General features: G+C 70.4%; 196 protein-coding genes and 2 pseudogenes (2 of these 198 only partly in view). 112 read left to right on the forward strand and 86 right to left on the reverse strand.

Annotation, left to right across the window (positions count from 1 at the left end; all coding sequences use genetic code 11):
• Positions 1-738, reverse strand: partial view of an NADP-dependent oxidoreductase gene (locus IW245_RS01215; RefSeq protein WP_197001342.1) — the 5' portion only. It extends 177 nt beyond the left edge of the window; only the first 738 of its 915 coding nucleotides appear in the window; its start codon is at positions 736-738; the stop codon falls past the left edge of the window.
• A gap of 108 nt (positions 739-846) precedes the next feature.
• Here IW245_RS01215 and IW245_RS01220 point away from each other — a divergent pair, with 108 nt between their 5' ends.
• Complete coding sequence (locus IW245_RS01220) at positions 847-1,245, forward strand: winged helix-turn-helix transcriptional regulator (protein ID WP_197001343.1); 399 nt, start codon at positions 847-849, stop codon at positions 1,243-1,245.
• Positions 1,246-1,356: 111 nt separating this feature from the next.
• Here the strand turns inward: IW245_RS01220 and IW245_RS01225 are convergent, their stop codons facing one another.
• Together IW245_RS01225 and IW245_RS01230 are read right to left on the reverse strand one after the other, a co-directional pair.
• Positions 1,357-1,662: a hypothetical protein gene (locus tag IW245_RS01225; protein WP_197001344.1), complete on the reverse strand. Its 306-nt coding sequence runs from the start codon at positions 1,660-1,662 to the stop codon at positions 1,357-1,359.
• Between the two features lie 106 nt (positions 1,663-1,768).
• Entirely contained in the window at positions 1,769-2,041 is a 273-nt protein-coding gene (locus tag IW245_RS01230; RefSeq protein ID WP_197001345.1) for a GlsB/YeaQ/YmgE family stress response membrane protein, read from the reverse strand.
• A 202-nt stretch (positions 2,042-2,243) separates the two neighbouring features.
• Here IW245_RS01230 and IW245_RS01235 point away from each other — a divergent pair, with 202 nt between their 5' ends.
• From IW245_RS01235 to IW245_RS01250, 4 genes are all read left to right on the forward strand, one after another.
• Positions 2,244-2,693, forward strand: coding sequence for an SRPBCC family protein (locus IW245_RS01235; RefSeq protein WP_197001346.1), 450 nt, complete (start codon positions 2,244-2,246; stop codon positions 2,691-2,693).
• 68 nt (positions 2,694-2,761) lie between these two features.
• Positions 2,762-3,133 carry a PRC-barrel domain containing protein gene (locus tag IW245_RS01240; protein WP_197001347.1) on the forward strand — a complete coding sequence of 124 codons (372 nt, stop codon included), beginning with the start codon at positions 2,762-2,764 and terminating at the stop codon, positions 3,131-3,133.
• 289 nt (positions 3,134-3,422) lie between these two features.
• A complete protein-coding gene (locus IW245_RS40155) occupies positions 3,423-3,647 on the forward strand; it encodes a DUF6458 family protein (protein ID WP_372445066.1) in 225 nt (74 codons plus the stop codon).
• Between the two features lie 42 nt (positions 3,648-3,689).
• The gene (locus tag IW245_RS01250; protein ID WP_197001349.1) at positions 3,690-3,872 is read left to right on the forward strand and encodes a hypothetical protein; all 183 of its coding nucleotides are present in this window, start codon (positions 3,690-3,692) and stop codon (positions 3,870-3,872) included.
• A 101-nt stretch (positions 3,873-3,973) separates the two neighbouring features.
• Here the strand turns inward: IW245_RS01250 and IW245_RS01255 are convergent, their stop codons facing one another.
• Positions 3,974-4,264 (reverse strand): hypothetical protein, encoded by a 291-nt coding sequence (locus IW245_RS01255; RefSeq protein WP_197001350.1) that lies wholly within the window; start codon positions 4,262-4,264, stop codon positions 3,974-3,976.
• Positions 4,265-4,412: 148 nt separating this feature from the next.
• On the opposite strand from IW245_RS01255, the gene IW245_RS01260 reads away from it, so the two are divergent.
• A complete protein-coding gene (locus tag IW245_RS01260; protein ID WP_197001351.1) occupies positions 4,413-4,793 on the forward strand; it encodes a low affinity iron permease family protein in 381 nt (126 codons plus the stop codon).
• 210 nt (positions 4,794-5,003) lie between these two features.
• Here the strand turns inward: IW245_RS01260 and IW245_RS01265 are convergent, their stop codons facing one another.
• Both IW245_RS01265 and IW245_RS01270 read right to left on the reverse strand, forming a co-directional pair.
• A complete protein-coding gene (locus IW245_RS01265; RefSeq protein WP_197001352.1) occupies positions 5,004-5,327 on the reverse strand; it encodes a putative quinol monooxygenase in 324 nt (107 codons plus the stop codon).
• A gap of 258 nt (positions 5,328-5,585) precedes the next feature.
• Positions 5,586-7,385, reverse strand: a complete 1,800-nt coding sequence (locus tag IW245_RS01270; protein ID WP_197001353.1) for a trypsin-like serine protease — start codon at positions 7,383-7,385, stop codon at positions 5,586-5,588.
• 154 nt (positions 7,386-7,539) lie between these two features.
• Here IW245_RS01270 and IW245_RS01275 point away from each other — a divergent pair, with 154 nt between their 5' ends.
• The 4 genes from IW245_RS01275 to IW245_RS01295 all read left to right on the forward strand — a co-directional run bounded on the left by IW245_RS01275 (position 7,540) and on the right by IW245_RS01295 (position 13,008).
• Positions 7,540-9,744 carry a S8 family peptidase gene (locus tag IW245_RS01275; RefSeq protein WP_197001354.1) on the forward strand — a complete coding sequence of 735 codons (2,205 nt, stop codon included), beginning with the start codon at positions 7,540-7,542 and terminating at the stop codon, positions 9,742-9,744.
• 283 nt (positions 9,745-10,027) lie between these two features.
• Positions 10,028-11,587: a putative Ig domain-containing protein gene (locus tag IW245_RS40160; RefSeq protein ID WP_307788853.1), complete on the forward strand. Its 1,560-nt coding sequence runs from the start codon at positions 10,028-10,030 to the stop codon at positions 11,585-11,587.
• A 295-nt stretch (positions 11,588-11,882) separates the two neighbouring features.
• Positions 11,883-12,059, forward strand: coding sequence for a hypothetical protein (locus IW245_RS01290; RefSeq protein ID WP_197001355.1), 177 nt, complete (start codon positions 11,883-11,885; stop codon positions 12,057-12,059).
• A 7-nt stretch (positions 12,060-12,066) separates the two neighbouring features.
• Positions 12,067-13,008 carry a hypothetical protein gene (locus tag IW245_RS01295; protein ID WP_197001356.1) on the forward strand — a complete coding sequence of 314 codons (942 nt, stop codon included), beginning with the start codon at positions 12,067-12,069 and terminating at the stop codon, positions 13,006-13,008.
• On the opposite strand, the gene IW245_RS01300 is transcribed toward IW245_RS01295, so the two are convergent.
• The gene (locus IW245_RS01300; RefSeq protein ID WP_197001357.1) at positions 13,005-13,343 is read right to left on the reverse strand and encodes a hypothetical protein; all 339 of its coding nucleotides are present in this window, start codon (positions 13,341-13,343) and stop codon (positions 13,005-13,007) included. The two genes, IW245_RS01295 and IW245_RS01300, sit on opposite strands and share 4 nt — an antisense overlap.
• Positions 13,344-13,589: 246 nt before the next feature.
• On the reverse strand, positions 13,590-14,105 hold the full coding sequence (locus IW245_RS01305; protein WP_197001358.1) for a hypothetical protein: 516 nt from the start codon (positions 14,103-14,105) through the stop codon (positions 13,590-13,592).
• Positions 14,106-15,008: 903 nt separating this feature from the next.
• On the opposite strand from IW245_RS01305, the gene IW245_RS01310 reads away from it, so the two are divergent.
• Positions 15,009-16,448: a trypsin-like serine protease gene (locus IW245_RS01310; protein WP_197001359.1), complete on the forward strand. Its 1,440-nt coding sequence runs from the start codon at positions 15,009-15,011 to the stop codon at positions 16,446-16,448.
• Positions 16,449-16,500: 52 nt separating this feature from the next.
• On the opposite strand, the gene IW245_RS01315 is transcribed toward IW245_RS01310, so the two are convergent.
• Positions 16,501-17,967 (reverse strand): MFS transporter, encoded by a 1,467-nt coding sequence (locus IW245_RS01315; RefSeq protein ID WP_197001360.1) that lies wholly within the window; start codon positions 17,965-17,967, stop codon positions 16,501-16,503.
• 420 nt (positions 17,968-18,387) lie between these two features.
• Here IW245_RS01315 and IW245_RS01320 point away from each other — a divergent pair, with 420 nt between their 5' ends.
• Positions 18,388-21,822, forward strand: coding sequence for a M28 family peptidase (locus tag IW245_RS01320; RefSeq protein WP_197001361.1), 3,435 nt, complete (start codon positions 18,388-18,390; stop codon positions 21,820-21,822).
• Positions 21,823-22,064: 242 nt separating this feature from the next.
• The gene (locus IW245_RS01325; protein ID WP_197001362.1) at positions 22,065-24,443 is read left to right on the forward strand and encodes an alpha-lytic protease prodomain-containing protein; all 2,379 of its coding nucleotides are present in this window, start codon (positions 22,065-22,067) and stop codon (positions 24,441-24,443) included.
• An 88-nt stretch (positions 24,444-24,531) separates the two neighbouring features.
• On the opposite strand, the gene thrC is transcribed toward IW245_RS01325, so the two are convergent.
• Positions 24,532-25,596 carry a threonine synthase gene (gene thrC, locus IW245_RS01330; RefSeq protein ID WP_197001363.1) on the reverse strand — a complete coding sequence of 355 codons (1,065 nt, stop codon included), beginning with the start codon at positions 25,594-25,596 and terminating at the stop codon, positions 24,532-24,534.
• 65 nt (positions 25,597-25,661) lie between these two features.
• Between thrC and IW245_RS01335 the strand changes: the two genes are divergently transcribed.
• On the forward strand, positions 25,662-26,492 hold the full coding sequence (locus tag IW245_RS01335) for a MurR/RpiR family transcriptional regulator (protein WP_197001364.1): 831 nt from the start codon (positions 25,662-25,664) through the stop codon (positions 26,490-26,492).
• Positions 26,493-26,552: 60 nt separating this feature from the next.
• The gene (locus tag IW245_RS01340; protein WP_197001365.1) at positions 26,553-26,948 is read left to right on the forward strand and encodes a RidA family protein; all 396 of its coding nucleotides are present in this window, start codon (positions 26,553-26,555) and stop codon (positions 26,946-26,948) included.
• 60 nt (positions 26,949-27,008) lie between these two features.
• Here the strand turns inward: IW245_RS01340 and IW245_RS01345 are convergent, their stop codons facing one another.
• The 3 genes from IW245_RS01345 to IW245_RS01355 all read right to left on the reverse strand — a co-directional run bounded on the left by IW245_RS01345 (position 27,009) and on the right by IW245_RS01355 (position 30,771).
• Positions 27,009-28,520 carry a S1 family peptidase gene (locus IW245_RS01345; protein ID WP_197001366.1) on the reverse strand — a complete coding sequence of 504 codons (1,512 nt, stop codon included), beginning with the start codon at positions 28,518-28,520 and terminating at the stop codon, positions 27,009-27,011.
• 383 nt (positions 28,521-28,903) lie between these two features.
• Entirely contained in the window at positions 28,904-29,569 is a 666-nt protein-coding gene (locus tag IW245_RS01350) for a response regulator (RefSeq protein WP_233473159.1), read from the reverse strand.
• Entirely contained in the window at positions 29,566-30,771 is a 1,206-nt protein-coding gene (locus tag IW245_RS01355; RefSeq protein ID WP_197001368.1) for a sensor histidine kinase, read from the reverse strand. The genes IW245_RS01350 and IW245_RS01355 overlap by 4 nt, the downstream gene beginning before the upstream one ends.
• Positions 30,772-30,904: 133 nt before the next feature.
• Between IW245_RS01355 and IW245_RS01360 the strand changes: the two genes are divergently transcribed.
• The 4 genes from IW245_RS01360 (at position 30,905) to IW245_RS01375 (ending at position 36,084) form a co-directional block, all read left to right on the forward strand.
• Positions 30,905-31,810 carry an ABC transporter ATP-binding protein gene (locus IW245_RS01360; RefSeq protein ID WP_197001369.1) on the forward strand — a complete coding sequence of 302 codons (906 nt, stop codon included), beginning with the start codon at positions 30,905-30,907 and terminating at the stop codon, positions 31,808-31,810.
• On the forward strand, positions 31,807-32,607 hold the full coding sequence (locus tag IW245_RS01365; RefSeq protein ID WP_197001370.1) for an ABC-2 transporter permease: 801 nt from the start codon (positions 31,807-31,809) through the stop codon (positions 32,605-32,607). Before IW245_RS01360 ends, IW245_RS01365 begins: the two co-directional genes overlap by 4 nt.
• Before the next feature lie 206 nt (positions 32,608-32,813).
• Positions 32,814-33,056, forward strand: coding sequence for a hypothetical protein (locus IW245_RS01370; protein WP_197001371.1), 243 nt, complete (start codon positions 32,814-32,816; stop codon positions 33,054-33,056).
• Positions 33,057-33,252: 196 nt separating this feature from the next.
• Positions 33,253-36,084, forward strand: a complete 2,832-nt coding sequence (locus IW245_RS01375; protein WP_197001372.1) for a glycosyl hydrolase family 95 catalytic domain-containing protein — start codon at positions 33,253-33,255, stop codon at positions 36,082-36,084.
• Between the two features lie 151 nt (positions 36,085-36,235).
• On the opposite strand, the gene IW245_RS01380 is transcribed toward IW245_RS01375, so the two are convergent.
• Positions 36,236-37,534: an L-fuconate dehydratase gene (locus IW245_RS01380; RefSeq protein WP_197001373.1), complete on the reverse strand. Its 1,299-nt coding sequence runs from the start codon at positions 37,532-37,534 to the stop codon at positions 36,236-36,238.
• A gap of 239 nt (positions 37,535-37,773) precedes the next feature.
• On the opposite strand from IW245_RS01380, the gene IW245_RS01385 reads away from it, so the two are divergent.
• The 4 genes from IW245_RS01385 to IW245_RS01400 all read left to right on the forward strand — a co-directional run bounded on the left by IW245_RS01385 (position 37,774) and on the right by IW245_RS01400 (position 42,396).
• Positions 37,774-39,597: an alpha-L-fucosidase gene (locus IW245_RS01385; protein WP_197001374.1), complete on the forward strand. Its 1,824-nt coding sequence runs from the start codon at positions 37,774-37,776 to the stop codon at positions 39,595-39,597.
• A gap of 65 nt (positions 39,598-39,662) precedes the next feature.
• On the forward strand, positions 39,663-40,358 hold the full coding sequence (locus IW245_RS01390) for a (Fe-S)-binding protein (RefSeq protein ID WP_197001375.1): 696 nt from the start codon (positions 39,663-39,665) through the stop codon (positions 40,356-40,358).
• On the forward strand, positions 40,355-41,806 hold the full coding sequence (locus tag IW245_RS01395) for a LutB/LldF family L-lactate oxidation iron-sulfur protein (protein WP_197001376.1): 1,452 nt from the start codon (positions 40,355-40,357) through the stop codon (positions 41,804-41,806). The genes IW245_RS01390 and IW245_RS01395 overlap by 4 nt, the downstream gene beginning before the upstream one ends.
• The gene (locus IW245_RS01400) at positions 41,803-42,396 is read left to right on the forward strand and encodes a LutC/YkgG family protein (RefSeq protein ID WP_197001377.1); all 594 of its coding nucleotides are present in this window, start codon (positions 41,803-41,805) and stop codon (positions 42,394-42,396) included. Before IW245_RS01395 ends, IW245_RS01400 begins: the two co-directional genes overlap by 4 nt.
• Before the next feature lie 73 nt (positions 42,397-42,469).
• Here IW245_RS01400 and IW245_RS01405 read toward each other — a convergent pair whose 3' ends face one another.
• From IW245_RS01405 to IW245_RS01450, 10 genes are read right to left on the reverse strand one after another with little or no spacing between them, the layout of a single operon-like run.
• The gene (locus IW245_RS01405; protein WP_197001378.1) at positions 42,470-43,459 is read right to left on the reverse strand and encodes an aldo/keto reductase; all 990 of its coding nucleotides are present in this window, start codon (positions 43,457-43,459) and stop codon (positions 42,470-42,472) included.
• A 9-nt stretch (positions 43,460-43,468) separates the two neighbouring features.
• The gene (locus IW245_RS01410) at positions 43,469-43,792 is read right to left on the reverse strand and encodes an L-rhamnose mutarotase (protein WP_197001379.1); all 324 of its coding nucleotides are present in this window, start codon (positions 43,790-43,792) and stop codon (positions 43,469-43,471) included.
• Positions 43,793-43,806: 14 nt separating this feature from the next.
• On the reverse strand, positions 43,807-44,550 hold the full coding sequence (locus IW245_RS01415; protein WP_197001380.1) for an SDR family NAD(P)-dependent oxidoreductase: 744 nt from the start codon (positions 44,548-44,550) through the stop codon (positions 43,807-43,809).
• Complete coding sequence (locus tag IW245_RS01420; protein WP_197001381.1) at positions 44,551-45,390, reverse strand: fumarylacetoacetate hydrolase family protein; 840 nt, start codon at positions 45,388-45,390, stop codon at positions 44,551-44,553.
• Positions 45,391-45,408: 18 nt separating this feature from the next.
• Positions 45,409-46,263 carry an amidohydrolase family protein gene (locus IW245_RS01425; protein ID WP_197001382.1) on the reverse strand — a complete coding sequence of 285 codons (855 nt, stop codon included), beginning with the start codon at positions 46,261-46,263 and terminating at the stop codon, positions 45,409-45,411.
• Entirely contained in the window at positions 46,260-47,774 is a 1,515-nt protein-coding gene (locus IW245_RS01430) for a sugar ABC transporter ATP-binding protein (protein ID WP_197001383.1), read from the reverse strand. The genes IW245_RS01425 and IW245_RS01430 overlap by 4 nt, the downstream gene beginning before the upstream one ends.
• Positions 47,771-48,760, reverse strand: coding sequence for an ABC transporter permease (locus IW245_RS01435; protein WP_197001384.1), 990 nt, complete (start codon positions 48,758-48,760; stop codon positions 47,771-47,773). Before IW245_RS01435 ends, IW245_RS01430 begins: the two co-directional genes overlap by 4 nt.
• Positions 48,757-49,836, reverse strand: a complete 1,080-nt coding sequence (locus IW245_RS01440) for an ABC transporter permease (protein ID WP_197001385.1) — start codon at positions 49,834-49,836, stop codon at positions 48,757-48,759. The genes IW245_RS01435 and IW245_RS01440 overlap by 4 nt, the downstream gene beginning before the upstream one ends.
• Positions 49,833-50,921 carry a mandelate racemase/muconate lactonizing enzyme family protein gene (locus IW245_RS01445; RefSeq protein ID WP_197001386.1) on the reverse strand — a complete coding sequence of 363 codons (1,089 nt, stop codon included), beginning with the start codon at positions 50,919-50,921 and terminating at the stop codon, positions 49,833-49,835. The genes IW245_RS01440 and IW245_RS01445 overlap by 4 nt, the downstream gene beginning before the upstream one ends.
• On the reverse strand, positions 50,921-51,970 hold the full coding sequence (locus tag IW245_RS01450; protein WP_197001387.1) for a sugar ABC transporter substrate-binding protein: 1,050 nt from the start codon (positions 51,968-51,970) through the stop codon (positions 50,921-50,923). The genes IW245_RS01445 and IW245_RS01450 overlap by 1 nt, the downstream gene beginning before the upstream one ends.
• A gap of 208 nt (positions 51,971-52,178) precedes the next feature.
• Here IW245_RS01450 and IW245_RS01455 point away from each other — a divergent pair, with 208 nt between their 5' ends.
• Positions 52,179-52,769 (forward strand): GntR family transcriptional regulator, encoded by a 591-nt coding sequence (locus IW245_RS01455; RefSeq protein ID WP_231398617.1) that lies wholly within the window; start codon positions 52,179-52,181, stop codon positions 52,767-52,769.
• Between the two features lie 157 nt (positions 52,770-52,926).
• On the opposite strand, the gene IW245_RS01460 is transcribed toward IW245_RS01455, so the two are convergent.
• Positions 52,927-53,829 (reverse strand): LysR family transcriptional regulator, encoded by a 903-nt coding sequence (locus IW245_RS01460; protein WP_197001389.1) that lies wholly within the window; start codon positions 53,827-53,829, stop codon positions 52,927-52,929.
• A 188-nt stretch (positions 53,830-54,017) separates the two neighbouring features.
• On the opposite strand from IW245_RS01460, the gene IW245_RS01465 reads away from it, so the two are divergent.
• Complete coding sequence (locus tag IW245_RS01465; RefSeq protein ID WP_197001390.1) at positions 54,018-54,311, forward strand: DUF1330 domain-containing protein; 294 nt, start codon at positions 54,018-54,020, stop codon at positions 54,309-54,311.
• Positions 54,312-54,479: 168 nt separating this feature from the next.
• Here IW245_RS01465 and IW245_RS01470 read toward each other — a convergent pair whose 3' ends face one another.
• Positions 54,480-54,851 carry a VOC family protein gene (locus IW245_RS01470; protein WP_197001391.1) on the reverse strand — a complete coding sequence of 124 codons (372 nt, stop codon included), beginning with the start codon at positions 54,849-54,851 and terminating at the stop codon, positions 54,480-54,482.
• Positions 54,852-55,250: 399 nt separating this feature from the next.
• Entirely contained in the window at positions 55,251-56,747 is a 1,497-nt protein-coding gene (locus IW245_RS01475) for a DUF4419 domain-containing protein (protein WP_231399155.1), read from the reverse strand.
• Between the two features lie 10 nt (positions 56,748-56,757).
• On the opposite strand from IW245_RS01475, the gene IW245_RS01480 reads away from it, so the two are divergent.
• Positions 56,758-56,967, forward strand: coding sequence for a hypothetical protein (locus IW245_RS01480; protein WP_197001393.1), 210 nt, complete (start codon positions 56,758-56,760; stop codon positions 56,965-56,967).
• A 140-nt stretch (positions 56,968-57,107) separates the two neighbouring features.
• Here the strand turns inward: IW245_RS01480 and IW245_RS01485 are convergent, their stop codons facing one another.
• From IW245_RS01485 to IW245_RS01505, 5 genes are all read right to left on the reverse strand, one after another.
• The gene (locus IW245_RS01485; RefSeq protein WP_197001394.1) at positions 57,108-58,115 is read right to left on the reverse strand and encodes a sugar phosphate isomerase/epimerase family protein; all 1,008 of its coding nucleotides are present in this window, start codon (positions 58,113-58,115) and stop codon (positions 57,108-57,110) included.
• Between the two features lie 76 nt (positions 58,116-58,191).
• On the reverse strand, positions 58,192-59,364 hold the full coding sequence (locus IW245_RS01490; protein ID WP_233473160.1) for a Gfo/Idh/MocA family protein: 1,173 nt from the start codon (positions 59,362-59,364) through the stop codon (positions 58,192-58,194).
• Positions 59,361-60,410: a substrate-binding domain-containing protein gene (locus IW245_RS01495; protein ID WP_197001395.1), complete on the reverse strand. Its 1,050-nt coding sequence runs from the start codon at positions 60,408-60,410 to the stop codon at positions 59,361-59,363. The genes IW245_RS01490 and IW245_RS01495 overlap by 4 nt, the downstream gene beginning before the upstream one ends.
• Positions 60,411-60,433: 23 nt before the next feature.
• Positions 60,434-61,537 carry an ABC transporter permease gene (locus tag IW245_RS01500; RefSeq protein WP_233473161.1) on the reverse strand — a complete coding sequence of 368 codons (1,104 nt, stop codon included), beginning with the start codon at positions 61,535-61,537 and terminating at the stop codon, positions 60,434-60,436.
• Positions 61,534-63,033 (reverse strand): sugar ABC transporter ATP-binding protein, encoded by a 1,500-nt coding sequence (locus IW245_RS01505; RefSeq protein WP_197008266.1) that lies wholly within the window; start codon positions 63,031-63,033, stop codon positions 61,534-61,536. Before IW245_RS01505 ends, IW245_RS01500 begins: the two co-directional genes overlap by 4 nt.
• 210 nt (positions 63,034-63,243) lie before the next feature.
• Here IW245_RS01505 and IW245_RS01510 point away from each other — a divergent pair, with 210 nt between their 5' ends.
• The 4 genes from IW245_RS01510 (at position 63,244) to IW245_RS01525 (ending at position 70,275) form a co-directional block, all read left to right on the forward strand.
• On the forward strand, positions 63,244-64,518 hold the full coding sequence (locus tag IW245_RS01510; RefSeq protein WP_231398619.1) for an ROK family transcriptional regulator: 1,275 nt from the start codon (positions 63,244-63,246) through the stop codon (positions 64,516-64,518).
• Positions 64,519-64,975: 457 nt separating this feature from the next.
• Positions 64,976-67,816, forward strand: coding sequence for a PQQ-dependent sugar dehydrogenase (locus tag IW245_RS01515; RefSeq protein ID WP_197001396.1), 2,841 nt, complete (start codon positions 64,976-64,978; stop codon positions 67,814-67,816).
• Between the two features lie 57 nt (positions 67,817-67,873).
• Positions 67,874-69,097: a ThuA domain-containing protein gene (locus tag IW245_RS42570; RefSeq protein WP_372445067.1), complete on the forward strand. Its 1,224-nt coding sequence runs from the start codon at positions 67,874-67,876 to the stop codon at positions 69,095-69,097.
• A 125-nt stretch (positions 69,098-69,222) separates the two neighbouring features.
• Positions 69,223-70,275 carry a polyprenyl synthetase family protein gene (locus IW245_RS01525; protein WP_233473162.1) on the forward strand — a complete coding sequence of 351 codons (1,053 nt, stop codon included), beginning with the start codon at positions 69,223-69,225 and terminating at the stop codon, positions 70,273-70,275.
• A gap of 30 nt (positions 70,276-70,305) precedes the next feature.
• Here the strand turns inward: IW245_RS01525 and IW245_RS01530 are convergent, their stop codons facing one another.
• Both IW245_RS01530 and IW245_RS01535 read right to left on the reverse strand, forming a co-directional pair.
• Positions 70,306-72,462 (reverse strand): bifunctional diguanylate cyclase/phosphohydrolase, encoded by a 2,157-nt coding sequence (locus IW245_RS01530; RefSeq protein WP_197001398.1) that lies wholly within the window; start codon positions 72,460-72,462, stop codon positions 70,306-70,308.
• A gap of 210 nt (positions 72,463-72,672) precedes the next feature.
• The gene (locus IW245_RS01535; RefSeq protein ID WP_197001399.1) at positions 72,673-73,956 is read right to left on the reverse strand and encodes an enolase C-terminal domain-like protein; all 1,284 of its coding nucleotides are present in this window, start codon (positions 73,954-73,956) and stop codon (positions 72,673-72,675) included.
• A 517-nt stretch (positions 73,957-74,473) separates the two neighbouring features.
• Between IW245_RS01535 and IW245_RS01540 the strand changes: the two genes are divergently transcribed.
• Positions 74,474-75,499 carry a LacI family DNA-binding transcriptional regulator gene (locus tag IW245_RS01540; RefSeq protein WP_231398620.1) on the forward strand — a complete coding sequence of 342 codons (1,026 nt, stop codon included), beginning with the start codon at positions 74,474-74,476 and terminating at the stop codon, positions 75,497-75,499.
• A gap of 46 nt (positions 75,500-75,545) precedes the next feature.
• Here IW245_RS01540 and IW245_RS01545 read toward each other — a convergent pair whose 3' ends face one another.
• From IW245_RS01545 to IW245_RS01555, 3 genes are all read right to left on the reverse strand, one after another.
• Positions 75,546-76,484, reverse strand: coding sequence for a MurR/RpiR family transcriptional regulator (locus IW245_RS01545; RefSeq protein ID WP_231399159.1), 939 nt, complete (start codon positions 76,482-76,484; stop codon positions 75,546-75,548).
• Between the two features lie 63 nt (positions 76,485-76,547).
• Positions 76,548-77,090 carry a hypothetical protein gene (locus tag IW245_RS01550; protein WP_197001401.1) on the reverse strand — a complete coding sequence of 181 codons (543 nt, stop codon included), beginning with the start codon at positions 77,088-77,090 and terminating at the stop codon, positions 76,548-76,550.
• Between the two features lie 58 nt (positions 77,091-77,148).
• Entirely contained in the window at positions 77,149-78,603 is a 1,455-nt protein-coding gene (locus IW245_RS01555; protein ID WP_197001402.1) for a discoidin domain-containing protein, read from the reverse strand.
• Between the two features lie 1,170 nt (positions 78,604-79,773).
• Between IW245_RS01555 and IW245_RS01560 the strand changes: the two genes are divergently transcribed.
• From IW245_RS01560 to IW245_RS01570, 3 genes are all read left to right on the forward strand, one after another.
• The gene (locus IW245_RS01560) at positions 79,774-82,470 is read left to right on the forward strand and encodes an RICIN domain-containing protein (protein ID WP_197001403.1); all 2,697 of its coding nucleotides are present in this window, start codon (positions 79,774-79,776) and stop codon (positions 82,468-82,470) included.
• Between the two features lie 179 nt (positions 82,471-82,649).
• Positions 82,650-85,121 carry an RICIN domain-containing protein gene (locus tag IW245_RS41400; protein ID WP_267920123.1) on the forward strand — a complete coding sequence of 824 codons (2,472 nt, stop codon included), beginning with the start codon at positions 82,650-82,652 and terminating at the stop codon, positions 85,119-85,121.
• A gap of 167 nt (positions 85,122-85,288) precedes the next feature.
• The gene (locus tag IW245_RS01570; protein ID WP_197001404.1) at positions 85,289-88,135 is read left to right on the forward strand and encodes a glycosyl hydrolase family 95 catalytic domain-containing protein; all 2,847 of its coding nucleotides are present in this window, start codon (positions 85,289-85,291) and stop codon (positions 88,133-88,135) included.
• 100 nt (positions 88,136-88,235) lie between these two features.
• Here IW245_RS01570 and xylA read toward each other — a convergent pair whose 3' ends face one another.
• The 6 genes from xylA to IW245_RS01600 form a co-directional block, all read right to left on the reverse strand.
• Complete coding sequence (gene xylA / locus IW245_RS01575; RefSeq protein WP_231399162.1) at positions 88,236-89,423, reverse strand: xylose isomerase; 1,188 nt, start codon at positions 89,421-89,423, stop codon at positions 88,236-88,238.
• Positions 89,424-89,544: 121 nt separating this feature from the next.
• On the reverse strand, positions 89,545-90,552 hold the full coding sequence (locus IW245_RS01580) for an ABC transporter permease (protein WP_197001405.1): 1,008 nt from the start codon (positions 90,550-90,552) through the stop codon (positions 89,545-89,547).
• Positions 90,549-92,075: a sugar ABC transporter ATP-binding protein gene (locus IW245_RS01585; protein ID WP_197001406.1), complete on the reverse strand. Its 1,527-nt coding sequence runs from the start codon at positions 92,073-92,075 to the stop codon at positions 90,549-90,551. The genes IW245_RS01580 and IW245_RS01585 overlap by 4 nt, the downstream gene beginning before the upstream one ends.
• On the reverse strand, positions 92,072-93,115 hold the full coding sequence (locus tag IW245_RS01590) for a sugar ABC transporter substrate-binding protein (RefSeq protein ID WP_197001407.1): 1,044 nt from the start codon (positions 93,113-93,115) through the stop codon (positions 92,072-92,074). Before IW245_RS01590 ends, IW245_RS01585 begins: the two co-directional genes overlap by 4 nt.
• A 41-nt stretch (positions 93,116-93,156) precedes the next feature.
• A complete protein-coding gene (locus IW245_RS01595; RefSeq protein ID WP_197001408.1) occupies positions 93,157-93,840 on the reverse strand; it encodes an RraA family protein in 684 nt (227 codons plus the stop codon).
• Positions 93,827-95,026 (reverse strand): mandelate racemase/muconate lactonizing enzyme family protein, encoded by a 1,200-nt coding sequence (locus IW245_RS01600; RefSeq protein WP_197001409.1) that lies wholly within the window; start codon positions 95,024-95,026, stop codon positions 93,827-93,829. The genes IW245_RS01595 and IW245_RS01600 overlap by 14 nt, the downstream gene beginning before the upstream one ends.
• Positions 95,027-95,419: 393 nt before the next feature.
• Here IW245_RS01600 and IW245_RS01605 point away from each other — a divergent pair, with 393 nt between their 5' ends.
• Positions 95,420-96,142, forward strand: a complete 723-nt coding sequence (locus IW245_RS01605) for a FadR/GntR family transcriptional regulator (protein WP_231398621.1) — start codon at positions 95,420-95,422, stop codon at positions 96,140-96,142.
• 15 nt (positions 96,143-96,157) lie between these two features.
• Here the strand turns inward: IW245_RS01605 and IW245_RS01610 are convergent, their stop codons facing one another.
• A complete protein-coding gene (locus IW245_RS01610) occupies positions 96,158-97,006 on the reverse strand; it encodes a helix-turn-helix domain-containing protein (RefSeq protein ID WP_197001410.1) in 849 nt (282 codons plus the stop codon).
• Positions 97,007-97,258: 252 nt separating this feature from the next.
• Between IW245_RS01610 and galK the strand changes: the two genes are divergently transcribed.
• A complete protein-coding gene (gene galK / locus IW245_RS01615; RefSeq protein WP_197001411.1) occupies positions 97,259-98,404 on the forward strand; it encodes a galactokinase in 1,146 nt (381 codons plus the stop codon).
• Positions 98,405-98,461: 57 nt separating this feature from the next.
• On the opposite strand, the gene IW245_RS01620 is transcribed toward galK, so the two are convergent.
• Positions 98,462-99,205 carry a GntR family transcriptional regulator gene (locus tag IW245_RS01620; RefSeq protein ID WP_197001412.1) on the reverse strand — a complete coding sequence of 248 codons (744 nt, stop codon included), beginning with the start codon at positions 99,203-99,205 and terminating at the stop codon, positions 98,462-98,464.
• Positions 99,206-99,346: 141 nt separating this feature from the next.
• Between IW245_RS01620 and IW245_RS01625 the strand changes: the two genes are divergently transcribed.
• The 11 genes from IW245_RS01625 (at position 99,347) to IW245_RS41985 (ending at position 111,824) form a co-directional block, all read left to right on the forward strand.
• Positions 99,347-100,345 carry a Gfo/Idh/MocA family protein gene (locus IW245_RS01625; RefSeq protein ID WP_197001413.1) on the forward strand — a complete coding sequence of 333 codons (999 nt, stop codon included), beginning with the start codon at positions 99,347-99,349 and terminating at the stop codon, positions 100,343-100,345.
• Positions 100,342-101,205, forward strand: a complete 864-nt coding sequence (locus tag IW245_RS01630) for a TIM barrel protein (protein WP_233473163.1) — start codon at positions 100,342-100,344, stop codon at positions 101,203-101,205. The genes IW245_RS01625 and IW245_RS01630 overlap by 4 nt, the downstream gene beginning before the upstream one ends.
• Positions 101,202-102,155, forward strand: a complete 954-nt coding sequence (gene iolC, locus IW245_RS01635) for a 5-dehydro-2-deoxygluconokinase (protein ID WP_197001414.1) — start codon at positions 101,202-101,204, stop codon at positions 102,153-102,155. Before IW245_RS01630 ends, iolC begins: the two co-directional genes overlap by 4 nt.
• A complete protein-coding gene (locus IW245_RS01640) occupies positions 102,148-103,020 on the forward strand; it encodes a Cgl0159 family (beta/alpha)8-fold protein (RefSeq protein ID WP_197001415.1) in 873 nt (290 codons plus the stop codon). Before iolC ends, IW245_RS01640 begins: the two co-directional genes overlap by 8 nt.
• Positions 103,017-103,865 (forward strand): 5-deoxy-glucuronate isomerase, encoded by an 849-nt coding sequence (gene iolB / locus IW245_RS01645; RefSeq protein WP_233473164.1) that lies wholly within the window; start codon positions 103,017-103,019, stop codon positions 103,863-103,865. Before IW245_RS01640 ends, iolB begins: the two co-directional genes overlap by 4 nt.
• The gene (gene iolD, locus IW245_RS01650) at positions 103,865-105,700 is read left to right on the forward strand and encodes a 3D-(3,5/4)-trihydroxycyclohexane-1,2-dione acylhydrolase (decyclizing) (RefSeq protein ID WP_197001416.1); all 1,836 of its coding nucleotides are present in this window, start codon (positions 103,865-103,867) and stop codon (positions 105,698-105,700) included. Before iolB ends, iolD begins: the two co-directional genes overlap by 1 nt.
• Positions 105,701-105,713: 13 nt before the next feature.
• Positions 105,714-107,201, forward strand: coding sequence for a CoA-acylating methylmalonate-semialdehyde dehydrogenase (locus tag IW245_RS01655; protein WP_197001417.1), 1,488 nt, complete (start codon positions 105,714-105,716; stop codon positions 107,199-107,201).
• Between the two features lie 36 nt (positions 107,202-107,237).
• Entirely contained in the window at positions 107,238-108,209 is a 972-nt protein-coding gene (locus IW245_RS01660; protein ID WP_197001418.1) for a sugar ABC transporter substrate-binding protein, read from the forward strand.
• A 59-nt stretch (positions 108,210-108,268) separates the two neighbouring features.
• Complete coding sequence (locus IW245_RS01665; protein WP_197001419.1) at positions 108,269-109,309, forward strand: ABC transporter permease; 1,041 nt, start codon at positions 108,269-108,271, stop codon at positions 109,307-109,309.
• Positions 109,306-110,088 carry an ATP-binding cassette domain-containing protein gene (locus IW245_RS01670; RefSeq protein ID WP_197001420.1) on the forward strand — a complete coding sequence of 261 codons (783 nt, stop codon included), beginning with the start codon at positions 109,306-109,308 and terminating at the stop codon, positions 110,086-110,088. The genes IW245_RS01665 and IW245_RS01670 overlap by 4 nt, the downstream gene beginning before the upstream one ends.
• A 242-nt stretch (positions 110,089-110,330) precedes the next feature.
• Complete coding sequence (locus IW245_RS41985; RefSeq protein WP_197001421.1) at positions 110,331-111,824, forward strand: GGDEF domain-containing protein; 1,494 nt, start codon at positions 110,331-110,333, stop codon at positions 111,822-111,824.
• Positions 111,825-111,830: 6 nt separating this feature from the next.
• Here the strand turns inward: IW245_RS41985 and IW245_RS01680 are convergent, their stop codons facing one another.
• The 6 genes from IW245_RS01680 to IW245_RS01705 are packed head-to-tail and all read right to left on the reverse strand — an operon-like array spanning position 111,831 to position 117,015.
• Positions 111,831-112,613 carry a class I SAM-dependent methyltransferase gene (locus IW245_RS01680; protein WP_197001422.1) on the reverse strand — a complete coding sequence of 261 codons (783 nt, stop codon included), beginning with the start codon at positions 112,611-112,613 and terminating at the stop codon, positions 111,831-111,833.
• Complete coding sequence (locus tag IW245_RS01685; RefSeq protein ID WP_233473165.1) at positions 112,610-113,281, reverse strand: ATP-binding cassette domain-containing protein; 672 nt, start codon at positions 113,279-113,281, stop codon at positions 112,610-112,612. Before IW245_RS01685 ends, IW245_RS01680 begins: the two co-directional genes overlap by 4 nt.
• Positions 113,278-114,009, reverse strand: a complete 732-nt coding sequence (locus tag IW245_RS01690; RefSeq protein WP_197001423.1) for an ABC transporter ATP-binding protein — start codon at positions 114,007-114,009, stop codon at positions 113,278-113,280. Before IW245_RS01690 ends, IW245_RS01685 begins: the two co-directional genes overlap by 4 nt.
• Positions 114,003-114,944 (reverse strand): branched-chain amino acid ABC transporter permease, encoded by a 942-nt coding sequence (locus IW245_RS01695; RefSeq protein ID WP_197001424.1) that lies wholly within the window; start codon positions 114,942-114,944, stop codon positions 114,003-114,005. Before IW245_RS01695 ends, IW245_RS01690 begins: the two co-directional genes overlap by 7 nt.
• The gene (locus tag IW245_RS01700; RefSeq protein ID WP_197001425.1) at positions 114,941-115,816 is read right to left on the reverse strand and encodes a branched-chain amino acid ABC transporter permease; all 876 of its coding nucleotides are present in this window, start codon (positions 115,814-115,816) and stop codon (positions 114,941-114,943) included. Before IW245_RS01700 ends, IW245_RS01695 begins: the two co-directional genes overlap by 4 nt.
• Positions 115,813-117,015 (reverse strand): ABC transporter substrate-binding protein, encoded by a 1,203-nt coding sequence (locus IW245_RS01705; protein ID WP_197001426.1) that lies wholly within the window; start codon positions 117,013-117,015, stop codon positions 115,813-115,815. The genes IW245_RS01700 and IW245_RS01705 overlap by 4 nt, the downstream gene beginning before the upstream one ends.
• 178 nt (positions 117,016-117,193) lie before the next feature.
• On the opposite strand from IW245_RS01705, the gene IW245_RS01710 reads away from it, so the two are divergent.
• Positions 117,194-119,869 carry a sensor histidine kinase gene (locus tag IW245_RS01710; RefSeq protein ID WP_197001427.1) on the forward strand — a complete coding sequence of 892 codons (2,676 nt, stop codon included), beginning with the start codon at positions 117,194-117,196 and terminating at the stop codon, positions 119,867-119,869.
• On the forward strand, positions 119,866-120,267 hold the full coding sequence (locus IW245_RS01715; RefSeq protein WP_197001428.1) for a roadblock/LC7 domain-containing protein: 402 nt from the start codon (positions 119,866-119,868) through the stop codon (positions 120,265-120,267). Before IW245_RS01710 ends, IW245_RS01715 begins: the two co-directional genes overlap by 4 nt.
• Positions 120,268-120,356: 89 nt before the next feature.
• On the opposite strand, the gene IW245_RS01720 is transcribed toward IW245_RS01715, so the two are convergent.
• Together IW245_RS01720 and IW245_RS01725 are read right to left on the reverse strand one after the other, a co-directional pair.
• On the reverse strand, positions 120,357-121,451 hold the full coding sequence (locus IW245_RS01720; RefSeq protein ID WP_307788855.1) for a lipase family protein: 1,095 nt from the start codon (positions 121,449-121,451) through the stop codon (positions 120,357-120,359).
• Between the two features lie 45 nt (positions 121,452-121,496).
• Positions 121,497-123,107 (reverse strand): lipase family protein, encoded by a 1,611-nt coding sequence (locus IW245_RS01725; protein ID WP_197001430.1) that lies wholly within the window; start codon positions 123,105-123,107, stop codon positions 121,497-121,499.
• Positions 123,108-123,245: 138 nt separating this feature from the next.
• On the opposite strand from IW245_RS01725, the gene IW245_RS01730 reads away from it, so the two are divergent.
• Positions 123,246-124,238 (forward strand): bestrophin family protein, encoded by a 993-nt coding sequence (locus tag IW245_RS01730; RefSeq protein ID WP_197001431.1) that lies wholly within the window; start codon positions 123,246-123,248, stop codon positions 124,236-124,238.
• A 174-nt stretch (positions 124,239-124,412) separates the two neighbouring features.
• On the opposite strand, the gene IW245_RS41405 is transcribed toward IW245_RS01730, so the two are convergent.
• The gene (locus tag IW245_RS41405; RefSeq protein WP_233473166.1) at positions 124,413-124,643 is read right to left on the reverse strand and encodes a LuxR C-terminal-related transcriptional regulator; all 231 of its coding nucleotides are present in this window, start codon (positions 124,641-124,643) and stop codon (positions 124,413-124,415) included.
• Between the two features lie 1,039 nt (positions 124,644-125,682).
• Between IW245_RS41405 and IW245_RS01740 the strand changes: the two genes are divergently transcribed.
• The 9 genes from IW245_RS01740 to IW245_RS01780 all read left to right on the forward strand — a co-directional run bounded on the left by IW245_RS01740 (position 125,683) and on the right by IW245_RS01780 (position 134,425).
• Positions 125,683-126,960, forward strand: coding sequence for an ATP-grasp domain-containing protein (locus tag IW245_RS01740; protein ID WP_197001432.1), 1,278 nt, complete (start codon positions 125,683-125,685; stop codon positions 126,958-126,960).
• Positions 126,957-128,219, forward strand: a complete 1,263-nt coding sequence (locus IW245_RS01745) for an MFS transporter (protein WP_197001433.1) — start codon at positions 126,957-126,959, stop codon at positions 128,217-128,219. The genes IW245_RS01740 and IW245_RS01745 overlap by 4 nt, the downstream gene beginning before the upstream one ends.
• 52 nt (positions 128,220-128,271) lie before the next feature.
• Positions 128,272-128,628, forward strand: a complete 357-nt coding sequence (locus IW245_RS01750) for a cupin domain-containing protein (protein ID WP_197001434.1) — start codon at positions 128,272-128,274, stop codon at positions 128,626-128,628.
• Complete coding sequence (locus IW245_RS01755) at positions 128,625-129,992, forward strand: class I tRNA ligase family protein (protein WP_197001435.1); 1,368 nt, start codon at positions 128,625-128,627, stop codon at positions 129,990-129,992. Before IW245_RS01750 ends, IW245_RS01755 begins: the two co-directional genes overlap by 4 nt.
• Positions 129,989-131,068 carry an FAD-dependent oxidoreductase gene (locus tag IW245_RS01760; protein ID WP_197001436.1) on the forward strand — a complete coding sequence of 360 codons (1,080 nt, stop codon included), beginning with the start codon at positions 129,989-129,991 and terminating at the stop codon, positions 131,066-131,068. The genes IW245_RS01755 and IW245_RS01760 overlap by 4 nt, the downstream gene beginning before the upstream one ends.
• Positions 131,058-132,329 (forward strand): SidA/IucD/PvdA family monooxygenase, encoded by a 1,272-nt coding sequence (locus tag IW245_RS01765; protein WP_233473167.1) that lies wholly within the window; start codon positions 131,058-131,060, stop codon positions 132,327-132,329. The genes IW245_RS01760 and IW245_RS01765 overlap by 11 nt, the downstream gene beginning before the upstream one ends.
• Positions 132,330-132,334: 5 nt before the next feature.
• Positions 132,335-132,673 (forward strand): avidin-fold protein, encoded by a 339-nt coding sequence (locus tag IW245_RS01770; RefSeq protein ID WP_197001437.1) that lies wholly within the window; start codon positions 132,335-132,337, stop codon positions 132,671-132,673.
• 2 nt (positions 132,674-132,675) lie between these two features.
• The gene (locus IW245_RS01775) at positions 132,676-133,917 is read left to right on the forward strand and encodes an ATP-grasp domain-containing protein (protein ID WP_197001438.1); all 1,242 of its coding nucleotides are present in this window, start codon (positions 132,676-132,678) and stop codon (positions 133,915-133,917) included.
• Between the two features lie 142 nt (positions 133,918-134,059).
• Positions 134,060-134,425, forward strand: a complete 366-nt coding sequence (locus tag IW245_RS01780) for a hypothetical protein (protein ID WP_197001439.1) — start codon at positions 134,060-134,062, stop codon at positions 134,423-134,425.
• Between the two features lie 329 nt (positions 134,426-134,754).
• Here IW245_RS01780 and IW245_RS01785 read toward each other — a convergent pair whose 3' ends face one another.
• Entirely contained in the window at positions 134,755-135,543 is a 789-nt protein-coding gene (locus IW245_RS01785) for a GntR family transcriptional regulator (protein ID WP_197001440.1), read from the reverse strand.
• 221 nt (positions 135,544-135,764) lie between these two features.
• Here IW245_RS01785 and IW245_RS42575 point away from each other — a divergent pair.
• The 5 genes and pseudogenes from IW245_RS42575 to IW245_RS01810 all read left to right on the forward strand — a co-directional run.
• Positions 135,765-135,917 (forward strand): annotated as a pseudogene (locus IW245_RS42575) (carbamoyltransferase C-terminal domain-containing protein); the annotation flags it as partial.
• Positions 135,918-136,001: 84 nt separating this feature from the next.
• Positions 136,002-137,795 (forward strand): anthranilate synthase family protein, encoded by a 1,794-nt coding sequence (locus IW245_RS01795; protein ID WP_197001441.1) that lies wholly within the window; start codon positions 136,002-136,004, stop codon positions 137,793-137,795.
• Between the two features lie 266 nt (positions 137,796-138,061).
• Positions 138,062-138,622, forward strand: a complete 561-nt coding sequence (locus tag IW245_RS01800) for a hypothetical protein (protein WP_197001442.1) — start codon at positions 138,062-138,064, stop codon at positions 138,620-138,622.
• A gap of 144 nt (positions 138,623-138,766) precedes the next feature.
• Positions 138,767-140,008: an MFS transporter gene (locus IW245_RS01805; RefSeq protein ID WP_197001443.1), complete on the forward strand. Its 1,242-nt coding sequence runs from the start codon at positions 138,767-138,769 to the stop codon at positions 140,006-140,008.
• 238 nt (positions 140,009-140,246) lie between these two features.
• Entirely contained in the window at positions 140,247-140,528 is a 282-nt protein-coding gene (locus IW245_RS01810) for a hypothetical protein (protein WP_197001444.1), read from the forward strand.
• A 152-nt stretch (positions 140,529-140,680) separates the two neighbouring features.
• Here IW245_RS01810 and ligA read toward each other — a convergent pair whose 3' ends face one another.
• Positions 140,681-142,756 (reverse strand): NAD-dependent DNA ligase LigA, encoded by a 2,076-nt coding sequence (ligA, locus tag IW245_RS01815; protein WP_197001445.1) that lies wholly within the window; start codon positions 142,754-142,756, stop codon positions 140,681-140,683.
• A 255-nt stretch (positions 142,757-143,011) separates the two neighbouring features.
• On the opposite strand from ligA, the gene IW245_RS01820 reads away from it, so the two are divergent.
• Positions 143,012-144,157, forward strand: coding sequence for a branched-chain amino acid ABC transporter substrate-binding protein (locus tag IW245_RS01820; RefSeq protein WP_197001446.1), 1,146 nt, complete (start codon positions 143,012-143,014; stop codon positions 144,155-144,157).
• A 769-nt stretch (positions 144,158-144,926) separates the two neighbouring features.
• Positions 144,927-147,242 (forward strand): glycoside hydrolase family 20 protein, encoded by a 2,316-nt coding sequence (locus IW245_RS01825; RefSeq protein WP_197001447.1) that lies wholly within the window; start codon positions 144,927-144,929, stop codon positions 147,240-147,242.
• Positions 147,243-147,338: 96 nt separating this feature from the next.
• Here IW245_RS01825 and IW245_RS01830 read toward each other — a convergent pair whose 3' ends face one another.
• From IW245_RS01830 to IW245_RS01840, 3 genes are all read right to left on the reverse strand, one after another.
• Positions 147,339-147,794 (reverse strand): hypothetical protein, encoded by a 456-nt coding sequence (locus IW245_RS01830; protein ID WP_197001448.1) that lies wholly within the window; start codon positions 147,792-147,794, stop codon positions 147,339-147,341.
• Positions 147,795-147,855: 61 nt separating this feature from the next.
• A complete protein-coding gene (locus IW245_RS01835) occupies positions 147,856-148,065 on the reverse strand; it encodes a carotenoid oxygenase family protein (protein ID WP_372445299.1) in 210 nt (69 codons plus the stop codon).
• Positions 148,066-148,115: 50 nt separating this feature from the next.
• Positions 148,116-149,462, reverse strand: a complete 1,347-nt coding sequence (locus tag IW245_RS01840) for a helix-turn-helix domain-containing protein (RefSeq protein WP_197001450.1) — start codon at positions 149,460-149,462, stop codon at positions 148,116-148,118.
• 167 nt (positions 149,463-149,629) lie between these two features.
• Here IW245_RS01840 and IW245_RS01845 point away from each other — a divergent pair, with 167 nt between their 5' ends.
• The 3 genes from IW245_RS01845 (at position 149,630) to IW245_RS01855 (ending at position 151,993) form a co-directional block, all read left to right on the forward strand.
• Positions 149,630-149,920: a hypothetical protein gene (locus IW245_RS01845; protein WP_197001451.1), complete on the forward strand. Its 291-nt coding sequence runs from the start codon at positions 149,630-149,632 to the stop codon at positions 149,918-149,920.
• Positions 149,917-150,144: a hypothetical protein gene (locus IW245_RS01850; RefSeq protein ID WP_197001452.1), complete on the forward strand. Its 228-nt coding sequence runs from the start codon at positions 149,917-149,919 to the stop codon at positions 150,142-150,144. The genes IW245_RS01845 and IW245_RS01850 overlap by 4 nt, the downstream gene beginning before the upstream one ends.
• A 172-nt stretch (positions 150,145-150,316) precedes the next feature.
• On the forward strand, positions 150,317-151,993 hold the full coding sequence (locus tag IW245_RS01855) for an aminotransferase class V-fold PLP-dependent enzyme (RefSeq protein ID WP_197001453.1): 1,677 nt from the start codon (positions 150,317-150,319) through the stop codon (positions 151,991-151,993).
• A gap of 121 nt (positions 151,994-152,114) precedes the next feature.
• On the opposite strand, the gene IW245_RS01860 is transcribed toward IW245_RS01855, so the two are convergent.
• Complete coding sequence (locus IW245_RS01860; protein WP_197001454.1) at positions 152,115-152,555, reverse strand: hypothetical protein; 441 nt, start codon at positions 152,553-152,555, stop codon at positions 152,115-152,117.
• Between the two features lie 254 nt (positions 152,556-152,809).
• On the opposite strand from IW245_RS01860, the gene accD reads away from it, so the two are divergent.
• From accD to IW245_RS01910, 10 genes are all read left to right on the forward strand, one after another.
• Positions 152,810-154,495 (forward strand): acetyl-CoA carboxylase, carboxyltransferase subunit beta, encoded by a 1,686-nt coding sequence (accD, locus tag IW245_RS01865; protein WP_197001455.1) that lies wholly within the window; start codon positions 152,810-152,812, stop codon positions 154,493-154,495.
• The gene (locus tag IW245_RS01870; protein ID WP_197001456.1) at positions 154,492-154,947 is read left to right on the forward strand and encodes an acetyl-CoA carboxylase biotin carboxyl carrier protein; all 456 of its coding nucleotides are present in this window, start codon (positions 154,492-154,494) and stop codon (positions 154,945-154,947) included. Before accD ends, IW245_RS01870 begins: the two co-directional genes overlap by 4 nt.
• Entirely contained in the window at positions 154,944-156,308 is a 1,365-nt protein-coding gene (locus tag IW245_RS01875; protein WP_197001457.1) for an acetyl-CoA carboxylase biotin carboxylase subunit, read from the forward strand. Before IW245_RS01870 ends, IW245_RS01875 begins: the two co-directional genes overlap by 4 nt.
• Positions 156,309-156,370: 62 nt before the next feature.
• Positions 156,371-157,255, forward strand: a complete 885-nt coding sequence (locus IW245_RS01880) for an SRPBCC family protein (RefSeq protein ID WP_197001458.1) — start codon at positions 156,371-156,373, stop codon at positions 157,253-157,255.
• On the forward strand, positions 157,255-158,484 hold the full coding sequence (locus IW245_RS01885) for an FAD-dependent monooxygenase (protein WP_197001459.1): 1,230 nt from the start codon (positions 157,255-157,257) through the stop codon (positions 158,482-158,484). The genes IW245_RS01880 and IW245_RS01885 overlap by 1 nt, the downstream gene beginning before the upstream one ends.
• 5 nt (positions 158,485-158,489) lie before the next feature.
• Entirely contained in the window at positions 158,490-158,921 is a 432-nt protein-coding gene (locus IW245_RS01890; RefSeq protein ID WP_197001460.1) for a nuclear transport factor 2 family protein, read from the forward strand.
• Entirely contained in the window at positions 158,918-159,985 is a 1,068-nt protein-coding gene (locus tag IW245_RS01895; protein ID WP_197001461.1) for a glucose-1-phosphate thymidylyltransferase, read from the forward strand. Before IW245_RS01890 ends, IW245_RS01895 begins: the two co-directional genes overlap by 4 nt.
• Positions 159,982-160,920 (forward strand): NAD-dependent epimerase/dehydratase family protein, encoded by a 939-nt coding sequence (locus IW245_RS01900; protein WP_197001462.1) that lies wholly within the window; start codon positions 159,982-159,984, stop codon positions 160,918-160,920. Before IW245_RS01895 ends, IW245_RS01900 begins: the two co-directional genes overlap by 4 nt.
• Before the next feature lie 2 nt (positions 160,921-160,922).
• Positions 160,923-161,636, forward strand: a complete 714-nt coding sequence (locus tag IW245_RS01905) for an SDR family oxidoreductase (protein ID WP_231399178.1) — start codon at positions 160,923-160,925, stop codon at positions 161,634-161,636.
• Between the two features lie 15 nt (positions 161,637-161,651).
• A complete protein-coding gene (locus IW245_RS01910) occupies positions 161,652-162,422 on the forward strand; it encodes a cyclase family protein (RefSeq protein WP_197001464.1) in 771 nt (256 codons plus the stop codon).
• 99 nt (positions 162,423-162,521) lie between these two features.
• Here the strand turns inward: IW245_RS01910 and IW245_RS01915 are convergent, their stop codons facing one another.
• Positions 162,522-164,120 carry an FAD-dependent oxidoreductase gene (locus IW245_RS01915; RefSeq protein WP_197001465.1) on the reverse strand — a complete coding sequence of 533 codons (1,599 nt, stop codon included), beginning with the start codon at positions 164,118-164,120 and terminating at the stop codon, positions 162,522-162,524.
• A 158-nt stretch (positions 164,121-164,278) separates the two neighbouring features.
• Here IW245_RS01915 and IW245_RS01920 point away from each other — a divergent pair, with 158 nt between their 5' ends.
• The 4 genes from IW245_RS01920 to asnB are packed head-to-tail and all read left to right on the forward strand — an operon-like array spanning position 164,279 to position 168,905.
• Positions 164,279-165,559 (forward strand): beta-ketoacyl-[acyl-carrier-protein] synthase family protein, encoded by a 1,281-nt coding sequence (locus IW245_RS01920; RefSeq protein WP_307788857.1) that lies wholly within the window; start codon positions 164,279-164,281, stop codon positions 165,557-165,559.
• Positions 165,556-166,752 (forward strand): ketosynthase chain-length factor, encoded by a 1,197-nt coding sequence (locus IW245_RS01925; RefSeq protein WP_197001466.1) that lies wholly within the window; start codon positions 165,556-165,558, stop codon positions 166,750-166,752. The genes IW245_RS01920 and IW245_RS01925 overlap by 4 nt, the downstream gene beginning before the upstream one ends.
• 15 nt (positions 166,753-166,767) lie before the next feature.
• Entirely contained in the window at positions 166,768-167,010 is a 243-nt protein-coding gene (locus IW245_RS01930; RefSeq protein WP_197001467.1) for an acyl carrier protein, read from the forward strand.
• 53 nt (positions 167,011-167,063) lie between these two features.
• Entirely contained in the window at positions 167,064-168,905 is a 1,842-nt protein-coding gene (asnB, locus tag IW245_RS01935) for an asparagine synthase (glutamine-hydrolyzing) (RefSeq protein WP_197001468.1), read from the forward strand.
• A 43-nt stretch (positions 168,906-168,948) separates the two neighbouring features.
• Here the strand turns inward: asnB and IW245_RS01940 are convergent, their stop codons facing one another.
• The 6 genes from IW245_RS01940 to IW245_RS01965 form a co-directional block, all read right to left on the reverse strand.
• Positions 168,949-169,701, reverse strand: coding sequence for an SDR family NAD(P)-dependent oxidoreductase (locus IW245_RS01940; protein WP_197001469.1), 753 nt, complete (start codon positions 169,699-169,701; stop codon positions 168,949-168,951).
• 63 nt (positions 169,702-169,764) lie between these two features.
• Positions 169,765-170,067 carry an antibiotic biosynthesis monooxygenase family protein gene (locus IW245_RS01945; protein ID WP_197001470.1) on the reverse strand — a complete coding sequence of 101 codons (303 nt, stop codon included), beginning with the start codon at positions 170,065-170,067 and terminating at the stop codon, positions 169,765-169,767.
• Positions 170,064-171,968, reverse strand: coding sequence for an AMP-binding protein (locus IW245_RS01950; protein WP_197001471.1), 1,905 nt, complete (start codon positions 171,966-171,968; stop codon positions 170,064-170,066). The genes IW245_RS01945 and IW245_RS01950 overlap by 4 nt, the downstream gene beginning before the upstream one ends.
• Complete coding sequence (locus IW245_RS01955; RefSeq protein WP_197001472.1) at positions 171,965-172,552, reverse strand: dTDP-4-dehydrorhamnose 3,5-epimerase family protein; 588 nt, start codon at positions 172,550-172,552, stop codon at positions 171,965-171,967. The genes IW245_RS01950 and IW245_RS01955 overlap by 4 nt, the downstream gene beginning before the upstream one ends.
• Before the next feature lie 29 nt (positions 172,553-172,581).
• Entirely contained in the window at positions 172,582-173,451 is an 870-nt protein-coding gene (gene rfbD / locus IW245_RS01960; RefSeq protein WP_197001473.1) for a dTDP-4-dehydrorhamnose reductase, read from the reverse strand.
• Positions 173,452-173,484: 33 nt separating this feature from the next.
• Positions 173,485-174,603 (reverse strand): nucleotide disphospho-sugar-binding domain-containing protein, encoded by a 1,119-nt coding sequence (locus IW245_RS01965; protein WP_197001474.1) that lies wholly within the window; start codon positions 174,601-174,603, stop codon positions 173,485-173,487.
• Positions 174,604-174,718: 115 nt separating this feature from the next.
• On the opposite strand from IW245_RS01965, the gene IW245_RS01970 reads away from it, so the two are divergent.
• From IW245_RS01970 to IW245_RS01985, 4 genes are read left to right on the forward strand one after another with little or no spacing between them, the layout of a single operon-like run.
• Positions 174,719-175,954, forward strand: a complete 1,236-nt coding sequence (locus tag IW245_RS01970; RefSeq protein ID WP_197001475.1) for a nucleotide disphospho-sugar-binding domain-containing protein — start codon at positions 174,719-174,721, stop codon at positions 175,952-175,954.
• Between the two features lie 9 nt (positions 175,955-175,963).
• Positions 175,964-177,169, forward strand: coding sequence for an acyltransferase family protein (locus IW245_RS01975; protein ID WP_197001476.1), 1,206 nt, complete (start codon positions 175,964-175,966; stop codon positions 177,167-177,169).
• Positions 177,170-177,179: 10 nt separating this feature from the next.
• Positions 177,180-178,340, forward strand: coding sequence for a nucleotide disphospho-sugar-binding domain-containing protein (locus IW245_RS01980; protein WP_197001477.1), 1,161 nt, complete (start codon positions 177,180-177,182; stop codon positions 178,338-178,340).
• Positions 178,333-179,052, forward strand: a complete 720-nt coding sequence (locus IW245_RS01985; protein WP_197001478.1) for a TetR/AcrR family transcriptional regulator C-terminal domain-containing protein — start codon at positions 178,333-178,335, stop codon at positions 179,050-179,052. Before IW245_RS01980 ends, IW245_RS01985 begins: the two co-directional genes overlap by 8 nt.
• Before the next feature lie 44 nt (positions 179,053-179,096).
• Here IW245_RS01985 and IW245_RS01990 read toward each other — a convergent pair whose 3' ends face one another.
• The gene (locus tag IW245_RS01990; RefSeq protein WP_197001479.1) at positions 179,097-181,550 is read right to left on the reverse strand and encodes an excinuclease ABC subunit UvrA; all 2,454 of its coding nucleotides are present in this window, start codon (positions 181,548-181,550) and stop codon (positions 179,097-179,099) included.
• 66 nt (positions 181,551-181,616) lie between these two features.
• Between IW245_RS01990 and IW245_RS01995 the strand changes: the two genes are divergently transcribed.
• From IW245_RS01995 to IW245_RS02005, 3 genes are read left to right on the forward strand one after another with little or no spacing between them, the layout of a single operon-like run.
• A complete protein-coding gene (locus IW245_RS01995; protein ID WP_197001480.1) occupies positions 181,617-182,183 on the forward strand; it encodes a PadR family transcriptional regulator in 567 nt (188 codons plus the stop codon).
• A 2-nt stretch (positions 182,184-182,185) separates the two neighbouring features.
• Positions 182,186-183,130: an ATP-binding cassette domain-containing protein gene (locus IW245_RS02000; RefSeq protein ID WP_197008278.1), complete on the forward strand. Its 945-nt coding sequence runs from the start codon at positions 182,186-182,188 to the stop codon at positions 183,128-183,130.
• A gap of 13 nt (positions 183,131-183,143) precedes the next feature.
• Positions 183,144-183,905, forward strand: a complete 762-nt coding sequence (locus IW245_RS02005) for an ABC transporter permease (RefSeq protein WP_197001481.1) — start codon at positions 183,144-183,146, stop codon at positions 183,903-183,905.
• A gap of 54 nt (positions 183,906-183,959) precedes the next feature.
• On the opposite strand, the gene IW245_RS02010 is transcribed toward IW245_RS02005, so the two are convergent.
• The 3 genes from IW245_RS02010 to IW245_RS02020 are packed head-to-tail and all read right to left on the reverse strand — an operon-like array spanning position 183,960 to position 187,185.
• A complete protein-coding gene (locus IW245_RS02010) occupies positions 183,960-185,108 on the reverse strand; it encodes a nucleotide disphospho-sugar-binding domain-containing protein (protein ID WP_197001482.1) in 1,149 nt (382 codons plus the stop codon).
• A gap of 2 nt (positions 185,109-185,110) precedes the next feature.
• On the reverse strand, positions 185,111-186,154 hold the full coding sequence (locus IW245_RS41990) for a methyltransferase (protein ID WP_197001483.1): 1,044 nt from the start codon (positions 186,152-186,154) through the stop codon (positions 185,111-185,113).
• A complete protein-coding gene (locus IW245_RS02020) occupies positions 186,151-187,185 on the reverse strand; it encodes a methyltransferase (RefSeq protein ID WP_197001484.1) in 1,035 nt (344 codons plus the stop codon). The genes IW245_RS41990 and IW245_RS02020 overlap by 4 nt, the downstream gene beginning before the upstream one ends.
• A gap of 617 nt (positions 187,186-187,802) precedes the next feature.
• Between IW245_RS02020 and IW245_RS02025 the strand changes: the two genes are divergently transcribed.
• The 4 genes from IW245_RS02025 (at position 187,803) to IW245_RS02040 (ending at position 191,991) form a co-directional block, all read left to right on the forward strand.
• Positions 187,803-188,735, forward strand: a complete 933-nt coding sequence (locus IW245_RS02025) for an AfsR/SARP family transcriptional regulator (protein ID WP_197001485.1) — start codon at positions 187,803-187,805, stop codon at positions 188,733-188,735.
• A 123-nt stretch (positions 188,736-188,858) separates the two neighbouring features.
• The gene (locus IW245_RS02030; RefSeq protein WP_197001486.1) at positions 188,859-190,271 is read left to right on the forward strand and encodes an NDP-hexose 2,3-dehydratase family protein; all 1,413 of its coding nucleotides are present in this window, start codon (positions 188,859-188,861) and stop codon (positions 190,269-190,271) included.
• On the forward strand, positions 190,264-191,223 hold the full coding sequence (locus tag IW245_RS02035; RefSeq protein ID WP_197001487.1) for a Gfo/Idh/MocA family protein: 960 nt from the start codon (positions 190,264-190,266) through the stop codon (positions 191,221-191,223). Before IW245_RS02030 ends, IW245_RS02035 begins: the two co-directional genes overlap by 8 nt.
• Positions 191,224-191,244: 21 nt before the next feature.
• On the forward strand, positions 191,245-191,991 hold the full coding sequence (locus tag IW245_RS02040) for an NAD-dependent epimerase/dehydratase family protein (protein ID WP_197001488.1): 747 nt from the start codon (positions 191,245-191,247) through the stop codon (positions 191,989-191,991).
• A gap of 80 nt (positions 191,992-192,071) precedes the next feature.
• Here the strand turns inward: IW245_RS02040 and IW245_RS02045 are convergent, their stop codons facing one another.
• The 8 genes from IW245_RS02045 to IW245_RS02080 are packed head-to-tail and all read right to left on the reverse strand — an operon-like array spanning position 192,072 to position 200,741.
• A complete protein-coding gene (locus IW245_RS02045; protein WP_197001489.1) occupies positions 192,072-193,376 on the reverse strand; it encodes an ATP-grasp domain-containing protein in 1,305 nt (434 codons plus the stop codon).
• Positions 193,373-193,645, reverse strand: a complete 273-nt coding sequence (locus tag IW245_RS02050; RefSeq protein ID WP_197001490.1) for a phosphopantetheine-binding protein — start codon at positions 193,643-193,645, stop codon at positions 193,373-193,375. Before IW245_RS02050 ends, IW245_RS02045 begins: the two co-directional genes overlap by 4 nt.
• Entirely contained in the window at positions 193,642-194,736 is a 1,095-nt protein-coding gene (locus IW245_RS02055) for a cytochrome P450 (RefSeq protein WP_197001491.1), read from the reverse strand. The genes IW245_RS02050 and IW245_RS02055 overlap by 4 nt, the downstream gene beginning before the upstream one ends.
• Positions 194,729-196,219 carry an amino acid adenylation domain-containing protein gene (locus IW245_RS02060; protein WP_197001492.1) on the reverse strand — a complete coding sequence of 497 codons (1,491 nt, stop codon included), beginning with the start codon at positions 196,217-196,219 and terminating at the stop codon, positions 194,729-194,731. Before IW245_RS02060 ends, IW245_RS02055 begins: the two co-directional genes overlap by 8 nt.
• On the reverse strand, positions 196,176-197,612 hold the full coding sequence (locus tag IW245_RS02065; protein WP_197001493.1) for a condensation domain-containing protein: 1,437 nt from the start codon (positions 197,610-197,612) through the stop codon (positions 196,176-196,178). Before IW245_RS02065 ends, IW245_RS02060 begins: the two co-directional genes overlap by 44 nt.
• Before the next feature lie 2 nt (positions 197,613-197,614).
• Positions 197,615-198,712: a citrate/2-methylcitrate synthase gene (locus IW245_RS02070; RefSeq protein WP_197001494.1), complete on the reverse strand. Its 1,098-nt coding sequence runs from the start codon at positions 198,710-198,712 to the stop codon at positions 197,615-197,617.
• A 7-nt stretch (positions 198,713-198,719) separates the two neighbouring features.
• Positions 198,720-199,787, reverse strand: a complete 1,068-nt coding sequence (locus tag IW245_RS02075) for a pyridoxal phosphate-dependent aminotransferase (RefSeq protein ID WP_197001495.1) — start codon at positions 199,785-199,787, stop codon at positions 198,720-198,722.
• Positions 199,788-199,793: 6 nt separating this feature from the next.
• Positions 199,794-200,741, reverse strand: a complete 948-nt coding sequence (locus IW245_RS02080; protein ID WP_197001496.1) for a hypothetical protein — start codon at positions 200,739-200,741, stop codon at positions 199,794-199,796.
• Positions 200,742-201,071: 330 nt separating this feature from the next.
• Here IW245_RS02080 and IW245_RS02085 point away from each other — a divergent pair, with 330 nt between their 5' ends.
• From IW245_RS02085 to IW245_RS02095, 3 genes are read left to right on the forward strand one after another with little or no spacing between them, the layout of a single operon-like run.
• A complete protein-coding gene (locus IW245_RS02085; protein ID WP_197001497.1) occupies positions 201,072-202,046 on the forward strand; it encodes an ABC transporter ATP-binding protein in 975 nt (324 codons plus the stop codon).
• 2 nt (positions 202,047-202,048) lie between these two features.
• Positions 202,049-202,816 (forward strand): ABC transporter permease, encoded by a 768-nt coding sequence (locus IW245_RS02090; RefSeq protein ID WP_197001498.1) that lies wholly within the window; start codon positions 202,049-202,051, stop codon positions 202,814-202,816.
• Positions 202,816-203,601: an ABC transporter permease gene (locus IW245_RS02095; protein WP_197001499.1), complete on the forward strand. Its 786-nt coding sequence runs from the start codon at positions 202,816-202,818 to the stop codon at positions 203,599-203,601. The genes IW245_RS02090 and IW245_RS02095 overlap by 1 nt, the downstream gene beginning before the upstream one ends.
• Before the next feature lie 81 nt (positions 203,602-203,682).
• Here the strand turns inward: IW245_RS02095 and IW245_RS02100 are convergent, their stop codons facing one another.
• From IW245_RS02100 to IW245_RS02115, 4 genes are all read right to left on the reverse strand, one after another.
• Positions 203,683-205,410 (reverse strand): carbamoyltransferase N-terminal domain-containing protein, encoded by a 1,728-nt coding sequence (locus IW245_RS02100; RefSeq protein WP_267920134.1) that lies wholly within the window; start codon positions 205,408-205,410, stop codon positions 203,683-203,685.
• Positions 205,411-205,433: 23 nt separating this feature from the next.
• Positions 205,434-206,426 carry a malate dehydrogenase gene (locus IW245_RS02105; protein ID WP_307788858.1) on the reverse strand — a complete coding sequence of 331 codons (993 nt, stop codon included), beginning with the start codon at positions 206,424-206,426 and terminating at the stop codon, positions 205,434-205,436.
• A 149-nt stretch (positions 206,427-206,575) separates the two neighbouring features.
• Positions 206,576-208,483: a KedN5 family methylcobalamin-dependent radical SAM C-methyltransferase gene (locus tag IW245_RS02110; RefSeq protein WP_497938780.1), complete on the reverse strand. Its 1,908-nt coding sequence runs from the start codon at positions 208,481-208,483 to the stop codon at positions 206,576-206,578.
• A gap of 72 nt (positions 208,484-208,555) precedes the next feature.
• Positions 208,556-209,308: a class I SAM-dependent methyltransferase gene (locus IW245_RS02115; protein ID WP_197001503.1), complete on the reverse strand. Its 753-nt coding sequence runs from the start codon at positions 209,306-209,308 to the stop codon at positions 208,556-208,558.
• A gap of 557 nt (positions 209,309-209,865) precedes the next feature.
• On the opposite strand from IW245_RS02115, the gene IW245_RS02120 reads away from it, so the two are divergent.
• On the forward strand, positions 209,866-210,603 hold the full coding sequence (locus IW245_RS02120) for a VOC family protein (RefSeq protein WP_197001504.1): 738 nt from the start codon (positions 209,866-209,868) through the stop codon (positions 210,601-210,603).
• Positions 210,604-210,664: 61 nt separating this feature from the next.
• Here IW245_RS02120 and IW245_RS02125 read toward each other — a convergent pair whose 3' ends face one another.
• A complete protein-coding gene (locus IW245_RS02125) occupies positions 210,665-212,005 on the reverse strand; it encodes a preATP grasp domain-containing protein (protein WP_197001505.1) in 1,341 nt (446 codons plus the stop codon).
• Positions 212,006-212,214: 209 nt separating this feature from the next.
• Between IW245_RS02125 and IW245_RS02130 the strand changes: the two genes are divergently transcribed.
• The 9 genes from IW245_RS02130 to IW245_RS02170 all read left to right on the forward strand — a co-directional run bounded on the left by IW245_RS02130 (position 212,215) and on the right by IW245_RS02170 (position 223,198).
• Complete coding sequence (locus tag IW245_RS02130; RefSeq protein ID WP_233473198.1) at positions 212,215-213,114, forward strand: 2OG-Fe dioxygenase family protein; 900 nt, start codon at positions 212,215-212,217, stop codon at positions 213,112-213,114.
• Between the two features lie 12 nt (positions 213,115-213,126).
• On the forward strand, positions 213,127-213,540 hold the full coding sequence (locus IW245_RS02135; RefSeq protein WP_197001506.1) for a GFA family protein: 414 nt from the start codon (positions 213,127-213,129) through the stop codon (positions 213,538-213,540).
• Positions 213,541-213,552: 12 nt separating this feature from the next.
• Positions 213,553-214,731, forward strand: a complete 1,179-nt coding sequence (locus tag IW245_RS02140; RefSeq protein ID WP_233473199.1) for a MalY/PatB family protein — start codon at positions 213,553-213,555, stop codon at positions 214,729-214,731.
• Positions 214,732-214,790: 59 nt separating this feature from the next.
• A complete protein-coding gene (locus tag IW245_RS02145; RefSeq protein ID WP_197001507.1) occupies positions 214,791-216,053 on the forward strand; it encodes an MFS transporter in 1,263 nt (420 codons plus the stop codon).
• A gap of 183 nt (positions 216,054-216,236) precedes the next feature.
• The gene (locus IW245_RS02150; RefSeq protein WP_197001508.1) at positions 216,237-216,896 is read left to right on the forward strand and encodes a DUF4232 domain-containing protein; all 660 of its coding nucleotides are present in this window, start codon (positions 216,237-216,239) and stop codon (positions 216,894-216,896) included.
• 109 nt (positions 216,897-217,005) lie between these two features.
• Entirely contained in the window at positions 217,006-218,028 is a 1,023-nt protein-coding gene (locus tag IW245_RS02155) for a glycoside hydrolase family 25 protein (RefSeq protein ID WP_197001509.1), read from the forward strand.
• A gap of 32 nt (positions 218,029-218,060) precedes the next feature.
• Entirely contained in the window at positions 218,061-220,817 is a 2,757-nt protein-coding gene (locus IW245_RS02160; protein ID WP_197001510.1) for a hypothetical protein, read from the forward strand.
• Between the two features lie 9 nt (positions 220,818-220,826).
• Positions 220,827-221,834 (forward strand): hypothetical protein, encoded by a 1,008-nt coding sequence (locus tag IW245_RS02165; RefSeq protein ID WP_197001511.1) that lies wholly within the window; start codon positions 220,827-220,829, stop codon positions 221,832-221,834.
• Entirely contained in the window at positions 221,831-223,198 is a 1,368-nt protein-coding gene (locus IW245_RS02170; protein WP_197001512.1) for a hypothetical protein, read from the forward strand. The genes IW245_RS02165 and IW245_RS02170 overlap by 4 nt, the downstream gene beginning before the upstream one ends.
• A 22-nt stretch (positions 223,199-223,220) precedes the next feature.
• On the opposite strand, the gene IW245_RS02175 is transcribed toward IW245_RS02170, so the two are convergent.
• Together IW245_RS02175 and IW245_RS02180 are read right to left on the reverse strand one after the other, a co-directional pair.
• Positions 223,221-224,708 carry a GGDEF domain-containing protein gene (locus tag IW245_RS02175; RefSeq protein WP_197001513.1) on the reverse strand — a complete coding sequence of 496 codons (1,488 nt, stop codon included), beginning with the start codon at positions 224,706-224,708 and terminating at the stop codon, positions 223,221-223,223.
• A 70-nt stretch (positions 224,709-224,778) separates the two neighbouring features.
• A complete protein-coding gene (locus IW245_RS02180) occupies positions 224,779-225,270 on the reverse strand; it encodes an SRPBCC family protein (RefSeq protein ID WP_197001514.1) in 492 nt (163 codons plus the stop codon).
• 51 nt (positions 225,271-225,321) lie between these two features.
• Here IW245_RS02180 and IW245_RS02185 point away from each other — a divergent pair, with 51 nt between their 5' ends.
• The 5 genes and pseudogenes from IW245_RS02185 to IW245_RS40200 form a co-directional block, all read left to right on the forward strand.
• The gene (locus IW245_RS02185) at positions 225,322-225,891 is read left to right on the forward strand and encodes a TetR/AcrR family transcriptional regulator (protein WP_197001515.1); all 570 of its coding nucleotides are present in this window, start codon (positions 225,322-225,324) and stop codon (positions 225,889-225,891) included.
• Between the two features lie 157 nt (positions 225,892-226,048).
• On the forward strand, positions 226,049-228,583 hold the full coding sequence (locus IW245_RS02190; RefSeq protein WP_197001516.1) for an MXAN_6230/SCO0854 family RING domain-containing protein: 2,535 nt from the start codon (positions 226,049-226,051) through the stop codon (positions 228,581-228,583).
• A 248-nt stretch (positions 228,584-228,831) separates the two neighbouring features.
• Entirely contained in the window at positions 228,832-229,392 is a 561-nt protein-coding gene (locus IW245_RS02195; protein ID WP_197001517.1) for a mycothiol transferase, read from the forward strand.
• Between the two features lie 42 nt (positions 229,393-229,434).
• A complete protein-coding gene (locus IW245_RS02200) occupies positions 229,435-230,025 on the forward strand; it encodes a DinB family protein (protein WP_197001518.1) in 591 nt (196 codons plus the stop codon).
• Between the two features lie 125 nt (positions 230,026-230,150).
• Positions 230,151-230,686, forward strand: a pseudogene (locus IW245_RS40200) (RNA-guided endonuclease InsQ/TnpB family protein) (its annotated part continues 678 nt past the right edge of the window); the annotation flags it as partial.

Here is a 230,686-nt window from a genome sequence, read left to right on the forward strand (position 1 = left end):
GCGGATTCCCCTCGTCGGCTCCGGGCGCAGCGGGGGTGAGGCGGCCACGTAGCCACCGCCGTCCCTGACCAGGTCCATCAGCGAAGGGCCGATCACCGCGAGGTCGACGACCGCGTCGAAGCTGGCCGCCGCCGCTAGCGGATCGTCCGAGCGTGGCACGAACGTCGCGCCCTGCGACTCGACGAAATCGCGGTCGCCGACCCCCGCTACTCCTGTGGCGTGCAGTCCGGCGTGCCGGGCCAGTGCGAGGGTGAACCCGCCGACCTGTCCAGCGGCACCGGTGACGAGCACGGATGACCCTTCTGGGAGCGCGAGCAGGTCGAGGGCCTGGGCTGCGGCGAGGCCATTGGTCGGCAGGGTCGCGGCCTCGCTGGCGGAGACGCCGACGGGCGCGGCGGTCAGCCACGCGGCATCGAGGACGACAAACTCCGCGTGGGCGCCGACCGTGGTGCGCAGCCAGGGTGAGAAGCCGATGACGTCGTCATCCACCGTGAGATCTCCGACGGACGCACCCACGGCGTCGACCGTGCCGACCACGTCCCAACCGGGAACGTACGGCAGCCCGGTCGGCAGTGGCGCCGGGAACCGACCGGCGCGAACCATGAGATCCACCGGGTGTACGACGGACGCGGCGACCCGTACCCGCACCTGACCCGGTCCCGGCTGGGGCACCGGCAGGTCCGTCACCACCCGCAGAACCTCCGGCCCACCGAACCGTGCATAGCTGACTGCGCGCATCGCCGTACCCTCCTGTGAACGTCAAGATCACCATGACGTTAGGCAGCCTCGGGCACTGTGAGAAAGTAGGCACCTCGAAGTGCCTATGGCACCGGCAAGGGGGTAGACATGGCGACGACGACCGCCGGACAGCGACGTGAGCAGGCCAAACGCGACTATGACGCGTTTCTGGCTGGCTGCCCGACCCGGGAACTGCTGAGCACGCTCACCGACAAGTGGGTGGCGCTGCTGATCCCGGCGCTCGCCGGCGGCCCGCAGCGACACAGCGAACTCGCCCGCCGCATCGCCGGCGTCAGCCAGAAGATGCTCACCCAGACCCTGCGCACAATGGAACGCGATGGTCTGCTCACCCGCACCGTGACCACGTCAGTACCCGCACGCGTCGACTACCAGCTCACCCCGCTCGGCCACGACCTGTTCCCGGTCATGGTCGCGATCAAGACCTGGGCGGAGACACACATGGACCGCGTCTTTCAGGCCCGGACCCAGTTCGACACGCGAACATGAAATCCAGCGGGTCTTGACCACCCGCTCCGGCACACCTGTTGGAACGCAAGCCCGGCGACCGGAAGGACGCCGCCACCGCCCGGCCCGACCAGGTCGTGTGGCGGCCGTCGGTCAGCGCATCTTCTTCAAGTAGGCGGCGACGCGTTTGTCGATCCGGCGGTTGTCGCGTCCACGCCGGACCTTGATCGCGACGATCAGCAGGGCGACAGCCGCACCGGCGGCGGCGCGGACGCGGTTGTCGGCGGCCACCGCGCGTGCCTGCGGAGCCCACGCTCGCAGCCGGTCGGCCACCGCCACGGTGACATGCTTGGCCGCGCTGGTGGCATCGGCGGTGTCGGCGTTGGGGTCGGCGGCCTGAGCCGGCGCCGTCAACGGATCCATCGGTGTGACTGTGATCGAGGCCTGAGCGTCGCGCATGACTTCTCCCTCATCGAGGTGCCCTTTCCGGGCAGGGTGACTGCGATGGCGCACGGTACGCCGGCGAAGGTTGGCGGACCGTTGTGCGAGTGGCCGGGCGCTTCGGCTATCGCAGGGCTCGCCGTCCGCTGACGCCGGCGGCGATGGCGACGCCGACGGCCGCGAGGGCGACCTGGATGGCGATCTCGATCCAGTCGACCCCGGGCGTGGTGGCCACGCCCAGGCCGCGGGCGATCGCGGTGCCGATGAGGGCGGCGAGGATTCCGACGATGATGGTGACCCAGATCGGAATGTTCTGTTTCCCGGGCAGGACGAGGCGGCCCAGGGCACCGATGATCAGACCGACGATGAGTGCGGAGATGATGCCGGCAACAGTCACGTGGATCTCCTTGGTAGTCGATTCGGACGTCTGCTGCCGCACGGGCGCTGACGTGTCGTGCTGTGACAGGTCGATACCCGCCGGACGGGACCGCAAACGTCTGTGAGGACAGGACACGCCTCGCGTCCATGACTCGGTGGCCGGTGTGGCGACCGGCGGTTGCGGGTAAGCGGTGGTGGAACCCGACCGAGAGGAGAACGTCGTGAGTGTCGTGACCGAGACGATCGAGGTCGACGCGCCCGTGCGGGCCGTGTACAACCAGTGGACGCAGTTCGAGGATTTCCCCCAGTTCATGGAGGGCGTCGACTCCATCGTCCAGCAGGCCGACGATCGTACCCACTGGAAGATCAACATCGGTGGTGTGGAGCGGGAGTTCGACGCCATGATCATCGAGCAGGTCCCCGACGAGCGGGTGGCGTGGGCCTCCGTCAGCGGTCCCCGCCACGCGGGTCTGATCACCTTCGAGCCGCAGAGCGCCGACCGCACCAGTGTGACGGCGCGCATCAACATGGAACCCGAGGGGATCACGGAGAAGGTCGGCGACGCGCTCGGACTGATCACCCGGCGGGTGCGCGGGGACCTCGAGCGGTTCAAGGAGTTCCTGGAGGCACGTGGCTCAGAGTCCGGCGGCTGGCGCGGAAAGATCAGCTAGCCGGGTGTCGCCCCGTCGCCGGGCGGGTACACCGGTGATCAACCGATAGACGTCGACAAGGGAGAATCATGACGAGCATGAGTCCGAACTCCGGCTTCGACGCGTGGAACTACGGCCCGGATTCCGGGTACACGGGTACCAACGATCTGACGGGTTTTCACGTCGAGGCCATCGACGGCGGCATCGGCAAGATCGACGAGGCGACGCACGCTGTCGACGGCAGTTACGTGGTCGTGGACACCGGCCCGTGGATTTTCGGCTCGAAGGTGCTGCTGCCCGCCGGTGTGATCCAGCGCGTGGACACCGCGGGGGAGACGGTGTACGTCCTTCGGACCAGGGAGCAGATCAAGAGCGCCCCGGCGTATGACCCGGCCGGCCGGGATAGTGTCGCCTACCGCGACGACCTGGGCGGCTACTACGGCGGCATGCCGCCGATGTAGGTCATGTCAATGCCATTGGAGCCCGCCCGATACTCGGGTGGGCTCCGCTGGCATCGAGCCATCGACCGCCGGGATGGTTCACGGGGCGTCGTCGCGAGGAAAGTGTCCTGGGATTGCAGCCAGCCGTCGTATCGGGTCGAGCCCGGGAAGTCACGGTCGCGTCCAATGCCACCGTCTGCACCTGCCAATCGACCCCTGGGCGGCTGTATTCGGACAGGTACCAGGTCACCGGCCTCCGGGTCCAATCGCTGGTCGTTTCGCTCGTCTCGGTGCTGGGTATCGATCTGTCATGGGTATTGGAGCTGGCATTTTCCTTATCGCGGTGGGCGCGATTCTCGCGTTCGCCGTGGACTTCCAGGTTGTCGGGATCGACATCCGGGTCATCGGCTGGATTCTGATGGCCGCGGGAGCGGCGGGATTGATCTTCTTCTTCGCGTTCTGGAGCCGCCGCCGCACGACCGCCGTCGTCACGGAGCGCCGCGACTACGACGACCCGGCGGGGCCGCCGCTGTAGGCGTGTTCGAACGCGAGACGCCGATGACGTGGGGAGGGCACTATGACGGTGCCGAGTAGTACAGGGACGGCTCCTGAGCCGTCAGAAACCGACCCGCTGGGGGTGGAACCCGAGCCGGCCGATGAGACCGAGGCCGCCCGGGACGAGCAGGACCGCCGTGACGGCCAGATGCGCCGCGATGACAGCCAGCCGCCGATCGTCGGCGACGGCGGACCTGAGTCCTGACCCGCACCTGACCGCCGCCGTAACCGGCGGTCAGGTGCGGGTACTTCTCCGTCCGGGGTGGGTCAGCCCTCGGCTGATGAGCCGGTGGCCTGCCGACCGCGTTACTCCCCAGCTGTGGTTCTCCTGGACCTGGTCGTAGCCGCCGCACGATCCGTCGCACGTCGTACCAGGGAGTCCGGCGGGGTCTTCTCGTCGTCGGGTTGGTCGTCGACGTCCAGGAGGTGTGCGCGGTCGCGGTGGTCGTCGTAGACGACCTTGTCCGCGGCTGCGACCGGTACCGCCATCAGTACCCCGACGAGGCCGAGGAGCGCGCCGCCGGTCAGTCCGACGAGCAGCCTGTCCGGGCGCGACCATGCAGATGACGCCGAGCACACCCGGTCCGGTATGGACACCGTCGATTACGATCCCACTTGGGCGGGCCTTCACGCCCGTGCGGGCCCGCTCGCCGTGAGGCGGCCGTTTTCCCGAGGCCAGGTGCGGGTATTTCGAATGCATGACCAGTCAGCCGCCCCGTCCAGCGTGGGCTCCCACCCGGCCCACATGCCTTCCGACGTCACCCCGCAAGTCGGGGTGTTCGACCGGTTCGCCACCAAAGCCGCCACCTTCGCGTCCAAGGCGTGGTTCTTCGTCATCTGTGTCCTGCTCGTGCTGATCTGGGCGCCGTCATACTTCCTGATCGGCACCCTCGACACCTGGCAGCTGATCATCAACACGGCCACCACGATCATCACGTTCCTGCTGGTCGCGCTGCTGCAGAACACCCAGTCGCGCTCCGATCGGGCCGTGCAGGACAAACTCAACGCCATCGCCGACGCCCTGGCCGACCTGATGGCGTCCCAGGCCCACACCGCCCCGCAGTTGCAGCACGACCTCGAAGAGCTCCGCGACGCCGTCGGGCTGGAAGACAAAGAAAGCGCATGACCGGGCGCGACCGGCCCGGCGGCAGGACCAGGGCGCGTAGCCGATTGTCGGTGATAGCCCAGGGGCTGGTGGACGCGGCGGGGTCGACGATCACGGCGGCGGTGGTCGTCGCGACTGGGGGAGTCGTGAGACGTAGCGTCAGCGATCCGCTGTATGAGGGAGGTGGCAGGGCGCTCGCGCCGGGCAGCGGCCGTGACGCCTCGGTCGGTGTCAGCGCAGTTCGGGTGGCAGCGACGCTCCGACGCCGCGCACGGAGCGGAGTTCCATCTGTTCCGGCATGCCGGCGAGCAGTGGTACCGTCCGGTCGATGAACGGGCGCAGCTCGGGCCGGTTCAGGAACGCCTCGTGCTCCTCGCGGCCGATCCACAGGTCCTGTACCCAGATCACCTCGGGCTCGGCGACGGAGGCGGACACCAGGTACAGCAGGCACGCCGGGTTGTCGCGCAGCAGCCTGCCCGACGCGACGAGCAGTTCCAGCACCTCGTCGCGGTGCCCAGGCTTGGCGGTCAGCTTGTTCAACAGCGCGTACATCATGCCTTCGACGCTACGCCCGGACTGCGGCGCCGATCCGGCGTTTTCACAAGTGGTCGGCGCCGGCGGTCGATGACGATGGCCAACGAACCAGGGCTGCATTCGCATCCGGCCGCATCCTGGGACGGATCCCATATGTACCCACAGGTGGCCGTTCCGTGGGCTCTCTCGCTGTGACGGGGTCGCTGACGACACCCGCGCGCATGAAACTCTGGCCCGGCCCCCGGGTAGCGGGGCCGGGCCAGATGGGAGCACGAGGAGTTACAGGGTCAGCGACCAGTAGTCAAGGGTGCCCTGGTCGCCGGGGCCGTAATCGGTGACCCGCAGCTGCCAGGTCCCGGAAGCGGCCGAGGCGACCCCGGTGGCGGTGAACGTCCGCTCCCCGTTCCACGGCGTGCACGGGTAGTTGCCGCTGCCGGAGAACTTCACGGTGTACACCTGCCCGCCCGGCGCGACGAGGGAGATGCCCAGGTCCTCCGAGCAGGTGTGGCTGAGCCCGATCCGCAGGCTGACCGAGGTCGCGGCCTGTCCGGTGGCCGTGGAGGTCACCGGGCTGAAGAGGCGCTGGTTGTCGCGGATCGGGTAGTCGGTGTCGCTGCGGAAGGTGCGGGCCGGGGCTCCGCCGGTGACGGTAAGGGTGTACTCGACGGCGTGGGTCAACGCCGGGTCGCTGGCAGCCGTGCCGAGGACGGTGATCGGGTAGGTGCCGGCCGGCGTGGTCGAGGAGGCCGAGACGGTCATCGTCGACGAGGCCCCCGACTGCACGGAGTTCGGGTTGAGGGTGACGGTGATCCCCACTGGCGCGGCGGCCCCCATGCTGGCGGTGAGGTTCACAGTCCGCGCGCTTCCGACGGTGGTGGCCGTGTTCACCGTGGTGGTCGTGGAGGCTCCGGCGGCGACGGTGCCCGAGGCCGGGCTGAGGCCGATCGAGAAGTCGCCGGCCGGATCGGATCCGGTGACCCGCAGCGTGTAGGTGGCGGTGTGCGTTGCTGATCCCGTGCCGGTGACCGTGATCGGATAGGTCCCCGGCGGGGTGTTCGCGCTGGTCGCGAGTGTGAGAGTCGACGAGGAGCCGGACTGCACCGAGGTGGGGGAGAACGAGGCGGTGACGCCACTGGGCAGGCCCGATGCGCTCAGGGCGACGGACTGGGCGGCTCCGGAGGTCGTGGCCGTGTTCACGGTGACGCTCGCGGCCTGGCCCGGCCCGACGTCGCCGCTGGTCGGGCTGGTCGACACCGAGAAGTCATTCGCGGGGGTACCGGTGCCCAGGTGCCGCCAGCCCGACTGGTCCCCGTGCCCGTCGATGATTTTCTGGATGTTGGCGGCCTGGTCGACCACCCGCATGCCCATCTGCGGGCCGTTGCAGTTGGAGTCGCCCCCGGAGTGCACGGCGATCAGCTTTGCGCCGACGACATACCCGGCTCCGCTGTCACCCACGCAGGTGCCGACGTCGCCGTTCACGGGGCCGAAGCACAGGATCTTGCCGGTCTTGAAGTCGTAGCCCTTGTCCTTGCAGGTCTGCTCGGTCGTGACGGGGAAGGTGGCCTTGCGGGCGATCGTGGAGTTGGTGCCGCCGCCGATCTGGCCCCAGCTGATCATCGTGGAGTTGGTGCCGACCGCCTCGTCGGCGGCGGTGCCGATCTGGACGTAGGAGGTGCCGACGGGTTTGGCCAGGACCCAGATGCCGATGTCGCCGCACTGCAGTCCCTCGTTGCAGTTCGGGTAGTCAGGGTGCAGCCACGCGTCGACCGGCTTCACCTCGATCCCCTCGGTAGTGGCCATGTCGGTGCGCCCGACGATCACGGTGCGCACGTCCCAGGTCTCCACCTTCATCGTGCAGTGCCCGGCCGTCATGAACAGCGTCGGCGACAGCAGCACCCCGCTACACGACTCGCGGTACGGGTGCGCGCTGCCCGGCCGGGTGCTCACCGCCGCCCAGGGATAGTCCGCGACGGATACCGGGGTGCCGCCCCGGATCGCCTCGGCCGTACCCGGCAGGGTCAGGACCGCGAGCACGGCGACGGCCAGCGCGGCGAGTGTCCTCATAGTCAGTTTTCGCATGAAGTCATGCTCGTGAACGCACCCGTCCGGGGAATCCGGGGAATCCCTTGTCGTGGGCATGTCACTCGACGGCTGTGCCTGCGTGCGTCCGCCGAGGTGAAGACAAGGGATTGTTCTGTATAAATGTACGGAGGTCAGACCGTAGCTTGTGGCCATGAAACCTCTTATCAGGGCAATCCCCCTCGCAATGGTGATCGGCCTGTTCGGCGCCGCGCCGGCTCTGGCCGCGACGGATGCGGTCGAGCCGGCCCCGCTGCTGAGCGCGGGACAGTCGGTGGTCGGCGAGTACATCGTGGTGCTGAAGGACAACGCCGGCCTGGTGCCCGACAACCCGCTGCCGACCTTCGGGCTCACGGCGAGCGAGGCGCGGGTCAAGTACACCTACAACGTCGCACTACGGGGCTTCGCGGCCTCGCTCACCGACGAGGCGCTGGCGAAGGTCCGGCGCAATCCCGCTGTGAAGTACGTGTCCACGAACGGGATCAACCACATGGCCTCGGCGGCCCCGGTCACCCAGGACAACCCGCCGAACTGGGGGCTGGACCGGGTCGACCAGGCGAACCTGCCGCTGGACAAGAAGTACACCTACAACGCCGACGGATCCGGGGTGCGGATCTATGTCGTGGACGGCGGGATCCGCTCCACGCACACCGACTTCGGCGGCCGGGTCGCGGTCAGCGAGGGCCATTCGATCTTCGACGACGGCAACGGCACCGAGGACTGTCCCTCCAACGGGCACGGCACCCACGTCGCGAGCACGGCCGGCGGCACCCTCTACGGGGTAGCGAAGAAGGCAACCCTGGTGCCGGTGCGCCAGTTCCAGGGCTGCAACACGTCCAACACGGACGCCGACGTCGTCAAGGCCACCGACTGGGTGACAGCCAACGCGAAGAAGCCTGCCGTGGCGAACTTCAGCACCGGCGACCCGGACCTGACCCACCCGACCGTCGACGACGCGATCGAACGGCTCAGCGACTCCGGGGTGACCGTGGTGGTCGCTGCGGGCAACAACTCCAAGGACGCGTGCCAGACCTCGCCGTCGAACCGGAAGAAGCTGATCTCGATCGGCGCGATCGACAACACCGACTCCTTCGATGTCGGCACCGACTGGGGCACGTGCGTCGACCTGTTCGCGCCCGGAGTGAACATCGTCGCCGCCAACGCCGCAGCCGACACCGGCTCGACCACGAAGTCCGGCACGTCGATGGCGTGCCCGCACGCGGCCGGCGCCGCAGCCCTCTACCTGCAGGGCAACCCGACCGCGACGCCCGCGCAGGTCGAGGCCGCCCTGGTCAACGCCGCCTCGAACGTCACCATCAAGAACGTGCCCGGCACCGGTTCGCCGAGCAAGGTGCTCAACATCAGCTCCTTCGGCGGCGGCACCACGACGAACGACTACTCCCTGGCCGTCAGCCCCGGCTCCGGGACCGTCAATGCCGGCTCCTCGGTGACCGCGACCGTGTCCACCTCGGTCGTGGCGGGCACCCCGACCGCGATCACCCTGACGGCCACGGGCCTGCCGTCCGGGGCCACGGCGTCGTTCAGCGCGAGCACGGTGACGCCCGGCGCCTCGTCTACCCTGACCGTCGCCACCTCGGCCACCACCCCGCCGGGCACCTACCCGGTGACCGTCACCGGCACCGGCTCGGCGACCCACACCGCCACCTACAGCCTCACCGTGACCGGAACCGGGCCGACGACGAACGACTTCTCGGTGTCGCTGAACCCGTCGTCCGGGTCCGTGCCGGCCGGCGGCACGGGCACGTTCTCGGTATCCACGGCCGTCGTGTCCGGCAGCCCTGAGACGGTCGCGCTGACCGCGAGCATGGGCGGCGTCGGCCCGGTCGGGATCGGGGTCGCCTTCAACCCGGCCAGCGTCCAGACCGGCGGGTCGTCCACAGCCACCGTGACCGTCGGCGCCTCCGTGCCGGCCGGGACGTACGCCCTCACCGTGGTGGCGTCCGGATCGGTGACCCGCACCGCCGAGTACCAGCTGACGGTGTCCACCTCCAGCGGACGCACCTTCCGCAGCGACACCGACTACCCGATCCGGGACAACACCCGGATCTTCAGCCCCGTGTCGTCGACCGCGACCGGCCAGGCCGCCAACCCGGTGACGGTGAAACTCGCCATCACCCACCCGTGCTCCGAGGACCTGGGCGTCACGCTCGTGGCCCCGGGCGGGCAGCTCTACACCCTGAAGTACAGCGGGGGCTGGGACTGCACCGCGTGGACCGGGGAGCGGTCCTTCACCGTGCCGAACGTCAGCTCGCCCGCGACGGGTACCTGGCAGCTGCGGGTGACCGACTACGGCTACGGCGACGAGGGCACCCTCGACTGGTGGTCGGTGACCCTCTAGCCCGCCCGACAGCGTGGGGCCGTGGTCCCGGACGCCACGGCCCCGCGATCGGCGGTCCGGCCCCATGCTGTCCGCGCGCGCCTCGACGACCCGGCCTCTCGAACAGCGCCCCCGGCCGCTGAACTGCGGAGCAAGGGTTTTCTCCGTTTCAGGAGCACGCGCGCGCTGCCTACCGTTCACCAGTGCCAGTGATCCACGTCACCGGCACGCAACACATCCGCGCAACCAAGGAGTCACACAGTGGCGTTCACACACAAGAAGCGGGCTGCGGGGGGCGCTTTCGGTGCGCTCGCGTTCGCGGTGCTCGGCGTCGGGGCGATCATGCCCGCCTTCGCCGGTACCCCCCGCGCCCACCGACGCGGCGTCGCCGGAACTGGTCGCGTCGCTGTCGCGCGATCTGGGCATCACCCCGCAGCAGGCCCTCACCCGGCTCGCCCAGCAGGACGCGGCACACGCGGTCGCCGGCAGGCTCGGTGTGGAGTTCACCTCCGCGTCGTGGTTTGACCCCGCCACCGGGAAGCTGAACGTCGCGGTCACCGACGCCGCCGGCGCCGACCGGGTACGGGCGGCCGGGGCCGTACCGAAGATCGTCACCCGCTCACAGGGCGAGCTGGCCGGGCTGGCGGGCAACATCGGCAACCTCGCCGCCGGGGTGCCCGGGGTCAACGGCTGGGCGGTGGATCCGCGCACGAACACCGTGACGGTCACCGTCAACAGAAACGCCCGCACGGAACGCACCGAGGCGTTCGTCAGCCGGCTCAAGGCCCTCGGCGACGTGATCCGGGTCGTGGATACCACCTCCGCCCAGCACCAGCAGTCCGGGGTGGTCACCAACGGCGACCCATGGTGGCCGGGCACCGAGACGAACTGCTCGATCGGATTCGCGGCCGCCGACTCCTCCGGTGGCCAGCACTTCCTCACCGCCGGGCACTGCACGAACGACGTCAACCAGGCCGCCTACGGCAAGAACTCGTCTGGCTCGAAGGGGGAGCAGCTCGGCACCTCCAACACGGGCGGCAGCCGCAGCGTCAACGGCAACGAGGGCGACATGGGAGTCGTCGCCGTCAACCAGAACGGCTGGACGCTGAGCAACGCCGTCAACACGTGGGGCGCGGCGCCGGTCAGCGTCAACGGCAGTGCCGACGCGGTCGTCGGAGACGCGATCTGTCACTCCGGCAACACCACGCACCTGCGGTGCGGCACGGTCACCGAGGTCAACAAGTCCATCCAGTACGTCGACGCCAACGGCAACCCGACCGTGCGCGTCGACGGGCTCACCCAGACCAACGCGTGCTCCAACGCCGGTGACTCCGGCGGCGCGTACTACATGGGCTCGGGCAGCACGGCCAAGGCCGTCGGCCTGCACTCCGGCGGCGGCAACCCCTGCGGACAAAGTGACCCGGACACCACCTTCCAGCCGCTCAACGAGGCGCTGCAGAAGTGGAACCTGACCCTGTACACGGGCGGCGCGCAGCCGACCAGCTCGCCCACGGTCAAGCCCACCGCGTCCCCGACCGTTTCCCCGACCGTGCGGCCCACCGCCTCGCCGACCGCCAGCCCGACCGGTGCGCCGGGCGCGACGGTCACCGTCACCAACCCGGGCAACCAGTGGAGCTTCGCCGGCTGGCAGGCCTTCGCCGTCCAGATCCGGGCCACCGACAGCAAGGGCCTGCCGCTGACCTACACGGCCACCGGCCTGCCGGCGGGGCTGGCCATCAGTTCCTCCGGTCAGATCACCGGGACCCCGACCAGCGTCGGCACCTCCACGGTGAAGGTGACGGCGACCGACTCGGGCGGCGCGTCGGGGAGCACCACGTTCAGCTGGCAGGTCACCGGCTGGTAGTCGCCGCCGGCCGGGAGCTCTGTCTGCTCGGACTCCCGGCCCGCGGTCCACGACCGCTACGCCGCCCACACCGAGAAGGTCGCTCGGGAACAAAGACCTCCTGTGAGGGGAGAGGAAGGGCCGGTTCCGGGACGTCGCTCCCCGGAGCCGGCCCTTTCCCCGCAGTCCCCGGTGATGGGAAAGCGGTCAGGACAAGGGTTTCCTCTGCTTCGCCGGGCGGGGCCGAGGGGTGAGGCTGGGTCTCCCATCCCATGAGCTGCCCCGGTCGGGTGCGGTCTCCTTCTAAGGATCTGCCATGGCACGAACCCCCCTCGGTACCCGCACCTGTCCGCTGACCGGGGTCACGCTGCTGGCCGGCGCGGCGACGTCGGCGTTTCAGCCCAACGGCACCTACCGCCGGTCGACGGTCTCCGGAACGCACAAGGCCGACAGCGGCGCGGGTGGCTACACCCTCGCGGTCACCAGACCGTGACCAGCCGATGACCGCCAACGGCCCTGGCCGGAACCCGTCCTCGGACGGCTCCGCCGAAGTGGCACAGACGTTCGCCGACGCGTTGCGAACAGCGGTGGGCGCCACCGACCTGAGCCTGCAACGGATGCGTCACCGCCTGGACCTGCTCGGCATCAGCATCAGCGTCGCGACCCTCAGCTACTGGCAGTCGGGTCAGCGACTGCCGTCCCGACGCCATACCCGGGCCGTGCTACCGGCCCTGGAGTCCGTCCTGGCCCTGCCACCGGGCACATTGTCGAGCCTGGTTCGTCATCCTGGACCTCGGACACGGTCCGATGCGCCCAGTATCCTGGCGGAGGGCGGACTGTGGCCGGATCCCGCCAGGGTGTCGTCGCTGCTGGGGCAGGTGGACACCCGGTGGGACCACCGCCTGACCCGAATCAGCCAGCACGACCGGGTCCTGGTGAACGCCGATCGCACGGAGCACTCCCTGTGGTCCATGCAGGTGCTGCGCGCCATCGTCGACGGCCCCGACCGGTGGGTCGCCGTCGTACACCGCGTCGATGAACCTGCATGCCCACCGCCGGTTGTCACGGGTCTGCGCAACTGTCACCTGGGCCGCCTGGTGCATGATCGAGAGTCCGGTCTTCTCGCGACGGAGCTGTTGTTCGACCGACCGCTGATGCGCGGCGAGACGTTGATCACCGAACACCTCCTCACCTTCGGCCGTCCGGCGCCGCTGGCGTTCCACTACGAACGCAAACTGCCCTACCGGGTACGGATGTACACCCAGGAGGTGTGCTTCGCCTCTTCCGCACGGCCCCGGCGGATCCGGAGCCTGTCGCGTCCCGCCGACGGGATCAGCTGGAACCTCGTGCGGGATCTGCACCTCAACGCCTCGTCGCGGGCGCATCTGGTCCTCCTCGACGCGGATCCCGGCGTCTATGGCACGGAATGGGACTGGGGTTAGTCCGCCGAGGGTTCGTCCGCCCGGTCGGGCCGCTCGTCCTCAGCGTCGGGCCCAGTTGGTGGCGACGGGTCAACAGGGTCGTGGCACCGGCGTGACCGGTCGGCGCGGAACCGTGCGTGTGACGGGTACTCCAGATGCAGTCCCCCGCGCAGCCATGCCTCCGCCCACTGGCGCATCCCGAACGGCCACAGGTGCAGGCATGTCGGACGTGAATCCGATACGGCGGGATCACCGACATCGAGGTCGAACTGTTCGAGGGACATGGCGGCCGGTCCGTCGACCGCCTCCGTCGGGTTGCACTCGGGCGCACCGTCCCCAGCGGCCTGCTCGACCACGGGCAGCTCCTTTCCTCGCGTCGCAGAAGACTCATGTGGAGTGTGGAGGGACCACCATCGCCGGTCAATAAGCAATGAAAAAGGTGAATTGTCAACAATGCGAGTCCTGCGCCGCCCCCCGGTGTCAGGCGGCCGGCGCAGGTCACCCGGTCGGTCAGCCGGCCACGGCGTCGGCGTGCTCCCACTCCAGATCGCGGGTGTACGGCGACCGGCACCCGATCCAGTGCCGGTACATCCGCACCCTGTTCACCATTCCCAACGAACTCCGGTCGCCCCTCTGGGACAGTCGCGGGTCAGGGACACCGCGACCGTGTCGGCGTCGAGAGTCAGTGGTCGCGTGCGTACCACTCCGCCCGCAGGAGCCACGAACTCCCAACACCGGGCCGGACGCAGGGCAGGGTCGAAGTGGACCTCGGTCACCTGCTGGGGGACGGGATTCTGGTGGAAGTGCGTCATCGCGGACTCCACCCGGGGCGGGTCGCACACGACCTCGTACTCGACCATGACAGTTTCGCCCCGTGACAGGGCCCCGTCGAGCAGCAGCTCGGTGAGCCGGCGGCGCGCGCCAAATGGCTGCGTGCGGCCCACGGCGCAGTTGCGCAGTGGCGTGATGTGCGGAGCCCGGTTTCCCTTGTCCGTCATCGTGAGCACCATCAGGCGGTCCGGACCGTCGGCTGCGGCGCGGAGCGTCTGCTGGTGGGTCAGCCGTTGGATGGTGCGGTCCGGGCCGACATGGCAATGACCGTGTCCGTTCACGCTCACCAGTGGGAAGTTCCATCCGGAGCAGAACTTCCTGATGGTGGAAGCGAGTCCGGGAATCGTCGGAAGCCCGGCTGCCGCGTCCTCGCGGAGCGACTCCAGCATTCCTCGGGTGAGTGCGCCGGTGGGAAGTTCCAGCAGATCCTCGAGGCACACCAGGATGACGGCTGACCGCGGGCTCCTGGGTATGCGGCGGCCGTCCCTCCAGTAGCTCAATGTTGGTCCGGTGGTGGAGATCCCTCGCCGGCGTAGGTGCGCGACGATGGAGAGCAGGCTCAGGCCACGTGCGGCAATTGCCTCACTGAGTACGTGGGCGAGAGAGTCCGGCCGGGGCTCAGGATCAGCCATGTTCGTTGTGCAGTCGGCGGTGAAGCATCACTTCATGCTCTACACCGACGGAGCACAAGGATGCGGAGTTCTCCCTTGCAAACCCACAAAGCGCAATTGTTAACGACATCGGGGTGGGCACGACGAACTCGTTGCTACTCGGGGGTATGCAGAGGCGGCCTACGCGAGGCTTCCCGCTGCGCCGGTTCGTCGAGGTCAGGCCGGGTGTTGTACCTGGGCGCCGGGAGTGGTCGGGCCGGGCTTCGGGGTCGACGGACCCGCTGGTGTCGCGTCAGGGCCGCACGCGGCGATGACGACGAGGACCATGGCGATCAAGGGCAGAACTAGGAGTCGACGCATCCTGTGGACGCTAGCCACCCGCGATGACTCCAGGAATGGGGGAAACCCCTTGACCAGTACCTGCGGGGTGCGTCGGGGCCTGCTTCTGAACGGACCCTCACCGTGCCATTTCCCGAGGTGCGCTTCTGACACCTGTGAGCAAGGGGATTCTCCGTTTCGGCGGTCCATCGATGTTCATAACGTGGCGGACGTTCCCACCCACCACGCCAAGGGGCCCTCATGCGAAGAATCATCCTCATCCTGCTCGCCGGCCTGGCCGCGGCGCTGCTGCCCGCGGCCGGCGCCCAGGCGGTCAAGGGCGGCACCGACACCACGACGGCCGAGTACCCGTGGACGGTGGTCATCACCCGGCCCGGTAGCCCGCATCCGCAGCATGTGTCCTGCGGCGGCGCGCTGGTCCGACCGAACAAGGTCCTCACCGCCGCGCACTGCCTGGACGCCACCCTGGGCGACGTCAAGGACAAGACGGTGATGTACGGCCGCGACGACCTGACCACCACGGCCGGCGTCGAGGCGAAGATCTCCAGCTACTGGGTGCACCCGGACTACGTCTCGGGCAAGCTCGATGGCGACGACATCGCGATCCTCACCCTGGACAAGAACGTCGGCGCCTCGGTCGTGCAGGTGGCCACTGACCCGGCCACCAACGCCGTGGGGACCAACCTGACGTTGAGCACCTACGGCTTCACGTCCTCGACGCCCACATTCACCTCGCACATCCAGAAGGCGACACTTCCCATCGTCGAGAACGCCAAGTGCACCGACCTGGGATGGAAGTTCAACGCCGACAAGCAGCTGTGTCTCGGCCCGACGAAGAACGACACCCTTGGCGTGTGCAAGGGCGACAGCGGCGGCGGGGTGGTCGCCGGCACCCCGGCCACCGGGTACAAGCTCGTGGGCCTGATCGAGTCCGGTGACACCAACTGCGCCGGCCCGCAGGTCACCTCCCAGCTCACCCACTACGCCGAGATCATCCGACAGCAACTCGACGGCGCGCCCACCCGCGACTTCTCCCTGGCGATGAGCCCGGCCGCCGGCACGGTGGCTCCCGGTTCGTCGGCCACGACGACCGTGGCCACCACCACCGTGTCCGGGGAGCCACAGACCGTCGCGTTGTCGGCCTCGGGCGCGCCGGCTGGGGTGACCGTCACCTTCAACCCGGCCTCGGTAACCACGGGCCAGAACGCGACGGCGACGATCAGCGTTGCGGCCACCGCGGCCGGCGGCACCTACCCGATCACGGTCTCTGCTTCTGGTACGACCAGCCACACGGCCACCTACACGCTCACCGTCGAGGGCGGCGGCAACCCGCCGGGCACCCACACGTTCACCAGCACGAGGACGTACTTCGTCCCCGACCCCGGCAGTGTCGACAGCCCGATCACGGCCACCGGCACCGGATCGGCCGCCAGTACGGTGACCGTCACGGTGAAGGCCAGCCACTGGTGCGGCGCGGAACTGGCGATCGTGCTCGTCGCACCCGACGGCCGCCAGTACCCCGTGAAGTCCGCCTCGACCGGCGCGTGCGCCAGCTTCAGCGGCGGCACCTACCAGGTGCCCGGAGTGTCCGCGCCGATCGCGGGGACCTGGACGTTGCGCGTCACCGACACGAAGGCCTGGAACTTCGGCGCCCTCAACGGCTGGACGCTCACCGCGTGACCCCACGACGCACCGGCGCCCCCCGAGTCAGCGGGCGGCGCCGGTGCGGCGGTCAATGCTCCTGCGGGTGGCCGTGTCGGGGGAGGAACCAGGAGGCCAGCAGGGTCGCGGCGAGCAGGGCGACCTCGACCCACAGCGTGACCTCCATCGGGCCTGTGAAGGCCCCGGGCGTTCCCGGCGCGAGGTGGTCCGCCCCGCCGAGGGATCCGAAGAGCACGGTGCCGAGGACCGCGACGCCCAGGGCCGCGCCGAGCTGCTGGACGGCGGTCAGGGTGCCCGATGCGGAGCCGGACTCGTGCGGGTCGACGGCGGACAGCACGGTGCCGAAGAACGGGCCCATGATGAGTCCCATTCCCAGGCCGGTGAGGACCAGCGCCGGGGCGAGCCGCCAGCCGGTGGGGTCGGCATCCAGGGTGGCGATGAACGCCGCGATGCCGGCGGCCATCACCACGGTGCCGGACTGGATCACCGCGCGCCCAGGCTCGGTGCGCTTCTCCGCGAAATGGAGGGCCACGAAGCCGAGGATCAGCCCCGCCGACCAGGGCAGGCTCGCCAGGCCGGCCTGAACCGGGGAGTAGGCGAGGCCGAGTTGCAGGTACAGGCTCAGGACCAGGGAGAAGCCGGCGACGGCGGCGAAGAAGACCGTGCCCATCGCCAGGCCGCCGGCGAACGCCCGTTTGCGGAACAGGCTCGGCACGACCAGCGGGTCGCCGCCGGCTTTCGCCACGCGCGACTCGTACCAGCCGAAGAGTGCGAACGTGGCGATCCCGGCACCGAGGCAGCCGAAGGTCCAGGCGGGCCAGCCCAGTTCGCGGCCCTGGACGAGCGGGTAGACGACCAGCAGGGCCGCCAGCGACGCCAGCGCGACGCCGACCAGGTCGAGGCGGGGCCGGTCGGGGCTGCGCGACTCGGGCAGGAACCGCCACCCGCCGAGCAGGGCGCACACGCCCAGCGGCAGGTTGATCAGGAAGATCGTACGCCAGCCGGCGCCGAGCGGGTCGAGCTGGATCAGCCAGCCGGCGAATACCGGGCCGCCCACATAGGCCAGACCCATCACCGGGCCGAACATGCCGAACGCCTGGCCGAGTTCGCGGCCGTGGAACATCTCCTTGATGATGCCCAGCCCCTGCGGGATCATGATGGCGCCGAACAGGCCCTGCAGGCCCCGGGCCCCGATCAGCATGCCGGGGGAGTCGGCGACCGCGCATGCCAGGGACGCCGCGGTGAACCCGGTGGCGCCGATCAGGAACATGCGTCTGCGGCCGGCGATGTCGCCCAGTCGCCCGCCGGTGATGAGCCCGACCGCCATGGCCAGGGCGTAGGCGGCCCCGAGCCACTGCATCGTGCTCGCGCCACCGCCCAGGTCGGCGCGGATGGCCGGTGAGGCGATGGTGGCGATCAGCGCGTCGAGCATGTCCATCGCCTCGGCGACGAGCAGCACGGCCAGGGCGGGCCAGCGCCACCGGTACACAGAGAATTGTTCGAGGGTGGCAACGCCACGGGGGTGAATGTCAGTCATTGCCGTCCCAGTCTCGTGATGAGAGAGGGACGCACCGGGCACGACCACCAGGGTGTGCTGAGGGCTCCAAGGCCCCGCCCGGACTAACCACTACCGGGAACCGTATTTTCGCGCGTCCGAAATACGTAGATCACCGTAGCAGACACCCGGACCAGTGATCGGCGGGCCGGCAGGGTGTCATCCGTCACGATGCCGGCAAGCTGAGGCGCTGGCCGGGACCTGCGGCTCGGCCCCATCCCCCGGATACCGGGAAAGCCCTTGACCTGGTCGGATCTCGACACCTGGGGCAGCTCGGACCTCAAGGGGGCCTTAACAATGCCGCGTCAAGGGTTTCCTCCGTTTCCGTGGGCGTCGATCTCTTGTTAGCTGCCCGTTATCCGCGCCATCGGTGTGCGCGGATGGAGTCGAAGGAGTGCGCACATGAGGCGTAGAGCCGGGTTACCGGTCGCAGCGGCCGGGATCGCCCTCGCGGTGGTCGCCGGCACGGCGGCGGCGTTGTCGTGGTCGGCGGCGCAGTCGCCGTCCGCACAGGCGTCCGATCCCGTCGGGTTGGCGGTCGCCGCCGCCGACCGGGCGGCCCTGAGCGGGCTGGACGCGCTGGGCAAGGGCCCCAGCGAGCAGTTCGACCGCCGAGCGGTGTACCGGGGCGGCGACCCGGGTCAGCGGGACCTGTACTACGTGTCCTACGACCGCACCTACAAGGGACTTCCGGTAGTGGGTGGCGATGCTGTCGTGGCCACCGACGCCGCCGGGCACGTGCTGACCACAGCCTCGGCGTCGCACACGGCGATCTCGGTGCCGATCGCCGCGACCGTCACCGCCGAGCAGGCCGCCGTCGCGTCGCGGGCGAAGCTGACCCGGGTCGACACCGTGGGCACGTCCCGTCTCGTGGTGCTGGTCCGTGACGAGCACCCGCGGCTGGCGTGGGAGACCCTGGTGACGGGCCGCAAGGGTTCCGAGCCCAGCGAGCAGACCGTGTACGTCGACGCGCACAGCGGCCAGGTGGCCGACGCGGTCGAGGGCGTGCACGCCGACACCGTCAACGGGTACTACGACGGGACCGTCGACATCGACGCCTCCGCCTCGGGGAGCAACCGCACCCTGGTCGACACCGGCCGCCCGGGCCTGAAGTGCGGCGACTACAGCACGAAGAGCGTCTACACGAACACTTCTACCAGTTGGGGCAACGGTTCCGGCACGGATCTGAAGACCGCCTGCGCCGAGGCGTTCTACGCCGTCGGCCGCGAGTGGGACATGCTGAAGAACTGGCTGGGCCGCAACGGGATCGACGGCAACGGCAACGCGGTGCCGATCTACGTCAACGAGGGCGACGTCAACGCGCACTGGTACAACGGCCAGGGCTACGCCGCCTTCGGGCACAACCAGCCCAACGACCGCCAGCTCGTGGCCCTCGACGTGGTCGGGCACGAGATGGGGCACGGGCTCGACGAGTACACCCCGGGTGGCACCTCTTCCGAGGCGGGGCTGGGCGAGGGCACCGGGGACATCTTCGGCTCCCTGACCGAGGCGTACGCGAACAACCCCAAGGACAGGCCCGACTTCGAGGTCGGCGAGGTCGTCAGCCTCCAGGGCGACGGCAAGCCGCTGCGGTACATGTACGACCCGTCCAAGGACGGCCGCAGCCCCAACTGTTACTCGTCGAGCATCCCGAACACCGAGGTGCACGACGCTGCGGGGCCCCTGAACCACTGGTTCTACCTGCTGGCCGAGGGCACCGCCCCGACGGACGGGCAGCCGACGAGCCCGACCTGCAACAGCAGCACGCTGACCGGGGTCGGGATCCAGAGCGCCGGCAAGGTGTTCTACAACGCGATGCTGCTCAAGACGTCGGGGATGACGTACAAGAAGTACCGCATCGCCACCCTGCAGGCCGCAAAGAGCCTCGACTCCACGTGTGCTCTGTTCACCAAGACCAAGGCCGCGTGGGACGCGGTGACCCTGCCGGCGCAGTCCGGTGAGGCGACGTGCACCGGCACCCCTGGCAATGATTTCTCGGTCTCGTTGAGCCCGGCGAGTGGCAGCGTCCAGCCGGGCGCCTCGACCACCGTCACCGTGGGCACGACGACGACGAGCGGCACCGCGCAGACCGTGAACCTCAGCGCGTCCGGGCAGCCGTCCGGGGTCACGGTGTCGTTCAGCCCCGCGTCGGTGCAGAGCGGCGCGAACGCCACGATGACCGTCGCCGCCTCGACCTCCGCGACCGCAGGCACCTACACCGTCACGGTGACCGGGACCGGATCGGCGACGCACACGGCGACCTACGCCCTGACCGTCGGCGGCGGGAACCCGAACCCCGGCGGCGCGCCGGACATCGACGTGGCCAAGGTGCAGGCGCACCTGGCCCAGTTGGGCACGATCGCCTCGCAGAACGGCGGCACCCGCCGGGCCGGATCGGCCGGGCACACCCAGTCCGTGGCGTACATCAAGGGCAAGTTGCAGGCGGCCGGCTTCACGGTCACCGAGCAGAACTGCACCAGCTGCACCTACGTCTCCAACAACCTGATCGCCGACTGGCCGGGCGGCGACACCAACAACACCGTCATGTTCGGCGCGCATCTCGACAGCGTCAGCGCGGGGCCGGGCATCAACGACAACGGCTCCGGGTCGGCGTCGATCCTGGAGGCGGCCCTCGCCCTGGCGCAGGCCAACCCGACGATGACCAAGCACGTGCGGTTCGGCTGGTGGACGGACGAGGAGCAGGGCCTCAACGGCTCCAAGTTCTACGTCAACTCCCTCACCGCCGCGCAGAAGAGCGCGATCAAGGGGTACTACAACTTCGATATGGTCGCCTCGCCCAACGGCGGGTACTTCATCAACAACCTGACCACCGCGACGTCGGCGCCGATGAAGGCGTACTGGGACTCGCTGAACCTGGCGCCCCAGGAGAACGTCGAGGGCCAGGGCCGCTCCGACGACGCGTCGTTCCAGAACGGCGGCGTCCCCACCTCCGGGTACGCGACCGGGGCCAACGCCACCAAGTCGCCGGCGGAGGCCACCAAGTGGGGCGGCACGGCCGGGCAGGCGTATGACTCCTGCTACCACCAGTCGTGTGACACCACCTCCAACATCAACGCGACCGCGCTCAACCGCAGCGCGGACGGCATCGCGTACACCATCTGGAATCTGGCCGTGGGGACCAGCACCGTCAACGACTTCTCGGTGACGGTCAGTCCGAGCTCGGGCACCGCGAACCTGGGCCAGTCGTTGACGACGACGGTTAACACGGCCACCACCTCGGGCGCGGCCCAGTCGGTGGCCCTGACGGCGAGCAACGTGCCGGCCGGGGTGAAAGTGACCTTCAGCCCGTCGTCGGTGACGTCGGGGTCCAGCGCCACGGCGAACATCTCGGTGGCCACCAACGCGACCCCGGGCACCTACACGATCACCGTGACGGGTACGGGCTCTGCCACCCACACCAGCACCTACACCCTGACCGTCACCGACGGGGGCTCCAGCCCGTCGCCGAACCCGACCACGCCTCCGCCGACCGGGCGGACGTTCACCAACGACACGGACTTCCCGATCAACGACAACCGGATCACCAGCTCGGTGAACTCCACCGCGACCGGGCAGGCGACCACGCCGGTCACCTTGTCGGTCACGATCAACCACACCTGCGCCGAGGACCTCGGGATCAGCCTGATCGCCCCCAACGGCCAGGTGTACGCGGTCAAGTACTCCGGCACCGGCAACTACCCCTGCACCCCGTTCGGCGGCCAGAAGTCCTACAGCGTGCCGGCGAACTCGGCCGCCTCGGGAACCTGGCAGCTGCGGGTCACCGACTACGGGCCCGGCGACACCGGCGTGCTCGACACCTGGTCGGTCACCCTGTGACCTCCCACTGAGGGGAGAGGAAGGGGCCGGCCCCGGCAAGGCGTCCGCGGGGCCGGCCCCGACCTGAAAGACCGCACCACCCATGACCTCCTGAGGGGGAGACGAAGGGCCGACTCCGGGATCTGGCTTCCCCGGAGCCGGCCCTTTGCCGGTCACGGCCGCTCAAGGGATTCCCCTGTTTCGGGGAGGCGTCCGGCGTCCCTACCGTCATGACATTGACGGCTTTCGATTGGAGTCCCGCCATGCGGTCCACACTTCGAAATCTTGTCGCGGCGCTCGCCCTGACCGCCGCGCTCCTACCGGTCACGGCGTCCGCCGCCGACCCCGTCCCGGACGGCATGGTCGCCGGCCTACAAAGCGATCTCGGACTGACGGCAGCCCAGGCCCGCACCCGCCTCGCCCAACAGGACACGGCCGACCGGATCGCCGCCGCGCTGGGCAGGGACCTGGCCGCCAGCGCCTGGTTCGACGCCACCAGCGGCAAACTCACCGTGGCCGTCACGGACAAGACCACCGCCGATCGGGTACGCGCCGCCGGCGCCGTGCCGCAGACCGTCGCCCGCAGCGCCGCCGAACTGACCGGCCTGGCCCGCCAGATCGGGGCACTGGCCGGGCGCGGAGTCGCCGGGGTCAGCGGCTGGGGCGTGGACGCCCGCACCAACAGCGTCGTCATCACCGTGCACGACCGGGGCGCGGCGGCCGGCTTCCTCGACACCGCCACAGCGCTCAGCCCGGCGGTCCGGGTCGTCGACGGCAGCCCGCAGCGCCAGCAGTCCGGGGTCGTGCAGGCCGGCGATCCCTGGTGGCCGGGCACGGAGTCCAACTGCTCGATCGGCTTCGCGGCCGTCGACTCCACCGGAGGAAAGCACCTTGTCACCGCCGGGCACTGCACCAACGACGCCAACCAGGCCGCTTACGGCAAGAACACGTCCGGCACGAAGGGCGAGCAGCTCGGCACGAGCAACGTCGGCGGCTCCCGCAGCATCAACGCCAACGAGGGCGACTTCGGCGTGGTGGCCGTCAACCACGCCAACAACTGGTCCCTGAGCAACACGGTCAACACCTGGGGCAACGGCGCGGTCAGCGTGAACGGCACCGCCGAGGCCGTGGTCGGCGACGCGGTCTGCCACTCCGGGAACACCACCCAGTGGCGGTGCGGGAAGGTCACGGCCGTCAACCAGACCGTCGTGTACCAGGGCGGCCCCACCATCGAAGGGCTGACCTACACCGACGCCTGCTCCAACTCCGGGGACTCCGGCGGCGGCTACGTCATGGGCTCCGGCAGTACCGCCAAGGCCGTCGGTCTGCACTCCGGTGGCGGCAACCCCTGCGGGCAGAGCAGCCCCAACACCGTCTTCCAGCCGGTCAACGAGGCCCTGCAGAAGTGGAACCTGACCCTCTACACCTCCGACGTGCCACCCGAGTTCTCCCTGACCCTGAGCGCCACCTCCGGCAGCGTGCGCGCGGGATCGGCGACCACCACGACGGTGAACACCGCGACCGTCTCCGGCAGCGCACAGAACATCACCCTGGCGGCCACCGGAGCCCCCGCCGGAGTCTCGGTCACCTTCAACCCCGGCTCGGTGCAGTCCGGCGGCTCCTCGACGGCCACCATCGCCACGACAACGGCCGCAGCGGCCGGCACCTACCCGATCACGGTCACCGGCACCGGTACCACCAACGGCCACAGCGCCAGCTACACCCTGACCGTCACCACCGACCCAGGCCCCTCCGGCAGCATCGTCAACGGGGACTTCGAAACCGGCGACCTGACCGGCTGGACGAAGGCGGGCACGGCGTCGAATGTGACCAGCCCCGTGCACGGCGGCACGAAGGCGGCGCTCGTCGGGTCGACCACGGCGACGGTGGAGTCGACGCTGAGCCAGACCTTCACCGCGCCGACCGGGGCGGGCCAGCTGTCCTTCTGGTACAAGATGACCTGCCCCGACACGGTGTACTACGACTGGGCCACCGCCGCGCTGAAGGACAACGCCGCCGGCACCACGACCACGGTCCTCGCCCGCACCTGCTCCACCGACACCGCCTACAAGCAGGTCACCGCCCCCGTCAACGCCGGGGTGAGCTACACATTGACCCTGGTCAACCACGCCGACGGCAACCCCTACGACATCTCGTACACCGCCTTCGACGACGTCACGGTCAGCGGCGGCACCCCGCCCGCCGGCGGGGTCGTCAACGGCGACTACGAGACCGGCGACCTGGGCGGCTGGACGTCGGCCGGCGCCACCGGCAACATCGCGACCCCGGTACACGGCGGAACCCGCGCCGCCCGGATCGGGGCGGTCACCCCGAGCACGGACTCGACCCTGAGCCAGACGTTCACCGCGCCGGCCGGAGCCACCCAGCTGTCGTTCTGGTACAAGATGTCGTGCCCCGACACGGTCGCGTACGCCTGGTTCACCGCGACCCTCAAGGACAACACGACCGGGGCGACGAGCACCCCGCAGGACAAGATCTGCACCCAGGCGAAGTCCTTCCAGCAGGTCACGGTCCCCGTCACCGCGGGACACTCCTACACCCTCACGTTCACCAACCACGACGACAACTACGCCGACGATCCTGTGTACTCGGTCGTCGACGACGTGACAACGACGAGCTAGACCTCGTGAGCTCGGAGACCCACGGTGCGGGACACGCACTGTGGGTCTCTCCTCGCTGGATCCGCGGCCGTCGCCGTCCTAGCTGCTGTCAGGAGTCCCATCCGAGCGTCCTGGCGACGTCGGCGGTCGCCGCGGACGCCTCCGTCGGCTGGTAGCCGTCGCGCAGGGACGCCTCGGTGTCCTTGAGGCCGTTGCCGCTGAGCGTGATCACCACGGTCTGGCCCGCCGCGAGCCGCCCGGTGGCGTGCTCCCGGAGCAGACCGGCGATCCCGGCGGCCGAGGCCGGCTCGGCGAACACCCCGTCGCGGCGCGCCACGGCCCGGTACGCGTCGAAGATCTCCTCATCGGTGACCGCCCCGATCATTCCTCCGGACTCGTCGCGGGCGGCGATGGCCCCGTCCCAGGTCGCGGGGTTGCCGACCCGGATCGCCGTGGCCTCGGTCGTCGGGTCCGCGACCGGGACCCCGTGCACCAGCGGCGCGGCTCCGGCGGCCTGGAAGCCCCAGATCCGGGGAAGGGTCGACGCCAGCCCCTCCCGCGCGTAGGTGCGGTAGCCGCCCCAGGTGGCGGTGATGTTCCCTCCGTTGCCGACGGGCAGGCAGTGGATGTCGGGGGCGCGGCCCAGGGCGTCGACGATCTCGTAGGAGACGGTGCGTTGTCCGGCGAGCCGCAGTTCGTTGCCGACCGAGTTGACGAGCGCCGCCGGGTGGTGCGCGGCGAGCTCGCGGGCCACGCGCAGGCAGTCGTCGAACGTGCCCCCGATCTCGACGATCCGGGCGCCGTAGCGGATGGCCTGGGCCAGCTTCCCCAGCGCGATCCGGCCCCGGGGCACGAGCACGACGGCCGCCAGGCCCGCGCGGGCGGCGTACGCGGCCGCCGAGGCGCTGGTGTTGCCGGTCGAGGCGCAGAGGACGGCCCGCACCCCGGCTGCGGCGGCCGTGCTGACGGCGATCGTCATTCCCCGGTCCTTGAAGGAACCGGTGGGGTTGGCGCCCTCGACCTTCAGCCACACGTCGCAGTCCGTCAGCGCGGACAGGTGCTCCGAGCGCAGTAGCGGGGTGGCGCCCTCGTGCAGGGTCACGGCCGGGGTGGTGTCGGAAACGGGTAGCCAGCGTCGGTACGAGCTGTCGATCAGCCCTCGCCACGAACTCATGGAGGTGAACGTAACATGTGTTTCAGACTTTGAGGGATGCCGTGGCCTGTGTAACATTCGTAAGCATGACGTCTCGCCCGGTGCAGGCCCACCTCGCCGAGGTCTACGCCACCCTCCCGCACGGCGAGCAGGCCGTGGCCCGTGTCCTGCTCGACGACCACCCCTTCGCGGCGCTCGGCTCCCTGCGCACCCTCGCCGAGCGCGCCGGGGTCAGCGCGCCGACCGCGTCGCGGCTCGTGGCCCGCCTCGGCTTCGCCAGCTTCGCCGACTTCCAGGCCACCGTGCGGGCCGCCGCACGCGACCACGACCGCTCCCGCCTGCACGAGTTCGTCACCCGACTCCCCGACGCGCACAGCGCGGCCGAGGACCTACGGGCCGGGCTGAACGGCACCCTGGCGGCCATGACCGAACAGCTCCTGTCGGCCTCTGCGACCCTGCTGGCCGAGGCCGGACACGTGTGGGGGGTGGGCGGCCCCCTGAGCGGACTCGCCGCCGAGTACCTGGTCCGGCAACTGTCAGCTCTTCGCCCCGGCGTGCGCGCCGTGCCCGACCCCACGTCCGAACGCGTCCGGGTCCTGCTCGACCTGGGGCCGACCGACCTCATCGTCGCCTACGACTTCCGTCGCTACTCACCCTCCACGGCCGTGTTCGTCCGCACCGCCCGCACCCGCCGGGCTCGACTGCTCCTCATCACCGACGCCTGGGAGTCACCACTCGCCGAGGAGGCCGAGCTCCTGATCCGCCTGCCCCGGGACGCCGCGGGCCCCGTCGCACCGCTCACCCACGAGGTCGCGGTGACCGAACTCCTCCTGGTCGCCACAGCCGCCCGACTCAGCGCGTCGACCCGACTGGCCACTCTCGACTCGATCGCCCAGACCCTCCAGGGCGCCGACTGACGTGCCGGTCGCGCCCGCTCTCACCCACTCACCGCTGAGCAACGAAGGGGGTTCGTTGAGATGTCTCTCGACATCATCCAACCCGAGGACCTGGACAGGCCCGAGACCTACTCCCACGTCATCGTCGCGACCGGCGGCCGGATGGTCTTCCTCGCCGGACAGATGTCCGACGACCGTGACGGCAACCTCGTCGCCCCCGGCGACCTGGCGGCCCAGGCGCGGCAGGTGTTCGCCAACCTCGGCCGCGCCCTGACCGCTGCAGGGGCCCGACCGGACCAGGTCACCAGGATCGGCATCTACGTCGTCGACCACCAGCGGGAGTACCTGCCCGTCATCGAAGCCGCACGGGTCGCCCTGTTCGGAGCCCACAAACCCACAGACACCCTTCTCGGGGTACAGACGCTGGCCGCACCCGGCTACCTGATTGAGGTCGACGCGATCGCCATCCTCGACTGAGCCGGCCGAACAGGAATGGGGTGCCCCGACCGGTTGTCGGGGCACCCCATTCGTCTTTGGTCAGGGCTTGGTCACCGCCAGGGTGTAGCTGCCCGTGCCGCTGTCAGCCACGACCTTGTACACGTAGTACCCGGCGGTTCCGTTGTAGCTGACGCTCTCGCTGGAGGTCGAGCCGTTGGAGGTGGCCACGGTGTCCCAGGTGCTGGTAGAACTATTCCACTTCTGTAGGTACAGGTCGAAGTCAGCGCCCGAGGCGGGGCCGGTCAGGCAGGCCTTGTGGGTCCCGGAAGCGGTGGACTCGTAGTACGTGCCGTTCGGCTCGTACTTCGTGGTCGTCGAGCTGGTCAGCGAGCCGGAGTAGCTGGACTGGTAGCCGGAGCAGCCCGTCGCCGGCGGGGGAGTGCTTCCGCCTCCGGTGTAGAGGGTCAGGCCGTAGGCGGTCAGGGCCTCGTTCACCGGCTCGAAGTACGCCTCGTGGGTGGTGACGTGGCAGCCGTTGGTGGTGCCGCCCTCGTGCAGGCCGACGGCTGTGGTCCCGGAGACCCAGGAGCCGCCGGAGTCACCTGCCTCCGAGCAGGCGTCGGATTTCGTCAGGCCGGTGACGGTGATGGATCCGTAGTTGACGGAGTAGTTGAGCTGTGTGACCGTGCCGCAGTGCCACTGGGTGGTCTGGCCCGACCGGCACACCGACTGGCCGACGACGGTCTCGCCGCTGCCCGTGACCGTGATGTCGCCGTTGCCGTACCCGTTGACGACCGCCGACAGGTTCCAGTTCGCCGAGGTGACGTCGACCCGGCCGTAGTCGCCGGTCGAGCCGTTGGTGCTGGCCCCGGAGACGCCGAGCTGGCTGCCGTCCTTGCCGTACGCGGCCTGGCTCGTCGTGTAGTCGTTCGTGCAGTGCCCGGCGGTCAGGAAGTGCTTGCCGCCGGTGGAGTCGGTGGCCGCGAACCCGATCGAGCAGTTGCTCTCGGTGCCCGGGGTCCACGCGTCCCCACCCCGGACGTCCCCGCCCTGCTGCTGCGGCGAGGAGTCGGTCTCGACCACCCGGACGGCCCCGTCAAGGCCTCTGAGCTGCGCGGACAGCCCGGCGGGAGCGGTGGTGCGGTTCACGGTCACGACGACAGCGTTGTCCCGGGCGTCGGTGCCCCAGCCGTTGACACCGGAGGGCTTGTCCCGGTCGACGAGCGCCGCGACGGCCGACGCGGCTTGGTCGAGGTGCCGCTGGTCGTAGCGGACGAGGGTCGGGCGGGCCCCGACCTTGCGCGCCTGGTCGGCCGCTGACTGGTCGGTGACGGCGACGCCGAGCGCGCCGGTCGCGGCGTCGTACCACATGCCGGCTTGGCGATCGCCGAGCGCCAAGCGGACGGCCTTGGCGGTGCGGTGCGCGGTCGTCTCGTGTGCTACCCGGTCGCGGGCCTGCGCGGTGGTCAGTCCGAGGTCGCGCTGCATCGCTGCGAGCATCCCCGGCGAGGCCAGTCCCGAGGGCGGCGGGGCCGACCAGGCCGGGGCGGATCCGGTGGCTGTGACCACCAGGAGGCCGGCGGCGACGAGAAGAGTGCGGGATCGCGACATGAACGGCTCCTTGGTTCTGGGTGAACGCCTTCCCCCGAGGGCTAGGTGCCGATCAGCATCACCGCAGGGTGCCGTCCGTTGATACCGGGGAAACCCTTGCCCTCACAATCAGCGACATCCAAAATGCGGACAGATAGCGAAGGTTCGGGAGTCAAGGAACACCCAGGGTCACATGGCAGCCGGAGAAGCTCCGGTGGGACGAAAGGGGCTCGTCCCCACGCCAGCCTGACCGGTGGTCGGGATCGGGCTCCCCGGTCTCCGGACGGCCCTACCGAGAAGTGCGACGTCGGCCCCGGCTACCGGGGTGCCGCACACCGTGATCCCGGGCCTCGACGCGGCCGTGTCGGCGGGATCCGCCGGTGTCGAACCCTGAGGACGGGCCCCTAGATCAGTCCTGCGTCGTGGATGCAGATGGCGATCTGTACCCGGTTGGTGACGTGCATCTTCTCGAACAGCCGGGTCACGTGCGCCTTGATCGTCGGGACCGACAGGAACAGCGCTGCGGCGATCTCGGCGTTGGACAGCCCCTGGCCGACGAAGATCGCCACCTCCCGCTCGCGCTCGGTGAGCGTGGCCAGTCGGGCGGTGGCTTGGGTGGCGCGGTCGTCGGGGCGGCCCCGGTCCCGGAGTTGGCGGACCAGTGTCGAGGTCGCCGAGGGCGAGAGCATCGGCTCGCCGTGGACGACCTTGCGGATGGCGTCGATGATCTGTTCGGGCGGGGTGTCCTTGAGCAGGAACCCGTCCGCGCCGGAGGCGATCGCGTCGACGACGTACTCGTCGGCGTCGAAGGTGGTCAGCACGATCACGCGCGGCGGTCGCGGGTCGGCGAGCAGGTGCCGGGTCGCCTCGAGCCCGTCGAGGACCGGCATCCGGATGTCCATCAGGACCACGTCGGGCCGCAGGGAGCGCGCCGCCGCGACCGCTGCGCGACCGTCGGCAGCCTCGCCCACGACCTCGATGTCTGGCTGACCGCCCAGCATGAGCCCCAGCGCGGAGCGCACCAGCGGGTCGTCGTCGGCCAGCAGCACCCGGGTCGGCCCGGTTCTCACGTGGTCCATGGTATCCAGCCGTGCAGGACGAAGACCGCGTTCTCGCGCGCGTGGGTGAGGTGTCCGCCCTGCACCGTGGCCCGTTCGGCGAGTCCGATCAGCCCGAGCCCCGAGCCGGGGGCGGCGGTCGCCGTGGAGCCGAAGCCCAGGGCGTTGCGCAGCACGATGTCGATGCCCCGCTCGGGGTCACCGCTCAGCTCGATGGATACCAACGCTCCTGGGGCGTGTTTGCGCGCGTTGGTCAGCCCCTCCTGCACGATCCGGAATGTCGTGCGGCCCGCCGCGTCGGACACGGTGTCCCGGGGGTCGATGCGGTCGTGGAACTCGATGTTCATGCCCGACTGGCGGGCCTCGGTGACGAGGCTGTCGAGGTCGGCGTAGGTGGGCTGTGGCGGTCGGACCGACCGGCCGTCGTCGGGCTCGCGCAGGACGCCGAGGATGTCGCGCAGCTCGATCAGGGCGGCGTTCGCCTGCTCCTGGATCACCCGGACTTGACCACGCAGTTCCCCGGCGGTCAGGTCGCCCCGGATGGCGATCGCGCCCGCCTGCATCGACACCCGCGAGATCCGGTGGGCGAGCACGTCGTGCATCTCCCGGGCGATCGCGGCCCGTTCGTTGGCGCGGGCCGTGGCGACCCGCAGGTCGCGGTCGGCCTCCGCCGCCTGGGCCCGTTCGCGCAGGGTCCACAGCAGTTCGCGCCGCGAGCCGATGTACATGCCCACGCCCAGGAAGGCCGAGGTCACGACGACCTGGGCGACGAGGCCCGCCTCTCGCGGGCTGGCGGTGGGGGCGTCTGTTCCCACCGAGTAGCTGAATCCTTTGGCCGTGTCGGGCTGGGTCCAGCCGTGCGCCTCCGCGGCGAGGACCCACAGCACGCCGAGCGCGAGGATCCGGCCGATCCGGCGGCGGGTGGCGAACGACACCGCCGCGAGCAGGGCCGGGCCGATGGCGACCGCCGACACCGCGCCGGCGGCGGCCAGTACCAGCGCGATGCCGAACGGCCACCGCCGCCGCAGGAACACCAGCCCGAACGCCGCCAGCCCGACCGCGAGATCGAGCCAGAACAACGGCCGGTGGTCCCGCCACTGGGCCGACCACAGCACGCTCCAGGCGACAAGCGACACCAGCAGGCACAATGCGAGCCGCCACGTGTGCGAGTACCAGCGCAGGGCTGGCTGGTAGGCGGGCGAACTGTCCTGCATTCCCAAGATGTTACGGACCGTAGGTCGGCCGGAGCACCGCCTCAGGTCGCAGACCAGCACCTACTTTGGTAGGGGTCAGGTCCCGACCCTGGATCCTGGTGGCCGTTCGTCACTCTCCGCAATCATCGTTCCTATGATCAGGATCGAGCACCTCACCAAGACCTACGGCGACTACACCGCCGTCAATGATGTGTCGTTTGTTTGCCGGCCGGGCCGGGTGACCGGTTTTCTCGGGCCCAACGGGGCGGGCAAGACGACGACGATGCGGATCATGGTCGGGCTGACGACCCCTACGAGGGGACGGGTCACTCTCGGCGGGCACCGGTTCGACCAGATCCCCAACCCCGGCCGTCACGTCGGGGTATTGCTTGACGCCAGCGCCCAGCACGCCGGCCGCACCGGCCGCGAGGTGCTCAGCCTCGGCGCCCGGCTGATGGGCCTGCCCGCCGCGCGGGTCGAGGAGATGCTCGACATGGTCTCGCTCACCGACACCGAGGCCGGGCGTCGGGTCCGTGACTACTCCCTCGGCATGCGCCAGCGCCTGGGCATGGCACACGCCCTGCTGGGCGACCCGTCGGTGCTGATCCTGGACGAGCCGGCCAACGGCCTGGACCCCGCGGGCATCCGCTGGATGCGCGGCGTGCTCAAGGGGTACGCCGACCGCGGCGGCACGGTGCTGCTGTCCAGCCACCTGCTCAACGAGGTCGAGCTCGTCGCCGACGACATCGTGATGATCGGCCGCGGCCGCATCGTCGCCCAGGGCACCGCCCAGGAACTCGCCCGCACCGGCGGCACCCTCGTCCGCGCCGCGGACCGCACCGCCCTGGCCCACGCGCTGAACGCGGCCGACATCACGTTCACCCCCCTCGCCGACGGCCTACGCGCCGACGCACCCGCGGCACGGATCGGCCAGATCACCACGACCGCCCAGATCCCCCTGACCGAGCTGCGCCCCGCCGACGGCGGCCTCGAGGATCTCTTCCTCGAACTCACCGCCGGCACCCAGCGCGAGACTGTCACCCAAGGAGTCACCGCATGAGCACCATCGCCGCCCACCCCGCCTCGATCGACCTCAGCCGGACCCGGCCGACGCCGTTCTCCCGACTGGTGCGGGTCGAGTTGCGCAAGAGCTACGACACCCGGTCCGGCTTCTGGCTGCTGGCCGCCACCGGGCTAATCACCGTCGCGGTGTACACGGTGATGCTCCTGGTCTCGGCCACAGGCAACTCGGACTTCAGCTTCCAGGACTACGCCGTGGCCGGTGGCGCCGCCACGTCCATCCTGCTGCCGATCGTGGGCATTCTGCTGGTGACCAGCGAATGGAGCCAGCGCACGACCGTCACGACCTTCGTCCTTGAGTCGAACCGCTCCCGGGTCATCCTGGCCAAGCTGGTCACCGGGCTGGTGCTCGCCGTGCTCGTCACCGGCTTCGTGTTGGCGACGGCGGCCGTCGCGGCGGCTGGTAGCGCCGTGATCGGCGACGCGTCGCCGTGGTCGGTCGACGCCGCGGCTGTCGTCGGCCTGGTCCTCACCCAGTCCCTGGCCATGCTCGGCGGGTTCGCCCTGGCCACGCTCCTGCTGAACTCCCCGGCCGCGATCGTGGTGTTCTTCCTCTACAAGTTCCTGGTGCCCAACGTGTTCAGCACGGTCGCGGCCAACTTCCCCAAGTCCACCGACGTGTTGTCGTGGATCGACTTCCAGGCCGCGCAGCGCCCGCTCGCGGACCTGTCGATGCACGGCAGCGACTGGGCACACCTGGCGGTCACCGCCACGGTCTGGCTCGCCCTCCCGCTCGCGCTGGGCCTGCGCCGGGTGCTGCGCGCCGAGGTGAAATAGCTCCCCCATAACCCCTCTGAAAGGTGTACCCAATGAATCGAACAACCGCCCTCGCCGCGGCCCTCGTGGTGGTCGGCTCGCTGTCGCTCGGCGGCACGGCGTACGCGGCCGGCGCCGGAGTGCGGCCCGTGGCGCTGCCTCCCGCAGGCTAGGGCCAATGTCGACGCCGCACTGAAGAAGCTGCCCGCGGACTCGCGGCCCAGGCCATGACGAGACTCGCCCGGCCGGGCGTCGACGGGTCCGCGTGGAACCAGATGATCAGGGCCGCGACCGGCGCGGGCGGCCGTCGGGAGCCTGGCCACCACGGCACCCCGGCCCAGCGGCTCGCCGCGTCGACCTGGGCCGCCGACTACGCCAACGCCGCACGCGACAAGAAGTTCGTCGAACCGTCGACGCGATTCGAGGCACTGTTCGACGCCAAGCTGCCCGACCTGGTCGACACCCCGTGACGACCTGACGCGGGCGAAATACCCAAAACGTGATGTTGTACGAATGGGCGGGCCCTCGCCGCGCGTCGGCAGGGGCCCGCCCACCACGGGTCCGGGCGACTGGGGGCGAAGCGCCGTGGCGACGTGTCGTTCGAGGGTTGACAGCCGCCGATCAGGAGTGGACCCTCAAAATCCTATCGGATCTATGATCGGGCGGATGGCTGTCCGGTCCACCCTGAGAGGCCTGGAAATGACACCATCGGTCCCCGACCAGCACCCCTCCCGACGCGACGTCCTGAGGATCGGCGGCGCCGTAGGTGCGTTCCTGACCCTGGGTGGTCTGCCGGTGTTCGCGGAGAGCGCCCTCGCCGCCGACGCCCGCCCGACCAGCCTCACGCTGGTGCCCGCCGGCCAGGCGACGACCCTGTGGTATCCGACGCCCGCCGTCGAGAGCCGCGTTATCTCGGAGGGCCTGGCGATCGGCAACGGCCGGCTCGGCGCGCTGGTCGGTGGCGACCCGTCGAACGACTTCCTGTACCTGTCGGACGCGACCCTGTGGACCGGCACCCTGAACGGCGCCCTCGACGGCGGAGGCCAGTTCCCGTACAACAACACGACGTTCGGCGCCTTCCAGCTCCTGGCCAAGGCATACCTCGCCATCCCGGCGCACACCACGGCCTCGATCACCAACTACAAGCGCCAACTCGACCTGAGCAACGGCTACGTGTCGGCGTCCTACCAGCTGGGCGGCGTGACCTACACCCGCGAGGTGTACGCCAGCCACCCCGACGACGTGATCGTCGTCCGCCTGAAGCAGAGCGGCGGCGGCAGCTACACCGGCTCGGTGTCGTTGAACGGCACACACTCGAACACGACGACGGCGTCCGGCTCGGCGGCCTCGTTCGGTGGCACACTCGCCAACGGGCTGAAGTACGCCGCGGCGGTGAAGGTGGCCAACACCGGTGGCTCAGTCTCGTCCTCGGGCGCCGCCGTCACGTTCACCAACTGTTCCGAGGTCGTCGTGATCCTCACCGGCGGCACCAACTACACGCCCGACCTGGCGACGTCGTACAAGGACGCCGGCGTCGACCCGAAGGCCGTCGCCACCGCCAAGGCCGCCGCCGCCGCGGCGGTCTCCGGGGACACGTTGCTGGCCACCCATGTGGCCGACTACCAGGCCCTGTACAACACGATGACGGTCAACCTCGGCGCCTCCACCGCCGCCCAGCGCGGCCTGGACACCGCCGCGCGCCTCACCGCCCGCGGCACCAACCCCGCCCCGTCGGCCGCCGACCCGGAGCTGGAGGCCAGCTACCTGCAGTTCGGTCGCTACCTCACGATCACCGGTTCGCGCGGCAGCCTGCCGACGAACCTGCAGGGGCTGTGGCTCGACCACAACGACGCCGACCAGTGGCTGGGCGACTACCACACCGACATCAACCTCCAGATGAACTACTGGCTGCCGGACCGCGCCGGCCTGTCGGCGTGCTTCGACCCGCTCGTCGACTACTGCCTCGCCCAGGTGCCGTCGTGGACGACCCTGACCCAGCAGCTGTTCAACGACTCCCGCAACAGGTACCGCAACTCATCGGGCCGGGTCGCCGGCTGGACGACCGCGATCTCGTCGAACATCTTCGGTGGCCTGGGCTGGGACTGGCACCCGGCCGGCAACGCCTGGCTGTGCAACTCGCTGATGGAACACTACGAGTACACCCAGGACCGGGCCTACCTGCAGAGGATCTACACCCTCGTCAAGGGGGCCTGCCAGTTCTGGGAGGTCCGGCTGGTCTCGAAGACCATCACGTCCCAGGCCACCGGACAGCAGGTCACGGTGCTGGTCGACGACAGCGACTGGTCACCCGAGCAGGGCGGCATGCAGCAGGGCGTCACCTACGCCCAGGAGCTCGTCTGGCAGCTGTTCGACTACTACCGCAAGGCATGCGACATCCTGGGCGTGGACGCCACCTACGCCGCGACCATCAAGGGGCTGCAGGACAAGCTGTTCCTGCCCGAGGTCAGCACCGACCCGCAGACCCCGTACCTCGAAGAATGGATGCAGGCCCCCACCACCTGGGGCGACCTGCAGCACCGGCATCTGTCCCCGCTCGCCGGCCTGTTCCCGGGTGACCGGATCACCACCGACGCCAGCCCGACCGCGCTGGTCAACGGAGCCCGGGGCCTGCTGACCGCCCGGGGACTCAACAGCTACGGCTGGGCCACCGCGTGGCGGTCCCTGTGCTGGTCCCGGCTGAAGAACGCGGCCAACGCCTACCAGACCGTGCTCAACGTGATCGGCACCAGCTCCACCGCCCGCAACCTCTTCGACATGTACAGCAGCACGACATTCCAGATCGACGCCAACTACGGCACCCCGGCCGCGATGCTCGACATGCTCGTCTACTCCCGGCCGGGCCTGATCGAGCTGCTGCCCGCGCTGCCCGGCGCGTGGGCGACGGGTTCGGTCACCGGCATCGGGGCCCGGGGCGGCTTCACCGTGGACCTCACCTGGGCCAACGGCGCGGTGACCTCAGCGACCCTGCGCGGCGTGGCCGGCACGTCGACCGTCGTGCGGTCCGGGTCCTGGAGCCAGGTCGTCGTGCTGCCGGCCAGCGGCTCGGCCACCGTCACCCCGTCCGGGACCTCATCGGTTTGTGTCCTGGTCAACCGGCAGAGCGGCAAGGCCATCGACGTGCCCGGGTCGTCCACTCAGGCCGGCGCGGCACTGATCGCGTACACCAGGCACGGCAACGCCAATCAGCAGTGGCGGTTCACCCGCGCCGACACCGTCCACTTCACCATCGCGAACGTCAACAGCAACCTGGTCATGGACGTCTCGGGGGGTTCTGCGGCAGACGGTGCCGCGATCATCCAGTGGAACGGATCGGGCAGCACCAACCAGCAGTGGCGACTCGACGACGCCGGCGGCGGCTACGTGAAGCTCGTCAGTGCGCGCAGCGGCAAGGTGATCGGCGTCGACGCCGGTTCCAGCATCGTGCAGCAGACCGACACCGGGGCCACCAGCCAGCACTGGCGGTTGGACCAGGCGTGAGGACGGGCGGGGCCGCGCCGGACGCTGACCGGCGGCACCACGGTCACGCCCGAGTGTGAGACCGGCCGTCCGGGGATCGCCCGGACGGCCGGACGCCGCTGGACCGGGTGCCGACCGTCCTCCCGGGTGGGTCGGCACCCGGTCGTTGACGTCAGGCCCACTCCGCGCCGTCCGGGTACGCGAACCGCTTCAGCGTCAGCGGGTGCATCTCGGCGGAGAAGCCCGGCGCGGTCGGAGCTTGGTAGGCCCCGCCGATCACCTCCACCGGGTGCACGAAGTGCTCGTGCAGGTGGTCCACGTACTCGATCACCCGGTCGTCGAGCGAGCCGGAGACCGCCACGTAGTCGAACATCGACAGATGTTGGACGAGTTCGCACAGCCCGACCCCGCCGGCGTGCGGGCAGACCGGTAGGCCGAACTTGGCCGCGAGCAGCAGGATCGCGACGTTCTCGTTCACCCCGCCGACCCGGCATGCGTCCAGCTGGACGAAGTCGAGCGCTTCGGCCTGCATCAGCTGCTTGAAGACGATCCGGTTCTGGACGTGTTCACCGGTCGCGACCCGGATCCGCCGGGTGCCGGGCGCCTCGCCGGCCAGGGCCCGGCGGATGGCGGCGTGTCCGAGCACGTCGTCGGGGCTGGTCGGCTCCTCGATCCACCACGGGTCGTGGGGGGCGAGCGCGCTCGTCCACCGGATCGCCTCGGCGACGTCCCACCGCTGGTTGGCGTCGACGGCGATCCGGATGTCCGGCCCGACCGCCGCGCGGGCCAGGCCGAGCCGGCGCACGTCGTCGGCGAGGTCGGCGCCCACCTTGAGTTTGATCTGGGTGTACCCGTCGGCGACGGCCTCCCGGGCCAGCCGGACGAGCTTGTCGTCCTCGTAGCCGAGCCAGCCGGGGGAGGTGGTGTATGCCGGGTAGCCGTGGCCGAGCAGGTGGGCGGTCCGCCGTTCGCGGCCGGGTTCGGCGGCGGTCAGGAGGTCCAGTGCCTCCTGCGGGGTGAGCGCGTCGGTCAGGTACCGCCAGTCGACGAGGTCGACGAGTTGCTGCGGGGTCATCTGCGCGAGAAGTTGCCAGACGGGCTTGCCTGCGAGCTTGGCGGCCAGGTCCCAGGCGGCGTTGATCACGGCGGCGGAGGCGAGGTGGATGACGCCCTTCTCCGGGCCGAGCCAGCGCAGCTGGGAGTCGTGGGTGAGCCGGCGGGCGAACTCGCCGAGGTCGTCCACGCTCTGGCCCACCACGAACGGCGCCAGGGCGTCGATGGCGGCCCGGCAGACCTCGTTGCCCCGGCCGATGGTGAAGGTGAGCCCGTGCCCGTCCACCCCGGTGTCGGTCCGCAGGATCACGTACGCCGCCGAGTAATCCGGGTCGGGGTTCATGGCGTCGGAGCCGTCGAGGTGTCGGGAGGTGGGGAACCGGATGTCGTGGGTCTCGACCGCGAGGATGCGCGTCATGTCTTCTCCCGATGGGTGGGGGTGCTGGCCGGGCGGTGGGTCACAACGAACGCGTCCTTGACGCCGCCATCAGGGGGATTCTAATATCCTGTAGGATCTACGAAATGCCCTGGGGATGTGATGTGCGGCACGAGCGGTTCCAGTCGCCAGTGGGCGGCCCGGCGAGCCGACTGAATCAACTAGCGCGTGGTGTCGGGGGAGTAATCGTATAGGATCTATGATCTCTGAGAGGTGGAACGATGTCCCCGAGACGAATCCGAGGCGCATTGGCAGGGGTGCTCCTTGCCGCAGCGCTGGCGACGCCGTTGTTCCCGGCCGCGCCGGCTCAGGCCGACGCGGGCAACGTGGCTGTGGGAGCGGTGGCGACCCAGAGTTCGACGGGCTACGGCGGCGTGGCCGCCCGCGCGGTGGACGGCAACACCAACGGGGTGTACGCCAACAACTCCGTCACCCACACGAACTCCGAGGCGCAGGCCTGGTGGGCGGCGGACCTCAACAAGGGGTACGGCATCCGCGACGTCACCCTGTGGAACCGCACCGACGGCGGTTTCGGCAGCAGGCTGGCGGACTTCTACCTGCTCGCCTCCGACACCCCGATCGCCTCGACGGATCTGGCCACGGCCCGTAACCAGGCCGGGGTCACCTCCTACTACGTCGCGAGCCTGACCGGGCCGTCAGCGACCGTGCACGTCAACCGCAGCGCCCGGTACCTGCGGGTGCAGCTCGCCGGCACCAACTACCTCAGCCTCGCCGAGGTGCAGGTCGTCGCGACCCCGCTGACCACCACGGCGCGCAACCTGGCCCCGGGCGGCCTGGCCACCCAGAGCTCCACCTACCCGAACCACCCGGCGACGCTGGCCAACGACGAGGTGACGACCGGCGATTCCAGCATCCTGGCGCACACGAACTCAGAGCCCCAGCCCTGGTGGGCGCTGGACCTGCGTTCCAAGGAGCCGCTCACCAACGTGGTGGTGTGGAACCGCACCGACTGCTGCACAGGCCGGTTGGCGAACTTCTACCTGCTGGCCTCCGACACCCCGATCACCTCGACGGATCTGACCACGGCCCGCAACCAGGCCGGCGTCTCGTCCTACTACGTGGCGGGCGCGCCCTCGCCGTCGGTGACGGTCGCCGTCAACCGCAGCGCCCGGTACCTGCGGGTGCAGCTCGTCGGCACCGATTACCTGAACATCGCCGAGGTGCAGGTATACGGTCCGGGCATGCTGATGGAAAGCGACCCGTCCGGTTGGGTGCACAACAACAAGTTCGGCATGTTCATGCACTTCGGCATGGGCACGATGACGAACGTCCAGTGGGCTGACCCGCAGACGCCGCCCTCGGCGTTCAACCCGTCCAGCGTCGACACCGACCAGTGGGCCGACGCGATCAGGTCGGCCGGGATGACCTTCGGGGTACTGACCGCCAAGCACCACGACGGCTTCGCCCTGTGGCCGACGGCCCAGTCCGACTACAGCGTGAAGTCGAGCCCGTGGCAGGGCGGCAACGGCGACCTGGTGCGCGACTACGTCACGTCGATGCGGGCCAAGGGCCTCAAGGTCGGGATCTACTTCTCCATCTGGGACCGGCACAACGGCGACAGCCCCGAACTGATCAAGAACCAGCTCCGTGAGCTGCTGACCAACTACGGCACGATCGACTACCTGTGGTTCGACGGCTGGGGCTGGCAGATCCCGTACTCGCAGATCGCCTACCAGCCGGTCCGCGACTTCATCCGGGACGTGTCCCCGACGACCCTGGTCGCCAACAACGACCACACGTCCAGCCTGACCACCACCGACGTGATGGTGTGGGAGGTGCCGGTCCAGGGCTTCCCGCCGAACAACAGTGTCCCGAAGGACGCGTCGGACACGCTGTGCCCAAACAACACGTGGTTCTACACCACCTCGACCGGCACGCCGAAGGCCGCCGCGACCATCAAGAGCCAGAAGACCAGCATCAACAACGGTAACGCCCTCTACCTGCTCAACGTGGGGCCGGACAAGAACGGGCAGATCACGAGTCCGTACCGTGACCGCCTCGCGGAGATCGGCGCGCTCGGCTGACCCGTCGAACGCCGTCGTCCCGGTGGCGGGCAGCCACCGGGACGACCTGAACCCATGAGGTACCCATGAGGATCGCCCTGTTCGTCACCTGCATGAACGACCTGCTGTACCCGGACACGGGCATCGCGACCGTGAGGATCCTCGAACGGCTCGGCCACCGGGTCGACTTCCCGCAGGCGCAGACCTGCTGCGGGCAGATGCACCTGAACTCCGGCTACCAGCAGCTGGCGGTGCCCCTCGTGGAGAACTTCGTCCGCACCTTCGAGCCCTACGACGCCGTCGTCGCCCCGTCGGGTTCGTGTGTGGCGATGGCCCGGGACAACTACCCCCGCCTGGTACCGGACGCCGCCGGGGTCGCCGCGCGGACCTACGAGCTGTCCGAGCTGCTCGTCGACGTCCTCGGCGTGACCGACGTCGGGGCCCGCTTCCCGCACCGGGTCACCTACCACCCGACGTGCCACGGCCTGCGAATGCTCCGCCTCGGCGACAAGCCGCTGCGCCTGCTGCGCGCGGTCGAGGGTATCGAGCTGCTCGAACTCGGTGGCGCGGAGGAGTGCTGCGGCTTCGGCGGCACGTTCGCCCTGAAGAACGCGGACGTTTCCGGCGCGATGCTGGCCGACAAGTGCCGGAACATCGCCGACACGGAAGCCGACTATGTCGCGGCCGTGGACAACTCGTGCCTGACCCACATCGGCGGCGGCCTGACCCGGCAGAAGGCCCGCGCGCGCCACATCCACTACGCGGAGGTACTGGCGTCATGAACCCCCTGGCCAGTGGCGTCCCGTTCCCGCGCGCGGCGAAGGTCGCACTGGGCGACCCGCAGCTGCGCACCAACCTGCGCCGAGCCACCCACACCATCCGGGACCGGCGCGCCCACGCCGTCGGCGAGCTGCCGGACTGGGAGGCGCTGCGGACGACCGCCGCGGCGATCAAGGACGACGTGCTCCGTCGCCTGCCGGAGCTGCTGGAGCGGTTCGAGGAACGGGCGACCGCCGCGGGGGCGACCGTGCACTGGGCGCGCGACGCCGCCGAGGCATGCGAGATCGTGTCGCGGATCGTGCGGGGCACCGGCGAAACCTCGGCCGTGAAGGTCAAGTCGATGGCCACCCAGGAGATCGGTCTCAACGAGGCCCTGGAACGCGACGGCATCGCGGCGTTCGAGACCGACCTGGCCGAGCTGATCGTGCAACTCGCGCACGACACCCCGTCGCACATCCTGGTGCCGGCGATCCACTACAACAGGGCCGAGATCCGCGACATCTTCGTCCGTGAGATGCCCGCCGACGCGGACCTGACCGATGACCCCGCCGCGCTCGCCGAGGCCGCCCGGTCACACCTGCGCCGCCGGTTCCTGTCCGCGAAGGTCGGGATCTCCGGCGCGAACTTCGCGATCGCCGACACCGGCACCCTGGTCGTCGTCGAGTCCGAGGGCAACGGCCGGATGTGCCTGACCCTGCCGGACACGCTGGTCAGCGTCGTCGGAATCGAGAAGATCCTGCCCACGTTCGCCGACCTGGAGGTGTTCATGCAGGTCCTGCCCCGGTCGTCCACGGGGGAGCGGATGAACCCGTACACCTCCACGTGGACCGGGGTGACCCCCGGCGACGGGCCGTCCGATGTGCACGTCGTGCTGCTCGACAACGGCCGTTCAACCACGCTCGCCGACGAGGTCGGCCGCCAGACCCTGCGCTGCATCCGCTGCTCGGCCTGCCTGAACGTGTGCCCGGTCTACGAGCGCGCCGGCGGGCACGCCTACGGCTCCGTCTACCCCGGCCCGATCGGCGCGATCCTGTCCCCGCAGCTCACCGGGATCGGGGAGAACGCCTCGCTGCCGTTCGCCTCGACGCTGTGCGGCGCGTGCTACGACGTGTGCCCCGTGAAGATCAACATTCCGGAGGTACTGGTCCACCTGCGCGACCAGGCCCCGCACTCCCCGGCCGAGCGCGCCGCCATGTCGGTGGCCGCGTGGCTGATGCGCAGCCCGAAACGGTTCGCCGCCGCCGAGCGCCTGGCCCAGCTGGGGACCGGCCCGCTCGCCGCCGCCCTCGGCCGTCGGACCGTGTCGCGGCTGCCGTGGCCCGGCTCGAAGTGGACCGACGCCCGCGACGCACCACTACCGGCCGCCGAGTCGTTCCGTGACTGGTGGAAGCACCGCGACCAGACTGCCGGTCCGCAGGGCCACACTCACCCCGTCGAGGAGACGCCATGAGCGCCCGCGAGGAGATCCTGACCCGCCTGCGCGCGGCGGTCACTCACATCCCGCCGGTGGAGGTGCCCCGCGACTACCGGCGCGGAGGGGACGCCTCCGTCGACCTGCTGATAGACCGGCTCGTCGACTACAGGGCCAGGGTGCGCCGCAGCACCCGGGCCGAGGTCGGGGCCGCCGTGGCCGCATGCCTGGCGGACGCATCCGCCGTTGTCGTGCCCGGCGAGTTGCCCGCGCTTTGGATGAGTGGCTACGGAGGCGTGGTCCTGCGCGAACCGCTCGACGTCGAGCAGCTCGACGGGGCGGCGGCGGTCGTCACCGGCTGCCGGGTGGCCATCGCTGCCACGGGCACGATCATTCTCGACGGGGGAGCGGGGCAGGGGCGGCGCGCGCTGACCCTGGTACCCGATCATCATGTGTGTGTTGTCGACGCCGCTCAGATAGTGGCGGGTCTGCCGGAAGCGGTCGCGCTGCTGGATCCGCGCCGGCCCCAGACCTGGATCTCCGGGCCGTCGGCGACCAGCGACATCGAACTCCAGCGGGTGGAGGGCGTGCACGGCCCCCGCCGACTCGACGTGATCATCGTGGACTGACAGGAGATCCCGGGCTGGCCGCCAACGCGGTCCCAGCCCGGGATCCCTTCGCCGCGCCGCCCAGCGCGGTCGGTCACGCCTCCCGCAGCGACGTCGGCCGCTCCGCGTCCAGGGACGCCAGGTCCTCCCATAGCTCCTCGGTTAGGGCGCGCGTCGCCCAGCGCACGTTGCCCTCGACCTGCGAGGAGTTGCGCATCCCAGCCACGACCGAGGCGACGGCCGGGTGCAGGCCGGGGAACCGCATGGCCGCGTGTGGCAGCTCGACGCCGTGCCGGTCGCAGACCGCGGCCAGGGCGCGCGCGTGCCCGAGCACGTCGGGGGACGCGGGCCCGTAGTTGAAGTACGCCCCGTCGGCCGGGTTCGGGTTGGCCAGCAGGCCCGAGTTGAACGGCGCGGCGGCCACGACGGAGACCCCGCGCTCGGCACAGGCGGCCAGCAGGGGTGCGCCGGACCGGTCGGCGAGGGTCCACCGGCCGGCGAGCATGACGGCGTCGACGTCGGTCTCGGTGACGATGCGCAGCAGGGGTTCGACGTAGTTCATGCCCGCGCCGATCGCCCCGATGACGCCCTGGTCGCGCAGTTCGATCAGGGCGGGGATCGTCTCGGCGACCGCCTGGTCGAGGTGGTTGTCGGGGTCGTGGACGTAGACGATGTCGATCCGGTCGGTGCGCAGCCGTTGGAGGCTGGCCTCCAGGCTGCGCAGGACGCCGTCGCGGGTGTAGTCCAGCACCCGGGTCAGGTCGTCGGGGACCGCGAAGCCGCCACTGTCGAGGTCCGAGCCGGTGGGCGCGGGGTTCGGGACGAGGAGCCGGCCGACCTTGGTGGAGATCGTGTACTCGGCGCGGGGCTTGCCGGCGAGGGCGGCGCCGAGGCGGCGCTCCGACAGGCCCAGGCCGTAGTGCGGGGCGGTGTCGAAGTAGCGGACACCCCCGTCCCAGGCCGCGCGGACGGCGGCGTCCGCTGTCTCGTCGTCGATCTCGCGGTACAGGTTGCCGATCGGGGCGGCTCCGAAGCCGAGCGAGGTGACCTCGACGTTCGTGCGCCCGAGGGGGTTGCGGTGCATGATGCTCTCCTAGTCGAGGTGGAACACTTCTTCGGCCGGCGCCCACCACTGGCCCTCGGCGGCGCTGTCGAGGGGCTGTTGGCAGGGGTCGGTGAGGGCCCACCAGCGGCGGGTGGTCTCGTCTTCTGCGATCCGGGCCATGTCGGCGTCGTAGTCGTCGCCGGTGTACTCGAGGTAGCTGAACAGCAGCCCGTCGCGGAGGAAGATCGAGTAGTTGGTGATGTGGGCGGCGCGGATCGTGGACAGGACGCCGGGCCAGGCGTCGGCGTGCAGGGCCCGGTACTCGGCCTCCTTCTCGGGCCGCAGTCGGATCACGGCGGCGAACCTTCGCATGGTCACTCCTCGGGTCAGCTTCTCGGGCGGAGCCGGAGGCCGGCCATGCCGCCGTCGACGGCCAAGGCCTCGCCGGTGGTCGAGCCTGCCAGCGGCGAGGCGAGATAGGCGATCGCGGCGGCGACCTCCTCGGCCGACACCAGTCTGCCGTGCGGTTGGCGGGCTTCGAGGGCGGCGCGCTCGGCGGCCGGGTCTGCGGCGCGGTCGAGCAACCGGGACACCCACGGGGTGTCGGCGGTGCCGGGGTTGACGGCGTTGACCCGGATGCCGTCGCGGACCAGGTCGGCGGCCATCGCCCGGGTCAGGGCCAGCACCGCCCCTTTGCTGGCCGAGTACGCCGCCCGCTCGGGCAGGCCGGCCGTCGCGGCGATGGAGCACGTGTTGACGATCGCGGCGTGTTCCGACGCGCGCAGCGAGGGCAGTGCCGCCCGGGTCACCCGCACGACGCCCAGGACGTTGACGTCGAGTACCCGGTGCCATTCGTCGTCGGTGTTGGCCTCGACGGTGCCCTGCGCGCCGATGCCGGCGTTGTTGACGAGCACGTCCAGGCCGCCGAGGACGTCGACGGCGGCGTAGACGGCCGCGCGCACCTCGGCGTCAACGGAGACGTCGGCGCGCACGTAGGTGAACGGGCCCGTCTCCGCGAGGTCGAGCACCGCGACCCTCGCGCCCCGCGCGGCCAGCATCTCCGCCGTGGCCAGGCCGATACCGGACGCGCCGCCGGTGACGAGCGCGCGGAGTCCCGTGAAGTCGTTCATCTATGCCGCCCTGAACTGTTGGCGTTGCCGGCCGAGGCCGTCGATCTCGACCTCGACGACGTCGCCGGGCCGCAGGTAGGGCGTGCGGGGCAGGCCGAGCGCCACCCCGTGCGGGGTGCCCGTGTTGATGACGTCACCCGGGCGGAGCACCATGAACTGGCTCAGATACCACACCACGAAATCAACATCGAAGATCATATTTTTGGTACTGCCGTCCTGGCGCTGCTTCCCGTTCACCCACAGCCGCAGGCCCAGCGCCTGCGGGTCGGGCACGTCGTCGGCGGTGAGCAGCCACGGCCCGAGCGGGTTGAACGTCTCGCAGTTCTTGCCCTTGTCCCACTGCCCGCCGCGTTCGAGCTGGAACTCCCGCTCGGACACGTCGTTGCTGATCGCGTAGCCGGCGATGTGCGCCCGGGCCTGCTGCGGGGAGTCCAGGTAGCGGGCCTGCGCCCCGATCACGACCGCGAGTTCGACCTCCCAGTCGGTCTTCACCGACCGGCGGGGGATCAGTACGTCGTCGTCTGGTCCGACGACGGTGTCCGGGGTCTTCAGGAACACGATGGGCTCGGCGGGGATGTCCGCGCCGGTCTCGGCCGCGTGGTCGCGGTAGTTCAACCCCACGCAGACGATCTTGCCGATCCGGGCCACGGGCGGGCCGAACCGTTCGATCCCGCGCACCGCCGGCAGCCCGGGCAACGCGGCCCGCAGGTGGGCGGGGCCGCCGTCGAGCCAGGCTCCTGTGATGTCGTGGGTCACGGAACTGATGTCCCGCCAGATCCCGTCGTCACCGGCGGCGATGGGGCGTTCCCGCCCGGGTGGTCCGTGTCGTGCGACGCGCATGGTGGTGCCTTTCCATGTTCAGAGGAGGTCGAGGCCGTAGACGCGGATCGCGGTGCCGCCGAAGATGGCGCGCCGGTCGTGGCGGGACAGGCCGGCCAGGCAGGTGTCCAGCGCGGCTCGGACCTGGCCGTAGCTGGCGGTGAGCGTGCACACCGGCCAGTCGGAGCCGAACATCAGCCGGTCGGGGCCGAACACCTCCAGCGCCGTGTCGACGTAGGGCTGGAGCATCGCCGGGGTCCAGCCCGGCCCCGCCTCCTGGGTGAGCCCGGACAGCTTGGCGGCGGTGTTGCCGCAGCCGGCCAGGTCGGTGATCGCCCGCCGCCAGGCCGCCCGCGAGGCGCGGTCCCCGCCGATCGGGGGCTTGCCCAGGTGATCCAGGACGAACGTGGTGCCCGGGGTGGTGCGGGCGGCTTCGACGCACTCGCCGAGCTGGTCGCTGCGTACGACCAGGTCGGCGACCAGTCCGAGACCGCCGAGGTGCGCCAGCATCCGGCGCACATCCGGATGGGCGAGGTAGGCCCGTGACTGGGCCTGCACCTGGTCGCGGACGCCGACGAGCAGGGCACCGCCGGGGAGTTCGCGGTACCTGTGCACGGTCCCGGCGATGTCCGGGTCACTGAACGACGCCCAGCCCACGACCCCGAGGATCTCGGGCGTCGACGCGGCGAGCGCGAGGAACCGGACAGTCTCGGCCGCCTCGCACACGCCGGCCTCGACCAGGACCGTTCCGCCGACCTCTGCCGGGGCGAGGACACGGAGCAGGTCGGCGACCGTGAAGTCCTGTCGGATCGCGGTGAGCCCCGGACCCGCCAACCACGGATAGTCCGCCGTCCACAGGTGCTGGTGGGCGTCGACGACCGGTACCTGGTTCACGCCGCCATCCCCGTTCCGTGGATGAGCCGGATGATCGCGCGGCTCATCGGGGTGTACTCGCGGGTGTTGACCACCTCGCCGGCGATCCGGAAGTCGCGCATGACCGCGATCCGGTCGGCCAGGGCCACCACCTCGGGCAGGTCGGACGAGATGAGCAGCACCGCCACCCCACTGTCGGCCAGGTCCCCGATGAGCTGGTGGAACGCGCCCTTGGACCGGATGTCGATCCCGACGGTCGGCTCGTCGATGATCAGGACCTTGCAGTCGGCGGCGAGCCACTTGGCCAGGCTGACCTTCTGCTGGTTGCCGCCCGACAGCTGCCCGGCGAGCTGTTCGGCCGAACTGAGCTTGATGTTGAGCCGCTGCGTGTACTCGGTGACGATGGAGTGCTCGGCGCGGTCCCGGACGAGGCCCCATCTCGCGAGTTTCGACCAGACGGTGACCGCCACGTTCCGGGCGATGGTCTGTTCGAGGAAGACGCCTTCCTCCTTGCGGTTCTCGGTGACGTACCCGATCCGGTATCGCCGTAGGGCGTCGCCGACGTCACGGATGTCGGCCGTCGCGCCGTCGACGACCACGGTGCCCTCGGTGATCCGGCCGAGCCCGAGCAGGGTCCTGGCCAGTTCGGTGCGGCCCGCGCCGACGAGGCCGTAGAGCCCTAGGATCTCGCCGGGCTGGACATGCAGGGTGATGTCGCGGTGCCCGGCCGCCGTGGACACGCGGGTGACAGCCAGCGCCGGCTTGCCCGGGGGGATCACGCGTCGGGTGGCGAGGGCGACCTGGTTGTGTTCCCGGCCGACCATCTCGTTGACGACGTCGTCGTGGCTGTACGCGCCCAGCAGGGAGGACTCCACGACGCTACGGCCGTCGCGCAGCACGGTGAGCTGGTCGGCGACGGCGAAGACCTCCTCCAGCTTGTGGGTGACCAGGACGATCCCGTGGCCGGCGTCGCGGAGTTTGCGCACGACGTTGTAGAGCCGGTCCGCCTCGTCCGAGGTCAGCGAGGCGGTGGGCTCGTCCAGGAGCAACACCTTGGAGTCGGCGGCCAGGGCCTTGGCGATTTCGACGAGCTGGGCCTGTGCCGGAGACAGCCGCGACACGGGAGTCGACGGGTCGAGGTCGAGGTCGAGCAGCCCCAGGCAGCGCCGAGCCTCGGCGGTGATCCGGCCCCGGTCCACCAGGCCGCGTCGCCGCGGGAGCTGCTCCAGGCAGATGTTCTCCGCGACGCTGAACGCCCCGATCAGGTTGCGTTCCTGGTGGACGACGCCGATGCCTGCGCGCCGCGCCTTCTCCGGGCTGTGCAGGTGCACCTCGCGGCCGTCGACCAGGATCTGGCCGCCGTCCGGGCGGTACACCCCGGTCAGGATCTTGATTAGGGTGCTCTTGCCCGCGCCGTTCTCGCCGAGGAGGGCGTGGACCCGACCGGCCGCGATGGTCAGGTTGGCCCGGTCGAGCGCGCGTACCCCCGGAAAGGTCTTCGTGAGCCCGGTGGCGGTGAGCAGACTCGTCATTGGTCGCCTCCAGAGATCTTGTGCCGGGCACGGCCGAGCAGCACGGCCCCGAGCACGACCGCGCCGATGACGAGGTCGATGAAGCGCCGGTTGATGTTGAACTGCGCCTGGGTCACCTCGACGAGCCGGACCAGGAACGAGGCGAGCACGGTGCCCCACACGCTGATCACGCCGCCGGTGAGCGCGACCCCGCCGATGATCGGCGCGGCGAAGCTGGGCAGCAGCAGGTCGTCACCGACGGAGGCGTTGACGGAGCCGAGGTCGGCCACGATCATGACCGCGGCGACCCCGGCCAGCAGCCCGGACAGCGCGTGCCCGAGCACGATGGACCGGTTGTTGGAGATGCCGGACAGGTGCGCGGCGAAGGGGTTGCCCCCGGAGGCCAGCATGTGCCGACCGGGAACGGAGCGGCGGAAGAACACCGCCACGCCGCCCGCGACGGCCAGCGCGACCAGGAAGACCAGCGGGATCCCGAGCACCGAGGCGTGGCCGATGCGGACCAGGGCGGGGGAGTAGTCCTGGTACGTCCCGGTGCCGTTGATGCCGTAGCGCAGCCCCTCGAAGATCGTCATGGTGGCGAGGGTGACGATGAACCCGTTGATCCGGGTACCGACGACCAGCAGGCCGTTGACCAGCCCGGCGGCCGTGCCGATCGCCAGGGCCGCGAGGACGGCGACGGGTGCCGGCAGCCCGGTGTCGACCATCAGCCCGGCCGAGGCCATCGCGCAGAAGCCGGTGAGCGCGCCGACGGACAGGTTCATCTGGCCCACGGCGAGGACGGCCATCTGCGCGAGGCCGATGACGATGGGTACGGCGAGGAAGCGCAGGAACGCGTCCATCGTGCCGGCGGTGAGCAGGTTGAAGTCGGTCGCCACCGCGAGGGCGAAGAAACCGACCAGCGCGAGGGCCCCGAGCGTGAGCTCGTTGGCACCCCGGAGCTCACGTTTCGTGGGCGTGTCCGGTCTGGTTGTGGGCGAGGAGATCACTTCGCCGCCTCCCTGTCCTGTCGGCGCTGGACGAGCACGGTGCGGACCCGGTCGAGGGACAACGCGACGAGCAGTACCAGGCCGATGTAGATCTTGAGGTTCTCCAGGGAGAACTGGAGCAGGTTCAGGCCCTTGTAGATGACCTGGGAGGCCGTCGCGCCCAGCACGGTGCCCAGGACGCTGACCGCGCCGCCGGCCAGCAGCGTGCCACCGAGCACGGGCGCGAGGAACGACGGCAGCAGGAACTGTTCGCCGATGGCCGCGGAGAACGCGCCGTTGTTCGCGGCGAGCAGGAACCCCGCCAGAGCCGCGAGGAGCCCGCTGAGCGCGTGGGCCTGCACGACGCGACGGCGGGTCGGGATGCCCGACAGTTCGGCCGCCCGCATGTTCGACCCGCTCATCAGCATCTCCCGGCCGACCCGGGCGTGCCGGAACAGCACCCCCACGGCGATCGCCGCGATGACCGCGATCGGCAGCACGAGCGGGATCCGCGGCCCGCACACGTCGCCGAGGCAGTAGTTGGCGAACGTGTCGTTGCGCAGCGCCGACAGGCCGGCGGGCCGCGCGGAGAACGCCACCCCGCCGGCGAACCGTGTGTAGAGGATGGTCACCAGGCCGAGCAGGCCGAAGTCGAGCGCGAGGGTCACCACGAACGAGTTGACCCCGGTCACGGCGATGATGCCGCCGGACAGGGCACCGATCGCCGCCCCGACCGCCAGACCGATGAGCAGCCCCACGATCAGGGGAACGTCCCACTGGGAGTAGGCGAAGCCCATCGCGAAGGTCGACAGGGCCGCCATCCTGCCCACGGCCACGTTCATGTGGCCGAGGGACAGGACCGCGAGCTGGGCGAGCCCGACCACGATGTACACGGTGATGTCGGCCAGGAGGGGCGCGATCGTCAACCGGGTGTCCAGGAACGCCGGCCGCAGCGAGGAGAACACCACCACCAGGGCGATGATCACCAGCGTGAGGCCGACCCGCTGGTTCATCAGCAGTGGCAGGTAACGCCCCCGGCGCGGGGCCGGGGCAGGTCGCGCCGCCGTGGGCCGGGCCAGGTCACGGAGGGCTCTCATGCCACCCTCCTGTCGTCGATGGCGTCGGGGTCCCAGTCGATGCCGAGCCCCGGTGCCATGGGTGCGAGCGCCTGTCCGTCGACCACCGCGATCTCCGTGCGGGTGATGGCGCGCAGCTGCGGGATGTGTTCGAGGTAGGAGCTGTTGGGCACAGCCGCGCACAGGCTGACGTGCAGTTCCATCAGGAAGTGCGGGCACACCGTGACGTTGCTGGCCTCGGCCGCGTGCGCGACCTTGAGCCAGGGCGTGATGCCGCCGATCCGGGCGACGTCGACCTGCACGATCGCGGCGGCCTGGCGGCGCAGGTACTCCGCGAACTGGCCGATCGAGTACATCGACTCCCCGACGGCCACCGGAAGGCTGGTCGAACGGGCGAGGATCTCGTGGCCGGCGACGTCGTCGGCGGGCAGCGGCTCCTCGAACCAGGCGAGGTCGAGGGGCTCGAACAGCCGGGCCCGGCGGATCGCCTCGGCGGTGGTAAACGACTGGTTGGCGTCGACCATGATGTCGAATCGGTCGCCCACCGCCTGGCGGACCGCCGTGAGCCGTTCCACGTCCTCGGCGGCCGACGGCTTGCCCACCTTGAGCTTGGCCCCGCGCCACCCCGCGTCGCGGCTGGCCTTGGTCGCCGTCACAAGGTCCTCGACGGGCAGGTGCAGCCAGCCGCCCTCCGTGTCGTACAGGGGAATGCGGTCCTTCGCGCCGCCGGCGAGGACCCACAGGGGCAGGCCGGCGGCCCTGGCCCGCAGATCCCACAGCGCCGTGTCGACCGCGGCCAGGGCGAGAGACGTGATCGCCCCGACGGCGGTGGCCCGGGTGACGTTGTACAGCTCCCGCCACACGTGCTCCACCCGGGACCCGTCGAGCCCGACGAGCCGGGGCAGCAGCACGTCTCGCAGCAGCGCGAGCACGGCAGTCCCCCCGGTGCCGATCGTGTACGAGTAGCCGACCCCCGTCCCGCCGTCAGCTGCCGTGACCTCGACGAACAGGGTCTCCTGCTTGACGAACGTCTGGAGCGCGTCCGTGCGTACGGTCTCCACCGCCACGTCGACCAGGTACGCCTCGGCGCGAATGATCGTGTTCACTACTTGCAGCTCAGGTACTCGGCGTCGAACTGCTTGCGCAGCTCCTCGGTCTTCGCGGTGCGCTGGGCCTCGTAGGAGTCCAACCCGGTCTTCGTGACCACGAACGAACCGGAGTCGACGATCACGCCGGAGGTCTTCATGGTGCAGCCGGTGGACAGCTTCATCAGGGCGTAGGAGCCGACGTAGGACTGGCCGACCGGGTTCTGCAGGACGGTGCCGGAGATGGAGCCGTCGCGGATCGCGTCCAGGATCGTCTTGTCGTCGTCGATCGCGACCACCTTGATCGGCAACCCGGACTGCTTGACGCCCTCGGCCGAGGCCACGGACGGGTTGTACGCGGTGTTGACGATGCCCTGGATCTGCTTGCCCTTCGCGGCGAGCAGGTCGGCGACGGCCTTCTTCGCGGTCTGCAGGTCCTTGTCGATGTCGGTGACGTTCTCGATCAGGACCACCTTGCCGCTGGTCTCGGCGACGGCCTTCTCCACGCCCTTGATCCGGCGCTGGGTGTTGGAGTCCACCTTGTTGCCGGTCAGGTGCACGAGGTTGCCCGTGCCGCCCATCGCGTCGATGGTCGCCTTCGCCGCCTTGTACGCGGCCACCTCGACGTCGGTGGACAGGCAGAAGTCCGCCTTGTTCTCCCCGGCCGGACACGAGGCCAGCGACGCCACCGGGTAGCCCTGCCGCTTGAGGTCCTCAAAGGTGGAGTTGATGTTGTCGGGGGACACCCCGAAGATGCCGAACGCGTTGAAGCCCTGCGCGGCGAGGGACTTCAGCACGTCGTTCTGCTTGGTCTGGTCCCAGCCGGCGGTCTCGTCGAACGTCGCGTCGCCGAGCTTGAAGTCGGTCTTCGCCTTGCCGGCCGTGGTCTTCCACGGCTGGAAGTAGGGGTGCGCGCCACCGGGGACCAACGCGACCTTCACCTTGTCGGCCGTCTTGGCCGCCGAGGCTGCCGGGTCGGAGTCGCTCTTCTTCGTGCAGCCCGCCCCGGAGAGGCCCACCGCGAGGAGCACCGCGAGCCCGACGCCCAGCTTGACGTTTATCCGTGTCATCTCGATCACCCGATCCTTGTCCCTTTATCGTCGATCCTATAGGATGTCGACTGCGATAATGTTTACCTGCCGAGCGAGGACCCGTCAATAGCCGAAGGAGCCACAGATGGCCGAGTCAACAGCCGCGCCAGGCCGTTCGCCCCGGGTCCGTCCCGCTCGTCGACTCACCCTCAGCGAGGATGTCTACGAAACGGTCAAAGCACTCATTATGGATCACGGCATCCCGCCGGGCGACCGGGTCAACATCGACGCCCTGTCCCGCGAGCTGGAGGTCTCACCCACCCCGGTGCGCGAGGCCCTCGCCCGCCTGGAGTCCGACGGCCTGGTCCGCAAGCGCCCCCTCGCCGGCTACACGGTGGCCCCGCTGCTGACCCGCGCGGAGTTCGAGGAACTCTTCGACCTGCGCATCGTGCTCGAAACGGCCGCCGCCACCCGCGCCGCCACCCGCGCCCCCCTGGCCGCCCGGGAGCTGGCTCTCACGGGTGCGGACCTGGGCATGAGTCCGGACGTGGTGGACGGATACCGCAGCTACGCCGACTTCACCGCGCTCGACGCCCAGTTCCACGACAGCATCGCCGAACTGGCCGGGAACGCCATGCTCCGCGATGCCGTCTTCCGCCTGCACGCCCACCTGCACCTGCACCGACTGCACTTCCCGCAGGCCACGGCCGGCAACACCGGCGCCGAGCACGAAGCCATCGTCGCGGCGATCCTGGCCGGCGACGGTGACGCCGCAGCCACCGCCATGCACGACCACCTCGCGTCGGCGCGGGCCCGGCACCTGGCGGCCTTCGAGTAGCGAACACGCGTCGTCCCGACCACCAGCACCCCGCGCGGGCGGCCCTGCACGACAGGGGTCAGACCCGGACGCCGTGCCCGCACAGCCCGATCCGCGCCCAGGACCGGGTCTTGGGCCTTGCCGCCGCAGGCGTCCGTCTCGCTTGACCTCTTGCGCGTCAGTCCGGCAGCCAGTGCAGCTCGTGCGCCAGGGTTTTGGCGACGGCACGGATCCGGCGGTGTAGCGGCGACTGCTCGCGTGGGAGGACCAGGTGGAACGTCATGCTGGGCGCGCCCCGCAGCGGTCGCCAGGTGAGACCGGCCGGTTGTGCCGTGGCCGCGGCTTCTCCGGCCGGGGCGAGGGTGACCCCGTCGCGCAGGTCGCGCTGAGACATGTCGAAAGAGACTGCGGGCGTGTGGAATCGGGGGTGTGGTCGGGTGTCTCGGAACAGTGCGGACAGCTGATCGTGGATCACGGGGTTGGCCGCACGATCCGGGAGTCGCAGCGGATACGCGGCCGCGTCGGCGATCTCGATCTCCGGGTGTTCGGCCAGCGGATGGTGCTGCGCCAGCTGGACCCCGATGCGCGCACGCCGCAGCAGGAACCGGCGCACGCCACGGCCCGGTTGTTCACCGCGGGTGATCCCGGCATCGATGCGGCCGTCGGCGACCGCGGGGGAGATCTCCGGTGTCGCCATCGGGACCGCGCCGACCTGGAGCCCGCTGTTGCCGCGGATCAGTCTGTCCACCAGGGCCGGTGCCGTCTCGGCCCCGGCGCTGAGGCTGTATCCGATGCGCAGCGTGCCCAGTTCACCGGCCGCCGCGCTCCGGGCGGTGTCCCACGCCCGGTCCAGTGCCGCCAGCGCGGGCGGCGCGGATTCCGCCAAAGCCGCACCGGCCGTGGTCAATACGACGCTACGCGTGTTGCGGACCAGCAGGGCCGTACCGAGTTCCGCCTCCAATCGGCGCATCCGGGCGCTGAGTGCGGGCTGTGCGATACCGATCCGTGCGGCCGCGCGGGTGAAGTTCAACTCCTGCGCCAGCACCAGGAAGTACCGCAGGCTCACCGTATCCGGCGCCACGTGCCCTCCCTGCCGATTGATAACGAGCCGTTCTGAGTCTATCCCGTACCGGTCTTTCCCTCGACCGCACATCAAGCCCTAACCTGCGCATATGACGATTCCACTGACCACAGTACCCATCGCCGGGATCGACCGAACTGAGTGTCAATGCGGAGTCGGACCTGTCCGGCCGAACACAGGAGGTATCCATGGCTAACGGCTACTGGGTCAGTGTCTACCCCGCCATTTCCGACCCTGAGAGGTTGACCGCCTACGCCGAGCTGGCCCGTCCGGCTGTCCAGGCTGGGGGCGGGCGCACCCTGTCCCGTGGCGGTCGAGTCGTCGCCCACGAGGCCGGAATCACGCAACGCGTCGTTCTGATCGAGTTCGACAGCTTTGAACAGGCCGTCGCGGCATACGAGAGCGAGGCATACCAGAAGGCGCTGGTGGCCCTCCCCGACGGCGTCGAGCGCGACTTCCGCATCATCGAAGGCATCGACTGACCGGTGGGCCCAGCCATCGCTGAGCATCCGTCACCTGAAAAGCCACGGTGCTCACGAGACGAGTTCGCAGCTATGCCCCGCTGGCTGGCGGCGGTTCAGTGTTCGACGGCGTGGTCCTGGCGATCGGGATCGACGCCGGGCTGAGGAGGGCCTGCTGATCGCGCACAGTCAGTCGCGCTGTGGCAGTTCCTGTAGCGTCCAGGTGTTGCCGTCCGGGTCGTCGAACCGGACGAACCGGCCCCAGGCCTGGTCGTCGACGCCACTCGCGTCAACGCCAGCGGCCCGGAGCTGGGCCAGGGCTTCGTCGGCGTCCGGCACCACGACCTGGATCGTGTTCTGGCGTCCCGGTTCGAGGTCGATGCCGAGGTTCGTTCCGAACGCGATCGAGCACGCCGACCCCGGGGGCGTCATCTGCACGAACCGGAGCCCGTCGAAGGGCACCTGGTCGTGGTCGGCGTGGAACCCGATCCGGGCGTAGAAGTCCTTCGCGCGATCGACGTCGGTCACCGGTACGAAGATGAGTTCGATCTTCCAGGTCATGAGCTGCTGCCTTCCGTGTCTACGGTCCTGAACCCCCATAGTCCGCCAGCGGACGGGCGCGGGGCGCCGGAACCGGCGAGTCCGCTGCTCTCTGGCGGCCGGCCTCGGGACTCCCGTGGCCGGCCCGCGTGGTCGGTGTTTCTCCGCGTGGCCGGGAGCAACGTCGGTGGCGGCGCCGCCTGACCCTGGCCGGGCGAAGTCCGCGGCCCGGGCCGCTCGGGGACGACCGGTCGCGGGTCAGAAGGAGTTGCTGAGGAGCGCGGGGATGGCGAGCTGTTCGCGGATCTGCCTGGCCTCTTCCCTGTAGGTGTCTCCGTCGGATCCGTCGGATCCGTCGGCGAGGTCGGCGCGGAGGTCGAGCGCGATAGCCTCGACCCGATCCCGGGCGCCCGCGGTCGGTCAGGTCGACGCGTCCAGGTCGCTGAGCCGGCAGGTCTGCAGTCCCGCGAGGTCCGCGCCGTCGAGCAGCCGTTCCAGGATCTCGGCGAGCGACGTGCCGATCACCGGGATGTCCGCGGGCGCTTCCAGCAGCCGGTGCGGCGGATCCAGTGGGTGCGACCGGTCCGGGTTCTCCCCGATCCCGCATATCACCCAGTACGCGGCCGCGCTCGGGTGGTGGTGGTGGCCGACCGCGAGGCTGCGGCCGTCGGCGAACTCCGCGATCGCGGTGACCGGCACCTGGTCGCGCCGGACATGCTTGTGGTCGGCCACGGGCAGGACCCGCCAGCCGCCCTGGTTCCGAGCGGCCGCCGACCCGAACCGCCGGTACAGCGCCAGCGCCTCGGCGGACACCGCGTACGGCTTGAACCGGTTCGCGACCGGCGGCGTGGTCTCGTGCTCTGCGACGATCCGGTCGAGCACGTGGTCGATGTGGACGGTCGCGGGGAGCAGGTGCCAGCCGGCGACCGGCCGCAGTGCCCCGTCCGGGTCCTGGGCGATCCCGACCAACCCGGCGTGCAGCTCCACGGCACTGAGCTGGTCGAGGGTGCGGTCGTTGATCGTGATCCGCACCTTGGACAGCGTCGCGGGCACGCCGGCGCTGCTGATGCCGGGGCCACGGTAGGACCGGTGGTCGACGGTCAGGTCGCGGGGCTCGTCGAGGGGGAGCTCGAGGAGCGGGTTCGGGCGGTCGATGCCGCCGTCCTCCAGCAGGTACGGGTACAGCCGTGCCGCCCAGCCCGTGATCAGCTCGCCGCCGTAGGCGTCGACGGGGTTGTAGATCCGACGCCAGAACGCGGTGTCGACGTCGCCTGCGGCGGCTCGGACGAACTGGGCGGCGATCGGGGCGAGCGAGCGCCGCCACTCGTGCAGCCCGTACCGGTCGAGGGTATCGACGCGGTCGGCGATCCGCCGCCAGTCGGCGACCGTGCCGGTCAGGGTGACCGTGGGTATCCCGCACACGGCGACCATGACGAGCGCGAAGTAGGGCGAGTACACGTCGAGCATCACGACCCGGCCGGCGGTCCGGTCGACGGCGGTACTGGTGCTGAAGTCGCAGCCCGGCAGCTCGCCGACCTCGCCCTCCAGCAGGTCGGCGAACTGGTCGACGGCCCGCGACCAACCCGCCGCGTCCACCGGCACCGCAGTGACCGGCACGGTCAGGTCCCGGCGGCCCCGGTGGCTGACCAGGTGGTCGCGGAGCTCCTCGGCGTGCAGGCGGACGTGCTGGGCGACGCCCTGCGCGATCGTCAGCCAGACCGCGTCCGGGGACAGGACCAGGGGCCGGTGCTCGGCGAAGGCCCGGCCGACCGCGGCGAGCAGCGGATGCACTCCGCCCGGCGCCAGCACCCGCCGGTCGGGGTCGCCGCCGACGGCCAGTGCGCCAGGGCTGACTGAGCTCAGCGGCACGGTCGGCAGCGGGCTCGCCGCCGGGGTCACCTCATCCACCTGGAACATCACCACCGCGATGGTAGCCGTCGGCGGCCCCGCCCACCGACCCGTCGACCTGGCCCTCCCATCATGTTCATTCCCGGAAAGTGACCTCATCGACGCCGACCCCGACAACCCCGCCCAGTCGGTCGCCGACGCCTTCCTCACCACCACCTACGACCTCGACCGCACCGGGATGGCTGCCCCACCCTGGCGAGGACACGACGCCGCAGGCACGCGGCGGTGACGGCCTCAGGTCCTCGCCGAATCAAGGGCAAGCCCTCAAGCTGGCCCGGTGAGGTCGATGGCATCGAACTCACCGTGACCGACAAGCGCGACCAGGTGCTCCGCCAGCTGTCGTGTCCGCCCAGCCCTCGCCGAGTGTTCTCAGGCCGGGCGGGAGAACGCGGCGTCGAAGGACGCCGCAGGTGGCTCGATGAGGGTCAGTGCCCGGACGAAGGCGAGGGCGTCGGGGCCGCCGCGCAGCCGGTCCATCCCCGGGTCCTCCCACTCCACGGAGATCGGCCCCTGGTATCCGATGGTGTTGAGCATCCGGAAGCAGGACTCCCAGGGCACGTCGCCGTGGCCGGTGGACACGAAGTCCCAGCCGCGTCGCGGATCGCCCCAGGGCAGGTGCGAGCCGAGCCGTCCGTTGCGCCCGTTGAGTCTCCTGACCGCGTCCTTGCAGTCCACGTGGTAGATCCGGTCCCGGAAGTCGTAGAGGAACCCGACCGGGTCGAGGTCCTGCCAGACGAAGTGGCTGGGGTCGAAGTTGAGCCCGAATGCCGGCCGGTGTCCGATCGCCTCCAGTGCTCGGGCGGTGGACCAGTAGTCGTAGGCGATCTCGCCGGGGTGCACCTCGTGGGCGTAGCGGACGCCGACCTCGTCGAAGACGTCGAGGATCGGGTTCCACCGGTCGGCGAAGTCGACGTAACCCCGTTCGATCATTTTCGGGGGTACCGGCGGGAACATGGCCAGGGTGTGCCAGATGGACGAGCCGGTGAACCCGACGACGGTGTCGACCCCGAGCTTGGCGGCGGCCCGGGCGGTGTCCTTGATCTCGCCGGCGGCGCGTTGGCGGACGCCCTCGGGTTCGCCGTCGCCCCAGATCCTGGCCGGCAGGATGGCCTCGTGGCGCTCGTCGATCGGGTGGTCGCAGACGGCCTGGCTGGTGAGGTGACACGAGATCGTCCACACCTTCAACTGGTACCGGTCCAGTGTCTCCCGCAGGCGCGGCACGTAGGAGTCGTCGGCGAGAGCCTTGTCGACCTCGAAGTGGTCGCCCCAGCAGGCGAGCTCCAGCCCGTCGTAGCCCCACAGGGAGGCGAGCCGGCACACTTCCTCGAAGGGCAGGTCGGCCCACTGGCCGGTGAAGAGAGTGACTGGTCGCGTCATCGTGGGCCTCCGTGCGTCGGGTCGAGCGGCATGTGCGTGCGGGGGTCCTGGCCGGTCAGGCTCATGGGAGGCACGGTCAGCGTCCCTCCGTCGGGGTCCACGTGCTGTGGTTGGCCGCGCTGGCGGCGACCGCCGCGAGGACGTGCTGCACCTGGAGGCCGTCGGTGAACGAGGGGGCGGGGTCGGTGCCGTCGGCGATCGCGTGGACGAAGTCGCGCACCTCGTGGATGAACGTGTGCTCGTAGCCGATGAGGTGCCCCGGCGGCCACCAGGCGTCCATGTAGGGGTGCGTCGGTTCGGTCACCAGGATGCGGCGGAACCCGGCGCTGTCGAGGTCCTCGCTGTGGTCGTGGAAGGAGAGTTCGTTCATCGACTCGAAGTCGAAGGCGACGGTGCCGGCGGAGCCGTTGACCTCGATCCGCATCGCGTTCTTGTGCCCGGCGGCGAACCGAGTGGCCTCGAAGGCGCCGATCGCACCGCCGTCTAACCGTGCCGTGAACAGCGAGGCGTCATCGACGGTCACGGGTCCGCGTTCGACGCCACCGGTGCCAGACAACCCATGGGAAGACCGGGGGAGGGGCCGTTCGGTCACGAACGTGTGGTGCAGGGCGCTGACCCCGGTGATCCGCTGCCCGGTGAGGAACTGTGCCAGGTCGATGAGGTGTGCGCCCAGGTCGCCGAGCGCCCCGGACCCGGCGGTCTCCGCCCGCAGTCGCCAGACCAGTGGGAACTGCGGGTCGACGATCCAGTCCTGGAGGTACTGGGCCCGGACGTGGTGGATGGTGCCGAGCCTGCCGTCCTCGACCAGTCGTCGGGCGAGGGCGAGGGCGGGCACCCGGCGGTAGTTGAACGCGACCATGGACCGCTGGCCAGACTTCCGGGCCTGTTCGGCGGCCACGGCCATGGCGACGGCCTCATCGAGGGTGTTGGCCAGCGGCTTCTCGCATATCACGTGCTTGCCGGCGGCCAGGGCGGCGATCGCGATCTCCGCGTGGCTGTCGCCGGGCGTGCAAATGTCGATGACGTCGATGTCGTCACGTTCGACCAGTACCCGCCAGTCGGTCTCGGCGGAGATCCAGCCCTGCCGAGCGGCCGCGGCCAGCACTCCGTCGGGGGAGCGTCCGCACACCGCCGCGAGCACCGGCGCGCGCGGCAGGTCGAAGAACCGGCCGGCGGTACGCCAGGCGTGGGCGTGCGCGGTGCCCATGAAGGAGTATCCGACCATGCCGACGCGCAGCGGGGCGCTCACGCGAACCCGACGGGCAGGTACCGGTCGACGTTGTCCTTGGTGACGACGGCGGAGTAGGTGGTGACGGTGGTCGGGACCTCCTTCTCGACGAGGTCGCCCATGCCTCTGCCCTGGCCGATGAGCCGGGCGAGGGAGATCGCCGAGGACGACATGGAGGGGCTGTAGAGGACGGTGGCCTTGACGACGCCGTTGTCGGCCTTGATCTGGTCCATGACCCGGCGGGAGCCGGCACCGCCGACCATGAAGAACTCCTTGTCCCGGCCGGCCTGTTTGATCGCGGCCTCGACGCCGATGCCCTGGTCGTCGTCGTGGTTCCACAGGGCGTCGACTTTGCTGTGCGCCTGGAGCAGGTTCGCGGCGACCTCCTGCCCTTTCGCCGCGGTGAAGTCGGCGGCCTGGCGGTCGGTGAGACTCAGGCCGTTGGCGGCGAGTGCGTCCTTGAAGCCGCGGCTGCGGTCCTGGGTGAGCTGCAGGTTGTCGATGCCGGCGATCTCGAGGATGACGGGGCTGGTCTTCCCTGCGGCCTTGAGCCGGCGGGCGATGAAGGTGCCGGCGCTGACGCCCATGCCGTAGTTGTCGCCGCCGACCCAGGTCCGGTAGGCCAGTGCGGTCTCGAAGATCCGGTCGAGGTTGATGACGGGGATGCCGGCCGCCATGGCCTTCTGCGCGATGCCGGTCAGTGCCTTGCCGTCGAACGGGAGGATCACCAGCACGTCGACTTTCTGGTCGATCAGCGACTGCACGGCGGAGATCTGCTGGTTGACGTCGTTGGTGCCTTCCACGGCGTTGAGCCTGATGTCCGGGTAGAGCTTCGCCTGCGCCTTGGCGTTGGTGGTGATCGCGCCGATCCAGCCGTGGTCGGCGGCGGGGGCGGAGAATCCGATGGTGACGGTCCTGCCGGGGGAAGCGTTGTCTCCGGCCGGTGCGGCGGCGTTTCCGGACGGTGTCTGGTCGGTGCTGTTGCTCGTGCAGCCGGCGACCAACGCGCCGACGCCGAGCGTGGCCCCGGCGGTCAGGAGCGCTCTGCGGCCCAGTCGTGTTTCCATGGAGGGGACTCTCTTCTGTGAGGTCAGGTGGTGCGGGTGCCGCGGCGTTGCAGCAGGATGGCGGCGACGATGATCGCTCCCTTGGCGATGTGTTGCAGCGGCGTCGACAGGCTGTTGAGGATGAACAGGTTGGTGATCGTGGTGAAGACCAGGACGCCGAGCATCGAGCCGACCAGAGAACCCCGCCCGCCGGCCAGCAGGGTGCCGCCGATGACGACGGCGGCGATGGAGTCCAGTTCGTAGCCCTGGCCCAGGGTCGAGGCCCCGGTGTTCGTGCGCGCGGCCAGCATCACGGCCGCGATCCCGCAACACAGGCCCGACACCGCGTACAGGGTCAGGACGTGCCCGCGGACATGGAGGCCGGCCAGGCGCGCGGCCTCGGGGTTCCCGCCGATGGCCAGGGTGCGCCGGCCGAAGACGGTGCGGTTGAGCACCAGCCATCCGACCGCCACGACGGCCACGAGAATGTAGACGAGCCAGGGGATGCCGAGAAGGCGCTGCTGCGCGATGTCGGTGAACGCGGTGACGGTGACGAACTGCGACTTGCGGTCGGAGAGCTGTTCGGCCAGACCGTACCCGCCGGCCATCGTCGCGAGGGTGACGATGAAGGGGACGAGGCGGCCGTAGGCGACGAGTACCCCGTTGAGGATGCCCGCGCCGGTGCCGACCGAGACAGCGGTGAAGGCCATCACGTACGCCCCGTAGGACTGGGTCTGCGTCGTGGTCGCCCACACGGTGGCGACAGCGACGATCGCGCCGACGGACAGGTCGATGCCGCCGCCGATGACGACGAACGTCGCGCCGACCGTGACGACGCCGATGACGGAGGCGAGGGTGAGGATGTTGATCAGGTTCGAGGCGGTCAAAAAGTTCGCGGAGGTTGCGGTGCCGACGACGCAGAGCAGGGCCAGCACGCCCAGGAGGCTCAGGCTACGAAATCCGGCGGCCCGCAGCGCGACCACCTGTCGCGCCCAGATCGGAGACGTGCTCGTCGCGGGCTGGGCGCGGGCGACGTCGTCACCGCGCGCGGTGGCGCGTTCGTCGGAGACGACGGTGCCAGGGACGTCGGACGGGGCGGTGACGGGATGGTCGGTCCGGACGGGGGCTGGTGGCGGGACTTCGTTCACCGGTGACCGCCTTCCATGATCATGTCGAGGACGGCGAACTCGTCCAGGTCGCGGGGATCGGCCTCGGCGAGCACCCGCCCCTCCCGCAGGACGAGCACCCGGTCTGCCAGTCCCAGCACCTCCGGGATCTCGCTGGAGACGAGCAGCACCCCGACGCCGGAGTCGGCGAGCGCGCGGACCACGCCGTAGAGCTCCGCGCGGGCGCCGACATCGACTCCGCGGGTGGGTTCGTCGAGCAGCAGCAGGCGACAGCCCCGCAGCAGCCAGCGGGCGACCACGGCCTTCTGTTGATTGCCCCCGGACAGCGTCGCGACTGGCCGCCGGGGGTCGGCCGGGTGCAGGCGCAGCGCCTCGGTCTGCCGGGTGACATCCGCGAGCTCGCGGCGGCGGTCGATGCGTCCGAGGCGTGCGTAACGCGCAAGCGCGGGAAGGGAGACGTTGTGCGCGACCGACGCTTCCATCACCAGCGCCTGGCTCTTGCGCTCCTCGGGTGCCAGTCCGATGCCGGCCCGTACCCCGGCACCGGGGCTGCCGGGGCGGAGCGTTGCGCCGTTGACGAAGATCGTTCCGGAGGTGGCGCGGCGTGCTCCGAGGATCGTCTCCAGGATCTCCGAGCGGCCCGAGCCGACGAGTCCGGCGAGGCCGACGATCTCCCCGGCGCGCACGGACAACGTGACGTCCTGGAAGTGCCCGGCGAGGCTCAACTCCCGGACCCGCAGCAGTTCGGGAGTGTCTCGGGGCGGGGTGCGGCGGGGCGGGAAGGTCTGGGCGAGGGTCCGACCGGTCATCAGGCGCACCAGGTCGGCGGTCGGGGTCGCCTGGGCGTCCAGCCCGGTCGCGACGGTGCGACCGTCCTTGAGAACCGTGACCCGGTCGCCGATGTCGCGGATCTCGGCGAGCCGGTGGGAGATGTAGACGACGGAGACTCCGTCGGCGGTGAGGTCCCGCACGATCCGAAACAGGTTGTCGACCTCGTCGTGGTCGAGAACGGCGGACGGCTCGTCCATCACGATCAGCCGCGCGTCGCGGGACAGTGCCCGCGCGATCGACACGACTTGTTTGCCCGCCGCCGACAGCAGGCCGACCTCTCGGCCGGCGGGGATCTCCGGGTGCCCGAGGCGGTCCAGCAGTCTGTGCGCGGCGGCGCGCGTCACGGCCCTGCGGACGAATCCCCGTCGGGCGTGCTCGTGACCGAGGAAGATGTTCTCCGCCACGGTGAGCCCGTCGACCAGGTCGAGTTCCTGGTAGATGGTCGCGATCCCGTGGCGCATCGCGGCCGTCGGACTGGGCAGGGCCGTCGTGGTGCCCTCCCACTCGATGACGCCGGCGTCGGGACGGTGCGCGCCGGCGATCACCTTGATCAGGGTGGACTTGCCGGCGCCATTCTGCCCGAGCAGGCAGTGCACCTCGCCGGCCCGGACGTCGAGGTGCACCCCGTCGAGGGCGCGTACCCCGGGAAATTCCTTGACGATTCCCCGCATCCACAGCCGGGTCATCGGGTGGGGGCCGCTCGGCCCTGGTGGTGTGTCGGGTGTGCTCACTGGCCCTCCTCGGAGGACGGAGTCGAACTCGGTGGTTCGGCATCACCGAGTGCGTCTTTGCAGGTCGGGGAGCTCGTGCGCGAGGAATGTGTCGCAGTGGTCCACGACACATGAGTTCGTTCAGTGGTTGAACTTAGGGGCCGTCTCTGTACAGTGTCAAGGGTCATGACACCCAGAACCGGCACAGCTCCGGGCATGCGGCCGGAGCCGCCCGCCCGACAGGACAGCCTTCGGACGCGCAATCTGGCCCTGGTGCTGCGCCACATCGCCGACGCGCCGAAACCGTTGTCACGGGCCGAGTTGGCGGCCGCGACCGGGCTGACCAAGGCCACGGTGTCGACCATCGTGGACACTCTGGTCGAGGCCCGCCTGGTCGGCGAACTCGAACCACGCCTGACCCGCCCCACCGGCCGGCCCGCCATCGGGCTGGTGCTCGACGGCGGCGCGGCCGCAGGGCTCGGCCTGGAGATCAACGTCGACTACCTCGCCGCCTGTGTCGTCGACCTGGCGGGAGTCGTCCGGCACCGCGAGGTGGTGCAGGACGACCAGCGGGGCCGGACCCCGGAGCGCACCTGTGCGGCGCTCGCGGACCTGGCCGCGCGGGCGATCGACGTGGCGACCGGACTCGGACTGACGGTCGCGGGCGCCGGTGTCGGCGTGCCGGGGCTGGTCGACGGGCCGGCCGGGGTCCTCCGGTTCGCCCCCAACCTGGGCTGGCGGGACACGGACGTCCGCGCGTTGCTCTCGCGGGTGCCCCGCCTGGGCGGTCTGCCCATCACCCTCGACAACGAGGCCAATCTGGCGGCTCTCGGCGAGTTGTACGCCGATCCTTCAGCGCCGCCCGACTTCATCCACGTGTCCGGCGAGATCGGCGTGGGGGCCGGGATCGTCGTCCGCCGCGAGCTGTTTCACGGCACCCGCGGCTGGAGCGGCGAGATCGGACATGTCGCGGTCGACATGGACGGGCCCGCGTGCGGGTGCGGCGCCCACGGTTGCCTGGAACAACGGGCCGGTCAGGAGGCCATCCTGCGGGCGGCCGGGCTCTCCGGCGCTGCGGTGACCTCCATGGGTGGGCAGGCGACCGTCGGCCGGATCGTGGCCGCGGCCGAGCGGGGGGACGCCCGGACCTTGGCCGCGCTGCGCGACGCCGGCCGCGCCCTCGGAGTCGTCGTGGCCGGCGCCGTCAACCTGTTCGACATTCCGGCAGTGGTCCTCGGCGGCATCTACGCCCCGCTCGCGCCCTGGATCGCCCCGCAGGTGCGACGCGAGGTCGACCTGCGCGTGTTGTGGGCGGCGTGGTCGCCGGTCGAGGTCCGGGTGTCCACGGCCGGGGCCGACGCGGCGGTCCTCGGTGCCGCCGGCAGCGTCACCCACGCGATCCTGCGGGAACCCGCGGACTGGATGCGCCGCCGGGCTCAGGTCGGCGGTCCAGCGCGCTAGCCGGAAACCCTTGGGCATCCACTGTGCTGTCCGGCGACTGGCTCCAGCGACGGTGATTGCCCTGAAATCTGTGTGCCATTGTGTTCGAATCCGTTGACTGACCGTTCGTGTTGTGTTGGAGTCCTCGTTATCCGAACGGCGATGGACATCGGCATCCGTCAACCATTTCGGGGTCTCGGGCCGCTCGACCGACATCGGACGGCCACAGTTTCGGCGAACGCCCGCTGATCGCACAGTGGACGTGCGCAGCTCCGCTCGGCTGTCCCCGCGTCGTGGCTGTGGACGGGGCCGAGTAGGCCGACCTTCCCGCTGTGTCCTTCTCCAGACCCGTACCCCGTGGCGGGAACGGCTCCCGGCCGGACGGCGGATCCAGGACACGTCTCCGCCAGAACGCCTGTGGGCGAAGTGCGCGTCCGCCGGTGCCCTCCCGTCGGAGCTCGCGTTCCCGTACCCCTCCATGAAAGGGAATCCTGTGAAACCCACCCCTCGGTGGCGCGCGCGGCTGACCGCCGCCGCGCTGCTCGCCGCACCTCTCTGCGCTGTGGCACTGCCAGCCCCCGCCCAGGCCCACACCGTCATCAACGCCCCCGACTTCCAGCAGGTGAGCCTCGCCAGGGGCACCGCCGAGATGGGCGAGCCCATCTCCATGGCGGTCCTGCCGGACCGGTCCGTGCTGCACACCTCCCGGGACGGCACGCTGCGTCTCACGACCGCCGCCGGCGCGACCAAGGTGTCCGGGCGACTCAACGTCTACACCCACGACGAGGAGGGGATGCAGGGCGTCGGCATCGACCCCAACTTCACGACCAACCGCTTCATCTATCTGTACTACGCGCCGCTGCTGTCGACCCCCGCTGGTGACGCCCCGCTCAGTGGCACCGACTTCTCGGTGTGGCAGGGCTACAACCGGCTGTCGAGGTTCGTGCTCAGAACGGACGGCACCCTCGACCTGGCCAGCGAGAAGAAGGTCCTCGACGTCGGCACCGACCGGGGCAACTGCTGCCATGTCGGTGGGGACATCGACTTCGACGCGGCCGGCAACCTGTATCTGAGCACGGGGGATGACTCCAACCCCTTCTACTCCGACGGGTACGCCCCGCTCGACGAGCGCGGCGACAGCAACCCGGTGCTGGACTCGCAGCGCTCGGCGGGCAACACGAACGACCTGCGGGGCAAGGTACTCCGGATCAAGGTCAACGCGGACGCCAGCTACTCGATTCCGGCGGGCAACCTGTTCGCCCCGGGTACCGCGAGAACCCGGCCGGAGATCTACGCGATGGGCTTCCGCAACCCCTACCGGATGACCGTCGACAAGGCCACCGGCATCGTCTACCTCGGCGACTACGGGCCCGACGCGGGGTCCACCAGTTCCGCCCGGGGACCGGCCGGGCAGGTCGAGTTCGACCGGATCCCTTCCGCCGGCAACTACGGCTGGCCGTACTGCACCGGCACGAACACGACGACCGAGACGTACAACGAGTGGAACTTCGCCACCAACTCCACCGGGCCGAAGTACAACTGCGCGGCCCCGGTCAACAACTCCCCGCACAACACGGGCCTGACGAACCTGCCCCCGGCCCGGCCGTCGTGGATCCGGTACGGCGGCGACGCCGGTTCCCCTCCCGAGTTCGGTTCGGGAAGCGAGTCCCCGATGGGCGGCGCGCTCTACCGCTACGACGCGGCCAATCCCTCGGCCACGAAGTTCCCGGCGGACCTGGACGGGCACTTCTTCGCCGCCGAGTTCGGTCGCCGGTGGCTCAGGGCGATCGACGTCAACACCGACGGCAGCGCCGGTTCCATCACGAACTTCCCCTGGTCGGGCACCCAGATCATCGACACGGCGTTCGGACCCGACGGCGCGCTGTACGTCCTGGACTACGGCACCGGCTGGGGCAACGGTGACGCCAACTCCGCGCTCTACCGGATCGAGTACATCGGGGCGACGGCCAACCGGGCCCCGATCGCGGTGGCGTCGGCCGACAAGACGTCCGGCACCGGGCCCCTGGCGGTCACGTTCTCCTCGGCCGGCAGCTCCGACCCGGAGGGCGGGGCGCTGACCTACTCCTGGGCGTTCGGAGACGGCGGCACGTCGACGGCGGCCAGCCCGGCGCACACGTACACCGCGAACGGCCAGTACACCGCCACGCTCACGGTCCGCGACCCGGTGGGCAACACGGGCACGGCGAGCGTGATCATCACGGTCGGCAACACCGCACCCACGGTCACGCTCTCGCTGCCGGGTGACGGGCAGTTGTTCTCCTTCGGGGACACGGTGCCCTTCCAGATCAGTGTGACCGATCCGGAGGACGGCGCGATCGACTGCTCCAAGGTGACGCTGACCTACCTCCTGGGCCACGACACCCACGCCCACCAGATCACGTCGACCACCGGGTGCACGGGGTCGATCGTCGTTCCGGCGGACGGGGAGCACGACGCGTCGGCGAACGTGTACGGGGTGTTCGACGCCCAGTACACCGACAAAGGGGCGCTGACCACGCACACGCAGCACGTGCTGCAGCCCCGGCACCGGCAGGCGGAGCACTTCGCCACCTCGTCAGGGGTCACGAAGTACCTCAAGACGGCGGCCGAGGGCGGCGCGACCGTCGGGGACGTCAACAACGGCGACTGGATCGGCTTCACCACCTACCAGCTGGGCAATGCGAAGTCCTTCGACGCCAGGGTCTCCTCCGGCGGGTCGGGCGGCACGCTGACCCTGCGGACCGGCTCGCCGACCGGGCCGGCCATCGGCTCGGCGACCGTGCCCGTCACCGGTGGTTGGGAGACATTCACGACCGTCACCGGCACGATCACCGCGCCCCCGGCCGCGACCACCAGCCTGTACCTGGTCTTCACCGGTTCCGGCTCCGGCTTCCTGTACGACGTGGACGCCTTCACCCTCAACACCAGCGGCACGACCCCGCCCCCGGGCGTCGGCCCGATCAGGGGCGTCGGCGCCAAGTGCGTGGACGTGGCCGGCGGAGCGACGGCTGACGGCACGAAGATCCAGCTCAACACCTGCAACGGCTCGACCGCGCAGTCGTGGACCACGGGAGGTTCGACGCTCAAGGCGTTGGGCAAGTGCATGAACGTCGCCGGGACCGCCAACAGCACGAACGTGCAGCTGTGGACGTGCAACGGCAGCGCCGGTCAGACCTGGACGCCGCAGTCGGACGGTTCGTTGAAGAACCCGTCGTCGGGTCGGTGCCTGGACGCCTTCGGCGGTAGTTCGGCCGACGGCACCCAGCTGATCATCTGGGACTGCCACGGCGGCACCAACCAGAAGTGGACCCTGCCCTAGCCCCTCCCGGGGGTGGGTGGCGGCTCCGCCCACCCCCGGCTCTCGAAAGGCATCACGATGAGAAGTCTCCTGACCAGAGCGCTGGCGGTGACGGCCACTGCCCTGGCCGTCGGCGCGGGCCTCGCGGCCCCGGCCGTGCACGCCGCCGACGCCTCCTACAAGGTGTTGGTCTTCTCCAAGACCGCGGCGTTCCGGCACGACTCCATCCCCGCCGGCATCCAGGCCGTCCGCACGCTGGGCGCCGCCAACAACTTCACGGTCACCGCGACCGAGGACGCGGCGGCGTTCACCACGACCAACCTGGCCCAGTACCAGGCGGTGGTGTTCATGAGCACCACCGGCGACGTCCTCAACGCCACCCAGCAGGCCGCCTTCGAGTCCTACATCCGGGCCGGCGGCGGCTACGTCGGCGTGCACTCGGCGTCTGACACCGAGTACGCCTGGCCCTGGTACGGCAAACTCGTCGGCGCCTACTTCAAACAGCACCCGGCCCAGCAGAACGCGCTCCTCAAGGTCGAGGACCCCAACCACCCGTCCACCCAGGGCCTGCCAGCGCAGTTCACCCGCTTCGACGAGTGGTACGACTTCCAGACCAACCCGCGCGGGGCCGTGCACGTCCTGACCTCGGTGGACAACAGCTCCTACTCGGGCTCCACGATGGGCAACGACCACCCGATCACCTGGTGCCAGAAGTACGACGGGGGTCGGTCCTGGTACACCGGGCTGGGCCACACCATCGAAAGCTACAGCGAACCGAACTTCCTGCACCTCCTGCTCGGCGGGATCATGACCGCGGCCGGGGCCGTCACGGCCGACTGCTCCGTCGCGGCCACCGGTCGGATCCCCCAGGCCCAGCTGCGGGTCCGGTCGTGCGACAGCCAGGAGCTGTCCGGCGAGAACGCGCCCTGCACCAACGTCCTCGACGGCAACGCCGGCACGTTCTGGCACACCCAGTGGTCGGGGGCCAACCCGACGCCGCCGCACGAGATCCAGCTCGACCTGGGCGCCAGCTACTCCGTGACGAACCTGTACTACCTGCCCCGACAGTCCGGCACCAACGGCCGCATCGCCCGCTACGAGGTGTACGTCTCTACCGACGGCACCACCTGGGGAACCGCCGTGGCGACGGGGACCTTCCCCAACGTGTCGACCGAGCGGACGGTGACGTTCACCGGCAAATCCGGCCGATACGTGCGGCTGCGGGCACTCAGCGAGGTCAACGGCAACCCGTGGACCTCCGTCGCCGAACTCAACGTCGGCGGCACCACCACCCTGCACTGACCCTCGCCGGGTGGGCGGAGTCTGTCGCCCACCCGGCCCCGACACACGCGGGAGGCGCCGTGCGCATCAGTGGCCGGCCAAGCATTTCCCGACCTGACGGTCACCCCGGACACCGTCCCGTGACCGTGAACAGGGCACCGGCGGCACTCAGCGAGCAGTTCGACGCCGAGATCGCCGCGTTCCTGCACCGACGGTACGTCGAGTGGCCGGCCCAGGTGTCCCGGGACCCCCTCGACCAGCTCTCCAGCTTCATCCTGCACGGCGGAAAGCGGCTGCGCCCCACCTTCTGCCACTGGGGCTGGCGGGCGGCCGGCGGCACCGACTCCGCAGGGATCGTCGCGGCAGCCTCCGCGTTGGAGTTCTTCCACGCCTTCGCCCTGGTCCACGACGACGTGATGGACGACAGCGACCTGCGCCGTGGCCGACCGACGGTACACCAGGTATTCGCGACCCAGCACGCGAAACAGCACTGGCGGGGCGACTCCGCAGCCTACGGACGCGCGATCGCGGTGCTCGTCGGCGACCTGTGCGCCGGGTGGGCCGACCAGATGTTCCGCGAGTCCGGACTTGCGCAGGCCGACCTCGACCGCGCCGCCGGAGTCTTCGCGACCATGCGCGCCGAGGTCGTCGCCGGCCAGTACCTCGACCTGCTGACCGCCGCCCGGGGCGGGACCGTGGCCGAGGCGATGACGGTCGCCCGGCTGAAGTCGGCCCGGTACACGGTCACCCGGCCCATGCAGATCGGCGCGGCGCTGGCCGGTGCGGACCCGGTCGTCATGGACCGGTTCGCCACCTTCGGCGACCCGCTCGGCGAGGCGTTCCAACTCCGCGACGACATGCTCGGCCTGTTCGGGGACCCGAGCGTGACGGGCAAGTCGTGCCTGGACGACCTCAGGGCCGCCAAAGCGACCCTGCTCGTCCTGCTGGCCAGGGACCGCGCCGACCCCACGCAACGCGCACAGCTCGACGACCTGGTCGGACAACCACTCCTGGACGAACGGGGAGCCGACGCGGTCCGCGACATCGTCGTACGGACCGGCGCCCTCGCCGAGACCGAGAACCGCATCCTCAAGCTCTCGGCGGCGGCGAGCACGGCGGTGCGCGCCGCACCGGTCGACACCGACGCCGCCCTGCAGATCGTGGCGCTCGCGGCCCGGCTGGCCGACCGACGCGCGTGACCGGTTCGACCCTCGTACAAGACCCGGTACTCATCGCGCAGGGTGCCGGTCCTGACGATCGGCGGGGAGGAAGCCAACTCGGGCGCGGCCGCTCCGAGGACCCCAGGTGCGGCTCCTGAGCGGTGCGGGTTCGTCTATGACGCCCTCGTCGAGGAGCGCCAGGAACGCGTCCACGACCACGGGGTCAAACTGCGTGCCCCGGCCACGGGCGAGCTCGTCGCGGGCGTGGATGTCGGCGAGCACCGGCGAGTACGGTCGGCTGGCGCGCATGGTGGCCCAGGCGTCACAGACGGCGATGACGCGTGCTTCGACGGGGATGTTCGCGCCCGCCAGCCCGCGGGGGTAGCCGGTACCGTCGTACCGTTCGTGGTGGGCGGCGATCAACGGTGCCAGGTCCTGCCGGTCGGCCAGGTGGGTGACCAGACGTGCGCCCTCCTCAGGGTGGCGGCGTATCTGCTCCCATTCCTGCGCGTTCAGCGGGGTCGGTTTCGCCAGGAGCGTCCAGTCGACGCCGATCTTGCCGACGTCGTGCAGTCGGGCGGCGGCGGCGGTGCGGTGTTGGACCGCCTGGTCGAGCCCGACGCGGGCCGCGGTTCTGAGCGACCAGCGCGACACCGCCGCGGAGTGTTCGTGGTCGCCGACCCTGGCGTCGATCTGGTCCGCCAGCCAGATGAGTTCCGCCGGAATCTCGCTGAGCGGATCGAGATCTGGTCGGGACGGCTGGCCGGGACCGACGACGCGGTCGCGCCCCTGGGCCTTGGCGCGATAGACAGCCTGGTCCGCGGCGTTGACGAGCTTGTCGACATCGATCGGCGTGCCTTGCCGAGAAGTCCGGCCGGTGCTCACCCCCAGTGAGGCGGTCAGCACCACGCCGTCCGTCACGTCGGGGATGGTGACCGGTGTCCGGCTCAGCGCCGACCGGATGTGTTCGGCCAACGCGACCGCCGCCTCCTCACCCGTGCCGGGCAGGACACACAGGAACTCCTCGCCGCCGTAGCGGGAGACCAGGTCGCTGGCGCGCAGCGTTCGGCGCAGGCGGTGGGCCGCCTCGACGAGAACGACGTCACCGGCCGCATGCCCGTACGTGTCGTTCACGTTCTTGAAATGGTCGAGATCGATGAGGATCAGGCTCAGCGGCGTCTGGCGACGGGCGGACAGTCCAGCTTCGGCGTGCAGCATCTCCGCGCAGAATCGGCGGTTGTAAAGCCCGGTGAGCGAGTCGGTGTCGGCTGCCGTCTGCAACTGGCGGGTCAGCCGGGCGCGGTCACGCACGGCGAGGATCTGCCGCAACAGCAGCCCCACCATGAGCAGGACGCTTACCGCCAGGGTCACGGCACGCAGTTCGTCGACCAGAACCAGATCGAACACCGCGAGGCCGACGACGGTGAGGAACGCGACCAGTGCCGGGAGGATAGTCATGTCCCGGTCGGGCGTCAGTCGCTGGTCGCCCTCCGACCGGCGCACCGCCACGAGCGCGGCGATGCACAGGAGCACTGCCTCAGCCTGCCAACCGAGGTTCAGCCAGCCCGAACCCGCGTAGGGCTGGATCACGTGGAGGAACTTGGACAGGTACAGGTAGCCGGCTTCACTCGCCGCGGACAGTCCGAACGCGACACCGACGAGGATCATGGACACAGGCACCCTCCGGCGGCCGGCGACCACCGCCGCGATGAGGCTGCTGAAGATACTCATGGAGATCACGGGAAAGAAGAAGGCCACCAGCGCCTGCAGCCCCGCGCTGAGGGAACTCGGCAGGAGCGGCCCGACCACCAGTTCCCAACCGACGGCGAACACCGCAGCGAACACCAGGAGGAAATCGAACAGCCCCCTGGCGCCGCCCAGCACACCGAAACCCAGCCCCACCAGGACCGCCGGCACCGCCGTGGCATACGACAGGAGGTAGCCCAGATCCGCGAACGAGGGAACGGGGGCGTCCTTCGGTGCGAGATAGGCGTAGAGGCCCCAGGTGAGTTCCGCGGCGAACCACAGCGCGTTCGACACGAACATCAGTCGCCAGGCCAGACGGACCCGGCCCTCGGTACGGGCCGCCGCGAACCAGCTCAATACCACGGCGATCACGATGGGGACGAGATACAGGCCGAAGGCGACGAACTTTCCCAACGCGGGCGATCGTTGCCCCGCGGCGATCGCCCCCGCGTACAGCACTATCCAGGCCAGTCCCGCCATGACAGCCCACACCAGGACGCGGTCAAGGCGCGTGTTCCACAGCCCGATCGAGGACCCCGCGGCTGGTCGCCCCACGGCGTCACGACCCTCCGGAGATTCCGATGTGACTACCTTGTGTGATCACTATGTCACAATGATCTAGTTCCCGTTGTCGAAGATCGCCGCGCCGGGCGTGACCCCGGTACATCCTGCAGGTGTGCCCGAATCCGGTCAGGGCGCGCCCCAGCGCGGACGGCGGTGGAATCTGGACAGGATCTCGTCGTGGATCCGGCTGGCGCATCCCGGTGCCCTCGGGACCTGGTAGGCGCCGTCGCGCACCAAGGCCGGTTCCACGAGGTGTCCATGCGGGTTGGCCGTGTATTCGAGCATCCGGCCGTCGAGGGTGCCGGAGACGGCGATGTTGTCGAACATCGCCAGATGCAGGGCCAGTTCGGGGAATCCGACGCCGCCGGGGCGCGGGCGGACGGGTACCCGGTAGTGCGCGGCCAGGAGCAGGACCGCGATCATCTCGTTGATCCCGGCGACCCTGGTCGCGTCCATCCGCAGGACGTCGACCGCGTTGGCCTGGAGCAGTTGTTTGAACACGATCCGGTTGTGCACGGATTCACCGGTGGCGATCCTGATCGGCGTGACGTTGCGCCGGATCGCGGCGTGTCCGAGGACGTCGTCCGGCGACGTGGGTTCCTCGATCCAGCAGGGGTCGAATTCCTTGAGTTCGCGGATCCACTCCGATCCGCCTGACACATCCCATCGTTGGCCGGCGTTGAGCGCTATCGGGATGAGCGGCCCGACCGTGTCGCGGAGGAGCCGCAACCGGCGCCGGTCGTTGGCCAGGTCCTCCCCGACCTCGACCGTGATCTGTTCGAAGCCCGCGGCCACGGCTTCCTCCGCCAGCCGGACCAGGGTCTCGTCGGGATGGCCGAGCCACCCCGGTTCGGCCGTGCACGCCGGATAGCCCTGTGCCCGCAGTTCCTCGGCGCGTGCGGCCCGGCCGGGGAGTGCCTCCTCCAGGAGGTCGGCCGCGTCGATCGGGGTGATCGCCTCGGTGAGGTAGCGGAAGTCGACCAGGTCCACGATCTGGTCCACGGACATTGCGGATAGCAACTCCCACAGGGGTTGCCCGGCCCGTCTGGCCGCAAGGTCCCAGACCGCGTTGATCACGACGCCCATCGCGATGTGCAGGACGCCCTGCTCGGGGCCGAGCCAGCGCAGCTGGGAGTCGTGGAGCAGGCTGCGGGAGAACCCGCCGAGATCGCCGGCGACCTGGTCGACATCGCGGTCGAGGACGAACGGAGCGAGGGCGTCGATGGCCACGACGAGGACGTCGGTGCGGCTGCCGTCGGTGGAGACGAAGGCGGTGCCGTGCTCGCCGGTGTCGGTTTCGAGGGTGAGGTATGCCGCCGAGTAGCCGGCGTCCGGCGCGCCCGTGCCGGACGGCCGCTGTGACCTGGGAATCCGCAGGTCGACGGTGTCGAATCTCGCTACTCTGCTCATTTCATGCCTCTCGGGCTGATGGAGCTGCCAGCGAGAGCCGTCGGTGCTCTGGGGCCGGCTGGGTTCCGTGCGGGTCGCGCCTCCGGGGGATGGCCCGCGCGAGGTGAATCTGTTCCGTTTGCTGCAAATAACGTTATCTCACTGCCGGCGACCTCGAGATGGTGCGTGACGAAGGGTAGGGAGGAGAACGTAAACCTTTTTCGCGTGACCTGTCAAGATTCTAGGGAAATGTAACGGATGCGGTTCGGAGCAGCTTCGACTTCCAGCCGTTTCGGTGCCGTCCGACGCTGGTAGAGGTAACGTTATCCTCAGATTCTTTCGCCAGGAACGTCAACACCGCAGTCCGGGAGAGCGCTTCCTGTGGGTCGACCGGAGTCCGATTCACCACAAAAATGGTGTCGGCGATTTCTGTGAGAGGTCGACTAAGATCCAGAACGACCGGGGAGGGCGGTCACGGTTTCGGCCCGGTCCCGGCACGCGGCGTTCCGCCAGAAGTTGAGCGTTCCCGAGGAGCAGGATGACCCAGCGATCGGCCGACGGGCCCCGGCGTCGCAGACGCCCGACGATGCTGGACGTCGCCCGCGAGGCCGGCGTGGCGCTGCGTACCGTGTCCCGGGTCGTCAACGACGACCCGACCGTCGGTGCCGAACTGGCCCTCCGCATCCGTGCGGCGATCGCCAAGCTCGACTACGCCCCCGACGAACGCGCCCAGCAGCTGCGCCGGGGGACCAGCGGCGTCATCGGGGTGGCCGTGCGCAGCCTCGACGGCCCCAACCCGGTGCTCAGCGCCGTGAACCGGGCCGCCCGCGAGCATCGGATGACCATCCTGGCGATGTCCACCGACGATGAGGAGAACAGCGAACGCGACGCGGTCATGTCGATGTGCCGCCGCAGGGTCGACGGCATCATCATGGAGCCGATCATGGGCAGCCACCAGTATCTGGCGTCGGAGATCGAGTCCGGGATGCCGGTGATCGCCATCGACCGGCCCGTCCAGGGGGTGGAGACCGACGCCGTCCTGTCCGACAACGCCGCCGGCATCGGCATGGCGTTTCGGCATCTCGTCCAGCACGGCCACCAGCGCATCGCCTACATCGGCCACGAGGAGCGCGTCTTCACCGGCCGTGAACGCGCCGCGGCCTTCCGCGCCTGCACCGCCGCCAACGGCGGTCCGGTCGAGGGCATGGTGCACCCGGGTGCCATCGAAGCGGCGCGGATCGCCGCCGCGCTGGCCACCGCGTTCGACGGGGACCGGCCCGCCACCGCCCTGATCACCGGGAACGAGGGGGCCACCGTCGAGGTGCTCCGCCAACTCGGCCCGGCCGCGGGCACCGTGGCCATCGTCGGGTTCGACGACTTCCCGCTCGCCGACATTCTCCGGCCCGGGCTGACCGTGATCGCCCAGGACACCGCGACGATCGGCCGCACCGCCTTCGACCTGCTGCTGGCCCGCACGGCGGACCTCGCCCGCCAGGTCCGGACGGTCACGGTGCCGGTGGAGCTCGTCGTCCGGGGTTCCGGGGAACTCCCGCCGCCAGCCTGAAGATCAACAACATTTTTCGGGTACGCGGACACCTGCCCGTCGTTGATCAGCATGCCCAGGATTCGCCGCAGTCGGTCGCTACGGGGGAGGTGTCGCCGGCGGCCCCAGGGGTGCGGTGCTGATCCCGGTTGGCGGCTGTCGGGTCCAGGCAGTCGGCGGCGTGGGCGTGGGTGAGTTGGGCGACGCGGACGTAGAGGCAGTCCAGGAGGAGGAGCTGGGCGTGGCTGGCCGCTTGTTCCCCGTGCCGGAACGTGGTGCCGTACACGAAGGTCGTGAGCGTGTGCTGGGCCGCCGTGGCCAGCGCCGAGTGCGGTTCGTTCGTGATGGCCACGGTGGTCGCGCCGTTGCGGCGGGCCAGCCGGAGCGCGGATACGATCTCCGGGGTGTCTCCGGAGTGGCAGATGCCGATGGCGGTGTCGCCGTGGCCGAGGAGCGCCGCGCTGATCGCGGCGCGGCGGCCGTCGGGGTGGACCCAGGCCGGCCGGCCGATCCCGTGCAAGCGCAGCTGCATCTCGGTGGCGGCGAGCGCGCTGGTGCCGATCGCGTACAGGTCGATGCGTCGGGCGGTGGCGAGGGACCGGGCGGCGGACTCGGCGGTCGGGTGGTCGAGCTTGTCGGTCGTGCGTTGGACGGAGGCGAGGCCGGCCTGGGTGACCATGGCGACGGCGTGGGCGAGGTCGTCGTCGGGGGTGATGTCGAATCCGACGTCGATGTGCCAGCGTCGCGCGGTCTCGTGGCCGATCTCGCGGGCCAGGCGCAACCGCAGGTCGTGGAAGCCCGCGAGGCCGATGGCCTGGCAGAACCGGGTGACGGCCGCCGGGGAGGTGCTGCTGCGCAGGCCCAGGGACGCGACGGTCAGGGTGACGGCGGTGTCCGGATCGGCGAGGATGGTCCGGCCGATCGCGCGCAGGCCGTCGGGTAGGCGCGGTAGGGCGTTCTCGATGATGGTCAACAGGCTGGTGCCGCCGGTCGGTGAACTGTCCATCACGCCTCCAGAGTGGTTGGTTCCTGCGGGACCGTCGGGAGCGGCGAGGTGCCGGATCCCGGGCTACCGGGCCGGCGACCGGGTGCGGCGGGCCAGTGCCGCGAGCGCGAGGAGGGCGACGAGGAGCGCGCCGATCGCCCATGCCGCCCAGGTGGTGATGGTGTGGGCCGCGGTGGGCCCAGCGGGTTCCGTCGGTGGGAAGTCAGGTGGAAAGCCGACGTAGCTGGTGCCGACGTCGAGCTGCAGGTGTCCGTAGCCGAGGGCAGGTTCGGCCGCTTGGACGGTGACGTCCCAGCGGCCGACGGGCAGGAGCGTGGTCGACTCGTACACGCTCGTCCCGCCCGGCAGGGCCGGCATCCGTGCGGGGCCGATCCGGGTCGTGGGTCCGGCCTGGGCGGCGGTGGCGGTGAGGGTGACGTCGACCGGGACGGTGACCCGGTGGCCGTCGTCGGTCCAGGTGGCCACCGCCCTGACCCTTCCCGCGCCGTCGCCGGCCAGGGTGAAGGTGATGGTGGAGCCGTGCGCGTGGGCCGGTGCTGGTCGCAGGACGGCCGCGCAGACCAGGACTGCGGCGGCGAGAACGAGGTGCCGGGTGCGGTTTCGCATCGGGTATCCCATCGGTGGGGGGAGCGGGGTGACCGGAGCGACCCGGTCACCCCGGATCTCAGGTGCCGGCGACAGCGATCTCCGCAGCCGACGTCCACGGGTTCCCATTGACCTCGGACAGCGCGCGCAGCTTCACGTACCGGCCGGCTTTGGCCGCGAAGGTGGCTGTCTCCTCGGTGGCCGTGTTGGTCCAGGTGCCGGTGGCGACCGGGGTGCCCCAGGTGACGCCGTCGGTGGAGACGTACACCTCGTAGCGGGCGATGCGGCCGTTGGTGCCGGTCTGGCGGGGCAGGTAGTACACGCTGGTCACCTGGTAGGTGGCATGCAGGTCGAGTTGGATCTCGTGCGGGGGTGGCGGGTTGGCGCCGGACCACTGGGTGTGCCAGATGGTCGCGGGGTTGCCGTCGACGGCGTTGGCCGCCGCGCCGTTCTCCCCTGTGGTCTCCTGGCTGTCGGCGGACCGCACCGTCAGCCCCGGGATGCGGCCCGGTGCCGGGTTGCCGCCCCCGACGGCGATCAGGAAGGCGCTGTCGGCGACGTTCCAGTGCGTGGCGAGGAAGCTGCCGGCAGGCGGGTTGGTGTGGAAGTAGTCGTCGTGGTTGCAGTCGAAGCGGTTCTCGTGCGCCCGGTCCGGACACACGTAGCGCATCTGCGGGTAGTAGGGCTCATCCGAGTAGCACATGACGTCGTACTCGTCGGTGCAGTGCGCGCCTCCGCTGGAGTTCGGCGCGTTGTTGCTGACCGCACCCAGGTTGTGCCCGAGCTCGTGGGCCATGGTGAACCCGTCCCAGCAGCCGTTGTCCGACCGGGAGAACGTCGGGCCGAAGTTGCTGCGGTTGGCGGCGGACTTCGTGTCGTCGCCGGCGAACTCGCCGATGCCGCAGTACACGTTGGTGTCGACGAGGGTGGCGTACTTGCGGTCGACGCGGGTGTAGCCCAGGGCCTTCAGCGCGTCGATGGTCCCGCCGAAGGTGGCGATCGCGGCGGCGGACACGGCGACGTTCAGAACGGTCGGCGCGCAGGCCGCGTCGTGGACGAACCGGACCCGCCGGGTGCCGCCGGTCTCCTTGGCGCTCTCGTTGAAGATGGTGTCCATATCCAGCGACCACTGCACGAACGACGCCTTGTACTGGTTGTACCGGTCATTGTTCGGGCCGTGCACGTAGAGGACCTGGACCCGGTTTCCGGAAACGCCGTCACCGACGCACTGCGCCGCAGCGGCCGCCGCGGCCAGCGTGGCGCGCACCGGTGCCACCGGGCGCTTCACGTCCATGCCCGGGGGCGTCGCGTCGGGGCCATGGGTGCAGCCCCCGGTCGCCCGGACCCGGAACAGCCCGGCGCACGCGGCGCTTCCGGGGACCAGGTCGCGGTAGACCATGCCCTTGCTGGCCTGGTCGGCGGGTACCCGCGACTGCTCGGGTGTCGGGGCGGACGCACCCGCCGCCGCGGGCAGTCCGAAGCTGAGGGCGATGACCGCGGCGACCGCGAGCCATCGTGACGAGGGGTGGGACATGGGGCACTCAATTCACTGTGAGGGGAGGGGCACCGCGTCGGCGACAGGTTGACGGGACGCGGTTCATGAGCGCGTCGGGCTGACAGCGCCCGGCGCGCCCGATCCTGGCGGGGACGGCAGCCTGGGGTTTCGTGTTCGTGGAGCAGGGCCGGAGTGCGGAGACGGCCCTGGCGCGCCGGGAATGTCGTAGGGGTACGGCGCGCTGGGGCTTTGGCCCGGGGAGCTTGCGGGCATGTCGACGCGCCGGAGGGCCGCTGGGCCAGCCGGCGACGTGGGGTGCGCGGTGACATGGGCAGCTACGCGGGAGCGCGCTATCGCAGGCGCGCTCCGGCGGTGTCCGCGGGTGAGGGGATTGCTTGCTGTCCCTGACGTCTCGGACTGCCGTGATGTCAGCGGGTGGGGTCGGGCGCGGTCAGTGGGCGTGTCGTGGTTCCCGCCAGGGCGGGCATCGCCAGCTGTCGCGTGCGGCCGGTTGGCCCTGCCGGGCCGCCGGGTGCCGAAGGGTCCTGGGTGGGCAGTGCCATGCGGAGTGTGAGGAGGGCTTCGAGCAGACCGGGTCATGGCTTCCATTAGCCGACCACGGGGAAACGATGTCAATAGATGCGCGCAAACGCGCAGTTGTGAGCAGCTACGCGCAGTCGGGGTGCGCGCCAGGACCGCTTCAAGCATGGTTTGCGCGCGGTGCGTGGCGGCCCCACGGTTGTGAAATAACCTTATCTATCTCCGTGCGGATGGGGTCAGATCCTCGGGTAGCCGGTACATGTGCTTCGGAGGTTCCGGCGGCGTTCCTGGGGCGCCAAAGGGCGGTTGAACTGCTGTGATGTGGCAATAGTGCACTCGTCATGGCCGGCGGCTGCCGTGGCAGCGCGTGCCATTATGTTGGAGTCTGTTGACTAGGGCGGTGTGTTGTGTTGGAGTTCTCGTTATCGGAACTGCGATGGATTCCCCCGTCCACCAGCCGCCCGGGGGGACTCGGACTGCTCGACTGACAGCGAGCGGCTTGTTTCCGAGCATGCCCGCTGATCGCACAGCGGGGGTGCGCAGTTTTTCTCGGCCGTCCCGGAGTCGTGGCCGCGGGCGGGGTTGAGCCGTCGATTCCGTTGTGGATCGACGAAGCGTCCCCCGTCGATGACCACCATCGCGGGCGTTACCCCTCAGAGGAGAAGTCCGATGCTCACCCATCCCTGGCTGCGCGTTCCCCGCCGCAGACCCATCGCGGCCCTGGTGCTGCTGGTCCTCGCGACCTCGTTGCTGGTCACCTGGAAGGCCCCGGCGGCCCACGCGGCGACGTCGATCACGGTCAACGGCACCGGTTCGGGCCGGGTGTTCGACGGGGTCGGCGCGATCAGCGGGGGTGGCGGTAACTCGCGCCTGCTGTTCGACTACCCCGAGCCGCAGCGCTCCCAGATCCTGGACTACCTGTTCAAGCCCGGCTACGGCGCGGACCTGTCCATCCTCAAGGTGGAGATCGGCGGGGACACCAACTCCACCGACGGCGCCGAGCCCAGCCACATGCACTCCGCAACCGACGAGAACTACCAGCGTGGCTACGAGTGGTGGCTGATGGAACAGGCCAAGGCGCGTAACCCCAACATCAAGCTGGCGGCCCTGTCCTGGGGCGCGCCGGGCTGGATCGGGGGCGGGAACTTCTGGTCCCAGGACATGATCAACTATCTGACCAAGTGGATCCAGCACGCCCAGTCCGACCACAACCTGACCATCGACTACCTGGGCGGTTGGAACGAGCGGGGCTCGAATGCCGCATGGTTCGTCAACCTGCGCAGCAGTCTGAACTCCAGCGGCCTGTCCTCGGTGAAGCTCGTGGCCAACGACGACAACGGTTGGAACGCCGCCGACGAGATGGCCGGCAACACTGCGTTCCGCAACGCCGTGGACATCGTCGGCTCGCACTACACCTGCGGGTACCTGTCGGACCAGTCGACGTGCTCGAGCACCAGCACGGCGCAGGGGATCGGCAAGCCGCTGTGGGCCAGTGAGAGCGGCTCGCAGGACTACAACACCGGTGCGGCCGCGGTGGCCCGGGGCATCAACCGGGGCTACATCGACGCGAAGATGACCGCGTACATCAACTGGCCCATCGTCGCGGCGCTGTACCAGAACCTGTACTTCTCCACCGATGGCCTGGCCCTGGCAGACCAGCCCTGGTCGGGCGCCTACAGCGTGGGTAAGACGACGTGGGCGTTGGCGCACACCGGTCAGTTCGCCCAGCCGGGTTGGCGCTACCTCGACGCAGCCAGCGGCTACCTGGGCGGCAACCGCGCCAACGGCAGCTACGTCGTACTGAAGTCCCCGAACAACGTGGACTACAGCACCGTCATCGAGACCCTGGACGCCAGCTCCTCGCAGACGGCCACATTCGCCATCACCGGCGGCCTGTCCACCGGGGCGGTGCACGTCTGGGCCACCAACATGCGCTCGGGCAACGCCTCGGACTACTTCGTGCGGCAGTCCGACATCACCCCGTCCGGCGGCGGCTACACGATCACCCTGCAACCCGGCTACCTCTACAGCCTGACCACCACCACCGGCCAGGGCAAGGGCACCGCGACCTCCCCCGCCCGCTCGGCCCTCGCCCTGCCCTACACGGACAATTTCGACGGGTACGCCGCCAACCGGTCCCCGCGCTACTTCACCGACATGAACGGCTCCTTCGAGACCGTGCCCTGCGCCGCCGGCCGGGCCGGGACCTGTGTGCGGCAGATGGCGCCGGCCACCCCGATCCGGTGGACGGACGAACCCTTCAACGCCCCGTACACGATGATGGGCGAAAGGGGTTGGACCGACTACACCGTCAGCGTCGACGCGCTGATGGAGCAGTCCGGTGCCGTCGAGGTCCTGGGCCGCATCGGGCAGCAGAACCGGAACAACAACGGCCTCGACGCCTACCACCTGCGCCTCGCCGACACCGGCGCCTGGTCGATCCAGCGCAGCAACTCCACCTGGGGATTCACCACCCTCGCCAGCGGCACCACCGCCGCGCCGGGCACCAACCAGTGGCACAACCTGGCGTTCTCCTTCCAGGGCTCCACCATCACCGCCAAGCTCGACGGCACCACCCTCGGCACCGCGAACGACGGCACCATCCCCGCCGGAATGGCCGGGTTCGGCGTCACCGGCTACCGCACCGCCCAGTACGACAACTACGCCGTCACCACCGGCTCCACCGGCACGGAGACTGTGAGCGTCACCAACCCGGGCGCGCAGAGCAGCACTAACGGCACTGCGGTCTCCCAGCAGATCACCGCGACCGACTCGCAGGGCAAAGCCCTGACGTTCTCGGCGACGGGCCTGCCGGCCGGGCTGTCGATCAGCTCCTCCGGGCTGATCACCGGCACCCCGACGACGAACGCCACCTCGAACGTGACTGTGACCGCCTCGTCGGGCACAGCCAGCGGCCAGACGTCGTTCAGCTGGACCGTGAACCCGGTCGGCAGCGGGAACCTCAACGGCACCCGGACAGTCATCGCGTCCGGCAAGGCCTTGGATGACCCGGGCCATTCCACGACCGCCGGCACCCAGCTGATCACCTGGTCACCGAGTGGTGGGCTGAACCAGAAGTGGGTGTTCACCCAGCAGGCCGATGGTTCCTACCGGATCACCAATGCCGAGTCGAACCTGTGCGTCGACGTCAGCGGGGCTTCGGGGTCGGCCGGTGCGCAGATCCTGCAGTGGACGTGTGGCAATGGCAGCAACCAGCGGTGGATCGCCACCCCGGTGACCGGCGGCTACACGCTCACCTCGCAGAGCAGTGGACTCCTGCTCACTACCGCGTCGACCGCCGACGGGGCGCTGATCACCCAGCAGGCCAATACCAACTCGGCCCTGCAGCACTGGGCGATCAGCTGACACCGCCGCCACCGGCGCTGTCCTGAGACCGGGACGCGGCTGCGGCGGTCGGAGCCCCCCTCCCTCGACGCCGCAGCCGTGTCCCACCGATCGGCATTTCGCAGTTCCGGCCGGGCTCCATCGAGGTTCCCGCAACTTTGACCCGTCCGTCCGGACGGTCCCTTGGAAAGGAAACACCCGTGTCCCATTCTCGAAAGGCGCGTGCGGCAGCAGGTGCCGCGCTGACGTTGGCCCTGGTCGGCGCGTTGGTGACGACGGCGTCGACGGCGTCGGCGCTACCGCCCGGCGCCACCTACACGGTCTCCGCCGGGTCGACCGGCAACTATCCGTACCCGACCGACACGCAGGCGGGTACGTACATCGACAAGGACGGCACGTTCTACTCCCAGCAGTCCGCGGCGCTGTACGGCGCGTCGGACCCCCGGTTCTGGGAGTTCTACACCGGCACCAACCTCGATACCGCGACGAAGTCGAGCACGCTGAGCAACTTCGTGAACCCGGCCAACTCCAACGACCGCAACAACGACACGACCTGGCGGTGCGACAACAGCCCCACCGGTCTGGCGGCCACCAACGCGCCGGCGGGATCCGGCTACGCGCACCGCAACTACTGCGACCTCGCGGGGGTGTGGGTCGACCCGGACACCGGCAACTGGCACGGCCTGGTGCACAACGAGTTCACCCCGGAGCCGTTCGGCGACGGCCTGCACTTCGACGCCATCGACCACACCGTGTCGACGGACCAGGGCCGGACCTGGACCATCGACAGCCATGTGATCACCTCGCCCTACAGCACCCAGCGGGGCGACACGGCGGCGTTCCCGAACCAGACCTACGACTACGGCGACGGCGACCAGCGGCTGTTGGTCGACACGGCCTCGGGCTACTTCTACTCCTTCTACGGTTCGAGGATCGTCGACAAGAGCGGCGGCTGGCGGGCCTATTACTCCCATGTGGCGCGGGCTCCCATGTCGGGCAAGATGGCGTCCGGCACGTGGCAGAAGTGGTACAACGGCTCCTGGTCGCAGCCCGGCGTGGGCGGCAAGGAAAGCAACATGGTGCCGGTCACCGGCTCCAACCCCAACGGGTACACGCCAGCGAGCGCCGAGTACAGCCCGATGAACACCGGGACGGCCAGCCAGCAGATCGCCGCCGGCAAGATGCCCGCGACGTCCCCCATGTTCGTCATGAACGTCACGTACAACGCCTACCTCGGTGTGTACCTGGGCACCCCGCAGGCCGTCGACCAGTCCGGCAACGCACCGCAGGAGTACTACGCCACCGACGACCTGGCCACCCAGAAGTGGACCCGCATCGGTGACTCCGGCAGTTACCACACCGCGTCGTGGTACCGCTGGTTCCTCGACGGCGCCAACAAGACGAGCTCCACGATCGTCGGGAAGACGTTCCGGTCCTACTGCTCGATCGCCTGCGCCGGTTCCTCCGGCCAGTACGTCAACATGACCATCGACTCCAACATGCCCGCCCCCGCACCCGTGGACCTGTCCAAGACGTACACCATCGGAAGTGGTTCGGGTCGGGTCCTGGCCCAGTCGTCGGGCAGCTCGGCGACCATCTCCGTCGGCGCGGCCACCGGCTCGGCGCTGGAGGCGTGGTCGTTCACCAGCCTCACTGACGGTTCCTACCGGATCACCAACGCCTCCACCGGCCAGGCCCTCGGCGTCGACGGCGCTGTCACGACGACCCGGGCGTGGGGCGCCAAGCCCACGGTCACCGCCGTCAACACCGGCAACGTCGGCCAGCAGTGGTTCATCGTCAAGAACAGCTCCGGCGGCACTTTCCGGCTCGTCAACCGCTACAGCGGACTCGTGCTGGGCATGTCGGCCGACGCCAGCCGGCTCGCGGAGACCACGCCGACCCGGGACTGGACCAACACCACCGGCAACTCCGTCGGCGGCAACCGCACCGGCGCCGAGCAGATCCTGACGCTCACCCAGTCCGGCTCCACGGGCACCGAAACGGTCGGTGTCACCAACCCCGGTGCCCAGACCAGCACCAACGGCACCGCCGTCTCGCTGCAGGTCACCGCCGTCGACTCGCAGAACAAGCCGTTGACGTATTCGGCGACGGGCCTGCCGGCCGGGCTGTCGATCAGCTCCTCCGGGCTGATCACCGGCACCCCGACCACCAACGCCACGTCGAACGTGACCGTGACCGCCTCGTCGGGCACAGCCAGCGGCCAGACGTCGTTCAGCTGGACCGTCAACCCGGTGAGCAGCGGCAACCTCAACGGCACCCGGACGGTGATCGCCTCCGGCAAGGCTCTGGATGATCCGGGCCATTCCACGACCGCCGGCACCCAGCTGATCACCTGGTCGCCGAGTGGTGGCCTGAACCAGAAGTGGGTGTTCACCCAGCAGTCCGACGGCTCCTACCGGATCACCAACGCCGAGTCGAACCTGTGCGTCGACGTCAGCGGCAACTCGTCGAGTGCCGGCGCCCAGATCCTGCAGTGGACCTGCGGCTCCGGAAGCAACCAGCGCTGGATCGCCACCCCGGTGACCGGCGGCTACACCCTCACCTCGCAGAGCAGTGGCCTGTTGCTCACCACCGCGTCGACCGCCGACGGCGCGTTGATCACCCAGCAGCCCAACACCGGCTCCGCGTTGCAGCGCTGGGCGATCAGCTGACGCCACCACCGACTCAGGTCGCGACCTGAACCAGCGCGACCTGACAACCACCGCCGCCCGGGGTACCGAGGGCTACGCCGGGCGGCGGTGGGACCCCTCGACGAACCACCCCTCGAACGACGCCAGCGGCACGGCATGACGTGTCGCCCCACCCTGGAGGAACTGACATGACCATCCCCTCACTGCCGTCCGATGCCGCCGGCCCGGCCCGGCGAACGCCGTCGCGCCGATCGATGTTGAAGGCAGCCGGCGTGGCCGGTGCCGCCATGACACTCGGCGGACTGCGGGCCTTCGACGCCCAGGCCCGAGTGGCCGGACCCGCTGCGCTGTCGCTGGTCCCGGAGGCGCAGGCGACGAGACTGTGGTACCCGACCCCGGCCGCCGAGTCGGCGATCATCACCCAGGGCCTGCCCGTCGGCAACGGTCGCATCGGTGGCCTGATCGGCGGGGACCCGTCGCGGGACTTCCTGTGGCTGACCGACACCACGCTGTGGACCGGCGGCCTCAACGCGTCGCTGGGCGGGGACGGGCAGTTCCCGTACGACAGCGCGAGTTTCGGCACCTTCACGATGCTGGCCAAGGCATACGTCTCCGTACCGGCGCACACGATCGGCGCGATCAGCGGCTACCAGCGGGCCCTCGACCTGAGCAACGGCATCGTGACCACGTCCTACACGTACCAGGGTGTGACGTACCGGCGGGAGATGTTCGCCAGCTACCCCGACGACGTGATCGTGATCCGCCTGACCCAGACCGGCGGTGGGTCCTACACCGGCTCGGTCAGCCTCAACGGGATGCACGGCGAGACGACCACCGCCGACGGGACCACCAGGACCGCCTCCTTCTCCGCCACCCTGTCCAACGGCCTGCGGTACGCCGCCGCCGTCACCGCTGCGGGCACCGGCGGAACGGCCGCGACGAGCGGTAACACCGTGACCTTCACCGGCTGCTCCGAGGTGGTTGTCGTCGTGTCCGGTGGCACGAACTACACGCCGGACGCCGCTGCGGCGTTCAAGAACGCGGCCCTGGACCCCTGGGCCGTCGCGGTGTCCAAGGCGACCACGGCGAAGAACATCGCCGGCGCGACGTTGCTGGCCACCCACACCGGCGACTACCAGGCCCTGCACGACACGGTCACCGTCAACCTCGGCGTGTCCTCGGCGACCCAGACATCCAAGGACACCTGGGCGAGACTGCAGGCGCGCGCGTCCTCCGGCATTCCCGACCCGGAGCTGGAGGCCAGCTACCTGCACTTCGGCCGCTACCTCGCGATCACCTCCTCGCGCGGCAGTGTCCCCACGAACCTGCAGGGCATGTGGATCGACCGCCCCGACCCGGACTGGATGAGCGACTACCACACCAACATCAACCTGCAGATGAACTACTGGCTCGCCGACCGCGCCGGCCTGGCCCCGACGTTCATGGCGCTGGCCGACTACTGCGTGTCCCAGCTGTCGTCGTGGACCACCCAGACGCAGCGCTTCTTCAACGACTCCCGCAACCGCTACCGCAACTCCAACGGCCGGATCGCCGGCTGGACCGTGGCCACCTCCGCCAACATCTACGGTGGCCTGGGCTGGGACTGGAACGCGCCAGGCAACGCCTGGCTGTGCATGAACCTGTGGGAGCACTACCAGTACACGAACGACGCGGCCTACCTGAACAAGATCTATCCGCTGCTCAAGGGCGCCGTCCAGTTCTGGGAGGCCCGGCTGATCACCACCACCGTCAACGGGGCAACGGTCCTCATCGACGACACCGACTGGTCCCCGGAACACGGCCCGTACGTCAAGGGCGTCACCTACGCCCAGGAACTCGTCTGGGCCCTGTTCGACCTCTACCGCAAAGCCAGCGCGGCCCTGGGCCGCGACGTCGCCTACGCGCAGACCATCGCCGGCCTGCAGAACCAGCTCTACCTGCCCGTCGTCAGCCCCACCACCGGCTGGCTCGAGGAGTGGATGTCCCCGGACAACCTCGGCGAGACCCAGCACCGGCACCTGTCCCCGCTCGTGGGCCTGTTCCCAGGCGACCGGATCACGGCCGACGGCAGCCCGGCGGCACTGCTCACCGGCGTGCGCAACCTGCTCACCGCCCGGGGCGAGGGCGGCTACGGTTGGGCCACGGCATGGCGGTCCGTCTGCTGGGCCAGGCTCAAGGACTCCGCCAAGGCCTATCAGATGCTGATGGTCAACCTGCGGCCGTCGATCAACGGCAGCGCCGGCACCTCGCAGAACTTCTTCGACATCTACGGCGGCGGCAGCAAGCCCATTTTCGAGATCGACTCCAATTTCGGTACCCCCACGGCCATGGTCGAGATGCTCCTCTACAGCCGCCCCGGCCTGATCGAACTCCTCCCCGCCCTCCCCGGTGCCTGGGCCGCGTCCGGCAGCGCGACCGGCCTCGGCGCACGCGGTGGCTTCACCGTCGACCTGGCGTGGCAGAACGGGAAGGTCACCACCGCGACGATCCGCAGCACCACCGGCACCGCGACCACGGTGAAGGCGGGGACCTGGAGCCAGCAGATCAGCCTCCAGCCCGGGCAGTCCGTCACGGTCACCCCGACGTCCACGCCCACGCCCGGCCGGATCCCGCAGTCGCAGCTGTCCGTCCGCTACGTGGACAGCCAGGAAACCTCCGGCGAGAACGCGCCGGGCACGAACGTGCTCGACGGCAACCCCGCCACGTTCTGGCACACCCAGTGGTCGGGGGCCAACCCGACGCCGCCGCACGAGATCCAGCTCGACCTCGGCGCCAGCTACTCGGTGACCAACCTGTACTACCTGCCCCGGCAGAACATGGCCAACGGCCGGATCGCCAACTACGAGGTGTACGTCTCCACCGACGGCACCACCTGGGGCACAGCGGTGAAGACCGGCACCTTCGCCAACAACACCACCGAACAGGCCGCCACCTTCACAGCCAAGACCGGCCGCTACGTGCGGCTGCGTGCCCTGAGCGAGGTCAACGGCAACCCGTGGACCTCCATCGCCGAACTCAACGTCGGCACCGGATAGGCGCGGCGATCTGACAGCCACCTCGCCCGGCCCGACGCAACCGCGCGCCGGGTGAGGTGGGCGGTCAAGGGCCGTCGGCCGGCTCAGGCGGTGGGAGACGTCAGCGGACGCCGAGCAGGTGTTCTGTCGCGAGCTGGTCGAGGCGCTCGTAGCCGCAGCCCTGGGCGGCGGCGGCCCGCACGTCGAAGCGTCCGAAAGCGTGTGATCGCAGGTCGTCGAGGGATTCGCCGGCTCCCAGGGTCGGCAGGGCGAGTTGGTCGGCCCGCGCCGCCGCGTACGCGTAGGCGACCTCGGGATCGGCCCGGAACGCGGCGGCCTTCGCCCTGAGGATGCGGTAGTTGCGCATGCAGCCGGCCGCCGATTCCCACACCCCGGTCATGTCCTCGGTGCGGGGTGGTCTGACGTCGAAGTGCCTCGGGCCGGTGTACCCGCCGGTCTCCAGCAGGTCCACCAGGAAGAAAGCTCTCTTCACGTCGCCGGCCCCGAAGCGCAGGTCCTGGTCGCGGCGGGCACCGTGCCGGCCGTTGAGGTCGATGTGGAAGAGCTTGCCGCTCCACAGCGCCTGGGCGATCCCGTGCACCACGTTCATGCCCGCCATCTGCTCGTGGCCGACCCCGGGGTTCACGCCGACCATGTCGGGGTGTTCGAGCCGGTCGATGAACGCGATCACGTGGCCGATCGTGGGCAGCAGCAGGTCGCCGCGGGGCTCGTTCGGCTTGGGCTCCAGGGCCAGGCGCATGTCGTACCCGCTGCTGAGCAGGTAGTCGCAGAGGATGTCGACGGCCTCCTTGTACCGGTCGAGTGCGGTCCGGATGTCCTTGGCAGCGTCGGACTCGGCTCCTTCGCGCCCGCCCCACAGGACGTACGTGCGCGCGCCGAGCTCGGCGGCGAGGTCGATGTTGCGCATGACCTTGGCCAGGGCGTACCGGCGGATGTCGCGGTTGTTCGCGGTGAAGCCGCCGTCCTTGAACACGGGATGGCTGAACAGGTTCGTCGTCGCCATGGGCACCACCAGACCGGTGGAGTCGAGTGCATCCCGGAACCGGGTGACGTGCTTGTCGCGCGCCGCGGGTTCGGACCCGAAGGGGATCAGGTCGTCGTCGTGGAACGTGACGCCGTAGGCCCCGATCTCGGCCAGGCGGTGCACGGCCTCGACCGGGTCGAGTGCGGGTCGGACGGCGTCGCCGAACGGGTCGCGGCCCTGCCAGCCCACGGTCCACAGGCCGAAGCTGAACCGGTCCGCCGAGGTCGGCTGGTAGGGGTCGTGGCCCAACCCCGCCAGGCTCAGCGGGGACACGTCAGTGTCCTTCCGCAGGGGTCCTCGGTGTGGTCGAGGACGACGGACGCGAGGCGGCGGAGTCGGGATCTGGCCATCGGATTCTCCTGTTCAGATCAGCGGGTGTCGCTGTCTAGTCCTGGGCTTTCCCACTGGTGACGCGCGCCAGTACCAGTGCGGTGAGGATGATCGCGCCGTAGATCGCCTGGATCCATTCGGCGGAGACACCGGCAAGGGTGAGGATGTTGTTGATCAGGCCCAGGACGATGACGCCGCACAGGGCCCCGAAGAGCGTGCCCTTGCCGCCGTCGAGGCTGACTCCGCCGATGACGGCCGCGGCGAACACGGTGAAGATCATGCCCTGGCCCTGGGCGGCGGCGACGGAACCGAGCCGACCTGTCATCAGCACGCCCGCGAGGGCGGCGAGCATGCCCGCGACGATGAGAGTGGTCCACACCACCCGGTCGATGCGGATGCCGCCGGAGCGGGCCGCGTCGGCGTTGCCGCCGATGGCGTACAGGGCCCGGCCGCTGCGGAAGTACCCGAGGACGGTGATGCCGACGCCGAAGGCCACGCCCGCGATCCAGATCGACGCCGGTAGTCCCAGCCAGGTGGTGCTGCCCAGGTAGCTGAACGAGGAGGGCACTTCAAAGAGTGTCTTGCCGCCGGTGATGCCGACCTGAAGGCCGCGGAGCACGATGAGCATGCCGAGGGTCACGATGAACGCGGACAGCCGGAACTTCAGGATCAACAGTCCGTTGAACGCTCCGATCAGGAGCCCGACGAGCAGGCACAGGACCAGCGCCAGACCCGGCGGCAGTTCGGTTCCCAGGCCGCCGTTGACGGCGGGTACGACAAGGCCGATGGCCAGCGCCGGTGCGAGGCCGACCGTCGACTCCAGCGACAGGTCGAACCGGCCCGATATCAGCACGATCGCTTCGGCGAGTACGACCAGTGCCAGTTCGGTCTGTTGCTGCAGTACGTTGATCACGTTTTCAGGGGACAGGAACACCGGGTCGACGAACGCGCCCGCGACGACGAGGGCGAGGATCGCGGGTACGAGCGCGAAGTCTCGCAGGCGGTGCAGACGCGGTCTCGGGACGCGGGGTCCGGTCGCCAGGGTGCTCACGTTGTGGTTCATCGCCCGAGTACGCCTTCCATCGCGGCCACGAGGTCGGCGTCCGCCCAGCCGCGTGACATTTCCCTGACGATGTGCCCTTTGACCATCACCAGTACCCGATCGCACAAACGCAGGTCGTCGAGTTCGTCGGACACCATGACGACTCCGGTACCCCGGCTGGCGGTCTCGGCGACCACTCCGAGGAGGAACTCCTTCGAGCGCACGTCCACACCGGCGGTGGGCCCGATCAGCACCAGTGCGCGGGGCGCACTGGCCAGGGCTCGCGCCATGACCACCTTCTGGGCGTTTCCCCCGGACAGTGTTCCGACGGGTTGGTCGGGTCCGTCGGTCTTGATGGCGAGGTCGCCGATCATCCGCTCGGCCAGGGCACGCCGGCGCCGGGGCGGGATGAATCCGGCCGGGCCGAACTCGTGGGCGATGGTCAGCGTGGCGTTCTCGGCGACGGACATCGACGAGACGAGCCCCTCGCGGTTGCGGTCCTGCGGCACGAACCCGATGCCCATGTCCAGCGCTTCCCGGACATCGCCGGGCATGACCTCCAAGCCGCTCGCCCGGACAGCGCCGTGGGTGGCGCGGCGCAGTCCGGCGATCGTTTCGGCCACGGCCGCCTTGCCACTGCCTCCGCCACCGGCGAGTCCGACGATCTCCCCGACGCGGACTCTCAGGGACACGTCCGTGTAGTGCCCCGGCAGTGTCAGGTCCGACACCTCGAGTGCGGCGAAGGCGGCTTCGTCGATGCGGCGCGCGGCCGTGTGTCCGTTGACGCGCCGTCCCTCGCCGGTCATGGCCTCCACGAGGCCCGTGGCCGGCAGGTCCGCCACGGGAGTGGTCAGGACATGGCGGGCGTCACGGTAGACGGTGACGTCCTGGCACACCTCGTAGATCTCCTGGAGGTGGTGGGAGATGAACAGGAACGTCACCCCCTGGCTCTGCAGATCCCGCATGCGTTGGAACAGGCCGGCGATGGCCGCGCCGTCGAGTTGGGCGGTGGGCTCGTCCAGGACGATGAACCGGGCCCCGAACGACAGCGCCCGGGCGATCTCGACCATCTGGCACTGTTCGACGGTCAGGTCCCCGGCGAGCGCGCGCGGGTCGACGGGCACGTCGTACTGGTCGAGCAGATCCGTGGCACGACGGCGCAGCGCCCCCCAGCGGATCGGGCCGCGCACCGACTGACGGTTGAGCAGCAGGTTCTCGGCGACCGACAGTGACGGGATGATGGTCGACTTCTGGTACACGCAGGCGACGCGCCGGCGCCAGCCGTCGCGGTCGGACAGCGCCGGGGCGGGTGCGCCGTCAAAGGTGACCAGGCCGTCGTCTGGACGCTGCAGCCCGGTGAGGATCGACACCATGGTGGATTTGCCGGCCCCGTTGCGCCCGACGAGAGCGTGGGTGCGCCCGGCGTGGACGACGATGCCGGCGTCGTCGAGCGCCACGGTGCCCGCGTAGCGTTTGGTGACATTGCGGGCCTCGGCGACCGGGACGTGCGTCGGCGCCGAGGCGGCGTGGGTCGACGGGGTCATGTGCCGACCTTGTTGCCCCAGAGCGTCGGCTCGTCGACGTTCGCGGCGTTGACCAGCGGCGCGTCGAGCTGGTCTTCGAGGGTGCCGTTGCCGACGTCGACGATCGTGGAGTTGTGGTCGGTCGGGCCCGTGGTGAACTTCTTGCCGTCCAGGGCCGCCTTGGCGTAGATCAGTGCCCACTTCGCGTACAGGTCCGCGGGCTGGGAGACGGTCGCGTCGATGTCGCCGCGGCGGATGGCGGCGAACTCCTGCGGGATGCCGTCGTTGGACACGATCGAGATGTGCCGGGAGTCGCCCGGCGGTACCAGGAGGTTCTTCTGCTTGAGGACCTGCAGTGTGGGGGCGAGGAACACGCCGCCGGCCTGCATGTAGATGCCCTTGATGTCGGGGTGCTGGGCCAGTCGTGTCTGCAGGGCCGCAGCGGCCTTGGCCCCGTCCCAGTCGGTGGGTTCGGCGAACAGGGTGATCCCGGGGTAGTTCTTCGTGAGGCAGTCGGCGAACGCCTCGGACCGGTCACGGCCGTTGATCGAGGTCAGAGCCCCCTGGAACTCGATCACCTTGCCCTTGCCGCCGAGCTTGTCGCCGAGGAACCTGCACGCCTTTTCCCCGTAGGCCCGGTTGTTGGCGCGCACGACCATGAAGACGTTGCCCTGGTCGGGACGGGTGTCCACCGCCACCACCGGGATCTTCTTCTGGGCGAGCACCTGCAGTGTGGACGAGATCGCGGCGGTGTCGTGCGGGGCCAGCACGATCGCCTTGGCCCCCTGGCTGGCCATGGCCTGAGCGTTGGCGGCCTGCTTGGCCACGTCGTTCTGCGAGTTGGTGGGATTCATCAGGTTGATGCCCAGCTCGTTCGCGTACTGCGGGACGTACTTGGCGTAGGAGTTCCAGAAGTCGGAGTCTGACCGGGGCAGGTCGACACCGATCTGCGGGTTCTTGGCCACTCCGGCGGCTGGCGAGGAGCTTCCGCAGGCCGTCGCTGTCGCTGAGACCGTAGCCAGGCATAAGAGTGCCGCGACGGTACTGATTCGTGAGTTCATCGGTGCCTCGTTCGTTGTGGGTAGGAGTCGCGATTGCCCGGTCAGAGGATGCCGTGGCGGTCCCAGACGCCGCGGAGGGTTTCGCCCGCGAGGAGTTCGGCGAGGACCGTGGTCTCGGCCCGGGCGCGGGCCCTGGCGCGGTCCAGCACGTCGTGGGCGACGTCGTACGGGATGACGACGACGCCGTCGTCGTCGGCGAGGACGAGGTCGCCGGGGCGGATGGTCACCCCTCCGAGGACCACGGGCAGCCTGCTGCCGGTGACGCGCATTCGGGCCCTGAAGTCGGCTGGCTGACGGGCGCGGGAGAAGGCCGGAAAGTTGAGGCCGGCGATCTTCGGGGTGTCCCGCAGGCAGCCGTCGGTGATGACGCCGGTGACGCCGTGGCCGAGTGCGGCGGCGCTGAACAGCTCACCCCAGAAGGCGGACCGGTGACTGTTGTCAGTCGCCACTACGACAAGCTCACCGGCCTGTAGGGAGTCGATGAAGGAGATGGCGTCGGCGTACGGATCGTCCGGGTCCTCGCAGGTGGGCGCGAACTGCACGGTGGCCGCGACGCCGAACGCCCGGGTGCCCGGCAGTAGCGGCAGGAGATCGGCGGCCACCACCTGGGCGCGAAGCCCGATCGCGTCGAGCGCGTCGGAGATCATCGGGCTGGTCAGGCGTTCGTCGCCCGCGCGGGACCGAAATGCTTCGCGCGTACCGGCGGCGATCTCAGCGGATGACATGGCCCGCCCCCGGCTGGAAGGGAAAGGCGTCCTCGAGCTGCGGGGTCAGGCGCACTCCCAGCCCGGGCGCGGTGGGCGTGGCCAGCATTCCGTCGCGCAGGTCCGGAGGCGAGACGAGCAGCGCGTCGCGGAGCGGGTTGGGCAGGGTGCAGTACTCGAACAGTCGGACGTTCGCGTGGCTCAGCGACGCGTGCAGGTTGGCCATGAGCGTCACTCCGCTGCCCCACACGTGGGGGACGCAGTCCACGCCGTGGGCCGCGGCGAGGTCGGCCACGGCATGGAACGCGCGGAAGCCACCGACGAAGGTGACGTCGGGCTGGGCGATGTCCACGCCGCCGGCCGTGATGAGTTCGCGGAACTGTTCGAACGTTCCGTGCGATTCCACGCCGGAGATCGCCACCGGCAGCGCCGCGCGGACAGTCACGTAGCCGGCGACGTTCTCCGCCCGGCAGGGCTCCTCGTACCAGCGACCCCCGTGCGCGGCCACGGCCTCGCCGACCAGGACACAGTCGCGGATCGCCCACGGTGTCGACGCGCACCCCTGCACCGCGTCGAGCACGAATCTGGTGCGGGCGGGCAGGCTCGGTACGACGAAGTCCAGGAGCGCGATCGTGGTCGCGGGGTCGCGCATCGCCCGGAATTTCACGGTCCTGAGGCCGGCGGCGACCTGCTGGTGGGCCCAGTCCTTGATGTGCTCGAAGGTGGTTCCGAGTCCGCCGCTGGCGTAGACCTCGATCTTCTCCCGCACGGTGCCGCCCAGCAGCGCGTGGGCGGGCACCCCCAGACGTTTGGCCACCGCGTCCACGCACGCGGTCTCCAGCGCGCCGATGGCGCCGGACGTCAGGCCACCGCGGGACCAGAAGGCCGTGTGGTCCCGCAGGTGGTCCCCGACGCGCACCGGGTGGGCCAGCGGCACGCCCACCAGGTACCGGCTGAGCTCCTCGACGATGCCGGGCACGGCGCGGGCCGCCATGATGCCGGCCCCGACCTCGCCCAGGCCGGTCGTGCCGTCGGACAGCGTGACCTCCACGAGGGCCGCGTCCCAGGAGCGGATCACTCCGCCGACCCAGGTGAGCTCCTCGCCCGGCGGATAGACGGCCGACAGCAGCACGGTACGTACCGATTCGACCTGAACAGCCGAATCTCTGTCGATGTCCGTTGCGTCGAACACGGATGGGGTAGCCATCGGGGAGCCTTCCTTGTGGGGAGGGAGGACCGGTCGCATCTCCCCTCGTAAACCTCGGAGGACTAGCGGTCCAGACGTGCACGTTATCCCTCGACTTCCGGCAATAGCAAGGGTAGTCCTCGGAGGAGCTGACGTTGGGCGGCGCGTGCACGGGAGTATGTGGGACGCCGGGGACATAAGTCCGAGCTGCAACCGCGGTCCGAACGCCCGCCTGACGTGGCTCCTCCGAGGTTTCGCTCACCTGATCACTGGAGTAACGGGCGCCCGGGGGCCCGTGACGTAGATTGCAGGCGTGGGTGACGGAGATTTTGGCTGGTCCGCCCGTGCCATCGCGGTCTCCCGCCTCCGACGTCCTCGGAGGAGGTTCAGTGTGGCTCCGCGGTGCGGAAGGTGATGGCGCACGCGGACAGGAGGAAGGTGCACGTGACAGTCACGGATCAGGCAATCGATGCGATCAAGGCGATGATCGCCAGGGGTGAGCTGGCTGCCGGTGACCGGCTTCCCAACGAGGAGATCTTCGCTGAGCAACTGGGTTTGTCACGCAACTCGCTGAGGGAGGCCATGAGGGCCCTGATCGCGATGGGGATCCTGGTCTCCAAACAGGGGGACGGCACCTACGTCTCGAGCCTGGAGCCGCACGTCCTCCTGGAATCGCTGGCGTTCGCCGCCGATGTGTCCAGCAGCAGGGGTGTGTCGCACATGCTGCAGGTGCGTCGGATGCTGGAGCCTCAGGCCACGGCGCTGGCCGCGGTGCGCGTCAGCGATGCAGACATCGCCGCACTGCAGGGGTGTATAGACCGGACCGTCGAGGAGATGGGGGTCGAGGACTTCATCACCTTGGACATGGAGTTCCACCGGCGCATCATCGACCTGGTCGGCAACCCGGTGCTGTCGATGCTGTTGGAGATCCTCGCCGGGCGGACGGTGCGCACCCGGGTCCTGCGCGGAACCCGGATCGCCGACGCCCAGGAGGTGATCCGTCGCGAGCACCAGGCGATCCTCGACGCCCTGATCCTGCGGGATCCCCAGCTGGCGGCGGCGGCGGCCGCCATGCATGTCGCCGGCGTCGAACGGTGGGCCGCGGAACAGGCGGCACTCTCCGGCGGCGCCGCATAGAACGCGGGCGGGGGTTCATCCCCAGCGGACTCCGTGGTAGCCCGGCGGCAGGTCGACGCCGACGAAGTGCAACAGCGTCCCCGCGATCAGGCGCAGCTGGCCCACGTCCCTGAACGGTGAGTTCCGTTCGATGTGCCAGATCCGGTGGGTCTCCTTGGCCATGGCGGGGTCGGCGAACCGGATGCTCAGGTCGTAGATCTGCCCGGCCTCGTCCAACCATCGGCCGTGGTGGGGGTAGTGGTTTCCCGCCGGCAGGGTGATCTGGTACTCCACCGGGCAGGTCTCGCCCTGCGCCAGCGGCGCCGGGAGCAGGAGCTCGACTGCGACCAGCCCTGTGGAGCCCTCCACGCGGGACCGCCCGATGACGCACCCTTCACCGGCGCGGGCCGCCGGGATGACCCCTCGGTCCGCTTGGTGGTGGACGACCAGGCGGTCGGCGCCGGCGACCCGGGCCCGCACCGTCAGGCGCACGTGGAGCGTCCAGTCGTAGCGCCCGTGGCCGACCCTCAGGGACTCGTGCGCGACCAGGACGCCCACGGATCCCCGGGCGATTTCGACCTCCTGGCGTCCGATGGTTCCCGGGCGGCGCGACGTGCTCAGGCTCCGTCGCTGCCGGACGGGCCCCAGTGCCAGTGTGCCGAGTCCGCTCACGCCCAGGACGTCCTCCAGCGCGCGCAGGACCAGTCGCGAGTTGGGGCGCGTGGGTCGGGCGTTGCCCCGCTGCCAGTTGCTGAGGGTCGACACGCTCACATGCACGCCCTTGTCGGCGAGGTGGTCGTGCAGCCGTTGCAGGCTCAGGCGCCGGCTCCGGATGGCCTGGCGTAGCGCCGTGTGAAACGGCGTGCCCGGAAGGCGGACTGACATGTCACCTCCCGGGTCGGCCGTCGTCACGGGACGTGCGCACTCGTGGTTGGATAACGTTAACTCCAACACATTACGACGGGCAAGTCAACGTATTCAAACACAATGGCACCAGATGCTGGGCGTGGTCATGCTGACGTCGCCCGCCGCTGGCCGTCTCGTACCCGTCGAGGAAATCGTTATTTTCCGGTAGGGTCGGTCGGTCTTGTTCGATGCCGCTCAGGTTGGTGTGGCAGGCCAGGGAGGGCTCGATCCATGGACATCCTCACCCGCTTCACCGAGCGGTTCGGCGAGCGCCCCGACGGTGTGTGGGCGGCGCCCGGCCGGGTCAATCTGATCGGCGAACACACCGACTACAACGAGGGCTTCGCCCTCCCCTTCGCGATCGACCGGCAAACCCGCGCGGCCGCCCGAACGCGTGCGGACAGTATCGTCCGGGTGGCCTCGGCGGCGGCGGGCTTCGCCCCGGTCGAGTTCTCGCTGGACGAGGCCCAGCCCGGCCGGATCGAGGGCTGGGCCGCCTACCCGCTCGGTGTGCTGCTCATCCTGAAGCGCCTCGGCCACGCGGTGCCCGGCCTGGATATCATGGTCGAATCGGACGTCCCTGTCGGTGCCGGGCTCTCCTCCAGCGCGGCGCTCTGCTGCTCGGTGGCGCTCGCCGTCAACGACCTGGCGGGGCTGGAGCTCACCCTCGAAGCCCTGGTCGAGATCACCCGGCAGGCCGAGAACCACGTGGCCGGTGCCCCCACCGGGCCGCTGGACCAGTCGGCATCACTGCTCGGCGTACCCGACGCCGCCGTACTGCTCGACTGCCGCACCCTGGCCGCCCGGGCGCTGCCGCTGGGGCTGGATGCCGCCGGGCTGAGTGTCCTGGTGCTCGACACCCGGGCTGAGCACGCGCACCACGACGGCGGCTACGCCGCCCGGCGAGACGGCTGCGAGCAGGCCGCGCGGGTCCTCGGGATCGGTGCACTGCGAGACCTCGGGACAGAGGAACTGACGGGCCGGGCCCAGAAGGTGCTCGACCCCGGGGCCTATCGGCTGGTGCGCCATGTGGTGACCGAGAACGCCCGGGTACTGGAGACGGTGGCCATGCTCGACAGCGGCGGCCCGGCCACGATCGGCCCGCTGCTCACCGCCTCACACGCCTCGCTGCGCGACGACTTCCAGGTTTCCTGCGCCGAGCTCGACGCCGCGGTGGAGGCGGCGCTCGGCGCGGGCGCACTGGGTGCCCGGATGACCGGCGGCGGCTTCGGCGGCTCGGCGATCGCCCTGGTCAGCGCTGATGCGGCCCCGGCGGTGGCCGAGGCCGTGACCGCGCGCTTCGCGGCAGAGGGCTTCGCGGTGCCCGCCGTCTTCCCGGTGCGGGCGTCGGCCGGCGCGCACCGGGTGGACGTCTGACCCGGGTGGCGCCCGCCAGGCGGCGGGAAGGCTGACGGCACCAGGGCGACGGGTCGGTCAGCGGGCCACCAGGCTCAGTTCGAAGGAGTAGAGGGACGCGCGGTAGACGTGCGCGCCGTACTCGACCGCCCGGCCGCCGTGGTCGTAGGCCGTCCGGGCCATGGTCAGCAGGGGCGCGCCCCGGCTCTCGGTCAACAGTTGCGCCTCGGCGGCGGTGGCCCGGCGCGCGCCGATGGTCTGGTCGGCCACGCGGAGGCGTACCCCCGCGTCGCGGAGAATCTGGTAGAGCCCGTGTGCCTGCAACTGTTCGGCGGTGATGTCGGCGAGGCCGACCGGCAGGTAGTTGTGCAGTAGGGCGAGGGGCTCGTCCTGGGCGTACCGCAGGCGTTCGATCGCGACGACGTCCGTGTCCGGCGGGATGTGCAGGGCCGCCGCGACCTCCTCGGACGCCGGGACGACGCCGAAGGACAGCACGTCGGTGCGGGGCTGGCGCTGGGCACGGTCGAGGTCGTCGTAGAGGCTGGACAGTTCGACCTGGCGGCGGATGCGGGTGTGGGCCACCTGGGTGCCGACGCCGCGCTTGCGGACGAGCATGCCCTTGTCGACGAGGTACTGGATCGCCTGCCGCATGGTCGGCCGGGCCAGCCCGAGCTGGTCGGCGAGGGCGATCTCGTTCTCCAGCCGGGCACCCGTGGCCAGCTGGCCCGTCTCGATCAGCTCCTCCAGGCGTTGGGCGACCTGGAAGTACAGCGGGACCGGGCTGGACCGGTCGAGGCGGATCAGCGGAGCTACGGGTTCCATGACCCCATTATGCCGATGCCAGGTAATCCGCACGTCCATATGTCTAGACAAACTCTTGACGGCCACGTGTGAACTGGGTTACAAAGATGTGACGAACAAGGTCGCCCTTGCGGCCCCTGACCTGGTAGGAGGCCTCACCCCATGCGGATAGGACTGATCGGCGTCGGCCGGATCGGCAGTTTGCACGCACAGACCCTGGCCGCGCTTCCGGCCGTCGACGGCGTGGTCATCACCGATGCCGACACCGCGCGGGCCCGGGCCGTCGCCACCGACACGGGCGCCGAGTTCGCCGGCTCCGTCGAGGAACTGCTCGGCGCGGGCATCGCCGGGGTGGTGATCGCCGCGCCGACCTCCGCGCACGCCGAACTCGTCCGTGCCGCCGCCGCAGCCGGGGTCGCGGTGTTCTGCGAGAAGCCGATCGCCTCCGACGTCGCCGGTACCCGCGCGGTGCTCGCCGACGTCGCGGCGGCCGGGATCGCCCTGCACGTCGGGTTCCAGCGCCGCTTCGACGTCGGCTTCGTCGCCGTCCGCGACGCCGTGCTGGCCGGGAAGCTCGGCTGGCTGCACACCCTGCGGTCCTGCACCTCCGACCCCGCCCCGCCGCACGCCGACTACATCCCGAACTCCGGCGGCATCTTCCGCGACTGCGCGGTGCACGACTTCGACGTGGTCCGTTGGACGACCGGCCGCGAGGTCGTCGAGGTGTACGCGACCGGAGCCAACCGGGGCGAGGCGTTCTTCGGCGCGGCCGGCGACGTCGACACGGCCGCCGCGCTGCTGACCCTCGACGACGGCACCCTGGCGGTGTGCACGGCCACCCGGTACAACGGGGCCGGCTACGACGTCCGGCTCGAGGCCTGCGGGTCGGAGGGGATGCTCACCGCCGGGCTCGACGACTCCTCGGCGCTGCGTTCGGCCGAAGGCGCCCCGTGGCCGGCCGGTCCGGCCCACGATGGCTTCATGTCCCGTTTCGCCGCCGCCTACCGCGCCGAGCTGGCCGCGTTCTGCGAGGTCGCCGCCGGTACCCGCCCGAGCCCGTGCACAGGGGAGGAGGCCGTCGCGGCGCTGCTCGTCGCGGAGGCCGCAGACCTGTCGCGCCGGGAGAACCGTCCGGTCCGGATCACGGAGGTCGACCAGTGAGGATCGCGGGAGCCCCGATCTCGTGGGGCGTGTGCGAGGTGCCCGGCTGGGGCCATCAGATCTCCGCCGACCGGGTGCTCGCGGAGATGCGCGACTCCGGGCTCACCGCCACCGAGTTCGGGCCCGACGGGTTCCTCGCCGCGGATCCGGCGGCCCGGGTCACCCAGCTTGACGGGTACGGGCTCGGCGCCGTCGGCGGCTTCGTACCGGTCGTCCTGCACGATCCCGGCCACGACCCGGTACCCGGCGTCGAAGCCCTGCTCGACGGGTTCCTCGCCACCGGGGCCGGCGTTCTTGTGTTCGCCGCCGCGACCGGCACCGACGGCTACGACACCCGACCCGACCTCGACGAGCACGGCTGGAAGACGTTGCTGGCCAACCTGGACCGGCTCGCCGCGCTCGCCGTCCGGCACGGCCTCACCGCCACCCTGCACCCGCACGTCGGCACGATGGTCGAACGCTCCGACGAGGTCCGCCGGGTGCTCGCCGGCTCCGCGATCCCGCTCTGCCTGGACACCGGGCACCTGCTCATCGGGGGCACCGACCCGGCGGCGCTGGCGGCGGAGTTCCCGCACCGGGTCGCGCACGTGCACCTCAAGGACGTCGACGCCGCCTGGGCCGACCGGGTGCGCTCCGGCGAGGTCGCCTACACCGCCGCCGTCGCGGCCGGCATGTACCGGCCCCTCGGGCAGGGCGACGTGGACATCGCCGGCATCGTTGTCGCCCTCACCGACGCGGGCTACGACGGCTGGTACGTCCTCGAACAGGACGCCGTGCTCGCCGCCGAACCCGCCCCCGGCAGGGGACCCGTCTCCGACGTGCTGGCGAGCCTGGCCTACCTGAGGACGGTGTCGCCGTGAACCCGTTCGACGTGCTCGTGATCGGCCGGCTCGGCGTGGACCTGTACCCGGACCAGACCGGGGTGGGCCTCGCCGACGTGGAGACGTTCGGCAAGTACCTGGGCGGGAGCGCCGCCAACGTCGCGGTCGCCGCCGCCCGGCACGGCCGGAGCGTGGCGCTGGTCAGCCGGACCGGCGCGGACCCGCTCGGGGAGTACCTGCACCGGGAACTGCGCGGCTACGGCGTCGACGACCGCTGGGTCACCGACGTGCCCGGCCTGCCGACCCCGCTGACCCTGTGCGAGATCTTCCCGCCCGACCACTTCCCGATCTACTTCTACCGCTGGCCCAAGGCCCCCGACCTGGTGATCCACCCCGAGGAACTCGACCTCGACGCGGTCGCCGCCGCGCGGCTGCTGTGGCTGACCGGCACGGGACTGTCCGCCGAACCGAGCCGGGCGGCGCACCTCGCCGCCCTGCGGGCCCGCGACCGCGCCGGGCACACCGTGCTGGACCTGGACTACCGGCCCGTGCTCTGGGGCTCCCCGGAGGAGGCCCGCGCCGCGCTCGAGGAGGCGTTGCCGTACGCGACGGTCGCCGTCGGCAACCTCGACGAGTGCGAGGCGGCGGTCGGGGAACGCGACCCGCACCGTGCCGCCGAGGCGCTGCTCGACCGGGGCGTCACGCTGGCCGTCGTCAAACAGGGGCCCGAGGGGGTGTACGCCAGCACCGCCGACGAGGCCGTCCGGGTGCCGCCCACCCCCGTCCGGGTCGTCAACGGGCTCGGCGCCGGGGACGCGTTCGGCGGAGCCCTGTGCCACGGCCTGCTCGCCGGCTGGAACCTGGAACGGATGATCCGGTTCGCGAGCGCCGCCGGCGCGATCGTCGCCGGGCGGCTGGCCTGCGCGCCCGCCATGCCGACCACCGCAGAGGTGGAGACATTCGAATACCAGGGGGTGCTCGATGCGTGACCTCGACCGGGCCATGCTCGTCGACACCCGGGCCGCGAGCCCCGGGGCGGTCGCGGAGGCGGCCCACCGCCGGCCGCGCCGCGACGTCCGGCCTGACGGCCGGCTGATGCTGATCGCCGCCGACCACCCGGCGCGCGGGTCCCTCGGCGTCGGCGACCGGCCGCTGGCCATGGCCAGTCGGGTCGAACTCCTCGACCGGCTTCTTGTCGCGCTGTCGCGGCCCGGCGTCGACGGGGTGCTCGCCACCCCCGACGTGCTGGAGGACCTGCTGCTGCTCGGCGCGCTCGACGGCAAGCTGGTGATCGGCTCCATGAACCGGGGCGGGATCCCCGGCACGGCGTTCGAGTTCGACGACCGGTTCACCGCCTACGACGCGGCGTCGATCGAGGACATGGGCTTCGACGGCGGCAAGATGCTGCTCCGGATCGACCCCACCGACCCGGCGACGGCCCGGACCCTCGAAGGCTGCGCGCACGCGGTCACCGACCTGGCCGCCCGCGGACGCCTCGCCATGGTCGAGCCGTTCTGGGTCCGCCGCGACGAGGACGGCGCGCGCCGCAACGACCTGTCACCGGAGGCGATGATGCGCGCGGTGGCGATCGCGCAGGGGCTCGGCGCGACCTCGGCGTACACGTGGCTGAAGGTGCCGGTGGTCGCCGACATGGAGCGGGTGATGGAGGCCTCGACGCTGCCGGCGCTGCTGCTCGGCGGGGACCCGTCCACCGCCCCCGAGGAGATCTACGCCGACTGGGCGAAGGCGTTGCGGCTGCCCACGGTCCGCGGACTGGTCGTCGGCCGGGCCCTACTGTATCCGCCGGACGACGACGTCGCCGCCGCGGTCGACACCGCCGTGGGGCTGCTGTGACCCGCCCGGGGGAGTGCCACCTGCCGCGCGGGGCCGCCGCGAACGGTCCGTTCGCCGTGGACGTCGCCATGGGGTACCCGTCGCTGCGTGTTCTTGACCTGGCCCCCGGGGCCTCCCACGTCCTGGACACCGGGGACGAGGAGGTGATCGTCCTGCCGCTGGCCGGCGCGGCCACCGTGGACTGCGAGGGGCAGAGCATCGCACTGGCTGGCCGGGCCGACGTGTTCGCCAGGGTCCCCGACTTCTGCTACCTGCCCCGGGGCGTCACGGCGACGCTGACCAGCACGGCCGGCGGCCGGTTCGCACTCTGCGGTGCCCCGGCGCTGAGGGACCTGCCCGTGCGGTACGGCCCGGCGGCCGACGTCCCCGTCGAGCTGCGCGGCGCCGGCGGGTGCAGCCGGCAGGTCAACAACCTGGCCGCGGCCGGCGGGTTCGAGTGCGACCGCCTGATCGTCGTGGAGGTGCTCACGCCGGGCGGCAACTGGTCCAGCTACCCGCCGCACAAGCACGACGAGCACACCGCCACGGAGTCCGAACTGGAGGAGATCTACTACTTCGGGGTCCGCGGCGGCGGCGTCGGCTACCAGCGCGTCTACGGCACGGCCGAGCGCCCCATCGACGTCCTCGCCGAGGTCCGCGACGGCGACGTGGTGCTCGTCCCGCACGGCTGGCACGGTCCGTCGATCGCCGCGCCCGGCTACGACCTGTACTACCTCAACGTGATGGCCGGCCCCGCCCCCGAGCGGGCCTGGCGGATCTGCGACGACCCCGACCACGCCTGGATCCGGGACACGTGGGCCGACCAGCCCGCCGACCCCCGGCTCCCCCTTACCGGAGGTGCCTGATGCCCAGCCTGACCGTGGCCCAGGCCCTCGTGGAGTTCCTGGCCGCCCAGCACACCGAACGCGACGGGGTGCGCCGCCGCCTGTTCGCCGGCTGCTTCGGCATCTTCGGGCACGGCAACCTCGCCGGACTCGGCCAGGCGCTGATGCAGGCCGGTGACCGGCTGCGGTACCACCAGGCCCGCAACGAACAGGCGATGGTGCACACGGCCGCAGCCTACGCCCGGATGACCGACCGGATGTCCACGTTCGCGTGCACCGCGTCGGTGGGCCCCGGCTCGACGAACATGCTCACGGCCGCCGCCGGCGCGACCATCAACCGGTTGCCCGTCCTGCTGCTGCCCGGGGACACGTTCGCCACCCGGGTCGCCGACCCGGTCCTGCAACAGCTGGAGGCGCCCTACGCCGGCGATGTCTCCGTCAACGACTGCTTCCGCCCCGTGTCCCGCTACTTCGACCGGATCACCCGCCCGGAACAGCTCGTCGACGCCGCCCTCAAGGCGGTGCGGGTCCTCACCGACCCGGTGGAGACCGGGGCCGTCACCCTGGCGCTCCCGCAGGACGTGCAGGCCGAGGCCTACGACTGGCCGGAGGAGTTCCTCGCCGAGCGGGTCTGGACGATCCGCCGACCCCCGCCCGAACCTGACGTCCTCGCCGAGGCGGCCCGCCTGATCCGCGCCGCCCGCCGCCCGCTGATCGTCGCCGGGGGAGGCGTCATCTACGCCGGGGCCACCGAAGCACTGTCCGCGCTGGTCACGGCCACGGGAATACCCGTCGCCGAAACCCAGGCCGGCAAGGGCTCCCTGCCGCACGGGCACCCCGGGGCGCTCGGCGCGATCGGGGCCACCGGCACCACGGCCGCCAACGCCGTGGCCCGCGAGGCCGACCTGGTGATCGGCATCGGCACCCGCTACAGCGACTTCACCACCGCCTCGCGGACCCTGTTCGCCGACCCGGGCGTGCGGTTCGTCAACGTCAACGTCGCCGCCCTCGACGCGCACAAGCAGGCCGGACTCGCCGTCGTCGCCGACGCCCGCGAGGCGCTGACCGCGCTGACCGGCGCACTGCACGGCTGGCGGGTCGGCGCGGATTACGAGAACCGGACGGCCGCGCTCATCGCGGACTGGACGGCGACCGTGGACGCCGCCTACGCCCTCGACCGGCCGCTGCCGGCCCAGAGCGCCGTGGTCGGGGCCGTCAACGCCGCGGCCGGCACCGACGGGGTCGTGGTCGCCGCCGCCGGTTCCCTGCCCGGTGACCTGCACAAACTGTGGCGGCCGGCGGACCCGAAGCAGTACCACGTCGAGTACGGCTACTCGTGCATGGGCTACGAGATCGCCGGCGGACTCGGGGTCAAGATCGCGGCCCCCGACCGGGAGGTGTTCGTCCTGGTCGGCGACGGCTCGTACCTGATGATGGCCCAGGAGATCGTCACCGCCGTCGCCGAGGACCTCAAGCTGATCGTCGTCCTCGTCGAGAACCACGGCTTCTCCTCGATCGGCGCGCTGTCGGAGACCGTGGGCGCGCCGCGCTTCGGGACCTGGTACCGCGACGTCACCGGCGGCCGGCTGCCCACCGACCTCGCCGCCAACGCCGCGAGCCTCGGCGCGGACGTCCTGCGGGTCACCACCATCGGGGAGCTCGCCGCCGCGCTCGCCGAAGCCCGCCGCTCGACCCGCACCACGGTCGTGCACATCGAGACCGACCCGCTCCTGCCCGCGCCGGCCTCCGGGGCCTGGTGGGACGTCCCGGTCGCCGCGACCTCCACCACCGAAGCCACCCGCGCGGCCCGCGCCACCTACGACGACGCCAAGCGCCACCAGCGCGTCCACCTGTGAGAGGAACACCCTGATGCGACGCATCGAGCACGTCATCGCCGGCCAACTGACCTCCGGAACCCGGTGGGCCCCGGTGTTCAACCCCGCCACCGGGGCGGTCCAGGCCGAGGTGGCGCTGGCCACCGCCGCCGACGTCGACGCCGCCGTCTCGGCCGCCCGCAAGGCGTTCGACGCCTGGCGGGACACGTCGCAGACCCGCCGGGCCCGGCTGATGTTCGCCTTCCGGGACCTCCTCGAAAAGCACGAGGACACCCTCGCGGCACTGATCTCCGACGAGCACGGCAAGGTCCTCGACGACGCCCGGGGCGAGGTGATCCGGGGCCGCGAGGTCGTCGAGTTCGCCTGCGGCATCCCCACCCTGCTCAAGGGCGGCTACTCCGACCAGGTGTCCACTGGCGTCGACGCGTACTCCTTCCGCGAACCGGTCGGGGTGTGCGCCGGGATCACGCCGTTCAACTTCCCGGTCATGGTGCCGTTGTGGATGCACCCGGTCGCGATCGCCTGCGGCAACACGTTCGTGCTCAAGCCCAGCGAACGCGACCCCTCGGTGTCGAACGTGATCGCCGAGATGTACGCCGAGGCCGGCCTGCCCGACGGCGTGTTCAACGTCGTGCACGGCGACCGGGTGGCCGTCGACGCGCTGCTGGACCACCCCGACGTGGCCGCCGTGTCCTTCGTCGGCTCGACCCCGGTCGCTCGGCACGTCCACCAGCGGGGCACGGCCGCCGGCAAGCGGGTGCAGGCGCTGGGCGGCGCGAAGAACCATGCCGTGGTACTCCCCGACGCCGACCTCGAAGACGCCGCCCGGCAGATCACGGCCGCGGCGTACGGCTCCGCCGGCCAGCGGTGCATGGCGATCTCCGCCGTGGTGGCCGTCGGCGGCGCGGCCGACCCCCTCGTCGAACGGCTGGCCGCGCACGCCGCCGCTATCCGGGTCGGCCCGGGCCGCTCGGCCGGCAGCGAGATGGGCCCGGTCGTCACGGCCGAGTCCCGCGACCGCGTCCTCGGCTACGCGGCCCGGGGCGAGCGGGCCGGCGCCACCCTCGTCGTCGACCGCCGCGACACCACCGTGGACGGCCACCCCGATGGCTACTTCGTCGGCCCGGTCCTCCTCGACGGGGTCACGACCGACATGGACGTCTACACCGACGAGATCTTCGGACCAGTCCTCGTCGTCCTGCGGGTCGACTCCCTGGACGAGGCCGTCGACCTCGTCAACTCCAACCCCTACGGCAACGGCGTGGCCGTGTTCACCGGCAGCGGCGAGTCCGCGCGTCGGTTCCAACGCGCCGTGACCGTAGGCATGATCGGTATCAACGTGCCGATACCCGTCCCGATGGCCTTCTACTCGTTCGGGGGCTGGAAGGCATCCCTCTTCGGCGACACCCACGTCCACGGACCCGAGGGCGTGTCGTTCTACACCCGCGCCAAGGCGGTCACCAGCCGCTGGCCCACCGGCCCGGCCGGCCGCGCGGACCTGCGATTCCCGACCGCCTCCTGACAGCGGCCGGCCCCCACCACATCTCCAGGAGAAGACATGAAGGTCACCAGACGTCTCGGCGTCGCAACGGTCGCGCTGGCCACCGTCGCACTCGCCCTCACCGGGTGCAGCGGCAAGAACGACGCCGGCGGCAAGACGTCGGACGCGTCCGGCCGCAAGTTCGCCGTGATCACCCACGGCTCGGCCGGCGACGCGTTCTGGGACGTCGTGAAGAAGGGCGCTGAGCAGGCCGGCAAGGACCTGGGCGCGTCCGTGTCCTACCAGGGCTCCGGCAAGGCCGACGAGCAGGCCAACCTGATCAACTCGGCGATCGGCGACAAGGTGAACGGGATCGTCGTCTCGATGGCGAACCCCGACGCGCTCGCCGAGCCGATCAAGCGGGCCATCGCCGCCGGCATCCCCGTCATCACCATCAACTCCGGCCAGGCCAAGTCCGCCGAACTGGGCGCGCTCGCCCACGTCGGCCAGGACGAGAGCGTCGCCGGGGAGGGCGCAGGGCGCAAGCTCGCAGGCGCCGGGGTGAAGAAGGTGCTCTGCGTCGTGCACGAGGCCGGCAACATCGGCCTCGAGCAGCGGTGCGGGGGCGCACGGACCGGACTCGGCGGCGAGGTCGTGAACCTGCAGGTCAGCATCTCCAACATCGCGGAGGCGCAGAACACCATCGCGTCGAAGCTGCAGGCCGACAAGTCCATCGACGGGGTACTGGCCCTCAACCCCGCCATCGGCGTCGCCGCCGTCGACGCGGTCACCAAGGCCGGCTCCTCGGCCAAGGTCGCCACGTTCGACCTGTCCGCCGACGTGATCGACGCCGTGTCCGCCGGCAAGATCCTGTTCGCGGTCGACCAGCAGCAGTACCTGCAGGGCTACCTGCCGATCGTGATGCTCAACCTGTACGCCACCAACGCCAACACCGTCGGGGGCGGCAAGCCGGTCTACACCGGTCCGGGCTTCGTCACCAAGGAGAACGCTGCCACGGTCAAGGACCTCGCAGGCAAGGGCACCCGCTGACACCACCCCTCCGGGGCGGGCGCGTCGTCGCCCGCCCCGACCCGACACAGGAGGTACCGATGGCCAAGGTCGCAACCGTCCCCACGGACGAGCGCCTCGCCACCACGGGGCTGGCCCGCAGGCTGCTGACCCGACCAGAGCTCGGCGCGGCCGTCGGTGCGGCGGCCGTGTTCACGTTCTTCGCGCTGTACACCGAACAGTTCGCCACCTCCACCGGCGTGGCGAACATGCTCGACCCGGCGGCGACGCTCGGCATCATGGCAGTGGCCGTGGCACTCCTCATGATCGGCGGCGAGTTCGACCTGTCGGCGGGCGTGACCACCGCCAGCTCGGCGCTCATCGTCGGCATGCTGGCCACCGAACTCGGCCTGAACGTCTGGGCGGCCCTCGGCGTCGCCATCCTGTTCGGGGCGTGCGTCGGCCTGCTCAACGGCATCCTCGTGGTCCGCACCGGGTTACCGAGCTTCATCGTCACCCTCGGCACCTTCCTGATGCTGCAGGGGCTCAACCTCGGGATCACCAAGCTCGTCACCGGCACGGTGCAGGTGCGCGGGCTGAAGACCGCGGACGGGTACGCGTCCGCCCACGCCGTCTTCGCGTCCACCTGGAAGATCGGCGGCGGCGAGTACCGGGTGACGATCCTGTGGTGGCTGCTCGCCACGGCCGTGGCCACCTGGGTGCTGTTGCGGACCCGCGCAGGCAACTGGATCTTCGCGGTGGGCGGCAACGCCACGGCGGCCCGCACGGTGGGCGTGCCCGCCGCGCGTACCAAAATACTGTTGTTCGTGACGGTGTCGGTCACCGCGTCGATCGTCGGCGCGATGCTCCTGCTGCGGCTCACGTCGGTGCAGGCCAACGCGGGGATCGGGGAGGAGTTCCAGTACATCATCGCCGCGGTGATCGGCGGCTGCCTGCTCACCGGCGGCTACGGCTCGGCGATCGGCGCCGCCATCGGGGCTCTCATCTTCGGAATGGCCAAGCAGGGCATCGTGTTCGCCGGCTGGGACAGCGACTGGTTCCAGCTGTTCCTCGGCCTGCTGCTGGTGCTGGCCACGCTCCTCAACCTGTACGTCCGGCGTCGCGCGGAGGCGAAGAAATGAGCCCGCTCCTGGAGGTCAGGGACCTCGGCAAGACCTACGGCAACATCATCGCCCTGTCCGGGGTGTCCACGGTCGTCGAGGCCGGGTCGGTGACCTGCGTGCTCGGCGACAACGGGGCCGGCAAGTCGACCCTGATCAAGATCCTGGCCGGGGTGCACCAGCACGACGAGGGCGCGCTGCTGTTCGACGGCACACCGATCTGGTTCTCCGGGCCGCGCGATGCACTCGACCGGGGCATCGCGACGGTCCACCAGGACCTCGCCCTCGTGCCCCTGATGTCGGTGTGGCGGAACTTCTTCCTCGGCAACGAACCCACGAAGGGCTTCGGCCCGTTCCGGCGCTTCGACGTCGCCGCCGCCAAGGAGACCACCCGGGCCGAACTCGCCGCCATGGGCATCGACATCCGCGACCCCGACCAGCCGATCGGGCAGCTGTCCGGCGGGGAACGCCAGTCGGTGGCCATCGCCCGGGCCGTGCACTTCGGCGCCCGGGTGCTGATCCTCGACGAGCCGACGTCCGCGCTCGGCGTCCGGCAGGCGGGGGTCGTGCTGCGCTACATCGCGCAGGCCCGGGCCCGGGGACTGGCCGTCGTGTTCATCACGCACAACCCGCACCACGCGTACCCGATCGGGGACCGGTTCCTGGTCCTCAAGCGGGGGCGCAGCCTGGGGAACTTCACCAAGGCGGACCTGACCCGGGACGAGCTGATCCACCTGATGTCGGGCGGCGCGGAGCTGGAAGCCCTCACCCACGAGCTGGGTCTCGACCCGCCGGCCTGACCCGGAGGCCTTCCGCCGACCACCCACGCCCCGCCCGCCCGGTTCAGGCGTTGGCGTGAGGCGGTCGGTCAGAGTCGGAGCGTGAGCTTGCAGATGTTCGCCGCGTACGCCGTGGCCATCCCGACCGACTGATATAGGTGGTGCGGGACAGCGGGGCGGCTCTCCGGTTGCGGCGGAAGTCGCCCCGGCGGGTGCCGATCTGACTGAGAATGGGGGCACCACCAACCGATCAGGGGGCGCGGGTGACGCACGCAGCGGCGACGGGCGGCGAACAGGCCGGCCTCCTCGACGAGTTGGGCCGCCTGATCCGCGCGGGCCGACCGGCGGACGCGGTCGTGCTGGCCGACGGGGCACTGGACGGAGGGCTGCCGGACCGGACCGCGGCCACGGTGCTGTTGTACAAGCTCAGCGCGCTGCTCAACCTCGATGACGTCGAGCGGTGCCCGGCCACCGTCGACGCCGTGCACGCACTGCTCGAGCGGTTCGACGATCCGGTGGTGGTGGGGGAGTTCCATGCCCTCGCGGCCCGGGTCACCCAACGACTGGGCGCCCTGGAGCTGTCGGTCCAGCACCTGGTGCGCGGGGTCCGGGCGCTGGAGCGCGCACCGTCCGGGTTCGCGTCGGCGACGGCCTGGCTGGACGTCGCCGTCACGTACTCCTATATCGGTTTCCACACCGAGGCCGTGGAGGCCCTGGCCCGGGCGCGACGGATCGCGGCGACCGCCGGTCTGGAGCCCGCGACGTTCTCCCATCCGGAGATCCGGGTGCGCTACGCCCTGTGGCTCGACCAGCAGGGCGACACCGCCGGATGCGTGCGCGAACTCCTCCGGGTGAACATGACGCTCGGTCCGCAGGACATCCAACCCCAGGAAACCCCCTTCCTCGTGTACGCCGCAGCCCGGCTGGCCGCCCTGGGAGTACGGGCGCACCGCCAGGTCACCGTGTTCACCGACAACTACGAGGCGACCTCGCCGGAGGCCGTCGCGGTCATGCTCGCGGCCGACGCGTGCCTGGCCATCGCCGCGGGCGACCCGAAACGCGCGCTGGCCCTCCTCACGGCGGTGGAGGAGGACGGCCACGTCCCGGAGGCCGAGGTGTACCGGCTGCGCGCGCTGGCCTACGCCCGCGACGGTGAACTCGCCGCAGCGTTGGCCTCCGAGCGGATCGTGCACCGCGGGATGCGGGACCGCTCCGCCCGCCTGCACAGCCTGTACGTGGAGGGCGTCGCGGCCCGCCTCGACCAGGACGACCTGCGCCAGACCGTTACCCGATACTCCGACGAGGCGCACACCGACCTGCTGACCGGCCTGCCCAACCGCCGCAACCTGGACAGGTTCGTCGGCGACCTGATCAGCGAGGGGAGGCACGGCACACTGGTCGTGGCCGGCCTCGACGACTTCACGACCGTCAACACCGTCCACGGGCGGCTGTCGAGCGACGAGGTGCTGCGCCAGGTCGCCGCGATCCTCGGCCGGCTCCTGCGCGGCAGCGACTTCCTGGCCCGCTACGGCGGCGACGAGTTCGTCATCGTCCTTCCTGACACCCCGCTGGCCGCCGCGTCCGACGTCACCGGTCGGCTCGCGGCCGCCGTCAACAGCTTCGACTGGGCCATCCTGGTCCCGGGCACGCCGGTCACGGTCACGATGGGCCTGGCGGAGCTGAGCCCCGGTACGGACATGGTCGCCGCGTTCCAGGCCGCCGAACAGGCCCGGTCCCGGCGGAAGGCCGGCCGCTGACCCTGGTCATGCGGCCGGCTTGCGGCCCCATGCCGACACCGTGAGGTACGAGGACACCGCGAAGCGCGGATCCGCGAGTACCCGCCGGAACCCGGCCAGGTCCTCGGCCGTCACCTGTCCCGTCCCCACCAGCCGCGACTCCAACTGCCACGAGTTGATCTCGTGCAGCCGCGCGCCCGGGGACCCCGACCGCCAGGGTTCGGCGTGCGCCGTCGCGTTGATGTCGACGAGGCCGTGCCTGCCGAGCGCGCCGTAGATCCTGCTGCCCCAGGCCAGGTCGGCGCCCGCCGCCTTCAGCAGTGCGAGCATCGCCGCGTTGACCCGGGTGAACAGTGCTGCCGCCTCCTCGTCCGGCGCGGACAGCACGGGCAGCCACGTGCAGTCGAACTCCTCGAACAGCAGCCAGCCGCCGGGTTTGAGGGCCCGGACGAGTTTCGCGAGAACCTGCTCGCGAGCCGGCAGGTGCAGCAGTACCAGTCGGGAGTGGATCAGGCCGAACGACTCCGCCGGCAGCGGGTCGGTGGTGATGTCGTGCGCCAGGACCTCGAACGGGCCGTCGAGGAGGTGCGGCTTGATGTCGGTGGCGACCACGGACCCGGTGGGCGCGACCCGCTCGGCCAGCGCCCGCGCGATGGAGCCGGCCCCGGCGCCGACCTCCAGGCACCGCCAGCCCGGGCCGACGTCCAGCCGGTCGAGGTTGGCGAGCGTGATCGGATCCAGGCAGGTCTGCAGGCTGGCGAGCTGGTCGACGGCCAGGTCCTCGGCATTGTCGAACGCGTACGTGGTCACGGCGGTGCCTCTCCGGTGGGTGGGGTCAGTTTTCCGTCGGCCAGGAATGTGACCCGGTCGGCGACGGCCGTGGCGAGCTCGACGCGCTGCTCCACCAGCAGGACGGTGGCGCTGGCCCGGGCCAGCTCCGGCAGCAGCGCCGCCACCCGGGCCGTCACGGCCGCGGCCAGGCCCTCGAACGGCTCGTCGAGGAGCAGCAGCCTCGGCCGGAGAAGGAGGGCGCGGGCCAGGGCGAGCATCTGCTGCTCGCCGCCGGAGAGCCGGTCGGCGCGCTGGGCCAGGCGGTCGCCCAGCCGGGGGAACAGGGCGAGGACGTCGGCGCGGTCGGGCCCGGGACGCCCGTCCCGCCGGCGGCGTCCGGCGAGGGTCAGGTGCTCGGCCACGGTCAGGGGGGCGAAGACCCGGCGGCCCTGCGGTACCAGGGCCATGCCGGACCGGGCGAGCCGGTGGGTGGCCAGGCCGGTGGCGTCGGCCCCGTGCACGTGCACCGTGCCGGCCGTGGGACGCAGGAGGCCGAACAGGGCGTGCAACAGGGTGGTCTTGCCCGCGCCGTTGCGGCCGAGCAGCGCCAGGACCGTCCCGGCCGGCACGTCGAGGTCCAGCCCGCGCAGGACGGTCGAGCCGGCGTACCCGGCGGACAGGCCCCGGACCCACAACGCGGCCGTCACGGGCGCACCCCTGCGAACGCGTCCCGGACGACCGGTGACGACCGGACCTCCGCCGGGGTGCCGGTGACCAGGTGCCGGGCGTTGTCCAGGACGGTGACGGTGTCGGTGAGGCCGAAGACCAGGTCCAGGTCGTGCTCGACGATCAGGACGGTGGTCGCGGCGGGCAGGTCCGCCAGGAGCCGGGCGAGGCGGTCGACCTCCGCGGGTGCCAGGCCCGCGGCCGGCTCGTCGAGCAGCAGCAGGCGCGGGTCGGTGGCGAGCGCGGCGGCGAGTTCCACGCACCGGCGTTCGCCGTAGGACAGTGCCCCGGCGGTCACCGTCGCCCGGTCGACGAGGCCCACGGTGGCGAGGGCCTCGGTGGCGCGGGCGGTGAGAGCGCGGCGCAGGGCCGGTCGGAGCGCGGCGCGCAGCGGGCCCGCCTGCCGGTAGAGGCCCAGGAGCACGTTGTCCAGAGCCGTGAGGGTCGCGCAGGTGGCCGCCTGCTGGTGGGTGCGGCCGACGCCGAGCCGGGCCCTGCGGTGCGGGGGCAGGCCGGCCAGCTCCCTGCCCGCCAGCAGGCAGCCGCCCCGGGCGGGCACCGTGCCGGCGATCGCGGCGAGCAGAGTGGACTTTCCGGCCCCATTCGGGCCGATCAGGCCGTGCCGGCTGCCCGCCGCGATCCGCAGGGACACGTCGTCGACGGCGACAACCGGTCCGAAGGAGACGGTGACGCCGGCGAGGATCAACACCCCAACCCCCTATTTGGGTACCGGGCGCCCGGTCGCCGGCGGAGGCCGGCGAGGCCCCGGGGCAGCGTGTACACCGCGACCAGGCAGGTCACGCCCAGCAGGAGGCCGTTGTGCGCGCCGAGGAGGCCCTGGTCGCGGAGCACCACCAGCAGGGCGGCCCCGGCGCACGCGCCCCACATCGAGCCCGTTCCGCCGATGACGACGGCGAGGAGGGCGAGGGCGGAGACGTCGAAGCCCAGGTCGGCCGGTGAGAAGTAGCGTTGCGCGGAGACCGTGAGCGCGCCGGCCGCGCCCGCCAGGCCACCGGCGACGCCCTGCGCGAGGAGCCGGTACCGGAAGACAGGGTAGCCGTGCGCCCGCATCCGTGGCTCGTGGTCCCGGACACCGCGCAGGACGAGGCCCACGGGTGAGCGGACGAGCGCGGCCACGAGAGCGGCGAGCAGGGCGAACACGGCCAGGACGTAGTAGTAGACCTGCCCGTCGAGGGGGAGCGGGGGAAGGCCCCAGAACGGGACCACATCGCCGATGCCGGCCAGGCCGTCGGTGCCGCCGGTCACGGGCGTCCAGCGCACGGCCGCCTCGTGGAGGAGTTCCCCCACCGCCAGGGTGACCATGATGGCGACGATGCCGTGCGAGCGGGCCACGACGGTACCCGTCACAAGGGCCGCCGCCGTGCCCGCCGCCACCGCCGCGAGGAGCTGGACCACTCCCACCGGCGTCACGGCCCGGGCGACGGTCGCCGCCGCGTAGCCGCCGACGCCGAGATAGGCGGCCTGGCCGAGCGTGGGCAGACCGGTGACGCCGGTCAGCAGGTTCGCGCTCATGGCGAGCAGGCCGAGGATCAACGCGTGCGAGAGCATCAGGACCGGGTAGGGGCCCAGCACCCAGGGCACGGCCAGCGCGGCGACGACCCCGACGACGGCGACGGCCCTCATGTCGCCCGGACCGCGGGGACCAGGCCGCCGGGCCGGGCGGCCAGCACCGTGAGCATGACGCCGAACAGCAGGAACGGCGCGTACGACGGCGCGAGGCGCACCCCGAGGGTCTGCACCTCGCCGACCAGCAGGGCCGCGAGGAACGCGCCGGGCAACGAACCCACGCCGCCGACGACGACCACGACCAGAGACAGCACCAGCACCGTCCGGTCGACGCCCGGACCGGCGCCCAGGATCGGCGCGCCCAGCACCCCGCCGAGCACGGCCAGGGCCGCGCCGGCCGCGAAGACCGCGCCGACGACCAGCCGGGTGTCGACGCCCATCGCGCGGACCATGTCCCGGTCGGCGACGGTGGCGCGGACCAGGGCGCCCAGGGACGTGCGGGCGAGGGCGAGCTGCCCGGCGACGGCCAGGGCGAGGGCCACGGCGATGAACACCAGGCGGTACACCGGATAGGCGTGTCCGAACACGGGCACCGACCCGGCCAGGGCCGCCGGCGGTGAGGCCGGTTTCGCGTCGCCGCCAAACGCCGTGGCGAACAGGTCCGCCGCGACGTAGGCGAGGCCGAGGGTCGCCAGCGCCTGGTCGAGGTGGCCCCGGTGCGCCAGGGTCCTGGTCAGCGCGGACATGGCGAGCCCGCCGAGCGCGCCGGCCACCACCCCGCCGCACACCGCGAGGGCCAGGCCCCGCCAGCCGCCGTCGGCGAACAGGTAGGTCACATACGCCCCGGCGAGGTAGAGCACTCCGTGCGCCAGGTTGAGCACGTCCAGGACGCCGAAGACGAGGGACAGACCGGCGGCGACGGTGTACAGCAGAAGCCCGAAGGCCACGCCGTCCACCGCCGTCACCAGGTATCCGCCCACGGCCGTCATCCGCCGACGGTGCCGAGCTCCTGCACCAGGACGTTCGACAGCGTCGCGCCGTCCTTGCGGACCTGGCGCAGGTACCACTTCTGCACCGGGGTGTGCCCGGCCGCGTCGAACTGCCACGGGCCGCGCGGACTGCTGATCTGGCCCACCTTGCCGATGGCGTCGTTGAGCGTCTGCGACGTCAGTTTCCCGCCGGCGGCGGCGATCGCCTTGTCCAGCACGGCCGCCGCGTCGTAGGTCGCCATCGCGAAGGTGGTGGGCTGGCCGCCGAACTTCTTCTGGTACTCCGACGTGAACGTGCGGTTCGCCGGGTTGTCCAGGTCGGGGGAGTAGTTCAACGAGTTGTAGATGTTCGCGGCGGCGTCGCCCTCGGCGGTCAGCACGCCGCCCTCGGTCAGGAAGCCGGCGGAGTACAGCGGCACCTTCCCCGCCAGCCCGAACTGCTGGTACTGCTTGACGAAGTCCACCGCCGCCCCACCCGCGTAGAAGGTGTACACGGCCTTCGCGCCGGACTCGGCGATCGGCGCGAGGAAGGGCTGGAAGTTCTTCGTCGCCGGGAACGGCGTGTACGCGGGCTTGCCGTCCGGGTTCGCCAGCTTCCCGCCGGCCTTCGTGAACGCCTCCACGAAGCCGCCGATCTCGTCCCAGCCGCCCTGGTAGTCGGGGCCGATCACGTACACCGGACCGTCGACGGCCTTGTGGACGTACTCGCCCATCACCAGGCCCGGCTCGGTGCTGACGTAGGACGTGTGCCAGACCCACGCCGGGTCGGCGAGCTTGGTGGGCCGGCCGTTCGCGCCGACGAGCGGAACCTTGTTCGCGTCCAGCAGCGGCTTGACGGCGGCCACCGAACCCGCGCCGACGACACCGGCGAGGGCGAGAACCTTGTCCTGCTTGATCAGCCGCTCGGCGGCCGGGCGGGCCGTGTCCGCGCCGTCGCCCTCGTCCGCCGTGACGACCTCCACCGGGTGGCCGCCCAGCTTGCCGCCGTTGAGCGCCAGGTAGAGCTGGAAGCCGTTGCGCATGTCGTCACCGACCGACTTGTACACCCCCGACTGCGACACCAGGAGCCCGATCTTGACGGTCGAAGCCGGCGCGTCGGTGCTCCCGCCCAGGCTGGAGCCGCTGCAACCGGCGGAGATGGCGAGCGCGAGCAGGGCCACGAACGGCCGGGCCGCAGTACCGCGGAACGAGGGACGCATGCGACCGTCTCTTTCGGACTCGGGGAGTTGCCGCGAGAGTTGTATCCCGAAGAAGGTGAACACGTCAAGATCCGGAATTTCAGTTAAATGTTATGGGAAATCCTGGACTTCCCCCACGGCCCGTAATCATGGTAGGACTCTCGGGATCTCTTTTCGCCCCTGACTCAAGGATCATCCGGTGAGCCCGGCACCCACCGCATACCCGCCGCATCGACGTGGCACCCTCGCCTTTCTCCGCGACGTCCGCATCCGTTCCAAGCTGGCGCTGATCCTCACCGTCCCCTTCCTGCTCATCGTCGCCCTCGCGGTGGGTCAGCTCCTCGCCCTCGGCGAACAGGCGGGCCAGGCCAGCCAGCTGACGACCCTCGCCACGGTCAACCGCCAGGTCGCCGCGGTGATCCAGCAACTCCAGCTGGAACGCTCGGCCGCCGCGGCCTCGCTCACCGGGGTCGTCGAGGACGCGTCCTATCTGGAGCAGGCCCGGCGGACGGACGTGGAGATCGCGAAGTACGCCGCGCTGGGCGCCCGCCGGCTCCCCGGGCTCACTGCCGGCGCTGCGGCGCTGCTGCGGCGCGTCGACGACCAGGTCCAGGGGCTCGGGCCGCTGCGCCAGCAGGTCGCCCCCGGGCACGCCGTGGCGCTGTCGACGGCGGCGTTTCGGTACCGGACGCTGATCGCCGACCTCATCTCCTACCGGGGCTCCCTCGCCCAGGCCGGGGTGCGCCCCGACATCGCCGACCAGACCCGTGCGGCCGTCGCGCTGTCGTCTGCGAAGGAGTCCGTCCAGCAGGAGCAGGTGGTGGTGCTGCGCGCGCTCGCGTTCGGCCGACTCGACCCGGCCCAGCAGCGCGACTTCGTCGCCACCACCACCGGCTACTCCGAGAGCCTGCTGGCCTTCACCTCGGCGTCGAGTCCCGGGCAACGGGACCTGCTCGACCAGACCGTGCAGGGCGCCGACGTGCTCCAGGCCCAGCGCTTCGAGGGCGCGGTGACCCGGACCCTGCCGAACACGCCGCTGAGGCTCACAGGCACCGCGCTGGACTGGCGCCGGGTGATGTCGGCCCGCGCGGAACTTCTGCGCACCGTCGAGGACCGGGTCGACGCCGATGTGATCGGATCCCTGTCGACCTACCGCGACGCCCAGACCCGCCAGGCCGTGACGTCCGGGGCGATCGTCCTGCTGGTCCTCCTGCTGGCGGTCATGGTCGCGCTCGGCATCGCCCGGTCGATGCTCGTGCCGCTCCGGCAGCTCCGCGAGGGCGCGCTGACCGTGGCGTACGCGTCGCTGCCCGCCGCCGTCGCCCGGCTCCGCGACCTCGACGCGTATGACGGGCCGGCCGACCGGCAGATCACCGTCGCCGAGTCCCCGATCGACATCACCGGCCGCGACGAGATCGCCCAGGTCGGCGAGGCGTTCAACGTGGTGCACCAGGAGGCGGTGCGGATCGCCGCCGAACAGGCCGCGCTGCGCGCCGGGATCTCCCGACTGTTCGTCAGCCTCGCCCGCCGCAGCCAGCTCCTGGTCGACCGGCTGATCGGGCAACTCGACCAGCTCGAACAGAACGAGAAGGACCCCGACCAGCTCGAGGCCCTGTTCGGCCTCGACCACCTGGCCACCCGGATGCGGCGCAACAACGAGAACCTGCTGGTCCTCGCCGGCACCGAGGGCGGCAGGACCGGTACCCGGCACACCCCGTTGTCGGACGTGGTCCGGGCGGCCCAGTCGGAGATCGAGCGGTACACCCGGGTCGAGATCGGCGTCACCGACGTCGGCGTGGAGCTCCTGCCACACGCCGTCAACAACGTCGTGCACCTGCTGGCCGAGCTCCTGGACAACGCCACCAGCTTCTCCCCGCCGGACACCACGGTCCTCGTCGAGGGCCGGCGGGTATCCGACCAGGTCGTCGTCACCATCGAGGACCGGGGGCTCGGCCTGGACCCGGGCCAGCTCGCCGAACTGAACACCCAGCTGGCGCACCCGCCGGCGATCGACACGTCCGTGCGGCTGCTGGGCATCATCGCCGTCGGCCGCATCGCCACCCGGCTCGGCATCACGGTCCGGCTCCGGGCCCGCCCCGAGGGTGGCACGATCGCCGAGGTGCACCTGCCGCCGACCCTGCTCTCCCTGGGCGCCAGGCACTCGCGGACCGCGCCAGCCCCGGCGGAGCCCGCACGCCGCGCGCCGGTGGTGCCGCAGTGGGACGTGTTCAGCAAGGGCGTCGCGAGCCTGCGCGCGGCGGGCCGGCCAGTGCCGGGCGACGCTGCCGGCGTAGCCCCGGCGTCGCGGGCCATCCCGGCCGGCGCGGAGCCCGTGCCGAGCACCGTCGGCGGACCGGTGCCACCCGGGCCGGTTCCCTTCCCGGACCTGACCGCCGCCGCTTCAGGACCGGTCCCCCCGTTGGATCCGGGTCCGGCGGCCACCCCGGTCGACGGGTCCGAGCCGGTCCCCGCGCCCGTGCCGCCGGGCCCGTCGCCGGCAGGGTTCGACGCGGACGCGACGCGGGAGCTGCCGATCTTCCGCCAGGTGGAGACCGCCTGGTTCTCGCGCGGGGACACCGGCGCCGTGCCGGCGCAGCGCGACACTGCCTGGGCGACCGCCGCCGACCCCGGCTGGGCGGCGGCAGCGTCGGCGGCGGAACCCCGGCCGCTGGAGGACACGACGGCCGGACTGCCCCGGCGCGCGCCGATGGCCCAACTGGTCCCCGGGCGGGTCGACGCCGACGAGCCGGACACGCCGATCACCCGGACAGCCGACGCCATGCGGGCATCGTTGACCGCCTTCCAGCACGGCGCCGTACGTGGGCGCGTACCCACCGACGTCCCAGCACCGCGCGCCGAGGAGCACCGAGCATGACAGCCGCCAACAGCACCACGGATCTCGGTTGGCTCCTGGCCGACCTCGCCGACCGGGTACCGGGCGTCGCGCACGCCACCGCCGTGTCCGCCGACGGCCTGCTGATCGCCGCGTCCGAGCAGTTGCCGGACGGCCGGGCAGGTCAGCTGTCCGCGATCATCGCAGGTCTGGTCAGCCTCACCTACGGGGCGACCAGGGTGATCGAGTGGGGCGACGTCGTGCAGAGCGTGATCGAGATGGACAAGGGGTTCATGTTCCTGATGGCCATTGGGGACGGCTCGACCCTGGGCGTCCTCGCCGCGCACGGCTGCGACGTGGGCCAGGTGGCGTTCGAGATGGCCCGGTTGACCGCCCGGGCGGGCGGGAAGCTCGACCCGTCACCCCGGTCGGCACCGTAGCGCCGCCGATGCCTGCGAGTCGACGTGGTTCCCGGGTACTGGTCCCGTCGACGCGGCCGTCTACGACAGCGCCACAGTAGTCGCCAGGTTCATGATCGCGTTCGGTCCGAGTTCGTGGCGATGCGGTGAGTTGGGTGTGTCGCCAGGAGGTCGTGGGCCCACCGCGCGCTGTCGTGCGCCGTGGTGGGGAGGGCGGACAGGTGATTCACGCCTTCGTAGCAGCGAAACGTGGCGTCGGTACCACACTCGCGTAGTTGGGTTTGGAGTCGCGCTGTGCTCTTCGGGGGCGAGAGGATGTCCCGGGTGGTGGTGCACAGCAGCAAGGGCGGGTGGTATCGGGTGACCGGGGGCCGGGCCTCGGCGAGAAGGCATTGGATGTCGAGGCGTCGCATCATGCCGCTGACTCCGAGGTCACTGTTGCGGAACGGTGCCATGGCGGCCCGCATCTGTGGCATGGACGCGGTGGCCGCCACCTCGACCAGTCGGTTCCCGTGGTCGGTCAGGAAGTCGCGAGGCTCGAAGGTCGGGCTGTGTGCTCGCATGCCGGCGAGCAGCATCGGTACCAGCTGCTCGACAGGGGAGTCCTCATCCTTGGTGACGGCGGTGAAGAACGTCGGATAGTCCAGCGGGGCCAGGGCGACCGTCCCACGGAAGTCCAACTCCGGTGCGTGGGACTGCCACAGGAGTGCGGCGTACAGCGCCACGTCGGCGCCTTGGGAGAAGCCGGCGGCGATCACCGGAGCGTCGATCGGCGCTCCGAGGTCTTGGACGGCCCGGGCGATGTCGAGGATGTCGCTGGCGAGCGGCTCCCCGTAGGGGTAGGGAGTGATGCCATGGGCATCGAGCCCCAGGTAGTCCGCCGCGGCCACCACGAACCCTCGTCGCAACCAGGCGGTGAGGTGGACGCGTTCGAGACGGGGCAGACCTCCCAACGACGGAGCGTTCGACCCCCCGATCCCGACCATGCAATGCGCCCAGGTCACGATCGGCCAACCCGTCCCGGACGGCTCGGCCTCGGGAAGGAACACCGAACCTGAGGTCAGCCGTCCCCTGCTCCAGTACCGTAGCCGCATTCCCTGCCGGCTACCCTCGGGCCACAGATCAGCGGGAAGCGCCGAGACGTCGGCCAGAGTGCCTGATGTCCCCGCGAGGACGTGTGGCCGGGCTGAATCGACGAGAGTCATGCTGGACCGCCGGTCGCACCGAGCGTGCCCATGCAGGAGTGTCGGTCAGGCACGGCCGAAGAGCCAGTAGCCGGGGGCCTCAGGATTCTTGCCGAGACAGAAGTCGCGGATGCTGGCGACGATCTCCGTCACGTCGAGGCTGCCGTCGCGGTTGGTGTCGAGTTCGGCGAGAATCTCGCCCGATTCGTTCTCCCCGACGCCGCACCCGGCGAGCAGGGCGCGGAACTTCTCCCGGGTGAGCACCTGGCCGTCGGGTTCGACGAGTGCGATGACCGCTCTGGCGAGGGACTCCACTGTGGTGTCGAATTCCGGCGAGGTGGCGACGTCGGATGAGGCAAGGAACTCTTCGAGACTGATGGTGCCATCGCCGTCGATGTCGAGCTGTTCTCGCAGCACGCGCCAGAGTGCGCGGTATCCCGCACGGATCTGCCTGGCCAGCGGCGCACCAGGGGCCTGGCCGAAGCGTTGTACCAGCCGCAGCGCCAGTGCCTCGAAGTCGCCGGCACTGAGGTGGCCGTCGCCCGTGGCGTCGAGGACCCGAAACCGCCTGTCCCTGCCGGAGTCCCTCCCCACTGCCGGTCGGAGATCACCGGATGCGGTGTCGACCAGCGCACGGGCCCAGGCGGAGGCGTCCAGCCCTGCGGGTTTCAACAGTTCGAGGTGGTCGGCGCCGTCATAGCCGTGGAAGGTGACGTCGTTGCCGGCGGTCTTCATCTCCCCTGCGAACGCCGCGGCCTGCGCCGCGGGCAGAATGGGGTCGAGCTCTCCGGCACCGATGAACAGCGGACGATCACATCGGGTGACCGGCAGGTCGGCGTACGCGAGGAGGAGCTGCACCTCGCGGCGCTCGGTGAGGCCGGTGAAGCCGGCGTCGTCGTTGCTCGTGGTCGCCGCCGCCTCCTCGACGGCACCCATCGACTGCGTTGCCGCCAGGTTCAACAGACGCATGCCCTTGTCCGTGAGGAACCGTTCGGCCGCGAACTCGGGGTGCGTCACCTGTAGTCCGGCCAGGACCACGGGAACGAGAGCATCGACGAGCTCGTCGCCCTTGGTGGTCCTGAGCGCGATGAAGTCGATGAACCGCACCGGCGGGGCCAGGGAGACGGTGCCGCGCAGGTCCAACTCGGGGGCGTAGGAGGTGCACATGATGGCCGTGTAGAGCGCACCGTGGCCGCCCTGGGAGAACCCCCCGATCACGGTGCGGGTGTCCACCGAGACATCGAGCTGGTGGACCGCGCGAACGATGTCGACGATGTCGTCGGCGATCGCCTCACCGTTGAGGTACGGGTGCGGCTCCGGAGTCCCCAGACCCTCGTAGTCGCTGGCGGCCACGACGAACCCTTGCCGCAGCCAATCGGAGAGGTGTTCACGCTCCGCGGGAAGCAGGCCCACCCGGGATGGTGCGTTGTTGCTGTTGAGCCCGACCGTACAGTGCGCCCACCCCAACACCGGCCGGGTCGCCCCCGCCGACCCGGCCTCGGGCACGAAGACCGAACCGGCGACGGAACGCGACCTCCCGAGGTAGTCCACGCCCTGGTACTCGATGCGGAAAGCGTCCGCCGCGCCCACCGGCCACAACTCCCGGGGCAGCTTCTCGGCATGGAGAAGCGTTCCAGGCTTGCACTCGGAACCAGACAGCCGCACCTCGGACCGCATAGTCGCCAACCCTCCACACGCTGCTCCGCAGGGTGGCTCCCTCTTCGGCCAGCCCAGCAATTTGGACAAACTATACCGTAACGTCGTCTGGCGCGCCTGTCCGCCCTGCCCGTCATGTACCACTAAACTCTTTTCCTGATGATTGACTACGATCCGAAAAACTGGGCATCGGTCGTGGTGCGGTTCCACGGAACGATCGCACCGCGGCTGGTTGTACGAGTGGGCATCGCAGCCGGCCTTGGCCTCGTGGCGGCGCTGCTCAACACGCGAGGGTTCAAGATGTCGGCCACCGCGCACACGCTCATCGGTGTCGCTCTGGGGTTGCTGCTGGTGTTCCGCACCAACGCCTCGTATGAGCGGTACTGGGAGGGGCGGAAGCTGCTCGGTGTGATGATCACCCGCTCACGGGACCTCGCACGGCAGGTGACCTCTTTCCCCCACAGTGATCTGCCATGTGTGCAGCCCGCGGTGGCTGATGTCTGCCGGTACCTGAGCGCGTTCTTCAAGCTCGGCATGCAGAGCTTGCGAGGCGAGCGGGACCTGGCCGCACTCGGCGACCTTCTGACCGCCGAGGAACGGAGTGTCCTCCAGCCTCACGCGGCCCGCGCGCCGATGATGACCTCCCTGATGTCGGCCCGCATCGCGGAGTTGGCGCGTGCCGGTGCGCTCGAACCCCATCACGTCATGGTGATGGACGCGAACATCACCGCGCTTCAGGACGCTTTTGGCGGATGTGAACGCATCGTGCGAACCCCCGTGCCGTTCGCCTACGCGCAGCACATCAAACTGGCGCTGCTGCTGTTCACGGCCACGGTGCCGTTCGCGATCGCCGACACGACCCGTTGGTTGACGCCGATAGCAAGCGCCTTCATCGCATACGCCCTCATCGGCATCGATGAGATCGGGGTCGAGATCGAAGAGCCGTTCGGGCATGATCCCAATGACCTGCCCATCGACAAGATCGCCCAGGCGATCGCGGACGGCGTGGAAGACATCTCCAGCGCCTCGGTCATGGCCCGGCGACTCACGGCCGGAGGCGACTCGTCCGTCGAGGTGCCGACTGTCATGCCCAAGGCGAAGAACGTTTCACACCCTGAAGGTGCCATGGCTCAGGAGGGGGCGCGTGCCTGACCCCCTGTTTCGGGTACTCCTATGCCGGCGGACGAAAGCGCTCGACGGAACGATGCCTAGCCGCCCTCGGACGGTCCAACGCCTCGATGACCCGCGCGCTCGTCATCGAGCACGTCTCCCGCGTCTTCAGCGAACGTGGCCTGGACCAGGCAGGGGAACGGACCTTGACAGTGGCTATCCAACGCCCGGTGTGATCCTGGCCGTGGACGCACCTGTGGGCTGGCGGTCGATGAAGCCGGCGCGGTAGGCCCACACGACGGCCTGGGTGCGGTCGCGTACCTCCAGCTTGGCCGGCAGGTTCCTGATGTGGCTCTTGACGGTTTCCAGGGTGACGTACACCGACCGGGCGGTCTCCGCGTTGACCCCGGCGATGCCGGGTCGCTGCCTGCGCGGCCGACGTGGCACCGCCGGATTCCGGCTGTTGCCGTGCGCGGAGATGTGGAGCCGGCTATGTCGGCGAGCGGCGGGAAATTGCAGTGTTCACCTGGCGGGACAGTGTCGGCGGTCAATGTCGCGCCTCAAATTCATCATCCACAGTGGTGTCGTGGCGAAAGGGCACAGTGGATGTCAGAGTTTCGATGACTGCCCCTACAGGGACTGGCTGGTTCGCGGCCGGACCATATTCGCGACCATTGGGCGGCCGGCTCGACGATGACGGCGTGCCCGCGGCGGAGCGGCCGCTTGCGGGCCTGGGTGAAGTTGTTTGCAGCAACCAAGCGCCGGCGGGCTCGGGCGTCCTCCGGGACGGTCAGGCCCCGTGTGGTCGAGCGCGATCCGGCGGCCATGGGCGATGCCCGCTATTCAATTTTCCCACTGAGAGTGGCTCGCGCGAGTTATCTTGCCCTTTCCTTTCCGGTGCCGCCGGCGACTTTATCGGTGCGGACTTCCAGCGCACACCTACGTTATTGTCACCCTGCCCGGAGATTGTGAATTCGGAATGGGCTCGCCATTGTCGCGACCGCTTGTAGGGCGGGCATTGGATTTCGGCTTCGGTTGATCATTCCTCGCGGGACGAGTGGTGCTCGCGTCATCGACTCGGGCGTCCGGGGCATCCCGGAGAGTGGGATCACGGCCAGGTATTTTTCCCTATTTGGTCGGGTGTTTGGGGATAAATGGGACGCCTCGGCAAGCTTGGTCCTTCCGTGAATGCCCCTGAACCCTTCGAGGTTGGTCGATATGTTGGGCGGTGGCTGCCTGCAATTGCATCCCACCTGCTTTGCCGCTTTTATTTTGGACATACCGTCCATTGTCATTGAGAGATGTTGATCATTACGAGATACTCAAGATCCAATGTTGCGGTCTTGATTTCTCGCACGCTACGCTGTCGCCCGTCAATATCGCCATGGCGGCAAACGTTTCGTGGCGCCCCCGCAGTGCACATGCCGAGCTCCCCTCGAATGGGGCGAAGCCGGCTGTCGGGGATGCCTATCGAGGAGAGCATTCAGTGAGCCCACATACACACGGAGCTAGTGAGCGCCCACTCCTGGTCGTCGTCAGCAGCCTGGGTCAGAGCACCCGCGAGCCCTTCCTGGCCTCCCTGGCCGGGCACTACCGGGTCTGGCTCTTCATCGGCGGCCCCGGCCGCGCCGACGAGCCCAGCTGGGAGGTGCCGTACCTGACCGGGCACACCGTGGTCGACACCCTCGACGCCGACGCGATGCTCGCGGCGGCGCAGAAGCTGGCCGCCGAGGAGACCATCACCGGGATCCTCACCTACGACGAGGCACGCGTCGTGCCCACCGCCGTCGTCGCCACCGCGCTGGGCCTGCCGACGAGCGAGCCCGAGGCGTTCGCCCGCTGTCGCGACAAGACGGCGTCCCGCGAGGCACTGGCGGCCTGCGGGGTGCCGCAGGCGACCTCCGTCTCCGTGCGCTCCCTCGACCACGCCCGCGAAGTGGCCGCCGAGCTGGGGTATCCGGTGGTCGTGAAGCCCCGCCACCTCGCCACGAGCATCGCGGTGATCCGGGCGGACTCGCCCGCGGACCTCGAGGTCGCCTACGACGCGGCCCGGTCGGCGACCCTGCCGGAGACCCCCGCGTACTACGAGTTCGGGGTCCTGGTCGAGGAGTTCCTCGACGGGTACGAGATCAGCGTCGACTCCGCCTGCTTCGACGGGCGCGTGGTTCCGCTGGCGGTGGCGCGCAAGGCGACCGGCTACGCACCGTCCTTCGAGGAGACCGGGCACGTCGTCGACGGCCGGGTCGACTGGGCCGCTGACGACGAGCTGATGGACGTCCTGGTCCGGGCGCACGCCGCCGTCGGCCTGCACACGGGCACGTCGCACGTGGAGCTGAAGTACACCTCGAGCGGGTTGAAGGTTGTGGAGATCAACGCCCGACTGGGCGGTGACCTCGTGCCCTACCTGGGACAGCTGGCCACCGGGGTGGACCTGAGCCTGGCCGCGGCCGCGATCGCCACCGGAGCGCCGGTGGACCTCGAGCGCACCGAGAGCCGGGTCGCGGCGATCCGGTTCTACTACCCCGCGACCGAGGTGACCGTCCGCTCGGTCGACTTCGACCGGTCGCTGTTGCCGGCGGGCACCGAACGGGCCGTCCCGCTCGCCCAGCCCGGCCAGGAGATGCTGCTCCCGCCGCGTGGCTTCGGCTGGATGTCCCGGCTGGCGCACGTCGTCGTCGTGGCCCCCGACACCGAGACCGCGGCGGCGGCCCTGGACGCCGCCGCCGGCGCACTGCTGGTCGTCACCGAGGAGAGCACGCTATGAGTGGTTCCACCGTCGAGCAGGCCGGCCCCTGGGTGACGTTCCGCGAGTTGAGCGGCACGGTGCGCCTGGCGATGCTGGGTGTGTTCGTCAACCAGTTCGGCTTCTTCCTGCAGGCGTTCCTGGTGCTGTACCTGACCCATCGTGGCTTCTCCGAGCAGAAGGCCCTGTATGCGATGGCGGCCTACGGCCTCGGCGCGGTCATCGGGCTGCTGTTCGGCGGTCAGCTCACCGACCGGGTGAGCCCACGCACGACGATCATCCTGTCGATGGCGGCCACGACGGTGCTGCCGCTGACGATCACGTTCATGTCGAGTTACCCGGCGATCGTCGCGGTGGTCGTGCCCGCCGGGATCATGGCCCAGCTGTACCGGCCGGCCTCCAGCGCCATTCTCGCGGCACTGGTTCCACCGGCGCGGCACGTGATGGCGTTCTCGATGAACCGGATCGCGATGAACCTGGGCGTGGTGTTCGGGCCGCTGGCCGCAGGCCTGCTGATCGCCGCGAACCTGTGGGACCAGCTGTTCTGGGTCACCTCCGTCACCTCGGCGATCTATGCGCTGATCGCCGTGTTCTTCCTGCCCAAGGGCCGCATCGGCGAGGAGTCCGCAGCGTCGGGCGGCGAGGCGGCCACGGAGCGCCGCAGCATCCTGCGGGACGGCCGGTACATGGTGTTCCTGTTCGCGGTGCTGGCCAACGCGCTGGTCTACGTCCAGTCATACGCGCTTCTGCCGCTGACGCTCAAGGACCGGGGCCACTCCGACCAGTTGTTCAGCCTGATCCTGACCGTCTCGGCGCTGGTCCTGATCTCCTGTGAGCTGCTGATCACGAAGATCACCCAGACCTGGCAGGCCCGGTTCGCCGCGGCGGCCGGACTCGCACTGCTGGGCATCGGCATGGCCGCCTACGGGCTGCCGGTCGGCGGGCTGGTGGTCGTCTTCCTCGGCGCGGCGGTCGTCGTGTTCGGGCAGATCATCGGCGGCCCGAGCATCTTCGCCTATCCGGCCAAGGTTGCCCCGCCGGGAACCATCGGCCGGTACATGGGCGGCTTCTTCGCCGCCTTCGGCCTCGGCCAGGCTCTCGGCCCGATGCTCGTGGCCCCGGCCCACCAGTGGTTCGGGGAGTCCCTCTGGTTCGCCATCGGAGGCCTGTCGTTGATCGCCGGGCTCGCGGCCCTGGTCGGCATGCGCGGCGCGGCCGTCCAGCCCCCGACCCCTGACGCCGCCACGGAGCCGGCGGACTCCGCCCCGGCTACGGCCTGACCCCCTTCCGACCCCTCGGCGCGGCGGCCACGCCGCGCGGCAAGGACCCCTCATGCGCACATTCACCAGTCACGACGCCGCTTTGACCAACGAGTACGGCATCCAGGTCGGCCGCTGGTCGCAGTACGAGAACCTGTCCGGGCTGCCCTTCGACGCGATGTGGTGCGTCATCGAGCCCGGCGGCTCCACCACCGAGCACGGCCACCCCGAGGTGGAGTACATGGTGGTGCTCAGCGGCTCCGGCCGGCTCACCACCCCGAACGCGGTGACGGAGGTCGAGCCGGGAACGGTGCTCCTCCTCGACAGCGACGAGACGCACGTCATCGACAACCTCTCCGACTCCGAGCGACTCGTCCTGCTCAGCACCTACTGGCTGCCCGGGGCGAGCCAGGAAGGCCCGTCCGCGTGAGCGCCGAGGCGCGCGGCCTGACGCTGATCACCGCGATCCAGCCGACCCCGAACGGTCCGCTGCACCTCGGGCACCTGTCCGGCCCGTACGTCGCGGCGGACATCGCGGCGCGGGCGGCCAGGGCGGCCGGCCGGGACGTCATGATCATGGGCGGGCTCGACACCCACCAGAACTACGTGCTCACCCGGGCCGAGGCCGACGGCCGGACGGGCGCGGAGAGTTGCACCGCGTACTCCGACCTGATCCGCCGGGGCATGGCCGCCGCGCGGCTGGAGTACGACCTGTTCCTGGACCCGCAGACCGACGGGTCCTACCGGCGGGGCGTCGCGGCACTGTTCACCGAGCTGGTCGATGGCAAGGTCATCCCGGTCGGCGAGGCCACGCTCGCCACCTGCGCGGACTGCGCGAGGGTCGTGCACCACGCCAGGGTGTCGGGGCGGTGCCCGCACTGCGGTCAGGGCGCCAGCGGCGGGACCTGCGAGGGCTGCGGGAGCTTCCTGACCGCGCTGGACCTGCTTGACGCGACCTCGACCTGCCACGGGACGGCGCTGGTTCCGGCGGCGTTCCGGGTGCCGGTGCTCAAGCTCGAGGACCACCGGTCCCAGCTGGCCGAACACTGGGCGAAGTCGGTCATGCCGCCCAGGGTCCGCACGCTGCTCGCCGGCTACCTGGCCACCGGTCTGCCCGAGATTCCACTCGCGTACCCCAGCGACTGGGGCATCGCGTGGGACTGCGACGGCGCGGAACTGCGGATCGACGTGTGGGCGGAGATGGCCCTGGGCTACCTGTACGCGGTGTCCCGGCACCTGGACGCCGACGCCCCCGCCACCCTCGTGGCCTGCGTGGCCGGCTGGGCGGGCGTCGGGGAGATGTGGAACTTCTTCGGCATCGACAACGCCTTCTACCACCTGGCGCTGATCCCGGCCGTGCTCCAGGCCGCCGGCCTGCGGTCCGGGCCACGGATGGGCCTGGTGGTCAACGAGTTCTACCTCCTCGACGGGATGAAGTTCTCCACCAGCCGTGGCCACGCGATCTGGTCGCACGAACTGCTCGCCACCGAGGACCCGGCCGTCGTCCGCGCCTACCTGAGCTGGGACCGGCCCGACACCCACGGCACCGACTTCACCCTGGCCGGGTTCACCGCGTTCAAGGAGTACCTGGGCCGAATCCTCGCAGGGGTCGACGCCTCCCCGCTGCCGGCGGCGCTCGCCGACGCGGAGCTGGAGCGGGCCCTGCGGGCGCTGCGGCTGGAGACCTTCGACGTGGCGGCGGCGGTACGGGGCGCGGTGAACGCGCACGCGGCCCGACCCGAGGGGGCCCGGCGGGTCCTGGACGCGGTGTTCGGGATCGGGCAGCCCGGATGAGAGTGGGCATCGTCGGGGACGGGATCGCCGGCACGCTCCTGACCTGGCAGCTCGCCCGGACCCACCGGGATCTGGACCTCACACTGTTCCCCGGTGCGACCGTCGGGCACCCGCCCGCGGTGGTGACCGCCTCGGCGGCGTCCGGCGGACTCGTCCGGGGCTTCGAGGCCGACCCACGCTCGCGCGCCCACGCGACGGCGGCTCTGACCGAGTTGTTGGCCAGCCCGACCCTGCGCCGCTGGTCGCGGTACACCGAAACGGGTTCGGTGTATGTGCTCACACACGGTCGGATCGCCGCCGACGGCGCGGACGAGCTCGACCGGTCGGTGCGGGACTCGGTCGAACTGGTCGACGGAGCGGCCCTGCGGACGAGGTACGGCTTCGAGGGGCTGCCCGCGCACGCGGTCGGCGTCGCCGAACGGCGGGCCGGGTACGTTTCCCCGGCGCACTGGCGGGACGCCGTCCTGACCGAGCTCGGCTGGCTGGGCGTGACGGTGGCCGCGCCGGTGTCCGCGCTCGCGGCCGGTCCTGTGGCCGCCTGCGATGTCGTGATCGTGGCAGCCGGCGCATGGACCGCCCCACTGCTGTCCGCCGCAGGGTTCCCGGCCGGCGGACTGCGCACCAAGATGATCCAGTACGGCGTCTACCCGGCCTCGGGGCTCCTGCCGCCGTGCTTCGTCGACGACACCAGCGGCCTGTACGGCCGGCCGGCGCCCGGGGGCATGCTGCTTGGACTGCCCACCGAGGGCTGGGACGTGGCACCGGAGGACGTGCGCGCTGACGCCGGGCTCGCGGACCACGTGGGCGCCGCGTCGGCGCTGCGGCTGCCGGGGCTGCGGCTCGACGGGCGGCCCAGGCTGGTCGCGGCCACCGACTCCTATCACGACGCGCCGGGCCTTCGGCTGCGCCGGGTCGGCGACGCGCACGTGTACACCTTCGCCGGCGGCAGCGGGGGTGCCGCCAAGACCGTGCTCGCGGCCAGCGCAGAAGCCGCTGGGCACCTCGTCCGGGGACTGCGGTCGAGTACGACCACCACCATCGGCACCACAGCGGGAGACGACTTTCGTGGCAACTGACATTCCGGAATATCACGCGGTAGGCATCGGCGCCGGCCCGGCCAACCTGAGCGTGGCCGCTCTGTTCGACAAGGTGGGACCGGGGCGGGAACTGGCGCTGTTCGAGAGCCAGAGCGCCCCGGGCTGGCACGACACCATGCTGCATGCCGGGGTGCGGATGCAGACCGGGTGGCTCAAGGACCTGGTGTCGCTGCTGGACCCGACCCACCACCTGTCCTTCCTGAACTACCTCGTCACCACCGGCCGGGTGTTCGGCCTGATCGGTGCGGGGTTCGACACGATTCCCCGGATCGAGTTCACCCAGTACCTGGAGTGGGCCGCCCAGCAGCTGCCCCGGATCAGCTACGGGGTGCGCATCGACCAGGTGTCCTTCGAGGACGGCCGGTTCGTCAGCCACAGCGGGGGCAGGGCCGTGGCCCGGTCCGAGCACCTGCTGGTGGCCACCGGAACCCGGCCGCAGATGCCGAACTGGTTCGCCGCGCTGCCGGCCGACCGGGCGATCATCGCCGACGGGTTGTCGCAGCGGCTCGCCGACCTGCCCGCCGACCTGGACGCGCCGATCCTCGTGGTCGGCAGCGGGCAGACCAGCGCGGAGTGCGTCAACGTCCTGCTCGGGCGGGGCCACACCGACATCCGGTGGGTGGGCCGGCGGTCCTGGTTCGCGCCGCTGGAGGACTCGCCCTCGGCGAACGACCTGTACCGGCCGGCCTACCAGGAGTACTTCCTCGGACTGCCGCGTCAGGCCCGCCGGGACCTGGTGGGTTCGCAGATCCTCACCAGCGACGGCATCTCCCCGGGCACGCTCAGCGGCCTGTACCAGAGCAACTACGAGTCGCGCCTGCGAACCGGCCGGTTCCCGGTGACGATCCTGCCTGCCCGCGACGTCGTCGAGGCCCGGATGGTGGGCGACGAGATCGAGCTCGGGTGCGACACGCCCGGGGGCCGCGACGCGCAGCGGGGCGTGTTCGTGGTGCTCGCGGCCGGCCGGACGACCGCGCCGCTGCCGTTCGACGCCGAGCTGGCGCGGGAGGTCGACGTGTCCGACGCCGGCGAGCCGATCATCGAGGGCGACTACTCGCTGCGGTGGAAGGGCGCCGACCGCAACAAGATCTTCCTGCTCAACCGGGGCCGGTACGTCCAGGGCCTGGTCGACTCGAACCTGAGCATCCTGCCGATCCGCAGCGCCATGATCATCAACTCGATGGCGCAGCGCTCGGTGTACACCTTCCGCGACGACTATGTGAGCACCCGGTGGAGCTGAAGCCGATGATCAACTATGACGGGAAGTCGTTCCGGTCCTCGGCCGCCGAGACCAGCCGCGGCAGAACGGTTCCGGTCGGCCACTACCACCAGGACGGCGACCTGGTGTGGGCCGAGTTCGCCGGGGGAGCCGTCCGCAACGGGTTCCTGGTGGGCACCGCCGACGCCGACGGCATCATCACCCTGTCCTACTCCCAGGTACTCGACACCGGCGAGGTGATCTCCGGCCGCTGCACCACCACGCCGACGCTCCTGGAGGACGGCCGGCTCCGGCTCCGGGAGGAGTGGCACCGGTTCGGCTCCGAAGCCTCCGGTGTGTCCTATATCGACGAGGTAAGGGTGTGAGCATGCGCGTACTCGTCCTCAACCGGTTCCTGCTGCGGTTCATCCCGTACAGCGGCTACGACACCGGGGACAACGAACTGGTACTGATCACCAGCGCGTCCGGGATCAGCCCCGATCCGGCGCAGCGGGAGAAGGACCTGGCGGGGTACGCCAGGGTCGTGATCGTGGACAACCCGCTGAACTCCGCGGAGTTCGAGTACCAGGCGAACCTGTTGCACGCGGAGTTCGGCTTCGGCGCGGTCGTGGCCCTGGCCGAGGCGGACCTGCTCACCGCCGCCCGGCTCCGTACCCGTTGGGGCATCGCCGGGCAGAACTGGGACGCCACGGTGCCCTACCGCGACAAGCTGGAAATGAAGCGGGTGCTGTCCGCCGCGGGCATTCCCGTGGCCCCGTTCGCCCGCGTCGACAACGTCACCGACCTGCTGGGCTTCGTCGACCAGGTCGGCTACCCGGTGGTCGTCAAGCCCCGGCGGAGCAGCTCCTCGCTCGGCGTCCGGGTGCTGCGCGACACCGCGGACCTGGCGGCGTTCGTCGGCGTGGACACCCCGCTGCGGGGTGACGTGCCCCCGGACTACCTGGCCGAGCGGTACATCCCGAACGAGATGTACAACGTTGACGGGATCGTCACCGGCGGCGAGGTCACGCTGTGCTGGCCCTCGGCGACGACCTCCTGCCTCGGCTTCGCCGACGACGAGATCCTGCTCGCGGCTGGCCTGGAGCCCGGCGAGGACTGGCAGGCCGACCTCGTCGACCTCGTCCGCCGCACCATGGCGGTACTGCCCACGGAGACCGAGACCCTGTTCCACGCGGAGGTCTTCCGCACCCCCGACGGCCGCCTCGTCCTCAACGAGATCGGCTGCCGGATGGGCGGCGGAAGGATCTGGGAACAGTTCCTGATCTCCTTCGACATCGACATCATCGCCGCCCACCTGCGCCGGCTGCTCGGTTCGAAGGATCCGGCCCCGGTGACCAGAACCGAACCGGCGCCGCAGACCGGATGGGCGCTCATGCCGCCCCGCCCGGGCACGGTGGCCGCCGTCCCCACCGACTGTCCGGTACCGGGGATCCGGCACTTCGACACCGGCCTGAAGGTCGGCGCCGAACTCGGCCGGCCCCAGTCGAGCGTCGACGCGATCGCCTCCTTCGTCGCGGCGGGCGCGACCCGCGCCGAGGTTCAGGCGGCGCTGACCGCGGCGGCGGAATGGTTCTACGCGGAACTCAAACTCGAGGAGCCCTTGGCCTGAGCAACGCGTCGGCGTCGTTGGTGAGGAGGCTTTCGGCGTCGTCGCTCCGCGGTCGGGCTCGGGATACAGCACCCGTCCAGAGAAGATCAAGTAGGTCCGCCTAGCGTCTCCGGCTGATCCACATCAGACGGAAGGAAAGCAGATGTCCGTTCGCACATTCGTCCGCGCGGCCGCCCTGGCCGCCACCATGTCCGGCCTGGCACTGGCGGCCACCGCCAACCCGGCCAGCGCCGGCTCCGAGATCTACTGCGATGGTGGCAGCAGCTGCGTCAGCGCGCAGACCCTGGCGTCCAACAGCAACCACCAGGTCTGCTTCGGCGGCACCCTCAACACCTGGAGCCTGAGCTTCGGAACCGTGGAGCTGTGGGATCTCGACACCGCCACCAAGGTCGGCACCCAGAACATCTATTCCCAGGCGTACAAGTCCTCGTGCGTCGGCGGCCTGTACGGCCGGAACTACTACGTCGTGGGCAGGGGCACCAACGTCCGCGCGGAGGCATGGAACTAGTACCGCGACGGCATGTGCCGGGTGACGCCGGTGCTGGTGGAGCGTTGTTCAGCCCGTGAGGGATGTCGACGTTCGGGCCCGGTCGGATGAGGTTGACGGTGATGCGGGCGGATCGCTGGTCGGTTCGCCCGCGCCCGGCCGGGTATGTGCGGGGCTGGACCTCCGCGTGGTCGGCCGCCGCGAAGCGCACCTGCCCAGGCGGGCGTGCTCTCACGCCATGCTCGGGCCGATCCACCGCAGGCCAGGGCTCGCCAACGGCGAGTTACTCCGGAGTCGGCCGATGACCATGACACGGTCCGCGCCGTCACCCTGATCCGGGGGAGGGGGCGTCAGTGAGCGCGCGCGGGGCTGTGGGCTGCCGACGGAGTCCAGCGAACAGACACGCCGGCAGCGGCTCGCTCGGTGCGAATCTCCATGAACCGACTGTGGATGAAAGCCTCATCCCACACGAGCACGTCGCCGGACACGCCATAGGTGACCCGTTCGCTGCGGAACACCGAGGTCCCCGCCGCCAGTCCGAGAAGTTTGGCGACGGCGGCGGTGGCGGCTGCTATGCGGATCGTCTCGGTGGCGGTGTTGACGCCCTGGCCGATGTCGGCCAGCGCGGCGTAGAGGGCCACCGACTGAAGGTCCACGTTCTCGATCTGTGATCCGTAGGGTTCCGCGACCCACGAAACCTGGTGGATGGCGGGCTTGCCGTTGATGAGCCTCAGGCGCTTGACCTGCAACGCCCGCCCGTCCGGCCCGGCCTCTAGGTCGGGGAGTGCCGCGGGTGTCTTGCGTCGACCGACGCCGAGGACCTGCGTGATGACCTGCTGGCCCTGCTCGCGGAGGTCGTCGGTGAGGCTGCGCAGCGCGCTGAGGCGGTAGGCCGACTGCGGAGGGGCGACGAAGGTGCCTTTGCCCTGCTGCTGGACGATCAGGCCCTGATCGCTCAGGATCAGGAGTGCCCGACGCAGCGTCATGAGGCTGACGCCGTAGCTGAGGCTGAGTTCGTTCTGCGGTGGCAGCGCCTGGCCCGGCCGATACGAACCCGACCTAATCTTTTCGAGCAGATCCGATGCTATCAGCTCATATTGGGAACTTTTCCGCCCAACTGCGCCGCTATGCGTTGTCATCGCATCGCCTTGTAGCGCTCGATCGTCACCCCGGAAGTCTACTGGTGGGTAGCTGTTCGCCTGCTTGCAGGGGATGACCGCGCACCTGGCGCGTGGCTCTCCGGTTCGCGTCGGACGACCCGGAACGACGGTCCGTTGAGAGGCCCGAGTGATCCAGGTCACCGGCTCTTGACCAGGGAACCTGCCCGGTTGAGCATGAGTCCTCTATAAGTATCTGGCGGATCTTCTATAAGACGGCCACGCTACAGTGCTGGTCCGGACGGAGTCCCAGACTGGCGTCCCTTCTCGAGGTGTTCGAGGAGTTGACCGGTGTTCCATGCCTGGTCAACACCTCGTTCAACGTGGCGGAGGAGCCGGTGGTCTGTTCCCCGAGGACGCGTTGCGCTGCTTCCCCGGTACCGGAAATGACTATCTTGTCTTGGAAGACTTCCTCGTCGCAAAATCCGAAGGTCACTGACATGCCTGGTACCGAGCCGCAGCCCTACTGCCTGTTCCACGCGAACGGTCGCACCCGCCACGCCACCGGCGAGGTGCGGTACACGACACTGCTGGCGGACATGCCCCGCCCCACCGGGCTGCCGGTGATCAGCATGGTGCCGTTCACCCAGCTCCGGGAGCGCGGATTCCTGCTGCACGACGGCGGCGAGCCCATCATCTCGCTGGTGGCCACGGAATGCCGCGACGTGGACCTCGACGCGGTGCTGACCGGTCCCGAGCCGACCTTCGGCCTGTCCGAGGTCGTCTTCGACGTGAGCGACGAGGAGTTCGCGGAGAAGGTCCGGCTGGCGATCTCGGAGGAGATCTGTCGCGGCGAGGGATCCAACTTCCTGATCTCGCGACGGGGCCAGGCGAAGATCGAGGGCTTCTCGCCGGAGGTGGCCCGGGTCATCTTCCGCCGCCTGGTGCTCAACGAGCCCAACGCCTACCTGACCTTCGTGTTCTTCGACGGTGAGCGCTACTTCATCGGGTCGTCCCCGGAGCGCCACCTCACCTTCGAGCGCGACGTCGTGACGATGAACCCGATCTGCGGCACCCTGCCGAAGGCCGCGCTGACCAAACGGGCGGACCTCATCGAGTTCCTCACCGACCCCAAGGAGATCAACGAGCTGTTCCAGGTCGTCGACGAGGAACTGAAGATGATGTCGCGGATCTGTTCCGAGGGCGGGGTCGTCAAGGGCCCGTACCTGAAGGAGATGAGCGCGCTGATCCACACGGAGTACGTGCTCGTCGGGCACAGCCACATGGACAAGGTCGACGCCTTCCGCGAGTCGATGTTCGCGGCCACGATGATCGGCAGCCCGCTGGAGAACGCCGCCCGGATCATCCACAAGTACGAGGACCGGTCCCGGCGCTACTACTCCTCGGCCATCGTGCTCAACGGGATCGACGACGGGGGCGAGGAGTACCTCGACAGCGCGATCACGATCCGGACCATGGAGGTCACCACGTCCGGCGACGTGTTCGTGCAGAGCGGCGGCAGCGTCGTGCGCGACTCCTCCCCGGAGAAGGAGACCAAGGAGGTGCACGCGAAGGTGGCCGGCCTGCTGCGCGCCATCACCTCCGCGGAACGGTCGGAGCCCAGGCTGGGGCTGTACCTCGATCCGACGGTCGAGGAGATCCTGCAGTCGCGGAACAAGTACCTGTCCCGATTCTGGACCGACAGCCAGGAGAACGTCGCGGCCCCGGCCGAGGCCCCGACCGGGTCGATCCTCGTGGTGGACAACGAGGACGAGTTCACCCGGATGCTCGGTCACGTCCTGACCCACCTCGGCTTCGACGTGACGGTCCGCGACTACGACGACCCCGCGCTCACGCTGGCCGGGGCGGACCTGGTGCTCGTCGGCCCAGGTCCCGGCGATCCGACCGATCCGGACGACCCGAAGATGCGCCGGGTGCGCGAACTGGTGGGCGAACTACTCGCCAACAAGACGAAGTTCCTCGCGGTCTGCCTTGGCCACCAGGTCGTGTGCCAGATGCTCGGCATGGACATCGTCGCGGTGGACCCGCCGCTGCAGGGTGTCCAGCAGTCGGTGAACCTGTTCGGCCGCCAGGAGCCGGTCGGGTTCTACAACACCTACTTCGCCCAGCTACCGGACGTCGCGCCGACCGGGGTGCAGATCGCCGCCGAGGCGGACGGCAGGGTCGTGGCGCTGCGGTCGGAGAACTTCTGCACCTTCCAGTTCCACGTGGAATCCGTGCTCACCAGCAACTGCGTGTCCATCCTGAGAGAGGCGTTGACGTGTCTGCAATGAGGATCCCGCTGGCTGCACCCTGTTCGCGACGGCTGCAGTTGCTTTCCGGGCTCGCCGCCGACGGTCGAGCCGAACTGTACAAGTTCGTCGACTTCCTCGCCGGCACCTGAGGGGCCCGGAGGAGGGAACTGAGGAATCTGCCACCGACCTGGCCTACGTCATCGACACCTCAGGTCCTGGAGAACTCAGCTCTGACGGGTCAGAGTCGCGGCCGAGGCGGGCGCCGTGACCGACACGCCCGCCGGATGGTTGATAGCGTGATCGTCATGACGGAGTTGGAAGAGCTGGTCCTGACTCCCGGCGAGCGCGCCCAGCAGGTCCCGGTCGACAGTGTGACGTTCACGATGGACTGGACCGGCGAGGACGAGCCAGGCCAGCTGGCGGCGTTCGTGGCGTGCCGGATCCGGGCCTTCGGTGCTGAACCGACGGACGTCGACACCGACGTCGTCCACCGCACGGCCGACGATGATCCGACTCTGCGCCGCGGTGATGCCCCGGTCCGCCAGCTCGACCATCTGTCTGATGTGGTGGCACGCCTCGGCTACACGATGGTGGTGCGCGACAGTGGCACCGACACCTACGAGGTCCTGGTCGCGCGAACCGGCGGGCGCGAGCTGACCGGCTTGGCGCACGAGGGCGTGCCGGTACGGGCCTGGGGCTCCGAGCCCGAGGAGTCCCTGGTGAGTCTGAACTGTCCGAACTGTTCGGAGATGCTGGTCTGGGAGCTGCCGGCGGGCCAGACCCTCGCCGACGAGCGCTGCGAGTGCGGTGCCGCGTTGTTCGACGGTGCTGGTCGCCCACTGCCAGGTGTCAGTCTCCACGACTGAGCGCCAGCGGTGGGTTGCGGACAAGAGTCCACGTTTCGCCGCGAGGCGTTGGGGCGTGGGCGCCGCCAGAAAGAAAGCGCCGCCGCATTCGATGCGGAGCTGCGGCCTGACACCCTGGCGTTCAGGGTGTGTGACGGGGGTGCGGTGGTTGTCCGTTTCGTGTCGTCGATCGTGGGGACGTTCGCCACCTGGCGTCGACTACCGCGCGCGGTCTGGCTGTTGACCGCCGCGCGGGCCGTCAACCGGCTGGGCGCATTCACTCTGGCGTTCCTGACCATCGCCGTGACCGCCCGGGGGTTCACGGTCGCCGACGCGGGGCTGTTGATGTCGGCGTTCGGGCTGGCGGCCATCGTCTCCCGGCTGATCGGCGGCCGGTTGGCGGACCGGATCGGGCGACGTGCCACGATCGTGGGCGGCCTGGTCGCGACAGCCGCCGCGCAGCTGGCCCTGGCGGCCTCGACGTCGCGTCTCGCCCTGGCCGTCGCGGTGATCGCCGTCGGTCTGGCGTTCGAGATCTACGAGCCGGCCAGTCAGTCGCTGATCGGCGACGTCACCGAACCCGCCGACCGCCCCGTCGCCTACGGCCTGTTCGGTGCGGCGCTGGCCTGCGCGGGGATCGCCGCCGGCGCGCTGGCCACGCTCCTGGGCGGCCTGGACGTGCGGTGGCTGTTCGTCGCCGACGCGGTCACCTGCCTACTGTGCGCCGTGCTGATCGCCGCCACCCTGCCCGGAACGACCAGGACGACGCCGCCGACCCGCGGCACCGCACCGACCGGCCGGAACCCGTGGCGCGACCCCCTCCTGCGTGCGTTCCTTGCCACGGGCACCGTCTTCGCGGTCCTGTATATGCAGCTGCTGACCACGTTGCCGCTGACCCTGGCCCGCCACCATCTCGGCGCCGGCGCGTTCGGCCTGCTGCTGACCCTGTCAGCGATCACCATCGTCGCCGGCCAACCGCTCCTCGCGGCACCGTTCACCTCCATGACAGCCATGACCGCCGGGTACGTCCTCCTCGGCGCCGGCTTGGCCCTGAACGCGGCGGCGGCGAATCTGGCGACGTTCATCGCGGCCACCGTGGTCTGGAGCACCGGAGAAGTGCTGCTCCTCGGCCACGTCTACGCCCTCGTCGGCGACCTCGCTCCCGCCACGGCCAGGGCACACTACCTGTCCGTCTACGGCATCAGCTGGGGCATCGCGACCCTGGTCGGCCCCTTCGCCGGAACCCAGGCCCTCGCGCACGCCGGTCAGGCCTGGCTGTGGACCGCCGCCGGAGCGTGCAGCCTGGCCCTGGCTGCCATCCAGCCCCGACTACACCGCAAAGCCCGGCAGCGCACCGACGCCCACCAGCCCGCTCCGGTGAGCGCCTCGCTGGAGATCCTTTCGTGACACCTGCACCGAGGCGGAACCAATACCAACCGTCGCTGCAGGAGCTCGATGCCCGGCGAGGTCCCGGATAGCGGAGCGGCCTCATGACGCCGGGGCGGGCGAAATTTGCTCGACGTCACCGTCAACGATGGGCTCCCAGCCCTGGCTGACCGGACACGACAGAGCCGGCGGCGACGGTAGGCGGCTGGGAGGGTTAGATGGTCCCGATTGACCCAACGAAGTAGGGAGTGGATGGATCGTGTCGAACGTGGTTCTCATCGCGGGCACAACGGAGACGCCGCCGGCGGGTATCGCCGCCGCGAACGGGGTTGAGTCGGTGCAGGCGTCGGTGCACAACCTGAGCACGCTGCTGGCGGTGCTGGCCAGCGAAGGGGTGGAAAGCGGCTACGTGTCCGGCTGGAACGGGCAGCAGGGGGACTACGTCCTGCGTAGCAACGGAGCGATCGCCCCGTACGACGAGCACGCGAACGACACCGGGCACGCCTTCGTGGTGCAGCCGCAGGCGCCCGGAACGGACTGAGTCCTGCGGGCCGCCCGGAAATCCGTCCGGGCGGCCCGGCCCAGGCTCGTCGCCGCCCAGCCGGTGCTGGCCGTGCCGACCGCCCTGCGGCCTGCCCGAGGTGCCGAGGCCGCCGGGTGATCGAACTCCCCGGCGGCCCTTCGCGCTGAGTGTCAGCTCGACAGGAACGCGGTGACGAGGTCGGCGAACTCGTCCGGGCCCATGACGGGGACGCCGAGGGATTCGGCCTTGGCAAGCTTGGACCCGGCCTTGTCCCCGGCGACGAGCAGCGCGGTCTTCGCCGACACGGAGCCGGAGGCCTTGCCGCCGGCGCGTTCGATGAGTTCGTTCATCTCGTTGCGGGTCAGGTCTGCCAGGGGCCCGGTCATGGACCCGGTGACGACGACGGACTTCCCGGCGAGCGGCAGGTCCGACGCGTCGCCGGCGGGCTCTTGGCCGGGCGGAACGGCGCCGGGTTCGGTCATGTTCACCCCGGCGGCGACGAGCTTGTCGATGACCGGGGCGAGGTCTTTGAGTTCGTCGACGATGACGGGTGTCTTCTCGGGGCCGAGGCCGTCGACGTGCTGGAGGGCTTCGGTGTCGGCGGTGCGGATGTTGTCCATGGTGGCGAAGTGTTTGGCGATCCGCCGGGACATCGACCGTCCGGTGCCGCGTACACCGAGCGCGGTGAGGACCCGGGCGAGGGGCTGCTGCTTGGCGGTCTCCAGCGCGGCGAGGAGGTTGTCGGTGGAGATGTCGCCCATCCGGTCCAGGCCGAGGATCTGCTCGCGGGTCAGGGTGAACAGGTCGGCGAAGTCCTCGATGAGACCAGCGTCGACGAGCTGGACGATGCGGGTGTGGCCGAGGCCTTCGATGTCCAGGGCGTCGCGGGAGACGGCGTAGTCGATGGAGGCGACGGCGTTGCAGGCACGTCCCAAGGTGCAGCGCCACCGTTCCTGGGTGCGGTCGATGTCGCTGCCGCAGCGGGGGCACACCTCGGGGATAGCGATGGGTGTCTCCGCGCCGGTGCGCACGGCGACGAGGGGTGCTTCGATGGCGGGGATGACGTCCCCTGCCCGGTACACCGTCACCTGGTCGCCGATCAGGAGGCCCTTGCGGGTGATGTCGGCCGCGTTGTGCAGGGTGGCGTAGGTGACGATGACTCCGCCGATCTCGACGGGTTCGAGGACGGCGCGGGGTGCGATGATGCCGGTCCGGCCGACCTCCCACTCCACGGCCAGCAGCTTGGTGATCTTCGTGTCGGCGGGCAGCTTGTAGGCGATCGCCCACCTCGGGGCGCGGGAGGAGAACCCAGCCTGCTCCTGGTCGAGGGCCGGGTCGGTCTTGATGACGATCCCGTCGATGCCGAACCCTAGGCCTGCCCGGGCGTCGCCGATCTCCTCGATCCGGGCGAGGACTCCGTCGAGGGTGTCGTAGCGGATCGCGCCGGCCAGCGCGGCGGCGCTGGTCTGCACGCCGAGGTCGGTCAGGAGGTCGAGGAGGCCGGAGTGCGGCAGGGCCGCCAGGTCGGCGGCGAGGCTCGGGCTCGTGGCGTCGAGGGGGAGGGCGCTGTAGCCGAAGAACGTCCACTCGACCTCGTAGGGCCGGTTCTTCGTGCGCATGCTTCCGGCGGCGGCGGAGCGCGGGTTGCTGAACGGGTCACCGCCGGCGTGCACGCGGGCGGTGGTCGCGGCCTCGTACTGCTCGCGGGTCAGCAGCACCTCGCCGCGGACCTCCAGGGTCTCCGGCCGGGCCAACCGCTCCGGGAGGCCGAGGATGTGGCCGGCGCCCTGGGCGGTGACGTCCTCGCCCTCGGTCCCGTTGCCCCGGGTGATGAGCTGGACGAGCCGGCCGGCCTGGTACCGGGCGGCGATGGCCAGCCCGTCGAGTTTCGTCTCCACTGCCCACGCCTCGACCGGCCGGCCGAGCCGGCGCTCCAGCCCGGCGGCCCAGGCGGTGAGCTGCTCGGCGTTGAACACGTTGTCCAGCGACAGCATCGGCCGGGTGTGCGGCACGTCGCCGGTCGCGGTCCCGCCGGCGACCTTCCCGGTGGGGGAGTCGGGCAGCACCTCGTCGGGGTGGGCGTCCTCCCAGGCGGCGATCGCCCGCACGAGCGCGTCGTAGACGTCATCGTCCATGGCCTGGGTGCCATCGGCGTAGTACGCCGCGGCGGCGGTCCTCGCGGCCTCGACAGCGGCGGCGTACTCGCCGGGGGAGGTGACGGTTGACGGGGTGGTTGTGCTGCTCATAGCCCACATTCTGCCCTGCGGGTACGACACTTTCGGGGCCTTGCGCGGCACGCCCGAAGCCGAGGCCCGGTCGTTGACCGTGCCGGCGCTGGCGGCCGTGACCCGACGGATCCTGGCGCACGATCCTGGCTTGTGGCCCGATGCGTAACAGTTTGGTGGTGCCGGCAGGCACGCGGTTCCCGTCGCTGGCGTTCACGGGTAGCTTCCCGGCCGTTACGAACAGTTGTGCACTGTACCCGAGGAGGGCATACAGCCTTGAAGCAGAGATTCGTACCAGCCGTGGTGGTCCTCACCGCGGCCCTGGCGGCCACGGCCGGCTGCGCGCGGAGCGGCTCGGACGGCACGGCGGCCTCCGGCAAGGACTGCACGGTCAAGATCGCGTTCTTCGGTGCCCTGACCGGCTCGAACGCGGCACTCGGCATCAACGTCCGAGACGGGGCGAAGCTGGCGATCGACCAGTACAACGCGTCGCGGCAGGACACCTGCAAGATCGAGCTGGACAACCGCGACTCCCAGGGGGACGAGAAGGTGGCCCCCGGCGTCGCCGACGCGGTGATCCCGGACCAGAAGATCATCGGCGTGGTCGGTCCGGCGTTCTCGGGCGAGTCCAAGGCCGCCGCCGGCAAGCTGTCCGAGAACGGCCTGACGATGATCACCATCGCCACCAACCCGAGCCTGTCCACCAAGGGCTGGAAGACGTTCCACCGCGCGTTGGGCAACGACGCCACCCAGGGGCCGGCCGCCGGGCGGTACATGCAGACCGCGTTGAAGGCGGAGAAGGTGTTCATCGTCGACGACACCTCCGAGTACGGCAAGGGCCTGGCCGACGAGGTCCGCAAGGTCGTCAAACCCGTGGCGACCGGTACCACCAGCAAAGGGCAGACCGACTTCTCCGCCCTGATCTCGGCCATCAAGGCGTCGAGCGCCGACGCGGTCTACTACGGCGGCTACTACGCCGAGGCCGCGCCGTTCCTCAAGCAGTTGCGCGGCCAGGGCGTCAAGGCGGCCTTCGTCACCGGCGACGCCGTCAAGGACGACAAGTTCGTCGAGGGCGCGGGCAAGGAGGCCGCCGAGGGTGCCATCATCACCTGCCCGTGCGTGCCGCCGGAGAAGTCGGGTGGCACGTTCGCCGCGGACTTCAAGAAGGCGTTCGGCGGCGAGCCGGGCACCTACAGCGCCGAGTCCTATGACGCGGCCAGCATCTTCGTGGCCGGAGTGAAGGCTGGCAAAACCACCCGCAAGGACATGGAGGCGTTCGTCGACGCCTACAAGGGCCAGGGCGTGACCACGACCTTCGCGTTCACCGCCAACGGTGAGATCGAGCTGTCGGCTGTCGCGGTGTGGGCGTACCGGGTCGAGAACGGCCGGATCGTCGCCGTGCAGGAGATCCCCAAGTCCTAGGTCGCCGCTGACCGACGCGCTTGCGGCGTACCCGGCGGCGGGAGCAGGACCTCGACGTTCGTCGTGGCCGTTCCCGCCGCCGCAGCGCTACTCGACCAACGCGGGACGAGCGTCCTGAAACTCGCCAGCACCCGAGGGCGGACGCTGCTGGTCCCGCGGCAGGTTCTCTCCTACTTCGATCGGCCGTTCGCGCGCCTGGTCGTGACCACGACGTCCTCGGGCACGTCGTCGCCCTCGCGCAGCATCATCGGGCCCGCGATCCCCACCACGGAGAGCCGTACCCGGATCGTGCGCGCCGTCTGGCCACCCCTTCAATCGCTCACTGAAGTTAATGGTGGCTTAACGCCGACCTCTCACACCGACTCCTCAAGCATCGGGGTCGGATTTTTGAGGTTTCCACACCCTTTGCGATAGCGGCCTGGACATTGATGTATCGAGACTATTGCCTGTGGACCGGCCGCCGTATAACGTCAGCGCCCTAGTAAGAACGTTGACTGAACAAACCTGTGGCCCGCACCGTTTCCGCTGCTCCGGCAACGACTGGCCACCTTCTCCCGGTCTGCCAGGGCAGCCAGCCCGGGAGCACCCCGCGACCAGCCCTCGACCCGCACGCTGTTCCCCTGTGAGCCGGTTGTCAGCCCCATGCCGCTCACCCGCACCCGACGCCGGCTAACCCGCCGGGCATCCCATGCGGCCCCGCCAGGCCGATGCCCGAGGGCCCGGCCGACTGACGCCGCCGATACCCATCCCCTCGAATCGGAACGGAACGATGAGCAGACTCCTCAGAAGGGCGGCGACCGCCCTCCTCGCCGCAGCCGTGGCCGCGATCGCGCTGTCCGGCACGCCGGCCTCAGCCGCCGCAACGAACCCGAAGCCGACGACCATCCCCGCGTTGCAGGAGTGGACCGGCGGCACCGGCAGCTACGCCTTCGGCGCCGGTACCCGGATCGTCCGGGCGACCGGTGACGCCGCCGCCCTGGCGACGACGAGCCAGGTGTTCGCCGACGACCTCAAGGCGCTCACCGGCCTGACGATCGCGCAGACCACCGGCACCACCACCGACCTGGGGCCCGGCGACATCTACCTCGCCCTGGGCTCGACCGACACGGCCCTGGGCACCGAGGGCTACGCGCTGTCGGTGACCGACCGGGTGACCGTCACCGCCCGCGACGACAAGGGCGCGTTCTACGGCACCCGTACCATTCTGCAGCTCCTCAAGCAGGGCACCACGATCCCGCAGGGCACCGCGCGGGACTGGGCGCTCAAGCCCGAGCGCGGCCTGATGGTGGACAACGGGCGCAAGTTCTTCACGGCGCAGTGGCTGCGCGACCACGTGAAGGAACTCGCGTACCTGAAGATGAACTACTTCCACCTGCACTTCTCCGACAATCAGGGTTTCCGGATCGAGTCGACCTCGCACCCGGAGGTCGTCTCCGCCGAGCACCTGTCCAAGCAGGAGGTCACTGACCTGATCGCATTGGCGGCGAAGTACAAGGTGATGGTCGTGCCGGAGCTCGACGCGCCCGGCCACATGGACACCATCCTGGCCGCGCACCCGGACCTGAAGCTCAAGAAGAGCGACGGCACCCCCGACAACGGCAACATCGACCTGTCCAAGCCTGAGGCCTACACCCTGATCAAGGACCTCTACCAGGAGTACCTCGCGCTGTTCCCCGCCCCGTACTTCCACATCGGCGCCGACGAGTACGGCGCGGACTACGCGGCCAACCCGCAGCTGCTGGCCTACGCCAAGGCCACCTACGGAGCCAACGCCGTCGCCAAGGACTCCTACCTCGGGTTCGTCAACTGGGCCAACGGAATCGTGCGCGCCGCCGGCAAGACCACCCGGGCCTGGAACGACGGCATCGGTGGTGGCACCGCCGTGACCGTGAACGCCAACGTCGTCCTGGAGTTCTGGTACAACTACGGCAAGTCCCCCCAGCAGCACATCGACGAGGGTCACCTGATCTCCAACGAGAGCTGGGACCCGACGTACTACGTGCTCTACGGCGGCGGCCCGGGCGGCCCCGGCAGCCAGTGGGGCTACGACACCTGGACCCCGGACCTGTTCCAGGGCAGCCAGACCATCACGGCGGCCTCGCAGTCGAAGAACCTCGGCTCGAAGATCCACGTCTGGTGCGACAACCCCGCCGTCGCCACCGAGCAGCGGATCGCCTCCGACATCCGCAACGGGCTGCGGATGCTGGCCCAGCAGACCTGGGGCTCGCCGAAGATCGCCGCCGACTACAACGCGTTCCTCCCGGTGATCACCACCATCGGACGCAACCCGGCCTGGCCGCAGACGACCCAGCCGGGCAACCTCGCCGCCGGCAGGCCCGTCACCGTCTCCAGCAACGAGACCTCGGGACTGGTCGGCGTGAACGCGGTCGACAGCGACTACGGCACCCGGTGGGCCAGCGGCTACACCAACGGCGAGTGGATCACGGTCGACCTGGGCTCCAGCCAGTCCATCAACCGGGTGAAACTGTTCTGGGAGGCGGCCTACGGCAAGGGGTACAAGATCCAGATATCGAACGACAACGCCACCTGGACCGACATCTACGCCACCGCGACGGGTGACGGCGGCACCGACGACCTGACCGGGCTCTCCGGCACCGGCCGCTACGTGCGGATGCAGGGCGTCACCCGGGGCACGAGCTGGGGATACTCGCTCTTCGAGTTCGAGGTCTACGGTGGACCGGCCGACCTGGCCCGAGGAAAGGTGGCCACCGCGTCGAGCACCGAGACGGTGAACTTCCCGGCCGGCAACGCCGTGGACGGCAACGCCGCGACCCGGTGGTCGAGCGCCTACAGCGACCCGCAGTGGCTGCGGGTGGACCTCGGCGCGAGCTACTCCGTCAGCCACGTCAAGCTGAGCTGGGAGGCCGCCTACGGCCGCGGCTACCAGGTCCAGCTGTCCACCGACGGCACCACCTGGACCACCATCTACAGCACGACGACGGGCGACGGCGGGGTCGACGACCTGACCGGGCTCACCGGCACCGGTCGCTACCTGCGGATCAACGGCACGTCCCGGGGCACCGGGTACGGCTACTCGCTCTGGACGGTCGAGGCGTACTCCTGACCTGCCCACCGCCGGCCCCCGCGAGGGGGTCGGCGGTGCGTCACCCAGGTGTCAACGCTGAAGCCCGCTGATCTGGCGAGGGTGGACGGCCGGCGATCAGCCCTGCCCGGCGTCGACGATGCGCCACGTGCCGCGGTCCCGCGTGCGGTCGAGGTAGTAGTTCCGTCCGACCGGTCCGTCCGCCGACCCGGATTCCGCCTCGTCGAAAGACGTCTGGGTGTACTGGGCGGTGACCCGCACCCGGTCCTCCGTCACGGACACCGCGGCCACGCGCACGTCCTGGATGGACCGTATGTTGCAGCTCTTCCCGTCCACGCCACCCGGATACAGTTCCTGCGCGGTGGACCGGTCGTGGGCACTCAACGCCCGTAGGTAGGTCCGGACGACGACGTCGGGTCCGGCATCGTCAGCGGGTACGGGGACGTGTCCGGCCCCCACCACGCAGCTCCACTGTCCTGGGTAGAACACCCGGATCCCCACCACCGCGCCGGCCACGGCGATCAGCACTGCGGCACCGACAAGCCAACGACGTCGCGACAGCATGATCGACATTCCCGGCACGATACGCCAACGCGGCGATCGCGGTCAGGCTCACGCCACCGACCCGGCCCTGTCAGGTCCACCGGTCGGCGAGCCAGTTGCCGTGGAAGCCCTGCGGGACCCGGCCCGGCAGGTGGACGGACGCGACCGGCGGTGCGGCCAGGTCGTCCGCGTCGAGGATGACCAGGTCGCTGCGGTCGGTGGTCGTGTCATGGACGTAGGTCATCAGCCAGCCCGCGCCGCCAAGGCGTTCCCGGGCCGAACAGAGCCTACCGCCGACGATCGATGACCCGGAGACCTTGCAGAAGGCGGCCTACCTGATCCGTACGGCCCCTAGGCCGTCACCTGACGAGCCGCCCGCCAGTACTCTCGTACCTCGGCGGTCCCCGGCTCGTCGGCCGGAAGCTGGTCCAGAAGGCCAGTGAGCCGCTGGGTCACTCGGCTGGAGTCGACCCCGGCGGCGGCGTCGATGGCGGCCCGGGCGCTCGCCATGGCCTCGTCCAGCCGGCCCGCGCTGAGGCTGGTCTCCGCGATGCGGACCAGGTACAGATTCCGGTCCCGGGTCGCGGCAGGTGACAGGGTGGCCAGTCCGGCGTGTAGCAGCTCGTCGGCGTGGCTGAGCTGCCGAAGGTTGATCATCGCCGTGCCGGCCTCGGCGGTCAGGCTGGGTTGAGGCATCCAATAGACCCAGTCGGGATCGTCCCCGTCCCGCCGGTTGGCCCAGAGATCGTCAGCCCGGTTTAGGAGCTGGGATGCCTGGCGCTGCTCGCCGAGGATGGCGTGGGCCCGGACCTGCCAGGCGTCGAGCATCGCGGCGACGATCCGGTGAGCGGGGTCGAGCTGGGCGCGGGCCGCTTCGAGCAGGTCGACGGCGGTCCGGCCGTCCCCGGCGTAGATGGCCTGAAGGGCGAGGTTGGACAGGATGTAGATCCCTTGCACGGTGTCGTGGGCGGCGTGTGCGGCCCGTAGCGCGCCGTGCCAGTACCGCTGGGCGGCGGCAAGGTGCCCGCAGTCGAAGGCGGCCCAACCTGCGAACCGGGCGAGGCTCGCGGCCGTTGACAGCAGCTCGCGGCCAACCGGCCCGGTGTGTCGGGCCTGGCGTAGTAGTGCGTCAACCATCCGTAGGTCTGCGGCGGCGGCCTGGAGGCACGAGCCCCCGCCGAGGGTGTCGTCCAGCCGCCAGAGTTCGGCCACCCGAAGTTGGAGACCGGCTATCGCGTTGGTGCCGACCCGACCGCCATCGAGACCATCGGCGATCGGTTCGGGTGGAGTATCGGCCCAGCCTGCGGCGATGCTGGACAGCGCCGACCCGCCGTAGATGAGAAATCCTCGCCGATCCGTGCTTCCTGACTCTACGAGCGCCGCCAGGACTTTACGAGCGTTCTCGATGGTCCATTCGCCGTCGTCCGCCGGCGTGGTCGCCGTCGCCAGATGAAGCCACCCGGGCCAGCCGATCGCGTCCACGGCCGTCTGATCGACGCCGAGCGCGTCGGCCAGGGCGTACTGAGCCGTCATCTCCGGGACCACGCCGCGTTCCCAGCGGTAGACCTTCTGCCGCCAGGTGGCCATGTTCAGGCCCGAGCCGCGTTGGACCAGCTCGGCGACCTCCCGCAGGCTCCAGCCGCGTTCCCCACGTATGTAGGTCAGGGGGTGCTGTGTGCCGTTCGCGGTGCCAGTCATAGGTGCTCCCAGCAGGGCGGATCTTCCGTAGTCGCAGCGCTACGCAGAGGCTACACGGAGGCTACGCGCCGATTCTTCATCCCATCCGCTCGTCTGTCGAAACTGGAACCAACCCCGCTTGCCGGGCTACCCCCGCCCAGACCCTCACACGCTCCACGGAGGCAGACATGACGATCAAACCCGCACGTCGCCAGGTGCAGGAACTCGGCGAGAAACTACCCGCCTTCCTCGACATCTACGCGCCGGGAGAACTTGAAGCCATCCTTTTCCTCGACCCGTCCGGCAAGATCGGTTACGCCCCGGGGCCAGACGCCCCCGCCGGTTGCATCACTATCATGAACCGGGCCGGCGTCGACCGGCTGATGGTCCTGCACGCCTACACGCCGCTGGACCTCGCCCGCGACCCTGGCCGGGAGGCGTTCGCGGAGCTGATCTTCGAGAACAGCTGGTCGTCGTGACCAGGGAACCGCAGTGCACGGACCCGCGGTGCGCCGACGAGCGTCTGTCGCACGCCCGGTTCACCCGGGCCCAACTGGAGACCTTCACCGCGCTGGCCAAAGCCCGCGTCCGGCCGGTGCCCTGCGCAACCTTCCCCGGCGAGTACCACACGATGCGCCGCGCCGAGAACCTGGCCGGCTCGGCCGACTGGGCCGTGTACCTCGCCCAACCGATCTACCGCTGAACGCCAAAGAGCGACTGCCCACAACGCCGAGCCCCAGCTCAGTGGCCGGGCAATCCCGCCCGGCCGTCCCGGTATCCGTGAAGGTTCGGATCGTGATTGCCGCCGACCGAGAACCTGCGGCCCGGCCACGGCCCGCCTAGAATCAGGGTGAAATCGGTACTTCGGGGGCACCATGGAAAATCCGCTCCTGACCAGGATCCGCGAATCGGTGATCGGTGACGACGAGGTGATCCGGGGCCCATACGGCCCACGGCGGATCACCTACGCCGACTACACGGCCTCCGGGCGCGCGCTGACCTTCATCGAAGACTTCATCCGCCGCGAGGTCCTGCCGCACTACGGCAACACCCACACCGAATCATCGGGTACCGGCCTGCAGACCACCCGGTTCCGTGAGGACGCGCGCCAGATCATCGCGCGCGCGATCGGCGGAGACGAGCACACCGCAGTGATCTTCGCCGGCTCCGGTGCGACCGGGGCGATCGACAAACTGATCACCATTCTCGGGCTGCGGCTGCCCTCGGTTCTCGAGGACCGGTTCCACCTCGCCCGCACCGTGCACCGCCAGCTGCGGCCGGTGGTGTTCATCGGCCCGTACGAGCACCACTCCAACGAGCTGCCGTGGCGGGAGTCGATCGCCGAGGTCGTGCCGATTCCCGAGGACGCCAGCGGGCACGTCAGCCTCACCGACCTGAAGCGGGAACTGGCAGCCCACCGGGACCGGCCGCTGCTCATCGGGTCCTTCTCCGCGGCGTCGAACGTCACCGGCATCCTCACCGACACCGAGGCCGTGGCGGACCTGCTGCACGAGTACGGCGCGCTGTCGTTCTGGGACTTCGCCGCGGCCGGCCCCTACGCCGAGATCGAGATGAACGGGCCCGGTGGCTCGTACAAGGACGCGGTCTTCCTCAGCCCGCACAAGTTCCCCGGCGGACCCGGCACGCCCGGCGTCCTGGCGGTCCGCCGTGAGCTGCTCGCCAACCGGGTGCCCTCGGTACCGGGCGGCGGCACGGTCGACTACGTGACCGAGCGCGGGCACCACTACCGGGCCGATCCGGTGCACCGGGAGGAGGGCGGCACCCCTGCGATCGTGGAGTCGATCCGCGCCGGCCTGGTCTTCGGCCTCAAACAGGCCGTCGGCGTGCCCCTGATCAGGGAGCGCGAGGACGCCTTCATCGGCCGGGCGATCGCGGCCTGGCGGACGGAATCCACCCTCGAACTGCTCGGCAACATCGACGCCGAGCGCCTGTCGATCGTGTCCTTCCGGCTGCGGCGGCCCGGCGGCCGGTACCTGCACCACAACTTCGTGGTCGCCGTCCTCAACGACCTGTTCGGGATCCAGACCCGGGGCGGGTGCGCCTGCGCCGGACCGTACGGGCACCGCCTGCTCCACATAGACCGGCGGCAGTCGCGGCTCCTCCAGGAGCAGGTGTTCGTCGGGCACGAGGGGATCAAGCCCGGCTGGGTCCGGATCGGCTTCAACTACTTCCTGTCCGAAACGGTGTTCGACTATCTCGTCGAGGCGGTGACCCTCGTCGCCCGGCACGGCTGGAAGCTGCTGCCCGCGTACGGTTTCGACCCGGACACCGGGCGGTGGCTGCACCGCGCCACGAGCGGCGAGCCTCCGCTGCGGCTCACCGACCTGCACTACCGGGCGGACGGCGCGCTGCGGTACCCGCACCGGCACGCGAAGGCCTCCGAGCAGGACCTGCCCGGGTATCTGGACTTCGCGCGCGGGCTGTTCGACAGCCTGCCGGAGCCTGAGCCCGCCGGCCCCGCCAGCACCGTTTCGCCGGAGTTCGGGCGGCTGTGCTGGTTCGAGCTGACCGAGGAGAACCTGCACGGCTGAGTGGGCCCCGGCCCGGCGAGGTTCGGTCCCGCCGGGAAGCGCAGTGGTCGGCGTCCAACGGGAGCAAGGCGCGTCCGTCCGACCGGGCCGGGTCGGACGAACGGCAGGCGGCGTGCCGCTGTTAGACGAGGACCTTGTCGAGGAGGAATTCGTACTGGCCGTCCTTGGTGTAGACGAACCCGCCGATGGACTGGACCTTGGTGGATCCGGGCGCGCACGAGAGGTTCTCGCCCACCGCCGTGCCCTTCAGCGTGAACCAGGAGACCTCGGAGCGGCCGTTGTTGTTCCTGACCACGACCGACGACTGGGTCTGGCTGCGCTGGGTCGGGCCGTTGATGTTGTTGGTCAGGCGTTCTCCGTCGGAGTCGAACCTGATCTGCATCTCCAGCGGGCCCGCCTTGGTGAGCGTGCCCAGGTAGGTGCTGCCGGCGTAGTCGGACAGGTCGCCCCCGCAGGTGTTCGGCGGCGGGGTGATGACCGCCGAGGCGGACGCCGGGACGGCCACGACCGCCAGGCCGGTCAGCAGTGCTGCCGTGGCGATGGAACGAGTGCTCTTGGACACGAATGGAGCCTTCCCCGATATGGATCAAACGGGCAGATCGTATGCTGCTTCGCGTACCTGAGGCCCCGTACCCTCTGTCGCGACACGCCAAACAGTGCGGCCCGGCGCCAATGTGGCCGCTTGGTCCCTGTGGGTGAACGCGCCTGATGGGTGGGCGGTGGTCCTAGTCGGGATCCAGCCATCCTTGAGCCGGCCGCGAAACGACGTCTGCACGCTGTCCCTGACGGCCCTCCCAGGCCGGGAAGGGGGACACCATGGACGACGTCAACCACTGGGTACTGTGCCCGCGGTGTCGGGCGGTCCTCTACGGCCGGCGGCTGGTCCGCGCGGCCCGGGTCTGTCCGGAGTGCGGACGGCACGAGGCCCTCGACGCGCCGGAGCGGCTGCGCCAACTGCTGGACGAGGGCACCATCGAGCCACTGGACCTGCCGGTGCGCACCGCCGATCCGCTCGGGTTCGTCGACACCCGGCCGTACCCGGAGAGGTTGCGCGAGGCCCGGGAGCGCACCGGCCTCGACGAGGCGGTCGTGTGCGTGCGCGGGGCCGTCGAGGGGCACCCCGTCATCGTCGCGGCGATGGACTTCCGGTTCCTCGGCGGCAGCCTCGGCAGCGCCGTGGGTGAGCTGATCACCCTGTCGGCGGAGACCGCCCTCGCCGAGCGCACGCCGCTGCTGATCGTGACCGCCTCCGGTGGCGCGCGGATGCAGGAGGGCATGTTCGCGCTGCTGCAGATGGCCCGGACCAGCCAGGCGCTCAGCCGGCTCGACGAGGCCGGCGTGCTCACCCTGTCGCTGGTCACCGATCCCACGTTCGGCGGGGTCGCGGCCTCCTTCGCCACGTCCTGCGACGTCATTCTCGCCGAGCCCGGGGCCCGGTTGGGGTTCGCCGGCCCGAGGGTGATCGCGCAGACCCTCCGGCAGACGCTGCCGGCCGGCTTCCAGACGGCGGAGTTCCTGCTCCGCAAGGGGTTCGTGGACGTGATCCGCCCCCGGTCGGCGCTCCGGCCGACCCTGGCCCGGCTCCTGGCGGCCGCGCCGGCCCCCGATCTGGAACCCGCGCGGACCCCCGGCGAGGCTTCCGCGGCCGATCCGGCCCTGACGTGCGCGGCCCTGCTGCCCGAACGCGACCCGTGGGAGGTCGTCCGGCTCGCCCGGCGGATCGAGCGACCCACCACCCTGGACTACCTGGGGCTGATCCTGACCGACTTCGAGGAGCTGCACGGCGACCGGGCCTCCGGCGACTGCCCGGCGATCGTGGCCGGCCTCGGCCAGCTGGACGGACAACCCGTCGCCGTGATCGGCCACCAGAAGGGCCACGAGGTCGCCGAGCTGGCGACTCGCAACTACGGGATGGCCAGCCCTGCCGGCTACCGCAAGGCCGCCCGGGTACTGCGCCTCGCGGCCAAGCTGCGCGTCCCGGTGATCACGCTGATCGACACGCCGGGGGCCTATCCCGGCATCGAGGCGGAGGAGGGCGGCCAGGCGGTCGCCATCGCGGAGATCCTCAAGCTGCTCGCCGGCCTGCCGGTGCCCGTGATCGCGGTGGTCACGGGCGAGGGCGGCAGCGGCGGCGCGCTGGCGCTGGCCGTCGCCGACGAGGTCCTGATGTTCGCCAACGCGGTGTACTCGGTCATCACGCCCGAGGGGTGCGCGGCGATCCTGTGGAAGGACCCGGCCGCTGCGCCGAGGGCGGCGGCTGCGCTGCGCGTCGACGCCCGCCAGCTGCTCGACCTGGGGCTGATCGACGGGGTGCTGCCCGAACCGGAGGACGGGGCGGCCGCCGATCCCGTCGCCACGGCGGACACGCTCCGCCGGGGCCTGCTCGCCCGGCTGCCCCGGCTCCTCGCCCTCGACCCCGCCCGCCTGGTGGCCGACCGCCGGGCGAAGTTCCGCCGGATGGGCGCCGAGTCGGCCCCCGCGACCCTCGGAGGTACCCGATGACAGAGCCCGGACCGGCCGACAACCTCGCCGAGCTCGAGGCGGTGCAGCAGACGGCGCTGCGGCTCCTCGCCGGCGTGCCCAGACTCCCGGCGACGCTGCGGGTCCAGTCCGGTGGGGTGACCCTGGAACTGGAGTGGGGAGCCGGCCCGGCGGCGTCCGTCGGCCCCGCCGTGCCGGTGGACGTCCCGCTCGTCGAGGTGACCGCCGACCACATCCACGCGCCTACCGTCGGCGTGTTCTACCGTGCGCCCGCGCCCGGTTCGCAGCCGTTCGTCGAGGAGGGGACGGTGGTGTCCCCCGGGCAGCAGGTCGCCCTCGTCGAGGCGATGAAGTTGATGATCCCGGTCACCGCTGACCGGCACTGCCGGATCGTCGAGGCGATGCTGCCGGACGGTACGCCGGTGGAGTTCGGCCAGCGGCTGTTCGTCGTCGCCCCGGTGGAGGAGGCGTGAGCCGGCCGTTCGACACGGTCCTGATCGCCAACCGGGGCGAGATCGCGCTGCGGGTCGCCCGGACCTGCCGTGAGCTGGGCATCAAGGTCGTCGCCGTCCACTCGACGGAGGACCGGGACTCCGCCGTCGTCCGCGCCGCCGACCAGGCGGTCCAGATCGGCCCGGCACCCGCCCGGCAGAGCTACCTGAACATGGCCGCGATCCTGGAGGCGGCCCTGCGCACCGGCGCGCAGGCGATCCATCCCGGGTACGGGTTCCTGTCGGAGAACCCCGACTTCCCGGAGGCCTGCGCCGCCAACGGGATCGTGTTCGTCGGCCCGTCCGCCGCGGTGATGGCCAGGCTCGGGGACAAGGTCGCCGCCCGGTCCCTGATGGCCGAGGCCGGGTTGCCGCTGCTGCCGGGTTCCCTGCAGCCACTCGACAACGTCGAGGACGCCTCCGCCGTGGCCGCCGAGATCGGCTATCCGGTGATCATCAAGGCGGCCGCCGGAGGCGGGGGCCGGGGGCTGCAGGTCGTGCTCGACAAGGAGGACTTCGCCGCCCAGTACCACGCGACCCGCGCCGTCGCGCAGAGCCTGTTCGGCGACGGCAGGGTGTACGTCGAACAGTTCCTGCCGCACGCCCGGCACGTGGAGATCCAGGTGCTGTGCGACGGGCACGGCAACGCCGTCCACCTGGGGGAACGGGACTGCTCGGTCCAGCGGCGGCACCAGAAGCTCATCGAGGAGACCCCCTCGCCGGGGCTGTCCGCCGACGTGGTCCGGCGGATGGGGGAGGCGGCCGTGCTGGGCGCCCGCACCGCCGGGTACGTCGGGGCCGGCACGTTCGAGTTCCTGGTGGACCCCGGCGGGGGCTTCTCTTTCATGGAGGTCAACTGCCGGATCCAGGTCGAGCATCCGGTCACCGAGATGGTCACCGGCGTCGACCTGATCCGCGAACAGTTGTCGATCGCCGCCGGGCGGCCGCTGGAGTTGACCCAGGCGGACATCCGACCGGTCGGGGCGAGCATCGAGTGCCGGGTCAACGCGGAGAACCCCGACGTCGACTTCGCCCCGGCTCCCGGACGGCTGGAGGTCTTCGTCCCGCCGGGTGGGCCGTTCGTCCGGGTGGACACCCACGGGTACCCCGGATACCGGGTGTCCGCCGCCTACGACTCGCTGCTGGCCAAGGTCGTGGTGTGGGCGCCGGACCGCGACCAGGCCGTGGCCCGGATGCGCCGGGCCCTCGCCGAGTTCCACGTGTCCGGCCCCGGCGTGCACACCACCATCCCGTTCCTGCGTCGGGTGCTCGACCACCCCGACTTCCGGAGCGGCCGGCACGGCACGGACCTGATCGCGAGGCTGCCCTCCGGCCCGGCTTGAGCCGGTGTCGAGGCGGGGCGGCGAGAGTTCTCAGACACAGATGACGGAGAGGAAGCGGAGCCTTGGCTATCAATGAGTACAGCGTCGTCGCGGCAGCGGACGCCGAGGTGGCGTTCGAGCAGATCGCGAACGCCGCGCGCTGGCCACAGCTGCTCACCAGCGTGGTGCACGCGGAGTACACGCGTCGCGGCGGCGCGCACGAGACGGTCAGCGTGTGGGAACTGCGGGCCGGCGACACCGTCGAGGTCTGGCAGGCCCGGCGGACCATCGACCGCGACGCCCTGCTGGTCGCGTTCGTCACGGACGACGTGCGCGGCGAATGGCGGTGCCAGCCGCTCCCCGACGGGGGTACCCGGATCGTGGTCCGGCTCGAGACCTCCGGGCCCGGCGAGGAAGCGGCCGCCGACGCGCTCGCCTGGCTCGAGGGGTTCCGCCTCGCCGCCGAGCGGGCCGACGAGCTCGCCACGCTGACCCTGGACTTCGAGGACCCGCTGTTCGCCGGCGGCGCCGTCAGCGACGCCTACCGGGTCCTCTACGAGGCCGACCGGTGGCCCGAGAAGCTCAGCCACGTGCTGCGCCTGGACATGACCGAGGCCGTGCCGAACATCCAGTTCTTCGACATGGACACCAAGGCCAAGGACGGCAGCACCGTGACCACCCGGTCCGTGCGGGTCTGCCTGCCGCAGCGGCTCATCGTGTACAAGCAGATCAGCCCGCCGCCGCTCCTGGAAGTCCACACCGGACACTGGAGGTTCACCCCGACGCCCGAGGGCGTGATCCTGGGCGCCCGGCACACCTGCACCATCCGGCCCGACCGGCTCGACGTCCTCGGCGAGGGCACCACCCTGACCGACGCGCGCAAGTACCTGCGCCGGTTCCTCAGCGCCAACAGCACCACCAACCTCCGGCTCGCCAAGACGTACGCCGAGGAACAGGCCGGCCGCTGATGACCGCCGTGGACTTCTGTGTCGTCGGCGGCGGGCCGGCCGGGCTGGCCCTGTCGCTGCTCCTGCTCCGGTCGGGGGCCACCGTCGCCCTCGTCGAGCGGTCGAGGACCCTGGACCGCGAGTACCGGGGCGAGATCCTGCAGCCCGGCGGCGCCCGGATCCTCGACGCGCTGGGCGTGCTCTCCGGCATCCGCGAGCGCGGGGCCTACCCGTTGAGCGGATTCCAGTTCCTCGCCGGCGGCGCGACCGTGCTCGACGTCGACTACACCGCGCTGCCCGGCCCGCACAACCACCTGCTCAGCCTTCCGCAGCGCCACCTCCTGGCCGAGCTGCTCGACGAGTGCGGCCGGTATCCCGGGTTCACCCACCTGGCCGGCAGCCGGGTCCGGGAGCTGCTCACCGACGGCGGGCGGGTCACCGGGGTCGTCGCCGACGAGGCGGTCTCGGCGCTGTGCGTGATCGGTGCCGACGGCCGGTACTCCAAGGTCCGCCAGCTCGCCGGCATCGACACCACGCGGCTGGACGTGTTCGACCAGGATCTGCTGTGGTTCAAGCTCACCGCGCCGGCCGACCGCCGGCCCGGCCGGGTGCAGATCCACCGCGGCGAGGGCGGCGCGGTCCTGGTGCACGACTCCTACCCCGACCGGGTGCAGCTCGGCTGGACCCTGCCCCATCAGGGCTACGCGGCGATCGCCGAGCGGGGTGTGGAGTACGTCCGGGCCATGATCTCGCGCACCGTGCCGCAGTACGCCGACCTGATCGCCGAGCAGGTCACCGACCTGAAGGACCTCACGCTGCTCGACGTGTTCGCCGCGACGGCCACCGAGTGGGTCCGCGACGGGCTCGTGCTGATCGGCGACGCCGGGCACACCCACGGCCCGCTCGGTGCCCAGGGCATCAACCTGGCGCTGCAGGACGCGGCGCTCGTCCACCCGGTGCTGATGGCCGCACTGGCCAAGGGGGAGGCCGGCGCGGACACCCTCGGCGAGTTCGTCACGGCCCGACGTCCCGATGTGGAGCGGGTCATGCAGGTGCAGCTCGCCCAGGCCAAGGGGATGCTGGCGGGCCCGCCCGGTCCGGGTGGTCCCGCCGGCCCTCCCGGTCCCGGTGGGCCGCCCGGTGTCGGCAGCCCGCCCGCCGGGGCCGATCTCACCTCGTGGATCGCGTTCGGCAACCCCGCGATCCGCGTCCACTCCGACCTGTTCGTCGACCACGCCCGGAGAGGCTGACCGCCATGTCGTCCACCCTGTCTGCCCTAGCCGAGTTACGCGCCGAGGTGGAACAGTTCTACGCCACCCACTTCCACCTGCTCGACTCCGGAGCGGCGGAGGAATGGGCCCTGACCTTCACCGAGGACGGCGCCTTCCATCCGCCGAGCGGCGCCGACCCCGTACGGGGCCGCGCCGCGCTCACGGCCGGGGTGGGCGCCGGATACCAGCGGCTGCTGGAGGCCGGGGAGGTGCACCGGCACTGGCACGGCATGGTCGCCGTCGAGGCGGCCGGGGACGGGACGGTGCGCGCGAAGTGCTACGCGCTGATCCTGGCCACCCCCGTCGGCGGCACGGCCCGGGTGCACCTGACCTGCGTCTGCGAGGACGTCCTCGTCCGTGACGGGGAGAAGCTCCTTGTCGCCGAGCGGCGCGTAACCCGCGACGACCTGCCATGAAGGGCCTGGTCCTGGCCGGTGGGGCCGGCACCAGGCTCCGGCCGATCAGCCACTCGATGCCCAAGCAGCTGGTACCGGTGGCGAACAAGCCAGTCCTGGTGCACTGCCTGGAGAACCTCGCCGACATCGGGGTCGCCGACATCGGCGTCATCGTCGGCGACCGGGGCGCGGAGATCCGCGCCGTCGTGGGCGACGGTTCGCGGTGGGGCGTCCGGGTCACCTACATCCAACAGGACAGGGCACTCGGCCTGGCGCACGCCGTCCTGATCGCCCGGGACTTCCTCGGCGACGACGATTTCGTGATGTACCTCGGCGACAACATTCTCGCCGGCGGGCTCGCGCACCTGGCCACGGCGTTCGCCGAACGCGCGCCGGCCGCGCAGGTGGTGGTCACCCCGGTCCCGGACCCGACCCAGTTCGGGGTCGCGGTCGTCGACGGCACCGGCCGGGTCACGCGGCTGGTGGAGAAGCCGCGCCGGCCGGAGGGCGACCTGGCGGTGATCGGCGTGTACTTCTTCACCCCCGCCGTGCACGAGGCGGTGCGGGCGATCAAACCCAGCGGACGCGGTGAACTGGAGATCACCGACGCGCTCCAGTGGCTGGTCGCCGAGGGACGGCACGTGCACGCCGAAAGATTCGGCGGGTACTGGCGCGACACCGGTCAGATCGACGACGTGCTGGAGTGCAACCGGGTCCTGCTCGGTCGCCTCACCGGCCGGATCGACGGGGCCGTGGACTCCGACAGCGTGCTGACCGGCGTGGTGGTCGTCGAACCCGGAGCCAAGATCGTCCGTTCCCGGATCGAGGGGCCGGTGATCATCGGCGCGGACACCCTCGTGGAGGACAGCCGCGTGGGGCCCCACACCTCGCTGGGTCGCGGCTGCGTCCTGCGCGGCGCCGGGCTGGACTCCTCCATCGTGCTCAACGACGTGTCCGTACTCGGGGTCCGCGGCATCTCCGGTTCGCTGATCGGCCGATCCGCACAGGTCAGCCGGGTCGCCGAGGAACCCCACCGGCACCGGTTGGTCATCGGCGACGACACGAAGGTCGAGGTACCGGGGTGAACGTGGTCGTCCTGGGCGGGACGGGATTCGTCGGCAGACACCTGTGCGCGGCGTTCGTCGCCGCGGGCCACGACGTCCTCGCCATCGCCTCCAACCGGGTGTCCGACCCGCCGTCGCGGCTGCTGACCATGGACCTGCTCGCGCTCGACACGGCCGCGCTGACCGTCCTGTTCGTCGCCGAGCGGACGGACATCGTCGTCAACGCCACCGGGGCGGTGTGGGGCGTCACCGACGACGAGATGGCCCGGGTGCACGTCACCCTCGTCGAGCACGTGCTGGACGCCATGGCCGCCATGCCCGGCGGGCCGCGTCTCGTGCAGCTCGGCTCGATGTACGAGTACGGACCGGCCCCCCGGGGCGTGGCGATCGGGGAGGACGTGCCGACCCGGCCGACCACCTGGTACAGCCAGACCAAGCTGGCCGGCTCCGACGCGGTGCTGACCGCCGCCCGGTCGGGCCGCGTCGACGGCATCGTGCTGCGCGTGTCGACGGCGGTCGGATCCGGCGCCCCCGCCGACAGCCTGCCGGGCCGGGTCTGCGCGCAACTGCTCGCCGCGGCGGCGGACGAGCCGGCCGTCGTCCGGCTGACCCCGCTGCGGGACGTGCGGGACTTCGTCGACGTCCGCGACGTCGCCGACGCGGTGGTGGCCGCCGCCACCGCGCCGGTCGGCGGTCGGGTGATCAACATCGGCAGCGGCACGGTCGTGCCGGTCCGCCGCCTCGTGGACCTCCTCGTCGAGGCCAGTGGCCTGGACGCCGAGGTCGTCGAGGTGCCGGCGGCCGGTCCGAGCCGGGCCGGGGACGGACTGGCCTGGCAGGAGGTGGACATCGCCACGGCGCGGCGGCTACTGGACTGGACGCCCCGCAGGGGCCTGGAGGACTCCGCCCGCGAGGTCTGGGCGGCGCGACTGGTACGGGAGGGTGGAACACGGTGACCATGGATCTACGGGGCAGGACGGCGCTCGTGACGGGAGGGACCAGGGGGCTGGGGCTGGCGATCGCCCGCAAACTCTGCGCGAGCGGCTGCGACGTGTACGTCAACTACGCCCGCTCGGAGGCCGACGCCGCCAGGGCTGTGGCGGAACTCGCGGGTCTGCCTGGCGTCGCCACCCTGCTGCGGGGCGACGCCCGCCGGCCGGAGGCCCTGCTCGCCGGCCTCGACCGGCTGGACGTCTACGTGCACAACATCTCCTCGTTCCATCCGGCTCCTGACGGCCTGCCCACACTGCCCGACCTGCGCGCGGACCTCGCGATGGCCGTCGAACCGCTACTCGGCGCGGTGCTGCCGCTGCGGGACCTGATGGCGGGCGGGCTCGGCAGGGTCATCGCGGTGTCGAGCGTCGGCGCGCGCCGGGTGGTCCCGGCCTACGCCAATCTCGGGGTGGCCAAGGCGGCCCTGGAGAGCCTGGTGCGCTACCTCGCCGTCGAGCTGGCGGGCCAGGGCATCGCCGTCAACGCGGTGTCCACCAGCAAGCTCGACAAGGGCGGGGACGGCGCCGCCGAGCGCATGCTCGCCTCCCGTACTCCGGCGGGACGCCTGAGCACCCCCGCCGACGTCGCCGACGTCGTGGCGCTGCTGTGCGCCGACGAGGCGGCCTGGATCCACGGGCAGGTCATCACCGCCGACGGCGGTCTGGGCCTGCGCGCCTGAGCCTGAAAGGACACCATGCGCATCATCGACCTGTCGTCGCCGATCGACTCCGAGGTGTGGGAACCGGACCCGGTCAGCCACGAGTACCTGTCGCACCGCGACGGCGCCCAGCACATGCGCGCCGGCATGCTGGAGAAGTTCGGCCTGGACTTCGACCCCGCCGAGCTGCCGGACGGGGAGTTCCTGGACCTGGACTTCATCCGCGCGTCCACCCACACCGGGACGCACGTCGACGCCCCGTCGCACTACGGGACGCGGACCAGCTATGGCGTTCCCCGCACCATCGACCAGATGCCGCTGGACTGGTTCCACCGGCCCGGCTTCGTGCTCGACCTGACCGCGGCGCCCACGGGCGCGGTGGACGCGGCGTTCCTCAAGGACGCGATCGACCGGTCCGGCCACACGCCCCGACCGATGGACATCGCGTTGCTGAACACCGGCGCCGACGCGCGGCACGGGACGCCGGAGTACTTCACCGAGTTCACCGGGCTCGACGGCCCGGCGACCGAGCTCCTGCTCGACCTGGGCGTCCGGGTGATCGGCACGGACGCGTTCAGCCTGGACGCGCCCTTCACCGACATCATCCGGCGGTACTCGGCCTCCCGGGACCGCTCGGTGCTCTGGCCGGCGCACTTCGTCGGACGGCGGCGCGAGTACAGCCAGATCGAGCGGTTGGCGAACCTGGGCGCCCTGCCACCGTCCGGATTCACTGTCGTGTGCTTTCCGGTGAAGATCGCCAGGGCCGGCGCGGGGTGGACCCGGGCCGTGGCGCTGCTGGACGACTGAGCCCGGCGCCTCGCCCCCCACGTGCGCGGGGTCCTCGCCCAGGAGGACCCCGCGCATGCTGGCGTGGGCCCCGGGGACCGGGACCGCCCGCCGGGCGGTTCAGCGGGCGCTCAACGCCAGTGGCCGCAGGGCGTCGGCGAGGGCCGCGGTGGTCAACCGTTCGCCCCGGGCGGAGACGTACCCGTCCGGGCGGATCAGCAGCCAGCCCGTCGGCCCCAGCCCCAGGTCCCCGCGCAGCGCGCCGCCGGGATCGGGCAACGGGCCGGGGCCGGTCGGGCTCGGGCCGGCGTCGACCGTGCGCACCGACAGCCACCCGGAGTTCTTCGCCGCCAGCCGTGCCGGATCGGCGGTCGCGCCGTCGGGACCGACCAGCAGCGTCCAGCGGGGATCGCGCAATTCCTCCAGCAGGCCGGACCAGCCGGCCCCGTCGCCCGCCGGAGCCGTCACCTGGGCGACCCGCTGGCCGGGCCGGGGCCCGGGGCCGGCCGGGGCGGCCACGGTGAGCGGACCGTCCGGGTACCCGATGTTGAGCCCGGAGATCTTGCCGAGGATCTGCTGCTGGAGCTTCGCGCGCAGCGGGCGCAGGTTGCGGACGACGGCGAAGAACAGCGGCTGGGTCGCGCCGGCGATCGCGCTGCGCAGCGCGACGAGGCGGGCGGCGTTCCTGGTCGAGCCGAGCAGGGCCGCGCCGATCGGGACCCGTTCGGCGTCGTAGCTGTCCAGCAGGGCGGGGCCGGCGTGGCCCTGAATGACCATGGCGAGCTTCCAGCCGAGGTTGAACGCCTCCTGGATCCCCGTGTTCAGCCCCTGCCCGGAGGCGGGGCTGTGCACGTGTGCCGCGTCGCCGGCCACCAGGCACCGGTCGACCCGCATCCGGTGCACCATCCGTTGCTGCGCGGTGAACACCGACACCCAGTGCGGGGGGCCGACCGTCACCGGGCGGTCGAGCCCGTCGGACAGGACGGAGGCGAAGCGCCCGCGCACCGCGTCGTCGTCGGTCCCGGCCCACGTGCCGGACGTGTCGATCATGCGCCAGCGCCGGTCACCAGGGAGCGGTACCAGAAGGAAGTTGTCGCCGACCGACCGGACCAAATAGAGGCTGTCGCGGGCCAGCCCGGTGTCGACGTCGGCGTCGGCGAGCAGCCACGTCTCGTGTGAGTCCCCGGTCAGCGGGAGCCCCAGCTGCTTGCGCACCGTGCTGTGCCCGCCGTCGCAGCCGACCAGCCAACCGACCTCGGCGGTCTCCGTCGATCCGTCGAGGTGCCGCAGTTCGGCCCGCACCCCGTCGCCGTCCTGCTCCAACGCGGTGATCCGCACCCCCCACTCGACGGTGACGCCGAGCCGGGCGACCGCGTCGCGGAGCACCCGCTCGGTGTCGACCTGGCCGAGCCCGAGGGTGAACGGGTAGCGGGTCGGGTTCGGGGTGAAGTCCGTGCCGAGCCGGGCGAGCTGACGCCCGTTCTGGTACAGGGTGAACGCCTCGATCCGCAGCCCGAGGGCGAGCAGCTCGTCGACGACACCCATCTGGTCGAAGGTCTCCAGGGTCCGCGCGTGCATCGAGGTCGCACGGCTCGTCGTCGCCGGACCCTCCGCCGCGTCGATCAGGCGGACCCGCACGCCGCGCCGGCGCAGTTCGTGCGCCACGGTCAGCCCGACCGGGCCGGCGCCGACGACGAGCGCCTCACGTAAGTCAGTCATCGGGCGACCGTCACATTCCGCGCTCGAGGTTCGTTCGAGGCTGCGTCGCGGGCACCGTCCACCCGCCTTCGAGGCCGGCTTGAGGGTCGCGGCAGACGCTCGTCACCTCAGGCCGGCCAGCACATCCTGGTCGGCCGGTCAACGTGAAGGGAGCTGCGGTGTCAGGACTGCGTGACGGACGGCGCGTCGTGGTGACCGGGATAGGGGTGGTCGCCCCCGGCGGGGTGGGCACCAAGCAGTACTGGGATCTGCTCACCGCCGGCCGGACCGCCACCCGGAGCATCTCGACGTTCGACGCGTCGCAGTTCCGGTCGAGGGTGGCCGCCGAGGTGGACTTCGACCCCGTCGCCTCCGGGCTGTCGCAACGACAGATCCGGCAGTGGGACCGCACGACACAGTTCGCGATGGTCGCGGCCCGGGAGGCGCTCGACGACAGCGGGGTGCTCGGCGCACGCGACCCGCTGCGCACCGGGGTCATGGTCGGCACCGCGTGCGGCATGACGATCAGCCTGGACCGGGAGTACGCGATCGTCAGCGACGAGGGCCGTTCCTGGCTGGTGGAGGAGGCGCACGGCAGCCCCTACCTGTACGACTACTTCGTCCCGTCGTCGATGGCTGCGGAACTGGCCCACGAGGCCGGCGCGCAGGGCCCGGTCGGGGTCGTGTCGACCGGCTGCACCTCCGGCGTCGACGTGATCAGCCACGCCGTGGACCTGATCCTCGACGGCGAGGCCGACGTCATGGTCGCCGGGGCGTCCGACGCCGCGATCTCCCCGATCACCGTCGCCTGCTTCGACGCGATCAAGGCGACCACGCCGCGCAACGACACCCCCGAGAGCGCCTCTCGGCCCTTCGACCGGACCCGCAACGGGTTCGCGCTCGGCGAGGGTTCGGCGATCTTCGTGCTGGAGGAGCTGTCGCACGCCCGTCGCCGCGGCGCCAAGGTCTACGCCGAGGTCGCCGGCTACGCCTCGCGGTGCAACGCGTACAGCATGACCGGCCTGCGCGCCGACGGCCGGGAACTCGCCGAGGCGATCCGGGCGACCCTGGACCGGGCCCGGCTCGACCCGTCCCAGGTGGACTACGTCAACGCGCACGGATCGGCGACCAAGCAGAACGACCTGCACGAGACGGCGGCGTTCAAGGCCAGCCTCGGGCACCACGCCTACCGGACCCCGATCAGTTCGATCAAGTCGATGATCGGCCACTCGCTCGGCGCGATCTGCGCCCTGGAGATGGCGGCCTGCGTGCTGGCCATCGAGCACTCGGTGGTCCCGCCGACGGCCAACCTGCACGAACCGGACCCTGACTGCGACCTGGACTACGTGCCACTGGTGGCCCGGGACCACCGGGTCGACGTGGCGCTCAGCGTGGCCAGTGGCTTCGGCGGATTCCAGAGCGCGATCGCGCTGACCAGGTGGGACGGGGGACAGCGGTGAGCACGGTCGTCACGGGCCTCGGGATCGTCGCCCCCAACGGGTTGGGCGTCGAGGCGTACTGGGCGGCGACGCTGGCCGGCGAGAGCGGACTGGCGCGGATCGGCCGGTTCGACCCGTCCGGGTACTCGGCCAGCGTCGCCGGCGAGGTCACGATCGACCCTGGGGAGTACCTGCCCAACCGGATCCTCCCGCAGACCGACCGGATGACCAGGCTGGCCCTCATCGCCGCCGAGGAGGCGTTGACCGACGCCGGGGCCGACCCCGGGGAACTGCCCGAGTATGCCGCCGGCGTCGTCACCGCGGCCTCCGCCGGGGGGTTCGAGTTCGGGCAGAAGGAGCTGGAGGCCCTGTGGAGCCGTGGCGGCCGGTACGTGAGCGCGTACCAGTCCTTCGCCTGGTTCTACCCGGTCAACACCGGCCAGATATCCATCCGGCACGCGATGCGCGGGCCGGGCGGGGCGCTCGTTGCCGAACAGGCCGGCGGACTCGACGCGATCGCCAAGGCGCGCCGGCACGTGGAGGAGGGCACCGGGCTGATGGTCGCCGGCGGGGTCGACGGCTCGCTGAGCCCCTGGTCCTGGATCTGCCTGATCCGGTCGGGAACGCTCAGCACCGCCACGGACCCGGGCCGGGCCTACCTGCCGTTCGACGTGGACGCCCGGGGCCAGGTCCCCGGCGAGGGCGGCGCGCTCCTGGTCCTGGAGTCCGGCGACGCGGCACGGCGCGACCCCTACGGCACACTGGCCGGCTACGCCGCGACGTTCGACCCGCCGCCGGGCCCGGGCGTCGAACCCGGCCTGCGCCGGGCGATCGTCCAGGCGCTCGACCGGGCCCGGGTGGATCCGTCCGATGTGGACGTCGTGTTCGCCGACGCGAGCGGGGTCGGGTCCGCCGACCTGGCCGAGGCCCGGGCGCTGGCCACGGTGTTCGGCCCGCGCGGCGTACCGGTGACGGCGCCCAAGACGATGACCGGCCGGCTGGCCGGCGGCGGAGCGCCCCTCGACGTGGCCACGGCCCTGCTGGGGATGCGCGACGGGGTCATCCCGCCGACCGCGCACGTCGACCGGCCGGCGCACGGCGACCTGATCGACCTGGTCACCGGGGCTCCGCGGGAGCGGGCGTTGGGCACCGCGCTGGTCGTCGCCCGGGGGCACGGCGGATTCAACTCGGCCATGGTGGTCCGACGTAACTGAGAGAGGGAGTCACAGATGGCGGAATTTCAGATCGACGATCTGGTACGGGCGCTGCGCGAGTGCGCCGGCGTCGACGAGTCCGTGGACCTGTCCGGCGACATCCTGGACAGCTCGTTCGAGGAGCTGGGCTACGACTCGCTCGCGCTGTTCAACACGGTCAGCTGGATCGAGCGGGAACGCGGGCGGGACCTCGGCGACGACGTGGTCACCGAGGCCAGGACCCCGCGCATGCTCCTGGCCCTGATCAACAAGGACTGACGTGGGGGTGGTCGCCACGGCGATCACCCTCCTCCGACACGGGAGGTCGACACATGTGCGGGATCGCGGGCTGGGTGGACTTCGACCGGGACCTGGCGGGTGAGTACCGGACGGCGCGGGCCATGACCGCGACCATGTCCTGCCGGGGACCCGACGACGAGGGGCTGTGGCTGACCGGCCACGCGGCGATCGGTCACCGCCGGCTCGCCATCGTCGACCTCGACGGAGGCCGCCAACCGATGACGGCCGAGGACGACGGGCGCACGACGGCGGTGCTCAGCTTCTGCGGCGAGGTCTACAACTACCGGGAGCTGCGGACCGAACTTCTCGGCCACGGGCACCGGTTCCGGACGGCCAGCGACACCGAGGTCGTGCTGCGCGCGTACCTGCAGTGGGGCGAGGGCATGGTCGATCGGCTCAACGGGATGTTCGCCCTCGCCGTCTGGGACCCGGGACGCGAGGAACTGCTGCTGATCCGTGACCGGATGGGCGTCAAACCGCTGTACTACTACCCGACCCCCGCCGGGGTGCTGTTCGGATCCGAACCCAAGGCGATCCTGGCGAACCCGTCGGTGCCGCGCAGGGTCGACGCCGACGGGCTGAGCGAGGTACTGGACATGGTCCGGACGCCGGGGCACGCGGTGTTCACCGGCATGTCCGAGGTCAGGCCCGGGCACCTCGTCCGGGTGCGCCGGTCGGGCCTGACGGAACACCGGTACTGGGGCCTGGAAGCCCGCGAGCACCCCGACGACCTGCCGACCACCATCCGCACGGTGCGCGACCTGCTCGAGGACACGGTCACCCGCCAGCTGGTCTCCGACGTGCCCCGCTGCCTGCTGCTGTCCGGCGGACTGGACTCCTCGGCGATCACGGCCCTGGCCGCCCAGGCACTTCCGGGGGAGAAGGTCCGGTCGTTCTCAGTGGACTTCGCGGGGGCCGCCGAGCGGTTCCGGCCCGACGCCGTCCGGGGGGCCGCCGACGCGCCGTTCGTCCGGGACATGGTCGCGCACGCAGGCACCGAGCACACCGAGGTGCTGCTGGACAGCGCCGGGCTGGTCGACCCGGGGGTGCGGGCCGCCGTGCTGGCGGCGACCGACCTGCCACCGGCCTACTGGGGCGACATGTGGCCCTCGCTGTACCTGCTGTTCCGGGCCGTGCGGCAGCGGTCCACGGTGGCGCTGTCGGGCGAGTCGGCCGACGAGCTCTTCGGCGGGTACCGGTGGTTCCGCAACCCGGCCGCGCTGAGCGCCGACACGTTCCCCTGGCTGACGTCGGGCTCGGCCCGGTACTTCGGCGGCCTGGCCTTCCTCGACCAGGGGCTACAGGCCAAACTGGACCTTCCCGCGCGCCGCACGGCCAGCTACCACGAGGCGCTCGCCGAGGTGCCGGTCCTGGCCGGCGAGGACCCCGGCGAGCGGCGGATGCGCGAGGTCACCCACCTCAACCTGACCCGGTTCGTCCGCGCGCTGCTGGACCGCAAGGACCGGATGAGCATGGCCGTCGGGCTGGAGGTCCGGGTTCCGTTCTGCGACCACCGGCTCGTCGAGTACGTCTTCAACGTGCCCTGGGCGATGAAGAGCTTCGACGGCCGGGAGAAGAGCCTGCTGCGGGCCGCCGTCGCCGACCTGCTGCCCGCCTCGGTGCTCGAACGCGTCAAGACCCCCTACCCCGCGACCCAGGATCCCGGCTACGAGCGTGCCCTGCGCGCCGACCTGGCCGGGCTGCTCGCCGCCGGCGACTCCCCGGTGCTGCCGATGCTGGACCTGGACCGGGTACGCGGCTACCTCCGCCGCCCCGTCGGCGCGGTCAGCCAGCCGTACGACCGCGGCGGGCTGGAGATGGCCCTGTGGCTGGACCGGTGGCTGACCGCCTACGACGTCACCGTCGACCTGTGAATCCGGGCGGCCGACGTGTCGGCCGCCCGGCACGGTCACCGTCTCACCGGCCGCCCGCCACGGTCACCGTCTCACCGGTGACACCGCCGTTGGCCGCCGAGCACAGGAACACGATCACGTGGGCGACCTCCTCCGGGGTGCACAGCCTGCCGAGCGGGGTGAGACCGATCTCGCGCTCCCGGACCGGGGCCGGCAGGCCGGACAGGACCCGCTCGGTCGCGGTCAGGCCGGGGGAGACGACGTTGACCAGGACGTCGTCCGGCCCGGCGTCGAAGGCCAGGCTCCGGGCGAACCCGTGCAGGCCGGCCTTCGCCGCGCCGTAGAACTCCTGGCCCCGGGCCCCGTCTGTGGCGACGTGCGAGGAGATCAGCGCGATCCGGCCCCAGGACCGCCGGCGCATGCCGGGCAGGACGAGCTGGGCGGTGCGGATGGTCGGCGTCAGGTTCTCGGCGATGACCGGCGCCCAATCCCGTGCGGCGACCTCGTCGAACCGGGTGTCCGGCCCGCGGCGGGTGCCCCACCGCACCGCGTTGGCGACCAGGACGTCGATGCCGCCGAACCGTTCCTCGACGGCCGCGACCGCCTCCGCGGGGGAGTCCTGCTCGTCCAGCGCGTAGCGGACCGCCATGGCCGGTACCCCCAGGCTCGCGGCCAGCTCCTCGGCGTTCTCGCGGCCGGACCGGTACGCGACGGCGACCCGGGCCCCCGCCGTGGCGAAGGCCCGGGCCGTGGCTTGACCGATGCCACCGGTGGCCCCGGTGACGAGTACGGTCCGACCTGACAGTCCCAGCTCCATGGTTTCCCCCTCGGTTCGCGTTCTGCGTCCTCCGCAGCATCCGCGTGTCCGACGGAGAACCCCTCAGGCCCCGCTCGAGGGCTCCTCGGTCCGCACGACGTCGTACATCGCCCGTTCGAACTCCGCGAGAGACCGCATCACCCCGGCCCGTTCGTAGAACCCGGGGGCCGCCAGTGCCCGGGCGTGGTGATCGCGGCTCTCCCACTCGGCGACCTCGACGAACACCGTCGGGTCCTCCGCCGACCGCAGGAGCTGGAACCGGCGCGCCCCGGGTTGCACGCGCATGAACTCCGCGACCGCGGAATGCGCCCGCTCGAACTCCGCGAGGTCGCCCGTGACGGTGACCTTGTTGACGAGGGTGATCATTGTTCTCCTTGGGGTGTCGGGGCGATCCGGTCCCGCAGTTCGCGGCGATGGATCTTGCCGAATCGGGCGCCGGGAATGGCGTCGACGGCGCTGACGCTGTGCAGGCGCTGGTGCGCCGGGAGCAGCTTGTTGGCGGATTCCAGCAGCTCGGCGAGCCGGTCGGGGTCCGGCGGGGACTGCACGATCAGCGCGTACGGGACCTGGCCGAGGATGTCGTCGGGGTAGCCGACTACCGCGCACTCGTGCACGTCGGGATGGTCCAGCAGGACCCGCTCGATCTCGGTGGGCGACACGAGTTCGTTGCCCACCTTGAACACGTCCCCCAGCCGGTCGACGAGGGTCAGCGTCCCGATGTCGTCGACGTGGCCGAGGTCCCCGGTGGCCAGCCAGCCGTCCGCGTCGACCCGGCCGGCGGCGACCTGCGGTCCCCGGACGAGCACTTCGCCGGGGGTACCGGGGCCGAGGGGTTCGCGGGTGTCGACGTCCACGATCCGGCACTCGGTGCCCGGCACGGCCGGCCCGACCGAGCCGACGGTGGGCCGGGCCCGCCGGTCGGAGTGGGTGAGCGCGGCGGTCTCCACCATGCCGTACCCCTGGATGACCGGCACGCCGAACCGCTCCGACAGCGCGGTCGCGACGGCCGGGCGCAGGTCCGTGCCCCCGGTGCGGATCACCTCGACGGTGTCGAGGTGGAACGTGGACAGCCGGGGGTCGGCGGCGAGCCGGGCGAGCTGGCCGGGCTGAGCGTAAAGGCAGCGCACCCGGTGGGCGTTGGCCATGGCGATGGCGGCGGCCGGGTCGGGGTCGACGCACAGCACCTGGGTGGCCCCGGCCCACACCGCGCCGTTGAGGTGCATGTTGTGGTACACCGGCAGGTGGTTGAGCACGATGTCCAGCTGGTCGAGCTCGTGGACTTGCGCGGTCTGCGCGGCGTTGGCGACCAGGTTGCGGTGGGTCAGTTCGATCGGCTTGGGAGCCCCGGTCGTGCCGTGGGTGAAGTGCACGTAGGCCACGGTCGCTGGGTCGCCCCGACCAGGCGTCGGCTCGCCGGCCGGGATCTCGTCGACCGGGTACGCCTCCAGCCCCGGCACCTCGGGCAGGCCGGCGAGCTGCGCCCTCGTCAGGAACGCCGCCCGCACCCCGTTCTCCGTCAGGAACGCCGCCAGGTCCGCGCCGGTAAGTGCCATCTTCACGGTGAGAGTGGTGTGCCCGGCCCGCGACGCCCCGTACAGCACGAGCGGGAAACCCAGTCCCAGGACGGGGGTGACCGCCACCGTCGCCTGCGGGCCGAGCGCGGTGAGGAATCCCGCGGTCCGGCTGACCCGGTCGTCGAGTTCCGCGTACGTCACCGTCCCGGCGGGCGTCACGATCGCGGCCCGGTCCGGCACCCGGGCGGCGGTGTGCCGCAGTACCGCGTCGATGGGAAGGTCGGTGGGGAACGCCAGCCGGGCGAGTTCCACGTCGTCGAGGCCAGCCCACCGCTCCGCAGCCGCCGTCAGCGCGTCGAGTTGCCGCTGCGACTGGGCCCTCGTGCGCTCGGCGATCTGGGTCGGGTCGCCGCCGAGGAGGCGGAACTCGTGACTGACCTCGACCAGGGTCGTCCCGTCGGCACGGGCGGTGAACCGCCACTCGCCGCCCATCGCCGCCAGCGGCGCCGGCGGTTCGAGCTGGTCGAAGGTCAGCCAGCCCCCGGCGGGGTCGAGGCGGCGGGTCGACGTCCAGGCGTGCAGGTCGCCGCCCCGCAGGGCCCAGCGGCGCACGGTGTCCCCGCCGGGTCCCCGGCCGACGGTGGCCGCGTGCACGGCGGGCTCGAACCATCGGGCCCAGAGCGTGACGTCCTCGACCAGCCGGTAGGCCAGCTCGGCCGGCGCTCGCACGACCGCCCGCTGCTCGATCCTCATGTGGTGGCCCCCAGCCGGACGCAGTCGGCGTACCGCGGCAGGATGCCGAGCTCCTCGGCCTCGGCGAGCGTCGGCGCGGCGGTGTCCTTCGCGGACACGATGCGCTCCACGTCGTCCGGCCACGGCAGGGCGAGGTCCGGGTCGAGCGGGTTGACGGACCGCTCCCGGCCGGCGACGTACCGCGCCGAGCACAGGTACGCCACGACCGCCGACTCGGTGAGCGCCATGAACGCGTGCCCAAGCCCTTCGGCCATGTACACGGCCCGCCACTCGCCCTCGCCGAGCATGACGGCGTCGAACTGCCCGTACGTCGGCGAACCCACCCGGACGTCGACGACGACGTCGAGGACCCGGCCCGCCACGCAGCTGACCCACTTGGCCTGACCGTCCGGCACGTCGACGAAGTGCACCCCGCGCAGGACGCCGCGCCGGGACACGGACACGTTGGCCTGGGCGAGCGGGAGCGCCCGTCCGGTGGCCGCCAGGAGTGGGTCCTTCTGGAACCACTCGATGAACTTCCCACGGTCATCGTGGTGCGGTTGCAGGGACGTCACCCACGCGTCCCGGACCCGTAGTGGCCGCATCCTTGTATCTCCCGTCCGTTGAGGTGTGCTCAGTGCGCCGTGCCCGGCATGCCGGCCGCGGCCAGCTCCGGGTAGGCCTGCTCCCAGGCGGTCCGCCAGTGCGGCAACCGGGGCAGGCCGACCTGGGGCCACTGGTCGTCGGCGAGCAGGGACCGGGCCGGGCGGCGGGCGGGGCGGGGAACCCCGCTGGCCGGCGTCGGGCGGACCAGCTCCGGATCGGCCCCGGCCGCGCTGTAGATCGCCTGGGCGAAGGAGTGCCAGGTGGCGCCGCCGGCCGACGCGGCGTGGTAGACGCCGGCCGGCACGTCCGCGTCGACGAGCCCGACCAGGCGGCCGGCGACGTGCCGCGCCCAGGTCGGGTGGCCCCACACGTCGTCGATGACGTCGACCTGGCGGCCCACGGCGGCGCACCGCAGCATCGTGGGCACGAAGCCGGTGGTCCGCTCGCCGTACAGCCACGCCGTCCGCACGATCCAGGACCGTTCGGGCAGGATCGCCCGCACGGCCCACTCCCCTGCGGCCTTGCCCCGGCCGTAGGACGACAGCGGGGCGAGCGGCGCGCCGGGCGGGTAGGGCTCGGTGGCGTCGCCGGCGAACACGTAGTCGCTGGAGACGTGGAGCAGGGCCGCGCCCGAGCGCCGGCAGGCCTCGGCGAGGAACGCCGGCCCGAGCGCGTTGGCCCCGAACGCGGCCTCCTCGTGCAGTTCGGCGCCGTCGACGTCCGTCCACGCGGCGCAGTTGACCACGATGTCGTGGCCGGCCACGACGCGGGCGACCGCCCCGGCATCGGTGATGTCGAGGTCCCCGCGCCCGACCGCCGTGACGTCACCGTCCCGCAGGGCCGCGACGACCTCCCTGCCGAGCATGCCGTGTGCCCCTGTGACCAACCATGTCGTCATGGGGCCAGCGTCGGGGGCGGGACTTGAAACCGGCTAGAGAACGAGCCGGGCGACGACTTCTGCCGGGGACGGCATCGACGCGATCTCCCGGGCCACCGCCCCGGCCGCCCGGCGGTAGGACGGCTCGGCCAGCAGCCGGGAGCACGCGTCGGCGAACGGGTCGAGGTCGGCCGCGTCGAGCTGTTCGCCGGCGCCCGCCGCGGCGACCGCCCGGGCGTAAGCGGGAGTGTCCGACGCGCCCGGCAGGACCAGCTGGGGCAGCCCCGAGACGAACGACGACCACGTCGAACCGGGCCCGCCGTGGTGCACGCTGAGGTCGCAGCCGGGCAGGACGACGCCGAGCGGCAGCCAGCCGGCGGCGCGTACCGAGTCGGGCAGCGGCCCCAGGTCCGCGACCACCTTCGGGTCGGCGGCCAGCACGATCTCCGCGCCGATCCCGTCGAGTGCCGCCACGGCCCGGGCCAGGGCTGGCGCGACGAACTGCGGCAGGACGCTGCCGAGCGTCACGCAGACGCGGGGCCGGGACCGTGGTTCGTGCACCCAGGCGGGGATCGCGCCGTTGCCGTTGTACGGCACGTACCGCATGAGTCCACGCTCCGGCAGCCCGGGGCGCTGCAACGACGGCGGGCAGACGTCGAGGACCCGCCACGGGGCGGGGATGCCGGCCAGCCCCAGTTCCTCGAGTTCCGGGGCGAGTTCGGACTCGGCGGCCACCCGGTAGCCGGGGTCGATGGCGAGCCCCCACCAGTGCTCCAGCCACGGCACGCCGGCCTCACCGGCGGCCAGCGGTCCGCTGTACTCGGTCGGCTCGCTCACCACCAGGTCGGGCCGCCACGAGCGCACCAGGGCGCGGGTACCGGCGAGGGTGTGCGCGGCGAGCCGGGCGAATCCGCGCCCGCTGCGCTCGGTGCGACCGTGCGCGTCCGCCGTCCAGGCCACCGGCGCGCCGGACCGGTCGTAGGAGATCATTCGGGCCATCGACACCGGTTCGGCGACGGAGGCCGCTGGCAGGCCGGTGGCGGTCGTGGCGGGAACGAAGTCGGCGGGGGTGGCGACCAGGACCTCGTGGCCGGCCGCGCGCAGGGCCCACGCCAACGGAACGAGTTGCATCAGGTGGCCGTGCATGGGGCCGCTCGTCAGAAGGATGCGCATGCTTTCCGACGATAGGGCAGATATCGATGCCCGTGTCGGGTCCGCGACCGAGGCTCCGGCGGCCTTCGAGCGGACGTGTGGCCGCGCTCCGGGCCGGTAGGACACAAACGACGGCATGCGCTTGTTGTTCACGATGTTCCCGTCGCCGTCCCACTTCAACCCGATGGTGCCGTTGGCCTGGGCCTGCCGCGCCGCGGGGCACGAGGTCGCCGTCGCGAGTACGCCGGCGCTCGCCGAGGCGGTCGTCGCCTCCGGGCTGCCGTACACGCCGGTCGGCGTCGACCGCGACTCCCGGCAGACCTGGCGGGCCCCGCAGCTCGCGACGTGGCACGAGCAGGACCGGTGGCCGGACGACTGGCCGATACGGACCGAGGTGCTCCGCCCCGACCAGCGCGAACTCCTGGCCAACCTGGGCCGGCAGCAGTGCGTCACCGCCGAGGGGATGGTCGATGACCTGGTGGCTTTCGGCCGGCGCTGGCGGGCCGACCTCGTCGTGCACGACGCGGTGAGCTTCGCTGGACCGGTCGCGGCGGCGGCCCTCGGCGTGCCCAATGTGAGCAGCCTGTGGGGGAGCCCCGGGCTCCAGCGGCTCGAGATGTCCGACCTGCTGGAGGACCCCCTGCCGGAGTACGAGCGGCTGTTCGCCCGGTTCGGCGTTCCGACCCGGCTGTGGCCGTCTGCGTGGGTGGACCCGTGCCCGCCCAGCCTCAACTTCCCCGCACCGGTCGAACGGTGGCCGGTCCGGTACGTGCCGTACAACGGCCCGGGCCTGGCTCCGGAGTGGACGACCGTGCCCGACCCGGCCCGGCCGCGGGTCTGCGTCACCTGGGGCGCCACCGCGGCGAAGTTCCTCGGCGCCGCCGCCGTCGAGCCCGTACACCGGGCCGTGCGCGCCGCGGCCGGCCTCGACGTCGAGGTGGTGGTGGCCACGACCGAGACCCAGCGCCCCCTCCTCGAACCGCTCGCCTCCGAGCGGGTCCGGCTCGTCGAACGGGTGCCGCTGCACCGGCTCCTGCCCACCTGCGCGGCGGTCCTGCACCACGGCGGCTCCGGCACGACGCTGACCGCCGCCACGTACGGCGTCCCACAGCTGACGGTGACGCGCCGGCCCGAGCCGACCCTCAACGGTCAGTCCGTGGTGCGGGCCGGTGCCGGAGCGCACCGCCTCGAACCGGAACTGCCCCCCGGCGAGGAGGGCGTGGCGCTGCTGCGGTCCGACCTGCTCGGCCTGCTGGAGGACCCCGGATACGCCGCGGCGGCCGACCGCCTCCGCGCCGAGCTCGCCGCCCAACCGCCGCCCAGCGCGCTCGTCGCGGCGCTGGAAGGCCTCACCTCGACCCTCACGACCTAGGAGTACATCGTGCGCAGTACGGAAAAGATCCAATTGAGATCCCTGACCGGGCTGCGGGGCGTGTTCGCCCTGATCGTGCTCGGCGCCCACTTCACCACCGTGGGCCTGACCGCACCGCAGGGCACCGCCAACGCTTCCCCCCTGCACCGGGTTCTGGAGGCCCTGTTCGCCCACGGCAGCGTCGCCGTGTCGGGATTCTTTCTACTGAGCGGGTTCGTCCTGACCTGGGTGAGCCGCCCGGGTGACACCCTGCGCGAGTTCTACCAGCGCCGCTTCGCCAAGGTGTACCCGATCCACGCGCTCACCACCGCCGTCGCGCTCGCCTTCGTGATCGCCTCCTTCGGCGTCCCGGTGTGGAACCTGATCGCCTCGCACTTCCTCCTGGTGCAGTCCTGGGTGCCCAGCGAGTTCTTCTACTTCGGCGTCAACGGCGTGACGTGGTCCCTGGCCTGCGAGGCGTTCTTCTACCTGCTGTTCCCCGGCCTGCTGATCCTGCTGTCGCGGGCCCGGGCCGTGGGCCTGTACGTGACGGCCGGGATCTGCGCGCTGCTGGTGTTCACGCTGCCGGCCCTGGTGAACGGCGTGTTCAGCCTGGTCAACCCGGATCCGTTCGAGTTCGTGCCCACCTCGGAGGCCGGCGGTCCGGTCACCTTCTGGTTCGCCTACGTGTTCCCGCCGGCCCGGCTGCCGGAGTTCGTCATCGGCATCGCGCTGGCCCTACTGGTCAAGCGCGCGTCCTGGCGCGGCCCCGGCGTCGCGGTCTGCCTGGCGCTGTGCGTCGTCGGCTGGGTCGTCAACGACAACCTGCCCGGCTGGGGCCACTTCCAGGCCGGGATGCTCATCCCCTGGGCGCTGCTGATCGCGGCGCTGGCCTCGGTCGACATCCACGGCGGATGGTCGCCGCTGCGCTGGCGGGCGGTGGTGTGGTTCGGCGAGATCTCCTTCTCCTTCTACGCCTCGCACCTGATCGTGCAGGAACAGGTCGTGCTCCGGCTGGGGGCCTGGATGCACCACCAGGGCTGGGTGCCCGACAACACGGTGACCTGGCACTGGTACCAGGCCGTGCCCTTCTTCCTGCTCGACGCGGTGATCACGACCCTGGTCGCCTGGGGCCTGTTCCGACTCGTGGAGTTGCCGATGCAGCGGCTCCTGCGCCCCCGCACCCGCAGGCCGGCGGACACCCCCGTCCCGGCCCTCGCCGACCAGAACGCCTGAGGAGACCGGCATGCGTGTCCTGTTCACCGCCTCGGCCTGGCCGACGCACATCTTCGCCGTCATCCCGCTCGCCTGGGCCATGCGCGCGGCCGGCCACGAGGTCCGGGTGGCCTGCCAGCCGTCCATGGCGCCCACCGTCACCCAGGCGGGACTCGTCGCGGTCCCCACCGGCGACGACGTGGACTACCTGGCCATCCGCCGGCGCATCCTGGCCATCGAGATGCGGGGCCGCCCCGCCCCGGGCGACATGGACGACCCCGACCTGTCCCAGGTCTTCGACGCGTGGCGCGAGGCGACCCTCGGCAACGTCGGGGACATCGTGGACCTCGCCCGCGCCTGGCGACCCGATCTCGTCATCGCCGACACCATGTCGCCCAGCGGCCTGGTGGCGGCGCACGTCACCGGCGTGCCGGGCGTCCGGCACCTGTGGGCGCCGGACATTCTCGGCTCCACCGTCGGGGAACAGGTGCTCGGCCAGCTGCCCGGCTTCTACGAGCCCTACGAGCGCTACGGACTGTCGGTCACCGGCGACCCGGCCGTCCTCACGGTCGACCCGTGCCCGCCGAGCATGCAGCCCCCGCCGGCCAACCGGATCCAGATGCGCTGGGTGCCCTACAACGGGCCCGGGGTCAGCCCGTCGTGGCTCACCGAGCCGCCGGACCGGCCCCGGGTGTGCGTCACCTGGGGCACGTCGACGGCGGGCACCGCCGGCAGGGAGGCGAGCCTGGTGCCGGCGGTCGTCCGCGCACTGCTCGACTTCGACGTGGAGGTCGTGGTCGCGGTCAACGCCGGCGAACGCGACCAGGTCCCGGTGGCCGACCGGGTCCGGGTGCTCGAGCGGCTGCCGTTGCACCTGCTCATGCCGTCCTGCCGGGCCATCGTGCACCAGGGCGGCTCGACGACCCAGCTGACGGCGGCGTACTACGGGGTGCCCCAGCTGGCCCTGCCGTACCTGCCCGAGCAGGTCAAGGACGCCGGAGCCCTCGTCGGCACCGGGGCGGCGCTGCAGGTACCCGTGTCCGACGCCGACCCCGACACCCTGGCGGCGGTGCTCGGCAAGCTCCTCGACGGGGCGTGCGACGCGGGCGCCGGGGCGTTGCGTGCCGAGATCCACGAACAGCCGTCGCCCGCCGAGGTGGCCGAACGGTTGCGGGAGGTGGCCGGTGGCTGAGCACATCAGCTTCCTGTGGAGCAGGCCGGAGCCCGAGCCGGACCCCACGTACCCGGTGACCCGGGCGGACCTGGCCGCCATCGTGGTGGGCCTGGCCGACGCCGAGGGGCCGGGGGCCGTCACCGTGGCCCGGGTGGCGGCGGCGCTGGGTGACCGGGCTCCCGGCATGGACCGGCAGGTGGAGATGCCGGTCGACGTGGTGGACCTGCTGGTCGACACGGCGTTCGGCGAGATCGCGCTGCCGGCGGCGAGCGGAGACTGGCGCACGGACCTGCGGGCACTGGCGGTCGCGACCCGCGAGACGCTGGGCCGGCACCCGTGGCTCGCCGTCCTGGTGCAGACCCGGCCGCTGCTCGGCCCGAACGCGCTGCGGCACATCGAGTTCGCGTTCGCCGCCCTCGACGGCCACGGCCTGGACGCCGCGACGGTCGACTGCTACGCCGGCCTGGTGATCGGTTCGGTGTTCGGCTCCGGCGCCCTCGCGTGGACCGAGCTGGAGGCGCAGAAGGAGTGGATCGGCGAGTACACCGAACTCGACTTCCACGACCTGCTCGGCCCGGTGTTCGCGCACGCCGTGTCGTGCGGGCTGTATCCGACCTACGGCCGCTTCCTGGCCGCCGGCGCGCCGCACCCCACATCCGAGGCGAGCTTCGACCTCGGGCTCGAGTGCCTGCTGGACGGACTGGCCGCGAGGATCCCCCCGGCCTTGTGACCGGTCCGGCGTGGCGGGCGGCCGTGGGCCGCCCGCCACGTCCGTCACCGCACGACCAGCGGCTCCAGGTACGTCGCCGTCAGCCCGCCGGCCGCCGACACCTCCCTCGGCGTGCCCTGCGCCACCACCCGGCCGCCGTCGACGCCCGCGCCGGGACCCATGTCGATGATCCAGTCGCTGATCGCCGCGACGTGCAGGTCGTGCTCGGCGATGACCACGGTGTGGCCGCGTCGGATCAGCAGGTCGAACGCGTCCACGATGGTCTGCACGTTGTCCGGGTGCAGGCCGGTGATCGGCTCGTCGAGGATCACCAGGCCCGGACCCCGACTCTTGGTGCCATACAGGATCGCCGTCGCGAGCTTGAGCCGCTGCGCCTCGCCGCCGGACAGCTCCGACGCGCTCTGGCCGAGCGTCAGGTAGCCGAGCCCGACCCTTCGCAGCGCGTCCAGGGTCGCCACCAGCGCCGGTGGCTCGGTGAACACCCCGATCGCCTCCTCCACGGTCAGCGCGAGCACCTCGTCGACGGCCAGTCCCTTGTAGGCGACCTCCAGCACCGGCGCGGTGAACTGCCGGCCCTGGCACGTCTCGCAGGTGACCCACACGTCCGGCAGGAAGTGCATCTCGACGAGTCGCCGGCCGTAGCCGGTGCACACCTCGCACCGTCCATCGGGGGAGTTGAAGGAGAACGACGAGGCGGTCAGGCCGCGGCGGGCAGCCTGCCCGGTGCCCGCGAACAGCTTTCGGATCGCGTCGAACGCCTTCGTGTACGTGGCCGGATTCGACCGCGGCGTGCGCCCGATGGGCTGCTGGTCGACGGTGTGGATCCAGGTCAGGCGCTCGGCGCCGGTGACCCGCCCGACCGTGGTGGGCAGGTCGCCGTCGAGGACGGCCCGCAGCCCCGCGCCCAGCGCGCCGTGCAGCAGGCTGCTCTTGCCGCTGCCGCTCACCCCGGTCAGGCAGGTGAGGACGCCCAGCGGCACGCGCAGCTCCGGCAGCCGCACGTTGTGCACGTCGACGTCGGAGAGCGTGATCCAGGAGCCGCCCACCGCCCGGCCGGTGCGGCGGATCCGGGGACCGTCGTGGCCCAGATAGCGGCCGGTCACCGACTCCGGCGTCGCGGCGACCTGGGCCGGCGTCCCGGCGACGACCAGCCGGCCGCCGTGCCGTCCGGCGCCCGGCCCGATGTCGACGACCCAGTCGCAGGCCTCGATGAGGTCCGGGTCGTGCTCGACGAGCAGCACCGTGTTCCCGCTGTCGCGCAACGCCGCGATGATCTCGCGCAGCGGCTGCTTGTCGGCGGGGTGCAGGCCGGCGGTCGGCTCGTCCAGAACGAAGATCACACCGGTGAGCGCGGTACTGAGCTGCGCCGCCGTGCGGGTGCGCTGCAGTTCCCCGCCGGACAGCGACGGGGCGGTCCGGTTGATCTGCAGGTGACCGAGGCCGAGCCGGGACAGCAGCGACAGCCGGCCGGTGAGGTCCGCCGTGACCATGTCGGCGACCTCGCGCTGTGCGGGATTGAGCGTGTCGGGCAGGGTCGTGGCCCACGCGGCCAGGTCGTCGATGTCGCTGGTGACGATCTCCGGGTACGTCACACCGGCCAGCGTCGTGGTCCGGGCCAGCCGGGCGTACCCGCTGCCGCCGCACTCGACGCACACGAGGACCGCCATGTACACGGCGTAGCGGTCCTTGGCCGACTCCGTCCCCGCGCTCCGGTACAGGCGCTCCACCTCGGCGAGCGCTCCCCGCAGCGGTTCGTTGCGTTCGATGGTGATCTCGGCGCTGGACCGCCGGGTCCGGGTGACGGTGGTGGTGGCGACCGGCGTGTCGCCCGTGCCGTGCAGCACCGTCTCGCGGAACCGCGCGGGCAGGTCCCGCCACGGCTGGGCCAGGTCGACGTCCCACTGGTCGGCCAGCTGCGGCAGCACGTCGTGCTCGGGGCTGTTCGCACGGGCGAACCACGTCGACGCCCCCCCGAACAACGGCAGCTCGGGCTGGGTGATCACCTTGTCGGGATCAGGGCACGCGGTGCCGCCGTTGCCGTGGCAGACGCGGCAGCTGCCTTCCGCGCTGTACCGGTCGAAGTGCGAGGTCGACAGCATCCGCAGCTCGGCGCCGGCGTCGGCGGACAGGCCGGGCAGTCGGGAGTAGAGCAGCCGCAGGTAGTCGTCGAGCCCGGTCAGCGTGGCCACGGTCGACTGGGGGCTGCGGTTGAGCCGGCGCTGGTCCACCGCCAGGGTGACGCCGAGCCCGGTGATCCGGTCGACCCTGGGCCGGTCCTTGGGCGTGATGAACTGCCGGACGAAGGGCGACAGCCCCTCCAGGTAGCGCAGCTGCGCCTCCGCGTGCAGCGTGTCGATGGCCAGCGACGTCTTGCCGCTGCCGCTGACGCCGGTGAACGCGATCACCTGGCCGTGCGGCAGGCGCACGTTCACCGCGCGCAGGTTGTGGGTGCGGGCGCCGACGACGTCGATCGCACCGTTGGGGGATGAAACAGACATCTGCGTCTCCAATGGGTTCGGCGAGGCATCCTTGACACACGAGAATACTCTCACGATACTAATCTCATGAACCTAACGCGCTTGATGGTGCTGAGCCTGCTCTCGCGCACCGGTCCGCAGCACGGACACCAACTGCGCCGCGACGCGGAGGACACGAACGTCAGCAACTGGGGCGGGGTGAGCATCGGGGCGCTGTACCGCGAACTCCGGTCGATGGAGGACGAGGGACTGCTCGCCGTCGTGGCCACCGAGCAGATCGGCCGTCGACCGGCGCGCACCGTGTACGAGATCGCGGCCCCGGGCCTGACCGAGCTGGGCCGGCTGCGCCAGCAGGCCATCTGTGACCTGCAGGTCGGCCCGGACGCGTTCGGCGTGGCGCTGTTGTTCGGGCGGGACGCGGACCCACGCGAGCTCGCCGCGCTGCTCGGCAAGCGCCGCCAGATGCTGTCGGACACCCGCGACGCGCTGGCCGCCGAATGCGACCGGCTCCTGGCCGCCGGCCACATCGGCGCGCTGGACGCCGCGATGTTCCGCCGCCGGCAGATGCAGATGGAAGCGGAACTCACCTGGCTGGACGAGCTCGACCGGGCGCTGGACGAGCTGCACACCGAAACCGATGGGGAGACGTCATGAGACTGATCGAAGCCGCCGGACTGAGCCGGCGGTTCACCACCAAGCACGGCGTCGTCGACGCGGTTCGCTCCGTGGACTTCACCGTCGACGCCGGCGAGATCGTGGGCTTCCTCGGGCCCAACGGCGCCGGCAAGACCACGACCATGCGCATGCTGACCACCCTGCTCAAGCCGACATCCGGCTCCGCGGTGGTCGCCGGCTGCGACCTGGCGACCGACCCGGTCGGCGTGCGGCGCCGGATCGGCTACGTCTCCCAGGGCGGCGGAGCCAACCCGGGCTACATCGTGCACGAGGAGATCGAACTGCAGGCCCGGCTGTACGGACTGGGCCGCGCCGAGGTCGCCCGGCGCGTCGACGAGGTGATCGCGATCCTGGACCTGGCGGAGCTGCGCGACCGGGTCGTCGGCACGCTGTCCGGTGGGCAGCGCCGCCGGCTCGACATCGCACTCGGTCTGGTGCACGGGCCGGAGCTGGTGTTCCTCGACGAGCCGAGCGCCGGGCTGGACCCGACCAGCCGCAGCCACCTGTGGTCCTACATCCGCAGGCTCCGCGACGAGCACGGCACGACGGTGTTCCTGAGCACTCACTACCTCGACGAGGCCGACGCGCTCTGCGACCGGGTCCTGATCATGGACGCGGGTCGCATCATCGCCGAGGACAGCCCGGAGACGCTGAAGCAGCGGGTGTCCGACGACGTGGTGATCGTCGAGATCTCCGGCGACGTCGAGGTCGCCGGCCGCGCGCTGCGCGAGGAGGCGGCGGTGCGTGACCTGACCGTCGACGGCGCGGTGCTCCGGTTCGGTACCGACCGGGGGGACAAGGCCGTCACGACCACGGTCCGCGCCCTGGACCGCGCGGACATCGAGGTGCTGTCGATCCGTGTCGAGCGGCCGACGCTGGACGACGTGTTCCTGGCTCTGACCGAAGAAACCCCGATCGCGGCCTAGCGGAGGAGAAACCATGACAACCTTGCGCGAGATCGTCCTGTTGTACCGGGTCCAGTTGCGCCACACGCTGCGTACGAAGATCGGCATCGTGATGGGCGTGGTCCAACCACTGATCTACCTGCTCCTGTTCGGTCCGATGCTGATCAAGGTCAGCCGGACGCCGGGGCTCGACGGCGCCAATCCGTGGCAGACGTTCGTGCCCGGCGTGCTCGTCTACCTGGCCCTGTTCGGTCCCGGCTTCGCCGGCTTCGGCATCATCTCCGACCTGCGGGCCGGCGTGATCGAGCGGATGCGGGTCACTCCGGTCAGCCGGCTGGCGCTGCTGCTCGGCAGGGTCCTGCGCGACCTGACCGTGCTGGCGATCCAGATCGCGATGGTCACGGCGGTCGGCTTCGCCCTGGGACTGCGCGCCTCGCCGGTCGGGCTCCTGATCGGACTGGCGGTGCTCCTCCTGCTCGGTGCCGGGCTGTCCTCGCTGTCGTTGGCGCTGGGCGTGATCCTCAAGTCCGAGGACCAGTTCGCGCCGCTGGTGACGCTGGGCGCGTTGCCGCTGATGCTGCTGTCGGGCATCCTGCTGCCGATGCAGCTCGCACCGACGTGGCTGGACGTCGCGTCGCGGTTCAACCCGCTGCGGTACGTCGTCGACGGCGTCCGCGAGGTGTTCGCCGGCCACTACGCCACCCGCACGGTCGCGGAGGCGTTCGTGGCGGCGGCCCTGCTGTCGGTGGTCTGCGTGTTCGTCGGCACGCGGACCTTCCACCGCGAGAACGCCTGACCACAGTGTGATGCGGCGGACGGGGTGTCGCCCCGTCCGCCGCTTCCGCGTGGGCTAACGCCACCGGGTGAGCTGGTGTACCACCTCGGTGGGCGTCGGTTCGGCGAGGATCTCCTCGCGCAGTCGTGCCGCGGCGACCCGGTAGGAGTCCTCGCGCAGCACCTCGGTCACCCCGGTCCGGACCGTGGCCGCCGTGGCGGTCCCGGTCTCGATCGGGTAGCCCACGCCGGCCCTCGCCAGCAGCCGGGTGTTGAGCTGCTGGTCGAACAGTTGCGGGACCGCGACCTGCGGCACGCCCTCGTAGGCCGCGGTCATCCAGGTGGACGCCCCGCCGTGGTGCACCACCGCCGAGCAGGTCGGCAGCAGGGTGTGCAGGGGCAGGTCCCGCACGACCCGGACCCCGTCCGGCACGTCGCCGAGCAGCGCCCGGTCGGCCGCCGTGACCGCGACGACCACCTCGACGTCGAGGTCGCCGAGCGCCCCGATGACGGTCGGGAGGGTGAACATGGCCTGATCGTCAGCGGCGGTGGAGTTGGAGGTGCCGCCGGTGACCAGTACCCGTGGCCGGGGCCCGGCGGTCAGTGCCCAGGGTGGGACGGTCCCGGGCCCGTTGTACGGCACGTACCGGACGGGCACGCACCGCTGCGGGGACACCAGCCGCACGCTCGCCGGCGTCGGATCCACGACCAGCGCGTCGAACGCCTCGGGCACCGCCGCCCCGTGGCGTGCGTACGCCGGGGCGAGCCGGTCGCGCATCTGGTGGGCGAGCCAGGCCCCCTGGTCCGTCCCGAAGATGTCGGGGCCCCAGGCGTGCCGGATCAGCGGTACCCCGATCGCCTCAGCGGCCACCGAGGCCGCGAACGCCACCGGGTCCCGGATGATCAGGTCCGGCCGCCACGACCGCGCGAACGCCACCACGTCGTCGACCATCAGGTCCGCGACCTGGTGGAACATCCGCACGATCGAGTCCTTGGCCCGGTACTGCCGGTCGGCGTCGCCGGCCACCTCGGACCGGTGCAGGGCGGCGAAGTCGAGGTCCGGTCCCGTGGTGACCGCGGCCAGGCCGGAGGCGAGGACCGACGGCGTGACCGCGGGCTGGGCGCAGACGCGGACCTCGTGGCCGGCGCTGTGCCAGGCCCAGGCCAGCGGCACCATGAACGTGTAGTGGGACGGCCAGGCGGCCGTCACGAAGAGTACCCGCATGGCTAGCCGGGCTTGACCGCGACGAGGACCCGGTCGCGGGTGATCGTCCGCAGCGGGGTCACCTGCCGCACGGTGAACCCGGCGGCCTCGGCGTAGCGGCCGGCCTCCGTGACGGTGTACTCGCCGCCGCCGTCGCGGATCATGCCGCAGTTCAGGCTCTGCAGCAGGGTGCCCGGCTCGGCGCGGCTGTCGTCGAGCATCGCGTCGTAGACCGCCAGCACGCCACCTGCGGGCAGGGCCTCGTAAGCGCGGCGGACCAGCTCCATCCGGGCCGCCACGGGCCAGTCGTGCAGGATGTGGCCGATGATAACGACGTCGGCGGACGGCAGAGGGTCGCTGAAGAAATCGCCCGGGTGGAAGGACACGCTGTCGGCGGTTTCGAGCCCGGCCATGTGCTCGTCGAACAGCTCCCGCAGGGCAGGCAGGTCGAACACCGTGCCCCGCAGGTGCGGCTGGGCCTGGACCAGCCGCGCGGCGAGGTTGCCCCGGGCTCCGCCGAGGTCGACGAACGTCCGGTACGGGCCCCAGTCCAGGGTGGCGGCGATCTGGGGGGCGACGAAGGTGGTGAAGCTGTCCATGTGGTCCATCAGCCGCCGGGCCCGGTCCGGGTCCTCGTAGTGCTTGGCGAAACCGTGCCGTCCCGTGACGGTGGTACCGGACTGGGCGTCGCCGCTGCGCAGCGCGTCGGTGAGCCGGGCCCACGAGTGGTAGTGCAGGGTGGAGTGCTGTAGGACGCTGCCACCGAGGTAGCCGGGCCGGCCCGGCACGAGGAGCGCGTCGGCGTCGGCGGAGTTGGCGTAGCGGCCCCCGTCGCGGTCCAGCAGCTCCAGCCCGACGAGGGCGTCGAGGAAGTCGGTCGCCAGGGGAGCCGACAGCTTCAGCTGCTCGCAGATCTCGGCCACGGTGCGCGGCGCGTCGGCCAGCAGCGCGAACAGCCCGAGTTCCACGGCACTGTGCAGGGCCTTGGAGCGGAAGTACGCGTTGTTGATCGAGACGATGCGCTGGGCCGCGGCGACGGTGTCGGAGCTGGGGGCGGTGGTGGTCACGATTCGTTCCTCCGGTCGGCGATGAAGGTGCGCAGCGGGATGTGCGGCAGGCTGTGCTGGCTGGGGGTGTCGAACCCGGCCTCGGCGACGATCTCGGCGACCTCCTCGGCGGAGGTCACCTCGCCGGAGTGCGTCCAGGCGAGCATCAGTACCGCGAACAGGTGAGGTACGGGGTCCTCGGCCGGCGGGCCCCCGGCGTGGGTGATGGCCACGGTGACGAGGCGGCCGTCGGGCTTGAGCGCGCCCCGCATCCGGGCCAGCAGTTCCACGGCGCGCTCGTGCGAGAAGTGGTGCAGCACGTTGGTCACGGCGATCACGTCGTACGGGCCGCCCAGCGGCGCGGTGAACATGTCCCCGGGGATCTGCGCCGACCGGTCGGTGACCCCGAGCCGTTCGGCGTTGGCCGCGGTGATGGACAGGACGTTGGGCCAGTCCAGCGACCACACCCGGGCGCGGGGATCGCGCTGGGCGATGGTGAAGCCGTACAGGCCGTGCCCGCAGGCGACGTCGAGGACGTCCAGGGTGTCGCGGCCGGCCGCCCAGGTGGTGACCTCCTCGGCGATGAGGTCGGCCATGGGCTGGGTGTTGCCGGTGCCCGCGACGGCGAAGTCCAGCCAGTACCCGAAATCGGGGCTCTCGGCGTTGTCGTCGACGACGGTGCCGCCGGTGCGGACGGCCTCGGGCAGGTGGCGCAGCGCGTCCCACTCGTAGTCGCTGGCCGCGAGTCGGAACGCGTGGCCGTAGTACTCGGGGCTGTCGGCGACGAGCAGGGTGTCGGCGCCGGGGGCCAGCAGGTAGCCCCCGTCGGTGGCGTCGAGCAGGCCGATCGCGGCCAGGGCGTTGAGCAGGACCCGGGTGGCCCGCGGATCGGTGCCCAGCTTCCCCGCCACGGCCTCGGCGGTGCTCGTCCCCGAGGCCAGGATGTCGAACACGCCCAACTCGACGCCCGCGCGCAGGATGTGGGTCTTACGCACGGTCACCATCATGTCCAGCAGGGCCTGTCGGGTGACAGGCGTGCGGTCATCGGCCATGAGGCCTCCTTGGTCATGGATTTCGGCGACGCGACGCCGCCGGGAGAACGGCGCCCATCGTGCGCACGCATTCTTGAGCCGGGCTGGAGGACCGCTGGATCGCCGCTGTGAGTAGGGGATTCCGGAATTGATTGCTAGAACAGGTAATTCGAATATGTGAACCCATGCGATTCATGGATTTAGATATGTGTGAGAGTGATGGATATCGTTGTCATGTCGAAAACGGGACAAAGTATGAGATATCTTCCATCGCCGTGATGATGGTGACTTGAGGGGCCCTCGAATTGTGCTCGAGAAGGATGAGATGAACTATTACGCTCCGTGCGGGTCGGGGGCCAGGTGGTACCCCTGGCGCCCCGGGCGCTGACGGACGGTGAGTGCGCGCTGAAGGTTTCGTCACGAAACTAGAAGGCGAGAATCTTTCTCTTGCGACGCGATGGTGCTCCGGATACAGTCTGCCGGAGCACCATTGATCATTCTCTTACATGCGACTCGAATGCTGATTTCGGAGGTGGATTCTGTAGGGGAATCACGTCGGAGATGGATTCCCGCAAGCGCACTACGTGTGTCACATGGCGTCGGGGGAGGCAATGGATATCGGCATTCTGGGACCACTCATGGTGTCCCGCGGTGACAGCGAGGTACGGATCACGGCACCGAAGCCACGAAAGGTCCTCGCACTCCTACTAGTACAGGCGAACCGTGTCGTTCCGGTCAGTTCCCTGGTCAAGGAGCTGTGGGAGGACTCGCCACCGCTGAGTTCGGCCACCACGCTCCAGACGTACATCCTGCAGATCCGCAGGGTCCTGCGCGAGTCCCTCGGGGTGGACGCCGATGAGGTGGCGGGGAATGTCCTCGTCACCCGCAACGGCGGCTACCAGTTCCGGGTCGATCGCGGCAGCCTCGACCTGCACGAGTTCGAGCGGCTGAGCGTGGAGGGTCGCCAACGGCTCGCCACCGGGGACGCCGGCGCGGCGTCGCTGGCGCTGCGGGACGCGCTGTCCCTGTGGCGCGGCCCGGCCCTCGTCGACGTCCAGGCCGGACCACTGCTCGAAGTGGAGATCCTCCGCCTGCACGAGGGCCGGTTGACGGCCCTCCAACAACGGATCGAGGCGGACCTGCGGCTCGGGAGGCACCTGGAGATCCTCAGCGAGTTGACGGCGTTGACCGCCGAGTATCCCCTGCACGAGAACCTCAACGCCCAGTACATGCTGGCCCTGCACCGCTCCGGCCGGCGTACCGAGGCGCTCGGGGTGTTCCAACGACTCCGCGCCAGCCTGGTCCAGGACCTGGGCCTGGAGCCGTCCCAGCAGATCCAACGACTCCAGCACGCGATGTTGTCCTCGGATCCGGCGCTGGAGGAACGCTCCCACCCCGGCCAGATGGTCCTCGACAGGTTCCTCCAGGAGCAGTCCAGCGCGGCCGTGCCCCGACCCCGGGACCGGCGGACAGTACCCGAACAGCACGTCAGCGTCGAACCCGAGACCCCCCAACCGACCCGTCGCATCGTCCCGTCGGAACTGGGACGGTGGCGGATACTTCCCACCTGAGTTCGCTCCGGACAGCACGCCGCGCGCAGCCATGCGAGCGGCGTCTTTCTGTTCGGGGGCCGATCGCCGGGCGGCTAGCGGTACTCAAGCCGACTTCGAGGACGTGTCACCACGATCGGTGTCATGGAGCACACGCAGCTGATCGACAAGCTCACGGCGTCGGCCCGGGTGCACTCGGTCGTCGGAGAGGACGACTGGGAGCGTTGGCTACAGCGCCGTCAGGCGGCACACACGTTCCGGGTCGACCGGATCGCGTTCGACGAGATGGACGGCTGGTCCTTCGACCCCGACACCGGCAACCTCGGGCACGACAGCGGGAAGTTCTTCACCATCGAGGGCCTGTCCGTGCAGACCGACTACGGACCGGTGCTGAGCTGGTCGCAACCCATCATCCACCAGCCGGAGGTCGGCATCCTGGGGATCCTGGTGCGGGAGTTCGACGGCGTCATGCACTGTCTGGTGCAGACGAAGATGGAGCCGGGCAACTGCAACACCCTCCAACTGTCGCCCACGGTCCAGGCGACCCGCAGCAACTACACCAAGGTGCACAAGGGATCGGGCATCCCGTACCTGGAGTACTTCACCGAGCCGGGGCGGGCCCAGATCGTCGTCGACGTGCTCCAGTCCGAGCAGGGCGCCTGGTTCTACCAGAAGCAGAACCGCAACATGGTGGTCGCGGTGGCCGACGACGTGCCGGTCGGCGACGACTTCTGCTGGATCAGCGTCGGCGAGATCCAGCGGCTGCTGCACGTCGACAACCTGGTCAACATGGACCTGCGCACCGTGCTGTCCTGCATCCCGTTCGGCCCGGGTCCGGAGCCGGAGGAGGGGGACGGGTTCGTCGCGGCCCTCGGCCGGTCACTGCGCGCCGACGCCGTGACCGCGCACACCGCACAGGACATCCTGAACTGGATCACCGACCGGCGGTCTCGTCGCGACCTGGTCGTCCGGCGCACGCCGCTCGTCGACGTGTCCGGCTGGGTCCGCAAGGAGGACCGCATCGAGCGGCCCGACAACCGGCACTTCCGGATCGTGGCCGTGGCGGTCGAGGCGGCGAGCCGGGAGGTGCGCCGCTGGACCCAACCGTTGCTCGAGCCGCGCCGCACCGGCCTGGTCACCCTGTTCGTCAAGCGCCGCCGGGGCGTGCTCCACCTGCTCCTGCACACGGGTGTCGAGCCGGGCTGCAGGACGGTGGCGGAGATCGCGCCGACCGTGCAGTGCGACCCGACCGTGTACGAGGAACTGAAGTCCGAGCCCGAGTTCCTGGCCGCGGCCAGGGCGCTGCGTCCCGACCAGATCCGGTTCGACGCGCAGCTCTCGGAGGAGGGCGGCCGGTTCTACGAGGCCACCAACAGGTACGTGATCGCCGAGGTCGACGAGGACTACGCCGAGCCCGCGCCGACCGACTACCGGTGGATCAGCCTGCACCAGGCCGTGGAACTCCTCCAGCACAGCCACTACGTCAACGTGCAGGCCCGCACGCTGATCGCCTGCCTGCACAGCCTCTGGGGAGGCGCGGCGGTCGGCGGTGGCTGACGCGGTGCGGGTCGGCGTCCTCGGGTGCTCGACGTTCGCGGTCCGCAGGATGCTGCCGGCCATGGCCCGGACCCCGGGGCTGGAGATCGGCGCCGTCGCCAGCCGGACCCCGGCCCGGGCAGAGGAGGTCGCCGGCCTGTTCGGGGCCCGGGCGACGGGCTACGAGGAACTGCTGGCCAGCCCCGACATCGACGTCGCGTACGTGCCGCTCCCCACGGGCCTGCACGCGGAGTGGATCGAGCGCGCCCTGCTCGCGGGCAAACACGTCCTCGGCGAGAAGGCGCTGACCACGTCGGCGCGCGACACCGCCCGGCTGGTCGGGCTCGCCCGCGCGGTGGACCTGGTGCTGGAGGAGAACTTCATGTTCGTCCACCACCCCCAGCACCGGGTCGTCCGGGACTGGCTGGCCGACGGGCGGCTCGGTCAGCCGCGGGTGTTCAGCGCAGCGTTCGGGATCCCGCCCCGGGCCGCCGCAGACGTGCGGTACCGGCCGGACCTGGGCGGCGGGGCACTCCTCGACGTGGGCGTCTACCCGATCCGCGCGACGCGGCTGTTCCTGCCGGGACCGTTCGAGGTGCTGGGCGCCGACCTGCGCGTCGACCCGGCGACCGGAGTGGACACCCGCGGACACGTGCTGCTGCGCTCCGCGTCCGGGGAGACCGCCGAGCTGTCGTTCGGCTTCGAGCACAGCTACCGTTCGTCGTATCACCTCTGGGGCGACACCGGTCGGGCGGTGGTCGACAGGGCCTACACCCCTCCGCCGGACGAGGTCCAGGTCCCGCGGCTGCACGGACCGGACGGTGTCCACGAGGCGACCGTCGGGCCCGTAGACCAGGCGGTGGCGTTCCTGTCGGACTTCGCCGACCGGGTGCGCTCCGGACGGCGGACCGGCGCCGACCTGCTGGCCCAGGCCGAGCTTGTAGATCAGATCCGGGCACGTGCGTTCAGTTAGCAGTCGTCGGAAGGGCGGGTCATGGAGATCGTCGGTAGCGGGTTCCTCGCGAAGAACTTGCGGTCGATCGCCCACCTGTACCCCGACACCGTGGTGTTCGCCGCCGGGGTGTCCAGCGGCTACGGGGCCGCCCCGGAGGAGTTCGACCGCGACGCCGCCCTGGTGTACGAGACCCTCGACCGGTGCGCGCGCACGGGCCGCCGGATCGCCTACTTCTCCACCTCCTCGGCCGGCATGTACGGCGTGCGGCTGGCCGTGTGCAGCGAGGACGGTCCGGTGTTCCCGACGTCCTCCTACGGCCGGCACAAGCTCGCCATGGAGTCCGTCATCGCACGGTCCGGAGTGGACCACCTGATCCTGCGGCTGGCCTACCCTGTCGGCCCGGACCAGCGGGAGCACCAGTTCCTGCCGTCGCTGGTCGGTCAGATCCGCAGGGGGTCCGTGCGCGTCCGGCGGGGCGCCCGGCGGGACATCATCCACGTCGACGACGTCGTCGCCCTCGTCGACGCGCTGCTGGCCGGCGGGGCGTCGGGGGAGACCGTCAACGTGGCCTCCGGCACGGCGATGCCGGTCGGCGACATCGTCGAGTACCTGGAGTTCCGGTTGGGCGTCTCCGCCGGCAGGCAGTACGAGGACGTGCCCGCCGAGCCGACGGTCTGCATCGCGAAGCTGCGGCGGCTCGCCGGGCTCGCCGACCAGCTGGGCTTCGGGCCGGAGTACTACCGCGACGCCATCGACCGGTACCTCGGGACCGCGGTGCCGGATTAGTGCTCCAGCGCGGTGCAATTCCCACCCTGCTGTGGGCCGGACCGGTGGCCGCTGGAGCTATCGGACGGAACAATGGGCTTCTACTCGCGACTGGGCAGCTGACCTGTGGCGGCGGCCGGTGAGAACTCCACCTCCAATGTCTGGCGTGCCAGCGTGATCAGACCTGCCAACGCGTCGTGATCTGGCACGTGACCGTGAACTATCCCGAGATAGCTGCGCGTTCCGTCAGCCGCGTCGATCACGTCACCGGGACGCACACCTGTCCAGACGCTGTCGACGCCATCCAGAGCACGGAGGTCGTCCAACCCTGCCACGGCTTTGATCCGACTCCGCTCGACGGGAGCTGGGAGAAAGATCTGGAAGGCTACGCCTGAAGCCGTCGGTCGCTGGAATTCCAACTGCCCGTCGCCGAGCGCAGCCCGCAAAGCCAGACGCACTGGATCCTCTCCACCGGATCGGCGGACGATGTCAGCCACGTATCCGCCCAGGCGCCCGTTCACCTCTATGACTCGCGGCCCGGACGATGTGAGCTTCACCTCCGTCTGAGTCACGCCGTTGCGCACGCCGATCGCATCCAGTGCTCTGGCCGCCAGCCGGCACACTTCATCATCGCCTGTCACACCGAGCGTCGACGGATAGAACATGCCGCTTTCTCGAAACGGAGGGGCGAGGGGCGTCTTGCCAAGCACGGCGAAGCACGCATGTTGACCGTTGACACTCACCGCCTCCACGGACACGTAGTCGCCCCAGGCATCGCCCGCTTTCGACGTGTCTCCGACCAGGAACTGCTCGACGATGAGCTCCTCGGAGAGGCTGTGCCCGTCGGCGATCGTTTTCCAGTGCTGGGTGCTATCGACCCGAAACGCGTTCCTGCTGGCCGCGCCCACGGTCGGCTTCACGACAGCGGGGAAGCCCACTTCATCCAACGCGACCGGCACACCTTCGGCCGACGGCACCTTCCGGAACCGTACGGAGTCGACCTCAGCCGCAGCGAGGCAGCCCCGCTGACTGGCCTTGTTCGAAAGTCGCTCAGCCACCACTGGGTTGTGAAACAACAGTCGGAGGGCCGTGGACAGCGCCGCTGTGTAGGTGAGCTTGAACTCGCTGAAGGTGGTGATTCCCGCGACATTCCGGCCCGCGAGTAACTCCGCGACCGCCTCAGCCGACTGACCGGTGACGTCGCGTCCGCCGCCGAACTCCTCGAAGAACTCGGCGGCCATTTCCCCGTCGACGTCGCCCCGGTCGAAAAGGAACACCACGGTGCAGAGGCCTTGCGCCGCTCGGAGGATCTCGATCGGACTTGCCGATCCGACGGCGTAGACCACTGCCAGCAGTGGAGCTTCATCCGTGGTGGCGGATTCGGGCACTGGGATCGCGTGCGTCATCCGTTGCCGCCTGAGGCCCGTGCTCCGGTCGAGTCGTCGCTCGCCCGCTGGACCAGTTCAGCCATGCGCCGGGCGGTCGGTTGACCGATGAAATCGACGAGCCTGATCCGTACTCCGGTCTCCTGGCGGACCTTGGCCGCGACCCGGCTCGCCAGGAGAGAGTGTCCACCCAGCTCGAAGAAATCGTCGGTCGGTTCGACCGTCCCGAGACCCAGCACGCCCGCAAAAATATCGCAGATGGTGCTTTCGACACTCTGGCCAGTTGTCATGTCTTATCCAGTTCTTTCTCTTGCCAGGTAAGGGGAAGGTTGGCTACGGCGCGGTAACCGCGGTTCCGATGCCAGGTCGCGGGTTGGTCCCTTGTCGGCTGCTCCGCAGCGTGTAGGCGCAGGAGGACCGCCAAGAGAATCCGGTCCGAGAGGATGGCGCCAGGACACCGGTGTCGTCCGTGGCCGTAGGAGATGTGGCGGCTTCCGTTCCGGATCGGGTCGAAGCTGTCCGGACGTTCGAAGACGGCTGGGTCCCGGTTCGCCGCCGCGATCAGGATGACGACCGCCTGGCCTTCTGCGACAGGGGTCCCGGCGATCTCGGTGTCCGCCGTCGCGATGCGTCGGACATGTGGCACCGGTGTGTCAACGCGGAGCAGTTCGTCGACAATGGACTCCGGGCTCGCCCCGGTCTCGCGTAGCCTCCCGTCCGCCTCGAGATCGAGCATTCTCGCGATGGCCTCGCCGGTGGTGGCTACCCCCGCGAAGGCCATCAGGCTCGCTGTGTGGGAATCCCCGGCAGTCGGGCTGACGGCATTGGCGAGGGCCGCCAGCGCCTCCTCGGCTCGCCGGACGTGCATCTCGTCGCGGGGATTCGCGAGCAGCCCGGCGGCCGCCTCCGACCAGGCGCACATGGCGGGGCGACTCTCGGCCGGGAAGCCGACCAGGCTGGCGATCAGGTCTGCCACCAGGGGAGTCGCGAAGGTCGTGATCGCGTCGTGGGTACCGCCGTACATCGGCGCGAAGTACCGTTCGACAGTGGCGGTGATCTCATCGCGACGCTCACGGACCGCCTTCTCGGTGAGCTTGGTCGTGATGGGAGCACGGAGATCGCGATGAGTCGGCGGGTCTGTCCACATGAACCATTGGCGAATGTGTCGCAAAATGCCCGCGTCGATGTTCTCGAACGCTCCGCCGCTGAGCCAGCCCGACGAGAGACTGTCGTTCGTCAAAGCTTCCCGGGCCGCGTCGTACCCCACGACCCACCATGCCTCGCTCACTTCTTCCCACACCACGGGCCCGTCGGCGTGCATGTCGTCATAGACGGGATACGGGTCCTCCCAGAAACCGGCGACCGGGCCACTGCTAGTCATCGCGGGTCCCCTTCCTGGCCATGGCCGCCACCGCTGCGCGGTCGACCTTGCCGCTGAGCGTCGTCGGTAGACTGGGAACGTCGACGAATCGGTTCGGGATGAGGCTCGCGGGCAGGCTCCGCAGCAGCGCCACCCGGAAGGCCCTGGCGGAAGTCACTTCGTCACATACCACCACCGCAACCAGCTCACTGTCGGCGCCGTGGCCGACCACGGATACCGCCGCGCCCCGTACCGCGGGTACCGCCAACAGCGCCGCCTCGATCTCTGCGGCTTCCACCCGGATGCCCCGGACCTTCAACTGCTCGCCGTCCACCCTGCCGATGAAGGACACGACGCCGCCAACCCTGCGCCCGAGATCCCCGGTGCGATACCAGAGTCCCTCCCGTTTCGGTAGCGACACGAACCGCTCGGCGGTGAGAGTCGGGCGATGCAGATATCCGAGCGCGAGCGCGGTGCCGCCGAGATGAATCTCGCCTGTCACACCCTCCGCAACCTCCGCGAGCCCTTCGCCGAGGATCAGCAGGTCTACCCCGGGGATGGGCGATCCAATGGGCGGAAAGCTGCCGAGAGGCTCGTCCGCGACCAGATGAGACGTCGCGACGACCGTGGCCTCGGTGGGGCCGTAGTGGTTGACCAGCCTGCATGACGAAGGTGGAGTGCCGGACACGCGTAGCCGGTCCCCGCCGGTGAGGAGGAACCTGAGCGTCGGAGGAACGAGGCCGGCAGACAGCAGCTCCTCCGCCATCGCCGTGGCCACGAACGCCATCGTGCAGCCGGTCTCTGCGGCCCTCGCCGCCAGTTCCTCAGCGACAGTCCTGCTGTCGTCCGAGCACACCACGATCGTGGCTCCGGAGGTGAGGTACGGCCATATCTCCCACACGGCCGCGTCGAATCCGAGCCCCGCAGTGTGAAGCGCCCGATCCTCAGGCCCGACCTCGTAGGTGGTGTTGTGCCATCGGACCAGGTTCGCGAGAGAGTCGTGCCCGACCACCACGCCTTTCGGGCTTCCGGTGCTGCCGGACGTGTAGATCACGTACGCCGGTCCAGTGCCGGCCGCCGGGTCCGGCTCGAACTCCTCCATCGAGCCGGCCTCGGGGCCAATCCCGAGTTCGTCCAAACCGAGCCGCCGGCCAATTCCCGCTGTCGCGGCCGACGTCATCGCCAGCGCGGGGTGTGCCTCGTCGACGATTGCCAAGAGCCGGGACGTCGGACTTGCGAGATCCAGGGGCAAGTACGCCGCGCCAGCCAACCAGCACGCGACTGCGGCGGCGATGAATGCCGGGCCGCGTTCTGCGGCGATGGCGACGATGTGACCGGGCCCCAGACCTCGCGCGCGGAGCCCCGTCGCGAGTCGCGTGGCCGAAGCCCACAACTCACCGTAGCTGGTCGCGTGCGTGTCGTCGAGAACAGCGACGCGCTCCGGTGTGCGGCGCCGATGCTCATCGAGCGCGTGAATGATCATCGATTTGGCGGTGGTCGCCATGTCCGTCCTTTCTCCCTTCTGTGTTTCCGGTTCTGTCGCTGTCAAGGCTTGAGGGGCGGGCTCGAGGTCGACCATCGATCAAGGAGTGCAGACACTCGCGAACGAGCACGATGAACTCGTTGATCAGTTTGTGTTCGAATCGGATCGGTTCGTAGCTGACCGTGCACTCCAGGCCAGCTGTCGTCGGCAGGAATTCGACGGCGATCCGACCCCGTGTCTGCACGGATATCCGCTGGATCGGTGGGTTGGCCGATATCTCGAGGCCCAGATCCAGCCCCTGCGCTCCCTGGTCGAACCCCATCGACAGGCTCGGTCGGGTCGCAAATCTGCGGCTGACGTCCACCTTCTCGTTGATGAGTTCGGTGATCGCCCACTGGTGTGCCGACGCGACGATGGCGTCCACATGGGCCGCCGCCCAGAGTGCGTCTCCGTCGAGTTCGCGGGGAATCAGGAGTATCGCCTGGCCCGAGAGCCAGCCGATGGACGTACCGAGACCCAGTCCCTCCCTGAACGACGGATACACGTACATGTAGGCCGGCTCCGGGGACATGCGATTCAGCGCTCCGTAGACCGCCGCCAGCAAGAGGCTGAACTGGGTGCGTCGGGCCGTTTGGCACGCCTGCCTCAGCCGTTCCGCCCCGATGTCGAGGGAAGCGCGGACCCGGACTGCGTCAGACCTGGGAACGCTCATCTCGGTAGTGGTCGCGAAGTTGATCCAGCCGATCGGCGTGACCGCCGCCATCTCCTGAACCAGCGGTTGCCATTCCTCCGGGATCTCCGCCTCGTCGAACTCTGCCCGCACTGCGGCCAGCGCATCCCGTCCCGACGTATCGGCGGGACCGAGCCCGTCGACGTCCCCGCGGTAGACGGTGCCGAGGTCTGCCAGGAGCACGGACCACGAGTAGGCATCGACCACCATGTGATCGACTAGGACGGTCACGACGCTGTCCGACCCCGAATTGTCCACGGCTACCGCCAGGTGGTGCGGGCTCCCGGGAGCGAACTGGGCTACCGCGCGGACGAATTCCTCATCCAGGGCCTCGCCCGACCAGGTGGACAGGGCGATCCGGGACACCAAACTGACCGGCAGTTCGGGAGCGGACGTCGCATGCCACTGGTCGCCGTGGCGATGGAAGATCAGGCGTAAGCCTTCGTGGTGCCGCACCAACTCGGCAACGGTCGATCGGAGCCGCTCCTCACCCACGGGCGTGCTGTACCGGAAGGTTGCCGCTGAATAGAACGGTCGATGTATCCCGGTCGCGTCGATCTCCGCTTGTTGGTGAATCAGGCGGCGCTCCTGCTGTGGCGTCACCCGTTCGCACCACGTCTCGCACCAGGTGGTCGGTATATCGAGCATGTCGGCCTCGACCGCGTTGGGTATGAAGGAATTCACGGCTAGCCCAGCCACTTCGAGGTCGGGCTGATCAAGCGGCCCCCTGAGTCGACGTACTCCAGCGCGTGCGCGCACCACCCGACGATCCGGGCCATCGCGAAGCAACTGGTGAAGAGTTCCGGGGCGATGCCAGCGGCGGCCAGGACGCCGCCGGCGTAGAAGTCGACATTCACCGAAATCGTGCGGCCGACTCCGCGCTCGGCGAGCTGTGGGAGCGCGACCGCCTCTATCTCCTGGGCGGTCCGGAAGTAGGCTGGGTTCTCGGTGCGGCACAGGTCGCGGAAGATCTTGGCGCGAGGGTCGTATACCCGGTACTCGCGATGTCCGAATCCGGGTAGGAGGCGGTTGGCGGCCAGCCGCCCTCTGACCACCTGCTCTGCCGAGCCGGACATGGCGTCGTTCACCATGGCCCACGCCTCTCCGACTGCGCCGCCATGCGCGGGACCCTTCAGCGTCCCCATCGCGGCAACCACAGCCGAACACAAGTCGCTTCCGGTCGAGGCGGTGACGCAAGCCGAGAATGTCGATGGGTTCAGGCCATGCTCGGCCATGACCACCAGATACGTCTCGAGGCAGCGGACTTGGCGGTCATCAGGAGGTGCTCCGGTGGACATGTACAGGAAGTTGGCCGCGAACCCCAGCCCCGGGCGCGGTTCAACGGGAGGTTGACCAGCGCGCCGGCGAGCGAGCCGTGCCGCAGCCGTCGCGAGCCCGGCCGTCAGCTCGAACGCGCCGTTCACGCTCAGGTCACGGGAGCTGGACTTTTCCAACGCGTCGACGGCCAGCGCCGCCTTCAGCACATCGATCGCGTCGCCGTCGACCGGGGTGCGGGCGAGCAGGTCGACGGCGGCTGGCGTGAGCTGACTGCACTCGTGAAGACGGTGTGCGACCCCTGGCGAACCCTTGCTGAACGACGCGTCCGGATCCGGCCATAGATGCTCGATGACATCTTCGAAGGACATCCGGCCGGCGACGTCACGAATATCGGCGCCGCCACGCAAGACGAACGTGCCGTTCGGCCCGTCGTAGTGACTCAGTCGGGTGCCGCAGACCATGACCCCCTCGAGCCCGTGAACAATATCTTGGTCAACGCTGTTCATGACGCTCCTAGGCGTTGCAGGAGTGGTGACGGGCGGCCAGCAGCGGGAATACCTCCGACCACAGGCGTCGGCCGCAGACGCCGATCCGTGCCCAGTGCGGATAGCCCAGCGTCGCCGCGTCCCGGATGGTGATGCCATGGTGTTCGTGAAGGTGAAGCGCCATCGCCGGAGTCGTGGACCCTAGGTTGGCCAGAAGGAAATTAGTGTCCGACTCGACGTGGTCGATGGAAACGGAGTTCAGGTCCGCCATCATCCGAGCCCGATCGCTCGTGTTCCGGGTCACGGCCGAGGCCAGGTCGTTAGGACGGTCGAGGGCGGCCTTCACCCCGGCCAGGGCGAATCGGCTGACACTGAAGGGAATGGCCCGTCGAGTCCGTGCGACTCGGGCCGCCAGTCCGGGCTCTGCCGCGAGAAATCCACAGCGCAAGCCGGCGAGACCGTGAGCTTTGGAGAAGGTCCGCGTCACGATGATGCCGCCACCTTCGACCAGTGGCATGGCCGACTCGAAATGGCTCCCGGCGAACTCGGCGTAAGCCTCGTCCACCACCAGCACGCAGCCGTGATCGCGAGCCTGCCGATAGATGGCGCTGATGCCTCCCGGAGGAAGGCACCTTCCGGTCGGGTTGTGTGGATTGGCCACGAATGCCAGGCGCGCGCCGGGAAGCTTCCGGCGGAAGTCCTCGACGTCCATCCCGCCGAGGCCGCACTCGCTGAGCACCGGGTCGGTGCCGAGCGCGTCGGCGACGTACCCGAAGCCGGTGTACGTTCTCTCCGGCAGTAGCACTCGATCACCACGTCCGACCGTGGCCAGCCCCGCCAGAAGCAGCGCCTCGTCGCTGCCGTTGCTGACGATGACAGACTCCGCGGAGAGGCCCAGCCCTAGGGCGATGGTTCCGCGCAGTGGCTCGCACTCGATGTCGGGATACAGGTTGACTCGGTCGATCTCGGCGGCCAGCGCCGCCGTGACGGCTGTCGTCGGCCGGAGGAGTGATTCGCTTAGCGAAAGCCGAACCCGGAACCGTCTGTCGTGGCCTGGCTCTCTCGCGTACCAGGTCGCTGGTGATGTCGTGTCCATCGCCGGTCACCGCAGCCGGTCGATGTATGTCGGTAGCGCACCAGCTGGTCCCGGCCACTGGTAGTCGTCATCCGTCACACAGGCGAGCGCGGCCATGAAGCTTGGAACCGACGTGAACGGCAGCACTCTCAGGTTGTCGAGATGCAGCGCGCCGATCTCGATCATCTGGCTGAGCTGTTCGGTGGTGTCATGCAGGACCACGGTCTTCGCCACCCATTGTGGACGCGCGCAGATCATCCCCAACTCGAAGTTCACGCCGGTGCCGTTGTCCAGGATGAGGATGATTCGATCGACCTCTTCGGCCAGCCGCTCCAGGCGACTCACCGGGTTCGGGAACTGTCGCTGCTGCTGACCCAGCGCCGTGAACGCCGTTGAACCCAGCCGATTCAGTAGTTCCACCATGATCCAGACGCGTTCCAAGTTCCTCAGGCCCAGCGTCTTCTCCACACTTGTCAGCGGATTCAGTGGTGATTCCAACTGCTGGCGGACATACGTGACAGGGCCCGGATGGTAGCTCCCGAGAACCAGGACGCTCGGTGACTGTGCCCTGGTCAGCCGCGCGGCCTGGTCAAGCCGCACCGGCTCACTGTTGAGGAAGGCCGCCCGATCCGCGGCCACTGCCAGGTTCAACGGTCGACGTGGTCCTGGAATCACCGGTCCAGGCACCGGCTCGGCCGGCCGTCCCAATGCCAGCCGGAGCTGGGCCGCCGCGCTGGATCGATTGAACTCCTCGAGCAGCGCGATCGCCTGATCGTTCAGCCTGTCGACCTGGCCCTCGGGCACCGCCTGAAGCAGCTGTCGCTCGTGGGCGAAAATCGGACGGGCGTTCTGACTCGTTCGGTTGAGCCGGTGCCAGTGATACTGCGGATCGAACAGGCATCTGGCGAGAGTGTCTTCTAGTGAGAGGCGGTACTCCACCTCCGGCGACAAAGCCGTGTCCAGCATGGTGGTCATGGCCGACACCAGCCAGTGGCACCGTACGAAGACTTCCAGGCAGCATGAAGCGAAACGTCAACCATTGAGATCCCCCGTGTGCGTCTCGGTTGGCCGGCACGTAGTTGAACATAGGTCGAACGGTCCCGCAACCCCGTGTGCACGCCTGCCTGGACCTCGTCGCACCGTCGCCCGCGGCGAAGTGGCGCGCCGGCTGGATGCCCTTAAGCGGGCCCGCTGGCATCACTTGGTGTCTATGGCGTGGATCGTCGGGCCGTGCCCGGTAGGGTCTTGCGGCGCCCAGCGTTGTGGTGGAGAATATCGCCGCCAATCACAACCGCGGGGGTGCATGTGAGTGAAGCAGTGGTGGAAGCGCGCGGTCTTGGGCGAACATACAAGACAAGCAAAGGTCTTCTGCGGCGCGAAAGTAGGACAGTCGAAGCGGTAAAGGACGTTAGTTTCACCGTGGCCCGGGGTGAACTCTTCGGCTTGCTCGGGCCGAATGGTGCCGGCAAGACGACCACGATCAAGATGCTGATCACCCTGCTGTTGCCCACCTCCGGCTCGGCTACGGTGCTTGGGCAGGATGTGGCCAAGGATCCCCAGGCGGTGCGTCGCAGGGTCGGCTATGTGTTCGGCGGCGACCGAGGCCTCTACGAGCGACTGTCTGGTCTGGACAACCTCCGGTATTTCGCCGAACTCTACGGAGTGCCGTCGCGGGAGAGTAGACGACGCATAGCGGAGCTGCTGGAGTTGGTGGGGCTGTCGGATCGAGCCAGGCAGCGGGTTGAAGGCTATTCCCGTGGCATGCGGCAGCGGCTGCACATCGCCCGCGGCTTACTGCACCGACCCGAGGTGCTGTTCCTCGACGAGCCCAGCATCGGCATCGACCCGGTGGGAGCGCGCGAGCTGCGCGCGACGGTAACGAGGCTCGTCGAGGAGGGCACTACGGTGCTGCTGACCACCCACTACATGTTCGAAGCCGATGAACTCTGTGATCGCCTGGCCATTATCGCCAACGGCAGCATCGTCGCGGAGGGCACACCGGACGACCTGAAGCGTCGGGTGGCGACCGGCACCGTGTTCGAAGTCGACGTCTACGGACTTCCGGACGGAGTGGTCGAAGGGCTCCGTCGAGATGCTGACGTGCAGTCGGTGAGCGTCGAGGTGAGGGGACAGGCACAGATCCTGACGGTTCATGCCCGGCCCGGCGCTGAGATCGCTTCCACCATGCTGGGGCACCTGGAGGGGAGCCGCTTTGGGCGACTCGCCACCCGCGAGCCGACCCTGGAGGACGCCTACGTGGAGCTGGTGAGCCTCGCGTGAGAATGTTGCGCCTGTTGGGAGTCGCGTGGTGGCTGCAACTGAAGATGCGCAGCCGGTCAGCGTTCGATGGCCTCCTGTCCTTGATCTACCCGTTGTTCTTCGCGACGACCATTTTCATGATGTTCGCCCAGGGCGGCGCGGCGGGTAAAGCGTTGCTGTCAGCTGCGGTCGGGGCCAGCGCGCTGGGTATCTGGTCATCCGTGAGCACGTCAGCGGCGTTTGCCCTGCAGATGGAGCGGCGGCAGGGGACGCTGGAGTTGATGGTGCTGTCGCCCCGACCGTTTGCCCTGCTGCTGGTCCCGCTCACGCTATCAATGGCGACGATCGGCGCTTACAGCATGATTGCGACCTTGCTCTGGGGGAGATTTGTGTTCGGAATCCACCTCGACATCGCGAGCCCGTTGATGTTCCTCTCCTCGGTCGCAATGACAGTGCTGGCCATCGCGATGCTCGGTGCGCTGATCGCGATCTCGTCGGTCCGCTATCGGTCAGCCTGGGCACTGGGTGCGGCACTGCAGATGCCTATCTGGCTGATCTCGGGCTTCCTCGTGCCACTTTCAGCGCTGCCGGCGTGGGTGCGGCCCATATCGTGGGTCCTGGCTCCCACCTGGGGGATGAGCGGGATCCACGCGGCGGCGGAAGGGCGTGACGCGGCCCGAGACCTCGTGATGTGCTTGCTGATATCGATCGGCTACGGGGTGCTCGGCTCGATCGTCGCCCGCTGGATGGTGCGCTCGGCCCGCGCCAACGCGACATTGGCGTTGAGCTGATGAGTAGCCTTCGTCTGTTCTTCGTCGGCGGGCTGACCAGCTACCGCGCTCTGTTCGGCTGGCTCTCTCCGTGGATCCTCGTGCCCACGTTCATGCTCACGCCGATCTTCCAGATCTTGTTCTTCGTCTACGTGGGCCGCGCCGCCAACGTCGAGGACGACTCCTTCTTTCTGGTCGGCAACGCGATGGTCAACGCGGCTGTCCCCTGTCTGTTCGCGATGGGCAATGCCATCGGCGGCGAACGCATGTCGGGCACACTGCCGCTTGTGATGGTATCGCCGGCGAGGCGGGTGCCGCTGTTTCTGGGCCGCGCGCTCCCGGTGATTCTAAATGGCTTCCTGGTCGCGGTATTCGCACTCGCCGCAGGGGCCACCCTGCTCCGGATTCACATTCCAGCGGCAGCCTGGGGCGGCATCGCGCTGGCGATCGCCGTGAGTTCGATGTCCTGCACCGGCCTGGGCCTGTTGGGGGCCGCGATCGCATTGCGCGTGCGAGAGACAGCGGTCATGTCGAACATCATCATGGGCCTGCTGCTCGTTTTCGCCGGCGTCAACGTCCCAACAGACGTTCTGCCGCACTGGATGCGGAACGTGGCGAACGCCCTGCCGATGACGCACGGCATCCGAGCCACACGCGGGCTCATCTCCGGCGGCTCTTTCGGGGCGGCGGGCCGGGAACTGCTGTGGGAATTCGCGCTTGGTGCGCTCTACGCCGCGCTGGGCCTGTCGACACTCCGTTGGCTGGAATGGGAGAGCAGGCGGAAGGCGACGCTCGACACCGCGTAGGAGAGACAGAAAGAGCTGCGGTGGCGGTCGGGTGGGCATCACATTGCCCCACTCGATCGCCACCGCTCGGCGTCTGGAGGGTCAGACAGTTCCGTCCTGGGTGTAGAGCACAGCGCCGGACCAGACGTACTTGGTACCACCCCAACGCGTGGCCGAGCCGACGCCGGGAAGGAATCCGCTGCCGGCCAGGTTCGCGCTGGTATTGCAGAGAACGGGAATCCCGGTGAGCCGGTGGTACTCGGTCAGGATCCGCCCGGCGACGGTTCCCGGAGTGTCGGCGGTGATTGTCTGCAGGCGCGCGGACCCGTCCAGGTGCGCGACGGCCGGGACCCGATCGGCCCACTCGGTTCGGATGTCGTGCTCGAAAAGCATGTACGGATCAGTGCCACCGGGCCGGAACACGGTGGCCGCGTGCTCCTGCAGGCAGAGTGGTGCGACCGGCCGGTAGTGTTCACGCCCCTTGATCTTGTTCAACGTGGCCTTCATCGACAAATCGGTGGCGGGGGAGAGGATGCTCCGGTTGCCGAGCGCGCGGGGTCCCAGCTCTGCCCGTCCATGGAGAACCACCACAGGTTCGTTCTCGGCGGCCAGCAGTTGGGCGAGCTGTGCCTCGTCACACGGACGGGCCGACCAGCCTGGCGCTGGACCAGTCTGGTCGAGCTCAGGGCCGCTGTAGACATTCCAGTCGAGGGCCAGGCCATCACCCTGCCGGACCATTTCGCAGGATGCCGTGCCCAGCGCGGCGCCGGAGTCGTTGGGGAACGGCGGGATCCATACCTCCGCGAACAGCCCGGAGTCTGCGAGCGCGCGGTTCCACTTGATATTGAGAGCGCAGCCGCCGGCCAGGCACAGGTTGGGTGCCGTGCGGTCGGTGCGGTTCAGGTACTGGGCAAGCCCGCTGATCAGCCGCTGGCCCAGGTACGCCTGGAACGTCGCGATGAGGTCTGCGCTGGACAGGCCAGGAAACAGTTCATCGCGGCGAGTGGCGGCCTGCCTGCCGAGGTGGAAGGCGACCTTTTCGTTGACGCCGTCCAACTCGCCGAGAAGCGCGTCGAAGATCTCGAAGGCGGATGCGTCTACGGAGCCCAGGGCGGCGTAGGCCATGGCCTTGCCCGGCACCTCGAGTTGTTGGCGGAGGAATTCGGCCTCGGTCATCGTGGCCTGGTCGCGGGCGTATGGCTCGAGCTGGGAGCAGAAACCGGTGAACGTGTTACCCACGAGCGTCATGACCGGGGACCGTCTGGTCACGGTGCCCTGGGCGGCGTCCACCTCGAAGAGCCATGGCAGCATGCCACCGTCCCAGACGAGAACGAGCGCGTCCTCTCGGCGGCGGGCGAACGGGCTGGTGCAGTACGCGCCCAGGGCGTGGTTGCTCGCGTGGGTGTAGCTCACGTAGCCGTCGGCGAGGGCGGTCCCCGGAACTCCAGCGAACTCCAGACCACTCAGGACTCCGCTGGGCGTGCTGTCGGGCATGTAGGAGGCAGTGGGGAGGAGGAACTCGACGCCGTGTCGCCGGGTGGCGACATGGTAGCCCGCTTCCGGCGACCCGGTGTGCCAGCCATCGACCACAAACCGGTCGATGTCGCGCGGGTCGACGCCCTGGGCCCGCAACAGCTCAGCGATTTCCGCTAAGTCACCGAGATCGCTGTATCGTCGGCCGTTCTTCAACTTCTCCATCTCGATGGAGAACAACAGCCGACCGTCGGCGATGACCGCGATGCCGCCGTCGTGCGACACCTTTATGCCACAGATTAACAATGTGTATCTCCCCCGTGTTGTGTCGAGGTGCCTTCCGCGACGCGTGTCCACCGCGGAAGGCACCTCACGATTACCTAGCCGAGCAGATGACGGACCGCAGCACGCTCCTCCTCCAGCTCGGCGATGGTGACGCGCAGCCGATCGGCTGCCCGCTCATCGTGCTGGAGGCCTTCCTGGACGGTCCACGTGCCGTCGGACTTCGCCACCACCGGGTAGCTGAAGAAGAGCCCTTCGGGCACGCCGTACTCGCCGCGGCTCTGGACGCCGACGGACGTCCAGTCCCCGGCCGGAGTTCCGGCATTGAGTGAGCGGACGTTGTCGATGACCGCGTTGGCCGCCGAAGCGGCGGACGACAAGCCGCGTGCGGCGATGATGGCTGCACCGCGCTTCTGCACCGAACTGATGAACTCACCGTTCAGCCAGGCGTCGTCGGTGATCACCTCCGGGACTGGACGGCCACCGATCCGGGCGTTGGCGAAGTCCGGGTACTGCGTCGCTGAGTGGTTCCCCCAGATGGCGAGGTTGCTCACCTCGCCGACGGGGGTACCGCTCTTCGCGGCGAGCTGGGACTTGGCGCGGTTCTCGTCCAACCTCGTCATCGCGAACCAGCGGTCGGCCGGCACGTCGGGGGCGTTGGCCGCCGCGATCATGGCGTTGGTGTTACACGGATTGCCGACCACGATAGTGCGGATGTCCGATGCGGCGTGCTGACCGATAGCCTGCCCCTGCGGTCCGAACAGGGCGCCGTTCGCGGCGAGCAGGTCGCCGCGCTCCATGCCGTCCTTCCGGGGCGAGGCGCCCAGGAGAAGGGCCCAGGACGCGCCGTCGAACGCCTCCGCCGGTTTGTCCGTGAGGACGACATCTGTCAGCGCCGGGAACGCCCCGTCACTGAGCTCCATCGCCACACCCTCCAACGCCTTCAGCGCCGGGGTGACCTCCAGCAGCCGAAGAACGATGGGGACGTCCGGCCCGAACACCTGGCCCGAGGCGATACGGAACAGCAGGGCGTACCCCACCTGCCCCGCTCCGCCGGTGACGGCGACGTGCACCGGGTTTGGCTTGTTCACAGACATGTTTCCTCCGAGGACTGCGCGGCCGGTGAGGCCGAACGGCCACCGTGGCTGCGCTCAAATACGAGTTGCGACGCGGATCTACCCTGACGGGCCCACCGCGTGCTCAGATTACTAAATAGCGCTGGTCAAGGTGGGACCGGTGGTCATGTCCCATCGGCCATGGCCAGCCACTCGGACCGCGGCACGGGACGACCCATGTAGTGCATGAACGTCTCGTGGTTCGTCGAGCCCACCACGTTCTCCGCCCCCACGAGATACCTGATGTCAGTCGACCACAGGCTGGGCACTACCTCGTCTGTTCCGCCATCCCGCAACGACGCCAACAGCTCGGGTACGTTGAGTTTGAAGTCGACATCTGGGCGGATATAGTGATGCCCATCCCGCCACTGTCCACGTACCACCGTGGCGCGGGGCTGTTCGGTCAATTCTGGCAATGGTCCGCATAACGGCATGGTCAACAGGTCGTAACGGAAGACCTCGTCGATCGCCCACGTGAGCTCTTCGGGCAGCAGCGGCCTTATCGCGTCCCTCCACCAGGATTCGAGCAGTGACCTACCTCCGGCAGTGGCGAAGATCATCGTGAGCACCGCGCCGAAACTCTCGGTGGCGTCCTTCGCCGACATCGCCCGCAGTTGTGCGGCCTCGGGGGAGTTGGTGACTCCCAGCCACCGCACGAAACTCAGGACGACAGTCGACTGTGATACGTCGCCCAACTCGAGTAGGGGCAACCAGACATGCCGCAGGACGGCGTTCTCGCCCAACACTCGGGCCCAGAACAGGAACGGCTGCATCGCCGCGTTCTCGGCGACACTCATGGTGTCGCTGGCGATGAGGTACTCGAAGTCGTCCGTTGTGCCGCGGACAGTTTTGAATCCGAAAAGGTCCCGCTTGTTCACGTAGTCGGTGTTCGGCAGCAGGAGCATGGGGTACACCGCGATGCGGGACACCCATCTGGCGAGACGGTCGTATCCCTTCATAAAGGATTCCACGGTCTCGCCCGGAGCTCCCCAGATGAGTTCGGCGTAGCAGTCGAGCCCCTCTGCGTTGAGCCACTGGACAAGGCTCTCCCAGGCGTTGACCTTCATGTTGCGCCTGTTCATGCTCTCCAGCGCGCCGTCGTCGAGGGTCTGCAGCGCGAGCGTGAACGACGACGCGAGCCCCGAGCTCTTCATGAGCTTGACGATCTCGAAGAAGGTCGCCGACTTGTTCTTCGCCCACGACGTGTCGAGTGCGCGCGGATATCCGTACTTGCTCCGCACCTCGATCAGGCACTGAACGAATTCCAGGTCCGCCGCCAGCATCCCGAAATTCGCGTCGCACAACACGACGGTGTGAACCTGCAGGCGCCCCAGGACTTCGAGCTCCTGGCGGAGACGGTCCATGGAAAATGAGCGAACCTTCTGACCGACGGCGCCGCCCCAGTAGCAGAAGGAGCACTTGTACGGGCAGCCCCGGTTGGTTTCCATCAACGCGACGTCGTACCTGAACTGACCGGCATCGTCGGTCAGAGGTATGGCACCGGTCAGAATCGGTGAAGGAATTTCATCCAGATCTTCGATCCGCGGCTGTTCCGGAGTCGTCTCGATTCCAGCTGTGCCGCGAAAACTGATGCCTCCAATTTCGGACAAATTGTCCATCGGGTCGCCAGCCATCCAGGCCCGGAGCAGGTCGCGGAAGACCCATTCACCCTCGCCGTTGACGATGATGTCGACGCCAGGGTACGCCGGTAGCACGTCCTGGGCCTGATGCGCGACATGAGGGCCGCCGAAGACCACCCACCCCTCCGGGTTCAACTGTTTGAAAGCCTTCGCCAATTCGCCAAACGCGCGGGCGTTCCAACCCATTACTGAAAACGCCATCACATCCGGGACCGTGTCCTGGAACAGTTCGAGTGCCATGTCGGCGATGCTGAGACCGCCGCGAAAGTTGGCGATGTCGATGCTTGCTGCGGCAGCAATATCATCGTCTGACAGCGCCGCGGCCTTGAGGTATCCCGCCGCCAACGGCATAGATTCCAGTGGCATGTCCCAGACGCCTTGTTGCACGATCACGACACGTAATGTGTCCGGTGTCCTCCGAGCCATCCCCCGCCTCCTCGGTCTATTCAATATTTGTGTGCTTTCCTACTTCGCGCGGCACACGAAGTACCAGCGCGGAGCGAAAGACTTGATCCATGGAAGATTGGAAACTGCGAAATCCAGGTCGTACAGTTGGGCGGACGCATGTATCACCGCGTCGAGGCCCTGCAGCCGGGAGATGACGGGCAGGGATCGCCAGATCTCCATGACGCCAAATCCGTAGACCCTCTCCGGGACGAGGCCCACCTGTCCCAGGAGCTGCCTGAGTTCTTGATAGCGGTACGCGTTGTACGGAACGCCCTGGTCGGCCCACAGCGCCTTGAAGTACTCGGAACTCGGGTGCTGGCTTCCCGCCATGTCGAGCACGACTCGGCCGCCGGGGCGGACGACTCGTGCGATCTCCTGGAGAATCGGCCGGTCCTCCGGCACTACCGACAGCACGGCGAATGAGTAAGCCATGTCGAAGGAGTTGTCCCCGAACGGCAGGGCTTTCGCGTTCTCCTGACGAAGTTCGACGTTTGAGATCTCGAGCTCGGCGAGGCGGTCGCGCCCTGACTGCAGTACCTCGTCGTTGAGGTCCACGCCCGTCACATGTCGATAGTGAGGGGCCGCCTGAATCGCGTACAGCCCGTTGGCGCACCCGACGTCGAGCGCTAGGGAGTCGGAATCCGAGTAGCGCCTCAGAAGCTCAGACCGCCATCGGTTCGCGACCACGCGATGAGGTCGTTCGAATCCGTAGGTCTTTGCTCTCTCCGTCATGTATTCGTTCAGGGGGAGTTCGTCCGGTGAAATGGTCATGGAACTGACCTCTCGTCATCATGTGGACGTGGGAAATGGCCGGTTGACCGTGTGCCTCGATAGTTCGCACACAGAGGACCGGACGCCCGTTCGGAGGTGAAATTGCATACCCGAGAGGCCCGTGTACGACACGGGCCTTTGGTTGGCGAACTAAGCTACGAAGCGGGCGCTATCGCGACGACTGCCGACGCTTCGGATGGCGGATCTTTGGTTGGCCTCATTTTCATCACCCCGTGAATGTGGCACCCCATGTGAGGTACGCGTCATCATGTGACAGCGTCCAGCTGTCCGCAAGGCCCATTAGCCCTACAAAACTGGGCAACACAGTCTCAGTCGCAGTGACATGCGTCACAACAAATCGTGGGTGGACTCGATACGGGGAAGTGAAGTCCGTAGTTCCAGAGTCGGCGTTGAAACTGCCAGGGTCTGAATTTCCGCGCGGTCGAGATGATGGCCGGCTGGTCAGGCCCGGCACCTTCTGGCAGTTCTGGAGCGGCCGTCAGCTTGACTGGCTTCGGGGTGCCGCCTCGCCCCAGTGATCATCTAGGATCGCTGGCATGGCGACGCGGCTGGTGCAGATCAACATGAAGGCTCGGGACGACTCGGCTCTGGGCGGCTTCTGGGCGGCGGCGCTCGGCTGGGGGATCTCCAGCGAGGGACCCGGCGTGACGAACCTCGAACCCGAGGGTTTCGTCTACCCCGACCCCGTCGCCGTCTGCATCGACCTCATCGTCTCCCCGGAACCCAAGACGGTGAAGAACCGCGTGCACGTCGACCTCGCCACCACCTCGGCCGCCCATCAGGCGGAGCTGGTCGCGCGCCTGACCGCTCTCGGGGCGACACCCGCCGATGTGGGACAGGGCGACGTCCCATGGACGGTGATGGCCGACCCGGAGGGCAACGAGTTCTGCGTCCTGGAGCCCCGGGCGATCTACCGGGACACCGGCCCTATCGCGGCGGTGGTGGTCGACTGCGTGGATCCGCGCGCCATGGCCAGCTTCTGGGGTCAGGCCATGGACTGGACCGTGGGCGAGGTGACCGACCACGGCGCGACACTGCGCTCCGCCGCGGGAGTCGGCCCGTACCTGGAGTTCGTTCGCACGCCCGAGCCGAAGACCGTGTGGAACCGGGTCCACCTCGACGTCCGCCCGTACCCGGGTGATGACGTGGAGGTCGAGGCGGCGAGGCTGCGGGCTCTCGGTGCCACCGCCGTCGACCTGGGTGACAGTGCGGTCTCGTGGCGGGTCCTCGCCGACCCGGAGGGCAACGAGTTCTGCCTCCTCGCCCCTGGCTGACCCAACCCCGTCACACCCACGCCCCGTGCGGCCCGGTCCTCGGACGCCGTCATCGGGTCGCTCAGAGCTCGTTCAGCACTCTGCCCAGCTGCTCCTCGCGCTGGGACGTCTCCTCCCAGCCGCGGCCGACCACCACATACTCGACAGTGCCCGTCTCCTCGGTGGTGTCGTTGTAGATGATCACGCCATGGTCCGATCCCGGCGTGAACAGCAGCCCCTGCTCCTTCAGGGCCTTCGTGAGGATGGCGGACCCGGGCGCGGGCACGGCGATCCGCGAGGCGAGGACGTGGTGGTCGAGGTAGTCCTGGCCCAGCAGCCGTCGTCCGATGGTGTCGATGCCGGTCGTGCCGCCGACCCGCCCGTTGAACTCGTTGAACAGCAGTTCGCCCGACGCGGTGACGATCGCGTCGATGTTCATCGGCCCGTGGTAGCCGAGTTGCTGGGCGGCGATGGCGACCTGCTGCATGTACGCGCCCAGATGCGCGTGCAGCCGGGGTGTGAGGTTCTGTGGCGGGTAGACGCTGCCCTTCCACGTCTCGGCCATGCGCAGGTCGCTGTAGCTCATCAGCGTCGGCGCACCGACCCGCGGCACGGACATGTCAGCGGACAGTTCGCGGACCGACTCGTGGTAGACCTCGATGACGTTGCGCGCGGGACTGGCGCCGGCCGGTAGGTCGGGCACCTCCGTGAGACCGAACGGCCGCAGCGCCGACGTGACCGTCGCGCGATCTGTCGCCGTCAGGTGAACCACGTAGTGGGCGCCGGCCTCCTTGCCACCCTCGACCGTGGTCAGCAGGATGTTGCCGTCTCCGCCAGCGTTCACGTCCTGTTTGACGATGACGGCGCCGGTGCGGGCGAGCAGTTCGGACACGCCGTCGACGAGCTCAGGTCCGCGGTCCACCACGCGCCCCTCCGGGACGGGGATTCCGAAGGCCGTGGCCATCGACCGGAAGACCGACTTGGAGTTGACGAGTTCCGCGGTGCCCTGTGCGAAACGTACGGACTCCTCCGCGCCGATGCCGAGCAGGCGCTCCCAGCCGGCGATGTCCCGGTCGTGGATGTAGGACTCCAGACGCCACGGGTCCGCGGCACTGTCGCCGCCGGACATGAGGCCGCGCAGGACCTCGGCGAGCTCGGGTCGCGCGCCGGGATACCAGCCATCGCCGGGGTGGTCGCGCAGGGAGAGCACAGTGGGGGGTGACGCGAGGCCGAGCAGGTCGGCGACGTACGACAGCCACGCGTCACTGACCCTGCCGGGCAGGATCGCTATGTCGCCGTCGTTCATCGACCACAGCATCCGGTTGGCGAGGAAGCGGTAGGAGTCCTTCGCGTCGTCGGGGACGTCATCCGGCCGGGCCGCCATCACACGGCTGGTCGAATTGGCGAACATCAACTTTGGCAACGGTCGTCCTCTCGGTGTGGCGTGGTGTCCACCGTTCCGTGCCGTCCGGGAAATGTCTTCTCCCACCGTGCTCTCATCGCCGGGTACTGGCTCTCATGACGCTCCGTGATGGCATTTCTGAAGAAGCGACGGCCCGCGGCCGCTCCTACCATGATGTCCGACTTACAGATCGCTTACCGTCGGGTCATGTGTAGGGAGTGGTGAAGGCCGTGAAATACGAATCCGCCATGTCCACGGTCATGGATGTCAGGTCCGAGTACATCCGGACCCGATGGGCGTTCGTCGACGGGGCGAGCATGGTCTCGCTGCTGAGTTCGCTCGGCGCGACGGACGAGGACTTCGAGCGGCTGAAGCTGGTGAGCGACCAGTTGGAGTCGGACCCGACGCTGCCGTTCCGCAAGAGCAGGAACGGGCGGATCTGCCTGGACCCGCGGACGCGACGGGGATACCGGCTGGAGACGCAGCCCTTCGTTCTCTCCCGCGAGGAGGACTTCGTCCGGCACGACTCGGAGACGTTGCGCGGATTCGACGAGGTGCAGGACGACCTGCAGCTGAACACGGCGCTGCAGGCGATGCTCGTCTTCAAGTTCCTGGTCATCCACGGTGTCGACATCGCGCGCCGGCCCCGGCTGGACTACGGACGCGCCGAGTGGATCTGCACCCTGTTCAACCTGCGGACCGTCACGACCGCCGGCCTGCTGGGCGAGCCCGCGCTGGAGGGCGTGCACTCCGACGGGGTGGACCACACGATGACCACGTTCTTGTCCGCACGGAACATGACCGCCGACAGCGCGGAGACCTTCCTGCACGACATGAGGGAGGTCAACGGCATTCGGTGGAACGAGACGGATCCCGCGTTGGTCAGGGGTCGGGTGGGGCACCGCGACTTCCTGGACACCCTGCTGGTCGTCGATCACGAGTACAAGCACAGTGTCTCGCCGGTCTACCAGATCGACGACACGGAGTCGGCGCTGCGGGACATGCTCATCTTCTTCACCAGGAAGCCGACGGAGAAGGGGCACGTCTCGTTCCGGTACGACTCGGTCGCCCCGCACCGGACGCTGCCCATGTCGTTCGGCATGCCCGCGGCCCTCGCACTCGTGAACTGATCGGAGCACACGATGACGCACGAGGAGACCATCGAGCGCGTGTGGTACGACGGCAGCTGTCACTGCGGCGGGGTGGTGTTCTCCGCGGCGGCCAGCCGAAACCTGACCATCACACTGTGCAATTGCGGGATCTGTTACCGGCACGGTCATCAGGAACTGATGGTCCCGGAGGAGCGGTTCAAACTGATTCAGGGCCAGCAGTTCCTCAAGCCGTACCGGTTCGGCAACTGCATCGCCGACCACACCTTCTGCTCGGTCTGCGGCGTGCTGCCGTTCTACCGTCCCCGGTCGCATCCCACCGGCTACTTCAGTGTCAACGCGCGATGCCTCGACCTCGCCGCCGCGGAGCACATCGAGTTCGTGGAATTCGACGGTCAGAACTGGGAAGCGAGCATGGCGGCCAAAAAACACGTGTTGACGGAGTAGGTGACGTAGCCGGTGTGGAGAGGTTCCGATGCCGTCACGGTCGACGCGCTGCGCGAGCGCGGTGGGCTCAAGTGGGCCATGGCCGGCCCGGGGATGCTGGCCGCGTGTGTCGCCGAGATGGACTTCGGGACCGCTCCCGAGGTCACGCGGGCGTTGCACGACGCGGTGGACCGCGGTCAGGTCGGCTACCTGGCGCCTGAGCTGACGGCGCGACTGGCCGGGGCGTGCGCCGCCTGGCATCACGACAGGTACGGATGGGACCTGTCGCCCGAGGACGTGCGGCCGTTGCCGGACGTCATCCGTGCCCTGCACGTGGCCATCGAGTGCTTCTCCCGACCCGACTCCGCCGTCATCGTGCCGGTGCCCGCGTACCCGCCCTTCCTGGCCGTTCCCGGGTTGCTCGGTCGGCGCGTCCTCCAGATCGAGATGGTCGAGTCCGGGGGCCGCTACGCCTACGACCTGGACGCGCTGGACCGTGCCTTCGCGGCGGGCGGGGGGCTGCTCGTCCTCTGCAATCCCCACAACCCCGTCGGCGCGGTCATGGCGACCGGTGAACTCCTGGCCGTCGCGGAGGTCGTCGAGCGGCACCGTGGTCGGGTGTTCAGCGACGAGGTCCACGCGCCCCTCGTCTATCGCGGGCACCGCCACGTCCCGTACGCGACCACCTGCGACGCGGCGGCGGAGCACACGGTGACGGCCACGTCGACGTCGAAGGCGTGGAACGTGGCGGGGCTGAAGTGCGCCCAGCTGTTGACCAGCAACGACACCGATCGGAAACGGTGGAGTCACCTCGGCCGGCTGCACACCGACGGCACCGCCACCTTGGGCGTGCTGGCCGCCACGGCCGCGTACCAGTCGGGTGGGCCGTGGCTCGACACGGTGCTCGCCCGACTCGACCACAACCGTCATCTGCTGGCCGAACTGCTCGGCTCGCACCTGCCGACGGTCCGCTACACCCCACCCGAGGGCACCTACCTGGGCTGGCTCGACCTGCGCGACCACCCGCCGATACCGGACCTCGCCGAACGCGCGCGGGTGACCGTGATGGACGGCGTCGAGTTCGGCCCGCCCGGCGCGGGATTCCTCAGACTCAACTTCGCCACGACCCCCGCGATCCTCGCCGAGATCGTGCGACGGCTGGCGCACGCCGCGTGCGGTTCGGTCGATGACATCTCGGAGTCAGTCCATTGAAGGTCACCCTGGAGGGCCATGATGAGCGGCATACTGCCCGAGCCGGCGCGGATCGCGTCATGACCGTGCACGCGCAGGAGCGCGAACAGCCGGCCGACGACCTGCTCCGCTCCCATCGCGGTTTCCGGCTGCTGTTCGCCTCGGACGCGATCAGCCGCACCGGCGGCCAGGTCACCCTCGTCGCGCTGCCGCTGATCGCGGTGCTCGTACTGCACGCCTCCGCCCAGCAGGTGGGATTCCTGGTGATGGCGAGCACGCTCGCCTTCCTCGTCGTCGCGCTGCCGGCCGGGATCTGGGTGGACCGGCTGCGGCAACGGCCGGTGATGGTGGCCGCCGACCTGATCCGCGCGCTGGCGCTCCTGTCGGTGCCGGTGACCGTGGCGTTCGGAGCGCTCAGCCTCGAGCAGCTGTACGTGGTCGCCCTGGTGACCGGTGTCGGCAATGTCTTCTTCGACGTGGCGCAGCAGAGCTACGTCACGTACCTGCTGGGAAAGGACCGCCTGCTGGCCGGCTTCAGCAAGCTGGAGGTGGCGGGGAACGGGAGTCTGCTGGTCGGCTCGCCCGCGGCGGGGGCCCTGGTCCAGTGGATCACGGCCGCGGGCGCGGTGGCGTTCAACGCGGCCTGCCACCTGGTCTCCGCCGGGATGCTAGGCAGGATCCGGCCGCGGGAACCGGAGGTCCGACGGACCGGTGCGCGGCCGCGGCTGCACCGTGAGCTCGTCACCGGGCTGCGGTACGTCGTCGGTCAGCCGATTCTGCGGCGGGTCGCGCTGCACGGCATGATCGCCCTGTTGTTCGAGTACGCGCTGCTCACCGTCCAGCCGTTGCTGCTGGTGAACACACTCGGCCTGGGAGCCGCGGCCTACGGCGTGGTGACCGGGGCCATCGCGGTCGGCGGGGTCGTCGGGAGCGTGTTCGCCAATCGCGTCGTCTCCAGACTCGGGATAGCCCGCACGCTGTGGTTGCCGTTCGCCGTGACGTTCCCGCTGCTCCTGCTCATGCCGCTGGTGGGCGGTGGCTGGCTGGTGGCGCTGTATCCCCTCGGCTACGCGGCCTACATCGGCGGCAGCGCCATCCAGAACGTCGCGCAGATCACCTATCGCCAGGCCGTCTGCCCGCCCGAACTGCTCGGGCGGATGAACTCCGCCATGCGGTTCCTGATGTGGGGCATGATGCCTGTGGGCGGGTTGCTCGGCGGCTTTCTGATCCAGGTCGTCGGGGAACGCTTCGCCCTGTGGGTGTGCGCCGTCGGGATGCTGGCCAGCGCCCTGCCCATGCTCGGGGGATCGGTCTTCCGGCTGCCCCGGGACGCCGGCATCTAGCGCCGCGATCCCGGCGGGGCAGATCAAAGACCATTTTTCGGGTACGTGGGGTGCGCGGGCGGTTCCCGTCCCGTCCCGTTCGTCAGCTGGCCGACAGTTCACCGGAAAAGATCACCGCGCGCCTGTACCGTCCCGCTACGGCGTGCCGCGCGACGAGGCACCGGGATCGACGAGGAGCCGACCATGGCGACCAGGAAGTGTGTGCTCGTCCTAGCCGCCGTCGGCGTGCTGGCGGTCGGCGGCTGCGCGTCGGGCAGTACCCCGCCGGTGGCCGCGCCGCAGGGTGCGTCGCCGTCGAGCACCGCGTCGGCGACCGCGGCGGCGACCGCGGCGAAGACCGCTCCGGCCCCGGCGCCGAAGACCGTCGCGCCGCCCACCGGGGTCGCGGTCAAGGGCTGCACCACCGACCAGGTCAACGTGATCGTGGGGGAGAGCTCCGGGGCGGCCGGCACGCTCGTGCAGGAGATGGACGTGCACAACACGTCCGCCGTCACGTGCACCCTCACCGGGCGCCCGTTCGTCTCCGTGTACGGCAAGGTGCCGCAGGGCGGCGGCACGGTGGAGGCGACGCTGGGCGGCGTGGCCGTCGGCCAGATCCCGTCGACGTTCGGCCAGTTGGGCGCGGCAGCGACGCCGCAGAACCTGACGCACGGGGACTACGCGGTGTTCTTCCTGAAGTGGAGCCAGGTGCCGGTCGGTTCGAAGCCGTGCGACAAGGCCGACGGCTACGCCTTCCGCACCCCGGCGGACGCGAGTGTCAGCCACCTGGTCGCCTTCGCGTTCACGGTCTGCGGCGGCGAGGTCCAGGTCTCGAACTTCATGTCGAAGTCGTCCGGCTTCTAGCGCAGAGGCCCCTTCAGGGCCTTCCATCGACGCATCCACAACCTTGAGCGGACTTTGAGCGGTGCCCGCGACGCTGTGCGCAACTCGCACTCGTTCGCTCGGAGGCATCGTGACCGTCTGGATCGCCGACATCTCCAACTGGCAAGGGGACATCAACGCCGCCGGCATCGTCGCCGAGGGCTACGCCGCCGTGGTCTGCAAGGCCACCGAGGGCGGCGACTACACCGACCCGTGGTTTGACACGTACATCCCCGAGATCATCGGTGCCGGGGGCATTCCCGGCGCGTACCACTATCTGCGGGCCGGTGACGGCGGCGCGCAGGCCCGGCGGTTCCTCGACCGGATCCGCGCCCACGGCGGACCCGACGGCTGGCTCGTCCAACTCGACTGCGAGGCGGACGGCGGACCGCCGGAGATGGCCGCGTTCATGGCCGAGTGGAACGCCGCGACCGGCGACCACCCGGTGCTGATCTACTCCGGAGCCTGGTGGTGGGACGACCACACCGGCGGGTTCGACGGCTCCGCGCTCACGCCGTACCTGTGGCATTCCCACTATGTCGACGGCTCCGGATACGGCTCGCGGCTCTACGAGTCGGTGCCCGGTGACTGGTGGACGCCCGGCTACGGCGGATGGGACACGGCGACCATTCTCCAGTTCTCGAGCCACGGCCGGGTCGCCGGACAGGACATCGACGTGTCCGCCTACCGCGGCAGCCTCGACGACCTGCGCGTGCTCACCCGTGCCGGCACGCCGACCCCGATCCCGCCCGATCCCGACGCTGGAGGTTCCGTGTCCGACCTGTCCTACGCCCCGTTCGGCAAGCCCGCCGTGGTCGGCGACCGTGCCGCCGGTGTCATGCTCGCCGATCTGTGGGGAGCCGTGGCACTGGAGTCCAGCCCGTACCAGGCGAACACTCCGTTCCCCCTGGTCGCGCGGCTCCAACGCATCGAGGCGACGGTCAACGCCCTCGCCGCCGACATCGCGGCCATCCGGGCCGCGCAGGCGACCGGCGACGTCGACGTGAACGCCCTCGCCGCGGCACTCGCCCCGCACCTGCCCGCCGCGCCGACCGCCGCGGAGGTGGCCACCGCCGTGCGGCACGACGCGGCCGCGCACCTCGCCCGCGACTGAGCCGGTCCGCCACTCCTGGAAAGGGAAATCCCATGTCACTTGTCATCACCTTCACCGGACGGACCCCGCTGGCCGCCAGCGGGCCGAACGCCCGGTACCACGTGTGGACCTACGCCGTGCAGCCGACGTCGCCGTCGGACCTGCTCGGCAGCCAGCGCATCGCGTTGGCCCTGCCGGCCGACGTGGACGTCAAGGATCCGCGCCTGTTCCCCGACGTGCCGGCGCTCGCCGGCGCGTTCCTGGAACCCGACGCGAACATCAGCCGCCAGTACGTGGGCCGGGCCGTCAACGGACTCGGCCCGCAGACGATCACCTTCGTCGCGCCGGCCGACCAGACCGACCGGGAGTTGTTCCTGGTGGGCAGGGGTAGCGGAAGGCCGTGGACGGTGATGCCGTTCGCGAAGAGTCCAACGGGCGAGGTGAACAATGTCCAGCTGATGCCGGCGCCCGCCTCGAGTCAGCGCGTCTTCACCGGCCGGCCGGTCGCCGAGTTCGCGGGCACCCTGCCGTACGCCAGTGAGATATTCGGCGTCTACCAGCCCCTCGCGGGCTGGATCGGCCGGCAGGGCGCGCAGCGGATCGCCGAGGGCGCGGGGCTGACCGCCGAGCAGTTCGGCGGGGTCGCCGCGCGGGAGTTGGAGCACCCGGCGTTCGCCGCGCTCGCCGAGCAGGGCCAGCTGGAGGGCATCCTGTCGCCGGTCGGCCTGGTGAACCTGTTCCGCGAGTACTTCTTCGAGTTCGACACATTCCTCGGCGCGCCCGCCGGACACCTGTGGATCAGCCCGGGCGGCACCGTCGAGGTCATCGAGACCACCTCGCGCCGGTCGCTGGTGGAGAAGTCCGCCGAGCAGTCCGAGCAGACCGTCCGCCGGGTCGAGGAGAGCCTGACGGAGCAGACCGACGTCGCCGACGCGGTGAAGGAGAGCAACGCCAACGACACCACGCTGGGCGCGAGCGCCAGTGCGGGCGCGAGCTTCGCCGGCATCTACCACGGCGACGCGAGCGCGACCTACAGCGCGCACAACGCCACCGGCAAGTCCTCGGAGCAGACGCACAAGCACACCCGGACGCAGAGCTCCAAGGTCAGCAGTGAGATCACCCGGAACTTCAAGACGACCTTCAAGACCGTCACGGAGACGACGGACACGTCGAGCCGACGGTACGTCGTGCAGAACACCACCCAGAAGCTGCTCAACTACGAGCTGCGCCGCAAGATGCGCAAGGTCGGCGTCCAGGTCCAGCACCTGGGCACGCAGCTCAGCTGGCAGGTGTTCCTCGGGGCCGGCGGAGGCGGGGCGGCGACGGTGCCGGCGCCCGGCCGCAAGCTCGGCCTCGGCGAGCTGGTGCACGTCGTCCCCGCGCCCGACCTGACGTCGATCCGCAAGCCGGAGCCGCTCGCGCCGCTGAAGATCGAGCGCACCACCTACTCGGGCGTGTTCCCGATCCGGCAGCACCCGAGCAGCAAGAACGCCCCGCACCTGGACAAGACGTGGATCCGCTTTCCCGACCAGGACCGGATGCACCGCGACGACGGCGAGGAGGACGAGTACATCCGCGCGGACTGCACGTTCCACGTCGTCCCGCCCGGCCCGGACTACGTGCTGCGCAACGACATGATCGTCGTCACCGCGCACACCCAGGGCGGCGGCGACGCGAACTTCATCGTGCACGAGTTCACCGTGGTGAACGCCGCCGCCGGCGTCTTCAAGGTCCTGGTCGACGAGCTCAACTCCGGCGGCGGAGGCACGATCGCGCTGACGATCTCGCTGACGTGGGACCCGCCGGCGAAGAACCCCGGCCAGGAGGCGTTCGACGCGGCGATGGTCGAGTACCACCAGCAGGTCGCGCTCCTGCAACGCAAGACGTACGCCGACGCGGTCCGCGACCGGCTGAGCCTGCTGAGCAAGGTCCGGGCGCGCCCCTCGGAGGAACTCCGCAAGGAGGAGCGCCAGGTGGTGTTCGCCGACCTGGTCACCAAGCTGCGCAACGTCTCCGATCCGCACCTGGGCTCGGAGCTGATCCGGCAGATGTTCGACATCGACCGGATGCTGTACTTCGTGAACCCCGACTTCTGGCGGCCGGACAACGTCACCACGGTCGCGGGGAAGGACTCCCTCGGCCGGTATCCGGTGCCGGAGCACTCCTGGACGAACCTGTCCAAGGACCCGATCGAGGGCGAGACGGTGGTCAGCTGGTACTCGCACACCAGCTCCGAGTACCCGCCGGACGCGGTCACCGTGCCGCAGCCGGCCCCGACGGACCCGCCGACCCCGCCGGTCGAGCAGCCCCGGGAGTGGCGGGTGGACTACCTCATCACCGAGGACACCCTGCCGGCGCCGATGGGCAGTTCCCTCGGCTGGCTGATCCAGGCCGACGGCGACGAGCGGCGCAACGAGTTCCTCAACGCCGCCTGGGTGAAGGTCGTCCTGCCGATCCGGCCCGGCCACGAGGTCGAGGCCTTCCAGTGGCTGCGGGACGTCCACGTGGAGGGCGAGGCCGCCTTCGACAAGGACTACGCGTGGCAGCCGGGCGACCCGGAGGACTGGCGGGGCAAGAAGATCGGCTACGTGCTGGACAAGCTCGTCACCGAACTCCAGGCGACCAACTCCGACATCCGCAACACTCTCGCCACGGAGCGGGTGTTCGAGACCGGCTTCGACCCCCTGGAGGGCGGATTCCGCCCGGCCGAGCCGCACCAGATCTTCGACCAGTGGGTCGAGGTGCTGCCCACCGACCAGATCGTCGCGGTCGAGGTCACCTACGACCCCAAGACCGGCCAGCAGCTCTGAGGCGGGGACATGAGCCTCGCTGAGGGGAGCCCGATCCCCCTGCCCACCATCCCGCCGGTCACCGGGCCGGCGGTGCCCCGCCCCGCCGTACCCCCGAAGTCCTCGATCCGGATCTATCGGCTCGGCGACCCGGCGGCAGTGGTCGGGCAGACCGACGAGATCCGGGCCGCGCTGTTCCCCGGCACGCAGGACCGCCAGCTCCAGGTCCACCCGGCCAGCGGGGCCCTGTGGTTCGACACGGGACGGCGCTCCGGCGGCACGCGGCCGCTGCCGGGGCCGCAGGCCAGGGAACTGGCGCTGGGCTTCCTCGAGGGAGCCCGGCGCCGGATCGCCGGGTCCGCGAGACTGCGCGGCGCGGGGCTCGACCAGCTGCTGCCGGGGGACCTGCGGCTGGTCGACACCCTGTCGTTCGGCGCCTCCGCTCCCGGGAACGGCGCCCGGACGGTGTGCCGGTTCGCCCGCCTGCTGCGCCCTGGCAGCACCGAGGCCCCGGTGCCGGTGCTGGGCGAGAGCGTCGACGTCTGGGTCGACGCCGGCGGAACCGTCCAGGCCCTCGCCTCGACGTGTCGCGTCCTCACCGGAGACGAACCCGTCGCCCGGATCGTGCCGCCGAAGGACGACGACCCCGCCGCGGAAGTACCCGAGGAGGAGAAGATGAAGCTGATCTACGTCAGCGGCGACGAGGACGCGGAGCGGGACACGACCTGTCCGTTCTGGATCCGCTACGACGACGACGAGGCGGAACTCGCCCCGGCGAGCGGCCATTCGATGCTGGTACGGATCCTGCCGACGACGGGGCAGGGTGCCATGGGGTTCACCGCCGACGTGTACGGCGGATCGGGGCGGTACGCCTACGCGTGGCGCGCCTGGTCCCCGTCGGCGCCCGGGGAGTTCCTCGACCTCGGGTCGGGCGGCACGGCGCGGATCGGCCCGGGCGTGTACGACGTCGCCCTGCGGGTCCGCGACACCGTCCACAGTGTGACCGAGAGGGCCGCGCTGCGGGTGATGTGCTCGTGAGCACGTTCTACCAGGCGAGCGGCTGGGAGATGTCCCACGACCTCGGGCCCGGCGGGATCGTGCTGCGGAACGTGACCCACCAGGGCTACGGGCTCGCCGACGACATCCGACTGACAAGGGTGTGGGTCGGGGCACCACCCCCCGACGACAGGACAGCTCCGCGGACCAGCCCGGCCAGGGTCCGGTCCTTCGTCCCCGGCAGCGCGGAACTGCCCGCGCAGCTTCCCGCCTTCCCCCTCAAGCCCGGGGCGTATCCGCCGGGGGGATTCGGGATCTACCCGACCGTCGGTGGCCTCGCGGCGGAGTTCGAGGCGGACACCGCGATCCCGAATCTGCGCAACGACCGGATGCGCCTCCGACAGACGTTCCTGTTCGGCCCGCTCTCGAAGGACCCGCCGCACGAGCCCGGCGCTGTGCTGCGGGCCGCCCGCCTATTCCCGTTGCTGACCTTCACGGTGACCCCCGGGCCGGAGCCGTTGCCGGGACCGTCCTACTTCCGGGCCGACTTCCGCTTCGGGCTCGACCTCAGCCCGGGGCCGGCGCTCAGCCGGGGGGCCGACCCCAGCCAGCGGCGCGACCTCGCGGGGGTGTTCCGCGACCACGAGGACACACCGAGCCCCCTCCAGGACACCAGTACGTCCGTGCCGAGGCTCGCCGGGCTCGCGGACGTCTTCGCCGGGGCGGAGAAACCTCTGCACCACGAGTTCCTCGGGCCCGGTCTCCGGCTCAGGCGGTCGGCCAAACCCGCGCCCCGGACCTGGGACAACTACCACCACTTCCCGAAAGCCGAGGACGGGTCGCTGCCGTCGACCCCCGGCGCGTTCCACTGCCTGCACCTGCACTGGCGCTGGGGCGCGGTCTCGGCGACGTCGTCGCGGGTCCCGCCGCTGGTGGGCGGCGACCAGTTCAAGGGCCTCGGCTGGACGCCGCAGGTCGGGGGCCCGCTCATCGACCCGACCATCCCTGGGCAGGACCTGACCCTCGCGGTGACCACCGACTCGGGCCCGGGCACTCCGTGGGCGGCGGAACTCAACCCCAGCGAGTGGCAGTTCGCGGACCTGTTCACCAACCGGCGCGCCGAGCCGCTGCCGGTGAAGGACGGCGCGAAGTTGACCCTGTGGGTGTCGATCGAGGTCGAACGCCCGCCGGGGAAGGAGAACGTCGCCTGGGGCGGCACGCTGTTCGAACACGGCATGTACTTCGCGCACGATTTCGAGCCGACCGTCCTGCGCAACCGCAATCCGGACGTTGGCCTGCAGCCGGGGGCAATGGCCGCGGTCGGCGGGCTGCGGGGCCCGCTGGTCAAGGAGTCCGTCTCGCCCGACGCGAAGCCGATGCCGTGGTGGCGGTACCCGCCGCCGTAGCGGGGTGGCGTGTCGACCGGATTCAGCGGGAGCTGGCCTTCGAGGCCAGCATCCGCCGGTCCGCCTCGGCGAACGCCTCGATCAGGCTGTCACCCGGCTCCAGCTCGGCCCAGCCGACGCTGACCGACACGGTCGCCGTGCCGACCAGGGCCGACCAGTCCTCCGCGGCGATGTCGGCGCGCACCCGCCGGCTCAGCCGCTCCGCCTCGGCGAGGACCGCGCCCGGCATCACCAGGACGAACTCGTCGCCGCCGACCCGGGCGAGCAGGTCGTCTCGGCGGACCGAGCGGCTCATGACGGCGGCCACGCGTTGGAGCACCTCGTCGCCCACGAGGTGACCGTGCTCGGCGTTGAGGGAGTGCAGACGGTCGAGGTCGATCACCCCGATCATGGTGTGCCGGCGGATCGGTTCGGTCGCGGCGTACCGCTGGAAGTGCCGGCGGTTGGGCAGCCCGGTCAGGGTGTCGGTGTGCGCCTCGTCGGCGTACCGCGCGGCGGTGCGGTGCAGTTCCTCGTGGTCGAGGCGCACCGCGACCGAGTCCAGGAACAGCTTTCGGGCCCGGTCGAACGTGACCGAGGTGGCCGCGAACGAGGCCTGCACCGCCAGGTACGCCTCCTGGTAGCGCCCCGCCGCCGCGAGCGCCAGGGACCGCAGCCGCTCCGGTTCACCCACTCCGACGAGTTCCACCTGCACGTCGAGCCGGTCGAGCAGGTCGAGGGCCCGGTCCGGCTCGCCGAGCGTGATCGCCCGGCACACCTCGCCGAGCGCGACCATGGCCTCGTTCTCCGGGGCGTCCGCCTCGACCATGGTCGGCGGCGGGGGCGGCGGTCGCCGGACGGGGTCCGGGTCGGTGGCGGCGAGCCTGACCCTGGCGTACCACACCGCGGTGCGCAGAATCGGCCGCAGCGCCTCGGGTCCGTGGGTGGCGATCAGCTCGTCGGCCTCGTCGACGATCGAGGTCATGATCGCGGTGGCCTGGTCGCTCTGGCCGCAGTGGTCGAGGTACAGCGCCTGGCGCAGCTCGATGTCCTGCCGCCGGAAGTAGGGGGTGAACCGTCCGATCCGCTCGGCGATCACCAGCGACTCGTGCAGCAGGGCGACGGCGTGCTCGTAGAAGCCCATGAGCGAGTTCATGTAGCCCAGGTCGCCGTAGGCGTCGACCGCCTCCATGCTGTCGGCCGCCCCGTCGCGCAGCGCCCGGTCGCCGAGCACGATGTGGGTGGCGCACCGGTCCAGCGAACCCTCCAGGAACGCCCGGCCGGCGGCCAGCGCGTGGAACTCGGCCAGGAACGCCGGATCGTGGCCGCGCACCGCGGCGTACGCGGCGTCCAGCGCGGCCGGGATCTCGGTCAACCGGCCGAGGTTGAACAGGGCGGCGATCTTCTGCAACGTGGCGTACGCGGCCACGTACGGCGGCCCGTCGGCCAGCTCGTCGGCCTTGGCCACGGCGTCACTGTGCCGACCGTCCGCGATCATGGACCGGAGGAGTTCCGTCGTGACCTCCGCCATTCCTCCAGTAGACGTCAGCGGGACCGGGCGCGGTGGGGAATCCGCGATCTGGCGGGCGCCCGGTACGTGGTCAGGCGACCGGCTGTGAGCGCCGCCGTGCGGCGCGGATCAGCCGGACCCACGGCGACCACCGGGCCGGGCGAACCGCGACGCCCTCGCAGTGTCGCTGGGCGTTGTCGAACAGGTCCGCGACCAGTGCCTCATGCAGCCACCGCACGGCGAAGGGCCAACTGAGGATCACCTTTCCCCTGGTACGGGCCCGGATCTCGTGTGTCAGGGTGCAGGTGTCCGGCCCGTCGGCGGTGAGCCGGAACTCGTGCCAGCCGTCGATGCCCAGGCCGTGGTCGAAGGTGTACCGGGCGCGCCGCCCCGGCTCCCATTCGGTGACCGTGTAGCGGATCGAGGAGTGACCGCCACGGGCGCCGACCCCGGGCGGCCGGTCGAACCGCTGCGGCGGCCAGCTCGACGGCCACAGCTGGTCGTCCGGCCCGCCCAGTCCGGCGAGGAGGTCGGCGACAGTGGTGGGCGGGGCCTTGATCGTCCGGCTCTGGATATTGCGCATGCGATCCTCCATACGGCGGCGTATGGCCAGACCGTACGCTACCGTATGGTCATGGTTCAAGAGCGCAGGAGACTCACCGCCGACGACTGGGCGGACGCGGCGCTCGCAGTCCTGGCCGAGCACGGTCTGGCCGCCGTGGCCGTCGAGCCACTCGCGCACCGGCTGCGGGCCACCAAGGGCAGCTTCTACTGGCATTTCCCCAACCGCCCGGCGTTGGTCGCGGCGGCGCTGGCCCGCTGGGAGCACCGGTACACCGAATCCGTGATCGAGGGTCTTCGCGCCGAACCCGACCCGGCGGCCCGGCTCCGCGCCCTGTTCCGCAGCGCGACCCCGGTCGCGGAATACCACAGGGTGGAGGTCAACGTCCTGGCGGCGGCCACCGACCCGCAGGTCGCACCCGTCCTGGCCCGGGTGGCCGCCCGCCGGCTGGGGTACCTGGTGCACCTGTTCGCCGAACTCGGCTTCACCCCCGCCCGGGCGCACCAGCGGGGGCTGCTCGCCTACGCCACCTACGTCGGCCACGCGGAGCTGTCGACCCGGCTGCCGCGCACGTTCCCCGGCGACGCGGCCGACGTCGAAAGCTACATCGACGAGGTGCTCGCGGTCCTGCTGCGTCCGTGACGTCGAAGGTCCCCAACTGGGATGCGCGCCGCGCTCCGATCCGCGTAGACTCCCAGCCCGGGGCGGCTCCTGGGTGTGCTTCCTTCTCTCCTTTTTGGTAAAGATCTAGTGCACCCGATCTCCGCCCCACCTTCTTTTTTCCGGTACGGGGGCGATCATGCTGGGCACGCGACAGGGCACCGATCCGCTCGCCGGGGTGCTGCTGCGCCGGTTCGGGCTCCTCGCGCCCGGCCTGTTGCCGGGGGTCGCGAAGGTCAAGCCGAAGAAGCAGCAGGTCAGCGTGTCCGACGGCCTGGTGGCGCTCGAGGCCGACGTGCTCGCCCGGGGCTTCCTGCTCAGCGCCGATCTGCGGACCCACCTCGCCTCGCTGCCCGCCGACCGGCTCGCCGGCCTGGGCCTTGCCCTGCTGTCCGAACTGGACACCATCGTCGGCGGGCACGTGCCGCACGTGCCGCTGTTCCGGTCCTTCCCGAAGGAGATCCCGGAGCACACCTTCGGCCTGTACGTCGACCGGGTGTTCGCCCTGTTGGCCCAGGAGCCGGCCCAGCCGTGCGTGCTGTGCGGCACGACCGACGTGGTGTCCCCGGTCGCGCCGTGCGCGCACCTGGTCTGCGGCCGCTGCTTCGACCTGGACGTCTACGCGGGCTGCCCCATCTGCCACGGCCGGATCGACCCGTGCGGGGTGCTGCCCGAGCCGGTCGGGCCGCGTGCGGTCGGCCCGCTGCCGCGCCGGGCCCGGGTGCTGTACCGCTGCGAGGGGCTGGACCGCACCGTGTACCAGGCCGTCGCGACCCTGCTGGCCCGGCGCACCCCGCTGTCGGGCGCCGAACGCGCCGACCTCCAGGTGCTGCTCGACCGGATCGGGCCCGGTCTGACCGAGTGGCTGCCCGCGTCGATTCCGGTCCGGGAGACCCGGGCGCTCGTCCTGGCCCGGCTGACCGCCGAGCCGGGTTTCGCGGAGCTGGTGCGGCGGCACACCGACACGGCCACCGACCTGCTGCGCCTGCTGTGGGTGTGGCACGGCGGCGACCCCGGCCTGACCACCCCGCCGCCGCGCCGCCGGTCCGTGCCCCGCGCGCTCCGGCGGGCCGTCCTCGCCCGGCTCGACGCGCTGCCGGTCTCGGCCCTGGTCGAGGACCTGCACCGGCACCGGGGCGGCTGGCTGCGGATCGCCGAGAACCTGCACCCGTTCGAACACCTCCGGCGGTACCCGGTGGCGGCCGTCGCGTTCGCCGCGCTCCGCGGCTCCGAGGTCACCCCGGAGCTGGCGGCCACGGCCGGCCGTTACCCCGACACGTTCCAGATCACCGACGGCCGGCTGCGCACCCGCCGCCCCGCCAGGCTGGTCGAGGACGCGCTGCGCGCCGGCCGGTCGGCCGAGGCGCTGGCCGCCGTGCGCGGCCGTCCCGGTGAGCTGTTCCGCCGGCTGGTCGCCCTGGCCGCCCGCGGCGACGCGCCGAACGACCTGGTCGAGGCCGCGATCGACACCGCCCCGGCCGTCTCGCCCGGGGTGCTCGTCGCCGCGCTCGGGGCGCTGCGGGCGGCGACGTGGCCGGCCGGCACCCGACTGTATTTCCCGAAGGGCGGCACCGCGCGACTGTGGACGGAGCCCGACCACCGGCCCCGGCTGCCCGCCGACCTCGGCGGCGACCTCGAACAGGTCGTCGTCGCCGAGCTGCTGGACCGCGCGGCCCGGCTGTCCCGGGTGCCCGTGGCCGTCCTGGACGCCGGGCTGGCCGACCTGCCGGCGCCGTTCGCGGAGCGTACCGCCGCCGCGAGCCTGGTCGCGCTGCCGCGCGGCAGCAGCCAGCCGCTCCCCGACGCCCGGACGCTGCGCCTGTTCCTGCACTGGACCGAGCCCGCCGGCACCCGCGTCGACCTGGACCTGTCGGTGGCGATGTACGACGCCGACGGTGGGTTCCAGGGTTGGTGCGACTACACCCGGCTGCGGCTCGGCGGCCGGGCGGCGGTGCACTCCGGCGACCTCACCTCGGCGCCGGCCCCGCTGGGCGCGAGCGAGTTCGTCGACCTGGACCTGCCCATGCTCCGCAAGCGCGGCGTCCGGTACGTCACGATGATCGTGTTCAGCTACAACGACGTGCCGTTCGAGGCGATGACCGACGCGTTCGCCGGGCTGATGGCCGAGCCCGACTCCGCCACGTTCGACCCGCGCGCCGTGGAGCACCGCTTCGACCTGACCGGCAACGCGAAGGTCGCCACCCCGCTGATCCTGGACCTGGGCGCCGAGACGATCCGCTGGGTCGACGCCACCCTCGGCGCGCGCGGCTCCGGCCACTCGATCGCCGGCTACTCCCGCAGCCTGGGCCTGCTGACCGCCGCCGTGGACCGGTACTTCGCCGCCGGCCGCCGGGTCAGCATGTGGGAGCTGGCCTGCCTGCACGCCGCCGCCCGCGCGGACCGGATCGTGGTCCGCCACCCCGACGACCGGCGGACCGGGTATGTCCGGGGCGCGGCCGAGCCGGTGGTGGTGTTCCTCGACCGGGTCCGGCTGCTCGGCCCCGCCGACGAGCCGGGGGATCCGGCGGAGGCGGGCTTCGCGGCCCTGGTGCGCGGCGATGTTGGGCTGGCGGCGGGAGCCGAGTGCTACGCGGTGTACCCGGGGGATCTCGACCCGGCCCGGGTCACCGTCCTGACCGGGGCCGACCTGCTGGCCGCCCTGGCCCCGCAGTAGCCGGCGGTCCCGGCCACCGCCAGGGACCCTGCGGCGTGGCCGGGTGAGGGCCGGTGGTTCCGCGCGCTCGGCGCGGCGTCGGCCCTGGCGATCGCCGCCGGGATCTTCCCCGCCGCCCACCTGGTGAACTTCGCCGGGTACATCGGGTGGAGCGGGTGGATGCTCCTCCTCGCCTCGCGGCTGTCCCGCCCGACCACGGCCCTCGGCGCCGGCCGGAAAATGTCGGTGGTGCCGGTTACGGTGGGGCCATGACCGAGGACGACCGCCCGTGGGAGCCGCCGCTCGCCGGCACCGAGACCGAACACCTGACCGGCGCGCTCGACCGGTTGCGCGCGACATTCCGGTGGAAGACCGACGACCTTGACGCGACCGGCCTGCGCACCAGTCTCGGCGTCTCCACCCTGACGCTCGGCGGGCTGCTCAAGCACCTCGCCGCGCAGGAGGACTACCTCTTCACCGTCAAGTTGAGCGGTGCGCCGATCGGCGCACCGTGGGACGCGTTCGGCTGGGACGGGTCCGACGACTGGGAGTTCACCTCGGCGGCCGAGGACGAGCCGGCGGTGCTGTACGGGCTGTGGGACGACGCCGTCGAGCGGTCCCGCGCCCGGCTCGGCGCGGCCCTGGCCGACGGCGGGCTCGACCAGCTCGTGCATGCCGGCGGGGGCAGGGCCAGCCTGCGTCGACTGGTGTGCGACCTGATCGAGGAGTATGGCCGGCACACTGGGCACGCGGACCTGATCCGCGAGGCGGTGGACGGCAGGACGGGTGAGGACCCGCCGGCCGGCTGGAGGCCGTCGACCGGCCGGTGACGGGGTTGAGCGCAGCCGTCCACGGTGGCAGGCTCGGACCCCATGATGGATGCCTTCGCGAAGGAGTATCTGCACGGCGACCTGCGGGGGATACGCGAGGCGCTGGTGTGGAAGCTCGACGGGCTCGGCGAGTACGACGTCCGCCGGCCATTGACCCGGACGGGCACGAACCTGCTCGGCCTGGTCAAACACCTGTCGCTGACCGAGTCCCGGTATTTCGGCGAGGTCTTCGGCCGGCCGTTCCCCGCGCCGCTGCCCCGGTGGGACGATCCCGCCGCGCGCGGCGTCGACATGTGGGCGACCGAATGGGAGACGCGCGAGGAGATCGTCGACCGCTACCGTCGGGTGTGGGAGCACTCCGACGCGACCATCGACGCGTTGACGATCGACGCTCCGGGCTTCGTGCCGTGGTGGCCCCGCCCGGACGTGAAACTGTTCAACATCCTGGTCCACGTCCTGGCCGAGACCAGTCGGCACGCCGGTCACGCCGACATCCTCCGTGAACAGCTCGACGGCTCGACCGGGACGGCGGCGCACCGGGCGGCGAACGACGACGAGGCGCACTGGGAGGCCCGTCGCGCCGAGGTCGAGCGGGCGGCCCGGGCTGCGGCCACCGGGTCGGAGCCCGGCTAGGGACGTCTTTCGCCCAGCGTGTCGCGGAATGGTCCAGAGGCGGGTGTCGCGCCAGAGGTACTGCCGTCGTTCGGGATGGTCGTATGATCATGTCCGTGAAGGCTGACAGCGGCCGGAGGTATCGGGCGTATCCCACCGATGAGCAGGCCGCTCGTCTGACGTCGTGGGGGCACACCTGTCGGTGGCTGTACAACGTGGCTCTGGAGCAGCGCCGGTTCGCGTGGGCGCAGCGTCGGGTGTCGTTCGGCACGACCCGCCAGTGCGCGGAACTGACGGCGGCGCGTCGGGAGTTGGACTGGGTCGCTGACCTGCCCGCCCAGGCCGGGCAGCAGGTGTTGCGGCACCTGGACCAGTCCTATCGCAACTGGTGGAATCCGGCCCATCCCGCCGGGGCTCCTGTCCGCAAGCGGCGAGGTTCGCGCCTGGCGGTGCCTTTGCCGGGGCAGGCCGTGACCGTGCGGCGGCTCAACCGTCGTTGGGGACAGGTCACCGTGCCCAAGCTGGGGGCGGTGAAGTTCCGCTGGACCCGCCCGCTCGGCGGGACGGTCCGCAACCTGGTGTTGTCGTCCGACGGCCGGGACTGGCATGTGGCCTTCGGCGTCGCCACCGGCCAGCCAGACACCCCCACCCACCCTCACTCGGGTCGGGTGGTCGGCCTGGA

It is taken from the genome of Longispora fulva, from assembly GCF_015751905.1.
In the GTDB taxonomy this organism is placed as follows: domain Bacteria; phylum Actinomycetota; class Actinomycetes; order Mycobacteriales; family Micromonosporaceae; genus Longispora; species Longispora fulva.

Excerpts from the sequence above, each read along its gene's own strand:
- IW245_RS01220 (WP_197001343.1), top strand. The coding sequence starts at position 847 with ATGGCGACGACGACCGCCGGACAGCGACGTGAGCAGGCCAAACGCGAC.
- IW245_RS01225 (WP_197001344.1), bottom strand. The coding sequence starts at position 1,662 with ATGCGCGACGCTCAGGCCTCGATCACAGTCACACCGATGGATCCGTTG.
- IW245_RS01240 (WP_197001347.1), top strand. The coding sequence starts at position 2,762 with ATGACGAGCATGAGTCCGAACTCCGGCTTCGACGCGTGGAACTACGGC.
- IW245_RS40155 (WP_372445066.1), top strand. The coding sequence starts at position 3,423 with ATGGGTATTGGAGCTGGCATTTTCCTTATCGCGGTGGGCGCGATTCTC.
- IW245_RS01250 (WP_197001349.1), top strand. The coding sequence starts at position 3,690 with ATGACGGTGCCGAGTAGTACAGGGACGGCTCCTGAGCCGTCAGAAACC.
- IW245_RS01260 (WP_197001351.1), top strand. The coding sequence starts at position 4,413 with ATGCCTTCCGACGTCACCCCGCAAGTCGGGGTGTTCGACCGGTTCGCC.
- IW245_RS01265 (WP_197001352.1), bottom strand. The coding sequence starts at position 5,327 with ATGATGTACGCGCTGTTGAACAAGCTGACCGCCAAGCCTGGGCACCGC.
- IW245_RS01270 (WP_197001353.1), bottom strand. The coding sequence starts at position 7,385 with ATGCGAAAACTGACTATGAGGACACTCGCCGCGCTGGCCGTCGCCGTG.
- IW245_RS01275 (WP_197001354.1), top strand. The coding sequence starts at position 7,540 with ATGAAACCTCTTATCAGGGCAATCCCCCTCGCAATGGTGATCGGCCTG.
- IW245_RS01290 (WP_197001355.1), top strand. The coding sequence starts at position 11,883 with ATGGCACGAACCCCCCTCGGTACCCGCACCTGTCCGCTGACCGGGGTC.
- IW245_RS01295 (WP_197001356.1), top strand. The coding sequence starts at position 12,067 with ATGACCGCCAACGGCCCTGGCCGGAACCCGTCCTCGGACGGCTCCGCC.
- IW245_RS01310 (WP_197001359.1), top strand. The coding sequence starts at position 15,009 with ATGCGAAGAATCATCCTCATCCTGCTCGCCGGCCTGGCCGCGGCGCTG.
- IW245_RS01315 (WP_197001360.1), bottom strand. The coding sequence starts at position 17,967 with ATGACTGACATTCACCCCCGTGGCGTTGCCACCCTCGAACAATTCTCT.
- IW245_RS01320 (WP_197001361.1), top strand. The coding sequence starts at position 18,388 with ATGAGGCGTAGAGCCGGGTTACCGGTCGCAGCGGCCGGGATCGCCCTC.
- IW245_RS01325 (WP_197001362.1), top strand. The coding sequence starts at position 22,065 with ATGCGGTCCACACTTCGAAATCTTGTCGCGGCGCTCGCCCTGACCGCC.
- thrC (WP_197001363.1), bottom strand. The coding sequence starts at position 25,596 with ATGAGTTCGTGGCGAGGGCTGATCGACAGCTCGTACCGACGCTGGCTA.
- IW245_RS01335 (WP_197001364.1), top strand. The coding sequence starts at position 25,662 with ATGACGTCTCGCCCGGTGCAGGCCCACCTCGCCGAGGTCTACGCCACC.
- IW245_RS01340 (WP_197001365.1), top strand. The coding sequence starts at position 26,553 with ATGTCTCTCGACATCATCCAACCCGAGGACCTGGACAGGCCCGAGACC.
- IW245_RS01345 (WP_197001366.1), bottom strand. The coding sequence starts at position 28,520 with ATGTCGCGATCCCGCACTCTTCTCGTCGCCGCCGGCCTCCTGGTGGTC.
- IW245_RS01355 (WP_197001368.1), bottom strand. The coding sequence starts at position 30,771 with ATGCAGGACAGTTCGCCCGCCTACCAGCCAGCCCTGCGCTGGTACTCG.
- IW245_RS01360 (WP_197001369.1), top strand. The coding sequence starts at position 30,905 with ATGATCAGGATCGAGCACCTCACCAAGACCTACGGCGACTACACCGCC.
- IW245_RS01365 (WP_197001370.1), top strand. The coding sequence starts at position 31,807 with ATGAGCACCATCGCCGCCCACCCCGCCTCGATCGACCTCAGCCGGACC.
- IW245_RS01370 (WP_197001371.1), top strand. The coding sequence starts at position 32,814 with ATGACGAGACTCGCCCGGCCGGGCGTCGACGGGTCCGCGTGGAACCAG.
- IW245_RS01375 (WP_197001372.1), top strand. The coding sequence starts at position 33,253 with ATGGCTGTCCGGTCCACCCTGAGAGGCCTGGAAATGACACCATCGGTC.
- IW245_RS01380 (WP_197001373.1), bottom strand. The coding sequence starts at position 37,534 with ATGACGCGCATCCTCGCGGTCGAGACCCACGACATCCGGTTCCCCACC.
- IW245_RS01385 (WP_197001374.1), top strand. The coding sequence starts at position 37,774 with ATGTCCCCGAGACGAATCCGAGGCGCATTGGCAGGGGTGCTCCTTGCC.
- IW245_RS01390 (WP_197001375.1), top strand. The coding sequence starts at position 39,663 with ATGAGGATCGCCCTGTTCGTCACCTGCATGAACGACCTGCTGTACCCG.
- IW245_RS01395 (WP_197001376.1), top strand. The coding sequence starts at position 40,355 with ATGAACCCCCTGGCCAGTGGCGTCCCGTTCCCGCGCGCGGCGAAGGTC.
- IW245_RS01400 (WP_197001377.1), top strand. The coding sequence starts at position 41,803 with ATGAGCGCCCGCGAGGAGATCCTGACCCGCCTGCGCGCGGCGGTCACT.
- IW245_RS01405 (WP_197001378.1), bottom strand. The coding sequence starts at position 43,459 with ATGCACCGCAACCCCCTCGGGCGCACGAACGTCGAGGTCACCTCGCTC.
- IW245_RS01410 (WP_197001379.1), bottom strand. The coding sequence starts at position 43,792 with ATGCGAAGGTTCGCCGCCGTGATCCGACTGCGGCCCGAGAAGGAGGCC.
- IW245_RS01415 (WP_197001380.1), bottom strand. The coding sequence starts at position 44,550 with ATGAACGACTTCACGGGACTCCGCGCGCTCGTCACCGGCGGCGCGTCC.
- IW245_RS01420 (WP_197001381.1), bottom strand. The coding sequence starts at position 45,390 with ATGCGCGTCGCACGACACGGACCACCCGGGCGGGAACGCCCCATCGCC.
- IW245_RS01430 (WP_197001383.1), bottom strand. The coding sequence starts at position 47,774 with ATGACGAGTCTGCTCACCGCCACCGGGCTCACGAAGACCTTTCCGGGG.
- IW245_RS01440 (WP_197001385.1), bottom strand. The coding sequence starts at position 49,836 with ATGAGAGCCCTCCGTGACCTGGCCCGGCCCACGGCGGCGCGACCTGCC.
- IW245_RS01450 (WP_197001387.1), bottom strand. The coding sequence starts at position 51,970 with ATGACACGGATAAACGTCAAGCTGGGCGTCGGGCTCGCGGTGCTCCTC.
- IW245_RS01455 (WP_231398617.1), top strand. The coding sequence starts at position 52,179 with ATGGATCACGGCATCCCGCCGGGCGACCGGGTCAACATCGACGCCCTG.
- IW245_RS01465 (WP_197001390.1), top strand. The coding sequence starts at position 54,018 with ATGGCTAACGGCTACTGGGTCAGTGTCTACCCCGCCATTTCCGACCCT.
- IW245_RS01470 (WP_197001391.1), bottom strand. The coding sequence starts at position 54,851 with ATGACCTGGAAGATCGAACTCATCTTCGTACCGGTGACCGACGTCGAT.
- IW245_RS01475 (WP_231399155.1), bottom strand. The coding sequence starts at position 56,747 with ATGTTCCAGGTGGATGAGGTGACCCCGGCGGCGAGCCCGCTGCCGACC.
- IW245_RS01480 (WP_197001393.1), top strand. The coding sequence starts at position 56,758 with ATGGTAGCCGTCGGCGGCCCCGCCCACCGACCCGTCGACCTGGCCCTC.
- IW245_RS01485 (WP_197001394.1), bottom strand. The coding sequence starts at position 58,115 with ATGACGCGACCAGTCACTCTCTTCACCGGCCAGTGGGCCGACCTGCCC.
- IW245_RS01495 (WP_197001395.1), bottom strand. The coding sequence starts at position 60,410 with ATGGAAACACGACTGGGCCGCAGAGCGCTCCTGACCGCCGGGGCCACG.
- IW245_RS01505 (WP_197008266.1), bottom strand. The coding sequence starts at position 63,033 with ATGACCCGGCTGTGGATGCGGGGAATCGTCAAGGAATTTCCCGGGGTA.
- IW245_RS01510 (WP_231398619.1), top strand. The coding sequence starts at position 63,244 with ATGACACCCAGAACCGGCACAGCTCCGGGCATGCGGCCGGAGCCGCCC.
- IW245_RS01515 (WP_197001396.1), top strand. The coding sequence starts at position 64,976 with ATGAAAGGGAATCCTGTGAAACCCACCCCTCGGTGGCGCGCGCGGCTG.
- IW245_RS42570 (WP_372445067.1), top strand. The coding sequence starts at position 67,874 with ATGAGAAGTCTCCTGACCAGAGCGCTGGCGGTGACGGCCACTGCCCTG.
- IW245_RS01530 (WP_197001398.1), bottom strand. The coding sequence starts at position 72,462 with ATGGCGGGACTGGCCTGGATAGTGCTGTACGCGGGGGCGATCGCCGCG.
- IW245_RS01535 (WP_197001399.1), bottom strand. The coding sequence starts at position 73,956 with ATGAGCAGAGTAGCGAGATTCGACACCGTCGACCTGCGGATTCCCAGG.
- IW245_RS01540 (WP_231398620.1), top strand. The coding sequence starts at position 74,474 with ATGACCCAGCGATCGGCCGACGGGCCCCGGCGTCGCAGACGCCCGACG.
- IW245_RS01545 (WP_231399159.1), bottom strand. The coding sequence starts at position 76,484 with ATGGACAGTTCACCGACCGGCGGCACCAGCCTGTTGACCATCATCGAG.
- IW245_RS01550 (WP_197001401.1), bottom strand. The coding sequence starts at position 77,090 with ATGCGAAACCGCACCCGGCACCTCGTTCTCGCCGCCGCAGTCCTGGTC.
- IW245_RS01555 (WP_197001402.1), bottom strand. The coding sequence starts at position 78,603 with ATGTCCCACCCCTCGTCACGATGGCTCGCGGTCGCCGCGGTCATCGCC.
- IW245_RS01560 (WP_197001403.1), top strand. The coding sequence starts at position 79,774 with ATGCTCACCCATCCCTGGCTGCGCGTTCCCCGCCGCAGACCCATCGCG.
- IW245_RS01570 (WP_197001404.1), top strand. The coding sequence starts at position 85,289 with ATGACCATCCCCTCACTGCCGTCCGATGCCGCCGGCCCGGCCCGGCGA.
- IW245_RS01580 (WP_197001405.1), bottom strand. The coding sequence starts at position 90,552 with ATGAACCACAACGTGAGCACCCTGGCGACCGGACCCCGCGTCCCGAGA.
- IW245_RS01585 (WP_197001406.1), bottom strand. The coding sequence starts at position 92,075 with ATGACCCCGTCGACCCACGCCGCCTCGGCGCCGACGCACGTCCCGGTC.
- IW245_RS01590 (WP_197001407.1), bottom strand. The coding sequence starts at position 93,115 with ATGAACTCACGAATCAGTACCGTCGCGGCACTCTTATGCCTGGCTACG.
- IW245_RS01595 (WP_197001408.1), bottom strand. The coding sequence starts at position 93,840 with ATGTCATCCGCTGAGATCGCCGCCGGTACGCGCGAAGCATTTCGGTCC.
- IW245_RS01600 (WP_197001409.1), bottom strand. The coding sequence starts at position 95,026 with ATGGCTACCCCATCCGTGTTCGACGCAACGGACATCGACAGAGATTCG.
- IW245_RS01605 (WP_231398621.1), top strand. The coding sequence starts at position 95,420 with ATGGCGCACGCGGACAGGAGGAAGGTGCACGTGACAGTCACGGATCAG.
- IW245_RS01610 (WP_197001410.1), bottom strand. The coding sequence starts at position 97,006 with ATGTCAGTCCGCCTTCCGGGCACGCCGTTTCACACGGCGCTACGCCAG.
- galK (WP_197001411.1), top strand. The coding sequence starts at position 97,259 with ATGGACATCCTCACCCGCTTCACCGAGCGGTTCGGCGAGCGCCCCGAC.
- IW245_RS01620 (WP_197001412.1), bottom strand. The coding sequence starts at position 99,205 with ATGGAACCCGTAGCTCCGCTGATCCGCCTCGACCGGTCCAGCCCGGTC.
- IW245_RS01625 (WP_197001413.1), top strand. The coding sequence starts at position 99,347 with ATGCGGATAGGACTGATCGGCGTCGGCCGGATCGGCAGTTTGCACGCA.
- IW245_RS01640 (WP_197001415.1), top strand. The coding sequence starts at position 102,148 with ATGCGTGACCTCGACCGGGCCATGCTCGTCGACACCCGGGCCGCGAGC.
- iolD (WP_197001416.1), top strand. The coding sequence starts at position 103,865 with ATGCCCAGCCTGACCGTGGCCCAGGCCCTCGTGGAGTTCCTGGCCGCC.
- IW245_RS01655 (WP_197001417.1), top strand. The coding sequence starts at position 105,714 with ATGCGACGCATCGAGCACGTCATCGCCGGCCAACTGACCTCCGGAACC.
- IW245_RS01660 (WP_197001418.1), top strand. The coding sequence starts at position 107,238 with ATGAAGGTCACCAGACGTCTCGGCGTCGCAACGGTCGCGCTGGCCACC.
- IW245_RS01665 (WP_197001419.1), top strand. The coding sequence starts at position 108,269 with ATGGCCAAGGTCGCAACCGTCCCCACGGACGAGCGCCTCGCCACCACG.
- IW245_RS01670 (WP_197001420.1), top strand. The coding sequence starts at position 109,306 with ATGAGCCCGCTCCTGGAGGTCAGGGACCTCGGCAAGACCTACGGCAAC.
- IW245_RS01695 (WP_197001424.1), bottom strand. The coding sequence starts at position 114,944 with ATGAGGGCCGTCGCCGTCGTCGGGGTCGTCGCCGCGCTGGCCGTGCCC.
- IW245_RS01700 (WP_197001425.1), bottom strand. The coding sequence starts at position 115,816 with ATGACGGCCGTGGGCGGATACCTGGTGACGGCGGTGGACGGCGTGGCC.
- IW245_RS01705 (WP_197001426.1), bottom strand. The coding sequence starts at position 117,015 with ATGCGTCCCTCGTTCCGCGGTACTGCGGCCCGGCCGTTCGTGGCCCTG.
- IW245_RS01715 (WP_197001428.1), top strand. The coding sequence starts at position 119,866 with ATGACAGCCGCCAACAGCACCACGGATCTCGGTTGGCTCCTGGCCGAC.
- IW245_RS01720 (WP_307788855.1), bottom strand. The coding sequence starts at position 121,451 with ATGACTCTCGTCGATTCAGCCCGGCCACACGTCCTCGCGGGGACATCA.
- IW245_RS01725 (WP_197001430.1), bottom strand. The coding sequence starts at position 123,107 with ATGCGGTCCGAGGTGCGGCTGTCTGGTTCCGAGTGCAAGCCTGGAACG.
- IW245_RS01730 (WP_197001431.1), top strand. The coding sequence starts at position 123,246 with ATGATTGACTACGATCCGAAAAACTGGGCATCGGTCGTGGTGCGGTTC.
- IW245_RS01745 (WP_197001433.1), top strand. The coding sequence starts at position 126,957 with ATGAGTGGTTCCACCGTCGAGCAGGCCGGCCCCTGGGTGACGTTCCGC.
- IW245_RS01750 (WP_197001434.1), top strand. The coding sequence starts at position 128,272 with ATGCGCACATTCACCAGTCACGACGCCGCTTTGACCAACGAGTACGGC.
- IW245_RS01760 (WP_197001436.1), top strand. The coding sequence starts at position 129,989 with ATGAGAGTGGGCATCGTCGGGGACGGGATCGCCGGCACGCTCCTGACC.
- IW245_RS01770 (WP_197001437.1), top strand. The coding sequence starts at position 132,335 with ATGATCAACTATGACGGGAAGTCGTTCCGGTCCTCGGCCGCCGAGACC.
- IW245_RS01775 (WP_197001438.1), top strand. The coding sequence starts at position 132,676 with ATGCGCGTACTCGTCCTCAACCGGTTCCTGCTGCGGTTCATCCCGTAC.
- IW245_RS01780 (WP_197001439.1), top strand. The coding sequence starts at position 134,060 with ATGTCCGTTCGCACATTCGTCCGCGCGGCCGCCCTGGCCGCCACCATG.
- IW245_RS01785 (WP_197001440.1), bottom strand. The coding sequence starts at position 135,543 with ATGACAACGCATAGCGGCGCAGTTGGGCGGAAAAGTTCCCAATATGAG.
- IW245_RS01795 (WP_197001441.1), top strand. The coding sequence starts at position 136,002 with ATGCCTGGTACCGAGCCGCAGCCCTACTGCCTGTTCCACGCGAACGGT.
- IW245_RS01800 (WP_197001442.1), top strand. The coding sequence starts at position 138,062 with ATGACGGAGTTGGAAGAGCTGGTCCTGACTCCCGGCGAGCGCGCCCAG.
- ligA (WP_197001445.1), bottom strand. The coding sequence starts at position 142,756 with ATGAGCAGCACAACCACCCCGTCAACCGTCACCTCCCCCGGCGAGTAC.
- IW245_RS01825 (WP_197001447.1), top strand. The coding sequence starts at position 144,927 with ATGAGCAGACTCCTCAGAAGGGCGGCGACCGCCCTCCTCGCCGCAGCC.
- IW245_RS01830 (WP_197001448.1), bottom strand. The coding sequence starts at position 147,794 with ATGTCGATCATGCTGTCGCGACGTCGTTGGCTTGTCGGTGCCGCAGTG.
- IW245_RS01840 (WP_197001450.1), bottom strand. The coding sequence starts at position 149,462 with ATGACTGGCACCGCGAACGGCACACAGCACCCCCTGACCTACATACGT.
- IW245_RS01845 (WP_197001451.1), top strand. The coding sequence starts at position 149,630 with ATGACGATCAAACCCGCACGTCGCCAGGTGCAGGAACTCGGCGAGAAA.
- IW245_RS01855 (WP_197001453.1), top strand. The coding sequence starts at position 150,317 with ATGGAAAATCCGCTCCTGACCAGGATCCGCGAATCGGTGATCGGTGAC.
- accD (WP_197001455.1), top strand. The coding sequence starts at position 152,810 with ATGGACGACGTCAACCACTGGGTACTGTGCCCGCGGTGTCGGGCGGTC.
- IW245_RS01870 (WP_197001456.1), top strand. The coding sequence starts at position 154,492 with ATGACAGAGCCCGGACCGGCCGACAACCTCGCCGAGCTCGAGGCGGTG.
- IW245_RS01885 (WP_197001459.1), top strand. The coding sequence starts at position 157,255 with ATGACCGCCGTGGACTTCTGTGTCGTCGGCGGCGGGCCGGCCGGGCTG.
- IW245_RS01890 (WP_197001460.1), top strand. The coding sequence starts at position 158,490 with ATGTCGTCCACCCTGTCTGCCCTAGCCGAGTTACGCGCCGAGGTGGAA.
- IW245_RS01895 (WP_197001461.1), top strand. The coding sequence starts at position 158,918 with ATGAAGGGCCTGGTCCTGGCCGGTGGGGCCGGCACCAGGCTCCGGCCG.
- IW245_RS01905 (WP_231399178.1), top strand. The coding sequence starts at position 160,923 with ATGGATCTACGGGGCAGGACGGCGCTCGTGACGGGAGGGACCAGGGGG.
- IW245_RS01910 (WP_197001464.1), top strand. The coding sequence starts at position 161,652 with ATGCGCATCATCGACCTGTCGTCGCCGATCGACTCCGAGGTGTGGGAA.
- IW245_RS01915 (WP_197001465.1), bottom strand. The coding sequence starts at position 164,120 with ATGACTGACTTACGTGAGGCGCTCGTCGTCGGCGCCGGCCCGGTCGGG.
- IW245_RS01930 (WP_197001467.1), top strand. The coding sequence starts at position 166,768 with ATGGCGGAATTTCAGATCGACGATCTGGTACGGGCGCTGCGCGAGTGC.
- asnB (WP_197001468.1), top strand. The coding sequence starts at position 167,064 with ATGTGCGGGATCGCGGGCTGGGTGGACTTCGACCGGGACCTGGCGGGT.
- IW245_RS01940 (WP_197001469.1), bottom strand. The coding sequence starts at position 169,701 with ATGGAGCTGGGACTGTCAGGTCGGACCGTACTCGTCACCGGGGCCACC.
- IW245_RS01945 (WP_197001470.1), bottom strand. The coding sequence starts at position 170,067 with ATGATCACCCTCGTCAACAAGGTCACCGTCACGGGCGACCTCGCGGAG.
- IW245_RS01950 (WP_197001471.1), bottom strand. The coding sequence starts at position 171,968 with ATGAGGATCGAGCAGCGGGCGGTCGTGCGAGCGCCGGCCGAGCTGGCC.
- IW245_RS01955 (WP_197001472.1), bottom strand. The coding sequence starts at position 172,552 with ATGCGGCCACTACGGGTCCGGGACGCGTGGGTGACGTCCCTGCAACCG.
- rfbD (WP_197001473.1), bottom strand. The coding sequence starts at position 173,451 with ATGACGACATGGTTGGTCACAGGGGCACACGGCATGCTCGGCAGGGAG.
- IW245_RS01965 (WP_197001474.1), bottom strand. The coding sequence starts at position 174,603 with ATGCGCATCCTTCTGACGAGCGGCCCCATGCACGGCCACCTGATGCAA.
- IW245_RS01970 (WP_197001475.1), top strand. The coding sequence starts at position 174,719 with ATGCGCTTGTTGTTCACGATGTTCCCGTCGCCGTCCCACTTCAACCCG.
- IW245_RS01980 (WP_197001477.1), top strand. The coding sequence starts at position 177,180 with ATGCGTGTCCTGTTCACCGCCTCGGCCTGGCCGACGCACATCTTCGCC.
- IW245_RS01990 (WP_197001479.1), bottom strand. The coding sequence starts at position 181,550 with ATGTCTGTTTCATCCCCCAACGGTGCGATCGACGTCGTCGGCGCCCGC.
- IW245_RS01995 (WP_197001480.1), top strand. The coding sequence starts at position 181,617 with ATGAACCTAACGCGCTTGATGGTGCTGAGCCTGCTCTCGCGCACCGGT.
- IW245_RS02005 (WP_197001481.1), top strand. The coding sequence starts at position 183,144 with ATGACAACCTTGCGCGAGATCGTCCTGTTGTACCGGGTCCAGTTGCGC.
- IW245_RS02010 (WP_197001482.1), bottom strand. The coding sequence starts at position 185,108 with ATGCGGGTACTCTTCGTGACGGCCGCCTGGCCGTCCCACTACACGTTC.
- IW245_RS02020 (WP_197001484.1), bottom strand. The coding sequence starts at position 187,185 with ATGGCCGATGACCGCACGCCTGTCACCCGACAGGCCCTGCTGGACATG.
- IW245_RS02025 (WP_197001485.1), top strand. The coding sequence starts at position 187,803 with ATGGTGTCCCGCGGTGACAGCGAGGTACGGATCACGGCACCGAAGCCA.
- IW245_RS02030 (WP_197001486.1), top strand. The coding sequence starts at position 188,859 with ATGGAGCACACGCAGCTGATCGACAAGCTCACGGCGTCGGCCCGGGTG.
- IW245_RS02040 (WP_197001488.1), top strand. The coding sequence starts at position 191,245 with ATGGAGATCGTCGGTAGCGGGTTCCTCGCGAAGAACTTGCGGTCGATC.
- IW245_RS02045 (WP_197001489.1), bottom strand. The coding sequence starts at position 193,376 with ATGACGCACGCGATCCCAGTGCCCGAATCCGCCACCACGGATGAAGCT.
- IW245_RS02050 (WP_197001490.1), bottom strand. The coding sequence starts at position 193,645 with ATGACAACTGGCCAGAGTGTCGAAAGCACCATCTGCGATATTTTTGCG.
- IW245_RS02055 (WP_197001491.1), bottom strand. The coding sequence starts at position 194,736 with ATGACTAGCAGTGGCCCGGTCGCCGGTTTCTGGGAGGACCCGTATCCC.
- IW245_RS02060 (WP_197001492.1), bottom strand. The coding sequence starts at position 196,219 with ATGGCGACCACCGCCAAATCGATGATCATTCACGCGCTCGATGAGCAT.
- IW245_RS02070 (WP_197001494.1), bottom strand. The coding sequence starts at position 198,712 with ATGAACAGCGTTGACCAAGATATTGTTCACGGGCTCGAGGGGGTCATG.
- IW245_RS02075 (WP_197001495.1), bottom strand. The coding sequence starts at position 199,787 with ATGGACACGACATCACCAGCGACCTGGTACGCGAGAGAGCCAGGCCAC.
- IW245_RS02080 (WP_197001496.1), bottom strand. The coding sequence starts at position 200,741 with ATGACCACCATGCTGGACACGGCTTTGTCGCCGGAGGTGGAGTACCGC.
- IW245_RS02090 (WP_197001498.1), top strand. The coding sequence starts at position 202,049 with ATGTTGCGCCTGTTGGGAGTCGCGTGGTGGCTGCAACTGAAGATGCGC.
- IW245_RS02095 (WP_197001499.1), top strand. The coding sequence starts at position 202,816 with ATGAGTAGCCTTCGTCTGTTCTTCGTCGGCGGGCTGACCAGCTACCGC.
- IW245_RS02115 (WP_197001503.1), bottom strand. The coding sequence starts at position 209,308 with ATGACCATTTCACCGGACGAACTCCCCCTGAACGAATACATGACGGAG.
- IW245_RS02120 (WP_197001504.1), top strand. The coding sequence starts at position 209,866 with ATGGCGACGCGGCTGGTGCAGATCAACATGAAGGCTCGGGACGACTCG.
- IW245_RS02135 (WP_197001506.1), top strand. The coding sequence starts at position 213,127 with ATGACGCACGAGGAGACCATCGAGCGCGTGTGGTACGACGGCAGCTGT.
- IW245_RS02145 (WP_197001507.1), top strand. The coding sequence starts at position 214,791 with ATGACCGTGCACGCGCAGGAGCGCGAACAGCCGGCCGACGACCTGCTC.
- IW245_RS02150 (WP_197001508.1), top strand. The coding sequence starts at position 216,237 with ATGGCGACCAGGAAGTGTGTGCTCGTCCTAGCCGCCGTCGGCGTGCTG.
- IW245_RS02160 (WP_197001510.1), top strand. The coding sequence starts at position 218,061 with ATGTCACTTGTCATCACCTTCACCGGACGGACCCCGCTGGCCGCCAGC.
- IW245_RS02165 (WP_197001511.1), top strand. The coding sequence starts at position 220,827 with ATGAGCCTCGCTGAGGGGAGCCCGATCCCCCTGCCCACCATCCCGCCG.
- IW245_RS02175 (WP_197001513.1), bottom strand. The coding sequence starts at position 224,708 with ATGGCGGAGGTCACGACGGAACTCCTCCGGTCCATGATCGCGGACGGT.
- IW245_RS02180 (WP_197001514.1), bottom strand. The coding sequence starts at position 225,270 with ATGCGCAATATCCAGAGCCGGACGATCAAGGCCCCGCCCACCACTGTC.
- IW245_RS02185 (WP_197001515.1), top strand. The coding sequence starts at position 225,322 with ATGGTTCAAGAGCGCAGGAGACTCACCGCCGACGACTGGGCGGACGCG.
- IW245_RS02190 (WP_197001516.1), top strand. The coding sequence starts at position 226,049 with ATGCTGGGCACGCGACAGGGCACCGATCCGCTCGCCGGGGTGCTGCTG.
- IW245_RS02195 (WP_197001517.1), top strand. The coding sequence starts at position 228,832 with ATGACCGAGGACGACCGCCCGTGGGAGCCGCCGCTCGCCGGCACCGAG.
- IW245_RS02200 (WP_197001518.1), top strand. The coding sequence starts at position 229,435 with ATGATGGATGCCTTCGCGAAGGAGTATCTGCACGGCGACCTGCGGGGG.